Origin of the sequence: Microbacterium sp. CBA3102 (genome assembly GCF_007954505.1) — a bacterium.
GTDB lineage: Bacteria > Actinomycetota > Actinomycetes > Actinomycetales > Microbacteriaceae > Microbacterium > Microbacterium aurugineum.
This window is the reverse complement of record NZ_CP042412.1, coordinates 557,602-785,913: the sequence shown is the minus strand read 5'-3', so window position 1 is coordinate 785,913 and position 228,312 is coordinate 557,602. Positions and strand designations below refer to the sequence as shown.

Sequence of the window (228,312 nt, the reverse complement as noted above, 5' to 3'; positions counted from 1 at the left end):
GTGGATCATGCTCACACGCAACCCCGCCCAGAGCGAGGACGCCGCCGCGTTCATGTCGAGTTGGACGAACTACTACTGGGCCTGGTGGATCTCCTGGACGCCGTTCGTGGGAATGTTCATCGCGAAGATCTCCCGCGGTCGGACGCTTCGGGAGTTCGTCACCGTCGTGATCGTCGTGCCGTCGATCGTCTGCGTCGTCTGGTTCGGGATCATGGGCGGGACCACGATGCTGTTCGAGTCCGAGGGGCGTGGCATCGCGGAGGCGGGGTCGCCGGAAGCGATCCTCTTCGCGGTTCTCGGCGAGCTGCCGTTCGGCGTGGTGCTCTCCGTGCTCGCGATGATCTCGATCATCCTGTTCTTCGTGACCTCGGCGGATTCCGCGGCGATCGTGATGGGCTCGATGAGCCAGCGCGGCAAACCGGAGCCGTCGACCTGGGTGACGATCACGTGGGGGCTTCTGCTCGGCGCGGCAGCACTCGCGCTCCTCCTCGCCGGCGGTCAGACCGCTCTGTCCGGTCTCCAATCGATCATGGTGGTGTCGGCGCTGCCGTTCGCGATCATCGTGATCGGCATCATGATCGCGTGGGCGAAGGAGCTGCGAACGGACCCCTACATGCTGCGTCATCGATATGCGCGTGCGGCGATCGCACAGGGAGTGCGTCGCGGGATCGCGGAGCACGGCGACGACTTCGTGTTCGGCGCGACCGAGGTCGCCGCCGACGAAGGTGCGGGCGCGGGGATCGACACGGATGATCCTGCCCTGACGGAGTGGTACGAAACCGCCACCGGGCAGATCCCCGTCGTCTCGGCCGAAGACGTCACCCGGACGCTCGAGCCCGGTCGTATCCAGCCGCGGGGGCCGGGCAACCCCGCCCACACCGCCTCCGGAGACGCCTCCCTGACCGTCGGCGAGAACCGGCGGGAGACTCGACTCCGCGCGCGCCAGAAGCCGGAGGAGACGACGGGGGACGAGGAGGGGCGCGACTGACCGCGCGTCGCTCCTCTGCCTTACGCGCTCGCGGCCTTACGCGCTCGCGCGGAGGCGTTCCTCGGCGAGGCGGGGCACGGCGTACTCCCTGGCCGCGCGGCGAGCGGTCGCGACGGCTCCCCGTGACACGACCTCGGCACCGAGCGTCGAGGCGAGGATCTCCGGCGCCGGCAGGTGCAGCTCCTCGGGGAGGATGCGCCGGGCGGCGGTCAGCACAGGCTCGATGCTCTCGGCGACTGCTCCGCACACGATGACGCGCGCCGGGTCGTACATGCTGCCGAGCACGCCGACGATACGAGCGACGGTGGCCCCGACGCGAGAGGTGACCAGCTCGGCATCCGGGTCACCCGACGCTGCGAGGGTGAGCACGAGGCGGGGATCGATGCGGTCTGCTGCGACGAGGCGTCCGACCGCGCTGTCCGCCGCGATCTCGCCCTCATCCACCGCCGCCCGCACCTGATCCTCCACCGCGTAGCGGAGTCCGAACGCCGATCCGACGCCCACGATGTGGTCGAACACGACGCCCTCACCGACGCCGCCGTGCGCGCCGTGCAGCACGTGGCCGTCGACCACCACGCCGCCGCCGAATCTCTCGCTCGCGAGCAGAGCGACGTAGTCGCGGCATCCGATCGCCGCTCCCTCCGTCCCCTCGGCGATCGCGGCGAGCTGTGCGTCGTTCTTGATCTGCACGACGGGAGCCCAGTCGCGCAGGGCCTCGGCGAGGCCGGGGTTGGTGCGCTCCCAGAAGCCGTCGGGGTGCGGAGGGGAGACGCCATCGCGGTTCACGGGTGCCGCGACGCCGACGCACAGCGCCAGCACCCGGTCGGGCGTCACCTCGGCTTCGGTGAGTGCGTCGCCGAGGCGCTCGAGGATCGTCGCGCGCCGTTCGTCGGCCGACTGCGAGGGCGTGAACTCCAGGCGGTGGTGCACGAGCATGCGGTCGAGAGGGTCGGCCACGGTGACGGCGAGGTGGGTGTCCCCCGCATCCACGCCGATCACCACCCCGAGGTCGGGAGCCAAGACGAAGCGCCGCGAGGGTCTGCCGGAGCGGTACGCGCCGACCGCGCGGGCGTTCGGAAGCTCGCACAGCACGGCGGCCCCGACGAGGGTGTCGATCGCGTCGATGGCCGTCGAGCGGGTCAGGGAGGTGCCCGCCATCGCCTCGGTCGCGGTGAACTCGCCGGCCGTCCAGGCGAAGTCGAGGACCGCCCCCACGCTCGCGCGGCCGGTGCCCAGGTCTGCGGAGACTTCTGTCACGACACTTGACCTCCCTGTCTTCCCAATGAGAGAGTACCGTTCGACAGAGTAAATTCGCTCACTAGATTTAGTCTGTGGATTTATATATCGGAAGGACGACGGTGTCTGAGAGACGAACACGAGCGGCCCGAGCGATGGCCGCAGCCCTGGGGGTCACCCTGGTCGGCACGGCGCTCGCCGGATGCGCCCCGGGCTCAGGAGCGGAGACCATCCGCTTCACCTTCAGCAAGCGCGAGGCGATCGAATTCATGACCGCCCTCGTCGCCGAGTACAACGCGTCGCAGAGCGACGTGCGGGTCGAGATCGACACCTCGGGCGTCGATGTCGTCTCGGCGAGCTTCGTGCGGGGCAATCCGCCCGACATCATGCTCGCCAACTACAACTACGAGATCGCCCGGTTCGTGCAGCGCTGCGCCCTCACCGATCTGTCCGAGACAGACGCGGCCGCGGACATCCGCGACGACCTGCAGCCGCTCATGGATCAGTACGGCTCCTGCGAGGGGCGGACGAGTGCGCTGCCGTATTCGGTGATGGCCGCATCGGTCATCTACAACAAGGAGATCTTCCAGGCGCAGGGTCTCGAGGTTCCGCAGACCTGGGACGAGCTGCTCGCCGTGTGCGACCAGCTGAAGGCCGCCGGCGTAGACCCGTTCTACGGCACGTTCAAGGACGACTGGACCGTGGGGCAGGGCTGGTACGACTACACCGCGGGTGGCTCGGTCGACGTGATCGAGTTCTTCGACGCCCTCGCGGACGAGGGGGCGGAGGTGGGGCCCGACTCCGAGGTCTCGTTCTCGAAGGACTTCGCCGAGCCGATGGACAAGATGATGCAGCTCGCGAACGACTACACGAACGCGGATGCGCCGAGCCGCGGCTACGGTGACGGCAACCTGGCCTTCGCCAAGGGGGAGGCCGCGATGTACCTGCAGGGGCCGTGGGCGTTCAGTGAGATCGCGAAGACCGCGCCCGATCTGCAGCTGGGCACTTTCCCGCTGCCGATGACCGATGATCCGGACGACCTCGGCGTGCGTGTGAACATGGACCTCGCCGCGATGATCCCGGAGGGCTCCCGTCACAAGGAGGCCGCCCGGGACTTCCTCGAGTTCCTCTACGAGCCCCAGAACATCGAGGAGTACAACGCCTCGCAGCTGGGCTTCACCCCGACGAAGGGGGCGCCGGCTCCGGAGGACCCCCGTATCGAGGGGATGATCGAGTACTACGACGAGGGGCAGATCTATCAGGGCCCGTCGGTGCTCGTTCCCAAGACCCTCCCGATCTTCAACTACGCGCAGGCGATGGTGCTCGGGGCCTCGCCGACCTCCATCCTGCGCACGATGGACGCGGACTGGGCCCGTATCGCCTTCCGTGCGCCGATCCCCTCGACCCAGGACAACGCCGCCGGTGAGGAGGGCGCATCATGAGCACCACGACGACCCCCTCGGCGTCGGACAGCACGACCGTCATCGTGACGGGCGGCGACCGGAAGCTCCGGCGGCACACGCGTCGCGTCGAGCCGATCTACTACCTGTTCCTGCTGCCCACGCTGGTGCTCTTCACACTCGCGATCACGCTGCCGGGCGTCATCGGCATCTTCTTCAGCTTCACCGACTCGATCGGCATCGGGGAGTGGAGCTTCAACGGGCTGACGAACTACATCGCCCTGTTCAGTGATCCGTCGATCCTGCAGAGCTACCTGTTCACGTTCGGGTTCTCGATCGCCACGGTCGTCGTCGTGAACGTGGTCGCGTTCCTGCTGGCCGTCGGGCTCACCTCGCGCATCCGGTTCAAGACGGGCTTGCGGACGATCTTCGTCATCCCGATGGTGATCTCGGGCATCATCATCGCCTACGTCTTCAACTTCCTGTTCTCGAACTCGATTCCTGCGGCGGGAGCGGCGGCCGGCATCCCGTGGCTCGAGACGAGCCTGCTCGCCAATCCGGACCTCGCCTGGATCGCCATCGTGATCGTCACCGCCTGGCAGGCCGTGCCCGGGACGCTGCTGATCTACATCGCCGGGCTCCTGTCCGTCCCCGGCGAGGTGTACGAGGCGGCGAGCATCGACGGCGCCAGCAAGGCGCAGCAGCTCACCCGCATCACGCTCCCGCTGGTCGCGGGCTACGTCGTGATCAACGTCATCCTCGGGTTCAAGGGCTTCCTGAACGCCTACGACATCATCGTCGGCCTCACCAACGGAGGTCCGGGCACGTCCACCCGCAGCGTCGCGATGACGATCATCGCGGGCTTCAACGGCGGCGACTACGCCTACCAGATGGCCAACGCGACCATCTTCTTCATCGTCGCCGTGCTCATCTCCCTCCTCCAGCTGTCGCTGACGCGCGGAAGGAACGCACTCTGATGTCGACGCAGACACTCACCACCATCCCCACCTCGGGCAAGAAGCCACGCGTGCGCATGGAGCGCGTGAACTGGTCCGGCACGGTCATCCTGATCCTGTGCGCGGTCACCGTCCTCCTGCCCCTGTACGTGACCATCTCGATGGCGCTCAAGACCACCGGGCAGGCGGTCGACGGCAACGCCTTCTCGCTCCCGGCCCCGTTCAGCTTCGACGGCTTCGTCGAGGCGTGGACGCTGACGAAGTTCCCCGTCGGCGCGGGAATCTCCCTGCTGGTCACCGCCGGTACGGTGACCGCGACGATCGTGCTGGCCGCGTTCGCGTCCTACGCGATCGTGCGCAATTGGGACCGTCGGTTGTTCCGCTACTCGTTCTTCTACCTGCTCGCGGCGATGTTCATCCCGTTCCCCGTCGTGGCGCTGCCGCAGATCCAGCTCACCGGACGCGTCGGACTCGACAACCCGTTCGGGGTGATCATCCTCGCGACCATGTTCCAGCTGAGCTTCAGCGTGCTGCTGTTCACCGCTTTCCTGCGGTCGATCCCGATCGAGCTCGAGGAGAGCGCCCGCATCGACGGCGCCACGACCTGGCAGACGTTCTGGAAGCTGATCTTCCCGCTGCTCGCGCCGATGAGCGCGACCGTCGGCATCTTCGCCTTCCTCTACGCCTGGAACGACTTCATGATGCCGTCGCTCATCATCGCCGACCCGGCGCTGCAGACACTGCCCGTGCGGCAGAACCTGTTCCAGAACCAGTTCAGCAACAACTACAACGTCGCCTTCGCCTCGTACCTGATGGCGATGGCACCCGCGATCGTGGCCTACCTGTTCACCCAGAGATGGGTCATGGAGGGCGTCACGCAGGGTGCCGTCAAGGGCTGACCACCTCATCGAACGACACGAACCACCGGAACCACCGGAAACACAGAAGGAGTCCTCCTCTCATGACCGACGCGCTTCTCGCCGAGACCCGCACCGCCGAAGATGCCGCCTGGTGGCGTCAGGCCGCCGTCTACCAGATCTATCCGCGCAGCTTCGCGGACGCGAACGGCGACGGTATCGGCGACATCCCGGGCATCGTCTCCCGGGCCGATTATCTCCGCGACCTCGGCATCGATGCGGTCTGGCTCAGCCCGTTCTACCCCTCGGCGCTCGCCGACGGCGGGTACGACGTCGCCGACTACCGCGACGTCGATCCGAGGCTCGGCACACTCGCCGACTTCGACGACATGGTCGAGGCGCTGCACTCCCGCGGCATCCGCGTGATCGTCGACATCGTCCCGAACCACTCGTCCGACCAGCATGAGTGGTTCCAGGAGGCGCTCGCCGCCGGTCGGGGCTCGGCCGCGCGCGAGCGCTACATCTTCCGTGAGGGCAGCGGCCCCGAGGGATCCGAGCCACCGACCGACTGGGACTCGGTGTTCGGTGGCAGCGCGTGGGAGCGCGTGGCGGATGGGCAGTGGTACCTGCACAACTTCGCCGTCGAGCAGCCCGACCTGAACTGGGATCACCCCGACGTGCGCGCCGACTTCCTGAAGACGCTGCGCTTCTGGTCGGACCGCGGCGTCGACGGGTTCCGCATCGACGTCGCCCACATGCTCACGAAGGACCTCAGTGAGCCGCTGCCCTCACGCGCCGAACTCGACGCGATGGACCGCACCTCGGGCACGCATCCGATGATCGACCGCGACGACGTGCACGAGATCTACGCCGAGTGGCGTGCGGTCTTCAACGAGTACGACCCGCCCCGCACCGCCGTCGCCGAGGCCTGGGTCGAGACCCCGGAACGCCGTGCGAAGTACGCCTCGGCCGAGGGGCTCGGGCAGGCGTTCAACTTCGACCTGCTGGTCGCCGACTTCGACGCCGCGCAGTTCCGGAGCATCATCGCCGACAACCTGCAGCAGGCGGGGGCCACCGGATCGTCGACCACCTGGGTGCTGTCGAACCACGACGTCACGCGTCACGCCACCCGCTACGGACTTCCGGCGCTGAACGGCCGTCCGGTCAAGCAGGGCACCGAGTGGGTGGAGGCCGGCGGTCCGGCTGAGGCGCTGGACCGTGAGGGTGGACTCCGCCGGGCGCACGCCGCGACCCTTCTCCTGCTCGGCCTCCCCGGCAGCACGTACCTCTACCAGGGGGAGGAGCTCGGACTCCACGAGGTCGCGCAGATCACGCCCGAGCAGCGTCAGGACCCCGGCTTCTTCCGCGGCGCCGAGTTCGACGGACTGGGCCGTGACGGATGCCGCGTGCCGCTGCCGTGGACGGCGGAGGGTTCCTCGCACGGCTTCGGTGCCGCGGGCTCGCACCTTCCGCAGCCGGAGTGGTTCGCGGAGTACGCGGTCGACGTGGAAGCGGCGGATCCGTCGTCGACACTGTCGCTGTACCGGGAGGCCCTGCGCCTGCGGCATCTGCTGCAGACCGACGAGGCCCTGGAGTGGATCGAGACCGGGCGCGACGACGTGCTGCACTTCGCCCGGCCGAACGGATGGCAGGTGGTGTCGAACTTCGGCACGGCCCCGTTCGACCTTGGTGCGGACGCCGCCGACGTGGTCCTCTCGAGTGCCCCCCTCGACGGTTTCGTGCTTCCCGGCGAGGCCACAGCCTGGATCGCTCCGGCGCGCCTGCTCGGCTAGCGACCCCCGCCTGTCGTCGAGACCCCCGTCTGGCGCCGAGACCCCCGTCTGTCGTCGCGCGTCAGCGGGGGTCTCGGCGCGTATGGGGGGCGTGGACGGCAGGAAAAAGGAGAGGCTCGACTCTCAGTTTGATAATGGTTCTCATTAGCGTTTAGAGTGGGAGCATGAAGAAGCCCGTCCTTGTCCTCGCTCTCGCATCCGTTGCCGCCCTCACGCTGGCCGGATGCTCCACCCCCGCCGAGGGGGAGGGCGACGACGGCACCATCACGGTCGTCGCGAGCACGAACGTCTACGGGGACATCGCGTCGCAGATCGGCGGTGACCGCGTCGACGTGCAGTCGATCATCACCTCCGCCTCGCAGGACCCGCATTCCTACGAGGCGAGTGCCCGCGACCGGCTCACGGTGCAGAAGGCCGACCTGGTGATCGAGAACGGCGGGGGATACGACGCCTTCATCGACACGCTGCTGCAGGATGCGAAGGACCCGCACGTCATCACGGCCGTCGAGTACTCGCACGACTTCCCCGGCAATGAGGGCCACGACGACGAAGCGGACCACGACCACGCCGACGAGTCCGCCACCGATGCGCCCGAGGAAGAGGGCCACGACCACGATCATGCCGAGGGTGAAGAGGGTCATGAGGGGCACGACCACATCGAGGGCTTCAACGAGCACGTCTGGTTCGACCCGCACACCATGATCCACGTCGTCGAGGCGATCAGCGAGGAGCTGGCCGAGCTCGACCCCGACGGGGCGAAGGACTTCACGGCCAACGCCGACGACCTCATCGCCGACCTGGAGGGCTTCGAGGCCGACCTCGAGGGCATCAAGGCGGACGCCGCGGGTGTCGAGGTCTTCATCACCGAGCCGCTTCCGGGGTACCTCGCCGCGGCTGCGGGCCTGACCGACGTCACCCCGGGAGGATTCGCGGAGTCCGTGGAAGAGGGCACCGATGTCGCGCCCGCCGTCCTGCTCGAAGCGCTCGATGTGATCGGCAGCGGCACGGTGGGCGCTCTGCTGACCAACGCTCAGACCGGTGGTGCGGAGACCGAGCGCGTCGAGGCCGCGGCCGAGGAGGCCGGCATCCCCGTCGTCGCCTTCACGGAGCTGCTCGAGGACGGATCGTCGTACTCTGAGTGGATGAGTGACGCGATCCAGAGCCTCGCCGCCGCCGTCGAGTCGTGAGCGGCGGCGCCGCACCGCGCGACAATCCGGTCCTCGAGATCTCCGACGCCTCACTGCATCGCGGCGATCGGGAGCTCTGGTCGGGACTCGACCTCACCGTCGAGCCGGGAGAGTTCATCGCCGTGCTCGGCCCCTCCGGGTCGGGCAAGACCACTCTCCTGCGCAGCATCCTGGGGCTTCAGCCGCTGTCGTCCGGCGTGATCAAGGTCGCCGGAGAGCCCGTGCACCGCGGCAACCCCCGCATCGGCTACATCCCGCAGCAGCGCTCGCTGGCTCCGGACACGAGCATGCGGGCACGTGATCTCGTCGCCCTCGGAGTGCAGGGGAGCCGCTTCGGCTTCCCGATCCCGCACCGCGGCGACCGCGCGAAGGTCGACCGTCTACTCGAGGCGGTCGGCGCGTCGGAGTTCGCCGAACGACGGGTCGGGCTGCTGTCGGGCGGAGAGCAGCAGCGGCTTCGGGTCGGACAGGCCCTCGCCGACGAGCCCGCCCTGCTGCTGTGCGATGAGCCGCTGTCGAACCTCGACCTCGCCAACCAGGTCGCCGTGACCGACATCATCGACCGTCAGAGGCGCGAGCGCGAGGCGGCGGTGCTGTTCGTCACGCATGACATCAATCCGATCCTCGGCCGGGTCGACCGCATCCTCTACATCGCCGGTGGGCGGTTCCTGCTCGGGACTCCGGACGAAGTGCTGCAGACCCGTGTGCTCACCGACCTCTACGGCACCCCGGTGTTCGTGCTCCGTGCGGGCGACCGGTTGGTCGTCGTCGGCGTTCCGGATGCCGAACCGCACCACGACCACGGCGATCACGAGCACGGAGGAGTCGCATGAACGTCGCATCGGTCATGGTGCCGCTCGTCGACTGGAGCGACGTGTTCTCCTTCCAGGACTACGGCGAGCTCGTGGCCCTGCTCGCGAACTCGATCATCGCGGGCGCCGTCCTCGGCGTCGTCGGCGGTCTGATCGGCGTGTTCGTGATGCAGCGCGACCTGGCCTTCGCCGTGCACGGCGTGAGCGAGCTGTCGTTCGCGGGAGCCGCAGCGGCCCTGCTCTTCGGCGGCAGCGTCGTGGCCGGATCCCTCGCGGGCGCGCTCGCCGCCGCGATCCTCATCGGCATCCTGGGGGCCAAGGCCAGGGACCGAAACTCGATCGTCGGTGTGCTGATGCCGTTCGGCCTGGGCCTCGGCATCCTCTTCCTCTCGCTCTACGACGGTCGCAGCGCCAACCGCTTCAGCCTGCTCACGGGGCAGATCGTGTCGGTCTCCACGCCGGACCTCGGGTGGCTCATCGGGATCAGCCTGGTCGTGCTGATCGGACTCCTGGTGATGTGGAACCCTCTCCGCTTCGATTCCCTGGACCCGGAATCCGCTGCCGCCCGTGGTGTGCCGACCCGCGCCGTGAGCCTCTTGTTCATGGTGCTGCTCGGCCTGATCGTCGCGGTGAGCGTGCACATCATCGGGGCGCTGCTCGTGATGGCACTGCTGGTGACCCCGGCGGCGGCGGCCATGCGTGTGACCGCCGGTCCGATCGCCGTGCCGTTGCTCGCGGCGCTCTTCGGGTTCGTCTCGGCGGTCGGCGGCATCCTGCTGGCCCTCGCCGGCACGCTGCCCGTGAGCCCGTACATCACGACGCTGTCGTTCACGATCTACGTCGTGTGCTGGATCGTGCAGCGGGCGCGGGCCAGGGTCCGGCGGGTGCGGGTCTGAGACCGTGCTTCCGAATCGCGCAAATTGTCGGGAGTCAGCCCGAGATGCGACCATTCACGCGATTCGAAAGGGTCCTGGCCGCTCCCAGCCCTCGCCAACCGCGTCGGCCTAGACTCGACGTATGGCTCAGCGGAACACCTGGCAGCGCGAACGCGTGCGCGAAGCACTCGCCGACGCTCGCGGATTCGTGAGTGCACAGAGCCTGCATGCCTCCCTGCGCGACGACAACACCGGCATCGGCCTGGCGACCGTGTACCGCGCTCTCGCGGGACTCGCCGCCTCCGGTGACGCCGACTCCCTGCAGAGCCCCGAGGGTGAGGCGCTGTATCGCGCCTGCACGACCCAAGGACACCACCACCACCTGATCTGCCGATCGTGCGGCCTGACCGTGGAGATCGAGGCCAAGGACGTCGAGCAGTGGGCGCATCGCACCGCCGCCCTGCACGGCTTCACGGATGCCGCTCACGTGGTGGACATCTTCGGACTGTGCACCCCGTGCGCGAACAAGCGCGACGCCGAACGGACTGCGAACGCGTGAGCCCCTCGGCAGCGACGGCGACCCGTCACGGTCACTCCCATCGCCCGGCGCCCACTGCGCGCTCGGCATGGATCGGCGTCGGCCTCGGTGCCGTCATCATCGCGGCGCTGTTCCTGGTCGATGCGTTCCTGCCGACGCTGTTCCCGGCGTCGCTGCCCACCCGTGCGCAGGACGGCCTCACCCTCGCCCTGAGCGTGCTGATCGAGGCGCTCCCGTTCGTGATCCTCGGCGTGCTGCTGTCGATCGTGGTGCAGGTCTGGTTGCCCGCCGATGTCATCCACCGCTGGCTGCCAAAGCGCGCGTGGGCGCGGCGGGCCGTGCTGTCGCTGCTGGGGATGCTCATCCCGGTGTGCGAGTGCGGCAATGTGCCCTTCGCCCGAGGGCTCATGATGCGCGGTCTCGCCCCGGCCGAGGCGATGACCTTCCTGATCGCGGCGCCGATCGTGAACCCGATCGTGATCCTCACCACGCACGCTGCGTTCGGTTGGGACGGCGGGATCCTCGTCGCGCGCCTCGTCGGCGGATACCTGATCGCGAACCTGATCGGCTGGATCTACAGCCGCCACCCCGACCCCGACGGCATGCTCACGCAGCGCTTCGTCGACACCTGCGACCGGGTGACGCACGAGCCCGGGACGCCGGTGCGCCGCAGCCTGACCCAGTTCCTCATCGAGCTTCGCGCCGTGATGCCCGCGCTGGTCATCGGTTCCGCACTCGCCGGTGCCGTGCAAGTGCTGATTCCCCGGGAGTGGCTGCTCGCGATCGGCTCGAACCCGGTGCTGTCGATCGTGGCCATGATGGCGCTCGCGATGACGGTCGCCATCTGCTCGAACGTCGACGCGTTCTTCGCGCTGTCGTTCGCCTCCACGTTCTCGTCCGGCGCGATCGTCGCGTTCCTCCTGGTCGGACCGCTCGTCGACATCAAGATGCTCGCGCTCATGCGCACCACCTTCACCGGGCGCACCCTCGTGGGGATCGTCGGGATCGTCCTCGCCTCGGCGTTCGCGATCGGGATCGGGGTGAACGTCCTTGTCTGAGCAGACCACCACACGTGCGCGTGCCCTCGCCACCCGCTGGCTCGGGGTCGGCCTCGCTGCGGTGATCGCGGTCGTGACCCTCGGACTCGGCATCACGGACCGCCTCACGCTCTACATCAGCCCCGAAACCGTGTGGTTCGCGTGTGCGGCCGCGGTCGTGACCCTGGCCGGCGCGATCTGGTCGTGCACCCTGCCTCTCGGCGAAGAGGGCGATCACGGTCATGACCACGGACACGGTCACGGCACGGAAGTCTCCGACGACACGGAATCCGGCTCGTCCGCGACCCCGCGCCGCCGTTCCCTTGCGGGTGTCGGCGCGGTCACAGGAGGGGTGATCGCCTCGGGCGTCGTCATCGCGGCCCTGGTGCTGCCCCCGGCGTCGCTCTCGGTCGAGCTCGCGATGTCGCGCGCGGGGGACCAGAGCGCGCTGTTCGCCGGCTCCGACAGCGTCGCGCTCGGCGTCGCTGATACCTCGACCTTCGGCGTCGGCGACTGGGCGAGCGTCTTCGCCGCGTCCACGAACACCTCGGCCTACGACGGTGCGCCCGTGACCCTCACCGGCTTCGTGACCCCGGGATCGGGCGACGGCGTGAACCTGACCCGGCTGGTCATCACGCACTGCGTGATCGATGCGCAGACGGCCGCACTGCCGGTCACCGTCGATCCGAACGACTACCCGACCGGACAGTGGGTCGAGGTCACCGGCACCGTGCGCGCGGACAGCGACGGCAAGCTCCACATCGAACCGACCGACGTCGTCGCGATCGACGAGCCCGGGGACCCGTATGAGTACTGACGACGAGCGCCCCGAGACGCCCGCCGTTCCGCGGACCCGCGCCGAGCTGCGCGCCGCCCGTGAAGCCGCAGAGGCGGCGGAGGCCGAGCGGATCGAGCGTGCGGTCACCCCGCCGGATCACGCCGCGCCCCCCGCCGACGAGCCGGAAGCCGCAGAGGACGACGCCGCTGTCCGTGAGGCCGCTCTTCGGGACGCCGCTCTTCGGGAGGCGGCGGTGCGCCGAGCCGGTGAACGGGAGGTCGCGGAGCAGGAGGCGGCCGCACGGAAGATGGCCGCGTTCGAGGCTGCCGCGCGGGAGGATGCCGAAGCGACCGCGCTGCCGGCCGTCCCTGTCGCACCTGAGCCCGTGTTCGTGGGTGCCGCCCCGCAGATCGACGACGAGCCGGCGACTTCCCCTCCCGCCGAGCCCCCGCTGACGGCCGCGTCCGAGGCCCCGGCCCCGAGCGCGCCGCGGAACCCGCGGAGGTTCCTCCTCACACTCGGTGCGGTGCTGGGCGTCCTCGTGCTCGCCGGGACCGGGCTCGGCATCGTCAGTCTCCTGCAGGGCCCGCGGATCAGCGACGTGCAGGTGGACGCGGAACATGCGATCGAGTCCTCCGGGAGCAGGGTCATCCTCACCGCGAACCAGGCGCTCGCCGACATCGATCCCGAGCAGGTCACCGTCGAGCCGGCGACGCCGTTCACGGTCGATGCCTCGGGTCGGGGTGTCGGCGTCCGCTTCACGGTGCCGCTCGACGACTCGACGGAGTACACGATCCGCGTGGCCGACGTGGCCGGTGCGGGTGGCGGTCCGTCGACGACCCTGACCACGTCGTTCACGACGCCGCCGTCCACCATTTTCCTGCTGCGCCGAGACGTCGACGGCAAGGACAAGATCTTCCTCACCGACCTCAAGGGCGACGGGGTGGCGGTGTACGAGCACGAGAAGATCAACGACTTCCGGGCCACCTCGACGCAGCTCGTGGTCGCGGTGGAGGAAGAGGACGGCTCCCACCTGCTCGTGATGGACCGCGACGGGAAGAACCAGCGCGAACTCGACCTGCCCGGTGACGGCTACGTCGGCGCCGTCCAGGTCTCGGAGCGAGGCGGCCTGGTCGGCTACAGCTACTCCGACCGCGAGCTCAGCGACGACGAAGGGCGGGCGAGCGTGCTCGTCACCCAGTCGCTGAGCGGCAAGGACGAGCCGCAGGTGATCGATGTCGCCGGTGCGGAGGCGAGTGTCTTCGTGTGGCAGTTCGTGCCCGACAGCGCCGCCGTGCTGTTCATCGACTTCGACGGTGCACTGTCCCTCGTGGACCGCTCGAGCGACGCGGGCGTGCAGTCCCTCGGTCTCGCCGCCATGATCCAGGGCATCTCCCGCGGCACCTACACCGCCATCGTGGAGCGCCTCGACGGGGCCGTCGTCGAACTGAACCTCGCGGACGGATCGGAGCAGCCGCTCGCAGCATCCGACCCCGATTACGGGACGGCGACCTCCATCACCCCGTTCCCCGGTGGCACGCTCCGGCACGTCGTCGCCCGTGACGATGCGGGACTCCCGATCGGACAGGCCGTCATCCGCGTGGACGACGACGGCAAAGCCACCCCGCTGGTCGAGATCGGGGCGACCGATTCGATCCTGCAGGCGTGCGCCTCCCCGAGTGGTCAGTATGCGGCCGTGGCGATCGCGCCCGACCTCGCGAACAACCCCTACGACGGAATGCTGCTGCCGTTGCCCGAGCAGGTCGAGACGCACCTCATCGACATGGAGAGCGGCAAGGAGATGGTCGCCCTCACCGGCTTCGATGCCTCCTGGTGCCAGACGGCCCCGCGGTTCTGAGATGCCGCAGCAGGATGGTCTGCGTCGAGCGGTCCGTGCGGACCTGAGCGGCTCGGCGGTCGAGGTCGCGCCGCTCCTGCTCGGGGCCGAGCTTCGGACGTTCGCCCCCGCGACGGACGAACGCGGACCTGTCGAGGTGCGACTGCGCATCACCGAGGTCGAGGCCTACCACGGGCAGGGCACCGGCGAGATCGCCGACCCCGGATCCCACGCGCGGATGGGACGCACGCCGCGCAACGCCACCATGTGGGGCGAGCCCGGACATCTCTACGTGTATCTGAGTCACGGCATCCACTCCTGCGTCAACGTGGTGTGCGGGCCGATCGGGCAGGGCGACGGCGTGCTGCTGCGTGCGGGGGAGATCGTGATCGGAGCGGATGCCGCGGCACGGCGCCGAGGTGCGACGCTGCCGCTCAGCCGCATCGCCCGACGGGATCTGGCGCGTGGGCCCGGTCGTCTCGGGCAGGCCGTGGGGTTGCGGCATCCCCTGCATGACGGCATCGACGCCATCACCGGCGAGGAACGGCACGGGGCGAGGGCCGAGTTGTGGCTCGGCGAGCCGCGGGACGATGTGGTGCGCGGCCCCAGGGTCGGCGTCGCGGGCGTCGCCGGGACCGCTGCCTTCCCCTGGCGCTTCTGGATCGATGCCGACCCCACCGTGTCGCCGTTCCGGTGGGGGAGAGGGGCTCAGGCGGAATCTCTCCACACGACCGGCGTCGGCAACATGATCCCCACGCGCGGACGCTGATCTTCGCGCAACTGGGCGAGCACAGCGGCTGCGGCGGCCGCGCCGAGTCCTTCCGCCGGTTGGTCGACGGTCGACAGCGGCGGTGTGGTCCTGGTCGCCCATGAGCTGTTGTCGAAGCCCACGACGCCGACGTCCTCGGGAACACGGCGGCCGGCTTCGCGCAACGCCAGCATCGCTCCGGCGGCGACGGCATCGGAGGCACCGAAGACCCCGTCGATGTCGGGCGCGCGGTCGAGCAGTCGCGTCATCGCCGCGGCCCCGTCGGCGTACGAGTACAGCGGCGCCTCCTCGACGAGGTCCGGGTCGAAGTCGGCACCCAAGGCATCGGTGAATCCCGCGAGGCGATCAGTGCCGGAGTCACGGTCGAGAGCCGCGGCGATCATGCCGACTCGTCTGCGTCCGGTCGCCATCAGGCGTGAGGTCACGGCTTTCGCGGCTCCGCGGTTGTCGACGCCGACCCAGGCTGCATCCACATCCGGGGGGTGGCCCACGTAGGCGACCGGAAGATCCAGACGCATGACGGCATTCGTGATCGGATCCTGCGCGCGGGCTGAGACGATCACGGCGCCGTCCACGAAGCCGCCGTTGAGGTAGCGGGCGACGCGCTCCGTATCGCGCACCGAGTCCACGACGAGGCAGACCATCTGATAGTCCGCTTCGGAGAGGGTCTCGTTGGTGCCGAGCATGATGGCGCCGATGTTCGGATCTTCGAGGAACAGCGCGTGCGGCTCGTGCACGATGAAGGCGATGGCCTGGGTGCGCTGGCGCACCAGGTTCTGCGCCGCGGTGTTGGGAACGTAACCGACCTCGCGGATCGCCTCTTCGATCGCCGACCGAGCGGCGTCGGACACATAGCCGCCGTTGATCACGCGGCTCACGGTTCCCCTCGACACCCCGGCCACCCGTGCCACGTCGTGCACGGTGCTGCGGCGGCGAGCGGAAGTGGTCATGATCGACAGCCTAGCGACCCGGACTTGACGACCCCCACGGCGACATGCGACGATGTGTGCACGTTCACAGAAAATCCCGATCAGTGTTTCCGCGACTGATTCTGTGCACGTGCACACATCGTCGCAAAGGAGCGTCATCGTATGGCCGCCGCCGTGTCTGACCGCATCGCCGCCCTCTCCGCAGGGCGCGGCCTCGTGTTCGGATGCGACTACAATCCCGAGCAGTGGGACCGTAGCGTGTGGCCCGAGGACGTGCGCCTCATGACGCAGGCGGGCGTCGGCCTCGTCGCAATCAACATCTTCGGCTGGTCGTCGATCAACCCGGCACCGGGCGTCTGGGACTTCAGCGCGCTGGACGAGATCATCGGTCTTCTGCACGCGAGCGGGATCCGCATCAACCTCGGCACCGGCACGGCCTCGCCCGCCCCGTGGGTCACGGCTCGCCACCCCGAGATGCTTCCCGTCGGCGTGGACGGCACTGTGTTCCAGCAGGGCGGTCGCCAAGGGTACTGCCCGAGCTCTCCGCTCTTTCGCGCCTATGCCGCCGACGTCGTGACGAAAGTGGTCGAGCGCTACGGCGATCACCCCGCGGTGTCGCTGTGGCACGTGTCGAACGAACTGGGCTGTCACAACGCGCTCTGCTACTGCGACGTGAGCGCCGAAGCGTTCCGTGTCTGGCTGCGTGAGCGCTACGACGACATCGACGCGCTGAACCGCGCATGGGGGACGACGTTCTGGAGCCAGCGGTACAGCGACTTCGAGGACGTGCGTCCGCCCGCGCAGGCCCTGTCCCTGCGCAACCCCGGGCAGATGATCGACTTCCAGCGGTTCAGCTCCGACGAGCAGCTCGCGCTGTACCGGGCGGAGGCCGCGATCCTGCGGGAGCGGAGCAGCATTCCGGTCACGACGAATTTCATGGTCACCGCGCACATTCGCAACCTCGACTACTGGACCTGGGCGGGGGACATGGATCTGATCGCCAACGACCACTATCTCGACCGCCGTCTCGACGACGCCCGCGGGGAGCTCTCGTTCGCTGCCGACCTCACGCGCGGCCTCGCGCAGGGGGAGCCCTGGCTACTGATGGAGACGTCGACGGGTGCGGTGAACTGGCAGCCGTACAACCTCGCCAAGTCGCCGGGGGAGATGCGGCGCAACATCGCCTCCCACCTCGCTCGCGGTGCCGACGGGATCTGCTTCTTCCAATGGCGGGCTTCGACGCAGGGTGCGGAGAAGTTCCACACCGCCCTGGTTCCCCACGCCGGTGAGGACTCGAACCAGTGGCGTGAGGTCGTCGAACTGGGTGGCCTGCTCGATCGCCTCGGTGAGGTCGCCGGTACCCGAGTCGTCGCGGACACCGCGCTGCTCTTCTCGTGGGAGAGCTGGTGGGCGTCCGAGAACGAAGGGCGTCCGAGCGAGGCGCTGACCTACCTCGGACAGGTGCATGCGGCTCACGCGGCGCTGTCGGATGCGGGTCTGACCACCGACGTCGTGCGCCCCGGCGGCGACCTCGACGGCTACCGTCTGCTCATCGTGCCGGCCCTGCACCTCCTCAGCGATGCGGACGCAGCGGCCATCGCACGCGCGGTCGAGGGCGGTGCCGTCGCGCTCATCACCTTCTTCAGCGGCATCGTCGACGAAGAGGATCGCGTGCGCACCGGCGGGTATCCGGGGGCGTTCCGCGATCTGCTGGGCATCCGCTCCGAGGAGTTCGCTCCGCTGCGCCCGGGCGAGGTCGTCACCCTCACCGACGGCACGACGGGCACCGTCTGGAGCGAGCGGCTCGCGGCGACCGACGCCGAGGTGGTCGCATCGTTCGTCGACGGCCCCGCTGCCGGAGGTCCGGCGATCACGCGGCGGGCGGCCGGCGACGGCGCGGCCTGGTTCCTCTCCACCCAGCTCTCGCGAGCGGACTACGCCGGGCTGATGACGCGGATCGCCGTCGCCGCCGGTGCCGCACGGGCGCCGGGCGCGGGGCCGGACGTCGAGATCGTCCGACGGGTCGGGGACACCGGCAGCTTCCTGTTCGTCGTCAATCACGGGTCGATCGACGCCGAGGTCACGGCGTCCGGTCATGAGTTCGTCACGGACGCCCCCGCCACCGGCATCGTGCCGGCCGGAGCGGTCCGCATCATCAAGGAGGATGTATGACCACCACGCTCACCGCCTCGGCGGTCTCTGCGCCCGCCGCGGCGCGAGCCCGCCGGCGCGTCCCGCACAAGGGGGCAATCGCCTTCTTGATCGTGCCGTTCGGCGTTCTGTTCGCACTGTTCTACGTCGTGCCGATCGCCTACGCGTTCTGGCAGTCCCTGCTCGTCGTCGAACGCGACGGCACCTTCGGCAAGGCCGAGCAGGTGTTCGGAGGCCTCACGCAGTACATGCTCGTCTTCCAGAACGAGGCCTTCTGGAGCTCGATGGGGCGCATGCTGCTGTTCGGTGTCGTGCAGGTGCCCGTCATGCTGGGCCTCGCCCTGCTGTTCGCCCTGCTGCTGGACTCGCCTCTCGTGCGCGGGAAGCGCTTCTTCCGTCTGGCGTTCTTCGTGCCCTACGCGGTGCCGGGTGTGATCGCCGCGATCATGTGGGGCTCGCTCTTCTCGCCCAACCTCTCGCCCTTCACCGCGATCACCAAGAACATCGACTTCCTCGGCGCCGACCTGGTCCTGTGGTCGATCGCGAACGTCGTGACCTGGGTCTATGTCGGGTACAACATGCTGATCATCTACTCGGCACTGCTGTCGATCCCGCAGGAGCTCTACGAAGCGGCCCGTCTCGACGGTGCCAGCCAATGGCGGATCGCCTGGTCGATCAAGATCCCGCTGGTGCGGCCCGCGATCGTGATGACCGCGATCTTCTCGATCATCGGCACCCTGCAATTGCTCGCCGAACCCCAGGTGTTCCGCTCGTTCAGTTCGGCCGTGACCAGCACCTTCACCCCGAACATGACCGTGTACGCCACGGCGTCCATCCCGAACACCAACCTGGCGGCTGCCTTCTCGGTCGTGCTCGCCGTGACGACGTTCGTGCTGTCGTTCGGGTTCATGAAGTACATGCAGCGCAAGGAGCAGAACGCATGACCACCGCGTCGATCGTCGCGCCCGGCCGGCGCCGCAGCACCGCTCGGGAATCGGGCATCTCCCGCACGGGTGCCATGCTGATCATGGCCGTGTTCACGGTCTACTTCCTGCTTCCGCTGTGGTGGCTGCTGGTCGCCTCCAGCAAGGAGACCGGCGACATCCTCACCACCGCACCGCTGTGGTTCGCCGACTTCCACCTCTTCGACAACATCGCTGAGCTGTTCACCTACCGGGACGGCGTGTACCTGCGCTGGCTGGGCAACTCGATGCTCTACGCCGCTCTCGGCGGAGCCATCGCCACGCTTCTGGCGGCCATGGCGGGCTACGCGCTCGCCAAGTACCGCTTTCCCGGCCGCGACCTGCTGTTCGACATCGTGCTGGGAGGAGTGCTCGTCCCCGCGACGGCTCTCGCGCTGCCGCTGTTCCTGATCTTCAGCCAAGCGCAGCTGACCAACACGTTCTGGTCGGTCTTCCTCCCCTCGATCGTGAGCCCGTTCGGCGTCTACCTCGCGCGCATCTTCGCGGCCTCCTCGGTGGCGGACGAACTCCTCGAGGCGAGCCGCCTCGACGGGGCGGGAGAGATCCGCACCTTCTTCACTGTCAGCATCCGTCTGATGACCCCGGCTCTGGTGACGATGTTCCTCTTCCAGTTCGTGGCCATCTGGAACAACTTCTTCCTGCCGATGATCATGCTGCGCAGTGAAGAGCTCTTCCCCGTCGTCTTCGGCCTCTACAACTGGAACAACCAGCTGAACCAGCTCCCCGAACTCCGCGGTCTCGTCCTGATCGGCGCCCTGCTGTCGGTCATCCCGCTGATCGTGACATTCCTCCTGCTCCAGCGCTTCTGGCGCAACGGACTGGGCGCCGGCGCCCTGAAGTGAGCAGGTCGTCACCCGGATCTCCCGCGTGACGCTCCATCCCCGCATCACCCCATCGCATCCATGAAAGGGATCGAAATGCAGCATTCGAAGAAGAAGGCAGCGGCCGTCATCGCCATCTCGGCGTTCGCGCTCGCAGGCTGCTCCGCCGGCGGCGGAGACAGCACCGGAGGCGGCGACGCCGCAGCTTCCTGCACCCCGGCCGACGGTGACGTCACGCTCGAGTTCACCTCCTGGATCCCCGGCATCGAAGACGTCGTGAAGATCTGGAACGATGCCAACCCCGAGATCCAGGTGAAGGTGCAGACCGGACCCAACGGCAACGGCGGCACGTATCAGAACTTCTTCAACCAGATAAAGGCCGGCGACGCCCCCGACCTCGGACAGATCGAGTACGACGCTCTGCCGAACTTCCTCGTGCAGGACGGCCTCGAGGATCTCAGTGCGTGCGCAGATGTCGTCGCAGCCGAGGATCAGTTCGTCGACTGGGCCTGGGGGCAGGTGACGCTCGGCACCGACGGTGTGTACGGCGTTCCGCAGGACACCGGGCCCATGGCGCTGTTCTACCGCGCCGACCTGTTCGAGCAGAACGGCATCGCCATCCCCACCACCTGGGACGAGTACCGTGAGGCCGCCGTGAAGATCCGCGACCTCGGCGGCTACATCACCAACTTCTCACAGTCGGACATCAACCAGTTCGCCGGCTTCGCGTGGCAGGACGGCGCCCAATGGTTCGCGAGCGACGACGAGGGCTGGACCGTCACGCTCGCAGACGACGCCACGACCACGGTCGCGGACTTCTGGCAGGGCATGCTCGACGACGACCTCGTCGCGACGGTGCCCGCCTGGACCGACGAGTGGAACAACGCCTACAACTCGGGCGAAGTCTGGACCTGGAACTCCGCGGTGTGGGGTGCCAACTCCATCTCCAGCGGTGCCCCCGACACCGCGGGCTCGTGGGCGGTCGCTCCGCTCCCGCAGTGGAAGGACGGCGGGACCGCGGCCGGGAACTGGGGTGGATCCTCGACCGCCGTGCTCAAGGGCAGCGAACACCTCTACGAGGCGACCACGTTCGCGCTGTGGCTCAACACGTCGGATGAGGCGCTGACTGCGCTCGCCGACGCGGCCAACCTCTATCCCGCCACGACGGCGGGACTCGCTTTGCCGGTTTTCAGTGAGGGCGTGGAGTTCTACGGCGGGCAGAAGATCTACGACATCTTTGCCGATGCCGCCACCCAGGTCTCCCCCGACTTCGCGTGGGGTCCGACCATGACCCAGACCTATGCGGACATCTCGGACGGCTTCAAGGCTGCTGTCAGCGGCAGCGGAACCCTGCTCGACGCGATCGAGAAGGGCCAGACGGCGACCGTCGACGCGCTCAAGGCGGCGTCGATCCCCGTCAAGGAGTAATACCCTCGGAGGCCCGCCCCCGTTCGCACGGGGCGGGCCTCCTCTTCGCGTCTGGAGAGACATGTCAGAAACGGTCCACCTGACCTCGGGCGGTGTGAGTGTCGTCATCGACACGGCGGCCGCCCGGGTACTGCACTGGGGAGCGGCGCTCGACCCGCTCGACCTAGACGCTCTCGTGTCGTCATCGACCGGCGCTGTGACCTTCAGCTCTTTCGACGTTCCGCGCACCTTCCCACTGCTCGCCGTCGAAGCCGACGGATGGTCGGGTGCACCGGCGCTCGCCTGGCATAGGGCGGGGTTGCACAGCGCCCCGTTGCTGCGGACGAGCGGGTGGGAGGTCTCGGCGACATCGCTGCGGGCGGAGTTCGCGGATGCCGAGGCCGAGGCCACCGCCGTGCTCGACCTCGCGCTGGATGTCGATGGCGTGCTCACCGCGCAGCTGTCGGTCACGAGCACAGCCGCCGATGACGCGGTGCCGCTGGACCTGCTGGCCGCCCGCATCCTGCTGCCGATCCCCGCGCACGCGACCGAGATTCTCGACCACACCGGACGATGGACGGGAGAGCGCCGCCCGCAGCGGGGTGCCCTGCGTCACGGTGTGCATCTGCGTCAGCTGCGCCGCGGTCGCGGCGGCCACGACGCCCCCTATCTGACCGCGGTCGGCACCGACGGATTCGGCTTCCGCCGTGGCGAGCTGTGGACAGCGCACGTCGCGTGGAGCGGCGACGTGGAGGTCGGTGTCGAGCGGCTTCCCGAGGGTGCCGGAGTGCACGGTGCGGTTCTCGGTGGGGGAGAGTTGCTGCTGCCGGGCGAGATCCGACTGGGTGCGGGGGAGACCTACGTGTCGCCGCGGGTGTTCCTCACCTACGGCGGGAGCGGGCTCGACTCCGTGTCGTCGCGTCTGCACCGGACGGTGCGCTCGTTCCCCGGTCACCCCGCGACGCCGCGACCGCTGGTGCTGAACACGTGGGAGGCGGTCTACTTCGACCACGACCCCGCGAAGATCATCGAGCTCGCCGAGGCCGCGGCAACCGTCGGCGTCGAGCGCTTCGTGCTCGACGACGGCTGGTTCCGCGGACGACCCGATGATCGCTCGGGACTCGGCGATTGGTTCATCGACGATGCCAAGTGGCCCGACGGCCTCCGACCTCTCGCGGATCACGTGCATTCGCTCGGGATGCAGTTCGGCCTGTGGTTCGAACCCGAGATGGTGAACCCGGTGTCCGAGCTCGCCGCGCAGCATCCTGACTGGGTGCTCCAGGCCTCGGCGGACTCGGCCACGTGGCGGCATCAGAAGGTGCTCGACCTCGCCAACCCCGCCGCGGCCGCTCACCTGCTCGAACGCATCGACGCCCTGGTCTCGGAGATCGGCGTCGACTTCATCAAGTGGGATCACAACCGCGACCTGCACGCGGCCGTCTCACCGCACACAAGACGCGCGTCCGTGCACGCGCAGACGGCCGCCTTCTACGCCCTGCTCGACGCGCTGCGCGGGAGACATCCCGCTCTGGAGATCGAGTCCTGCGCGAGTGGCGGCGCCCGTGTCGACCTCGGGGTCGTGCAGCGCACACAGCGCGTGTGGGCCTCGGACTCGAACGATCCCGTGGAGCGTCAGCTCATCCAGCGGTGGACCGGCACCCTCCTCCCTCCCGAACTCGTGGGCTCGCACGTCGGGCCGCCGATCGCCGAGACGACCCATCGGTCGGCGTCGCTGCCCTTCCGCATGACCACGGCGCTGTTCGGTCACGCCGGCATCGAGTGGGACATCACCCGCTGCACGGATGCCGAGCGCGCGACGCTGGCTCGTTGGGCGGCGCTGTATCGCGAGCTGCGTCCGCTGCTGCACTCGGGGGTTACGGTGCGCGCCGATGAGGTCGATGACCAGACGCTGTTGCACGGTGTGGTCGCGGTCGACGGCTCGCGTGCCGTCTACGCCTGGGTGCGCCTGGGTACGTCCGTCGACGGCTTCACTCCGCGCACGCGGATCCCCGGTCTGCCGGCGACGCAGCGGTATCGCCTGCGGATGCGGGAGGATCTCGGGAACGTCGCACGACACCAGGTTGCTGACCCCGCGTGGATCGACTCCGGGGTGGAGGGATCCGGTGCCTTCTTCGAGTCCGTCGGTGTGCCGTTGCCGCTGCTGGATCCGGGGGCGGCCCTGCTGATCGAAGCCGTCCGAGTCTGAATCACCGCCGTGCTAAAATGACTCTTTGTCTGCGCACACTCCTGTGCGCAGTTCGCATGCTTCTCCTTCCGCGGCCGAGAGATCGGCGGGTCGGGTTGCGTGCAGACAAGGGATCTTGGGTGGGGCCGTCCGGCCTCACGGTATAGAAGGAGTCACCATCATGGCAGCAGTGTGCCAGGTGACCGGAGCTGTTCCCGGCTTCGGTCACAACGTCTCGCACTCGCACCGCCGGACGAAGCGCCGCTTCGACCCGAACGTGCAGAAGAAGACCTATTTCGTCCCGTCGCTCGGTCGTAAGATCACGCTCAACGTGTCCGCCAAGGGCATCAAGGTGATCGACGTCCGCGGCATCGAGAACGTGGTCAAGGACCTCCAGGCGAAGGGTGTGAAGCTCTAATGGCCAAGAAGGCTCAGGACGTACGTCCGATCATCAAGCTGCGTTCGACGGCAGGCACGGGTTACACCTACGTGACGAAGAAGAACCGCCGCAACACCCCCGACCGCCTCGTGCTCAAGAAGTACGACCCGGTCATCCGTCAGCACGTCGAATTCCGAGAGGAGCGTTGATCAATGGCTAAGAAGAGCAAGATCGCTCGCAACGAGCAGCGCAAGGTCATCGTCGAGCGTTACGCAGAGCGTCGCGCCGAGCTGAAGAAGACCCTGGTCGACCCGAACGCCACCGACGAGGCCCGCGAGGCCGCACGCGTCGGCCTGCAGAAGCTGCCGCGCAACGCGTCGCCTGCTCGCGTGCGTTCGCGCGACGTCATCGACGGCCGCCCCCGCGGTGTCCTCACGAAGTTCGGCATCTCGCGTGTCCGCTTCCGTGACATGGCACACCGTGGCGAGCTGCCCGGCGTGACCAAGTCGAGCTGGTAAGTCTCAGCAGACAGCCGAAAGGGGCGAGGATCTTCGGATCCTCGCCCCTTTCGCGTCTCCACCCTCCCTGCATCCATCCCTCCCTCCTGTTGCCCTCACTCCCTGCCTCGCTCCTGCCTGCTGCCCTCCTGTCCCGCCCCGCGCGTTCTGAAGGACTTCTCGCGAATTGCAGGAGCGAACGCTGGATCCACTCCTTCATTCAGTGAGATCTCCTTCAGGGGTCTGTTCCTGCACCGAAGCCTCGGCGATCGAGCTCTGCCCTTCTGCCGGTGATCGGGCGGCGTGCGCGCGCCCGCTGGAGGCAGGATCGTCCGATGGATCCCGTGGATGAGCTGTGGCGTCGTGGAGGGGTCGCGCGGGTGCGCACTCTGCGCGCGGCCGGGGTGAGTGCGCACTCGCTCCGGCGGTCGAAGGAGCGTCTCGAGGTCGTCACCGTGCGGCAGGGGTGGGTGGCCTTGCCGGATGCCGACCCCCAGATCGTCGGGGCGGCGGCTCACGGTGTCGTGCTCAGTTGTGTCACGGCGGCGGAGAGGCGAGGACTCTGGATTCCGGAGAAGACGCCACTGCACGTCGCTGCCCGCCCGAACGCGGCGCGGATCCGGGTGCCGTCCCAGGTCGTCGTGCACTGGTCGAAACCGGTGGTCCCTCGTCCCCCCGACGCGACGGTGGATGAACTGCTCAACGTGCTGGCCGTGATCGCGCAATGCCAGCCGTTCGAGACCGCCCTGGTCATCTGGGAGTCGGCCATGAACAAGGGGTACGTCGATGCCGCGCGCCTCCGTGGCCTCGATCTTCCGGCGCCGGCACGAGCGCTGCTCGAGAGGGCGCGACCGTTCGCGGACTCGGGGCTGGAGACCATCGTGATCCATCGGCTCCGCTGGCTGGGGCTCCGTATGCTGCCACAAGCCTGGTGCCTCGATCGGCGGGTGGATCTCCTCATCGGTGATCGACTGGTGATCCAGATCGATGGTGCGACCCACACCGGGGAGCAGCGGGACAAGGACATCGCTCACGACGCGCAGCTGGTCCTCCGGGGCTACCGCGTGCTGCGCTTCAGCTACGAACAGGTCATGCACCGTTGGTCCGAGGTGCAGTCCGTGATCATGGAGGCCGTGGCGCAGGGCGCCCACCTCTCCTGATCGCCCCCTCCTGATCGCCTGCTTCCTTGGACTCACGCCTCGCGTTGCGAAGGAGAACTCACGGAATGAAGGAGTGCATTCCGCATCTGGTCCTTCATTCCGTGAGATCTCCTTCATCCCGCGAGTTCTCCTCACCCTGCGACTGCTCCTTCATCCCGCGAGTTCTCCTCACCAGCGAGAGATCTCCTCACCCCGAGAGTTCTGCGTCAGCCCGCGCGCGCACCGCGTGAGCTCCCCAAAACTGTGACTGGAGTGACGAATGTGACGCGACACGCCCAGTAATTGCCCAAAACCCGCGAAATGACGCGGATATGTGGGTGGTCGTTGATACATTCGAGGCGGTCACTAGACCAGGGGCACCCGCCCCGATACCCACAACGATGCGACGGGATCTCGTCGCTGGAGGATGACATGGCTGACAAGTCCATCACCAAGACCGAGCTCGTCGCGAGCATCGCTAGCGCCACGGGCCAGAGCCAGGCCACCGTCTCCGGTGTCCTCGACTCGCTGTTCGCCACGGTCTCCGACGCTGTTGCCAAGGGCAGCAAGGTCTCCATCCCGGGCTGGATCTCCTTCGAGCAGGTCGACACCGCTGCTCGCACGGGCCGCAACCCGCAGACCGGCGCCGAGATCAAGATCCCGGCCGGCAAGCGCGTCAAGGTGACCGCTGGCTCCAAGCTCAAGGCTGCCGTCAAGTAAGCAGACCGCACCTCTTCGAAGGCCGCTCCCGTTCCGACGGGAGCGGCCTTCGTGCTTTCGCCCCTCCCGGCGCGCCTAGGCTGGAGGGGTGAGTTCCCGCAGCGAGTCGACGAGTCGGATTTCGGCGTATCGAATCGCCGGGGTGGTCATCCTCCTCGTCGCCGCGCTGGTGGCCCTGGTGGTGGCGCTCCTCGTCGGGGGCGGGGCCGATGCACCGCTGCTGCAGGATCCGGGGCCGATCGTGCTCTGGGGCACCCCGCTCGCGAAACTCGTGATGAACATGTCGGCCGCCGTCATGCTCGGCTCTCTCGTCCTCGCGCTGTTCGGCCTGCGCGCAGGGGAGCGCTCCTTCGATGCGGCGCTGAACATCGCCTCCGTCGGTGCTGCCGTCTTCACGGTCTCCGCGGGCCTCGCCGGGTTCCTCGCGTTCATGGCCGCCTTCAACCCGAAGCTCAGCATCGAGCGGGAGTTCGGCACGCAGCTCGGCCGCTTCCTGTTGGAGCTGCCGCTGGGACAGTCCTGGCTCATCACGACGATCTTCGGCGCGATCATCACGGTGCTCGCCTTCGCCTGGCGCTCGTGGACGCCCACGCTCATCACCGCACTGCTCGCCGCGGCGTCCTTCATCCCCCTCGCGACGCAGGGGCACGCGGGCGACCTCGCAGGCCACAACATGGCCGTCAACTCGATCCTGTTGCACACCGTCGGTGCCGCGGTCTGGCTGGGTGGGCTCCTGCTCCTCGTGCTGCTCCGCGGGCGCGGTGACGTCGACACCGCTCGACTCGTCGGACGCTACTCCTCCCTCGCGATCGCGGCGTTCGCGGTGGTCGCCTTCTCCGGATTTACCCGGTCGATCGTGGCCGTCGGAAGCTGGGACGCGCTGTGGACGACACAATACGGCTGGATCGTGCTCGCGAAAGCCGCGCTGTTGGGCGGCATGGGACTGCTCGGCGCCTGGTACCGCGCTCGCCTCATCCCGAAGCTCGCCGGACAGCGTGCGGCGGGTTGGTTCTGGCTCCTCGTCCTGTGCGAAGTCGCGCTGATGGGGTTCGCGTCCGGCGCCGCTGCTGCGCTCGCGCGCACGCCCCCTCCCACCGGTGAGGTCGCCGCGTTCGCGCAGACGCCCGCCCAGATCCTCACCGGGTCGACGCTGCCGCCCGAGTTGACGCTCGAACGCTGGTTCACGGCGTGGGACTTCGATGTGCTCTGGATCGTCGTCGCGGCCTTCGGCCTGTTCTTCTACCTCGCCGGCGTCCGGCGCCTGCGTCTGCGCGGAGATCGCTGGCCGATCCATCGCACGGTCTTCTGGGTGCTCGGGCTGCTCATGCTCTTCTGGGTGACCTGCGGCCCGCTCAACGCGTACCAGGAGTACCTGTTCAGCATCCACATGATGGGCCACATGATGCTGTCGATGGCCATCCCACTGCTGCTGGTCTCGGGTGCCCCGATCACGCTCGCCCTGCGCGCGATCCACAAGCGCGACGACGGTACGCGCGGTGGGCGCGAGTGGATCATGTGGGCCGTGCATTCGCCGTTCGCCCGAGTCGTCACCCATCCGTTCGTCGCCGCGGCCATCTTCATCCTGTCGCTGTGGGCGTTCTACTTCACCGACCTGGTGCGGTGGGCGATGGTCGAGCACATCGGTCATGAGTGGATGGTGATCCACTTCCTGATCTCGGGCTACCTGTTCGTGATGAGCCTGATCGGTGCCGACCCGGTGCCGTACCGACTTCCCTACCCCGGCCGCCTCATCACGCTGATCGCCGTCATGGCGATGCACGCCTTCTTCGGCATCGCGATCATGATGCAGGAGGGGCTGATGGTCGCGGAGTGGTTCGGATCGATGGGCCGTGACTGGGGGGCTGATCCGTTGCAGGACCAGTACGTCGGCGGCGGCATCGCCTGGTCCATCGGCGAGATCCCGACCTTGATCCTGGCCATCACGGTCGCGATCCAGTGGAGCCGCAGCGACACGAAGCTGCAGCGTCGGCGCGACCGGCATGCGGACCGCACCGGAGACAGGGAACTCGAGGAGTACAACACCAGGTTGGCCGAGCTCGCCGCTCAGGACCAGCGTCGCGAGGAGCGCGAGAGGCGTTGAGGCCCGCGGGTGAATCCGTCAGTCGACGGGAGGTTCGCCCGGTGAGCCGATCTTGATGGACGCGGAACCGTCGGGCAGGATCGCGATGGTGCCGTTGAGCTGGAACGGCACGTCTTCCGATACGGGGTCGATGGAGCCGTCGAAGAGCGACTGGATCTCGACTTCGACGTGCGCGACGGCATCGGTCGTGGGAATCTGCCACTGTCCGCCGTCGGGCGTGACCGTGACCTGAGGCTGCGTCGCGATGGACCACTTCGGCGGCGACGAGATGCGGTCCGTGACCCGCAGGCCGAAGGGGCAGGCGGTCGGCAGGAGCACGTCCTGCGTGGTGCACGCGGTGAGGAACTCCTCGACCCGCTGCTGCACGACCTCGACGAATTCGTCTGTCGGCGTGGTCTGCACATCGAGTGGAGTGACGGCGAGCGGGGTGTCCGCGAGCACACCGTGTCCGGAGGCCGTCGCGATCGGGGTGTCCACCGTCACGGCGTACAGTCCCGGGGTGAACACGAGCAGCGGCAGCGGTTCGATCGCGTCGGCCTCGGCGCCCGCTGCGGACACCTGCCGTCGGTCGACCTCGAAGCCGTTCACGGCGAACTGATCCACGCCGCGGACCGTGAGCTCGACGACGGCCAGCGGACTCTCCGCGAAGCGCCAGTTCGGGGTGACGCCCGCCCAGCCGTCCTGTTCGATCAGGAAGGTGCTGGTGCCGGCGTGACCGCTCGCCTCGTAGCTGACCGTGACGGCGGTGCCGCCTTCGGCCTGCTCCTCCGACTCCACCTTCACATCGGTCAGCGGTGCGAGTGCGGCGCGGCGCAGCATGGCCTCGGACGCGGTCGGGTCGATGCCGGACTCCTCGAGGATCTCGCGGTCGATCGCGACGCCGGGCACCCGTAGTGCGTCCGCGGCGCGTCCGGAGGAGAGCAGGTCGAGGTAGCGGGTCACGAACGCGGACGGGCCGTAGAACTGCTGGTACAGCGTGGCGCCTCCGGCACCGATCGCTGCGACGAGCATGAGCCCGACCACCGCGAGCATCGCGAGATCGACGCCCAGGCGTGACCGCCGGGGCGCGCTCGACCTGGCCCGCTCCATGGCGCCAGTCTAGGAGTGCGTCCTGGGGGGACGCCGAGCGTCGGCGGCCGGGCGCGGATGCCGGGACATAGCATGGGTGGCGCCCCGTTTTCCGTCCACTGCCCCTGTGAGTGCCGTGTCCCTTCCCGCCCTGTCCGAGGAGCAGCAAGAGCTGTTCCGGCTCATCGAGGACACCGGCGAGCACGTCTTCATCACCGGTCGCGCCGGCACCGGGAAGTCGACGTTGCTGCAGCACTTCGCCTGGAACACGAAGAAGCAGATCGCCATCTGCGCTCCGACGGGCGTCGCGGCGCTCAACGTCGAGGGCCAGACGATCCACTCCCTCTTCCGTCTGCCGATCGGTCTGATCGGCGACGCCGACATCGACCAGAACGACGCGACCCGGCGCATCCTGAACGCCATCGAGACGCTGGTGATCGACGAGATCTCGATGGTCAACGCCGACCTGATGGACGCGATCGATCGCTCCCTGCGCCAGGCCAGGGGGCGCAGGGGGGAACCCTTCGGCGGTGTCCAGGTCGTCATGTTCGGTGACCCCTACCAGCTCGCTCCCGTCCCGCCCCGCGGCGACGAGGCCCGCTACGTCCAGGACCACTACCGCTCGTTCTGGTTCTTCGATGCCAAGGTCTGGGCGGGGGGATCGGGGCTCTCCGACCAGGAGGGGCTGTTCCAGGTCGATACCCGTGCCGAACTGCACGTGCGGGAGCTGGTGCAGATCCACCGGCAGTCCGACGACGGCTTCAAATCGATGCTCAACGCCGTGCGCTACGGCCGCGTCACGGCGGAGATCGCGGGCGTGCTGAACACGCAGGGACGACGCACGCCCCCGGAGCCGGAGCCGGGCGAGGTGCCCATGATCACCCTCGCGACGCGCAACGACATCGTGAACAAGATCAACAGCCAGCACCTGAGTGCGCTGCCCGGCAAGGAGCAGACCGCGCGGGCCGAGGTGAGCGGCGACTTCGGACGCGGTGAAGCCGCCCTGCCCGCCGAGAGCGAACTGAAGCTGAAGGTCGGGGCGCAGGTGATGTTCCTGCGCAACGACACCGCCATGTCCGGCGAGCCGCCGCGCTGGGTGAACGGCACCATCGGCACGGTGACGCGCATCCTCGGCAGCGCTGTGCGCGTCGACATCGACGGCGAGGAGGTCGACGTCGAGCCCGCCGTGTGGGAGCGATTCCGCTACGCCTACGACCAGAACACCAAGAAGCTCACCCGCGACGTGGTCGCCGAGTTCACCCAGTTCCCGCTGCGTCTCGCCTGGGCGGTCACGATCCACAAGTCGCAGGGCAAGACGTATGAGCGGGCGATCATCGACCTCGGATCCGGGGCGTTCGCGCCGGGGCAGACGTACGTGGCGTTGAGTCGACTGACGTCCCTGGACGGCCTGTACCTGTCACGCGACCTACGGCCACGGGACATCCGGGTGGACGAAGACGTGCGCCGGTTCATGCGCGACGCCTGGCTGGCGGCATCGACGCCCGAGCTGCCGAAGACCTGACGGAAGAGGGATCAGGCGGCGGCGCGGGCCCGGTCGAGGTCCTCGAAGAGCTCGGTGTTGAATCGATAGGCGAGGAGCACCTCGTCGATCACACGCTCACGCTCCGCGTCGTCCCACGGGGCGGCGTCGAGCTGCTCGCGGTAGACGTCCTTGAATGCGGACGGGTCGGCGATGTCGTCGAACAGGTAGAACCCGATGCCGTTCGTCTCGAAGCCGAACCGACGGGCCATCACCCGGCCGATGAAGATCCCGCCGGAGAGGTCGCCGAGATAGCGGGTGTAGTGGTGGGCGATGAAGCCGCCCGCCCACGTGGCACCCACCTGGCGGATGCGCTCGACGTAGCGCACGGTGGTGGGCAGCGGCACGATCTGCTCGCGCCAGTCGCCACCGAGCAGGAACTCCAGGTCGGCTTCCAGCGCGGGGAGTCGCGTGAGCTTGTCGCTGAGGAAGACCGCCGCCACCGGATCCTGCCGCATGCGCTCGGCGGCTCCTTCGAGCGCTTCGTAGATGAAGTAGTGCTGCGCGACGAGGGAGATGTAGTCCTCGCGTGAGCCCTCGCCCTTCAGGAGGTCGGACATGAAGCCGGCGGTCTCGCTGCGGGAGTGCGATCCCGACGAGCGCTCGCGCAGGGCGGCGGAGAAGGAGAGGATCTCGGGCATGTGCCTAGTGTAAGGGTTGCCTTACCTCGTGCGGTAGTGGCGGTGCCGAGTCGGATGTGGGACGGGCCGCGTCCGAGTCGTTCAGGCGTGCGGGCGAGGCTCGACCCCGAGGCGCGCGCAGGCCTCGTCGTAGAGCGCCACGACCTCGCGGCGCACAGCGGGGCGATCCGTGATGGGTCCGCCGGGCCACGGGACGCGCAGTTCGGAGGGTTCGCCGTCGACGGTGATCTCCCAGACGCCGCCGTCGCCGTCGAATCCGGTCATCACGGAGGCGGTGACGTCGGCGGAGCCCTCGGCGAAGGCGCGGGCGATCAAGAGGTTGTCATCGGTGTGGTCACCGTTCATGTGGCGCAGGACAGCGGCGATCACGTCGGCATCGAAGAAGTGGGGCACGTTTCTCACCCTATGTGCGCGCAAAGGCGCCCGGCGCGATGCCGTCTTTCAGGAAGGGCGTTCTAGACTCGGGAGATACATCCTCGGGGGTTCCTTCATGCAGCTTCTCTCGTCGCGCCGTTGGCGTGCCGCTGCGGCCAGTGCGGCCGCGCTCGCTCTCGTCCTCACCGGATGCTCATCCGAGGATTCCTTCAGCTACACGCCACCGGCTCAGGTCGACGGCGCTCTGCCCGATGACACGGTCGCTTCGATGCAGGCCGCGGTCGACAATGCGCTCGTCGCTTCCGGGGCGACCGGGGCGATCGTCGGGGTCTGGGTGCCCTGGAGCGGCAGCTGGGTCACCGCCGTCGGCACGCAGGACCGTGACGGCGGTGGAGAGGTCTCCACCGACATGTCCTTCCGCATCGCCGACGTGACGCGTCTGATGGCGTGCGACGTGCTCTACGCCCTCGCCGATGAGGGAACGCTCGAACTCGATGCGAACGTCGCCGACTACGTCTCCGGGGTCGCTGACATGCGGGAACAGGGTGTCACGCTCCTCGACCTGTGCAACGGCACCAGCGGCGCCGGTTCGTCCGAGCCGACCACCAAGAGCGCTCTGTTGAACACACCGGACCGCATCTGGGCGCCGCTGGAGCTCGCGGGCTACGGACTGGCGCGCCCTCGTGTCGACCCGGGCACCACCTTCCGCGATTCGGATGCGGGGTATCTCCTGCTCGGCCTCGCCCTCGAGCGCGCCACCGGGATGACCGCGTCCGAGCTGATCGCCGAGTACGTCACCGACCCGCTCGAGCTCACGGCCACGTCGCTCCCCGGCCCCGCTCCGGCTGCTCCCGGTGACGACCCGATGAAGGGGCACTTCCTCCCCGCGGTCGAGGGTGGATTCACCTGCGCCGCCCCCAACGACATCACCACGATCTCGTCGAGCTCGGGATTCACCGATTCCGGCGCCGTCTCGACCATCGACGACCTCGGTCGCTACATCCAGGCCGAAGCCCGCGACGCGCTGCGTGGTGCCGACGCTGAGCCGGCGCGCTTCGGCTCCCCGCTGCCGGCCGCGGAAGACGGTCCTTCCTGGTACCAGGCCACCGGTGGCGCCTATCTCGTGGGGTCGATGATCGGCCAGCACGGCTGGGTCCCCGGCTATGCCACCTCGGCGTACTCCGACCCGGCGACCGGGTTCACCATCGCCGTCGTGCTGAACGACTCGACGGCGGGGTCGCGCTTCGCGCAGCAGCTCTCGTGGGAACTCGCGGCGATCGCCTCGAAGGCGCCGGCTGCGTCCGGGCAGACCGCGCCGGAGTTCGGGCTCCCCTTCACCGCGGAGCAGTACCACCAGTCCATCACGGACGCTGCCATCACCTGCGTCGAGCCGCCTGCGGAGTGACCACCGCCGCACGAGGGTGACACTGGCGGAAACCGTTCGGTCGTTGTCCGTGCAGCGGCTTGGCGCGGGGGCGGATCCCGGCGAGCATGGGGCGCATGGCCTCTTCCGACACCGTCCTGCTCGTCATCGACGCGCAGGAGTCCTTCCGTGCTCGCGCCGACGACTGGGCGGAGACCGCCAACCCCGCCGTGCTCGACAACATCGCCCTCCTGGTCGCCGACGCCCGCGGGCGTGGTGAGCGGGTGGTGTGGATCACTCATTCCGAGCCCGGCTCCGGCGGCGTGTTCGACCCCGCGCAGGGGTTCGTGCGGGTGATCGACGAGCTCGGTCCCCTCGACTCGGAGGATGCGGTCACCAAGACCACGATCAACTCCTTCCTCTCGATGGATCTCGACGAGCGGTTGCGGAGCGCCGGCGTGCGACGGGTCGTCATCTGCGGCATCCGGACGGAGCAATGCTGCGAGACGACCGCTCGTGCGGCCGCTGATCTCGGCTACGAGGTGGACTTCGTGACGGACGCGACGACCACCTCCGCGATCCCGGCCTCGGGGCCGTTGGCCGCGGTCTCGGGCGAGGACATCATGCGTCGCACCGAGAGCATCCTCGCCGCTCGCGGATTCGCGACGATCATCCGCACGAGCGATCGCACGGGGATTGCGGCCGCTCGCTGAGGAGGACGTGCGTCGGATCGGTCGGGTGCTCCGTGATCACGCCCATCCGGTACGGTAGTGGCCCTACGTGAACCGACTCGCGCGACGACGATTTCGGAGGGTGTCCATTGCAGCACGATCGCCGCGGACTGCCCGCGCTCGCCGTTCGCTGGTCAGCCCCATGACTCCGGTACCTCGTCGCACGCTCCTCGTCGGATACGGGAAGCTCGGCGCGCGACTCGCCGCACGTCTCCTCGCCGACGACGGCGAGGTCTTCGCCCTGCGGCGGAGCACCGGTTCCCTGCCGGCGGGCGTGATCGGACTCTCCGCCGATCCGTCTCATCCGCTCGATTCGCCCCTTCCGGTCGTTGACGCGATGGTGATCACGCTGCCGCCCAGCGGCGTGAGCTCGGGGTACCGCACCGCGTTGACGAATCTGAGGGACGCACTGCCCGTGCTGCCGGCGCGCACCGTGTTCGTGTCGTCGACGCGAGTGTTCGAGGGAGCTGCGGCAGATCATCCGTTGACCGAACAGGATGTCCCCGCACCGACGAGTGCGCGATCACAGGAGCTGTACGACGGGGAGCAGGCGGCCGTCGCGCTGTTCTCCGCCGTGATCGTGCGCCCCGCGGGGATCTACGGGCCGAGTCGGGAGTTCCTCCTGCGGAAGGTGCGCGAGGGCGCTGCCGTGGACCACGCCCGGCGTACGAATCGGATCCATGAGGTCGATCTGGTGCGGACGCTCGACCTGCTGGTGCGGAGGGAGGGACCGCCGCCGCTCTTGCACGCGGTGGACGAGCGGCCCGCACCTCTCGCCGAGGTCGTCGCGTTCATCGCCGGGAAGCTGGGCGTGGAGGTGCCGCCGGATGTGGCGTCCGGCGGTCCGAGCGGGGTCGTCCATGACGGGACGCTGCTGCGATCCGTGCTGGGCCACCTCGAGTACCCGACCTTCGAAGCGGGATACGCCGAGATGATCGCCGAGGACTCGATGCCGCGCCCGTAGCCTGGGGGGATGACGAACACACTCGCACGGACGGCTGCCGAGGTCGTCGACTGGCGCCGCCGCGTCTTCGCTCTCTACGCCGCCGTGCGTCTCTCCGATTCGCCGGAGGACGCACATGAGCTGTGGCGGATCGAACGGGATGAGCTCATGCTGCATCATCCGGCGACGCCGCTGCTCGCCGAGGATCGTTCCGCGTTCGAGGGGTTGCCGATCGCCTCGTACGACCCGGAGTGGCGCTTCGAGCTGCCGGTCCTCCCCGCCGACCCCGGCGGCTTCGACTTCGCGACCGGCACCGACGGCGTCGTGCCCTTCGAGCGCGTGGGTCGCGTCGAGATCCCGGACGCCGGATCACTCGACGTCTGGCGGCTCACGTCCTACGGCGGAGGGCTGTTCATCCCGGTGCGCGACGCCCTCGCGGGGCGCCCGGGCGGCACCTACGGCGGTGGCCGCTATCTGATCGACACGATCAAGGGAGCCGACCTCGGATCCGATGCCGAGCGAGGGACGATCGTGCTCGACTTCAACTTCGCCTACAACCCGTCCTGCGCCTATGACCCCGCCTGGGCCTGCCCGCTCGCGCAACCCGGCAACGTGACGGCGGTGCCGATCCCGGTGGGGGAGATGTACGGGGTCGACAGCGCCTGATCTCTCGCTTCGGACGTCGCTCAGGCCGGTCGCGCGGTCGACTCGCGCACGACGAGCTCCGGCTGGAACACCACGCGCTCGGGATCGGACTTGCCGCCTGCCTCGCGCAGCATCAGGTCGACGGCCGTGTAGCCGATCAGCTCGGCGGGCTGGCGGATCGACGAGAGCGGGACGACGGCCGCCGCGGCGAAGTCGATGTCGTCGTATCCGATGAGCGCGATCTCGTCGGGGACCCGGATGCTGCTCCGCATCATGAGCGCCTGCAGCACGCCCATCGCGAGCAGGTCGTTCGCGGCGAAGACGGCATCGGGGCGGTCCTCCGGCGCGCGGGCGCTGAGGGCGTCGCCCGCGGCGCGACCGGCGAGCACGCTGAGGGAATCGGTCAGGATGACTTCGAGCGAGACTCCGGCCTCGTTGGCCGCTCGGCTGGCTCCCTCGAGACGGTCGACCACCTGGCGGATGCCCATCGGCCCGCCCACGAAGGCGATGCGTCGTCGCCCCTGGGCCGCGAGGTGCTGCACGGCGAGGTAGCCGCCGCCGACATCGTCGACGGAGACCGACGAGAAGCTCTCGTCGGCGACTTCGCGGTCGACGAGCACCACGGTCGTGCCTCGGTCACGCAGGCGGCGCAGACGCGGGAGGTCGTCGGCGAGGGGGGAGATGAGGAGACCGGCGATGCGCTGCTCCTCGAACAGGTCGATATAGGCACGCTCGCGCTCCGCCTTCTCATCGCTGTTGCCGAGCATGACCGTCATCCTGGCCTCGGCCGCGCGTTCCTCCGCGCCCCGGGCGATGTCGGTGAAGAAGGGGTTGCGCACATCGAGCACGACGAGGCCGATCGAGCGGCTGTGGCCTGCTCTGAGCTGCCGGGCCGCATCGTTGCGCACGAAGCCGAGTTTCTCGATGGCGGCCGTGACGCGTTCCACCGTGGCGGGGGAGACCTTGTCCGGATGGTTCAGCACATTCGAGACGGTCCCGACGGAGACGGATGCGGCGAGAGCGACATCTCGAACACTGACGACCACGGCGTCTTCCTTCCCGCGGGACCGCGAAACCTGTCCCTGAAACGTACCATCGACCATCCCATGACTTGACAGCAGGTCACCGAGGGTCGTAACTTACAGATGCGCCATCCTTTAAAACGATTCAATCCGCAGGGATGATCCTGCAGTTTAGGTCCGATCAATGACGATTCCCTCTGGGGCTCCCGGCTCTCCGCCGGCGCTCGAACTCCGCGACATCCGAAAGTCCTTCGGTGCGGTGGTCGCTCTCCGTTCTGGGACTCTCTCCGTCGCCGGCGGATCCATCCACGCGTTGGTCGGCGAGAACGGTGCGGGCAAGTCGACCCTCGTGAAGATCGTCGCAGGGCTTTACCAGCGCGACGGCGGGATCTTCCGTTTCCATGGCGAAGACGTGGACTTCACGTCGACCGCGCAGTCCAAGAGCGCGGGCGTCGCCGTGATCTACCAGGAGCCGACGCTCTTCCCCGACCTGTCCGTCACCGAGAACATCTTCATGGGTCGTCAGCCCACGGGGCGCTTCGGGCGCATCGACCGCAGGGCCATGCGGCACGAGGTCGAGCGCCTCTTCACTCGACTCGGCGTGACGATCGATCCCGATCGTCCGGCAGAAGGTCTGTCGATCGCCGACCAGCAGGTCATCGAGATCGCCAAGGCCGTCTCCCTCGACGCGAGTCTGCTCGTCATGGATGAGCCCACGGCCGCGCTGTCCGGTGTCGAGGTCGAGCGCCTCTTCACGATCGCGCGCAGTCTTCGCGACGAGGGCCGCGCGCTCATCTTCATCTCGCACCGCTTCGACGAGGTGTTCGCGCTCTGCGACACCGTCACGGTCATGCGCGACGGTGCCTACATCGCCACCAGCGCGATCGCCGACACCTCGGTCGAGGAGATCGTGCACCAGATGGTCGGCCGCGAGGTGACCGAGTTGTTTCCCAAACAGGAGACCACCGTCGGCGCCCCGCTGCTCGAAGTCGAGAACCTCACCAGCCCCGGTGTCTTCCACGACATCTCCTTCACCGTGCGCGCAGGGGAGATCGTGGGCCTGGCCGGTCTGGTCGGCGCGGGGCGCAGCGAGGTGGCTCGTGCCGTCTTCGGGGTCGACCCCTACCGCGAGGGCGCGGTCACGATGCAGGGCGTGCCCATCCCGCGTGGTCGTCCCACCGACGCCATGCGCGCCGGCCTCGCGCTCGTGCCGGAAGACCGCCGCAAGCAAGGTCTCGTGATCGAATCGGGCGTCGGCAGCAACATCACCCTCTCGATCCGCCGCCAGCTCGCGAAGCTGGGGTTCCTCACCGCCGGAATGGAGAACCGTGCCGCCCGGGAGTGGGCGACCAGGCTCGAGGTCAAGACGCACGCCCTCGACACCGTTGCCGCCACACTCTCCGGCGGCAATCAGCAGAAGGTCGTCCTCGCGAAGTGGCTCGCCACGCAGCCGAAGGTCCTCATCATCGACGAACCCACCCGTGGGATCGACGTCGGCACCAAATCCGAGGTGCACCGGCTGCTCTCCGAGCTCGCAGGGCAGGGCATGGGAATCCTCATGATCTCGTCCGAGCTTCCGGAGGTGTTGGGAATGGCCGACCGCGTCCTCGTCATGCGCGAGGGGCGGATCACCGCAGAGATCGCCCGCTCGGAGGCCACTTCCGAGAACGTCATGTACGCCGCGACGCACGCATCGGAGCTCTCCTCGTGACCACCGCAATCCCCGTCTCCTCGATGACGAAGAGGCTCTCCGCGCTCGGCCGGGCGCGGGAGTTCGGAATCCTCCTCGCCCTGGCGCTCGTGATCGTGGCCGCCACGACGAACAACTCGAACTTCCTGTTCAGCCCTGACGGGTGGCGCGACCTGCTGCTCACGCCGTCGATCCTCGTGCTCGTCGCGGTCGGGCAGGCGATCGTCCTCATCACGCGCAACGTCGACCTCTCGGTCGGCTCGGTCATGGGACTCACCGCGTACCTCACCGGTCGCCTGTTCATCGACGTCCCCGGCATTCCGATCGTGATCGTCGTGGTGGCCGCGGTCGTGTTCGGAGCTCTCCTCGGACTCATCAACGGCGCGCTGGTCGCCTTCGCCAAGGTGCCGGCGATGGTGATCACCCTCGGCACGCTCTACGCCTACCGCGGCATCAACGTGCTGTGGACCGGAAGTGACCGGGTGAACGCCTCGGACATGCCGAAGGACTTCTTGGCGCTCGGCACCGGGCAGCTCGTCGGCATCCCGATCCTCACGATCGTGGCCCTCATCGTCCTGGCCGCGGCCGCCTGGTACATGAAGAACACACGCGGTGGCCGCGAGTACTACGCGATCGGCTCGGATCCGGCAGCAGCGGAGTTGTACGGCCTCCGCGTCACGCGCCGCGTGCTGACCGCCTTCGTCGTGTCCGGTGCTCTCGCGGGGCTCGCCGGAGTGTTCTACGCCGCCCGCTACGGCACCATCAACTCGCAGGCCGGAGCCGGGTGGGAGCTCGATGCGGTCGGGGCGGCCGTGATCGGTGGCGTCGCGATCACGGGCGGCATCGGCTCGGTGTGGGGCGCGGCGATCGGTGCGGTGCTCCTGCTCACGATCAACCGAGCTCTCCCCATCCTCGGCATCCCCGACTTCTGGCAGCGCGCCGTCGTCGGCCTCCTGATCATCGGCGCGATCGTGCTCGACCGCGTCCTCGCCGTCCGGCAGAAACGACGGCTCATCGAAGCGAGGGACCAGTCATGACCGCCGCGACCACGACGACCACGACCACCCGGATCATCCGAGACTTCGACAAGCCGCTCTGGCGCCGTGTCCTCCTCACCAGGGAGATGGCGATCGTCGCCCTGCTCCTCTTCGTCGTCATCGTCTCCGCGAGCACGGTCCGCGGCTTCGGTCAGCCGATCACTCTCACCTACCTGCTCCTCGACATCGCCCCGATCCTGTTGATCGCCCTTCCGATGACGCTCGTGATGATCACCGGCGAGATCGACCTGTCGGTGGGCAGCATGGTCGGCCTCTCCAGCGTCGTCACCGGCGCGTTGGTCCAGGGTGGGATCCCCTTCGAAGTCGCGGCCCTCGCTGCGCTGCTCGTGGGTCTGGTCGGCGGAGCCTTCAACGGGTTCCTCGTGACCGTGGTCGGGCTGCCGTCGCTCGCCGTCACGATCGGAACGCTCGCGCTGTTCCGCGGCCTCGCGGTCGGCCTCCTCGGCACGGCGGCGGTCACCGAGTTCCCGGAGTTCTGGACCGACCTCGCCAAGGCGAAGATCGCGGGCACGACGGTTCCGGTGGTCATGATCCCGTTCCTGATCCTGCTGGTGGCGTTCATCCTGTTGCTGCACTACACGCCTTTCGGACGTGGCGTGTACGCGATCGGCCTGGCGAAGGATGCCGCTCGATTCTCCGGCGTGCACGTGGAGCGGACGAAGTTCATCCTCTTCGCGCTCTCCGGACTGGTCGCCGCGTTCGCCGGGGTGTTCTACACGCTCCGTTACGGCAGCGCCCGCGGTGACAACGCCACCGGCCTGGAGCTGCAGGTGATCGCCGCGGTCGTCCTCGGCGGTGTGTCGGTGTTCGGCGGGCGGGGCAAGATCTACGGGGTCGTCGCCGCCGCGCTCCTCATCGGCTCGCTGGCCAGTGCGCTGCGTCTGATGAACGTGACCTCCGATGTGATCAACATCATCACCGGCGCCCTGCTGATCGTCTCGGTCGTGGCCGCGAGCTTCCTCGCCTGGCTGCAGAAGGCCCGGCGCAGACCAGGGCGTTCGACCACCGGCGCCACCTCCACAGCTTCATGACGCCGACGCCGCACTCGCGGCACCTCACGAAAGGAACAGAACAATGATGTTTGCACGCAAGCGTGTGACCGCGGTCGCCGCCCTCGCGGTGGCCGCAGCGGTCGCCCTCTCCGGATGCGCGAGCACCGGCGGTGACGACGGCGGCGACAGCGGCGGCGACGGCAACCTCGCCATCACCTTCCTGCCCAAAAACCTCGGAAACCCCTACTTCGACACGTCGAGCAAGGGTGGCAAGGCGGCCGTCGAGGAGTTCGGCGGCACGTTCGCTGAGGTCGGACCGGCCGAGGCCACTCCCGACGCACAGGTCAGCTACATCAACACGGCCACCCAGCAGGGCGTCGGAGCGCTCGTCGTCTCGGCGAACGACCCGAAGGCGATCTGCGACGCGCTGAACGAGGCACGCGACGCCGGCGTGAAGGTCGTAACCTTCGACTCCGACACCAACCCGGAGTGCCGCGATGTCTTCATCAACCAGGCGGACTCCGAGGGCATCGCGAAGGTCCAGGTCGACCAGATCGCCGAGCAGATCGGCGGTGCCGGAGAGATCGCGATCCTCTCCGCCTCGGCGAACGCGACGAACCAGAACGCCTGGATCGACCTGATGGAGGACTACCTCGTCAGCGACTACCCGGACATCACCCTCGTCGAGACCGTCTATGGTGACGACGACGACCAGACGTCGTTCGACAAGACCGCGGCGCTGCTGCAGACGCACCCCGACTTGAAGGGGATCATCTCGCCCACCACGGTCGGCATCGCCGCGGCGGCCCGCTACCTGTCCACCTCGGACTACAAGGGCAAGGTCTCGCTGACCGGTCTCGGCACCCCGAACCAGATGCGCGAGTACGTCGAGGACGGCACTGTCACGTCGTTCGCGCTGTGGAACCCGGAAGACCTCGGCTATCTGGCGGCCTTCGCGGCCCAGGCTCTCATCGAGGGCGACATCACGGGTGAGAAGGGTGACACCTTCACCGCAGGCGACCTCGGCGAGTACACGGTCGGAGACGACGGCGTCGTGCTGCTCGGCGACCCGTTCGTGTTCGACGCCGACAACATCGGTGAGTTCGACTTCTGATGATCATCGAACGCCCGGTCGGCAGGGTGTCGACCGGGCGTTCACAGAAAGGCAGGGATGATGCGCGTGTGCGTGAAGCTCCAGGTGCGACCCGAGCTTCTGGAGGAGTATCGCGAGCGTCATGCGCCCGTGTGGCCGGAGATGCTCGCCGAGATCGCGGCGGCCGGACGCCGCAACTACTCGCTCTTCCTCGCGCCCGACGGTGAACTCATCGGGTACTACGAGACCGACGACGACGACGCGGCTCAGGCGTATCTCGCCGCGTCGCCCATCGCCGCCCGGTGGGAGGCCGAGATGGCCCGCTTCTTCGTCGGTCTCGACGGCAGGCCGGACCAGGCCGCTCCCACACTTCCCGAGGTGTTCCACCTCGAGGACCAGCTCCCCACCTCCGGTCTCCACAACGAAAGCAGTGCATCGTGAGCATCCTCTCCCCTGAAAACCTCGCCGTCCTCGAGAAGCAGGGCATCGAGCTCCCCAGCTGGGCGTTCGGCAACTCCGGTACCCGGTTCAAGGTCTTCGGCACCCCCGGCACCCCGCGTGACCCCTGGGAGAAGATCGCCGATGCCGCGCAGGTCAACCAATACACGGCACTCGCCCCCGCCGTCGCGCTGCACATCCCGTGGGATGTGGTCGACTCGTACTCCGACCTGCGGACGTATGCCGAGGACCTGGGCGTGGCGCTCGGCACCGTCAACTCGAACACCTTCCAGGACGACGACTACAAGTTCGGTGCCCTCACGCACGAGGACGCCGCGATCCGTCGGAAGGCGATCGACCACCACCTGGCCTGCATCGACGTGATGGACGCGACCGGGAGCCGCGACCTCAAGATCTGGCTCGCCGAGGGGTCGAACTACCCCGGCCAGGCCGACCTGCGCGGGCGCCAGGACCGACTGCAGGATTCGCTGCAGAAGATCTACGACCGTCTCGGAGACGACCAGCGGCTCGTGCTGGAGTACAAGTTCTTCGAGCCCGCGTTCTACCACACCGATGTTCCGGACTGGGGCACGTCGTACGCCCAGGTGAGCGCCCTCGGCGACAAGGCGATGGTGTGCCTCGACACCGGGCATCACGCTCCCGGCACGAACATCGAGTTCATCGTGATGCAGCTGCTGCGTCTCGGCAAGCTCGGGTCGTTCGACTTCAACTCGCGCTTCTACGCCGACGACGACCTGATCGTGGGCGCGGCCGACCCGTTCCAGCTCTTCCGCATCCTCTTCGAGGTCGTGCGCGGCGGCGGTCTGAACAACCCGGACGTGGCGTTCATGCTCGACCAGTGCCACAACGTCGAGGACAAGATCCCCGGTCAGATCCGCTCGGTGCTCAATGTGCAGGAGATGACCGCACGCGCGCTGCTCGTCGACCGGGAGGCGTTGACCGCCGCGCAGAAGTCGGGCGACGTGCTGGCCGCGAACGCCGTGTTCATGGATGCGTTCTACACCGACGTGCGCCCTGCCCTGGCCGAGTGGCGGGAGTCCCGCGGGCTCGCCGCCGATCCGATGGCCGCCTACCTCGCCTCGGGATACCCGCAGAAGATCGCGGCCGACCGTGTGGGCGGCGTCCAGGCCGGCTGGGGCGCCTGAGCTCCGGCCTTCGACCCTTCGATCTTCGACCCTTCTCCCAAGGAACGACTCACATGACGAATCCGACCGCCTCCGACCTCCTCGCGCGGAGCAACCGCCTCGGCGCCGATCCGAAGAACACGAACTATGCCGGCGGGAACACCTCCGCGAAGGGCAGCGGGATCGATCCCGTGACCGGGCAGCCCGTCGAACTGCTGTGGGTGAAGGGCTCGGGCGGTGACCTGGGCACGCTCACCGAGAACGGCCTCGCGGTGCTGCGCCTGGACCGGATGCGTGCGCTCGTCGACGTGTACCCGGGCATCGAGCGTGAAGACGAGATGGTGGCCGCGTTCGACTACTGCCTGCACGGCAAGGGCGGAGCCGCGCCCTCGATCGACACCGCCATGCACGGCCTCGTCGACGCCGCGCACGTGGACCATCTGCACCCCGACTCCGGCATCGCGATCGCGACGGCGGCGGACGGCGAAGCGCTGACCCGGACGATCTTCGGGGAGAAGGTCGTCTGGGTGCCCTGGCGTCGCCCCGGCTTCCAGCTCGGCCTCGACATCGCCGAGATCAAGGCCGCGAACCCGCAGGCGATCGGATGCATCCTCGGCGGGCACGGCATCACGGCCTGGGGTGACACCTCCGACGAGGCCGAGGCGAACTCGCTGTGGATCATCGACACCGCCGCCTCGTACATCGCGGAGAACGGCGAGGCCGATCCGTTCGGCGGTGTCCGCTCCGGTTTCGAGCCTCTGCCCGAGGGAGAGCGTCGTGAACGCGCCGCCGCGCTCGCCGGGACGATCCGTGGGATCGCCTCGACGGACCGTCCGATGGTGGGCCACTTCACCGATGCCCCGGAGGTGCTCGAGTTCCTCGCCTCCGAGATGGCGCCATCCCTCGCCGCGCTGGGCACGAGCTGCCCCGATCACTTCCTGCGCACCAAGGTCAAGCCGCTCCTCCTCGACCTGCCGATCACGGCGTCCGTCGAGGAGCAGATCGCCCGTCTGCACGAGCTTCACGCGGAGTACCGCGCCGACTACCAGGCGTATTACGACGCGCACGCGACGGCGGATTCTCCGGCGATCCGCGGTGCCGATCCGCTCATCGTGCTCGTCCCCGGTGTGGGCATGTTCTCGTACGGCGCGAACAAGCAGACCGCTCGTGTCGCCGGCGAGTTCTACGTGAACGCGATCAACGTGATGCGCGGTGCCGAGGCGCTGTCGACCTACTCTCCGATCTCGGATGCCGAGAAGTTCCGTATCGAGTACTGGGCGCTGGAAGAGGCCAAGCTGCAGCGGATGCCGAAGCCGAAGTCGCATCAGGGCCGCATCGCCTTCGTCACCGGCGCCGCCTCCGGGATCGGCAAGGCCATCGCCACCCGCCTCGCGGCTGAAGGTGCGTGTGTCGTCATCGCCGACCTCGACCTCGCCAAGGCCCAGGCCGCGGCGGCCGAGCTCGGGAGCACCGATGTCGCGATCGGTGTCGCCGCGAACGTCGCCGACGCCGACGCGATCCAGGCTGCGCTGACCGATGCGGTGCTCGCGTTCGGCGGCGTCGACCTCATCGTCAACAACGCTGGACTGTCGCTCTCGAAACCTCTGCTGGAGACGACCGAGAAGGACTGGGATCTGCAGCACGATGTCATGGCGAAGGGGTCTTTCCTCGTGTCGAAGGCCGCCGCGCGCGTGCTCATCGATCAGAAGCTCGGTGGCGACATCGTCTACATCTCGTCGAAGAACTCGGTCTTCGCCGGCCCGAACAACATCGCCTACTCCGCCACGAAGGCCGACCAGGCCCATCAGGTCCGCCTGCTCGCGGTCGAGCTCGGCGAGTACGGGATCCGTGTGAACGGGATCAATCCCGACGGCGTCGTGCGTGGCTCGGGCATCTTCGCCTCCGGGTGGGGCGCGAATCGCGCCGCGACCTACGGCGTCGCCGAAGAGGACCTCGGGCAGTTCTACGCGAACCGCACGATCCTCAAGCGCGAGGTCGTCCCCGAGAACGTCGCGGACGCGGTCTACGTGCTCACCGGCCCGGAGCTCAGTCGCACCACGGGTCTGCACATCCCCGTCGACTCCGGCGTCGCCGCGGCGTTCCTGCGATGAGCGTGCGCGCCGTCGCGGCCGTCGATCTCGGTGCGACCAGCGGCCGGGTCATGATCGGGCGCGTCGGCGACGGCAGGCTCGACCTCGAGCTCGTCTCGCGGTTCCCCCACGGGTCCGTGGAGCGTGCCGACGGGCTGCACTGGGATTTCGGCGCCCTTTACGAGAACGTGCTCGAGGGGTTGGCGGAGGCCGTGCGACGCGAGCAGGCGATCGAGAGCATCGGCATCGACTCGTGGGCCGTGGACTACGGTCTGATCGCGGGCGGGGAGCTTCTCGCTGAGCCCTTCCACTACCGCGATGAGCGCACCGCGCGCGGCGTCGGCGAGGTGCACGGGAGCATCCCGTTCCCCGAGCTCTACACACGCAACGGACTGCAGTTCCTGCCCTTCAACACGCTCTACCAGTACCGGATCGACGAGAGGGTCGCGGATGCCGACACCGCGCTCCTCATCCCCGATCTGATCGCGTTCCTGCTCACAGGTGTTCGCGCCGCCGAGCGTACGAACGCCTCGACGACCGGGCTGCTCGGAGTGGGTGACGGCGAGTGGGACGTCGACCTCGCAACGCGCATCGGCATCCCGACCCGCGTCCTGCCTCCGCTTCTCGACCCCGGCGCGCTGATCGGATCGCTCCGCCCCGAACTCGCCGAGCGGATCGGCAGGACCCTCCCCGTGGTCGCGGTCGGCTCACACGACACCGCCTCTGCCGTGGTAGCGGTCCCGCTGAGCTCGCCGTCCGCCGCTTACATCTCGTGCGGCACGTGGGGCCTCGTCGGTCTGGAGCTGACCGAGCCCGTGCTGACGGAGGCCGCGCGCGAGGCGAACTTCACTCACGAGCGCGGCGTCGACGGGCGATACCGCTTCCTGCACAACGTCACCGGCCTGTGGCTGCTGAGTGAGAGCGTGCGCGCCTGGGAGGCGGAGGACGGTGCCTCGGTAGACCTGTCAGAGCTGCTCGTGGGGGCGTCCGCGGTCTCGCACCAGGTGCCGCTCTTCGATGCGAACGACCTGTCCCTCAGCGCGCCCGGTGACATGCCGTCTCGCATCGCCGCGCTGATCCGAGAGGCAGGGGCGGCTGTCCCCGCGAGTCGTGCAGCGTTCGCGCGCAGCATCGTGGAGAGCATCGCCGCGGCGTTCGCCGAGACGGTTCGGACGGCGTCCACGCTGTCGGGGCGAGAGGTCGACGTGATCCATCTCGTGGGGGGCGGATCACTCAACGCGCTCCTGTGCCAGGCGACGGCCGACCGCGCCGGCCTTCCCGTGCTGGCCGGCCCCGTCGAGGCGACCGCCCTCGGGAACGTGCTCGTGCAGTGGCGGGCTCTGGAGGGCGTGGACATCGAGCTGGAAGAGCTGCGCGCGCTGGTCGCCGCGACCCATCCGGTCCGCCGGTTCGACCCGGTCACGCCAGATCCGGGCCGGATGCTCATTCGTTAGACGCGGGGCCCGGCTGGTCGGTCGTCGGTTCGTCTCAGAGCAGGGCAGCGACCTTCTCGGCGGTCTCCTTCGCCGATCCGGGGTTCTGTCCCGTGACGAGGTGGCCGTCGACGACGGCATGGGAGACGAACGGCAGGAGAGACTTCTCGTAGTGGGCGCCGCGCTTCTTCATCTCTTCCTCCGCGTTGTACGGGACAAGTTTGTCCACGCGGGCGAGAACTTCCTCCTGCCAGGCGAAGCCGGTGACCTTCCGGTCAGCGACGAGGAGAGAGCCGTCGGAGAGTCGCGTGTTGAGCAGCCCGCAATAGCCGTGGCAGACCGAGGACACGACTCCTCCGCGTTCCCAGATCTCTCGGGTGATCCGCTGCAGTCCTTCACTCTCGGGGAAGTCGTACATCACGGCATGACCGCCGGTGAAGTAGATCGCGTCGTGGTCCGCGGCGTCGATCTGGTCCGGGCGCAGGGTGTTCTCCAAGAGCGCCATGCGTGCGGGGTCGTCGCGCCAGGCTCTGGCGGTCTTGTCGTAGCTGGGGAACCTCAGCGAACGAGGTTCCAGCGGTGAGGCACCGCCCTGCGGACTGACGATCCGTTGCTCGAAGCCACGCTTCTCGAACACCTCCCACGCATGGGTGAGTTCCGACAGCCACAGGCCGGTCGCGTGCGAGGGGTCGTCGTAGTGGCCGACGTTGGTGACGACGTGAAGAATGCGTCTGGTCATGAGATCTCTCCCGTGGTGGTGTCGACCAACTGCGGAGATGCGGGTCGGAGGGGGACAGCGAGGATCGCGCCGACGACGGTGTGTACGCGTGCGGATACCGCGTCGGCGGGTTCCGGGCGGAGCTTTCCGTCGAGGTGCAGGAACGCCAACCCGTGAGCCAGGCTCCACAGGGCCGTCGACAGACTCGGGACGTCCGCCCCGGGGAACAACCGCTCGACAGCCTCGTTCAGGACGGTGTGCAGTTCCGCGGACGCCGTCACCCGTTCGGCGTTCGCGTCGTCGCATTCGTTCCCGAACATCAGTCGGAAGACCGCGGGACGACGCATCGCGAAGGCCACGTAGGCGATGCCGAGCTCTGCGATGACATCGGCCGCGGACGACGACGCCGGGGCGCTGTCGAGTGCGGCGGCGAGGTCTGCCCGCAAGTCATGGAACCCTTCGACGGCGACGGCGGAGTCCAGCGCCTCGCGATCGGCGAAGTGCCGATACGGGGCGGCCGGCGACACCCCTGCTCGACGCGCGACGGCGCGCAGAGAGAACGGCTCGCCTGATTCGAGCACCCGGATCGCCGCGTCGATGAGAGCAGCGCGAAGATCACCGTGGTGGTAGGTCTTCTCCGATGTTGACACTGTTCACCATCCTTCCGTACGATGATGTAAACAGTGTAAACATACCGCACGGATCCAGCGATCGGAAGTCGAGAAGAAAGAATGCAGACCATACTGGGCGCGAACGGCCAGATCGCCGTCGAGCTCGCGCGAGAGCTGACCCGAAACCACGCGTCCCCGCTCAGGCTCGTCAGCCGCAACCCGCGCAGAGTCAACGACACCGACGACCTCATGAGCGCCGACCTGCTCGATGCGGCTCAGACGCGGGCCGCGGTTCAGGGGAGCGACGTGGTGTACTTCACGGCCGGGTTGCCTGCGGACACGGCGCTGTGGGAACGGCAGTTCCCGACGATGCTCAAGAACGCCCTCGACGCGACCCGTGCGGCCGGCGCCAGGTTCGCGTACTTCGACAACACCTACATGTATCCGCAGGATGACCGGGTGCAGACCGAGAGCACGCCCTTCGAGCCCGTCGGACCGAAGGGTCGGGTCCGGGCGGCGATGGCGTCGATGGTGCTCGACGAGATGGCGCGTGGTGACATCCCCGTCCTGATCGCCCGTGCCCCGGAGTTCTACGGGCCGGGGAGAACGCAGAGCTTCACGAACGCTCTCATCGTCGACCGGATCAGGAACGGCAAGCGCCCGTTCGTCCCTGTGCGAGATGACGTCCAGCGCACCCTGATCTGGACGCCCGACGCGAGCCGTGCTCTCGCGGCACTCGGCACCACCGAGGATGCCTTCCAGCAGACGTGGCATCTGCCCACCGATCCCGACCGTCCCACCTACCGACAGTTCGTCTCCCTGGTGAGCGACGCGTTCGACCGGCCGCGCCCACCCGCCTACACCGTTCTTCCGACGTGGATGCTGGGGGCGGCCGGGCTCGTGTCCCCGCAGGCGCGGGAGATCAGAGAACTGCTCCCGCGGTACGAGCACGACAACAGATTCGACTCCACGAAGTTCGCTCGGCGGTTCCCCGAATTCGAGGTCACCAGCTACCGTCGCGGCGTGGATCTTCTCCGCGGCGCATCGCTTGAGGAGCAGCCCGGCGGATCCTAAAATAAGGGTGAATTCCGGCGGGCTGAAGGGCGCCCGTCGACCCATCGGGCAGGGTTCCGATCCCTGGTCGCAGGGTCGTGCGTTCCTTTCGGTCACCGCCTTTGGCTGATTGATTGGAGTGTTGCGATGTTTACGATGCCCGATCCCCGATTCGAGCTCCGCAAGATCACCGAGACCGAGTGGTTGATCCTCGACCATCGCTACGAGTCGAATGATTCCCGGCGCACCGTCGCGTGCGTGTACCAGTTGGATGCGGTCGAGGTGGACGTGCTGTGGCTGCGAGACCTTCCGCTCGCCACCTCGTACATGTCGGCGGCCGACGTGCTGGAAGACGTTCAGCGCTTCCACGCCCCTGCGCGCGACCGCAGGCCGGTGGCGATCCCGCACCGGCCGCCGCTCGCCACCGCCTGAGCACGGCCTGGCGAGGCGGATTGTCCCGCCTCGCCAGGTCGCGTGTCAACGGGGAGTCGGCGACGGGGTTCGAGAGCAAGACTGGCGTCACCGCTGATGCGATTGGAGACTGCGATGTCAGACCCGCAGATGTACCCGGACGAGGAGCGCGAAGTCGAGGCCGAAGGCATCGACCCGGACATCCCCTCGACCGACGACGATCGAGTCGTTCCCGAGGATGAGGAAGATCAGGAGCGCGACGAGGACGACGACATCGATCTCGCTGACCTGCCGTAGCGGTCGAGGGTTCGACGTCCGGAGTCGCTCTGGAACCCACAAGTGGAGGGGCTGACGGGAATCGAACCCGCGCTGTCTGCTTGGGAAGCAGAAGTTCTACCATTGAACTACAGCCCCGCACCCGCATCCGAGGAGCAGGTGAAGGCCAGCCTACCCGCACGCCGCCCGATGGCCAAAGCAACGCGGCACGGTCGCGGCCTGGCAACTAGGCTGGTGCCGTGCTTCTCAGCGATCGCGACATCAGGGCAGAACTCGCATCCGGCCGCGTCGGCCTCGAGCCGCGCGAAGAGGGGATGATCCAGCCGTCGAGCATCGACGTGCGCCTGGACCGCTACTTCCGGCTGTTCGACAACCACAAGTACCCGTTCATCGACCCGTCGGTCGATCAGCCGGAGCTCACGCGTCTGATCGAGGTCGATCCCGAGGAGCCGTTCATCCTGCACCCCGGCGAGTTCGCACTCGGCGCGACGTTCGAGCAGGTCACCCTCCCGGATGACATCGCCGCCCGTCTCGAGGGCAAGTCCTCGCTCGGGCGCCTCGGGCTCATCACGCACTCGACGGCCGGGTTCATCGACCCGGGGTTCACCGGTCACGTGACGCTGGAGCTCGCGAACGTCGCGACCCTGCCGATCAAGCTGTGGCCGGGGATGAAGATCGGGCAGCTCTGCTTCTTCCGGCTGACCTCACCTGCGGAGAGCCCCTACGGGTCCGGCCCCTACGGCAATCGTTACCAGGGGCAGCGCGGACCGACGGCCTCCCGGTCGTTCCAGAACTTCCATCGAACGGACGTCGGCGTGACCGACGTCGGAGCAGTCGGAGGCTGAGATGAGCGACATCAGCGGCACCACCCCGGAAGAACCGATCGAGCCTGAGGAGGGCGGAGTTCCCGAGGAGCCGCTGATTCCGCCCGCGGATGCGGTGATCCCGCCGCCCCCGCCCGACATCCCGATCCCGGACGGTCTGCTGGCCCCGCCCTCGTCCGCAGCGATCCCGTCGGCGGACGCGGTGATCCCGCCGCCTCCGCCCGAGACGCGCCGTCGCTCCGACCGCCCGCGTCCGACTCCCGCGATCCTCGATGGTGAGCCTCCCGCCGCGGTCGCCGACGACTGGGCACAGCCGTCGGTCGCGCCGGAGGTTCCGACCTCCGGCGGCTACGGCGGCCTCACCGTGGCGATCTTCGTCTTCCTGTTCGTGCTCCTGATCGCCGCGATCGGCCTCGTGGTGTTCCTGCTCAACACCGTGAGCTTCCCCTGGGCGAGTAGCGACAGTGCGGTGTCGCTCGCCGTCGCCCTGCGGCTCTGAGGAGCCGGCGTTCGGCGCCGACCATCGGACGCCGGACAGCGAAGATCGCGCTCAACTCGCGCTGACCGCGAGCAGGAACCACGCCGAGTGCGGGATCCACTGCTCCGCCCAGCGCCACGAGTCCGGGCCCTCGGTGGTCTCGGGGGTCAGAAAGGCGATGCCGTTCTCGTCGTCGGGGTGACTCGTGATGCCGTTCACGATGCCGCCGGGCAGGTTCGGGAAGTCGGGAGTGTACTCGACGTTGTTGCGCCCCCTACCCTGCAGCATGCACACGTCGAAGGGGTTGCGTCCGAGCACCCAGTGCACCTGGTCGGCCGCGAAGCGCCGCAGTTGCGTCGCTTGCACAGAATCGCACGCTGGAAGGTCGGCGACTCCAAGGGCCGAGAACGCGAGAGAACCCAGGTTCGCGTTCTCGCCTTGCCACCAGTAGCCGGTGTCGTTCTCGTGGGGGAAGAAGAATGCGTCGCGCACGCTGCCGCCTCGCGGCTGCACTCGCTGGCGCGGATACCCGAACGGATTGTCGACGGCCTGCGTGCGTCGCAACACATCTTGCATGACCGCCAGCGCCAGCTCGCGCGCCGTGTCTCCGAAGCGCGCATCGGGCACGAGCTCGGCGTAGCGGAGCAGGGCGATCACCGGCAGGCCCGCTTCGACGGCAGAGAAGAATGGCCGTCCGTCCTCCCAGGCCTCGAACCAACCCGGCTCGTCGGGCGAGGTGCGGTAGCGGTCGATCAGGGCCGCGGCGCGACGATCCGCCGCCGCGACGAATCGCTCGGCGTCCACGCCATCCGCGCCATCCGTCGCCGCGACGAGCTCGGCCGCTGCGAGCAGGGCGCAGTATTCGTCGACGACCGACTCGGAACTGTTCGTCAGGGCTCCGGTCTTGAGGTCGAGCCCGAACAGATACTCCGTGTTATGCGCCTCGAGGTCGTCGAAGGCACCGACGGCGGCCGCGAGATACTCGGCGCTCGAGAAGGCGCCGTGTTCTTGCTCCCTCGACGCCCGGGCGAGCGCGGCGATCGCCAGCCCGCCGCCGCCACGATACGAGGCGCGATAGCGGTCGGTGCGTACGCATTCCGGTAGCGGCGCATTGATCACGCGCTCCTCGAGCTGCTTGGTGAGCGCATCGAAGATTCCGCTGTAGAACGCACCGTCCGGCGTGCGGAAGCGTACCAGGAAGTCGGCGCCGAACAGGGCCTCGTCACGCAGTCGCGCACCGAGCGCCTTGTGGAAGCGCGGATGTCGCTCAGCCAGCCGGTCCCGAGCCTCCAGGAACGCCCACGCACACAACGGGATCTGCTGCGGGCTCATGGTCGGGGAATAGGTCAGATGGCTGAGGAATTTGCTGGTGTCGCCCGAGGCGTCGAGCCAGCCCCCGCGAGCATCCACCGTGAATCCGGAATCGTCTGCATAACGCAGCGCTGCGGCATCCTTGCGCTCGATCTCACCGCTGGAGCGAGCCGCCTTGAAGGCGAACAAGATGTCGGAGAGCGTGCCTGCCGCCAGGCGCTCGACGCCGATCATGAACGGCGGAGACGAGACGACCTCGTCGCCGACCGAGGCCAGGAGCGCGTATCGGCCCGGAGCGTTGACCTCGTCGAAGTCGACGCGCGCGTATGCACCGGTCTGCCAGGCATCGACTGTCGCGGTGGGGCGGGTGGAGAGACGCACACGGGAGTCATCGTCGAGCGACAGCAGCTCGACGTGCGGCATCTCCCCGGGATGCGGCACCTCGACGAGCGCCGACTTCGGGGCCGCGGAGTCGTAGCCGAGGTGGTTGGTGAGAATGCGCATGTCAGCCCTTGAGTGCTCCGGCGAGGACCGCGTTCTCCATCTTCTCCGCGAACACGGCGTAGACGAGATACGCGGGGATCAAGGTGATGAGGATGCCGGCGGCAAGAACACCGTACTGCGCGGCGTTCGCGATCGAGAGCGTCGGGAGTGCGACCTGGGCCGTACGCAGCGATGCTTCGGGGCCGATGATCACGAGGGAGAAGAAGTACTCGTTCCAGAACGATAGGAAGTTGAGGATCGCGACCACCGTGAGCGTCGGGATCGCGAGCGGCACATAGACCGACCACAGCACGCGCAGGGGACCGGCACCGTCGAGCAGCGCTGACTCCTCGAGCTCCGCTGGCACGGCGCGCATCGCCTGGGTCAGCAGGATCACCGTGAGCGGCATGGCCGACGCCGGGAGGAACAGGATCAGGAACTCCCGCGTGTGGAACAGTCCCATCATGATCGACAGGAGCACGGTGGGTACCAGCGCGGCGAAACCGGGGATGAGGAACCCGAGCGCGAACACGCGCTCCACCATCTGGCCGACCGCGCCCTTCGCACGGGCCAGGGCGAATGCTGCCGGCACCGCGAGCGCGAGGGTGAGGATCTCGGCACCGATCGTGATGTATGCCGAGTTCAGCAGGGCCGTGCCGAGCGAGGCCTGTGAGAACGCCAGGCCGAAGTTGTCGAAGGTGAGCGGTGTGAAGGGGGAGAACGGCTGGTTGAAGATGTCGGTGTTGTGCTTGAACGCCGAGATCACCAGGTAGTAGAGCGGCGCGGCGAGCAGCACCACGTACAGCCAGACGCCCGCGTGTGCGAGGTACTTCATCGGGCCGGTGCGGGCGAGGGCCCCGCCGCGGCCGCGTCGACGACGCGCGGTCGGGCGCGAGGGGGGAGCAGGATGCTGCGCGGAGGAGGTCTGCGGGGCCGGAGCGGAGACGACGGTCATGAGGGCGGGTCCCATCAGTACTTCTGCCGGAACGCCCGGCGGATCACGAGGATGCCGGCCACGCCGACGATGAACAGCACGACCGCGACGGCCTGGCTGTAGCCGACCTTCGACTGGTTGAAGGCGAAGTCGTACACGAGGAACGACAGCGTGGCGGTGGCGTTGCCTGGCCCGCCCTTCGTCAGCAGCAGCACGACGGCTGCAGAGGAGAACAGGGTCCACAGGAACTGCAGCATCGTGACGACGCCGACGAACTCGCGGCACATCGGCCAGGCGATGCTCCATATGCGGCGGAAGTGCCCGCATCCGTCGATCTCGGCGGCTTCGAACACCGAGGCGTCGATCGAGTTGAGACGGGCGGCGAGCATGATTGCCGAAACTGACATGCTGCACCAGATCGTGACGATGATGATCGCCCACATGGCGCTGTCGCCGTTGGCGAGCCACGGGCGCGCGAGCTGGTCGAGACCAAGCGCGTCGAGGAACCCATTGATCATGCCCTGCGGGGCGAAAACGCCCACGAAGACCATCGCCAGGGCGGATGCAGAGAGCAGCACGGGCGTGAACATGAGCGCACGCACGAAGCGATGTCCGCGGGGCTTGAGGTTCAGGTAGTAGGCGATCATGAACGCGCCGATGACGACGATCGGCAGCGTGACCACGAGCTGGAGGATCGTGTTGCCCGTCGCCAGCCACACCACGGGGTCGTTCACCAGGCGTACGAAGTTGTCGAGCCCGGCCGGTGTGCGCGGGGCGATCAGACCGCGCCAGTTCACGGTCGAGAAGTAGAAGAGGCTGACCAGGGGTCCGATCGTGAAGACCAGGAACCACAGCAGTGCCGGAAGCGTGGCCGACAGCTGCACGAGCTCGCCACGTCGTCGGGCCTTCGCGCGTCGGAGGGCGACGACGTCGGGGGAGTAAGCGGTCATGGGGAGGGCTCCAGCAGTGAGGAGGGCGGCCCGGCGCTGTGGCCGGGCCGCCCAGACGGGTTACTTCGCGGCGACGTAGATGTCGTCGACGGTCTTGCAGATCGTCGCGGCATCGGTGCCGGGGGTGAACGCGACCGACGTCGCGCGGTACATCGGGTTGGACACATCGGCCGGCACGTAGATGTCGGGCATGACCGGGAAGTCGACGGACTCGGGCAGCTCGGTCAGCGACTGTGCGAGCAGCGGCGAGGTGACGCCGGACGTGTCGCCGCCGAAGTCGGCGACCGGGATCACGCCGCCTTCGTCGAGGATGCCCTTGAGCACATCGTTGCCGTACATGTAGGTGATGAGCTTCTCGACCGAGCCGATCTTCTCCTGGCCGTTCGGGCTGATCCACCAGCCGGCGGAGGTCGAGCCACGGTAGGCGAGAGGCTTGTCGAACGGTGCCCCCTCGGCGACGGGGAGTCCGCCGAGCACGGTCGCCGCGGCCAGCTCCTCCGACGCGGACGGGTAGGCCCACGAACCGAGCGGTGCGATCGCGGCCTGGCCATCGAGATACGCGGCCTGCGCCTGGTCGGCCGTGTAGCCCTCGACGCCGTCGACGAAGACGCCGGCGTCGCGCAGCTCGACCAGAAGCTCGATGCCCTTCATCGCGTCGGGGTTGTCGCACGTGGCGCCCTCGGCGTAGACCTGCTTGGCCTCTTCGGTGGAGAGGAACATCTCCAGGAACTGCAGGAAGATCTTCTGGCCCGACCAGTCGATGCCGCCGAGAACGACGGGTGCGATACCCGCGGCGCGCAGCTTCTCAGTGGCGTCGATGAGCTCGTCGGTCGTGGTCGGCACGGCATCGATACCGGCCTCGGCCAGCAGATCGGTGTTGTACCACCACGGCCACGTGAAGCCGGAGTAGGGGAAGGCGCGGATGTTGTCTTCGGCGTCGGTCCAGTCGACCAGTGCGTCGTCGGGGATGCGGTCGGCGATGCCCCACTCTTCGATGTAGTTGTTCACGGGCACGACGGCACCGTTGATCGCCCAGTCGAGTTGCTTCTCGAGGAGTCCGACCAGCAGCACGTCGGCTTCTTCCCCGGCGAGGAGGGACGTCTCGTACACCTGGTTGAGGTTGTCTCCCGACTCGAGCACCTTGACCTCGATGCCGGTCTCTTCGGTGAACGCCTCGAAGGCGTCGAACAACGGCTCGTTCTGCGCCTGGCCGGCGGTCCAGTTGGTCTGGACGACGATCCGGTCAGGCGACGACGGCTCGCTGCTCGCGCAGCCGCCGAGGGCCGCGGCGAGCACGAACGCGCTGGCACCTGCCAGGGGGATGGACACGCGCTTCTGCACGGAGGACCTCCTTCTCGGGCCGGTCGGGTGCCGGCGGTTCCTGGAATGGTACTGTTTCGGACTCAAAGTGGTCAATACTGGTATTGAATCTCGTGATCAAACGGTGACACGTCGTTGGCTCTCAGTCCTGCTCGGAGAACACGACCACGCCCTTGACGAAGTCCGACGGCCTGGTCTCCATCAGCTCGTAGGCCTGGTCGACGTCTTCCAGAGCGAACGTGTGGGTGATGAGCGGCCGATAGCTGAAGCGGCCGTCGGCGATCATCGCGAGGCCGTCGGCCATCGCGCGCAACGTGCGCGGGCGTGACGGGGAGAAGCCGTTCACGATCGTCGCCCCCTTGTACCAGAGCTCCATGTCCATCGGGGCGTCTCCGGTGTGGTGGTACCCGACGATGCAGACGGTGCCGTACGGGCGTACGAGCGATGACGATGTCGCCAGTGCTGAGGTGGCACCCGCGGCCTCGATGACCACGTCCATCCGCTGTTCGCGGTCGCCCGTCGCCGAAGTGAACGCTGCGGGGAGTTCGTCGGGGTGGTGGGCCTCGTGGGCACCGAGTGCGAGCGCCCGTGCGCGCGCTGCGGGGTTCGGATCGACGGCCACCAGAAGCCCGGGAAGGCGGGCCGCGGCGAGCTGCACGAGCCCGAGACCCATGAATCCGAGGCCCACGACCGCGACGCGGTCGCCAGGGCGGATGCTGGTGCGCGAGAGGGCCTCTTCGAGGTCGGCGAGGGGCTCGCCGATCACATGCTCCGCCGCGAAGCCGGCGGGGACGCGCAGGATCGAGTCGGCGTCGAGGGTGACCTTCGTTGCGAAGCCGTCTCCGCCGAGGCCGGTGACGACCTCGCCGACGCTCCAGCGCCCGTGCGGATCGCCGACCGCGCTGATGCGCCCGACCGTCTCGTGCCCGAGCCGCACGGGAGCATCGGGGGTTCCATGCTCTCTCCACGGCGTGCGGTCCGATGTGCACACACCGCAGGCGAGCACGTCGATCACGACCTGTGAGGGCGTCGGGATCGGATCGGGCGCACTCACGATCTCGGAGCGGCGGGGGCCGATGACCTGGCTGATGAGCATGGATTTCTCCTCCGGCTGGCGTCGTTGCGATGGCCGCTCGCTTGTCTCAAATGGATAGCAAGTGGTTGTGCTCATCATAGAAGCGTATTAGCTTGGCCCTCAGTGGTATTTTTGTGGACTACTGCAAGTGCTCAAAGGAGAGGCCATAGTGTACCAATTCACCCATCGAGCAGGGCCGCGATGACGGCGGTCCGCACCGCAGCCGTGATCGGCGCGGGTTCGCAGGGTGCCGTGCACGCTTTCGGCCTCTCCCATATCCCGAACCTGCGCATCGTCGCGATCAGCGACGTCGACCAGGTGGCTGCGACCGCGCTTGCCGCACGCCACGACGCGCAGGCCTACACCGACGTCGAGCGCCTGTTCGCCGAGCAGCGCGTCGATCTACTGAGTGTGTGCGCTCCCGCAGCCGCTCACCCTGTCATCGTCGCCCTCGCCCTCGCACACGGGGTGACCGCGATCCACTGCGAGAAGCCCATGGCCCTCACCTACGGCGAAGCGCGCCGGTTGGTCGAGACCGCGGCCGCCCACGGAGCCACGCTGACCATCAACCATCAGCGCCGCTTCGATCGTATGCATCGCGCCGTACGCGAGCGCGTCGCCGGCGGAGCGATCGGTGAGCTCCTCGGCGCCCAGGGCTACTGCGCCAACCTATTCGACTGGGGATCGCACACGATCGACCTGCTGCGCCTGCACCTGGGCGACCCGACCGCGACCTCCGTCTTGGCGCAGATCGACGTCGCCGCGCGCAAGCGGGTCTACGGGGCGCCCACCGAGACTGCCGGAGTCGCCACGGTGCGCTTCGACTCGGGGATCGACGCGGTCATCACGACAGGACGCGACGAGCCGCTGCATCCGCTCGGCCACAACGGGATCGTGATCCAGGGCGCCAGCGGCAGGGTCGACGTGTTCGGCGGACGCGCCGTCATCCACGCCGACGGGGAGCTCCCGGTCGAGATCCTCGAGAGCGTCGGCGAGGAGTTCAGGATCGAGCTCGGCGGGGTCGACCCTGCCGTCATCGAGCAGACAGCCCTTGCCCTCGCCGACCTCGTGCACTCCGCCGAGACCGGCGCAGCGCCGGTGCTCGCCGCCCGCCACGGCCTCGCCGCCGCAGAGATCGTCTTCGCGGCCTATGAGTCGAGCGTGCGCCGCGGGCTGGTACGCCTTCCCCTTGATGTGTTCGACAACGCGCTGCAGCGCGGACTCGACGAGGGGCTGTGGGCACCGGCGACCGAGATCGTGTCGACGTACTGACTGAGAGAGATGGATGAGATGAGAGAGGCCGTGGCATGAGAGTGCTCCTGCGGCGAGGACTGTTCTATCTGATCACCGCGTTCGCGGCGATCACGATCAACTTCTTCCTGCCCCGGATGATGCCGGGAGACCCGATCGAACGCATGCTGACCCGATTTCAGGGACAGCTCAGCCCCGACGCGGTGTACGCGCTTCGCCAGCTGTTCGGTCAGGGCGACGACAACCTGTGGACCCAGTACTGGGAGTACTGGGGCAACATCTTCACCGGCAACTTGGGGGTGTCGATCAGCGCCTACCCTGCGCAGGTGTCGACCATGATCCTGCAGGGACTGCCGTGGACGCTGTCACTCATCGGCATCTGCACCGTGCTCAGCTTCGTGATCGGCGTCGGTCTCGGCATGCTCGTCGGCTGGCGGCGCGGGTCCTGGCTCGATGGCCTCGTGCCGGCGACCACCTTCATCTCGTCGATCCCCTACTTCTGGTTCGGCCTGATCATGGTCTACATCTTCGCCGTGACGCTGCACTGGTTCCCCCTCTCCGGCGGCTATCAGCCGGGACTCATCCCCGGATGGAACCTCGAGTTCATCGGCAGCGTGATCTCCTACGGCATGCTCCCGGCGATCACGATCATCGTGTCGTCGATCGGTGGATGGCTGCTCGGCATGCGCAACATGATGGTCACCACCCTCAGCGAGGACTACGTGCTGCTCGCGCAGGCCAAGGGCCTCAAGACCGGTCGCGTCATGCGCACGTACGCGGGGCGCAACGCCGTGCTTCCCTCACTCGCCAGCTTCGCGATGTCGCTCGGCTTCCTGGTCGGCGGTTCGATCGTCACCGAGGTCGTCTTCAACTACCCGGGGCTCGGCTACACGCTCTTCCAGGCCGTGCAGCAGCAGGACTACCCGCTCATGCAGGGCATCTTCCTCGTGATCACCATCACCGTGCTCGTGGCCAACCTCGTGGCGGACTTCGCCTACGTGCTCCTCGACCCGCGCACCCGACAGGAGGCCCGCCGATGACAACCCCGCTCACCGCCACCATCGCCGCTCCGACGCCGACGCCGAAGAAGGGCCGCAACCTCGACTGGCTGCGCGGCCTGCGCTCGACGAAGATCATCGTCGGCGGAACCGTGTTCCTGTTCTTCGTGCTGGTCGCGATCTTCGGGCCCATGCTCCTCACGACCGACCCCAGCGCGGTGAGCACCGACGTGCTCCTCCCGCCCTCGCCCGAGCACTGGCTCGGCACCACCCACACCGGGCAGGACCTGTTCGCCCAGATGGTCTACGGCACCAGGATCTCGATGTTCGTCGGCGTGGTCTCGGCGTTCTTCGCGACTGGGCTGTCCCTGATCGTCGGCCTCACCGCCGGCTACGTGGGCGGGCTCGGCGACGAGCTCCTCTCGGTGCTCTCCAACATCTTTCTCGTGATCCCTGGCCTCCCGCTCGTCGTGATCCTCGCCGGCTACCTGCCCAGCACCGGATCGGTCGGCATCATCATCGTGATCGCGATCACCGGATGGGCGTGGGGCGCGAGGGTGCTGCGGGCCCAGACCCTGTCGCTGCGCAACCGCGACTTCGTCGAAGCAGCGCGCGTCGCCGGCGACCGCACCTTCCGCATCATCTGGAGCGAGATCCTCCCCAACATGCTCGCGATCGTCGCCTCGTCGTTCCTCGCGACCGTGACCGGCGGCATCCTCACCCAGGCCGGACTCGCGTTCCTCGGCATGACCGACGTGACCGAGTGGTCGTGGGGAGGCATCCTCTACTGGGCGCAGAACAGCTCGGCGCTGCTTTACGGCGCCTGGTGGTGGTTCGTCCCGCCGGGGCTCGCGATCGCCGTGGTCGGCACTGCACTGGCCCTGGTCAACTTCGGCATCGACGAGTTCGTCAACCCTCGACTGCGCGCCGCGGGGCTGGGCACCAAGGCCGGCACCAAGACGCAGTTCAAGCGTCCGCGCCAGCCACTGCTGAACCTGCGTCGTCCGCGCCGCGACCTCGACGACACCGGCGACTTCGTCGCGGGCGAGACCGTGCTGCAGATCTCGAACCTCACGGTCGAGTACCAGACGCACGATGGTGCCTTCCGCGCGGTCGACGACGTCAGCCTCACGCTCCACCGCGGCGAGATCGTCGGTCTTGCGGGCGAGTCGGGGTCAGGCAAGACCACGCTCGCGTACGCCGTGACACGGCTCCTGCGTCCGCCCGCTGTGATCACGAACGGCGAGATCGTCTACACGGGGCGCGACGGGGAGCACCTCGACGTGCTCGCCCTCGACGATCGCGACTTGAAGGCGTTTCGCTGGTCGGAGATCGCGATGGTGCTGCAGTCGGCCATGAACGCCCTGAACCCGGTGATCTCGATCGGCGACCAGATCGAGGACGTGTTCATCGATCACGATCTGCGCCTGAGCAAAGAGGAACGTCGTCGCCGCGCGGGCGAGCTGCTGCGCACAGTCGGCATCGACCCGATCCGCCTCGCCAGCTACCCGCACCAGCTCAGCGGCGGCATGCGTCAGCGCGTCATGATCGCCATGGCGCTGTCGCTCAAGCCGCGCGTGATCATCATGGATGAGCCCACCACCGCTCTCGACGTGATCGTGCAGCGCAGCATCATCGAGGAGATCGCGCGCCTGCGGCACGACTTCGGCTTCGCGGTGCTGTTCATCACGCACGACCTCGGGCTCCTGCTCGAGATCAGCGACCGCGTCGGCGTCATGCGCAAGGGACGCCTGGTGGAGGAGAACACCCCCGCCGCGCTGCTCGAGCATGCAGAGAACGACTACACCCGCCACTTGCTGAAGTCCTTCCCGAGTCTGCGCGGCAACGCGCCGATCGCGGGCGGCGGCCGCTACATCGCGGAGGACGGCGAGCACGCCTCCGAGGAAGTGGGAGCACGATGACCACCCTGCACGCGGTCAACCTCACCAAGGACTACCACCTCGGTCGACGCGGCGACACGCTGCGCGCGGTCGATGGCGTCTCACTCACGGTGCGGCCGGGCGAGACCGTCGCCCTGGTCGGAGAGTCCGGCAGCGGCAAGTCGACCATGGCGAAGATGATCCTGCGCATCACCGACCCCACCGGCGGCGAGCTGCGGCTCGACGACGACGTGGTCCCGCAGGGGCAGCAGGGCGTGCGCGCCTATCGTTCGCGGGTGCAGATGGTGTTCCAGGACCCTTTCGCGTCGCTCAACCCGCTGCGTACGGTGCGGCACCACTTGCGTCGACCGCTCCGGGTGCACCGCATCGTGCGCGGGCCGAAGGAGGAGCAGGCGGAGCTGGAGCGTCTGCTCGACTCGGTCAACCTGTCGGCGGAGTACCTCGACAAGTTTCCGCACGAGCTCTCCGGAGGCCAGCGCCAGCGCGTCGCGATCGCCCGGGCGCTCGCACCACGCCCCGAGGTTCTGATCGCCGATGAGCCTGTGTCGATGCTCGACGTGTCGATCCGCATGGAGATCCTCGAACTGCTCGACCGTCTCAAGCTCGACCGCAACCTCGCGGTGCTCTACATCACGCACGACCTCGCGACCGCGCGGCACTTCTCGAGCCAGATCGTGGTGATGCGCAACGGCCGTGTGGTCGAGCGCGGCCCGAGCGACGAGGTGATCGCGGCCCCCATCCACCCCTACACGCAGCTCCTGGTGCGCGCGGCCCCCGATCCGCGCTCCGATCCGTTCGAGGTCGATGTCGACCGACGCCTCCGCCACCCCGAAGTGCCGGTGGGCGATGCGGATCCGACCGGAGAGAGCGGCGTCGGCGGCGTCCACTGGGCGCGCGAGTGGGAGGGCGACGAGAGCGTCGCCCGCCTGCTCACCGACAGCCGCATCGCAGGGAAGGAGGGCACGGGCGTCGCCTAGCCGCGCCACCGCAGTTCCGCATGACCCCGCAGTGTCTTCGCAGTCCTATGACTCGCAGTCTCAACGAAAGGAAGTCGGCATGCCCACGCGCACGTCGAAACGAGCGGCCATCGCCACGCTGGCCGTCGCAGCACTGATCACCGGCCTCGCCGCTTGCGCCCCTAGCGGAGGTGGAGGTGAGGGAGGGGAGACCATCCTGACGGTCGGCCGCTCCTCGGCCGCCGTGCAGCAGGTGTTCAACCCGTACCTGCCCACCACCGCCTACCAGCTCGGCTCCGAGGGCATGATCTACGAGCCCCTCGTGCAGGTGAACACCACCAAAGCCGGCGACTTCAAGCCGTGGCTGGCCACCGAGTGGGAGTGGAACGATCAGGGCACTGAGCTCAGCCTGCAACTGCGCGACGGCGTCACCTGGACCGATGGCGAGGACTTCACCAGCGAAGACGTCGTCTACAGCTACGAGCTCATCAAGGAGCACCCGGAGCTGAATCTCACCGGCATCCAGTTCGACACGATCACCGCTCCCGACGAGCACTCGGTCGTGCTCACGTTCGAGAAGTCGTCGGCGAACTTCTTCGACAAGATCATCTACCTCAGCATCGTGCCGGAGCACGTCTACGGTGAGATCGACGACGTCGCGGGCTACGCCGACGAGAAGCCGGTCGGCACGGGCGCGTTCATGCTCGGCACGTTCACGCCCGAGAGCTACACGCTCGTGAAGAACCCGGACTACTGGCAGAAGGGCAAGCCCGCGATCGACGGTCTGCGTTTCGTCCCGTACAAGGACAACACCGCGGTCTCGCAGGCCATGGTGCAGGGCGACGTCGACTGGTGCAGCTGCTACATGGCCAACGTCGAGGAGACATTCCTCTCCAAGAGCGACGACTTCCACATCCTGTGGTCGGTCGTGGGCGCAGACGGCCTCATCACGAACAACCAGAACTTCCCGTTCAACGAGAAAGAGATCCGCGAGGCCGCGAGCCTGGCGATCGACCGCCAGCAGGTGGCCGACGTCGCCAACCGTCCGGCGGCGACGTGGAAGGGCGGCCTGCCGCTCCCGGTGTTCGAGGACTCCATCGCCCCCGGTCTCGAAGACGAGGTGTACGAGTACGACGTCGACGGCGCCAAGAAGATCCTCGAGGGCCTCGGCTTCACGATGGGCTCCGACGGCTACTACGAGCGAGGTGGCGAGCAGCTCGCTTTCGAGATCACGATCCCGCAGGCGTTCACCGAGCAGGTCGCGGCGGCGCAGATCATCCAGTCCAACCTCAAGGAGGCCGGATTCAAGGTCGACGTCAACGGCGTCGCGGTCGAGGCGATCAACGGCATCACCAGCAAGGGTGAGTTCCAGGCGACGATCGGGTACCCCATCGCGACTCAGCTGCTCGCAGTGAACCTGTACGACTCGTGGATGAACCCCGCCTACTCGCTGCCGATCGGCGAGGCCATCCCGACGTACCAGAACATTCAGCGGACCGAAGACCCCGAGATCGCGCAGTACTTCACGGACTACTTCGCCGCGACCGACGACGAGCAGCGCACCGCCGCCGTCACCGGTCTGCAGGAGCAGTTCATCGAGGAGACGCCGTGGGTCGTCCTCTCCTACTACCAGGCGTACGCCGGGTGGAGCGAGAAGAAGGCCACGGGCTGGCCGCAGGAGGCGGACCCGTACTGGGGCGCCTTCGTCAACCCGGTCGTCGCGCTGGAGCTGCAGCCGAAGTGACGACGACGGACGGCGTGCGCGCAGGCCGTCCGCACACATCAGGGGGCGTCTCCACGGAGGCGCCCCCGCCAACCCCGCACCGCCCCCGCATCACCCTCCGGAGGAGACCCGACCCATGTCCACCCGCGCCCTCGTCGTCGTCGGCGGCGACGACACTCACCACGACCTGCTCGGAGCCGCCGACGTGCTCACGCGCATCGGCTCGGCCGCCGGGTTCGTGACATCGCCAGCCGTCGGCATGCAGCGGTTCGTGAACCCTCGGCCCGAGACGGCGGATGCCGACGTGTACGTGCTCTATGACTCGGGCGCGGCATTCGGTGGTGACCAGCAGGCGGCGCTCGCCGCGGCTGTCGCCGCAGGCAAGGGCGTGGTGGCGCTGCACATGTCGAACGTGATGGGTGACCCGGAAGGGGCTGATCGCGCCTACCGTGACCTGCTCGGCAACCACTACCTCTCGCACGGACCCGGGTATCACGAGGGTTGTCATCGCATCGACGTCGTCGCCGCGCATCCGGTCACCGACGGGGTCGACGACTTCGAGCTGTTCGACGAGTATTACGAGTTCGCGTTCGCCGACGACGACCACACTGTGCTCGCCGAGCGCACGCGCGAGGACGGCGTGCGCATCCCGGTGCTCTACGTACGCGAGGTCGGTGAAGGGCGCGTGGTCTACCTCGCCCTCGGCCATGACATGCGCGCCTGGGGCGAGCCGTCGTTTCGTAGGATCCTCGCGCAGGCCATCCGTTGGGCGGGCCGCGCATGAGCCTGCCCGGCGCTGCGGTCATGCTCTACACCGTCGACGCCCTGCTCGACGACGACTTCGAGGGCGTGCTGGAGCGAATCGCCGCCCTCGGCTACACCGGGGTGGAGACCTATGGTCTGCACGGTCGCGCCGCGACCGACGTGAATCGGATGCTGCAGCGCACCGGGCTGCGCGTGGTCAGCTCGCACGCCCCCTTCCCGCACGGCCCGGACGCCGCCCGCATCCTCGACGAATATGCGGAGCTGGGCGCCCCGAACCTCGCCTGGAGCATGGAGGCCGAGGAGTTCGACGACCTCGACGCGATCGAGCGCGGACTCGAGCGCGTGAACGGGGGCGTCGAAGCGGCCGCCGACTACGGCATGACCGTCGCGTACCACAACCACCACGCGGAGTTCCGGAACGTGATCGACGGCCGGACCGCCTACGAGCTGCTGCTGGCGCGGCTGCACCCACAGGCGCGAGTCGAACTCGACCTGTACTGGGCTGCGGTGGGCGGCGCCACGCCGGCGGACGTCGTTCGTTCCATCGGACCGCGCCTGCGGTACGTGCACGTGAAGGACGGCCCAGCTCTCACCTACGGGCAAGACACACTGGTGCCCATCGGTCAGGGAACGGTCGACGTGCTGGGCGCGCTGCGCGAGCCGTCGACCCTCGAGTGGCACATCGTCGAGCTGGAACGGCTCGACGTCGATCCCTTCGATGCTCTCGACGAGTCGTACCGCTACCTGACGGCACACGGCGTGACGGAGGGATCGCGGTGAGCGCGCTGCGGGTGCTCTTCCTCGGCGGCGCCGGCATGATCGGCTCGGCGGTCGCGCGTGAGGCCGTGGAGCGGGGCATCGACCTCACGGTCGTGACGCGGGGAGAACACCGCCGCGCCCTGCCGTCCGACGTGCGGGCGATCCGCGCCGACGTGCGTGACGCGGCATCGCTCGACGCCGCGCTCGGTGCCGAGGAATACGACGCGGTCGTGAACTGGGTGGGCTTCACCCCGGAGGACGTCGAGTCCGACATCGCGCGCTTCGCCGGACGGACAAGACAGTACGTGTTCGTCAGCACGTGCTCGGTGTTCGGGCGCCCCGTGCCGCAGCTGCCGATCACCGAGTCCAGTCCGCGCCGGCATCCGGTCTTCGGCTACGCGCGGCAGAAGCTGGCGGCCGAGCTCGTGCTCGAGGAGGCGTACCGCGAACGCGGGCTGCCGCTGACGATCGTGCGCCCGATGCACACCTATGACGAGACGACGATAGTCTTCCCCGTCACGTGGACCGCGATCGAGCGGATGCGTCGGGGCGAGGCTTCGGTCGTTCACGGTGACGGCACCTCGCTGTGGACGCTGACCCACTCCAGCGATGTCGCCCGTGCACTCGTGCCGCTGCTCGGGAACGCACACGCCGTGGGGGAGAGCGTGAACCTCGTCAGCGGCGACATCCTCACGTGGGACCAGATCCACACCACTCTCGCGCAGGCGGCGGGCGTGCGGGAGCCCCTGCTCGTCCACCGCTCGAGCGAGTCGATCGGGCGCGAGATCCCCGGTTGGGGTGAGGTGCTGCAGGAGGACTTCCGCCACTCGATCCTGTTCGACACCGCGAAGCTGCGCCGACTGGTGCCCGGATTCCACCCGACTGTGACTTTCTCCGAAGGCGCTCGCCGCATCGTCGCGTGGCACGAGGAGGACGCGTCGCGCCGCGTGTTCGACGACGATCTCTCCGACGCCTTCGATCGCCTGATTCGGAACGGATGACATGACAGACACGCACCAGCGCGCCACCGACGCGCTCTCGATCCAGCTCTACAGCCTGCGCGCTGAACTCGGTGAGCATCGCGCGCAGACCCTCGAACGCCTCGCGGGGCTCGGACTTGCGCGGGTGGAGCCGTACGACATCCTCAGTGACCCCGCGCAGCTCGCCCACGAGCTGACCTCCGCCGGACTCGTCGCGCCGACCGCGCACGTCAAGCTCCTCGACGCCCCGCTCGACGATGCGATGTCGGCTGCGCGCACGGTCGGCGTCGAGACGCTCATCGTGCCGTGGGCGGAGCCCGCGCTCTTCCAGGACCGCGCGGGTGTGGCCTCCCTCGCGGAGCGGCTCAATGCGGCGACCGGGAGAGCAGCCGACGCGGGCATGCGTGTGGGCTATCACAACCACGAGTTCGAGTTCTCTGCGCGCATCGACGGCACGTCCGCCTGGGAGGTGCTCGTCGACCTGCTCGACGAGCGGGTCGTGCTCCAGCTCGACACCTACTGGGCGAGCGTCGGAGGTGCCGACGTGTTCGAGCTGCTGCCGAGGTTGTCCTCCCGCATCACCGCGGTGCACGTGAACGACGAGAAGCCGGAAGCGGATGATCCGCCCACTCTCGGCGTGCCGGTCGTCGGCCGGATGCCGGAGGTCACCGCGCTCGCCCGCGACATCGGTGCGCTCGTCGTCGTGGAGGTCGTCGTGGACGGCGACTCCTGGCCGGCCATCGAGCGCAATACGCAGTTCTTCGCGGAGGCGCTCTCGTGAGCGGCGCCCCGGTGCGCGTCGGTATCATCGGCGCCGGCAACATCTCCGACGAGTACCTCGCGACGCTGCAGGCCGCGTCGAGCGTCGAGGTCATCGGCATCTCAGACCTCGACCACGAGCGTGCGGCCGCACAGGCCGCCCGATTCGGTGTGCCGTTCGCGGGCAGTACCGAAGAACTCTTGGCCCTCCCCGCACTCGAGCTCATCGTGAATCTGACCGTCCCCGCGGTGCACGCGCAGGTCGCGCTGCAGGCGCTCACGGCGGGGAAACACGTGTGGGGCGAGAAGCCACTCACGCTCGACCGGGCGTCGGCGCGTGCGGTGCTCGATGCGGCAGTGGCGGCCGGACTGCGCGTGGGCAATGCTCCCGACACGGTGCTCGGGCGCGGCATCCAGCATTCTCAGCGACTGATCGCAGATGGCCGCATCGGCACGCCGCAAACCGTGCTCACCCTCATGCAGGGGCCGGGGCCCGATACATGGCATCCGCGGCCCGACTTCTTGTTCGCCCGGGGAGCGGGGCCGCTGTTCGACATCGGTCCGTACTACCTGACCACGCTCGCGCTACTGTTCGGGCCGATCGAGACGGTGCAGGCGCTCGGGCATCGGGCGTTCGATGTGCGCACCGTGCCTTACGGAGAACGAGCGGGCGCCCGTATCCCCGTCGAGGTGTGGACGCACGTGAGCGTGCTCACGCGGTTCCGCTCCGGGGTCGTCGGCACCTCGATCTACAGCTTCGATTCGCCGGTGCGCCGGCAGCTGTTCGAGGTCACGGGCTCCGGGGGAACGCTCACGGTTCCCGTGAGCGGGTTCGACGGGCCCAACCTCCTGGTTCCGGCCGGTCGGCCGCAACCGGAGCAGACGGAGCTCGTCCCTCCGGGCGTCGAGCGGGAACGCGGCATCGGGGTCGTGGAGATGGCCGAGGCGATCCGTGCCGACCGCGAGCCGCGGGCGAGCGGCGCCCTGGCCTACCACGTGCTCGATGCGATGATCGCGATCGAGGAGTCGATCGATGCGGACGTTCCGGTGCGGGTGGAGAGCACGTTCGATCCGGTCCCCGCGCTCGATCCCGAGTGGGGTACGAGCGCGTCTTGACCCGGAAGGTAACGCTTCGGACTTAGAATGGTCGTTACTGGTATGGTGCTCTCGCGCCGTGTACGGTTCAGAGTGGAAAACCACTTCCGAGGGGGCAGGAATGACGAGCATCAGTGAATCGCCGATTCGTGCGGACTATCCGGAGCCCCTGTGGATCCAGGCCGTCAATCTCATCAAGGTCGAGATCTCATCCGGTCGCCTCGCCGAGGGCATGCGGCTCCCTCCGGAGCGAGAGCTGTGCACGCAGCTCGGCATCAGCCGGGTGACGCTGCGCAAGGCGCTGCTGCAGCTCGTCGAAGAAGGAGTGCTGAGTTCCTCGCACGGGCGCGGGTGGTACGTCGCCTCGGCGCCTGTCGCCAAGGAGTGGCCGAACAGCCTGGAGTCGTTCAGCGAGACCGCACGCCGGATGGGCCTGGAGGCCACGTCGGTCGTGCTGCGCGCCGAGACCGGCCACGCGAGCCTCGACGAGGCCGAGGCCATCGGCGTCGCACCGGGCACTCCGATCTTCCGCCTCGACCGCATCCGTCTTCTCGACGGTGTGCCGATCGCGCTCGACGCCTCGGTCGTGCCTGCGGCGCTGCTGCCCGACGTTTCGAAGACCGACTTCGCTGTCGACTCGCTGTACGACCTGCTCGATGAGTCCGGCTCCGGACCCGAGCGCGCCGACAGTACCGTCGAGGCCCGCGAGGCCGATGCGCAGGCGGCCGAGGCGCTCCATGTGGCGCAGGGCAGCCCCCTGCTCGTGATGCGTCAGGTCGCGCACGGCTCCGACGGCCGCGTGGTCTCACTGTCGACCATCCGCTACGTGGGCGAACGCTACCGCCTTCGCACGGTCTTCACGCGTGGGGCGGGACCGACCCACTGATAGTCGCTCTTCCGTATGCGCGATCGGAGCGTTCGTCGGCGCGAAGGGCCTGGGCCGGTGCAGTTCGCGTTCACCGACAAGTCGGAGCCGCCGGGTACGGGAAGCGATGGTCCCTACCTGATGGCGGCTACACTGCCGCTCGGTTCCGAGGCGGCGCAGCTCGACGATCTGCGTGACATCGCTGGGGGCGATGAAGCCTCGGGGCGCTTCCAACTGCATCGGTACGACGACATCGGCTCCTTGAAGGACGATACGGTCGCGACGATGAGCGCTAGGCCTGCGCTGCATGGGGGCGTCGTGTGCCCTGCGGCAGGGAGCCGCCCGGAACGGACGAGGCGGATCTGCATGGAACGGATCCTCTGGGCGTTGGATCGCCGTGATGCCGTCACGCACGTCGTGTTCGAGTCCCGGGGGTGCGGAGGATGACCGACGTGACATCAAGCTGGGGCAGGCGCTCCGTGCGTCGGAGCGGTTGTCCTCTCGGATGCGGATCGATCACGCGCGCGGCGCGGACGAGCCGCTCCCCTGGCTGCCCGACGCCGTATGCGGTGCGGTGGATGGGCGAATCATGGGTCGTGACCGGGGGGGCGACCATCAGCTCTGGATCATCGAGGAGAAACGCAAAACCCGGGTCAGCCCAGGCGGTTCGCGAGGAACCAGGCGCCGGCGACGGGCTGGTCGCCGAGGATCACGAAGTCCAGCTCCGGATGCCGTGCCACGAGCAGTGCGCGCACCGATGCGGCCAGCCGGGGCTGAGCGGTGATCACGCCGCCGGCCGCCACGACGGTGCGGCCTGCGGCACCGCGGCGACGCAGTTGATCGACCAGGCGCACGAGGTGTGAGGCGCCGTCGTCGATCACTCCGACGGCGAGGGTCGACCCGGCGTCGGCGGCGCGGAACACCGCGGGGGCGTGCGGGCCCCAGTTGGCCATGGTCGGCTCGTCGTTGACGATGCGCGCGAGGCGCTCGGCGTCGGCGACGTCGAAGTCGGCGAGCAGTGCGCCGAGGAGTCCGTCGTCGGGCGCGCCATCGTCATACGCGAGGAGCGCGGCCCTCGTGGCCTCGCGGACCAGTCCTGCGGCCCCCGCCTCGTCACCGATGACCCAGCCCCAGCCGCCCGTCACGAGCGGTGCTCCCGCGGCATCCGCACCGACGCCGATGGCGCCGGTGCCCGCGATCAGCCCGATGCCTTCCGTGAGGCCGGCTGCCGGCACGAGGAGGGCTGCGTCGTTGACGCACTGCACGCGGGTGAAGCCGTGCGTACGCAGCGCGTGCTCCAGGTCGTGCGCGACCTCAGACCTGTCGAGGCCCTGTGCGCCGATCGCGAGCGCGCGGACAGACGCCCCTGAGGGCAGTGCCCGTGCGAGCACGTCGACCAACCAGGCGGCAGCAGCATCCGCCGGCTCTGCGTCCCACTCCGCCGAGCTCACCACGACGTCGGTGACGACGCGTCCGGTCACATCGGTCGCGCGGACCGCGGCCTTGGTGCCGCCCACGTCCATGCCGACGATGAGAGCCGTCGTGTCGTCGGCTGCCGTCACTGTGCGGCCCCGACATCCACCTTCGTGTCGCCGTTGTGGAACACGAACTCCTCGATCTCCACGCCTCGCGACTGCGCGACGGCGGCGACGAGTCCCTGCAGGAACAGCGCCTCGAGCAGGGCGCGCGCATTCGACGAGCTGTGCGGCAGGCGGATCGTCTCGAGGTTCTTGGCGCCGTCGACGTCGTCGGTCGTGACGAGGATGACGCGGTGCCCCGCACCGCTGAGCGTGCGGGCGACCTCGTGCTCGCGTTCTTCACCGAACAAGATGTGCGCGCCCTCGCCCGCCGACTCCATCGAGCCGTGCAAGTACTGGCGCGTGCCCATCGCGCTGGCGGGAATGCGCGCGACCTCGCGGAACAACAGTGCTCCGGCCTCGGCTGATCCGGTCGACGCGCCCCCGCCGACGAAGTCGAGGCTCGGCGCGGAGGCGATCAGAGCCGCAGCGCGGTCGATCTGTGGGGCGAGCATGGCCTCAGTCTTGCGGAAGAGTGCGGCGAAGTCGTGCCAGGCCGGGTCGACGGCGCCGCCGGCCCAGGCCTCCGACAGCATGCCGAGCGCGACGACGGTGGCGGTGTACCCGATGGTCGAGGCGTAACTGTCGGGGATCGACCCCAACCCGACCAGGCTCGTCGCGAGGTCGGAAAGCGGCGACGGTACGGTGTTCACCACGCCGTACCGGAGCGCGGTCGGGATCGTGTTCAGCGCCGCGATGGTCTCGCTGCTGCGTCCGCTCTGCGAGACCGCGATGACGGGGTGCTCTCCGGTGGCCAGCGGCAGCGGGGTGTCGCCGGCATCCAGTCGCCACGCGGTGATGCCGCGCTTGCGCAGGTGCCAGACGGCGGGAGCGGCAGCGGCGAGGCTCGCGCCGATGCCGAGGAAGAGTGGTCCGACCTCGCCCAGCGCGCCGTGGGCGGCCAGCTCGTCGACCTGCCGCTCGATGTGTGGGATCGCGGTCGCGAGGGCGTCGGCCTGGGCTGCGGTCGCCTCGGCGTAGCTGATGTATCCGTCCATGTCGTTCCTTGTGCTCGTGCTCGTCGGGTCAATGCCCGGCGTGGTGGTCGTGGTGGTCCGCCGATGGCGCGCAGTGATCGGCGGTACCGGGGATGTCGAGGGAAGGGTTGCGCCCGAAGAACCCGTGCGGTTTGAGCACGAACCCGGCGGTGTCGACCGGCATGATCGGCCAGTCCTCGATGCGCGGGAAATGCGTGAGCCCGAACGTGTGCCACAGCACGATGTCGGTGCCGTCGACGGGTCGATCCGCCGCGACCCACTGCGGGATGCCGGCGCCACCCGGATGCAGGTTCACGAAGTCTCCTGCCGGGTACAGCTCGTCGGGCTCGTAGGCCGTGACCCACAGGTGCTTGGTCGTGAAGGTGGCGCGCCTGTGGATGTCGGAGTCGGCATCGGCGAGCAGCAGCGGCTTACCCTCGGGGTAGAGCACCCAGCCGACCGGCTCACCGAGGCGGTTCTGCACCTCGGTGTTGCCGACGAACCACACTCGTCCCGTGAGGTTGTCCGCGACGCGCTGCGCTTCCGACTCGGTGCGCAGTCGGGTGATCTTCTGCGTGAATCCGGTGCCGTGCGGGTTCTCCGGCCCGCGCGGCACAGCGGCTGCCTCGATCTCGTCGACGGCGTTCGTGAGGCCGTCGACGGCGACGTCGAGGCGCGCGCTGAACAGGTGCTGGTGGTTCGGGGCGCCGAGGCCGGGGGCCACTTCGGTCGCGAACGGGTAGCCCTTGCCCGGGTAGGCGGACGTGAAGACGATGCCGGTGGCCTTGACCTCGAACTCGATCGTGCCGTCGAGGCCGAAGTACCAGTAGAAGCCGTAGTCGTAGTTACCCACGGTCATGAAGAAGCTCACGACGAGTCGACGGTTGCGTCGGGTCTCTGAAGAGCCGTTCCAGTTGTCGGAGTGCTTCCAGAGCACACCTGCATCCTCCTCGTGGATGCAGATCGCCTGGCGCACCACGCGGGCGTCTCCGTCGTTGCCTGCGACGACGGCATCCAGGTAGGTGATGTCGCCGACGCAGTCGCAACCCAGCTCGAGGGAGTTCGCGAAGCCGCCGAAGAGGTACTCGCCGCCGTCGAAGAAGTTCTGGAACCAGCGCTGTGGGCTGGGGTCGCCGTAGGGCACGACCATCTCGGCGATCGAGGCGCGGTAGAGCACCGAGCGCTGCACATCACCGTCGGCGATCGACACGTCATGCAGAACCAGGCCTTCGCGCTGGTCGAAGCCGACCTGCAGGCGCCAGCCGGCCCAGTCGAGCACGCCATTCTCGTCGATCGTGAAGCTGGGGCCCTCCGGCTGGGAGATGGCGATGGGCTTGAGCCCTTCGCGGTCGGGGCCGCGCCACGACTCCAGGTGGTAGTTGCCGTCTTCCTGCGGCACGGGGAGGTCGACGTAGTCGATCACGTCGAGCACTTCGCCCGTCACGACGTCGACCATCACGGTCACGCCGTCCACAGGGTGGGCCCATCCGAGGTCGTCCGGCGTGCGCTGCACGAACGTGAAGCAGCGCTGGATGCGGCGCCCGCTCTCGTGGTCGGCGAGCACCCCGGCCGAGAGCGGGTTGACGCGCAGCTGACTCAGATCGGTCAGTCCTCGCTTGGCCATCGCGGCGATCCAGCGCTCGTCCTTGTGCACGACCTCTTCGACGTAGCCGAATTCGCGGAGCACCACGGGTACGGCGCCGTCGACGGCGGGGTCGAGCTCGCGCGACGACACGACGCTGCCCGAAGCCGGATCGACCACGACGTCGTGCGAGACGCCGGTGGTCATGTCGATCAGGAAGCTCCGAACGAGTCGGGGGAGCGACTCTCCCGTGAGCACGCGGCGCTTGTCCGGCGCGATCAGGCCCATGTAGGAGTAGTGCGTGTTCGAGGTCGCGATCCCCGCGGCCTCGAGGGCTGCGCGGTTGGCGACGATCTCCTCGGCAGTGAGGGTCGCAAGCAGCGCGTTGGCGCCGGCTGGCAGTGTGTTCGTCATTCGTCCGGTCTCCTTATCTGGCGTCGGGGGTGGGATGCTCAGCGCTCGAGGCGCACGGGTTCCCAGGTACCCGAGCGCATGGCCCGGTAGCAGGCGTCGAGGATGCAGTTGACGATCCATCCGTCTTCGAACGTCTCCATCGGCGTCGTGCCTGCCGCGTAGTGGTCGATGAAGTGGCGCATCTGCTGCGAGAAGCCGTAGGCGCGCGTCTCTTCGGGGACGGGGTGCACCCATCCGGTCTCGGAGTCGGCCTTCTCGACCAGATAGCCGGTCGGGCGTCCGAGGAATCCCCACACCGGGGTCACGGACGTGTCGGTGACGAGGCGGCCCTCGGTGCCGCTGAACTCGTGCCGCAGCTGCATTCCGCCCTTCTCCGCCCAAGACGACTCGATGATCGCGAGCTGTCCTTTGGCGAACTTGAGCAGGGCGACGGCGGTGTCCTCGCCAGTGGTCTTATCGGTGTGGACCAGCGTCGACCCCCATGCGAACACCTCGGTGACAGGGTTGTCCTTGCCGAAGAAGTGCCTGGCCGACTCGACGGTGTGGCAGCCCATGTCGAGCAGGGCGCCTCCGCCGGCGGTTTCGGCATCCCAGAAGTGCGGGGCGTGCGGACCGGAGTGTGCTTCGCGGGCACGCATGGTGAGCAGCTCGCCGATGCCCCCGGCCTTGGCCATCTCGTGCGCCTTGGCCACGTTGGGGGAGAACACCGAGCTCTCGGCGTAGCCGTGCCAGACGCCGGCCTCCTCGACGATGCGCAGAATCTCGGCGGCCTCCGCTCCTGTGCGCGCGAGCGGCTTGGTGCAGATGATGCCCTTGCCGGCGGCCGCTGCGATGCGGACCGCGTCGACATGGGCCTCGTTCGGCAGGGCGACCACGACGACGTCGATGTCGGGGTTCGCGCAGAGCTCTGCGATGTCGGTGTAGGTCTGCGGGCTGTTCCAGCGGGCGGCGAAGTCAGCGCCGCGTTCGGCGTCGCGGGAGAAGTTCGCAGCGAGCACGCCGTCGCGCACGTCGAGCAGGGAGTCGGCGTACGAGTCAGCGATGAACCCGGAGCCGAGGATGCCGACACGAATCACGGGGGCCTCCTTCGAGAGTTGTTGTCCACAAGATACCACTTGTCTTATCAATGTCTAGCAGAACGGAGATAGTAAGGACAATCATTGAATTATGTAGATACCTCTTGCTACCGCATTGAGACCTATATATGCTGACCAGCACCGCGCGCCGCCGCAATGGTGTGGCAGGTCCTCCCGAGACCGCGCGTCCGCTCAGAGAGAAGGTCATGATGCGTTCTGCCACAGCACCACTCGCCGCCCTCGCCGTCACCACGCTCGCCCTCGGTCTTGCCGGATGCGCGGCGGGCAGCGGTGACGATCCCGACTCGGTCACCCTCACGCTCGGCACCTGGCGCACGGAAGACGCCACGATGTGGGAGAACGACATCATCCCCGCGTTCGAGGCCAGCCACCCCGGTATCACAGTCGAGTACGCGCCCATCGATACGAACGACTACAACGCCGCGATCCAGTCGCAGATCGACGGCGGCACCGGTCCAGACGTGATCATGTGCCGCCCCTTCGACGTCAACCGGGCATGGATCGACAAGGGCTATTTCGAGCCACTCGACGGGCTCGACGCGATCGGCTCGTTCCCCGAATCCGCGCTCGCCGCCTGGGAGGGCGACGACGGTACGCCGTACTGCGTGCCCGTCGCCTCCGTCCTCGCCGGCTTCTACTACAACGCCGCGATCTTCGATGAGCTGGGGCTCGAGGTGCCGCAGACGCAGGAGGAGTTCCTCGAGGTGCTCGACGCGATCAAGGAGGACGGACAGTACGCGCCGCTCGCTCTGGGCAGTGCCGACGGCTGGCAGCTCGCGTACAACATGCTGTACCAGGTCGGACCCAACGCCTGGAAGGGCGAAGAGGGCCGGCTCGGACTCATCGACGGCACGCAGAGGCTGACCGACCCCGACTTCGTCGAGGGCTTCCGCATCTTCGACTCCTTCAAGGGCTACCTGCCGAACGGCTTCGAGTCGATCTCGTATGAAGATATGACGCAGCTGTTCACGCTCGGCAAGGCGGCGATCCTGCCCGACGGCTCTTGGCAGATTTCCCAGGTCACTTCGACCGGTCTCGACGTCGGCGTCTTCGGGGCGCCGCCCGCAGCCAAGGGCGACCAGCGTTACCAGCAGGAGATGGCCGACATGGCCTTCGGTCTGAACGCCGCCAGCACGCAGAAGGAGGCCGCGACCGAGTTCCTGGAGTGGCTCGGCACGAGCGAGTTCCAGCAACTGTACGTCAACAAGCTGCCCGGCTTCTTCTCGATGGGCGGTGAACCCGTCAAGTACGACAACGCGCTGGCGCAGGAGTTCGCCGACCTGAAGGAGGGAGCCGAGCTCACCTCTCGTCTCGCGCTCGACCGTCTGAGTGCAGGACAGCCGCCGCTCGACGACGAGATCTGGCGTGTCGCGCAACTCATGTACAACAGCGGGCTCAGCCCCGAGGAGGCGACAGCCGAGCTGCAGGCCGGCCTCGACTCCTGGTACACGCCCGCGCAGTGAGGTCCGGCCGGGGGCGGCGCACTCCGCCCCCGGCCGCACCATCGCGCGCCGACCGAAAGACGTCGCATGATTCGCACACCCGCCCGATACCGCCTGCTGGCGATGTTCGTGCTGCCCGCCCTCCTGGTCTACGTGGCTTTCTCGGTCTACCCGCTGATCAGCTCGGTCGTGCTCAGCTTCTTCGAGTCGAGCGGGCAGACCAGCGCCTTCGTCGGTACGGCCAACTACGTCGACCTGTTCACCAATCCGACGACGAGTGCGCGGTTCTGGAACGCACTCGGCAACAACGTCGAGTTCTTCCTCATCCACCTGCTCGTCGAGTTGCCGATCGGTCTGCTCATGGCGGCCTTGCTCACCTCGGGGCGGCTGCGCCGCTCGGTCGGCGTCTATCGCACCCTGCTCTTCATCCCCGCGACGCTCTCGGTCGTGATCGTCGGCTTCATCTGGCGTCTCATCATCAACCCGCTGTGGGGACTGGTCGAGTTCCCGTTGCTGGGCACCGAGGCGACCGCGCTGCCGACCATCTCGCTCATGTCGGTCTGGCAGTACATCGGCATCCCGATGATCTTCCTCTACACGGCTCTCCTCGCGATCCCGGATGATGTGATCGAGGCCTCCCGCATCGACGGGGCAGGGTCCTGGACCGCATTCTGGCGCATCAAGTTTCCGCTCATCGCGCCCCAGTTCGGATTGATCGTGATCCTCACGTACATCTGGACCTTCAACGGCTTCGACATCGTCTACGCCCTGAACGGCTCGGCTCCCGGGCCGAACTACTCCACCGACATCCTCGGCACCTTCTTCTACCGATCGTTCTTCGGGTCCAGCGGGCAGGTCGCCGACCTCGACCTGGGGGCCACCGTCGCATCGGTGATCTTCCTCCTCATCCTGGTGACCACCGCCGCGTACTTCTGGCTCGTGCAGCGCCGCCTGAAGACCTACGAGCTCTAGGAGACCACGATGTCCATCGACACCCGCCCCGCTCCAGCCGCCCCGAGCAACCGTCCGCTCCCCGAAGCCATCCCCGTGCGCCGCCGTCGCCCCCGCCGTCTGGCCGACGTCCTCTCCGGAGGGGGCGTGCATCTGCTGCTGATCGCGATGGGACTGTTCTCGGTCGTGCCGATCCTGATCGTCCTGATGAATTCGTTCAAGACGACGCAGGGCATCTTCGGCGCTCCGTTCGCCCTGCCCGACGCCGAGACGTTCAACCTGCAGGGCTACATCAACGTGTTCACCCGAGGGAACTTCCTGCTCAATTACCAGAACAGCCTGATCGTCACGCTCGCCACGATCGTGCTCACGATCGTGCTGGGCACCCTTGCGGCGTGGGCGCTCGTTGAGTACAAGGTGCCGATCACGCCGGTGCTGGCCGGGTTCTTCGTCGTGGGAATCATGCTGCCGATCCGTCTCGGCACGGTTCCGCTGATCAAGATCATGACGTCGTGGGGTCTCATGGACACGCTGACCGCACTCATCCTGGTCTACACGGCGATGCAGCTGCCGCTTGCGATCGCCCTGATGACCACCTACTTCCGGGCCGTGCCGAACGAACTCAAGGAGGCCGCGCGCATCGACGGGGCAGGGGAGTGGCGCACGCTCGGCATCACCCTGCCGATCGTACGGGTCGGCATTGCCGCGGTCGCGTCGATCACGATGCTCCCGGTGTGGAACGACCTGTGGTTCCCGTTGATCCTCGCGCCCAACAAGCAGAACCAGACGGTCACGCTCGGCGTGCAGCAGTTCGTCGGGCAGTTCCAGAACGACTACCCGGCCCTGCTCGCCTCGCTCACGCTCGGCGCGGTGCCGCTCGTGATCCTGTTCGCCGTCTTCTCCCGGCAGTACATCGCCGGACTCACGAAGGGGTATGGCAAGTGATCGCCCCGACCCCACCCCTGAACCACACAGCCCTGATCCACGAGGAGTGCTCATGACCATTGCGACGATCGACCCGACGACGGGCGAGATGGTGCGGGAGTTCGCCGCCCACACGCCCGCACAGGTGGAGGAGATCCTGGCGAAAGCGGATGCCGCCAACGCCCTGATGGCGAAGACGACCTTCGTGCAGCGCGCGGAGTGGATGCGTCGCGCTGCCGACCTGCTCGACGCCGACCTCGAGCACGCGGCAACCCTCGCCGTGCTCGAGATGGGGAAGACCATCGGCACCGCGAAGTACGAGGTGACCAAGTCGGCCAACGGCATGCGCTGGTACGCCGAGCACGCCGAGGGATACCTCGCGCCGGAAGAGCCCGTGCCCGCGGCGTCTGTCGGAGCATCGGCCGCGAGCGTGGTGTTCCAGCCGCTGGGCACCGTGCTGGCGGTGATGCCGTGGAACTATCCGTTCTGGCAGGTGATCCGCTTCGCAGCCCCGGCCCTCATGGCCGGCAACACCGGACTCCTCAAGCACGCTTCGAGCGTGCCCCAGACCGCCCTTTACTTGGGCGAGCTGTTCCAGCGCGCCGGCTTCCCGGAGGGAGCGTTCCAGACCCTGCTGATCGAGGGTGCCGCAGCCTCGGCGCTGATCGACGACCGGCGCATCCGCGCCGTCACCCTCACGGGTTCGGTCGGGGCGGGGGCCGCGGTCGCCGCTGCGGCGGGACGCAACATCAAGAAGAGCGTGCTGGAGCTCGGCGGAACCGACGCGTTCGTGGTCATGCCGTCGGCCGACGTCGCACGCTCGGCGCAGTTCGCCGCGGCATCGCGCACGCAGAACAGCGGCCAGTCGTGCATCTGCGCCAAGCGGTTCTTCGTGCACGCCGACGTGTACGACGAGTGGCTCGAGGCCTTCGTCGCGCACATGGCGGCCACCACGTACGGCGACCCGCTCGCCGAGGGCACCGGATTCGGGCCCATGGCCACCGCGCAGGTGCGCGCGGACGCACACGAACTGGTGGCGGATGCCGTGGCCAAGGGTGTCACGGTGCGCGTCGGCGGCGAGCTGCCCGACGGCCCCGGCTGGTTCTACCCGGCGACCGTGCTCACGGAGGTCACCCCCGAGATGCGCATCTTCCGCGAGGAGTGCTTCGGACCCGTCGCGTGCGTGTACAAGGTGACATCGATCGACGAGGCGATCGCGGCCGCGAACGACTCCGACTTCGGGCTCGCCGCTGGCGTGTGGTCGGCCGATCCCGACGAGATCGCCCGGCTGCAGGCCGAGTTGGAGTTCGGCAGCGTGTTCGCGAACGGCAACTCCGCCTCGTTCTTCGGACTGCCGTTCGGCGGGGTCAAGGACTCGGGCTACGGCCGCGAGCTCGGTTCCTTCGGCATCCGCGAGTTCGTGAACGCCAAGACGGTGTGGACGGCCTGAGTCGCCCCGTCCGCCCCCGGCGAGCGCGAGGTCGGAGTGACTGTCTGACCCTTGGTGCTCATATCACGGCGGCGGGAGCCATGGTCCTGCTCATGGTGCCCGTCGCTGCGCAGGGACACACCTCGTTGGCGGGTATCGGTGCAATGTTCGCGTTCTTCTTCTGGGCTGCGCTCTCCGGCGCGCGTGCTCGACGCCGCCGGTTGCCGCCCGGGGCCGTCGGCGACCCGTTCGCGATGGGTCTCCTCATGGCAGTCCCCTACCTGGCGCTCGGCTTCGCCGGCCATGCGCATGGGCGGGCGTTCGGCGCGCCGGTACTCGTCGTGATCCTCGGCTTTGCCGTGCTCGGTGGATGGCTGCTGCTGCGGGCGTGCAGCGCACGTGCGGACCACGTCGAGAGATTCGGCTTCTGGTGGTGTCTCCTCATGCTGGCCGGGATGCTGCTCATGACGAGCGCACATGCCTGAGGTCAGACGCTCTTCCTGACCGGTCGCCGGCGCAGCGCGGCCGAAGTGACGGCGACGAGCGTGCCGACGGTCACCCCGATGATCGTCTCGATCGCGCGATCCTGCAGGAGCACGTCGACGGGCGTCGGCGCGGCGAGGTGCACCATGAGCAGCGCGAGCGGGGTGATGAACACCATCGCGATGCCGTAGTTGCGTCCGACGAAGAGTTCGGCGGCGGCCTGCAGCAGCACCACGAGGGCGATGACCGCGAGCGGCGGCAGGTCGAAGACGAGGATCCCGGCCGCGACGAGCACGCCGAGCAGCGTCCCGAGCAGACGCTGGATACCGCGGATCACGCGGGCGTTGAGTTGCGGCCCGCTGACGGCGGCGACTGCGCCGACGGCCGCCCAGTACCAGTGCGAGTCCATGATCAGCAGCCCGGCGAAGCCTGCCCCGATGATGGCGACGCCGACCGACAGGGCCATCTCTCGGGCGATCGGGCCCACGGGCTGCAGGGTCTTCGGCGGCACGTCGTCCGTGCGGCGCGTGAAGACCCCGATGAGCGCGGTGATCGCGAGTCCGAACAGGACGCTCGGTCCGCCGACCAACAGCACATCGCCGAACGAGGCGATCGTGGCCGGGATGGTCGCGCACGCCCCGACCGCGAACACCGGGAACAGCGGCCCCGGCGGGTGCCACCGCATCGTGTACGCGAGCAGGGTGACGGCGGAGGCGATGACGGCGACGACGAGGATGCTGACCGGGGCGGGGACGGCGAGAACCGACAGGGCGGTGCCGACGAGCATCGAGGCGAGGATGATGCCCCCGGCGCTCGCCTGCATCCGAATGCGATCGCGGAACACGTCATGGCGCCCGTACAGCGCGGCGAAGGCGCCGAAGCTCGCGTAGATGCTCAGGTCGAGGCGGCCCAGCATCCACAGCACGAGCAACGGCGCCGCCACGCTGATCGCCGCGCGGAGCGCCACTCGGTGATCACCGCGGTGCGGTTCGACGCGGAGGACGCCGGTCCATACTCTTCCCCGGGATTCCGCCACCGATCCAGCCTACGTCCGATGCCGAACCGCTCCGGCGCCGACTCCGGCTCCGGCGCCGACTCCGGCTCCGGGTGTGCCGAAGGGCTCAGCCCGCCGTGGCGCCCCGCAGGAGCAGGAGGCGTGCCTTGTCGAGGACGCGGTTCAGGACCGCGGCCGCGGCGTCGGTCTCGTGCGGGTCGAGGTCCGCCCACAGGGGCCCTGTCAGGTCTGCGATCTCCCGGCCGATCTCGGCGACCCGTGCCTCGCCCGTCGGAGTGAGCGCGGAGCCGGCGAGGAGTCCACGGTGGCGCAGGTCCGTGAGGATCGGTCCGACCTCCGTGGCGGGGAGACGATCGGCCAGGAAGGCGTCGAGCTCCCCGGCGCCGTCGAACTGTGCGGTGAGCCTCAGCGAGATCCACTCGCGTTCGCTGAGGTCGTGAGGGGTGAGGACGGTCTGCAGGAGCGCGCTCAGCGCCTTCTCCGTCTGGCCGATGAGCTGGGGTCCGAAGGGGATCACGGCGTTTCCATTTCGTTGGTGTTGGTGTTGGTGTCTTCGCCGATGCCCCAGCTCGCCCCTCTGGCGACGAACGCGCCGAGAAGGGTGACTCCGGCGAAGACCAGCATCAGGAGTCGGGCGGCGTCGACGACGTCGGGCATCGCGAGGTTGACGAGCACCCCGGCCATCGCCGCACTGAACGCGCTCGCGATGATGAAGACCGTGTTCACGGCTGCGGCCGCCTTGGCGCCTTCCTCCTCGCCGGGCGTGCTGCCGAGCGCGGCGACGGTCAGATGGGGGAATCCCAGGCCGATGCCGGCACCGGCGAGGAAGAGAGTGGCGAACCAGAGCGCGATGACGAGCGCGGACGGGCCCTCGTGCTGGAGGAGTCCGTAGCCGGTGAGGCCGGCGGCGACCGTCACCGGGCCGATGGTGATGAGCAGGCGACGGGAGCGGACGCCGGTGGCGTTGGCCGTGAACACCTGCGTGACCGACCACCCGAGTGAGAGCGCGGCGCCGAGCAGGCCGGCCACGAAGGGCATCAGCCCGCCGATCTCCTGCCCGAACAACGGGATGAACGCCTCGGTGCCGATCGCGAAGGCCAGGACGGCGACGGTGATGTACACCCATCCGAGCGAGGACCCCGCGGCGAACGTGACGCGCGGCAGGATGCCGTTGCCCCCTCGCCGCTCGTGACGAAGGAACCACGCACCGAGGACGACACCGACGACGATGGCGACTCCCGTGCCGAAACCGGCGGGGACGATGCTCGCGACACCCACGGCGGCGACGCCACCGGCGAGGAGGACGAGGGATGTCCACGGGACGGACTCGCTCGATCGCATCCGAGTGGTCTGCGGCAGGGCGCGCACGACGACGATGCCGATCAGTGCCGAGACGACGGCCAATCCGATGAACGTCACGCGCCAGGCGTCCAGCTGCGCGAAGACGCCTCCCACCACCGGGCCGACGATGTTGCCGACGCCCCACATGGCCGACACGAGGGCGGCGGCCCGTGCCCAGAGGCGCTCGGGGAGGGTGCGCTGGATGAGTGCATAGCCGAGTCCGGCGAGCAGGCCGCCGCCGAGGCCCTGCACGGCCCGACCGCCGAGCAGTGCCCACATCCACGGACTCGCGGCGCAGAGCAGCGAGCCGAGTCCGAACAGGCCGAGTGCCCACAGGTAGGCCTGCACCGCACCCCGCTGCGTGAGGATCCGGCTGACCATCATCGAGCTGACCACGGAAGCCAGCAGGAAGGTCGTCATCGTCCAGGCGTAGAACTCCGCGCCACCGATGTCTCCGACGATCGTGGGGAGCAGGCTCGTCGTGAGATAGACGTTGCTCGCCTCGAGGAGCACGCCTCCCGCGAGCACGGAGGCGATCGGCGCGTAGCGGCTGCCGAGTAGTTCGCGCCAGCTTCCGGCGGGGTGCGTGCGGTGCGGTGTCTGAGTCATCGGCTGCCCTTCGTGGCGTCGGAGCGGGCGCTGGTCTCGCCCGTCGGCGCCGGTTCTCGGCGGCCGATCGTCACGCTAATACCTCGAGTAAACTCGAGGTCAAGAGGAGGCGGCGATGTCTTTGGAACCCGACGATCTGCTCGCCATCGGCGAGGTCGTCCGGCGCACCGGCGTCCCGGCGACATCCCTGCACTTCTACGAGCAACTGGGGCTGATCTCGTCGACCCGGACCGCAGGGAATCAACGCCGATACCGGCGGCACATGCTGCGGCGGATCTCGTTGATCGTGGTCGCGAAACGCCTCGGTATCCCCCTCACCGATGTGCACGAGGTCTTCCAGAGCCTGCCTGCCGATGAGTCGCCCTCTCAGCGGGACTGGCAGCGGGTCGCAAGGCTGTGGCGTGAGCAGCTCGACATCCGTCGCACCCAGCTCGAGCACCTCCGTCGCGAGATCACCGGCTGCATCGGCTGCGGGTGCCTGTCGCTCAAGGCCTGCCGGTTGCTGAACCCCGAGGATGCGCTCGCCGACGACGGTCCGGGCCCGCGCCGGATCTGAACCTCGTCAGAGGCCTGACGTCAGAGCCCGGATGTCAGGGCCCGGACGTCAGAGGTCGGAGGGCAGCAGGGGGCGCATGAACGTGCGCTCGTAGCGCAGCACGCAGCCGCTCTCATCCCGGATGCGGTCGGCCTCGATGAACTCCGGATCGACCCCGAACCTCGCCCGGTACACCTCGTAGTCGGCGAAGGAGGGGAAGGTGAACAGGGCGAGGGCCTCGTCGCTCGCTCCCTCGGACGGGAGGAAGTAGCCGTGGTGGACACCCCCGTGGCGTCCCATGAGCTCGATCCATGCGCGCGCGAACGACTCGAAGGCGTCGATCTTCTTCGGATCGATCGTGTACGTCACGACACACGTGATCATGCGTCCACCGCCGTGCGCTGTCGTCCTGCGTAGAGCGTCCCCCAGCGGGTGAGCTCGGTCAGCAGCTGCCCGGCGCTCGCACCCAGTTCACTCAGTCGATATTCGACCTTCGGTGGCACCTGGCGGTAGACGGTCCGGGTGATGAGGCCGTCGGCCTCGAGCTCGCGCAGTTGACGCGTGAGCACGCGCGGGGTCGGATCCTGCAGCAGCCGTCCGAGCTCGCCGAAGCGAAGCACCTCATGTTCGCCGAGGAGGGTGAGGATGCTGGGCTTCCAGGCGCCCCCGAGCACCGCGATCGACACTTCGGCATCGCACGATTCGGTCCACTCGCGGACGATCCGTTCCGTCTTCTCTCTCACCTATCGGCCTCCACAGTATCCAAAATGTCAGTACGTATCAGAAATGACCGTACTTGTGGCTCCTGTGTGTACCTTTGCAGACTGAGGGTGTGACCACAACCCCCATCCGTGTTCCGTCCCGTTCGTCCGTCCGCCTCTGGCTCGCGATGGTCCCGCTCCTGCTCGGGATCCTCATCGGCGCTCTCGCGATCAGCAGTGTCTCCACCGCCCTCCCTGCGATCCGGGGCGACCTGGGACTGACCGACATCGAGGGGCTCTGGCTCGTCGACGTGTACGCCCTCTCCCTGGCGGCGACACTGATCCTCGCCTCCCGGATCGGTGACGCGTTCGGACGCAAGAGCATCGTCCTGATCGGCTTGGCGGCCTTCGCCGCACTCAACGCCGTGGGTGGGATGGCCACGAGCGGCCTGCTGCTCATCGTCGTCCGTGCTCTGCTGGGGGTCGCGGAGGCCTTCGTGGTCGCGGGAGTGGTCTCGACGATCGGTGCCAAGTTCCAGGCGCGCGAGCGTGTCCTCGCCTACGGGTTGTGGACGGCGACGTTCGGCACGGGAAGCGCACTCGGTCCGGTGCTCGGTGGGCTGCTGGCCGAGGGGCCGGGATGGCGCTGGCTGATGCTGGGCAGCGTTCCGCTCGCGGTGATCGCCGGAGTGCTGGCCCTGTGGCTCGTTCCGGACTCACGCAGTGCCCTGCTGCCCTCCTGGGATGTGCTGAGCATCCTGTCCTCGATCCTCGCGCTCGGCGCTCTCGTCTTCGCGCTCCACGAGGCCCTCGCCGCGCCCTTCTCGGCCGGGATCGCGGCCCTCATCGCGACGTCGAGCCTGATCTTCTTCGTGCGTCGGCAGCGTCGGCTCCGCGATCCGCTCATCGACATGGGACTCTTCCGGATCCCGGGCTTCAGCCCTGCGATCATCCGCATCGTCGTGAGCAGCGGTGCGTCGGCGGCCTCCGTGCTGTTGGTGAGTCTGCACCTGCAGGACACCCGCGGGCAGAGTGCGGCCGAGGCGGGCATCGCCCTGCTGCCCCAGGCCGCGGCCATCGCGATCGGGGGCGTGCTGGCGCCGCTGGCGCTGCGCGTGCTGTCGGCGAACTCCCTCACGGTGCTGGCGCTCGTCCTGCAGGCCGTGGGGCTGGGGTGGCTCGCGCTCGACCCGGCCGTCGTGGCGATCCCGCTCGTGCTCGTCGGCCTCGGGTTCGGCGTCGGTGCGACACTCGCCGCGACGGCGCTGTTCGAGGCGACGACCGAGGACCAGGCCGGACAGGTGGGCGCGATTCAGGAAATCGGATTCGCGCTCGGAGGTGGGCTCGGGATCGCGGCGTTCGGCACCATCGCCGCCGTCCTCGTCACCGGCGGCTTCGTCGTGGCAGTGCTCGTGGCCGCCGTCGTGGTCGTGGCGGCCGCGGTTCTTCCGGTGGTGCGGCGCGGAGTCCGTCGACGGGCCTGAGTCTCATCCGGTGCGATCGACCCGAGGGCATCGACGGCCTCGAGCCCGCCCGTCACCAGTGCGACGACCGCATCGAGGGTCGCATCCGCCGACAGCACGCGGGTGTGGCCGAGCCCTTCGGTGCGGAGCAGGCGGGAGCGCTCGCCGTGGGCCTCGTGCAGACGCAGGGAGTCGGTATCCGGCATCCGTCGGTCATCGCGGTCGTGCACGACCAGCAGTGCGGTCTCTCTCGGAAGCGGATGCCGCGCGGCGTCGTAGCGCGCCGAGACCGTGGCCCGGTCCAGACCGAGCCGCCGATGGAATCGCTCCGTGAGCCTCGCGGTCGTCGCGGGATCGAGGCGGAGCTCTCTCGCGAACTCCGCGAGGAAGGCGTCGGGGCCAGCCGCACCGGCGATCGCGGCGACGGCGCCGGTCGGCACGGTCGATCGGGCCACGGTCACGGCGGCGAAGGCGCCGAACGAGTGCCCGACGATTGCGGCGAAGGGTCCGTGCACGGCGTGCAGCTGCTCGGCGGCGTCCACCCAGTCACGCACATCGGTGCGACCGCCGCCGGAGGTGCCGTGCGCGGGTGCGTCGAACGCGATCACACGGAACCCCTCCGCGACCATTTCGCGCACGAGCGGGGTGAACTGTGAGGCTCGGCCGCGCCATCCGTGCAGGAGCAGCACCGCGCGAGGGCCGCCGCCCCACTCGTAGGTGGACACCTCGATGCCTCGCACGTGCAGGGTCCCGCGGCGCGCGTCGTCGAGTGTCGGGGCATCGGCCTCGCGCACCGGCATCCGCGGGGAGGTGGTGAAGAAGAGGCGGTAGGCGAGGTCGCCCGCGAACGTGGGCGAGACGCGGGCGGCGGCATGGATGGTGCGGGTGAGCAGTGCGGGGAGGGACGGCATGGGGACTCCTTCGCCAAACAATACGAACGATCATACGTATACTAGGCGAACGATCGTTCGTATACTAGAGGCATGTCGATTCATGCGGTGCAGGACGGACGGCGAGCGCGTGGTGATGCCTCGCGCCGCATCGTGCTGGACAGTGCGACCGATCTCGCCTCCGTCGAAGGACTCGACGGGCTGACCATCGGCCGGCTCGCCGAAGCCTCCGGGTCGAGCAAGAGCAGCATCGCCACGCTCTTCCGGAGCAAGGAGGGCCTGCAGCTCGCCACGGTCGAGGCCGCGCGGGAGATCTTCACCGCGCAGATCGTCGAGCCCGCCCGGGAGCATCCGCGGGGTGTTCACCGCCTCGCCGCGCTGCTGCGCAACTCCCTCGCGTACTCGAAGGAACGGGTCTTCGCCGGTGGGTGCTTCTTCGCCGCCACGGCAGCCGACGTCGACTCGAAGTCCGGACCCGTGAGCGATGCGGTGCGTGCGGCACTGGTCGACTGGTACGGCTACCTCGAAGCTCAGATCCGCCACGCGGTCGCCGTGGGGGAGATCGATGCCGACGCGGAGGTTCTCGCCTTCGAACTGGTCGCTTTGAACGAGGAGGCCAATGCGCGCTCGCTGCTGATGGACGATGAGCGCCCCTACGCGATCGCGGCCGCCGCGATCCGCGCTCGCCTCCGTGCTGCCGGCGCGGCGGAGTCCGCGGTGGCGCTCCTCGACCTCTGACGCCGACCCCAGGCGCCGACCTCGGACGCCGACCCCAGGCGCACGAGACGCCTCACCCGCTGTCGGATGAGGCGTCTCGTCGATGGTGGCCGGAGCGTCAGGCGTCGCGACCGCGGGTGAAGCCCGCCTCGAAGCCGCGTTCGAACGCGTGCTGCGCCATCCGTCCGGCGCGAGGGTGGCCGTGTCCGTGTCCGTGTCCGTGTCCGTGGCTCTGCGCGTGAGCGTGCCGTTCGCCGTGGCCGTCGTCGTGACGGCATCCGTACTCGGCGTCCATGCCCGGGCCGAAGCCCCGGCGGAACGGGCGTCCGAAGCCGTGCCGGGCTCCGCGACCATGCCGGGGGCTGCCGAAGCCGTGCCGACGTCCGCGGGGCAGAGGGGTCTCCTCGTCCCAGCCGAACGCGCGCGCGATCTTCTCCAGCGACGCGAGGGTGGTGGCCATGTCCTCGGGGGATACGGCGTCGGCGACCTTCGCGCGGATCTCGTCGACGATGGTGCCGAGGCGATCCTTCGCCGCGCGGCCTTCGTCGGTGAGCGTCCAGTCCTCGCCGTCGGCGGCGATCCAGCCGCGCTCGATCAGGTCACGCAGCTTGTGCGCCTTGAGTGGGCGATCCGGGGCGACGGTGCCGTCGACGGCATTGAGCATCCGCCAGTCGCGGCGGTTCGCGTGCTCGCGGTCGAAGGCGGTGGCGAACTCGGCCGCCATGAGGCGGTCGGCGGCCTTCAGCCAGTAGCCGAAGGGGCGGCTGGTGTTTTCAGGGTTCTGTGATTCAGAGGTGTTCATGGAAAGTCCTTCATTGTCGGGGTGCATGTGTATGTCACAGTGCATGTGCATGTAGTGTGACATGCAGTAACGATGCATGTCAAGTCGCATGTAAAATCGGAGGGTGACCACCGACAAGAACGAACCCGCGGAATCGGATCCGGCCGAAGCCATCGCGCAGGCGCTGTCCCGCCTACGAGGGCGTCGTCCGGGCGATCGGGGGCACGGCGGGAGAGGCGGTCCCCACGGTCGGCACGGCGGGCCGCAGGGGACTCACGGCGACGACGTGCACGACCACTTCGATCACCACCGCGGCCATCCGGGCATGCCGCCGTGGATGGCCGACCCGTCAGGGCGCCTCGGTGGTCCTGCACGCATGCGGATGCTCGAGGCGCTGGCCGCGGCGGCGACTCCTCTCAGCGTGAGCGACCTCGGTGCCGCGATCGGCGTCGATCAGCCGCGAGCGTCACGGCTCGTCCAGCAAGGCGTCGAGCGCGGCTATGTGCGCCGCGAGGCCGACCCCGACGACGCGCGGCGCACGCGTATCGCACTGACCGACGAAGGCCGCCGCCTCGCCCGCGGCATGCGTGGTGAGCGTCGCGAGATGCTGACGACCGCGCTCACCTCATTCACCGACGAGGAGCGCGTCGAACTCGCCCGGCTGCTCACAAAGCTCGCCGACAACTGGCAGCGCTGAGCCGGTCAGGCCGACGCGAACCTGACCGACGGTCCCGACCGACGATCCTGACCGACGATCCGTGCACAACTCAGGAAGAAATCGGCGCCCCGCCGTCTGAACGCCCCTGAAGGTGTGGTTTCGGCCCGTTTCTCCGGAGTTGTGAACAGGGAGCCTTCCGTCAGCGCGGCGCCTTCACCGGCAGCAGCAGGAGGAAGCCGGCGAGCAGCACGATCACGATGCCCAGGATGCCGAAGGCGGTCTGACTCGTCAGCACGATCAGCAGGGTCCAGGCGCCGGAGGCCATCCAGCTCGCCGCGCGGCCCGTCGTGGCGTACAGGCCGAAGATCTCGCCCTCGCGGCCGGCCGGGGTGACCCTGGCCAGGAACGACCGGGCCGCTGCCTGAGCCGGTCCGACGAATGCGCACAGGATGAGGCCGCCGACCCAGAAGACCATCGACCCGGCGTCCCGCAGGAAGAACACCGCGAGGCCCGCGACGATCATCGAGCCGATCGAGGCGAGGATGATCCGCTTCGGTCCGAGTCGATCGTCGAGTCGCCCTGCGGCGATGGTCGAGACTCCGGCGATCAGGTTCGCCGCGATGCCGAAGATGATGATGTCCTGCGTGCCGAAGTTGAAGACGGCCGTCCCGATGATCGCACCGAAGGCGAAGACGCCGCCGAGTCCGTCACGGAACACCGCGCTCGCCAGCAGATACCAGAAGGTGGGCCGGGTCTCCTCGTTGCGGTAGAGCCCGGCGACGTCCTTGACCAGGAGGGGGTAGGAGGCGAAGAAGCCGACCTTGCGCTCCGGGCGTCCGAGCGAGGGCTCCGGCACATTGAGGAAGATCGGGATGCTGAAGATGATCGCCCACACCGCGCAGCCGACCGCGATCAACCGGTAGGCGAGTCCGTTGTCGGTGGACATCCCGAACCAGTCGAAGGTGTCCAGCACCACGACGATCACCAGCGCGATGATGCCGCCGAGATAGCCGAAGCCCCATCCGAGACCCGAGATGCGGCCGACGTTCCGAGGGGTGGCGATGCCGATGAGCATCGCGTTGGAGTTCACCGCCGCGATCTCCTGGAACACGGTCGCCGCCGAGATGAGCGCGACGCCCAGCCAGAACAGACTCGGGGCCGGCTCCACGAACCACAGTCCCAGCATGCACAGGATCAGGGCGCCGGTGCCGATCCCGAGCCAGAGCTTCTGCCGACCGGCGGCATCGGCGCGCTGTCCGAGCACCGGCGCGAGGAGCAGGATGCCGAAGGCCGCGATGGTGGATCCGAGGCCGAGCCCGGATGCGAGGTCCGCCTCCGCCGCGAGCCGGGCCGGATCGTCTTCGCTCAATGCCGCGATGTCGGCGGGGAGGAAGGACTCGCTGACCAGGTAGAGCGCGGTGAAGACGAACGTGAGGATGACGGTGTTGAACGGTTGCGTCGCCCAGTCCCACAGCGCCCACGAGTAGACCTGCTTCCTGGGGGCGGGGGTCTCGCCGCGCAGATCGAGGCCGACGACGGCGACGGCACCACTGTTGGCGGTCGCTGCGGGCTCGGGGACGCCAGGGCGAGATTCGGGTTCGCTCATGGGGGAAGTCTGGCGGCCTCCGGTGAACGTCCGGTGACGGCGCGCCGCGTCGACACGCCCGGTGCGGGATCAGAAGTGCGCCTCCGACGGCCCGCAGCGGCGCGTTTTCGAGCCCGCACCGGTGCGGGGGCCGCGCGGAGGGGGCTCAGTCCGTACGGAGGGGGCGGAGCGTGCGGGCGTAGTCCTCCTTCAGGACCGCCAGGTGGAGCCAGGCTTCGATCCGCGTGACGCCGGGCAGCGCGCGCAGGCGTTCGAGGCTCGCATACAGCGCACCGGCCGAGGGCTCGACCAGCGTCGCCACCGCATCGAACCGCCCGAGCGTTCGTGCGGCGAAGTCCACCCCGCGTCCGCGCCGGAGCTCGTCGATCACGGCCCCGTCGTCGTCTCCGAGCGTCATCCCGACTCCCATCGACAGCTGCCGGTGCGCGAGCCCGCGTGCCTCGACCGCGCTGATCTTGATGACCCCGGCGTCGATCAGTCGCTGCACCCGGGTGGCGACGGCCGAGGGGGAGAGGCGCACTTCCTCACCCAGAGCGCGGAAACTCTCCCGTCCGTCCGCCTGGAGTCGCTCGATCAGGGCTTCGTCGATCATGTCGAGGGTGACGTCACCGTGGTACTCGGAGACGAAGAAGCCCTTGATCACGGTCGAGTAGATGATGGTGCTGATGTCGTGCACGCCGTCGATCGCACGGATGAGCGCGAGCAGATCGTGCAGCTCCGACATCGACCCGACGCGCACCTCGGTGACCACGTCGTGCGAGCCCCCGACCGCCGAGACCAGCACGGTCTCGCTCATGTCGCGCAGGTGCTCGGCGACGTGTTCGACCGTGCCGTCGGTGCGGAGGGAGACGTGGGCGAGCACGTGCTGCCCGAGGAAGACCGGATCGACGGCCGCGACGACCCGGACCGTGCGGTCGGCGAGCATCGTCCGCAACCGCGCCGCGACCGCCGCCCGCGACTGTCCGAGCCTTTCGGCGAGTGAGAGGATGCTGGCACGACCGTCTTCCTGCAGCGCGCGGATGAGTTCGGCGTCGAAATCCATGGTCGCCCTCGATTCGTCAGATTCCCGCGAACGCACGGATCGCCGCGCGCTTATTCAGTCTAGAAGCGCTTGTGCTGTCGAGAAGAGAAACATTGCATGTTTTCATGATCAGAAATCCAGTGAATACTCATTCTCGCTGGAGTTCTGACCTTGCCGACGGCTCCGCACGTCCGTAGCATCCTTCGCTATCCGACATCTTCCGCAAAGGAGCGGGCACCCTCATGACCTCCACACCCAGCACCGGTACCCACAGCCGGGCACGACGCGCCGGCATCGCCGCCTTCGTCGGCACCACGATCGAGTGGTACGACTTCTACGTCTACGCGACCGCCGCGGCGCTCGTCTTCGGTCCGCTCTTCTTCCCGAGCGGCGACCGACTCGCCGAGACCGCAGCGGCCTTCGCGACCTTCGCGGTCGCCTTCCTCGTCCGCCCCCTCGGCGGCATCATCTTCGGCCACATCGGCGACAAGCTCGGACGCCGGGTGTCGCTCGTCATCACGCTGCTGATGATGGGCGCGGCCACGGTGCTCGTGGGCTGCCTGCCGACGTACGAGAACATCGGCATCCTCGCCCCGATCCTCCTGATCCTGCTCCGTGCGGTGCAGGGCCTCGCGGTCGGCGGCGAGTGGGGCGGCGCGGTGCTCATGAGCGTCGAGCACGCCCCCGAGAAGTCCAAGACCTTCTACGGCGGCTTCACGCAGCTCGGCAACCCGGCCGGCGCGCTGCTGGCGTCGGGAATCTTCGCGATCATGACGCGCATGGGCGACGACTTCATCATCAACGGCGGATGGCGCATCCCCTTCCTGCTCTCGATCGTGCTGGTCGGCGTGGGGTTCTGGGTGCGCTACCGCGTCGAGGAGTCCCCGGTCTTCGAGGCGAAGATCGAGGGCCGCAAGCAGTCGATGCCGCTCGCCTTCGCGCTGCGCACCAGCTGGCGTCCGATCCTCCTCGGCATCGGCATCCTGCCCATCTCGACCGGCGGCTACTACCTGGCCACCACCTTCGCCACGGCGTACGCCACCGGCGACACGGTCGCGATCAGCGAGCAGGTCATCCTCGACGCCATGACGATCGCCTCCTTCGTGGAGTTCGTGGTGACACTTCCCGTCGCCTGGCTGGGTGACAAGTGGGGCCGGAAGAACGTCATGTACCTGGGCCTGCTCACCTCGGTGCTCACCTTCGTGCCGTTCCTGCTGATCCTGCCCGGCCGAGTCGAACCGCTCATCTTCCTGTTCGCCTCCCTGGTGCGCATCGCGATGAGCGCCACCTACGCGCCGATCGCCGCCCTGCTCTCGCAGATGTTCCGTCCGCAGGCCCGCTACACCTCGATCGCGCTGTCCTACGGCGTCGGCGCGGCGGTCTGGGCCGGGTTCTCCCCGTGGTTCGCGACCCAGCTCATCGCCTGGACGGGCAGCATCTGGTCGGTCATCGCGATGTTCATCGGTATGGCCCTCATCGCCGGTGTCTGCACGCGTCTCGCGCCGCAGCACTCCGACGAGGCCCCCGTCACCGCCTCCTTCACCGCCCGCACCGACACGACCGCGAACAGGCTGCCATGAGAAAGCTCACCCCCTTCGACCGCTCCGCGCAGGAGACACCCGTCCTCCTGACGGCGCAGGCGATCCACACCGCGGATGCCGCAGCCACCACGGCCACGGCCATGCTGACCGACCGGGGACGGATCCTCGCGATCGGCACCCCCGCGGAGTGCGAGGCGGCGGTCGAACGGGCGGGGCTCTCCCCAGAGCGCATCGACCTCGGTGACGCGGTCGTGGTCCCCGGGTTCGTCGACGCCCACGCGCATCCGCTCATGTTCGGGCAGATGATGACCTGGGTCGACTGCGGACCCGAGAAGGCCGGCAGCATCCCCGAGATCGTGGCACTGCTGAAGGCGGCGGCCGCCGACCTGCCCGCAGGACGGCCGGTCCGCGGCTACGGCTACGAGCAGCGGAACCTGGCGGAGAAGCGGCACCCCACCCGCTTCGAGCTCGATGAGGTCGCGAGCGATCGCGAGGTGTACCTCATGAACGCCTCCGGCCACGGCGGCGTCGTGAACTCGTACACCCTGCAGGCGGGCGGCGTGGACCGGGACACCCCGAACCCCGACGGCGGCGAGTTCTTCCGCGATGCGGAGGGCGAGCTGACGGGTGAGCTGTCGGACGCCGCCTGCAACATCCTCACGGGCGTGCACGGCGTGAAGATCGGCCACCACGGTCCGAACTTCCACCTCGCGGATGAACCGGAGGAGCACCTGCGCCAGCTGGATGCCGCGACGCAGCGCTTCCTCGCCGGCGGTGTCACCTCGATCGGCGACTGCCAGGTCACGCGCCGCGAGTTCGACATGTACCTGCGTCTCGCCGAGGCCGGGCGCCTCGAGCTGCGGGTGTCGATGTACCTGCTGTCGCACCTGCTCGATGAGGCGCTCGAGATGGGGCTCGTCGGTCAGTTCGGCAACGCGCACCTGAGCTTCGCGGGCATCAAGTTCTACGCCGACGGGACGCTGGGCGGCTGGACCGCGTACTTCCCGGATGGCTACGTGGGTGACCCCTGCCGCACCGGGCAGTTGTACCACGAGCCTGCCGAGTACGCCGGGCTTATCCGCAAGGCGCACGCCGCGGGCCTGCAGACGGCCACGCACGCGCAGTCCCCCACCGCGATCGAGATGGTCGTGTCGGCGATCGAGTCCGCGCTCGCCGAGCATCCGGATGCCGATGCCCGGCACCGCATCGAGCACTGCGGTCTGCCGACTCCCGAGCAGATCGAGCGGATGGCGGCCTCGGGTATCCGTCCGGTCAACCAGACGCAGCACTACTTCAACTGGGGTGAGGGCGTCGAGGAGGCGATCGGCACCCCGGGTGAGCGCTTCAACCCGCTCGGGGAGTTCGAACGGGCCGGCGTGCCGATCACGATCTCCTCGGATGCGCCGGTCGCGGAGCCGATCCCGCTCGAGGCCATCCAGACCGCCGTCACCCGCGTCACCCGGCGCGGACACACGCTCGGACCGGATGACCTGCGGATCTCCGCGCTCGCCGCCCTGCGCGCCCACACGATCGAGGGTGCCGCGTCGATCGGCCGCGAAGACGATCTGGGCTCCCTCGAAGTCGGGAAGTACGCCGACTTCGCGGTGCTGTCCGGCGATCCGCTGTCCGTTCCGGCCGAGGAGATCTCGGCGATCACCGTGCGCGAGACCTGGGTCGACGGCGTTCGTCGTCACCGGGTGTGAGGATGATCCGATGAACTCCGACACCACGACGGCTGAGCAGTACGCCGACACCGCGGGCCGGGCGGTCCTGGAGACCATCCGCGCCTACGGTGTGACCGCGATCTTCGGCATCCCCGGCACCCACAATCTGGAGCTGTACCGGCCGCTCGCCGAGCTCGGGATCCGTGCCGTCACGAACCGTCACGAGCAGGGCTCCGGCTACGGGGCCGACGGCTGGGCACAGCAGACCGGACTCCCCGGCGTGGTCATCACCACGTCCGGCCCCGGCCTGCAGAACGCCATGAGCGCGATCGGCACCGCGTTCTGCGAATCGCGACCCCTCATCGTCCTCTCCCCGGGAGTGCCGCTCGGCGCCGAGTTCGCCGATGTCGGCACGCTCCACGAGACGAAGGATGCCACGGCCATGGTCGGCGCGATCGCCGAGTGGTCGCGTCGGGTGACCAGTGCCGCCGAGGCGGTGGATGCCGTCCATGATGCGTTCACGCTGTTCCGCACCGGGCGTCCCCGGCCCGTGCACATCGAGATCCCCCTCGACGTGCTGGAGGCGCCGGCCGAGGTCTCCGCCGAGGCGCGCCGGCCCCGCCCGGTCGCGGCGCGCGCGTCCGGGGATCCGGCAGCGCTCGCCGAGGCGGCACGTCTGCTCGTCGTCGCGAAGACCCCGGTGATCGTCGCCGGTGGGGGAGCGGTGGATGCCACGCACGAGGTCACGACCCTCGCCGAGCGACTCGGCGCTCCGGTGCTCACCACCCTGAACGGCAAGGGCGTGGTCGATGAGCAGCACGCGCTCTCGCTCGGCTCGAATCTGCGCCTCGCTGCGGCCCGCGCCGTCGCGGAGGATGCCGATGTGCTGCTCGTGGTCGGCTCGAAGCTCGGTGAGGCAGAGCTGTGGGCGCCGCGGCTCGAAGCCCGCGGATCCGTGATCCGGGTCGACATCTCGCCGAGGCAGCGCGACAAGAACCTCGCCGCGACGGTGGGGATCACGGGCGACGCGGCTGCCGTCGCGGAGGCGCTGCTGGCCGTCGTCCCGGACGAAGCCCGCCCGCCGCGCGACCTCACCGCCGAGCGGAGCGCGATCGCCGCCGAGATGCGCGAGACCGCGCCCGAGGCGGTCGCCCTGGCCGAGATCATCGCCGACGCCCTTCCCGAGGATGCGATCGTCGCGGGCGACTCGTCCCAGATCGTCTATATGGCGCTGGGCAGCGTGCTGCAGTCGGCCCATCCGCACTCGCTGCTCTACACCCCCACCTACGCGACGCTCGGCTACGGCCTCCCGGCGGCGATCGGCGCCAGAGTCGCGCAGACGGAGCATCCGGTCGTCACGGTGATCGGCGACGGCGCGCTGATGTTCTGCGTGAACGAGCTGGTCACCGCGGTCGAGCAGCGTCTCGACGTCACGATCGTGTGCGTCGACAACGGCGGGTACGCCGAGATCCGTCAGAACGAGATCGATCGGGGCATGACCCCCATCGGCGTCGACCTGGTGCAGCCCGACTGGGCGGCGCTCGCCACGGCCTTCGGCGCGACCGGGCGCCGGGTGGAGCGCCGCGAGGACATCGCCTCGAGCATCCGGGCCGCGATCGCCGAGGGCGGCGTGCAGCTGGTGCACCTCCCGCAGAGCGCCCTCTGAACTCCGTGACCTCCCTCTCTTGACCTCCCCGACGAACAGGAACGAGCCATGACCGAGAACGTGGGCCCCATCGACGCGTCCGTGAACCCCCGCTACTCCGGTATCGCCACCTTCGCGCGGCTGCCGCGGATCGAAGATGTTCCGCGCGCCGACATCGCGGTCGTGGGCATCCCGTTCGACTCGGGCGTCAGCTACCGACCGGGCACGCGGTTCGGTCCGTCGCACGTGCGCGAGTCCTCGCGACTGCTGCGGCCGTACAACCCCGCGCAGGACGTGTCGCCGTTCGCGATCGCACAGGTCGTGGATGCGGGTGACATCCCGGTCAACCCCTTCGACCTCACGGAAGCCGTGACCGAGGTCGAGCGCGCGGCCCTGGCCCTCGGCGAGCAGGTGCAGCGCATCGTCACGATCGGCGGGGACCACACGGTCGCGCTGCCCCTGCTGCGCGCGGTCGCCGCGAAGCACGGCCCCGTCGCCGTGCTGCACTTCGACGCGCATCTCGACACGTGGGACACCTACTTCGGGGCACCCGTCACCCACGGCACCCCCTTCCGTCGCGCGAGCGAGGAGGGACTGATCGACCTCACCTCCAGCTGCCACGTCGGCACGCGAGGCCCCCTGTACTCGAAGCAGGACCTGGAGGACGACGAGCGCCTGGGCTTCTCGATCGTGTCGAGCGAATACATCGAGGAGCACGGCGTCGAGGCCGGCATCGCCCGCATCCTCCAGCGCATCGGCGACAAGCCGCTGTACGTGTCGATCGACATCGACGTGCTCGACCCCGCCCACGCGCCCGGCACCGGTACGCCCGAGGCCGGGGGGCTCACGAGCCGGGAGCTGCTGAGGATCCTGCGTGCCCTGACGTCGCAGAACATCGTCGGCGCGGACGTGGTCGAGGTGTCGCCTGCCTACGATCACGCGCAGATGACCGGCATCGCCGCGAGCCATGTGGTGTACGAGCTCGTGACGCTGCTGGCCGCCCGCCTGGCGTCTGACTCTCAGTAGAGCGCCGCGAGAAGCTCGGCGAACAGTTCCTCGGGGTCGGCGTCGACGCGGCGTCGGGTGAACCACTCGCAGATGTTCACGCAATCGCGATGCAGCAGGTCGAGTCCCTGCGGGTTCGCGATGATGTCGACGATCTGCGGCAGGTCGATCACCCGCACCCGGCCCTCATGCACGAGCAGGTTGTACGCGGAGAGGTCGCCGTGGGCGAAGCCGGCTGCGGCGAAGATCCGCATCAGATCGACGACCTGCGCGTAGCACTCCTGAAGCGCGGCACGGTCGCCGCGTGACTGGGCGAGCCGGGGTGCGGCCGTGCCGTCGGCGTCGCCGAGGAACTCCATCAGCACCTCGGTGCCGTTCACCTGCACGGGGTACGGCACGGGCGCGCCGAGCTCCCACATCCGGCACAGCGCCTCGAACTCGGCGAAGGACCACTGCGCGGCTGCCACGTCGCGACCGTGGCTCGACTTCTTGGCGAGGGCGCGGGTGTCACGGGTGTTCCGGGTGCTGCGCCCCTCCGTGTACGTCGAGGACCGGTGGAAGCTGCGGTGCTCGGCGCTGCGATAGCGCTTCGCGGCGAGCAGGGTGTGCTGCGCCGGATCACCGGGCACGGCGCGCTCGATCAGGAACACGTCGGCCTCTTTGCCGGTCTTGAGGACGCCCCGCTCGGTGTCGAGCGCACCGGCGGAGGTCACCACCCACGCGGGCCACGGCTCGGGCCCGCGCTCGGACGGGGTGATCGCCGGCCACGTGGACCAGCGCTGGCCCTCACCGGGGTCGACGTCGGCGAAGGAGAGTTCGGTTTCGAGGGTTTCGAAGGAGGAGGCGTCGAACGACGCGGCTTCCGAGGAAGCGGAGGGATCAGACAAGTGTGGCTCCAGGAGGGGAGGCCACGCCAGGATCAGGAGCGGGTGGCCTCGAGGGGAAGGTGGTCGGCGGAAAACGCGACAAAGACCGTGTTCATCTCTTCGGCTCCTTCCGCTCGGGCTTCCCGGGCGCGTCCCGGTGCGTCGTCGAGCATAGGGCGTCCGCGGCGAGCGTGTCCAGAGGCGGTGGTCAACGCCCGACCGGCGGAGTGAGCCGGACGAGCACGCCGTCGCCTTCTCCGCCGGTCGCGACGATCCAAGAGCCACCCGTCCACGCGGCGGCGTTCGCGCCGCACAGGAACGGCAGCGGATGCTGTCCGGCGGCATCGGCGAGGCGGAGGCCATCGCTGCGCGGCGCGGTCGCTGGGCAGTCCCTGCGGTCCTCGACGGCTGCCCGCGCTTGCGCGGAACCACCCACGATCACGCTCTGCGCTGCGGTCCGCTCCGGCGCTCCGCCCCACCACAGCGCCGTCCCGTCGGGAGCGACGGCGACCAAAGGACGGTTCGCGACCTGGGGTTCTCTGCGCAATTCCGTCCCGTCGGCGGCGAGCACGATCCGTGCGGAAGGGGTCGCGAGATACACGCGTCCGGCATCGTCGACATCGATGCCGATCGGAGGGACCCCGGGCCGGGCGCCCGGTGCATCATCGAGTTCGATCGGTTCGCTGTGCAGCAGGCTTCGTGCGCCACTGTCGAGGTCGATGCGGAGCACCTCGTAGTCGAGGTACTCGGCGGGAGGGCGCGGCTGGTACCGCACCACGATCGCGTCGCCGTCGTGCACGGCCACGTCGCCGAACTCGAAGTCTCCGAAGTCGAAGTCGCCGTCGTCGCCCACGTCGTCGCCCGGCAGGTCCCGTGTCGTCATGGTGGTCATGTCCACCACGGAGATCATCGGCATCACGTGAGCGCGATCCCCGCGCAACACCACGAGCTCGGTCGCCGAAAGCGGGGCCATCGCCGAGACCGTCGTGAGCGGGTCGTCGGGTTCGGTGTCGAACCGGGCGAGCGTCTCGCCCCCAGCCCCGACGTGCAGCCACGACCCGGCAGATGCGGTCCAGAATCCGCCCTCCCCATCGGCCGACAGCACGTGCATCCCGTAGGCCAGATCGATCGGGTGCCCGGCCGGCTCAGCGTGCGCCCCGGATCCGGTGAAGGAACTCTGGAAGGGGACGGGCTCCAGCGCCCAGTCGTCCGGACCGACCACGGGTTGCGGGGTGCAACCGGCGACGAGCATGATCCCCGCGACGGTCAGGGCACCGCGCACCGTCCGTCGCCGTGCTCCAGTATCCCGTTCCTGCATGCCGACCACTCTGCGGGGTCCGGCTGAGAACCCGCCGGGATCGCTCCGGACGATCGGTCGGATGCCGCGGACGCCTGGTCGGGCGGCGGTATCAGGATCCTGCGAGCGTGGAACCATGACCACGACAGCCCCCGTTCCCACCGTGTCTTCCTCTGCGGCGCCCCGCATCCGCTACGGCGGGTTGATCGTGCTCATGCTGATGGGCTTCCTGCTGGTCACGGCCGAGTTCCTGCCCAACGGTGTGCTCACCGAGATGGCCGACGGCCTCGGGGTCACCCCGGGCCAGGCAGGACAGACCGTCACCGTGACCGCGCTCGTCGGACTCGTCGTCGCCCCGACGGTCGGACTGATCTTCCCGCGCCTCGACCGACGGTCGCTGCTGCTGTGGATGGCGCTCGCCGCGGCCGTGTCGAACCTCATCGTGGCGATCGCGCCGAATCTGATCATCGTGCTGCTGGCGCGCTTCCTGCTGGGCGCCGCGATCAGCGCGTACTGGGCGATGTCGATCACCGTGGCAGCGCGCCTCGCGGGACCCGCGAATCTCGGCCGCGGCGTCATGTTCACCTCCGCCGGGGTGTCGCTGGCGACGGTCGCGGGCGTGCCCCTCGGCGTCATGCTCAGTGAGCTCATGGACTGGCGGACCGTCTTCGCTCTCGCGGGCGTGCTGATGGTCGTGCTCGCGGCCGTGCTGCGGTTCGCGCTGCCGTCCGTTCCGGCGGAGCAGGCGTCGAGTCTGCGACTGCTCGTCGACACCCTGCGCCGCCCGGGCATCGGCCTCGGCATGGTCGGGCATGTGCTCGTGGTCCTCGGGCACTTCCTCGCCTACACCTACGTGCGCCTCGCGCTGGAGCGCATCCCCGACGTCGACGCCTCGACCATCGTCGTGCTGCTCGCGCTGTTCGGCGTCGGCGGACTGCTCGGCAACATCACGATCGGGCTCGTCATCGACCGCACGTTCGCCTTCTTCGCGGTGTTCGCGCCGTTGGTGATCGCCGTGTCGGTGACCGCGATGATCCTCTTCTCCGGATCGATCGTCGGCGTGGGCATCGTCGTGCTGGTGTGGGGCTTCTTCTTCTCGTCCTGGCTGATCGTCGTGAACACCTGGGTCGGACACCGGATGCCCGATCGGCTCGAAGCCGGGGGCAGCCTGGTCGTCGTGGGGTTCCAGGGCGCGATCACGCTCGCCGCCGGCATCGGTGGACTGCTCGTGGACACTCTGAGCGTCGAACTGGTCTACGTGATCGGTGCCGTCGCGCTGCTCGCCGGCGCGGTGCTGTTCGGCGCATCGAATCGGGTCAGCAGCAGAGCCTGACCCGGGCGGGTGCCGCTCAGGCCGGGACCGGAGTGCGGTTGGTGAGGCGCCAGGACGAGGGGGTCTGCCCGGTGCGTCGTCGGAATGCGCGGCTGAATCCCTCGTCCGAGGCGTAGCCCAGCTCGCGGGAGATGTCCGAGACGGAGCGTCCGGCATCGAGCATCCGCTTCGCCGCATCGACCCGCACCTCGGTGACGTAGTCGGCGGGTGAGCGTCCGACAACGCTGCGGAACCGCTCGGCGAAGGTCGAGCGCGACATCGCCCCGATCCCGGCGAGGCGCTCGACCGTCCAGTCGCGCCCCGGCTCCTCGTGGATGGCGTCGACCACGCGGTCGAGGAAGGGGTCGCTCGACAGGGAAGGCCAGCCGGTGGGCGCGCAGCCGTTCGCCGCCCAGGCGCGGATGACCGACAACAGGACGGTCGTCGCCATCAGGCGGCAGATCACCGGGTCCCCCTGGCGGGCCGGTGTGACCGTGTGGTCGATCACCCCCATGTTCAGGGCGAGGGCGGCGGCGGCGGGCTCCACGGCGTCGAAGCCGGTCACGGTGAGGAACGGGGGCAGCAGTGCGGGCAGGGGTGACGCGACATCTGCGAGCTCGATGTCGGCGATCATGAGGATCGTCTCGTCGTGTGCCTCGAGCGCGAACGGCGACCGGCCGAGGGTCAGGAACGCATCGCCCGTCACGAGCAGGTCATGGCGCGCCTCCGTGTTGTCGAGCCGGAGTCGCCGCGAATCGGGGTCGACGTCGAGACGGCAGCCGTCTCCGAGCGGAGGATGCCCCCGCACGGCGCCCGCGACGATGTAGACCAGGGTGATGGTGTCGGTGGGGATCGGCAGCAGTGCTCCCGCGGTGAGCGAGGATCGGCGTCCGATGCCGACGCGGAGATCGACCGCACCGAGCACGTGCGAGAGCGCATCCGCATCCACTGTCACCATGCCTTCGGCAACGTCGTCGCGCGGGCTGCTATTCCGCCGTCGGTGCGCGAGACGGGTCGCACCGTCTTGACGGACTCAACCATTCGGTTGATTCGAGGGGGATGGAGGGACGGATACGGTGGAAGCACCCCACCCGAGGAGTACCGTGTTCCGCACCCCCGACCTTCTGTACCGAGTCCTCGCGATCGCGGAGGCGATCACCTGGACGATCCTGATCGGCGCGATCATCGCCCGCGCCGTCGGCGCCCCCGGCGTGGTGGTGACCGTGGGTGGAGGCATCCACGGATTCATCTTCCTGAGCTATGCGGCGACGGCGATCCTGGTCGCCCTGAACCAGCGCTGGCATGTCGGGGTCGGCGTGCTCGCCGTCGCGAGCGCCGTCGTGCCCTACGCGACCATCCCGATGGAGATCTGGCTGCACCGCACCGGCCGGCTCACCGGAGCCTGGCGCCTCGCGGCGACTGAGGATCCGCGTGATCGACGGTGGTACGACCGGCTGATGCGGTGGTTCCTGCAGCGGCCGTGGGTGCTCGCGGTGCTACTCGTGGTCGGCATCGTCGCGCTCTACGTCATCCTGCTGCTGATCGGTCCTCCCGGCGGCAAGTGAGCCCGCACACGTTCAGTGCGTGATTCCGCTCAGGCGCGTCGGACGGGCTGCTGCAGTTCGGTGACCCAATCGGGCTGGTCGTCGCCGACGGCGCGGACGTAGAGCTCCCTGCACGGACCGTCGTGCACGAGGCCGCGAGCGAAGATCTCGGCGTGGATCGCCTGCCAGCTCTCCGCTATGTGCCCCATCGAGCCGAGGTGGATGCCGCAGACGGCTTCATCCGCCGCAGGGAGCTCGATGATGTCGAACTCCTCACGCGCGGGGCCCGCATATGTGTAGCCGACGATGACCTCCAGTCCGTCGTCGAGCGTCGTGTACTGGGCGATCGGTGTGGTCAGGGGATGTTCGCCGCCGATGGCGTCCGCCACCGCGTCGAAGGCGGAACCGACCACACCGGCGACGGCCGGCTGATCGGGGACGACCGTGCGGAGGGCGGCGAGCCGGACGGCGGGCAGGGGCTTCTCGACGATCTCGATCCGTGACATGTGCTTCTCTCTCTCGATGAGGTGGAGGCGCCTCTCCACGTCGACGAGTCTCTCCGCGGCGATCCGATGCTCCTGCTCGACCTCTGCGCGGCGGATCCGCAGCAGGGAGGCGATGCGCTCGGCATCGACTCCCCGTTCGAGGATGGCCGAGATGTCGTCGAGGCCGAAGCCCAGCTGGCGCAGGGCGACGATCCGGTGCAGCCTTTCCAACTGCGACGGGTCGTAGGAGCGGTAGCCGTTGAACTCGTCCACGTGGGCGGGCACGAGCAGTCCGGCCGTGTCCCAGTGCCGCAGCATGCGGTGGGTCACCTGGCCGATCTGCGCGAACGCTCCGATGGACAACATATGTCTGTTCTCCCGTCTGCCACCGTGTCAGGGTCAAGTATCGCCTCGGTCCGGTCTGCGGTCGGCTCGTCCAGGGCGGAGGGGAAGGTGCTCCCCGCCCCATTCCGGTATCTTGGTTTCTGGTGCTGATCTGGGCGTTTCAATGTCGGTGGTCCCTGGTTCACTGAAGGTATGACAGCGCTGGCGGATGCGACCCTCGAGCAGGTGGACGCCCTCGCTGCGCTCACCGAGATGCTCGTCGAGGTCGAGCGCACGATCAGCAGTCTGCAGGCCGCGCGAGACGGCATCCTGGCGGTCGGGTCGCGGCTCGCGCTCGATGTAGCCGCGCAGGCGGAGCATCCCGACCACGGAGACATGTCGGCCCGCACGGTCGCCGCGGAGTTCGCCACGGCCCTGCGGGTGAGTGATCGAACGGTGCAGCGCCGGATGGCCGACGCGGCCTGGGTCGTGGAGCACTTCCCGCTGGTCTGGGAGGCGCAGGGGGCGGGTCGCATCAGCGCGGCGCACGCCCGAGTCGTCTGCGAAGCGGGTGAGCACCTCCCCGATGCGGCAAGCCGCGCCGCCTATGCGACTCAGATCATCCCCTTCGCCGAGACCGAGTCTCCCGCTCGTGTCGGCCGAATGGCTCGGCGGGTGGCCGAACGGTTCCAGGCGCGGTCGATCGATGAGCGGCACCTCGATGCGCGGGAGAAGAGATCCGTGTGGGTGAAAGACGTCGGAGACGGGATGACGCAGCTCGGCCTGCTCGGTCCGTCGGCGCTCGTGCACGGGGTCTTCGAGCGGCTCACGCAGATGGCCGAGGCGGTGCAGGAGCACGAGTCCCCGGAGCGTGAGCACCCGGAGTGTGAATCCACGGAGCTCCCGGCTCCCGAGCCGGACGAGCGCACCCTCGCGCAGCGCCGCGCCGATCTCGCTCTCGACCTGCTCCTCACCGGCGCTCCGGCCGGACATGATCGCGGCGAGGGGCTCCTGGCGACGATTCGCGGAACGGTGTCGATCACGGTCCCCGTCACGACGCTGATCGGCGAGGACTCGACTCCGGCCGAGCTGAACGGCCGCACTCCGGTCGACCCCGCGACCGCCCGCCGGATCGCCGGCGCGGCAGCGGGCTGGGACCGGATCCTCACCCACCCCATCACCGGCGCGGTGCTCGCGGTCGACCGCTATCGTCCCGGTCCGGATCTGAAGCGGCATCTGAGGGCGAGGGATCAGCGGTGCCGATTCCCCACCTGCGGGTACGCGTCCGTGGACTGTGACATCGACCATCATCACGAGGCCGCGCTCGGGGGAGCCACCGAGGAGTCGAACCTCGGTCACCTGTGTCGTCGCCATCACGTGCTCAAGCATCATTCGCCGTGGGCGGTCGAGCCCCTGGGTGGTGGCGTCTACGCCTGGACGAGCCCGACCGGCAAGGTCTACGTCGACCGGCCCCGCCCCAGAACACCGTCACGTTCACGGAGGATCCGGCGATTCTCGCGCCCTTCTGAAAAAGTTGAGCCGAGTCGTATCAAGTTGATTTGACACCCGCGAAGCGTCGGCGTACAGTTGAGTCATCGCGACTCAGGTTTCCCTGATCGCCGCAGATTTCCGATCCCAACGAACTTCCAACAAAGGAGAGAACACATGGCACGTGCTGTCGGTATCGACCTCGGAACCACCAACTCCGTCGTCAGCGTCCTCGAGGGTGGCGAGCCCAAGGTCATCGCCAACGCCGAGGGCTTCCGCACGACCCCCTCGGTCGTGGCCTTCACCAAGGACGGGGAGGTGCTCGTCGGTGAGACCGCGAAGCGCCAGGCCGTCACCAACGTCGACCGGACGATCGCTTCCGTCAAGCGCCACATGGGCACCGACTGGAGCTTCGACGTCGACGGCAAGAAGTGGACGCCGCAGGAGATCTCCGCGCGCATCCTCATGAAGCTCAAGCGCGACGCCGAGGCGTACCTGGGTGACACCGTGACCGATGCGGTCATCACCGTCCCCGCGTACTTCAACGACGCCGAGCGTCAGGCCACCAAGGAGGCCGGGGAGATCTCGGGTCTCAACGTCCTGCGCATCATCAACGAGCCGACCGCGGCCGCTTTGGCCTACGGCCTCGACAAGGGCAAGGAAGACGAGCTCATCCTGGTCTTCGACCTCGGTGGCGGAACGTTCGACGTCTCGCTGCTCGAGGTGGGCAAGGACGATGACTTCTCCACGATCCAGGTGCGTGCGACCGCCGGTGACAACCGTCTCGGTGGAGACGACTGGGACCAGCGTCTCGTCGACTACCTGATCAAGCAGTTCAAGGAGACCACGGGCGTCGACGTCGCGGGTGACAAGATCGCGCTGCAGCGCCTCAAGGAGGCCGCGGAGCAGGCGAAGAAGGAGCTCTCCTCCTCCACCTCGACGAGCATCAACCTGCCGTACCTGTCGCTGACGGAGTCCGGCCCGGTCTCGCTCTCCGAGACGATCACCCGCGCGAAGTTCGAGGACCTCACGAAGGACCTGCTCGACCGCACCAAGAAGCCGTTCGAGGATGTCATCCGCGAAGCCGGCATCAAGGTGTCCGAGATCGACCACATCGTGCTCGTCGGTGGTTCCACCCGTATGCCCGCGGTCGCCGAGCTCGTCAAGCGCGAGACCGGCAAGGACGCGAACAAGGGCGTCAACCCGGATGAGGTCGTCGCCGTCGGCGCCGCTCTCCAGGCCGGTGTCCTCAAGGGTGAGCGCAAGGATGTCCTCCTCATCGACGTCACCCCGCTGAGCCTCGGCATCGAGACCAAGGGCGGCATGATGACCAAGCTCATCGAGCGCAACACCGCCATCCCGACCAAGCGCAGCGAGACCTTCACCACGGCAGACGACAACCAGCCGTCCGTCGCGATCCAGGTCTTCCAGGGCGAGCGCGACTTCACCCGCGACAACAAGCCGCTCGGCACGTTCGAGCTCACGGGGATCGCTCCCGCTCCCCGCGGCATCCCGCAGATCGAGGTCACGTTCGACATCGACGCCAACGGCATCGTGCACGTGTCCGCCAAGGACAAGGGCACCGGTACCGAGAAGTCGATCGTCATCTCCGGCGGCTCCTCGCTGTCGAAGGAAGACATCGAGCGCATGGTGCGCGAGGCCGAGGAGCACGCGGCTGAGGACAAGGTGCGCCGTGAGGCAGCCGAGGTCCGCAACCAGGCCGAGACGCTCGCGTACTCGATCGACAAGCTGATCACCGAGAACGACGACAAGCTGCCCGAAGACGTGAAGACCGAGGTCAAGGCCGACGTCGACGCGCTCAAGACGGCGCTGGCGGGCGAAGACGACGAGGCCGTGAAGACCGCGTTCGACAAGCTCAACCAGTCGCAGTCCAAGCTCGGCGAGGCCATCTACGCCTCCTCGCAGGCGGATGCTGCTGCCGATGCTTCGGCTGACGGCGAGGCCCCGACCGGTGACGCTTCCTCCTCCGACGAGGACGTCATCGACGCCGAGGTCGTCGACGACGAGGACGAGAAGAAGTAATCATGACGGACAAGAACTTCGACGAGAACCAGAATCCTGAGTCCGCCGAAGGTCGCAGCGAGGGGTCGGACGCTCAGGCGTCCGGCCCCGCGCCGCAGAACCCGGACTCCACCGAGGCGAAGGCCGCCGAGGGGTCGGACGAGACTCCTGAAGACGGTGTCGATGACGTCACGGTCGATGACATCCTCGGAGCGACGCAGACCGGTGAGGCCGCGGCGGAGGACGCCGTGCTCGCCGACCTCGAGTCGACGCTGCTGAACGACCTCAAGCGCCTCCAGGCCGAGTACGCGAACTACCGTCGTCGCACCGAGGAGCAGCGCCAGGTCGAGATCGAGCGGGCGAAGGGCGAGGCCGCCAAGGGCCTCATCCCGGTGCTCGACGACCTCGACCGTGCCGCTCAGCACGGCGACCTGGTCGAGGGCACGCCCTTCGCCGTGATCGCCGAGAAGGTGCGTGCGGTCGTGGAGCGTCTCGGGGTGGCCGCATACGGCGAGAAGGGTGAGGAGTTCGACCCTCAGCGCCACGAGGCCATCTTCCAGCAGCCGACCCCCGGCGCCGAGAAGACGACGATCCTCGAGGTCGTCGAGGTGGGCTACCGCCTCGGTGACATCGAGCTGCGCCCCGCGAAGGTCGTCGTCGCTGTCCCTGCGGAGTAGGTGATCGATGGCCAGCCAGGATTGGTTCGACAAGGACTTCTACAAGACCCTCGGGGTCTCCAAGGACGTCAGTGATGCGGATCTGAAGAAGACGTATCGCAAGCTTGCGCGGAAGTACCACCCGGACTCCAATCAGGGTGATGCCAAAGCAGAGGCGAAGTTCAAGGAGATCAGCGAGGCCTACTCGGTGCTCTCCGACGCCGAACAGCGCAAAGAGTACGACGAGATCCGCGCGATGGGCTCCGGCGCCCGCTTCACGGCGGGCGGCCAGGGTGCCGGCGGCTTCGAAGACGTGTTCAGCCGGTTCGGCCAGCAGGGCCGAGGGCAGACGGCCGACTTCGAGGACATCTTCGCGATGTTCAACCAGGGGCAGGGTGCGAGCTTCGGAGGCGGACGCTTCGGGCAGCCGAGCGGTGGCTACCGCGGCTTCGGCGGACCGCAGCGTGGTGCCGACGTCACCGCCCGCACGACGCTCGACTTCGTCACCGCCGTGCAGGGCGAGACCATCTCCCTGCAGGGCGATGACGGCAAGCCGTTCAAGGTGAAGATCCCTGCCGGTGTGGCAGACGGACAGAAGATCCGTCTGCGCGGTCGTGGCCGTCCCTCGCCCGACGGCGGGGAGAGCGGCGACATCGTGGTGCAGATCTCGGTGCGCCCGCACCCCGTCTTCACGCGTGACGGGCTCAACCTGCGCGTCGTGGTCCCGGTGACCTTCACCGAGGCGACCCTCGGCGCGACGATCGAGGTCCCGACGCTCAGCGGTGACGTGGTCAAGCTCCGCGTCGCTCCCGGCACCCCCTCCGGGCGGGTGCTGCGCGTCAAGGGCCGCGGTGTGGCGACGGCGAAGGGAACCGGAGACCTGCTCGCCGAACTCCAGGTCGCCGTGCCCACGCACCTCGACGACGCCGCGCGGGAGGCCCTGGAGAAGTTCCAGGAGCTCGAGCCCACGGAGAATCCGCGGGCGGAGCTGATGGCGAAGGCGCGTCGATGACCGAGCGTCGAAGTGGGCACCGGGGTCGGAGGCGTTCATGATGAACGCTGACACCCCGGTGTTCGCGATCGCGGCGGCGGCCGAGCTCTCCGGTCTCCACCCGCAGACCCTGCGGCAGTACGACCGCATCGGACTCGTGGTCCCCGGACGGACGTCGGGCGGCTCGCGTCGGTACTCTGCCCGCAACATCGAACAGCTGCGCGAGGTCGCCCAGCTCTCTTCGGAAGGTGTGAGCCTCCCCGCGATCGCGCGTCTGCTCGACCTCGAAGACGAGAACCGGGCGCTGCGCAACCGCATCGCGGTACTCGAGAGCGCTCTGCGCACCGAGCGCGAGAACCGCCCCGGCGTGCGGGTGTTCGCCGCCGGATCCGCGGGGGTGGTGCCCGTGCCGAGCGGCCGTCGCATCCGCCGCTCGACCGACGTCGTGCTCTGGGATCCGCGCGGACACGCCTAGACACCGATCTCGTGGTGTGTATCCTGTCAACAGTTAACAGGAGGTCACCATGACGCAGACCGTCACGCGCGGAGAATCCCTCGGCGCCCAGGTGGCACGGGTGCTCCGCCAGCGCATCGTGCGAGGCGAACTCGCCCCCGGCGCGCGGATCACCGAGGAAGCGCTCGCCGAGGAGTTCTCGGTCAGCCGTGGCCCCGTGCGCGATGCGCTCACCCAGTTGAGCTTCGAGAAGCTCGTCGAGGTGCAGCGTCCCCGCGGCGTGTACATCGTGGGACTCACGGGGGATGACGTCGATCAGCTGTACAGCCTGAGGGGTGCGCTCGAACAGCTCGCCCTCTCGCGGGCCATGCGTGTCGACGACGAGGCGCGCTGGGCCGCGATGGCGGCGGCCGTCGACCGCATGGGCGAGGCCGCGGACCGCGGCGACCATGCCGCATTCGTCACCGCGGATCTCGAGTTCCACTCGCAGATCTACGCGCTCGCCGATCACCCGCGTCTCGAGGGTGCATGGAATCAGTACCTCCCGACGTTCACCGCGCTGCTCGAGGTCACGATCAACCATGACGAAGACCTGCACGAGTCTTCCGATGATCACGTGACGCTCATGCAGGTGATGCGCACCGGCACGCCGGCGCAGGCGGCGAAGGTGCTGTCCGAGCATCTCGACGGTGCTCGTCGACGCATGCTGAGCGAGATCGCCACCCACGCCTGAGGGCAGGGCCGTGCCTGCGGCCCTCGCGGCGCACGTATCGTCCGAGTGTTGACTGTTAACAGTCAACACTGCTACGGTCGGGGGAGTCGACAACAAGGTCGACCCACGTAGAGGAGCAAAGATGCCCCGCAAGCGCATCACCCGGGCGGCTGCCGCGATCGCCGCCCTCGCAGCCACCGCTCTCATCGTCTCGGCCTGCACCAAGGTCGAAGAGGGCGAGGGCGCCGAATCGACCTACCCGGAGAAGGACATCCGGCTCATCATCCAGGCCAACCCCGGGGGAGGATCAGACCTCTCGTCGCGCGCACTCGCCACGGAGCTCGAGAAGATCCTCGACGTCAGCGTCATCCCCGAGAACATGCCGGGTGCCGCCGGAGCGCTCGCGATGGAGTACGTCGGTGCGCAGGATCCCGACGGCTACGTGATCGGATTCGCGCCCGTCGAGATCGCGATGCTGAACACCACGCAGAGCGCGGACGTGCTGCCGGACGACTTCGACCTGCTCGGCCAGATCATGCTCGCCCCCGGTGTCGTCACCGTCGGCGCGAACAGCGGGATCGAGACGCTGGAAGACCTCGTCGCCCAGGCGCAGTCCGGTGCCGTCACGGTCGCGAACTCCGGCGCCGGCTCCATCTGGGAGGCGGCGACCCTCGGGCTCGGTGCCGCGACCGACGCCGACTTCACTCCGGTGCCCTACGACGGCGGAGCGACGGCCGTCGCCGCAGCCGCATCCGGCGAGACCGTCGCGGCCGTCTCCGGCCTCGGTGAGGCTCTCGCGCAGGGCGACGCGGTGCGCATCCTCGCCGTCATGAACGACGAGCGCCACCCCGACGCGGAAGACGTCGAGACGGTCGAAGAGGCCATCGGCGAAGACGTCGTCTTCGGAGGCTGGGGCGGCATCTACGCGCCCAAGGGTCTGCCCGACGACGTGAAGTCGACGCTCGAAGCCGCCGTCAAGGAGGCCGTCGAATCCGACAGCTACCAGAAGTTCCAGGCCGACGCCGGAAACCTGGTCGTGTACCGCGACTCCGCCGAATGGACGACGTTCGTCGACGAGCAGTTCGACCTCTTCAAGGACCTCCTGGGCTGAGGAGCCCGGTAGAGAAGACTGCGGGGCCGGGCTCATCACCGGCCCCGCAGTGCTCTCCTTCAGTTCTCGGATCACGAAAGGAGCATCATGTCGACCTCTGCATCGGACGCCTCCGCATCGGACGCCTCCGCAGCGGACGTCTCCGCATCGGACGCCTCCGCGGGCGACGAGTACCAGGGTGCGACCGCGTCGCGACCTCTCGAGATCGTCTTCGCCGTCCTCGCCCTGGCGTTCACCGCCGGATACCTCTTCCTCTCGACGCAGATCCCGCTGCGCCGCGAGGCTGCTCCGGGTCAGATCGATGCCCGCTTCTGGCCGCTCGTCATCGGGGTCACCGGAGTCGTCGTCGCCATCGCGCTGCTCGCCATCGCGATCACCCGCCCCGCACCCGGTCGTGACGACCTCGAGCGCATCCAGCCCGGAGGCTACCTGCGCGTGATCGCCACGCTGGTGATCACGGGCGCCTTCATCGCGCTGTGGTCGCTGGGGTCGGTCATCCTCTTCGGGTACCGCATCGAGGTCTTCCCGATCGCCGCAGCCCTGCTGATGGCCTCCCTCATGCTCCTCTACGGTCACCGCCGCTGGCTGAGCCTGATCATCTACTCCGCCTCCGTCACGGCGTTCGTCTACGTCGTGTTCGGGCTGCTCCTGAGGATCCCCCTGTGAACGCGCTCCTGGAGGGGCTGAACTCGCTCCTCGACATCTCGATCCTGCTCTACATGCTCGTCGGCCTCATGCTCGGCTTCATGGTCGGCGCCTTCCCCGGCATCACCGCGACCATGGCCGTCGCCCTCGCCGCGGGATTCACCATGACCCTCGAGCCCGTGCAGGGCCTCGCCGTGCTGCTGACGATCTACGTCGCGGCGAACTTCGGCGATCGGGTGCCGTCCATCCTCATCAACACTCCGGGAACGCCCGCCTCCATCGCCACCACCCTCGACGGCTATCCGATGGCCAAGCAGGGCAGGGCAGGTCTCGCACTCACCATCTCCGCAATCGTCTCGGCCGTCGGGATCCTCGCCTCGCTGGTGCTGTTCGCGGTCGCGGCCGTCCCGATCGCCAGCTTCGCCCGTGACTACTTCAAGTCCCCCGAACTGTTCGCCCTCGTGGTGTTCGGCATCTCGATCATGATCGGCATCTCGTCGAAGTCGATGCTCAAGGGCATCCTCGCCGGGCTCTTCGGCCTCATGCTCGGCACCGTCGGCACCTACGCCGCGACGGCCGATCAGCGCTTCACCTTCGGGGTGCTCGACCTCGTCGAGGGCGTGAACTTCATCGCCGTGATCATCGGCCTCTTCGGCATCGCGGAACTCTTCGACCAGTTGCTCACGCATCGCGCGTCCCGCGTGCGCCCCATCTCCAGCCTCGGTCGCTGGCTGCCGAACAGGTCCGAGCTGAAGCAGAGCGGTCGTGCCACGGCGGTCGGCGGCGCGGTCGGACTCGGTGTCGGTCTCATCCCCGCCGCGGGCGGTGACATCGCCGGTCTCATCGGGTGGGAACGGGCGCGCAAGGTGTCGAAGCGTCCGGAGATGTTCGGCAAGGGATCGATCGAGGGCGTCGCCGCGTCCGACAGTGCTTCCAGCGCGACCTTGGGCGGCTCCCTCACCACGACCATGGCACTCGGCATCCCCGGCGACTCCGTGATGGCCGTGATGATCGGCTCCATGATCATCTGGGGCATCACACCCGGACCCACCCTCTTCACGAACCGCCCCGACCTGGTCGTCTCGATCGTCGGCATCATGCTGATCGCGACGATCCTGTCCCTCGCTCTGAGCCTGGTGCGGATGAAGGGCATGGTGAAGCTGCTCGACGTGCCGCAGCCGTACCTGTGGAGCGGCATCCTGATCTTCTGCATCATCGGCACCTACGCCACCTCCAACAGCCTCTCGACCGTGGTGACGATGCTCGTCTTCGGTGTGATCGGGGTGATGCTCAAGCGCATGCAGGTGCCGGCCGGCCCCGTGGTGCTCGGGCTCCTGCTCGGACCGCTCGCCGAAGAGAACCTCGCCCGCACGCTGGCCATCCTGCCCACGCGTCCGTTCTTCGAGGTCGTCAGCCCCATCGCGCTCGTGCTCCTCGCCCTGGCGGTGCTCTCGATCGTGATGCCGGCGATCCGTGCCGCTCGTCGCCCCCGTGCCGAGCGCGGCTCCCTCGCGGATTCCATCCTCCACGACGACAGCATCCAGCAGATCGAGAAGGCGCACGACGAGCTCGCCGCGCAGCCCGACCTGCTCACCTCCACCGTCCGCAACATCGACGCCCCGAAGCGTCGTGCCCGCACGTCCCGCAAGAACTCCGAGGAGACCGAGAAGTGACCCGCTACGACATCCTGACCGCCGTGCCCACCGCGTTCCACCGCGACGGCACCCTCGACATCGAGGGTTCGCGTGCGATCTTCCGATTCGTCGCCGACTCGGGGAACGAGGGGGCCTTCGTGCTCGGAACGACGGGGGAGTTCCCCGCTGTGGATGCCGGCGAGTTCGCGGCCATCGTGGAAGCCGCTCTGGCCGAGTTGAAGGAGCGGATGCGCGTGGTCGTGCATGTCGGTCGGCCCAGTACCTTCGAGGCCGTGCGCCTGACCCGCATCGCCCGTGAGCTGGGCGCCGTCGAGTTCGCCGCGCTCACGCCCTACTACCTGAAGGCGACGGACGGCTCGATCTTCGAGTACTACCGTGCGGTGTCGGACGCCGTCGGCGACGGGCGCCTGTACGTGTACATCTACCCGGCGCGGAGTGGAAACCCGGTGTCGCCGGAGCTCCTCGTGCGGCTCGCGGAGCTGCCCAACGTGGTGGGAGCCAAGATCAGCGAGCTCTCACTCGACGACATCGCCGCCTACCGCGCCGTCGTGCCCGCCGACTTCGAGCTCTACACCGGCGCCGACCGCGACCTGATCGCCGCCGTCGAGGTGGGCGCCCAGGGTGTCGTCTCCGGGGTGTCATCCGTGACGCCGAAACCGTTCCGCGCCCTCGCCGACGCCGGGCGGGCCGGAGATGCGGCAGCCATCACCGCTGCGCAGGCCGCGGTCGACGATGTGGTCGCCCTCATCGGCGGCGACATGGCGCGCATGAAAGAGGCCTACCGCGTGCTCGACGTGGTCGACACGCACTGCCGCATGGCGATCGCCGAGCCGAGTGCCGCCGAGCGCACCGCCGTCGCCGAGGTGGTGGCCGCGCACCGGTGAGACGGCTGCCGGTGAGGCGACGCTGGTGCGCACGCGCAGGCGGAGAGCTCTCGGTAGCGGCTTTGCGACCCTGGCATCGATTTCACCCGCGCAAGGAATTCCGGTCCCCGCGCGATACTGTTGCAGCACCGGCCGCGGTCGGTGGGAGTAGGTGTCAGCGGGGAGCAGGGGAGCGCATGGCAACGATCTACGACGTCGCCGAACTCGCGGGGGTCTCGCCCGCGACAGTCTCGCGCGTGTTCAACGGGACGAACGTGTCCGAGGAGAAGGTGGCGGCCGTGCGCAACGCCGCGGAGAAGCTGAAGTTCACTCCCAATCGCACCGCCCGCACGCTACGGCGCCAGAGTTCCGAGGTCATCGCGCTCGTGATCCCCGACATCGAGAATCCCTACTTCACCGAGATGGCGCGCGGCGTGGAGGATGTCGCCTCCGAGGCCGGATACTCGGTCGTGCTCTGCAACTCGGACGCGCAGGTGGAGAAGGAGGCCACCTATCTGCGGATCGCGATCGCCGAGAACATGTCCGGAGTGATCATCGCGACAGCCGATGAGCGCTCCGACCTCGACGGTGTCCTCGCCACCGGCCGCCCTGTCGTGGCCGTCGATCGCAGCACGAGCTACGACATCGACAGCGTCATGATGGCCAATCGGTCGGCGGGGACATCGGCCACCCGGAGCCTGATAGACGCCGGGCACCGCCGCATCGCCTACATCGGGGGCCCCGCGCACATCGACACCGCCGCTGAACGCGCCGCGGGCTGGCGCTCTGTGCTCGCCTCGGCGCACCCCGGTCACGCCCTCGACGAGCTCGAGCGCTTCACGACGTTCCGCGTCGACGGTGGTCGGTCGGCGATGGAAGAGCTGCTCGCGCTTCGCGAACCGCCCGATGCGGTCGTCGCGGGCAACAACCTCATCGGTGTGGGAGCTATCCAGGTGCTCACCGAGCATGGGCTCACTCCGCCGGACGTCGGCGTGGCGGTCATCGGTTCTCTGCCGTTCACGACGCTTTCTCCGACAGCCGTGACCGTGGTGCGCTTGCCCGCGCGGCATATGGGCGTGACCGCGGCGCGGATGTTGCTCGATCGGATCGACGGCGATACGCAACCGGCTCGCACTGTCGTGCTGCGCAACGAGGTCCAGCCGGCCAGCGCCACCCGGCGCTGAGCGGACCGCGACCGGAAGGGTCGATGCGGGAGCGCGCACGCCCTTGCATCATGAAATCGATTTCGCGTACAGTGTCGAACAAGCCACGGACTCGGTCGTCCCGGCAGGAGGAGGACTCCATGCGCTGCACCCTCGGGGTGGACATCGGCACGTCCAGCAGCAAGGGCGTGCTGGTGGGGCCCGACGGCGTCATCGCGGCATCCGCGACCAGGGCGCATGACGTGGAACGACCGCACTCCGGCTGGGTCGAGATGGACGCCGCGATCTGGTGGGAGGAGTTCGTCGCGATCGTGCGCGAACTGCTCGCCGGAGTCCCGGAGGCCGAGATCGTGGGGGTGGGGGTCAGTGGCATGGGACCCTGTGTCCTGCTCGTCGATGAACGGGACGCCCCCGTGCGCCCCGCGATCCTGTACGGGGTCGACACCCGTTCGACCGCGCAGATCGAGCGTCTCACGCATGAGCTCGGTGTCGAGGAGATCACGCGTGTCGGAGGGTCGACACTGACCTCGCAGGCGGGCGGACCGAAGATCGCGTGGGTTGCGGAGGAGGAGCCCGAGGCATGGGAACGCGCACGACGTCTGTACATGCCGGCGTCCTGGCTCGTCCGTCGGCTCACGGGAGCGTACGTGCTCGATCACCAGTCCGCCAGCCAGGTTTCTCCTCTCTACGACATCGAGGGGGAGCGGTGGCACGACCCGTGGTGGGAGCGGTACGCCGGGGGCATCGAGCAGCCGCGCCTGCAGTGGGCGGGGGAGATCGCCGGAGAGGTGACGGCTGAGGCAGAATCGGTCACCGGGATCCCTCTGGGAACGCCCGTGATCGCGGGGACGATCGATGCCTGGACGGAAGCTGTCAGCGTCGGCGCGCACGAGCCCGGCGACCTGATGCTGATGTACGGCACGACCATGTTCCTCGTGGCCACCGGTGAAGAGACCCTGCGGACCCCGTCCATGTGGACCACGGCGGGGGCCTTCGCCGGTACGCGCAACCTCGCCGGCGGGCTGTCGACATCCGGGGCTCTGACCGCCTGGCTCAAAGGGCTGACCGGTGCCGACTATCCTGAACTGCTCGCCGAGGCTGCCGCGTCGGGTGCCGGAGCGCGCGGCCTTCTCGTGCTGCCCTACTTCGCGGGCGAGCGCACGCCGATCCAGGACCCGGACGCCCGGGGCGTGATCGCCGGGCTCACACTCGAGCACACGCGCGGCGACCTCTACCGAGCGATGCTAGAAGCGACCGCACTCGGTGTGCGGCACAACGTCGAGACCATGCGGGCGGCCGGCGCCGACATCCGCCGCATCGTCGCGGTGGGGGGCGGAACACAGGGTCGGCTTTGGCTCCAGGTCGTGTCCGACGTCACCGGCCTCGTCCAGGAGGTGCCTGCGACCACGATCGGCGCGAGCTACGGAGCGGCCTTTCTCGCGGCGACCGCGACGGCGGTGCCCGACGAGCGCCCGGCGATCACGGAGTGGAACCCCATGTCAGAGCGGATCCGCCCGGATGACGGGTTGCGACCGTTCTATGACTCCCTGTTCGCGCGCTACCGGCGGCTCTATGAGGGATCCCGACCCGTGGTGCACGAACTCGCGGCCGCACAGCGAGGCGGCTCCCCGCTCACCCCGACCCCAACACCGGAGGAATCATGACCACCTACACCCTGCCGGCCCCGGCATCGCGTCCGGCTGCCGCCCCGAAGACGGCGTACCTCATCACCTCGGGTGATCTGCGAGAGTCGGCGAACGTCGCGGGCTGGCCCACTCAGGTCGAGCTCGAGACCGGGGTCACCGGTGTGCTCGACGACCTCGGGTGGCAGGTGATCCGTCCCTTCGGCGTCGATCCCGCCACCGGTCACGGCTTCATCTCCAGCCAGCGCATGGGGCTCGAGGTCTTCCGGAGCATCCCGGTCGACGCGCCTCTGATCGTCGCGATCGCCAACTGGCAGTACTCCCACCATGTGCTCGCCGGTCTGCGCACCCACGAGGGCCCGATCCTCACGGTCGCGAACTTCGCCGGCGACTGGCCCGGCCTCGTCGGCCTCCTCGGCTTGAACGCGGGCCTCACCAAGATGGGCAAGCCGTACGCCACGACCTGGTCGGTCGACTTCACCGACGAGTGGTTCCGGAACGGCATCCGGGAGTGGACCGAGACGGGCTCCATCGCGCACGACGCCTCGCACGTGCGTCCCCTGCCGGAGCTGCCGGACAGCCCCGAGAAGCAGTTGGGCGAGGCGCTCGCCGCGGAGCTGCTCGCCGAGAAGGCCATCATCGGCGTGTTCGACGAGGGCTGCATGGGCATGTACAACGCGATCTTCGACGACGAGCTGCTCAACAAGACGGGCATCTACAAGGAGCGGCTGTCGCAGTCGGCGCTCTACGCCGAGATGCTCACCGTCACCGAAGACGAGGCGGACGCCGCGTACGACTGGCTGATCGATGCGGGCATGACGTTCCGCTTCGGGACGGATGCCGCCACCGAGCTCACGCGCGAGCAGGTGCAGTGGCAGTTGAAGATGTACATCGCCGCGCTTCGTATCGCGGACGACTTCGGCCTCGACGCCGTCGGGATCCAGTACCAGCAGGGTCTGAAGGACCTGGTGCCGGCGTCCGACCTGGCCGAGGGCATCCTGAACTCGACGGAGCGCCCGCCGGTGAGGTCGCGCGACGGTGCCCGGGTGCTGCACGAGGGACGCGCCTTCCCGCACTTCAACGAAGCGGATGAGGGCGTGGCGGTCGACGCGCTGGTGACCGACCGCGTGTGGCGTGCAATGGGACTCGTGCCGGACAACACGCTGCACGACGTGCGGTGGGGTGAGGAGTACGACGGGGAGTTCGTGTGGGTCTACGAGATCTCCGGCTCCGTCCCCGCCTCGCACCTGGGCGGGTGGCAGAACGCGGAGGGATGGCGTCAGGGCCACGTGTTCTTCCCGGCGGGCGGTGCGACGATCAACGGGGTCTCCCAGCCGGGGGAGATCGTGCTGTCGCGGGTGTTCATCGCCGACGGCGTCCTGCAGGCCGACATCTTCCGTGCCTCGGTCGTCGAGCTCCCGGCCGACGAGACGCAGCGCCGGAAGGATGCCACGAACCCGGAGTGGCCGATCGCGCACGTGGTGCTGCACGGCGTCTCGCGGGATCAGTTCATGGCCCGCCACAAGGCCAACCACGCGCAGCTCGTCTACGCACCGGATGCCGAGACGGCCGACCGGGCACTCATCGCGAAAGCCTCGATGTTCGCGGGGATGGGCATCCAGGTGAATCTGGTGGGCGACGTCACCCTCTGAGGGGTGACGGGAAGCCCGGAGGGGTCACTGCGAGCGCCAGAACCGCACGGCGAGGTTCGTGAGCTCCTTGTCGAGGTCGTCGACCTTCGCCTCGATGCGGTCAAGGCGGTCGACGACGGCGTCGATGCGCGCGGAGAGCGTGCCGTGGATGCGATCGGTCTCGGCGCGGATGATGCGACTGAGCTGCGTGGTCATGAGCGTCATCCCGCCGAGCATGACGGCGGCGAACACTCCGATCAGCGTCCATACCTGCGGGTCGTTCAAGCGCATGCCTCCAGTGTCGTTCCGGAAGGTCACGATGTCACGGTATTCCGGTTCCGGCGCGTGGAGAACCCGGCGCACGTGTACAACCCACGGATCGCTGACCGGGTGCAGGAACAGAGAGGTGTCGTCCTTCGTCCGATCTGTACAGGCTTCTACTTAAGCGATATAGTCGGCGGCAGGTCGCTCTGATGCGGCCTGATCTCGATTTCGATGAAGAGGGAGACGATCTGCCATGAGTCGGCCACATTCCAGGAAGCTTCACCGTCTACGACAGGGATTCACTGTCGCCGCGAGTGCGGTGATCGCGATGTCCTTCGTCGCGACCGCCTCACCCGCGACCGCTGCCGAGGGGGTGGAGGCGGACCCCCAGCTCGCCGTCTATGTCGAGGTGAACTCGAACGATTTAGCCAACGTCGCCGACTACACCCTCGCGGATTCCGGGCGCGCCGCCGTCGACCTCGCGATGATCTTCGCCGCCAACATCAACTACGACGGAGAGAAGGCGTATCTGCACCTGAATGATCGGGTCACCGAGACGCTCCAGGACGCGGAGAACCAGATCCGTCCGCTGCAGGCACAGGGCACGAAGGTGCTGCTCTCCGTGCTCGGCAACCACCAGGGTGCGGGTTTCGCGAACTTCACCTCGTTCGCCGCGGCGGACGCCTTCGCCGCAGAGCTGGCCGATGCGGTGACGACCTACGGCCTCGATGGGATCGACTTCGACGACGAGTGGACGAACTACGGCGCGAACGGCACCCCGCAGCCCAACGCGCAGTCGTTCGGCTGGCTGGCGACCGCGCTGCGCGAGCGCCTGGGATCGGACAAGATCATCAGCCTCTACGCGATCGGCCCGTCCTACACCACCACCGACTTCGATGCGTTCGACGTCGACGGTGTGATCGACTACGCCTGGAACCCCTATTACCCGACGTACGACGCCCCCACGGTGCCCGGGCTCGAAGATCGCACCCGCCTCGGTGCCGCTGCGATCGACCTGGCGAACACGAGCGCCGCGACCGCCGCGGACTTCGCCCGACGCACGGTCGCCGACGGATACGGGGTCTACGTGGCGTACAACCTGACCGCGACGGATCAGTCGGCGTACCTCTCGGGGATCACGCAGGAGCTCAAGGGGGAGCCGACCGAGTATCGCGCCGCTCCGCGGGATCGCACGGCTCCGACCGTGACCGTGAAGCCGGGGGAGTCGTTCACGACGGGATCTCCCGACGCGTACTCGAAGGTCAGCTTCAAGCTGTACGACGCCGGCAAGGTCGACAGGCTGTCGGTCAACGGTGTGCCGAAGGATCTGACCGATAACGCCTGGAGCGACCTGAACTTCGTGAAGCCGGGTGTCTTCGGTGCGGTGGCCGGAACCAACGTGCTCGAGGTGTTCGACGCGTCGGGAAACCGCACCGAGGTGCTCTTCACCCTCACCGGGTGATCACACGAGGTCGAAGAGCTCGATCTGACGGATCGTGACCTCGGACTCCGCACGCACGCGGAGCGCCGGGGTCACGGTCCGCTCGACCAGGGTGAACGGCGTCGTGCGGTCGGCCCGCAGTTCTTCCCGATGCGTCGGCGCCAGGGTCCGCCAGTGCCCATCCGGGCCGAGGGCCTCCCAGTGCAGCGCGGCAGAGGAGGCGGAGGCGGTCGTCGTCACCGTGACGTCGCTGATCCCGCGAGCCTCGGGGAACCGCCACCCCACCCAGTCGCCGGGGCGCAGGACGACGCCAGGACGACCCGAGGGAGCCCCGTCGTCGAACACCCGCTCGGGGTGGGCGACGAGAGCCGAGGCGATCACCTCGCCCTCGGTCGCGGTCAGATCGGCGCACCACGGGACCGCACGGAGGACGGGAGAGCGCCCGGACTTCTCGAGCGCGGACGCCGGGTCGTCCCCGAACGTGAGGTCGAGGACGGCATCCCCCACGAGCGCATCGATCGGGAGGTCGGCGGAGGCGAGGGATACGTCGTCGAGAGATGCCTCCTGCAGGATGTGGGCCCCGGCGGACCGTCGCCGGGAGCGGATCCGGAGGGAGGAGCCGTCCCCCCGATCCACCCGGATGTCGTCGAAGAGCGGCGATCCGATCCGCAGCTGGCCCGATGCGAGCTCCAGCGGGTACAGCCCGAGTGCGCCCCACAGCCACCAGGCGCTCATCTCTCCGTTGTCCTCGTCGCCCGGGAAGCCCTGACCGATGTGGGCCCCGGCGAACAGCCGCCCCGCGAACTCATGGACGAGCGGAGCGGACTGCCACGGGCGGTCGCTGAACGCGTACATGAACGGGATGTGGTGTGCGGGCTGGTTGGAGAGCGCGCACATCCCGGAGCGCAGGGCCCTGGCCTCCCGTTGCTCATGGATCACGGTGCCGTATGCGCCGGCGAACCGTTCGTCCGCGGTCTCGGGTTCGGCGAACAGGGCATCGAGGTGACGGCCGAGCCCGACAGGTCCGCCGTGGAGGGCGGCGAGCCCGACTCCGTCGTGCACCGCCCCCACCGACATCCCCCAGGCGTTCGTCTCGACGTTGTCCCCGCCCCAGGCCCGCGGGTCGAACTCCGGAGCGAACGCCCCGCGCGAATCCCGCCCGCGGAAGAACCCGGTGCCGTCGTCGAAGAGCTGTCGATATGACCGGGAGCGATTGGCGAAGTAGCGTGCGAAGCAACGGTAGCGAGCGGCTTCCTCGGCCGATCCGGCGCCGACGGCGAGCTGCAGGGCGAACCGGCCGAGGGCGGCATCGCTGAGTGCGTTCTCGATGCTCCAGCTCATGCCCTCGGGCGTCTCCGACGAGATGTAGCCGGTGAATCGGCCGAGATCGATGCCCTTGCGTCCCCGTCGCGCATCCGGACCCGGCTCGCACGCGTTGCGCCATCCGCTGTCGAACGCGGTCTCACGGTCGAAGCTCACACCCCAGCGCGCGGCATCGGCGAAGATCTGGTCGCTGGACGTGCCGACCATGCTGTCCACGTAGCCGGGCGCGCTCCACCGCGCCATCCATCCTCCGCGTCGATACTGTTCGAGCTGGCCGTCGAGGAGCCTGCCGGTCGATGCAGGATCGAGCAGGGCGAGCGCCGGCCACTCGGTGCGGTAGGTGTCCCAGTAGCCGTTGTTCACGACGAGTTCCCCGTCGGCGACCGTGTCGACGGAGTCGGAGAAGACATCCGCGAATCGCCAGCGCGGCTCCGCCGCGGTGCCGACGTTCTCCCCGGCGCTGTTGGGGTACAGGTGCATCCGATGCAGTGCTGCGGCGATCCGGGCGCGGTGCTCCTCATCGGCGAGACCGCGGTAGGGGATCTCCTCCGCCGGCAGCGGGGGGATCGACACCCGGCCCAGCAGGCGATTCCAGATCGCGGCGCCCTCGGCGCGCAACTCCTCGAAGGGACGGGTCGGGGGCGCCTCGGTCTCCAGGGCGTGCCGGGCCTGGGCGACGGAGAGGAAGGAGATCCCGATCCGTAGTTCGAGCGATCCGCGTCCGCCCACATACCCGGCGACCCGACCGCGTCCGTCGTCATCGAGCGGGCCGCGCTCGATCACGCCGTCGTCCGTGCGGCGCAGGGCGGTGCCGGCGAAGAAGCACCGCGGCGCGTTGCCCCAGTCCGCCGAGCCCTCCGGGATCCATCCCTCGAACGCGTCTGCGCCGGTCCAGGCGAGCTGGCCCTCATCGGTGAGCTGATCGATGACGAAGCCGATCGGGGCGTCGGGGTCCGCGCACCGCACCCGGAAGGCGGCAGCGTGCATCGTCGCGGTCATCTCGACGGTCAGACCATCGCCGAGGTCCGCCGCGTACTCGTGCGGACGCGCGCGTTCGGACCCCGGCACGATCCAGCGCCGGCGTCGCTCGCGGCTCGACACAGGATCTGCCAGATAGGGCATCAGCTGCAGCACCGAGCGATCGCCGATCCAGGGACTCGGCTGGTGGGAGAACTGGAGGGCTTCGAGTCGGCGTCCCTGCGCGTCGTCGTGCACGAAGGGCCGGTACGGCCACCGGGAGTCGGCTGCGTCGGTGGCCGGCGTGACGAAGGTGAACCCGTGCGGGAGAGCCACGGCGGGGATGGTGTTGCCCCGCGAGAAGCGCGGTCCCGCATGCGTGCCGCGTCGGGTGTCGACGCGGTCGACGGGGGTGAGGGTGGGAACGCCCGGTGCGATCCGCTCCTCGACCAGGACCTGCACGAAGCCGGTGACGCCTGCGGCATCCGCCTCGTCGGACAGCGCGTCGGCGCCGAGCACGAGTTCGACCGTGCCGCGTCCTCCGGCGTGGGGAGCGAGCGAGACGGTGTCCGCATTCCACTGCTCCGGCATGCTCCAGCGCGCGGCGAACTGGGCATCGGCGGTGATCGGGAAGTCGTAGCGGTCGCGGACCGCGGAGTCGTCGCTCAGCCGGGATCCGTCGTCGAAGCGCACGTCGGCCGAAACCGCGAGGGCGGCGTGCGGCGCCAGGGTCGCTGCCGGCCCGTCGGCGTAGAAGGCCCAGTGCAGCACCGTGTGGGGTGTGATCTCGATGTCGGCGAGACCCGGGGCATCGATCCGCTGCACCCCGCCGGTCGGGTCGAAGGCGAAGGCGAACACCGCACCCGGGAGCACTCCCGAGCGCGGGCGGGAGGACGGGGGATCGGCCGGCCCGTCCGCCGGGAGGAGCTGCACGGCGTTCACCCCTTGATCGCGCCCTCCTGCACGCCCTTGAAGAAGAACCGCTGCGTGAAGGAGAACATGATCACGATCGGCACGAGGGCGATCATGGTGCCGGCCGCGATGAGGCGCGGATCCACGGAGAAGCTGCTGTTGAGGTAGGCCATGCCCACCGTCAGCGTGTACTTCGAGGGATCGGACAGGACGATGAGCGGCCACAGGTAGTCGTCCCAGGCACCGATGAAGGCGAAGATCGCGACCACGGAGACCATGCCGCGGATGTTCGGCCAGACGATGTGGCGGATGCGCTGCCACGTGGTGGCCCCGTCGACCGTCGCGGCGTCCAGCACGTCCTTCGGGATCATGCGGCACGCGGTGGCGATAAGGAGCACGTTCATCGCGCTGATCGCTCCGGGGAGGAAGACGCCCCAGAGGGTGTCCGCGAGTCCCAGTGCGCGGATGGTGAGGAAGTTGCTGGTCACCGTCACCTCGCCGGGGAAGAGCAGAGTGGACAGGAGGATCCCCATCACGATCCACTTGCCCCGGAATCGCATGCATCCCAGCGCGTATCCGGCGAACGTCGACAGCACGACGTTGCTCACGACGGTCCCGACCGAGACGAGCAGCGAGTGCCAGGCGTAGAGGTAGACCGGGACGATGTCGGCGACCTTGCTGTAGTTCTGCAGCGTGGGTTCGCGGGGGATGAGCTCGGGCGGGAAGGAGTAGATGTTCTCCTGCGGGCCCTTGAAAGAGGTGGACAGCTGCCAGATGAACGGCCCGATCACGAGGAACAGGACGAACAGCAGCAGCGCATAGCGCCCGATCAGTCCGCCGAGGCTCGGTGTGCTGAAGTCTCCGGAGCCGCGACGGCGGAAGATGCGCTCGCGCGTGGGCGACACCGGGCCGTCGGGGGACCGGGTGTCGTCGGCCGGGCGCTGCGGGGTGAGGGTGCTCATGCGGAGACCTTCGCCTTCTTCTCACGGTTCATGACGGCGATCGCGGCGAGGGGCACGAGGGTGAGCAGGAACAGCGCCACGCTGATCGCGGAGGCGTAGCCGATGTTCCCGTTCAGGCCGGACCCCACCTGGCGGATGAGCATCACGAGCGACATGTCGTACCCGCCGGGCCCTCCGGTGCTCTTGGACAGCACGTCGAGTTCGGCGAAGACCCGCATCGCGGACACGGCGATGAGCACCGCGATGAGGAGCATGGCTCCTCGCACCGACGGGATCGTGACCGAGAGGAAGCGGCGGAAGGCCCCGGCGCCGTCGAGCATCGCGGCCTCGTGCAGCTCCTTGCCGACGTTCCCGAGCGCGGCGAGGTACACGACCATGTAGTAGCCCAAGCCCTTCCAGACCGTGAGCAGGATCGCGCAGCCCAGCAGCAGCCAGCGATCGACGAGGAAGGCCATCGGCTTGTCGATCAGACCGAGGAACTCCAGCGTCTGGTTGATGATGCCGCGGCTGTCGAAGAGCCAGGTCCAGATGAGGGCGACCACGACCACCGAGGCGATCACGGGGAAATAGAACGTGGTGCGGAAGAACGAGATGCCCGGGAGCTTCTTCTGCACCAGCAGGGCGAGGAGGAGGGGGAGGATCGTGAGCAGGGGCACGCACACGACCACGTAGATGAGGCACGTGGTCAGCGCATTCCAGAACATCTCGTCGCCGAACATGCGCTCGTAGTTCGCTCCCCCCACGAACTCGGGCGTCCGCAGCGGCCGGGCGTCGGTGAAGCTGAGGAAGACCGTGTTGAGGAACGGCCAGAGCGCGAACACCAGCACCCAGGCGACGGCGGGGCCCAGCAGCAGCCACGGAGTGAACCATCGGTGGGATCTCATCGACGATCCGCGGTCGCGGATGCCGGTGTTCGCGCGCATGGCTTACTGGTCCACGCGGTTGGCGTTGGCGTACTCGACGATCTTGTCGAGCTGGGCCTTGGCGTCCGCTTCACCGTTGACGGCGAGGGCGATCTGCTGGGTCATGTAGGTCGCCATGTCGGAGGTCCACTGGAACGGCAGGGCCTTCGCATCCTTCATCGCGCCGAACACGGTGTCGATCGCCGCGAGCTGCTTCTCGTCGGTGACGGAGGACGCGATGTTCTCGACGACCTCATCCCCGCCGTTCGCCGTGCCGGGAGCGGTGCCGACGGCGAGCGACGAGAAGGCCACCTGGTTCTCCTGGTTCGTCGCGAACTCGGCGAACGCGAGTGCGGCCTCCTTGTTGTCGGAGTCGGCCGAGACGTTGAGACCCTGCACGTAGAGGGGTGCGACCCCGAGGCGAGGGGTCGCCACCGTGTTCTCGAGCAGTGCGGGTGCATCCTTCTGCAGGTCGGTCGTGAAGCCGGTGCCGCCCGTCGTGAAGGCCACCTTCTCCTGGATGTAGGCTTCGGCGTTTCCGCCGTAGTCGCCGGTCAGGGCCTCGGCGGGCATGGCTCCGGCTGCGTAGGCGTCGGCGTACTTCTGGATGATCGCGGCGGCTTCGTCGGTGTTGAAGTCGAACTCGCCGTCGGCGTTGATGACCTCCATGCCCGCCGCCGTGAAGGTGTCGAGCGCGGGGATGGAGGACAGGAGCTGGACCTTGCCGCCGGATTCCGTGGCCACCTCCTCGGCGAGGGTGAGGAGCTCGTCGACCGTGGTCGGGAGGTTCTCCTCCGTGACGCCGTACGGGGCGAGCTGTGCGAGGTTCCACCACGAGGCGTCGCTGGAGAGGTACCAGGGCAGGCCGTAGGTGCCGTCGATGCCCGGGTACGCGCTGTACGCCTCCCACGCGCCGGCGTTGTAGGCGGACTCCAGCTCGGGATCCGCCGTCTGGAGGTCGACGAGCTTGCCCGCAGCGACCAGGGGATACGCGATGTCCGGCGGCAGGTTCAGCACGTCCGGGAGCGTGTCGGCGTTCGCCTGGCTCAGGATCTTCTCCTGGTAGCCGTCTCCCGGCTGGTCGAGCCACTCGACGGTGACGTCCGGGTGCTCCTTCTCGAACGCATCGATCAGATCCTCGAAGTACGGGGTGAACTTCTCGTTCTTGAGCGACCACGTCTGGAACTGGATCGTGCCGCTCAGCTCGCCGGACGTGTCGATGGGGCCCGAGGCGCCGGATGCCCCTCCGCCTCCCGTGCAACTGGTCAGCGCCAGAACGCCGATGCTGAAGGCTGCCAGAGCGACAATGCGTGTGGGAGATTTCATCGTGCTTCTTCCTCGAGGCGGGCGATTCCGCGTGGTGTCCGGTCGATGGACTACAACGCTTTAGCAGATGAAACCATCCGATTCTCCTTCTGTCAAGAAGTGTGTGCGATCGTCGGCGCTCAAGCGTTATAGTGGTGCAGATCCGTCCCCCCTCGGGGCTTGTCCGAAAGGTCCTACATGACGCAGCGCGGCGCCCTCGATGCTCCCCTGAGGTTCGGGGCGAACTACACGCCGTCGAAGAACTGGATGCACTCCTGGCTCGACTTCACCCCGGACGATGTGCGTCGCGACTTCGCGGCTCTCGCGGAGCTCGGGCTCGATCACGTCCGGGTCTTCCCGCTGTGGACCGTGCTGCAGCCGAATCGCACCCTCATCCGCGAGAAGGCGGTCGACGACGTGCGTGCGGTGGTCGACATCGCGGGCGAGTTCGGGATGGATGCGAGCATCGACGTGGTCCAGGGCCATCTGTCGAGCTTCGACTTCGTGCCGTCGTGGCTGTACACGTGGCACAACAAGAACATGTTCACCGATCCCCGAGCGCTCGAGGGTCAGGTCGCGCTCGTCGACAGGCTCGGCCGGGCGCTGCGCGATGCCCCCAACTTCCTCGGGCTCACCCTCGGGAACGAGACGAACCAGTTCTCCGCGCACACCCATCCGTCGCCCTGGCCGGTGACGCCGGACGAGGCGGGCGGCTGGATTTCCGCCCTGCTGTCGGCAGCCGACGCCGCAGCGCCCGGCTTCCCGCACGTCCACAGCGAGTACGACGCCGTCTGGTACATGGACGGCCACGGCTTCACGCCGGCCCACGCGTCACGCTTGGGCGCCATGACCACGATCCACTCCTGGATCTTCAACGGCACCGCCCAGCGCTACGGAGGACGATCGATCGCCTCCGACCGGCACGCCGAGTACCTGATCGAGCTCTCCCGCGCGTTCGCCACCGATCCGGACAGGGTGGTGTGGTTGCAGGAGGTCGGCGCCCCGTCGAACTGCCTGACGGAGGACGAGATGCCGGACTTCCTGGAGGCGACCGTGCGCTCCGCGCTGCGCACCGACAACCTCTGGGGCGTCACGTGGTGGTGCTCGCACGACGTCAGTCGCGACCTGGGTGACTTCCCCGAACTCGAGTACACCCTCGGCCTGATCGATCAGAACGGTGCGGCGAAGCCCCTCGGTCGACGCTTCGCCGAGGTGATCCCCGAGCTGCGGCAGCGTGTCGCGGCACCGGCGCGGGAGACGGCGATCGTGGTGGAGGTCGACGAGCGCGAGGTGCCCGTGAGTCGGGCCGCGCTGAGCCCGGGTGGTCCCGTGTTCCAGGCCTGGGTCGACGCCTGCGCCGCGGGGCTGGACCCGGCCGTGATCACGTCGCGTGACGCGCTCGATCCCGCCGTGCGGGAGGCCCGTGGCATCCGCCGGCTCATCCGCCCCGATCTGCGGGCGGGCGCGGTCGATCCCTACGGGTCGGTCAACACCGTGGTCGACGCCTGACGTTCAGGACGCCTGACGTTCAAGACGCCTGAGGTTCAGGACGCCTGACGTTCAGTCGGTGCGCGTGGGCGGGGCCGTGCTCTCGCGCGCCGTGAGCACGGGAGTCGGGCCTTCGACGCTCGGCAGGTTCGCGCCCGCTTCGATCTGCTGGAGCAGCAGGGTGGCCGCGCGCTCGCCGAGTTCGAAGGTGTCGCGCGTCATCGCCGTGATCGACGGGTTGATGAGCCCCGCGATGACCGAGTCGTCGAAGGAGGCCAGCGAGACGTCGCGGGGAACCCTGCGTCCCATCTCCTGTGCGACGCGGAGACCGGCGACCGCCATCACGTCGTTGTCGTAGACGATCGCGGTGGGTCGCCGCCGTCCGGAGAGCAGCGCCCGCGTGACGGCGGAGGCGCGGGCGGGGGAGAAGTCGGTGGTGATGACCTCGCCCTCCACGCCGTCGGCCGACAGGCGTTCCAAGACCTCGGCCCGCAGCCGGGTGTGTTCGAGCTCCGCCGGTCCTGCCACGTAGGCGATGTGCACGTGCCCGAGTGCGGCGAGATAGGAGTAGAGCGTCTCCGCCACCGTGTCGTCGCCGATCCACACGCTGGGCACCGTCCCGTCGGGAGACGGCTTCGACCCGATCATCACGGCGCGGGCGTCGAGGGCGGCGATGCGGTCGGCCCGGGGATCGTCGTCGCGCGGGTCGATGAAGATGAAACCGTCGACCTGGTTGGACGAGCGCCACTGCCGATGCACCTCCATCTCCTCCGCGATGTCCGCCACCAGACGCAGCTGCAGACTGACCTTGCTCTCGGAGAGACGCGATTCGATACCGGCGATGAGGTCGGTGAAGAAGGCCTCCGATCCGAGGGAGCGCGCGGGGCGCGCGAGTGCGAAGCCGACGGTGTTCGCCCGCGCGCCGACGAGGGCGCGTGCCGCTGAACTCGGCTGCCAGCCGTTCTCCTCGACGACGGCGAGGATCCGTTGCCGGGTCTCCTCGCTCACTCCGGGGCGCCCGTTCAAGGCGAAGGAGACGGCGCCGGGGGAGACCCCGGCCATGCGCGCGATGTCGGCGATCGTGACGCGCTTCGCCGGACTCATAGTCCCTCACCCTACTTGATCGGTTTAGCCCCGTGGAAGGCGGATCGGGTGTGTTCTAGACTCTTCACTAGATCGTTTTAGTAAATCGGATAGCATTCATCACACGGGTTCGCGGCGACGTCCCGCGAATCTGCCCTCACCGTCGAGTCGGAGATCCCCTATGCATGACGACACCTCGCTCACCGTCGGCCGCGTCAAGCGTGTGCTGGAGGAGCGCATCCGCCCGTCGATCCACTCGGCGTCGGTGCCGCTGCAGGTCGAGATCCACGAACTGCCCGGGGAGCCGATCGCACCGGCGGAAGGGCTCGCCCTCGACTACACCGCCGGCTCCGTGGGCGCCCCGTGGGGACCGGCCTGGGGAACCACGTGGTTCAAGCTCACCGGGCGGGTGCCGTCCGAGTGGGCCGGCCGCAAGGTCGAGGCGCTGATCGACCTCGGGTTCGACGTGAACATGACGGGCTTCCAGTGCGAGGCCCTCGCCTACCGACCGGGCGGCACGGGGTCCGACCAGATCCCGGTGAAGAGCATCAACCCGCGGAACCAGTGGGTCCCGATCGTCGAGATGGCAGCGGGCGACGAGCCGGTCGAGCTGTACCTCGAGGCGGCTTCCAACCCGGTGCTCCTGGACTACCACCCCTTCCTCCCGACGCAGGAGGGCGACATCCTCACATCCTCGAAGGAACCGCTCTACCGCGCCCGGCGGATGGATCTGGCGGTGTTCGAGCAGGGAGTGTTCGACCTGGCGCTCGACCTCGAGGTGCTCTTCGAGCTGCAGGCGGAGCTGCCGGCGACCTCGCCCCGTCGCATGCGCATCCTGCAGGCCATGGACGATGCGCTCGACGTCCTCGACCTGCAGCACATCGTCGCCACGGCCTCCGATGCCCGCGCCCGCCTGGCCGAAGTGCTGGCCGCACCCGCCGAGGCGAGTGCGCACCGGATCTCGGCCGTCGGTCACGCGCACATCGATTCGGCGTGGCTGTGGCCTGTGCGCGAGACGATTCGCAAGGTCGCACGCACCACTTCGTCGATGACGGCTCTGCTGGAGGAGCAGTCCGAGTTCCGGTACGGCATGTCCAGCGCACAGCAGTACGCCTGGATCAAGGAGCACCGCCCCGAGGTGTGGGAGCGGGTCAAGGCCGCGGTCGCCGAAGGGCGCTTCCTGCCCCTGGGCGGCATGTGGGTCGAGTCCGACACCGTGATGCCGACGGGGGAGTCGCTCGTGCGGCAGTTCTCGCAGGGGCAGCGGTTCTTCGAGCGCGAGTTCGGCATCCGGTCCAAGGGCGTGTGGCTCCCGGACAGCTTCGGGTACTCGCCCGCCCTGCCGCAGTTGATGCGCCGCGCCGGGTTCGAGTGGTTCTTCACGCAGAAGATCTCGTGGAACCAGCAGAACGTCTTCCCGCACCACTCCTTCCTCTGGGAGGGCATCGACGGGTCGCAGGTGTTCACGCACTTCCCGTCAATGGACACCTACAACTCGCAGTTGAGCGGCATGGAGGTCGCGAAGGCCGCCCGGCAGTTCAAGGAGAACCGGGTCAGCTCGCGCTCGATCGCCCCGGTCGGCTGGGGTGACGGCGGTGGCGGTACGACCCGCGAGATGACGGGCAAGGCCGAACGCCTCCGCGACCTCGAGGGCAGCGCGCAGGTGGTGTGGGAGCATCCGGACGACTTCTTCGACGCCGCGAGGGCCGAGCTGCCGCATCCGGCGGTGTGGGTGGGGGAACTGTACCTCGAGCTGCACCGCGGAACGCTCACCAGCCAGCACGCCACCAAGGCACTGCACCGCTGGGCCGAGCACACGCTGATCGAGGCGGAGCTGTGGGCGGCGACGGATACGGTGCGCACCGGTGCCGCCTACCCGCAGGCCGAGTTCGACCGCCTGTGGCAGACCGTTCTCCTGCACGAGTTCCATGACATCCTCCCGGGGACCTCGATCGCCTGGGTGCACCGCGAGGCCGTCGCCGTGCTGACGGACGTGCTCTCGGATGCGCAGGACATCGCGGGTGCCGCCCGACGCTCGCTCGCGGGCGAGGGCGATCGCGAACTGCGGTTCGAGCCGACCTCGGTCGGGCGCGCGGGGGGACAGGGGCACGCTCTCGGCGCGGCGTTCCTTCCCGAGGCGACCTCCGCTGCCGTCTCGCTCTCGCAGGAGGACGACGGCTGGCGGCTGGAGAACGAGCTCGTCTCGGTGCGCGTGTCCGCCGACGGTCTGATCGTCTCCGCCGTCGACAAGGCATCGGGGCGCGAGGCGGTCGCTGCGGGAAAGGCCGCGAACCTGTTCCAGCTCCACCAGGACTTCCCGAACATGTGGGACGCCTGGGACATCGATCGCTATTACCGCAACAGCGTCGACGACCTCACCGCCGTCACGTCGATCGAGGCGACCATGGTCGGCACCGTGGCGAAGATCGTGGTCGTGCGCCCGTTCTCGGAGTCGACCATCACGCAGACGATCCTTCTCGCACCCGGCTCGCGGACCGTGCTGCTGCGCAACGAGATCGATTGGCACGAGACCGAGAAGCTGCTCAAGCTCGCCTTCCCGCTCGACATCCAGGCGGCGCACACCGAGGCCGAGACGCAGTTCGGCTACCAGTCGCGGGTGACGCACACGAACACCAGCTGGGAGGCGGCGAAGTTCGAGACGTCGATGCACCGGTTCGTCCTGGTGCGCGAGCAGGACTTCGGCGTCGCACTCGTGAACGACTCGATCTACGGCTACGACACATCCCGCGAGGTGTCGGATGATGCGGTGACGACCACGGTGAGGCTCTCGCTGCTGCGTGCCCCGCGGTTCCCCGACCCCGACACCGACCACGGCCACCACGAGATCGAGGTCGGTTTCGTGATCGGGGCGGACGCCGAGATCGCGACGGCCGAGGGCATCCGGATCAACGCGCTCCCCACCGTCGTGCGGGGTGCGCGCGAGGTCGAACCCCTGGTGTCGGTCCGGGGTGAGGGGATCGTCGTGTCGGCGGTCAAGCTCGCCGACGACGGATCGGGCGACGTGATCGTGCGCGTGTACGAGGCGCTCGGGCGACGCACGGCCGGCGAGTTGACGGTCGGGTTCGAGCACCACGGGGTGCGCGAGGTGAGTCTGATCGAGGATGACATCGAGGACGCGCGTACCGGTGGCGACCTGAGACTGCGTCCGTTCGAGGTGCGCACGCTCCGCATCGCCCGCTGAGTGGATATCCGCGGCGTGCGGGATCGAAAACGCGCCGGGAAACCGGTGCGGAGGAGCGGTTTCGATCCCGCATGCGGCGCGGGGACGTGCACGACACGCCCGGCGGTCGAGCCTGATTTGCCCGATCCCCGGGATCCGCGTAACTTATTACCTGTTCGCCCCAAACGGTTGAGCGGAGGTCCTCGGACCGGCTCCCGTCAAGCAGCTAACACCTCCCGAATCCCAGACACTCACTGAGTGAACAGGATGAAGGTGCTGACTCGTTCCCTCACTCAGGCCGAAGAAAATCGGACTTGACAACGGAGATGAGATCGGTAAGATAGAGAAGTTGCCCTGCGGGCCTGGTTGTGATGACTGGGTCGTGGGAGCATCCGATCCTTGAGAACTCAACAGCGTGCACTTGTCAAATGCCAAATTATCCTCGTCTAGCTTCGGCTGGGTGAGAATTCCTTTGGATCAAAGACCAGCCCTTCCGGGGGCTGGCAATGGATGAAGTCAGCAATGAATTTGTCTCTTTGGTCAGCATCAAACTCGCTGCGTTCATCGTTTTCCCGGTGTTCGTATGCATTTCTTTTTTACGGAGAGTTTGATCCTGGCTCAGGATGAACGCTGGCGGCGTGCTTAACACATGCAAGTCGAACGGTGAACACGGAGCTTGCTCTGTGGGATCAGTGGCGAACGGGTGAGTAACACGTGAGCAACCTGCCCCTGACTCTGGGATAAGCGCTGGAAACGGCGTCTAATACTGGATATGTGACGTGATCGCATGGTCTGCGTCTGGAAAGAATTTCGGTTGGGGATGGGCTCGCGGCCTATCAGCTTGTTGGTGAGGTAATGGCTCACCAAGGCGTCGACGGGTAGCCGGCCTGAGAGGGTGACCGGCCACACTGGGACTGAGACACGGCCCAGACTCCTACGGGAGGCAGCAGTGGGGAATATTGCACAATGGGCGCAAGCCTGATGCAGCAACGCCGCGTGAGGGACGACGGCCTTCGGGTTGTAAACCTCTTTTAGCAGGGAAGAAGCGAAAGTGACGGTACCTGCAGAAAAAGCGCCGGCTAACTACGTGCCAGCAGCCGCGGTAATACGTAGGGCGCAAGCGTTATCCGGAATTATTGGGCGTAAAGAGCTCGTAGGCGGTTTGTCGCGTCTGCTGTGAAATCCGGAGGCTCAACCTCCGGCCTGCAGTGGGTACGGGCAGACTAGAGTGCGGTAGGGGAGATTGGAATTCCTGGTGTAGCGGTGGAATGCGCAGATATCAGGAGGAACACCGATGGCGAAGGCAGATCTCTGGGCCGTAACTGACGCTGAGGAGCGAAAGGGTGGGGAGCAAACAGGCTTAGATACCCTGGTAGTCCACCCCGTAAACGTTGGGAACTAGTTGTGGGGTCCATTCCACGGATTCCGTGACGCAGCTAACGCATTAAGTTCCCCGCCTGGGGAGTACGGCCGCAAGGCTAAAACTCAAAGGAATTGACGGGGACCCGCACAAGCGGCGGAGCATGCGGATTAATTCGATGCAACGCGAAGAACCTTACCAAGGCTTGACATATACGAGAACGGGCCAGAAATGGTCAACTCTTTGGACACTCGTAAACAGGTGGTGCATGGTTGTCGTCAGCTCGTGTCGTGAGATGTTGGGTTAAGTCCCGCAACGAGCGCAACCCTCGTTCTATGTTGCCAGCACGTAATGGTGGGAACTCATGGGATACTGCCGGGGTCAACTCGGAGGAAGGTGGGGATGACGTCAAATCATCATGCCCCTTATGTCTTGGGCTTCACGCATGCTACAATGGCCGGTACAAAGGGCTGCAATACCGTGAGGTGGAGCGAATCCCAAAAAGCCGGTCCCAGTTCGGATTGAGGTCTGCAACTCGACCTCATGAAGTCGGAGTCGCTAGTAATCGCAGATCAGCAACGCTGCGGTGAATACGTTCCCGGGTCTTGTACACACCGCCCGTCAAGTCATGAAAGTCGGTAACACCTGAAGCCGGTGGCCTAACCCTTGTGGAGGGAGCCGTCGAAGGTGGGATCGGTAATTAGGACTAAGTCGTAACAAGGTAGCCGTACCGGAAGGTGCGGCTGGATCACCTCCTTTCTAAGGAGCATCTGACGCTTCGGCGTCCAGAACCCAGTTCGGGAACGTTCGTTTCTCGCTGGGAGCTCATGGGTGGAACATTTGACATGGCATCGAGATCTGATCTTGGAATGAGTACGCCGCTTGCGGTTGGAAGGTTCTGGGTGAGGGGGTCGGTGCCTGCACGCTGTTGGGTCCTGAGGGACCGGATGCGCTTTGACCTTCGGGTTGGAAGCATTTGGTTACTCTGGGCCTTTCGTTGTTTCCCCGGTGGGGAAGCGGTGAGGGGTACCGCCCGTACTTTGAGAACTACACAGTGGACGCGAGCATCTTGCAGCAGCCTTCGGGTTGTTGCACAAGATGATCTTAAAGATCATTAGTCAATTTCTGATTCCATTTTCGGATGGGGTCGAGTTTTTGATTCAAACTCATGTGATTTCAAGTCTTTAAGAGCAAACGGTGGATGCCTTGGCATCTGGAGCCGAAGAAGGACGTAGCAATCTGCGATAAGCCTCGGGGAACTGATAAGCAAGTTTTGATCCGAGGGTGTCCGAATGGGGAAACCCCGCTGGGCGGCGTGCCGACCTAGTGACTCCCGCCTGAATATATAGGGCGGGTAGAGGGAACGTGGGGAAGTGAAACATCTCAGTACCCACAGGAAGAGAAAGCAACCGCGATTCCGTTAGTAGTGGCGAGCGAAACCGGATCAGGCTAAACCTAGCGTGTGTGATAGCCGGCAGGCGTTGCACGTTGGGGGTTGTGGGACTTTTCAGTCATCTCTGCCGAGGTGGCGGCGTTACAAGAAGGTATAGACGAACGGTCTTGAAAGGCCGGTCATAGAGGGTGCCAACCCCGTAGTCGAAATGCTTCTCTTGGCGCGAAGAGTATCCCAAGTAGCACGGGGCCCGTGAAATCCCGTGTGAATCTGTCAGGACCACCTGATAAGCCTAAATACTCCCAGATGACCGATAGCGGACAAGTACCGTGAGGGAAAGGTGAAAAGTACCCCGGGAGGGGAGTGAAATAGTACCTGAAACCGTTTGCTTACAAACCGTTGGAGCCTCCTTAGTAGGGGTGACAGCGTGCCTTTTGAAGAATGAGCCTGCGAGTTAGCGATATGTGGCGAGGTTAACCCGTGTGGGGTAGCCGTAGCGAAAGCGAGTCTGAATAGGGCGATTCAGTCGCATGTCCTAGACCCGAAGCGAAGTGATCTATCCATGGCCAGGTTGAAGCACGTGTAAGAGCGTGTGGAGGACCGAACCCACTTAGGTTGAAAACTGAGGGGATGAGCTGTGGATAGGGGTGAAAGGCCAATCAAACTTCGTGATAGCTGGTTCTCTCCGAAATGCATTTAGGTGCAGCGTTGCGTGTTTCTTGCCGGAGGTAGAGCTACTGGATGGCCGATGGGCCCTACAAGGTTACTGACGTCAGCCAAACTCCGAATGCCGGTAAGTGAGAGCGCAGCAGTGAGACTGTGGGGGATAAGCTTCATAGTCGAGAGGGAAACAACCCAGACCACCAACTAAGGTCCCAAAGCGCGTGCTAAGTGGGAAAGGATGTGGAGTTGCTGTGACAACCAGGAGGTTGGCTTAGAAGCAGCCACCCTTGAAAGAGTGCGTAATAGCTCACTGGTCAAGTGATTCCGCGCCGACAATGTAACGGGGCTCAAGCACGCCACCGAAGTTGTGGCATTGACATTATTGGTAGGCCTTCGTGGTCCAGCCGTGTTGATGGGTAGGAGAGCGTCGTGTGGCCAGCGAAGCGGCGGTGTAAACCAGCCGTGGAGGCTACACGAGTGAGAATGCAGGCATGAGTAGCGAATGACGTGTGAGAAACACGTCCTCCGAAAGACCAAGGGTTCCAGGGTCAAGCTAATCTTCCCTGGGTAAGTCGGGACCTAAGGCGAGGCCGACAGGCGTAGTCGATGGACAACGGGTTGATATTCCCGTACCGGCGAAGAACCGCCCAAGCTAATCCAGTAGTGCTAAGTATCTGAATCCCAGTGACTGATCCCTTCGGGGTGACGCTCTGGGCCTAGCGTACGACCCCATTCTGGTGCGGTTAGCGTATTAACAGGTGTGACGCAGGAAGGTAGCCCAAGCCAGGTGATGGTTGTCCTGGTGCAAGTGCGTAGGCCGAGTCGTAGGCAAATCCGCGATTCATTGAGGCTGAGACACGATGCGGATAAAAAGTGGGTGATCCTATGCTGCCGAGAAAAGCATCGACGCGAGGTTCTAGCTGCCCGTACCCCAAACCGACTCAGGTGGTCAGGTAGAGAATACCAAGGAGATCGAGAGAATCGTGGTTAAGGAACTCGGCAAAATGCCCCCGTAACTTCGGGAGAAGGGGGGCCTTCGGCGTATAGGGATTTACTCCCGAAAGCGTTTGGAGGCCGCAGAGACTAGTGGGTAGCGACTGTTTACTAAAAACACAGGTCCGTGCCAAGTCGCAAGACGATGTATACGGACTGACGCCTGCCCGGTGCTGGAAGGTTAAGAGGACCGGTTAGCCGTAAGGCGAAGCTGAGAATTTAAGCCCCAGTAAACGGCGGTGGTAACTATAACCATCCTAAGGTAGCGAAATTCCTTGTCGGGTAAGTTCCGACCTGCACGAATGGCGTAACGACTTCCCAACTGTCTCAACCGCGAACTCGGCGAAATTGCATTACGAGTAAAGATGCTCGTTACGCGCAGCAGGACGGAAAGACCCCGTGACCTTTACTACAGCTTGGTATTGGTGTTCGGTGTGGCTTGTGTAGGATAGGTGGGAGACTTTGAAGCATGGACGCTAGTTCGTGTGGAGTCATTGTTGAAATACCACTCTGGTCACTCTGGATATCTAACTTCGAACCGTAATCCGGTTCAGGGACAGTGCCTGGTGGGTAGTTTAACTGGGGCGGTTGCCTCCCAAAAAGTAACGGAGGCGCCCAAAGGTTCCCTCAACCTGGTTGGCAATCAGGTGTCGAGTGTAAGTGCACAAGGGAGCTTGACTGTGAGACTGACAGGTCGAGCAGGGACGAAAGTCGGGACTAGTGATCCGGCAGTGGCTTGTGGAAGCGCTGTCGCTCAACGGATAAAAGGTACCTCGGGGGATAACAGGCTGATCTTGCCCAAGAGTCCATATCGACGGCATGGTTTGGCACCTCGATGTCGGCTCGTCGCATCCTGGGGCTGGAGTAGGTCCCAAGGGTTGGGCTGTTCGCCCATTAAAGCGGTACGCGAGCTGGGTTTAGAACGTCGTGAGACAGTTCGGTCCCTATCCGCTGCGCGCGTAGGAAATTTGAGAGGATCTGACCCTAGTACGAGAGGACCGGGTTGGACGAACCTCTGGTGTGTCAGTTGTTCCGCCAGGAGCACCGCTGATTAGCTACGTTCGGGATGGATAACCGCTGAAAGCATCTAAGCGGGAAGCCGGCCTCAAGATGAGATTTCCATACCTTCGGGTGAGAGGCTCCCAGCCAGACTACTGGGTTGATAGGCCAGATGTGGAAGTGCAGTAATGCATGCAGCTGACTGGTACTAATAAGCCGATGACTTGATAACACACCGTTTGTTGGTGCTACGCGTCCACTGAGTGGTTCTCGATGTACGGTCGAGAACCGCATAACAACAATGACTTTGTTATGTGTTTGATTGAAACATCAATAGTGTTTCGGCGGCCATAGCGTGAGGGAAACGCCCGGTTACATTCCGAACCCGGAAGCTAAGCCTCACAGCGCCGATGGTACTGCAGGGGGGGACCCTGTGGGAGAGTAGGACACCGCCGGACTCCTTTTAAACAAAATGGCCACCCAACGCTGGGTGGCCATTTTGCGTTAAGTCTCACCGTCTCAGCCGAGACTCCAGCAGGGCTGCGGTCTCCTGCACAGCCCTGGCCAGAAGAGCTTCGTCCAACTCTTCGATGCCCCAGGTCACGGCGACGGCTGCGACCGGCCATCCCGAGGCATCGAGGACGGCTGCGCCGACGCTGCGCAGGCCCACCGCGACCTCACCGTCCTCGGTCGCGTATCCCCGCGCTCGAACCTCGCGCAACAGCTCTCGCAGCTCGCGTGGTGTCTGCGGCCCCTGGCCCGTGCGAACCGGGAACGCAGACGTATCGGGGTAGAGCGCGCGCACCTGTTCGCGGGGCAGCGCAGCCAGCATGGCCCGGCCCGACGCGGTGAGGTGAGCCGGAAGGCGGACTCCGACGTCGGTCACCAGTGCGGGGCGGCGTGGCGCACGCTCCTCGACGATGTACAGCACGTCCCCACCACTCATCACTGCCAGGTGGGCGCTCTCGCCCAGGCGGTCGGACAGCGCCGCGACCAGGGGAGCGCCTCGCCGAGCGAGCGGCTGCTGTCGGGTGTACCCGCCGGCGAGCTCGAACGCCGATGTGCCGAGGCCCCAGCGGCGCTCCTCCTGCAGGTGGAGCACGAAGCCGTGAGCCGCCAGCGTGGACAGCAGGTGGTACACGGTCGAGCGGGGGAGCTCGAGCTCCCGTGCGATCGCCGACGCCGCCACCGGGGCGGGGCGTCCGGCGAGATAGCTCAGGATGCGCAGCGTGTGGTCGGCGGCGGGGACTTTCGCGGCCTCTGGCTTGTCTGGGATCACAGACACAGCATGGCACGAACGGGTGCCCCGCAGGCCCCACGGGGTGTGGAATCGAGTCATGACCGAACTCGCCCCCGTGATTGTCGGAGCGGCACCGCTGTCGCCTGCCGACGTCGTCGCCGTCGCCCGCCACGACGCTCCTGTGTCGATATTCCAGGATGCACTCACTCGGGTCGCCGAGACCCGTCGAGTGATCGACGGTCTCGCTGCCGATCCGAATCCCCACTACGGCGTCTCCACAGGCTTCGGTGCCCTCGCGACCACCTTCATCGCGCCGGATCGTCGTTTCCAGTTGCAGGCGAGTCTGATCCGGTCGCACGCCGCGGGCACCGGCGCCGAGGTCGAGCGCGAGGTCGTACGCGGGCTTCAGCTCCTGCGTCTGCAGGCCCTCGCTTCGGGGCGCACGGGCGTCCGGCCGATCGTCGTCGAGACCTACGCGGCGCTGTTGAACTCCGGTATCACGCCGGTCGTTCGCGAGTACGGCTCGCTCGGCTGCTCGGGCGATCTCGCCCCCTTGGCCCACATCGCCCTCGCCGCGATGGGAGAGGGGGAGGTGCGTGATGCTTCCGGGGAGCTGGTACCGGCCTCCGCTGCCCTCGCACGCGCCGGGATCGAGCCCCTGACCCTCGTCGAGAAGGAAGGGCTCGCCCTCATCAACGGCACGGACGGCATGCTCGGCATGCTGGTGCTGGCCCTGCACGATCTCGAGACGCTCCTCGTCACCGCCGATGTCGCCGCGGCGATGTCGGTGGAGTCCCAGTTGGGGACCGACGCGGTGTTCGCTGCCGACCTGATGGCCCTGCGACCGCAGATGGGGCAGGCGGAGTCGGCCGGCAACCTGCGCCGGTTCCTCGCGGACTCGCCGATGGTCGCCAGCCACAAGGGACCGGATGACGGGCGTGTCCAGGACGCGTACTCGCTGCGGTGCTCGCCCCAGGTGCACGGCACGGCGCGCGACACGATGGCACACGCCGCGATGATCGCCGACCGCGAGCTCGCCAGCGTGATCGACAATCCCGTGATCACCGTCGACGGACGCATCGAGTCCAACGGGAACTTCCACGGTGCTCCGGTCGCGGCCGTCCTCGACTTCCTCGCGATCTCGGTCGCCGATGTCGCTTCCGTCTCCGAGAGGCGCACGGACCGCGCCCTGGACCCCGCCCGCAATCACGGTCTGCCCCCCTTCCTCGCGGACGAGGTCGGTGTCGACTCCGGCCTGATGATCGCGCAGTATGCGGCTGCCGGTATCGTCTCCGAGCTCAAGCGCCTGGCCGTGCCGGCGTCGGTGGACTCGATCCCGTCCTCCGCCATGCAGGAGGATCACGTCTCGATGGGATGGGCCGCCGCCCGCAAGCTGCGGCGCGCGATCGACGGCCTCGGCCGGGTGCTCGCCATCGAGATCCTCACCGGCGCGCGTGCTCTCGACCTGCGGGCGCCATTGGAAGCCGGACCCGTGACCGGCGCCGTGCGCGATCTCGTCCGCACCGTCGCAGCGGGTCCCGGACCCGACCGCTTCCTCTCCCCGGAGATGGAGGCCGTCACCGCCCTCGTCCAATCGGGCGCCGTCGCCCGCATCGCAAAGGAGCACATCCATGGTTGAGCCCACCGCTACTGGGTCCACCGCACCTGAGCCCACCGCTACTGGGTCCCGCGTCGTCCGCGCCGCCCGGGGCAACCAGCGCACGGCGAAGAGCTGGGGTGCCGAGGCCGCCAAGCGCATGCTGATGAACAACCTCGATCCCGAGGTCGCCGAGCACCCCGAAGACCTCGTCGTCTACGGCGGCACGGGAAAGGCGGCACGCAGCTGGGAGGCGTACGACGCGATCGTGCGCACCCTCGACGAGCTCGAACCGGACGAGACGCTGCTGGTGCAGTCGGGCAAGCCGGTGGGTGTCTTCCGCACCCACGAGTGGGCGCCGCGCGTGCTGATCGCCAACTCCAACCTGGTGGGGGACTGGGCCACCTGGCCGGAGTTCCGCAAGCTCGAGGAACTCGGGCTCATCATGTACGGACAGATGACGGCCGGATCGTGGATCTACATCGGCACGCAGGGCATCCTGCAGGGGACATACGAGACGTTCGCCGCCGTGGCCCGTTCCCTCGGTCGTGACTCTCTGCGTGGCACGCTCACCCTCACGGGCGGCGCGGGCGGGATGGGCGGCGCTCAGCCGCTCGCCGTGACCCTGAACGACGGCGCGGTGCTGATCGTCGACGTGGACGAGTCGCGTCTCGCCCGGCGCGTGGAGCACGGCTACCTCGACGAGTACACGACCGACCTCGATGCGGCCGTCGCCCGAGTGGTCGCGGCCAAGGAGTCGGGCGAAGCCCTCTCGGTCGGAGTGGTCGGCAACGCGGCCGAGGTGTTCCCCGAGCTGCGGCGTCGGGGCGTTCCGATCGACATCGTGACCGATCAGACCAGCGCCCACGATCCGCTCGCCTACCTCCCGGTCGGCATCACCGTGGCGGACTGGAAGTTCGAGGCGGAACGCGACCCCGAAGAGTTCACGCGCCGTTCGCGTGCGTCGATGGCCGCGCACGTCGAGGCGATGGTCGCATTCCAGGATGCCGGTGCAGCCGTGTTCGACTACGGCAACTCGATCCGTGCCGAGGCTCAGCTCGGAGGCTTCGATCGGGCGTTCGAGTTCCCCGGGTTCGTGCCGGCATACATCCGCCCGCAGTTCGAGGAAGGACGCGGACCGTTCCGCTGGGCGGCCCTCTCCGGCGATCCCGAGGACATCTACAAGACCGACCGTGCGATCGCCGAGCTCTTCCCCGACGATGCCGCCCTTCACCGCTGGCTGGAGAAGGCCGGCGAGAAGGTCCACTTCGAGGGGCTGCCCGCACGCATCTGCTGGCTCGGCTACAAGGAGCGTCACCTCGCCGGACTCAGGTTCAACGAGATGGTCGCCTCGGGTGAGCTGTCGGCGCCGATTGTGATCGGTCGCGACCACCTCGACTCCGGGTCGGTGGCATCGCCGTACCGGGAGACCGAGGCGATGAAGGACGGCTCGGACGCGATCGCGGACTGGCCTCTGCTGAACGCGCTGCTCAACACGGCCTCCGGCGCCTCGTGGGTGTCGCTGCATCACGGGGGCGGCGTCGGCATCGGCCGCTCGATCCACGCCGGTCAGGTCATCGTCGCCGACGGCACTGCGCTCGCCGCGGAGAAGCTGGAGCGCGTGCTGACGAACGACCCCGGCACCGGGGTGATGCGTCACGTCGATGCGGGCTACGAGCACGCCCGCGAGATCGCGCATGAGCGTGGCCTGAACATACCGATGCTCTGAGAGGGTCAGGACATGGCAACGCTCCTCACGAACATCGCGGAACTGACCACCAACGTCGCCCTGCACGGCGACGGGTCCGGTGACCGTACCGGAACCCTGACCGATGCGGCCGTGCTGATCGAGGGCGAACGGATCGCCTGGGTGGGCGCCGCTGCGGATGCGCCCGTGGCCGAGGAGGTGATCGATGCCGGTGGGCGCGCCGTGATCCCCGGGTTCGTCGACAGTCACAGCCACCTGGTCTTCGGCGGCGACCGCGCGGCCGAGTTCGAGGCCCGCATGGCAGGGCAGAAGTACGCCGCCGGTGGTATCCGCTCGACCGTGGCCGCCACCCGCGCCGCGACCGAGGACGAGCTGCGTACACGTCTGCGCGGCTTCCTCGACGAGATGCTCGCACAGGGCACGACGACCGTCGAGATCAAGAGCGGCTACGGGTTGAGCGTCGTCGACGAGGAGCGCCTGGTGCGCCTGGCCGCCGAGGTGACGCCCGAGGTGACGTTCCTCGGCGCGCACGTGGTCCCCGCCGAGTATGCCGACCGGTCGGACGAGTACGTCGATCTGGTCACCGGGCCCATGCTCGACGCCTGTGCTCCGCACGCGAAGTGGATCGACGTGTTCTGCGAGACCGGAGCCTTCACGGTGGCGCAGTCACGTCGGGTGCTGGAGGCCGGCATCGCGCGCGGACTCGCCCCCCGGGTGCACGCGAGCCAGCTCGGCCCGGGCGACGGCGTTCGCCTGGCGGTCGAGCTCGGCGCGGCGTCGATCGACCACGGCACCTATCTGACGGATGCCGATGTCGGAGCGCTCGCCGGCTCCGGCACCGTGCTCACCCTGCTGCCGGGCGTCGAGTTCTCGACGCGGCAGCCGTATCCGGACGCGCGGCGCCTGATCGACGCGGGCGTGACCGTGGCGCTGGCGTGCGACACGAACCCGGGGTCGAGCTTCACCTCATCGATGCCGTTCTGCATCGCCGTGGCCGTCCGGGACATGGGGATGACCCCGGGGGAAGCCGTGTGGGCGGCGACGGCCGGCGGAGCGAAGGCACTCCGCCGGGACGACGTCGGGGTGATCGCCCCCGGTGCCAGGGCCGATCTCGTGCTGTTGGACGCACCGACCAGGATCCACCTCGCGTACCGGCCGGGGGTCCCGCTCGTGCGGCAGGTGTGGAAGGACGGCGTCCGGGTGGGGTGACGCCGTCACTCCGCGATGGCCTCGACCAGCGTGGCCAGCCGCATCTCGCCGTCCCCGGCGACCGTGAGGAGACGCACTCCGGTGTCCTGCGCGAGATCGTCCGCGAGGTCGAACAGAGCCTGGTCCATCGCCTCGCGCAGTGCGGGGTCTTCGTCCGCGGGGATGCGGATCGACCGGCGTGCATCGAGCGGGACGAGCACGACCAGATCGACGCGAGCGAGAGAGTCCTCGGCGATCGCGATCGCACGTTCCACGAGTGCGCCGTCGCTCCGCCCGAGCCGTTCGAGGGCGATGAGGTAGGCGGCGAAGTCCAGCGGTCCCCGCTCGGCGATCACGTCCTGCTGACCCGCCGTTGCGTGCAGGCGTCCGGCCGCTATCCGCAGCTGGCCGGCGAAGCTCGCCTCCCCGGACGGGTCGACCGCCTCCTCCTCGAGGTCGTCGAACGGGTCCCCGAGCGAGAGATACTCCGGATGCGCGGCGAGGAAGTCCGCGATCAGAGTGCTCTTGCCACTCGCGTGCGTACCGGAGACGACGATCCTCATCGGCGGGACGCGAGGCCGGCCAGCAGCTCGAGCACGCACAGCGCCGCCAGACGGACGGTGCGGGCGTCCTCCGCGTCCGTGGTCGCATCGACCTCGGCGAGGTCGGCGCTGACGACGCGCCCATCCGCGGCGACGGCACGCGTGAGGGCACGCAGCTCCCACGCGTGGAGCCCACCGGGGACGCTCGCTGGGCAGCCGGGCGCGACCGACCGGTCGCAGACGTCGACGTCGATGTCGAGGTGCACACGCGGGGCCGCCCCCGCACCGGCGAGCTCGAGCGCCTCGGCGACGACGTCGTCGATGCCGCGACGGCGCACCTCGTCGAGCGTGACGACGCGGATGCCCCAGTCGGCCGCGCGCCGCGCATAGGCGGCGGAGTTCGCGAAGTCGGCGATGCCGATCTGGACGATCCTGGTCGGGTCGATCCGGGTGGTCGTCAGTGCGGACGCGGTCGGGACGTCTTCCACGAGGCGTCGTACCGGTGTGCCGTTGGAGACGCCGTCGCGCAGGTCGAAGTGCGCGTCGAACGTGATGAGGCCCGTGGCTTCGGCGCCGAGCGCGACCGGATACGTGAGCGAGTTGTCACCGCCGAGTGCGATCACGAGCTTGGTCGCCCCGGCGAGTGCACGCACGCGGGAGATGACCCTCGCCTCGCCGTCCGCGCCGTCCGGATCGCTCACATCGCCGGCATCCGCGATGCGCAGAACCTCGTCGAGTTCGAGCACCGGCGGACCCATCAGCGTCGTCCCGTAGCGGGGAAGCGCTTCGCGGATGGCGGCCGGCGTCGCGTGGGCTCCGGTCGGCGAGAGTGACGTGCGCCAGGTCGGCACCCCGAGCAGCACGGCATCCGCCGCAGCCGTGAAAGCGGGCCAGGAGCCGGCGCGGGGCCAGAGCGGGTCGTGACTCAACGGTCGGGAAGTGGGCGTCATGGTCAGACTCCGGGGATCAGGGCGTGGGCGAGGGAGAAGATGGCGAGACCCGCGAGGGCGCCGACGAAGGTGCCGTTCAGGCGGATGTACTGCAGGTCGCGGCCGACCATGAGCTCGATCTTCTCGGTGGTCTCGGCGGGATCCCAGCGTTCGACGGTGTCGGTGATGATCGAGGCGATGTCGTGCCGGTAGCGGTCGACGAGGAACACAGCGGCGTCCGACACCCAGGTGTCGACGCGGTGCTGCAGGGCGATGTCGGTGGTCAGGCGCTCGCCGACTTCCTGCAGCGCCTGCACGGCACGGCGACTCAGCCCGCTGTCGGGGTCGGCGAGAGCGGTCAGCAGGCCGTTCTTCGCGGTGTTCCACGCTTCAGCCGCCAGAGCGCCGACCCGCGGGCTGTCGAAGAGCGAGGCCTTGGCGTTCTCGAGTTTGGCGCGCGTGGCCGGATCGTTCTGCAGGTTGTCCGCCAGGCGGGTCAGGTAGCCGTCGACCGCGATGCGCGCGGGGTGATGCGGATCGGCCTGCACCGCATGCACGAACTTGACCGCCTCGTGGTAGACCGTGTCGTCGACGAAGCGATGGGCCAGCTTCGGCACCCAGCCGGGGAGACGCCGAGAGACGAGACCGGTGAACGATGCGGCGTTCGCGTCGAGCCACCGCGCGATGCTGTCGGCGGCGAGGTCGACCGCGCCGTGGTGGGCCCCCGCATCGACGATCTTCTCGAGCCAGGCACCGGCCGGCGGCCCCCACTCCGGAGCCACCAGGTGCTCGCGGGCGAGGTCGGTGATGAGGTCGCGCACGTCGTCGTCGCTCAGTGCGCCCAGGACGGCGGTCGCGATCGTGGCTCCTTCGGCACCCACCCGCTCGGCATGCGGAGGCTCGCGCAGCCACTCTCCGGCGCGCAGCGCGATGTGCGTGCTGGAGAGCTTGGTGCGCACGACGTCTCCGGCCAGGAAGTTGGTCTCGACGAACTCTCCGAGCGTGCGGCCGATCTCGTCCTTGCGGTTGGGGATGATCGCGGTGTGGGGGATCGGCAGCCCGAGCGGACGGCGGAACAGCGCGGTGACGGCGAACCAGTCCGCGAGCGCACCGACCATCCCTCCCTCGGCGGCGGCGCGGACGTAGCCGAGCCAGCCGACCCGCTGCTGGAAGGCGAACGCGATCACGAACACGACGGCCATGAACAGCAGCGCTCCGAGGGCGACCGCCTTCATGCGCCGGAGCGCGCGGAGGCGCTCCTGGTCGGAGGGCGAGAGCTGCGTCATCGGTGTTCGCGGCATGACGTCATCCTTTCACGGTGGGCGCGGGCAGGAGGTCTCGCTTCGCAGCGGGCGGAGTACCCTCAAGGGGTGATCGAAGACATCAAGAAGCGTGCTCTGCACCGCACCAGCATCCTCGAGGGGCAGATGCGCGGTGTCGCGCGGATGATCGAGAACGAGGAGTACTGCATGGACATCATCACGCAGTCCCGGGCGATCCAGCGCTCCCTCGAATCGCTGAACCGGCTGCTGCTCGAGAACCACCTGCGCACGCACGTCACCCACATGTTCGATGAGGGTGGCGAGGAGCGCGACAAGGCCGTCCTCGAACTGCTCAAGGCCTTCGACTTCGACCGCAAGTAGGAGATCACCCCGAGGCGCTAATCGGTCGCAGGTTTCGAGAATCGCAACGGATACCGTTGCGAATTGATCAAGAGACTTCCGATTTCGCTATACCTGAGGCCCTTCCTGTGACAGACTCGCCGCAAGCGATTCTCAATGGGGAGGCTCCATGCCCGGCACTCTGCCCGCGTCTTCGGCGACGCTCGACACACCCACAGCCACCGGTGCGGTACGCATCGACCGCGTCACCAAGCGCTACGGCACCGCCGTGGCCGTCGACGATCTGACCCTCGACGTGCAGCCGGGGGAATTCCTCTCGCTGCTCGGACCCTCGGGCTGCGGCAAGACCACGACGTTGCGCATGATCGCGGGCTTCGAGTATCCGGACGCCGGTGACATCAGCATCTCGGGCCGGAGCGTGCTGAGTCTGCCGCCGTATCGACGCGAGGTGAACACGGTCTTCCAGGCCTACGCGCTGTTCCCGCACCTGTCGGTCGCGGAGAACGTGGCGTACGGACTGCAGCAGCGAGGCGTTCCCAAGTCGGAGCAGCGGACCCGGGTGAGCGAGGCGCTCGACATGGTGCAGCTGCGCAGCTTCGCCGATCGCAAGCCCACCCAGTTGTCGGGCGGTCAGCAGCAGCGCATCGCCCTCTCGCGAGCCCTCATCAACCGCCCCAGCGTGCTCCTGCTCGATGAGCCGCTCGCCGCCCTCGACCGGCAGCTGCGCGAGGAGATGCAGCTCGAGCTGAAGCTCCTGCAGGCGCGACTCGGCACCACGTTCGTCTTCGTCACGCACGATCAGGCCGAGGCGCTGTCGATGAGCGACCGGATCGCCGTGATGCGTGCGGGCCGGATCGAGCAGCTCGATGAGCCGGCGGCGATCTACGCGGAACCGGCATCCGCGTATGTGGCCTCGTTCATCGGCCAGCAGAACTTCGTACACGGCACCGTCCGTTCCGACGAAGATGCCGTCGACACCGCGATCGGTGCGATCTCCGGGCGCTGGGGCGGGGAGCGGGTCGCTGCCGGGCAGCCCGCCGTCGCCGCGATCCGCCCGGAGTATGTGCGGCTCGAGCAGGGGGAAGGCACCGGCGCGCGCGGTCGTGTGCTCGGTGTCTCGCATCTCGGCGAGACCATGCAGGTCGCCGTGCGCGTCGGCGAAGATGCGACGTTCCTCTCGAGGATGCCGGCGCCCACCGCGCCGCGCGTCGGAGTCGACGAGGAGGTTCGCTGCGTGTGGGATCCCGCGGATGTGCGACTCTTCGCCGCCGACGGCATCCCGACCACCGCCACGCACGTGATCGCGCTTCCCAAGGAGGGAGGCCGGTGACGGGCGCTCCTCCGGTCCGCGTGCTCGCGCACCGGAGCGCCGCCCGGGTGATCCGCACCGAACTCTCCCGTCGCGGGTTCCTCGCCACCGCGCTGCTGGCGGGCGGGGCCGTCGTGCTCACCGCCTGCACCCCCGGCCAGAACGCCGCGGCGGTGCACGCCAAGGGCGGACCGCTGGAGGACAAGCTCTCCATCTACAGCTGGGGCGATTACGACGCGCCGGAGGTGCTCGAGCAGTTCACGGCCGAGAACGGTCCGCGGATCGTGCTCGACGCCTTCAACTCGAACGAGGAGCTGATCGCCAAGCTGGTCGCAGCCCGAGGCACGTCGGGGTACGACATCGTCGTGCCGACCGGAGTCTTCGTGGGGCCGATGGCCGAGAACGGGCTGCTGCAGAAGTTCAACCTCGACCTGCTGCCGAACATGAAGCACGTCGCCCCGGAGTTCCGCGGGCGCGCCTGGGATCCGGGCAACGAGTACTCGGTGTGCAAGGCATGGGGCACCACGGGGTTCGTCTACGACAAGCGGGTGATCTCGCGGGAGCTGACCACCTGGAACGACTTCATCGACGCCGCACAGAACGAGGCGTCCGGTTCCACCTCGGTGCTGGATGACCCGGCGCCGCTGCTCGGCATCTACTTCTGGGCGAACGGCATCGACTGGACGACGACCGACCCCGACGACCTGGACGCGGTCGAGGACTTCCTGGTGAAGGATCTGGCGCCGCACATCTCGGCGTTCGACTCCTACCCGGGCGGCTCGTCGATCCCGCAGGCGTCGCACGCTCTGCTGCAGTCCTACAACGGTGACGCGCGCCTGGGCATCTTCGAGTCCGACGACCCCGACCGCTGGCAATGGGTGCTCGGGAGTCCGGCCACCGAACTGTGGATGGACAACTGGGCGATCGCCGCGGGCGCGCCGCACCCCGAAGCGGCGCACGCGTTCATCAACTTCGTCCTGCAGCCCGATGTGCAGCTCGCGCAGGTCGACTACATCGGCTACGACACGGGCATCTCCGGCGTCCGCGAAGCCGCGGAGGCCGCGGGTCTGGAACGGCTCGACATGGTGTTCTTCGACGAGGAGCAGGTGCAGACCATGCATGAGGGCAAGCTGACGGACGCTCAGGACCGGGTCGTCGCGATCTGGAACTCGATGAAGGCGGCCGCCGGTGCCTAAGCTCAAGTTCGGTCTCGCGATCCCCGCCTGGGTGTGGCTGCTGATCTTCTTCGTCGCCCCCATCGGCATGGTCATCGTCTTCAGCTTCGGCTACAAGCCGAGCATCTTCGCCACCCACGCCCTCGACCACCTCTCCTTCGACCGGTACCTCGAGGCCCTCTCGCCCACGTTCTTCAGCACCTTCCTGAACACCCTGTGGATCGGCATCCTCGGCACGCTGCTGTGCCTGGTGATCGGGGCGCCGGTCGCGTACTGGATCGCCGTGAAGGCGCCGCCGTCGAAGCGCGGACTGCTGCTGGCCCTCGTCATGGTGCCGTTCTGGACGAACTTCCTGGTGCGCACGATCGGCTGGCAGGTGATCCTCGCCCCGGAGGGCTGGCTGTCGCAGCTGCTCCAGGGCATCGGCGTGATCCCGGGTCCCCTCGACCTGCTGTATTCGCGGGGTGCGGTGCTGCTCGGCGTGGTCTACAACTACCTGCCGCTCATGATCCTCCCGCTGTTCGTCGCGTTCGACCGGGTCTCGGGTCCGCTGCGCGAGGCGAGCAAGGACCTGGGCGCGAACAGCGCGACGACCTTCCTCCGGGTGACCGTGCCCCTGGCCCGACCCGGCATCATCGCGGGCGTGCTGCTCGTGTACATCCCGCTCATGGGCGACTACATCACCGCGACCGTGCTCGGTGGCGCGAAGGGCAACATGATCGGGCAGGTCGTGGCGAGTCAGTTCCAGACCGCGCAGAACTGGGCGTTGGGCTCGGCGATGGCGGTGCTGCTGATCATCGTCATCATGATCTCGATCGCCGTCGCGGCCGGGCTGCTCTGGCTCGTGACACTGCCACTCAGACAACGCAACCGACTCGTCCTGGGGGAGGGCTCATGAGTTCACGTCGTGGAGCAGCACGTCTCCTGCTGCCGATCTGGGCAGGACTCGTCTTCCTGTTCCTGTTCCTGCCGATCCTGGTGATCATCGTCTACTCGTTCAACGTCGGCCGCCTGCTGGTCTCGTGGGACCACTTCGGCTTCGACTCGTTCCTCGCGATCGTCAACAAGCCGGCGATCCGCGACGCGGTGCTGGTGTCGGTGCGCACCGGCCTGCTGGCCGCCCTGCTCGCGACCGCGCTCGGAACCCTGGCCGGCATCGCGATGGCCCGCAACCCCGGCAAATGGGTGTGGTGGTTCCTCGGGCTCCTGCTGCTCGTCTCGGTCACCCCGGAGATCGTGGATGCCGTCGCGCTGCTGCCCTGGCTGGTCTTCCTCGGCCAGGACGCCGGGATCGGGATCTTCAACGACGGAACGATGAGGCTCGTGGTCGGGCAGTCGCTGTTCTCGATCGCGATCGTGTCGTACATCGTCCGGGCGCGACTGGTCGGACTCGACGCCCGCCTGGAAGAGGCCTCCGCCGACCTGTACGCCCCGCCGGTGCGGACCTTCCTGAAGATCACGCTGCCGCTGGCGATGCCGGCCGTGCTCGCCGGGTTCCTGCTCTCGTTCACGTTGAGCCTCGACAACACGGTCGTGTCGGCGTTCGTGCAGGTGTCCGGCACGACACCGTGGCCGGTGTACGTGCTCAGTGCACTGCGTAGCGGACTCCGTCCTGAGATCGCGGCGGTGTCGACCATCATGCTCGTGCTCACCCTCCTCGCTCTGGCGCTGGTGGCGGTGGTGCTCAAGCGTGCCGGTGACTCGGCGACCGAGATCGCCCGCACGATGGCGGGAGGCTGAGCATGAGAGTGGCAGACCTCGTCTTCACCGGTGGTTCCCGCGGCGGGAGGGCGTTCCTCTCCGATGCAGCGCGGTCCACCGCTCGCGCCGTCGCGGTCACGGACGGCCGCATCAGTGCGATCGGCCACGACCTGTCGGAGATGATCGGCCCGGACACCGAGGTCGTCGATCTGGCCGGTGGGCTCCTCGTGCCCGGGTTCCAGGACGCGCATGTGCACCCGGTGTGGGGCGGACTGGACATGCTCCGGTGCGACCTCTCGGGCCTCGCGACGCGTGAGCAGTATCTGGAGCGGATCGCGGAGTACGCCGCGGAGCACCCCGACGACGAATGGATCCTGGGCGGTGGCTGGCAGATGTCGGCCTTTCCCGGAGGTACGCCGACGGCCGCGGAGCTGGACGCGGTCGTGCCCGATCGCCCCGCCTTCCTCCCCAATCGCGATGGGCACGGCGCCTGGGTGAACTCGCGAGCACTCGCGCTCGCCGGGATCACCGCGGAGACCCCGGATCCCGCGGACGGACGCATCGAACGCGACGCGGGCGGTGCCCCGAGCGGAACCCTGCACGAGGGAGCGATGGGCCTGGTGAACCGGCTGCTCCCGGCCGAGCCCGTCGAGCGTCTGGTGGAGGCGCTCGTCCAGGGGCAGCGGTACCTGCACTCCTTCGGCGTCACCGCCTGGCAGGACGCGATCGTCGGCACGGAGTACGGCGACGCGGGTGACCCGCTGCCCGCGTACCGTGCCGCGGCAGCCACTGGAGAACTCACCGGTCGGGTCGTGGGCGCCCTGTGGTGGGACCGCTCGCGCGGCCTGGAGCAGATCGAGGACATCGTCGAACGGCGCGCTGCCGGCTCCGTCGGTCGCTTCCGTGCCCGCAGCGTGAAGATCATGCAGGACGGGGTGGCCGAGAACTTCACCGCCGCGATGCTCGAACCCTATTGCGACGGCCACGGGCATCCGCGTGAGGACTCCGGCATCTCGTTCGTCGAGCCGGAGCTGCTCAAGGAAGCGGCGACCCGGCTCGATGCCCTCGGGTTCACGCTGCACTTCCACGCCATCGGCGACCGTGCCGTGCGCGAGTGCCTCGACGCGGTCGAAGCCGCCCTCCTGCACAACGGTCCGCGCGGGAACCGGCACCACATCTCCCACATCCAGGTCGTGCACCCGGACGACGTCCCCCGGTTCCGTGCGCTGGACGTGACGGCGAACATGCAGATGCTGTGGGCCACACTGGAGCCGCAGATGGTCGACCTCACGATCCCCTTCCTCGGGGACACGCGCAGCGCCTGGCAGTACCCCTTCGGCGATCTGCTGCGCTCCGGAGCCGTGCTCGCCGCGGGCAGCGACTGGTCGGTGAGCACCCCGAATCCGCTCGCCGCGATGCACGTGGCCGTGAACCGTCGGTCGGCTCCGACCGAGTGGGAGGGGGACTATCCGCCGTTCCTGCCGGAGCAGGCGATCGACCTCGGGACCGCGCTCGCCGCGTACACCTCGGGATCCGCGTACGTGAACCACCTCGACGACACCGGCACGATCGCGGTGGGGATGCGGGCGGACCTCGCCCTGCTCGACCGCGACCCGTTCGAGCACCCCGTCGAGGAGATCGGGCTCACCGAGGTGCGCGGCACCTGGGTCGAAGGCGTGCGGGTGTACGACGCGGCCGACGGGGCCGCGGGGGACTCCCGTGGTCGGTCAGGCGGGGTCGAGGCGCAGGACCTCGGGTGATTCGCCGCCCGTGAGGTCGTCGGCGATGCGGAGGCTGCGGGCCAGGTCGTCGAGCGCGCCGGTGAGCGTGCCGAACCGCTCCTTGTCGCTGCACACCGCCGTCAGCGTGACCAGATGCGTCCCGGTGTCCCAGGTGTAGGTGGCGAACGGGGGAGACGCGGGAGACGGCGGCATCGGCACGAGGAGCTTCTCGCCCACGCCGAGTCGGCTCGGAAAAGACTCGGTGTCGTCGTAGTCCATCGGCATCGAGGCGCGGGCGATGCGGACCTCCGGTGTCAGTGCCTGTGCCGTCGCCATCGCCACGACCAGCTCCGGCTCCGCCTTCCATGTCCACACCAGCACGCGCCCGTCGGCCCGCTTCATCAGCATCGGTGCCGCCTGGCTCATCGCCCAGGCACCGAACCTCGAGCCGGGGCGCTCGGTCGCACCGACGGCGGCGTTGACCTGGCCGAGCAGCATCCGGATCGCCGCCTTCCGGTGCCGGCGTCCCTTCCATCCGAGCGAGTCCGTCACGGGAATCCACAGCTGGGGATCGGCCTCGGCAGTCAGTCGCATGCTCCCACGTTAACGGCTGAGGCTGAGGGGATGCCGGTATGCCTCGGCCGGGGGATCAGGGCGCTCGGGTAGAGTGGCCAGCGCCCGACCAGGGCTCCTCCTTGGCCGCCACATCGTAAGGCAGCATGTCTGTGACCTCCTCCGACGATCCGACCGATCCGTCGCGCGGCCCCGCCGCCGAATCCGCGCCCCGACCGTTGAAGATCGTGATCGGCTGCGACACGTTCGCGCCCGACATCAACGGCGCCGCCCGTTTCGCCGAGCGCCTCGCCGCCGGCCTCGTGCAGCGCGGCCACGACGTGCACGTCGTGGCGCCCAACCAGGCGTATCGCCGTGCCCAGCCGCACACCGAGGTCATCGAGGGCGAGCCGATGACCCTGCACCGGTTGCCGTCGGTGCGCTGGGCGCCGCACGACTGGCTGCGGTTCGTGTGGCCGTGGCGATCGAAGCACTATGCCCGCAAGGTCCTGGATCAGGTGCAGCCGGATGTCGTGCACATCCAGTCGCACATCGTGATCGGGCGCGGACTCGCGTACATCGCGAACGAGCGCGGCATCCCGGTCATCGCGACCAACCACGTCATGGCCGAGAACATCCTCGACCACACCACCATGCCGAAGTTCATCGACGACCTCGTGCTGAAGTTCGCGTGGGCCGACGCCAAGCGCACGTTCGACAAGACCCGTGCGATCACCACACCCACCCGCCGTGCCGCGGACTTCCTCGAGAAGACGGTCGAGGTGAAGGGCGTGATCCCGGTCAGCTGCGGTATCGATCGCACCCAGTACACGCCTGTCCTCGCCCCGCGCGACGAGAACCGGATCATCTTCGTCGGCAGGCTCACGGCCGAGAAGCAGGTCGAGGTCATCCTCAAGGCGATGACGAAGCTCGACCCCGCGCTCGACACGACCTTCGACATCGTCGGCGGCGGCGACCAGCGCAAGCAGCTGGAGCACCTGACCGCCCAGCTCGGACTCGCCGATCGAGTGACCTTCCACGGGCGCACGAGCGATGAGGAGCTCCGGGCCCTGCTGTCCCGTGCCAGCCTGTTCGTGATCGCCTCGATCGCGGAGCTCCAGTCCATCGCGACGATGGAGGCGATGGCCTCGGCCCTGCCGGTCGTCGCCGCGGACGCCGTGGCCCTCCCGCACCTCGTGCACGACGGCGAGAACGGCTATCTGTTCGAGCCCGGGAATGTCGACGAGCTCGCCGCGCGTCTGACCGACGTGCTCACGGCGGAGCCCGCGGAGTACGAGCGGATGCAGCGGGCCTCGCTCGACGGCGTCGCGATCCACGACATCAACCGCACCCTCGACACCTTCGAGGCGCTGTACCGCGACGAGCCGCTGCCGGAGTAGCGGCCATGCACATCGTCTTCTTCGGCGATCAGCACCTCGACTCCCTCGGCGGGGCCCAGGTGTCGATGCGGCTCCAGCGCGAGTTCCTCGAACGAGCCGGGCACACCGTCACGGTCGTCGCGCCGAGGATGCAGGGCTCGCGGGCGTCATCCGGCTCTCACGGCGGCGCCTTCGTCGATCTGCCGTCGATGCCGATCACGGTCGATCGCGAGTACTCGATGAGCTGGCCGGGTCGGGCGACGGACCGCTTCCTCGACCGGGCGATGACCCGCCGTCCCCCCGTCGACCTGGTGCACGTGCAGGCCGACTTCTGGGGTGCGTTCATCGGGCATCGCTACGCGCAGCGGCACGGACTCCCCGTCGTGCACACCATGCACAACCGCGTGGACGTCGGGATCGCCGCGGTCACCCCGCTGCACCGGCCCGTGCTCGCGGTGCTGAACACGTGGCGAGGCATCGCGATGCGCGGCATCGGACGATCCGTGCGCGGGCGGGACGGGTGGGCGTTCCTGCGCGGACTCGCGGCCGGGGCATCGGCCGTGACCGCGCCGTCGACCCACTTCGCGCGGCGCCTGGAACAGCACGACGTCTTCCCGCAGGTCGACGTGATCTGGAACGGCATCGACGACGACCTGCGCGCGCAGACGCTCGCCGCGCGTCCCGCGACTCGGGAACCGGGACGGCCGCGATTCGTGTGGCTCGGACGGATGAGTCCGGAGAAGCGCCTGCTCCCGTTCCTGGAGGCCTTCGTCGCCTCGGGCGTCGATGCGGACCTGGAGATCATCGGTGGCGGCGCTCAGCGTGCGGCCGCCGAGAAGGTCGTCCGCGGGGTCGACGGCGTGCGATTCGCCGGACGGCTGACCTACGCGCAGACGCTGGAGCGGATCGCCGCCGCCGACGCGCTCGTGCAGACGTCGATCGGCTTCGAGACCCAGGGGATGACCCCCTTCGAGGCGGCCACGCTCGGCACGCCCTCCGTGATCTGCGACCCCGACATCGGCGCGGAACTCGGCGGCGGACTCTGGGCGGTACCGGATGCCGACCCTGGGGCGTCGAGCCGGGACATCGAGGTGCAGAGGGTCACCGCACTCGCGGAGACCCTGCGGCGGGCCGCCTCCGACATCGCGGGCGGCACCGCCCCCGTTCCGGTCCCCGAGGTCGCCGAGGCGTTCCGGCAGTCCTCGCGCACGGCCGCCATGATCGCCGTCTACGAGCGGGTGCTCGCGAGGCCCTGAGAGCTCGCGGTAGCGAGCACGCGTCGAAGTGACGGGGCGATGCTGTCCGCCCGCAGAGGAGACGCCATCCGCTCTCAGATGAACTGGAGCAGCGTGATGGCGATGCTGGTGAAGACGAACCCGATGGCGCCGACTCCCGCGATGCCGATCGCCATGCCGGTGAGCAGTCTCGACCCGGCGCGGCGCATCGCGATCAGACCCAGGATCAGCGCCACGACGTAGACGAAGAAGCTCAGGATGCCGATCCCGTTGTCGAACGCGAGCATGAACTCGTATCCGCCGACGCCGCCACCGCTGTAGACGAACGGCCGCACGATGGATCCGAACAGATTGATCGCGAAGGTGGCCACAGCGATGATGAAGGCCGCGCGAGCGAGCGGATTGCTCTCGCGGACGGGTGCCGGTCGGCCGGAAGGGGCCAGCGGATAGGCCTGGGGAGCCGGGTTCGCCGTCGGATACGCCTGTGGCGGGGCGGCCGCCTGCGGTGCTGTCGGATACGGAGGAGCACTCGGGTACCCCTGCGCCGTGGCGGGGTACTGAGGCGCGGCGGGCAGAGGCGTGGCGGCTGGCGGCGGTGCCGCCGGAGCGGCCGGGAGGTCGTGTCCGGAAGGCGGGACGGGAGGCTGCACGGGCTCGCTCATGACGTCGAGCGTAGCCGTGGGGTGCCGGATGTGCACCGCGCCTCGCCTTGCACCGAGGTCACCGGTAGAGGCGTCCGGACTCCGCTTCCTGGTGGAGGTCGCGGCCGGCGAGGCGTCTCCAGTCCGTCGGCACGCGACGGTAGCCGTCGCGGCGGAGCTCGACGAACGTGGCGATCGTCGCCCAGGCGGCGAGGGCGAGAAGTGCGATGACGAGTATCATGGCAGAAACGCTACGTTCATCGTTGAACCGCCACGAGTGGCAGAGAAGACTCTGAGCGTATGAAAACTGCCATTCGGGAGCGTGTACATGAAGACGGTCGCCTGCGTCATCCAGGACGGGTTCGCACCCTTCGAGTTCGGCGTCGCGTGCGAGGCGTTCGGCCTCGATCGCGCTGACGACGGCGTGCCGAACTTCGACTTCCGCATCGTCGCCCCCCGTGCGGGCGTCGTGGCATCGAAGATCGGCTTCTCAGTCAACGTCGAGCACGATCTGACGTTCGCCTACGAGGCGGATCTGGTGGTGTTCTGCCCCCTTCCCCGGGAGCACTGGGGAGACATCGATCCGCTGCTGCTCGAGCTCGCCAGGCACGCCGTCGCGCGTGGCGCCTGGGTGATGAGCGTCTGCAGCGGATCCTTCATCCTCGCGGCGGCCGGAGTGCTCGACGGGCGTCGAGCCACCACGCACTGGATGTACGCGCACACCATGGCGGACATGTACCCGCAGATCGACATCGACCCCGACGTGCTGTTCGTGCAGGACGGGAAGGTCATCACCAGCGCGGGCACGGCTGCGGGGATCGATGCCTGCCTGCACCTGCTCCGTCAGGAGGTCGGCGCCGAGCTCACCAACCGCATCGCACGGCGCATGGTCGTTCCGCCGCAGCGTGACGGCGGACAGGCACAGTTCATCGACCGACCGATCCCGCAGGTCCCCACCGACTCGCTCGCCGCGGTGGCGGACTGGGCCGTCGAACACCTGCGAGACGATCTGGGTGTCGAGCAGCTCGCCGCCAGGGCGCTGATGTCGCCGCGCACCTTCGCCCGGCGGTTCAAGGCCGAGTACGGTGCGACACCCGCGGCCTGGCTCGCCCGTCAGCGCATCATCCACGCGCAGCGCATGCTGGAGCGCACCGGTCTTCCGCTCGAGCACATCGCGGATGAATGCGGTTTCGGGTCGGCGGCGGTGCTGCGGCAGAACTTCGCCCGCGTCCTCGGCCTCACCCCCACGGCCTACCGCGCGCGATTCTCCTGCGTCGAGGAGCCGGCGCTTCCCGCCGCCTGACCCCCTCCCCTCTTCCCCTTCGGTGCAAGATCAGGTCGACGCCCCCGCTGAGTGTCGACGCCCCCGCTGGGCGGCGCGACACAGGAGGGGCGTCGACGACAGGCGGGGGTCTCGGCGGGAGTGCGGGAGTGGGGGAGTACGGGAGTGGGGGCGGGGAGGGGAGTGTCACTCCGGAAGGTGCGCGGGGAGGGGAGTGTCACGTCGCGGACCTCGACGCCCTCGGGGGTCACGGTGGCGATGCAGTACAGCAGCGACTGGGTGGGATAGCCGTGCGGGCGGTTGTCGCGGATGATGGCCCGGTCGTCTTCGGGCGGCAGTTCGGCGGAGGAGGCGAGGAGCGCGGTCCACTCAGCCGTCCAGTCGGCGCTGTCGGCGGTCGGGCCCAGGGCGCGGAACTCCGGCAGCCAGGCTTCGATCCGCGGGGTCGTGGCATCGTCGAGGTCATCGTGCGCGATCATGTGCGTGCCGGGATCGATGCGTGTCTCGCGCAGTTCGACGCCGTCCCACGACAGCACGCGCGCGCCTTCGGGGCCGACCTCGAGCAGGTTGAAGCCGTGCATGGAGAGGGGCGCGACGGGCGAGCGCCCCTGCACGGACTCCAGTGCCAGGGCGCCGCGGGAGACGGCCCGCGCGGCGGGGAGGTCGCTCACGTCCGCCCGGTTCAGCAGCACCGCGAGCCGGCGTTCGGCGGGGTTCGCGGCGAGCCAGGCGCCCCCGGCGCGCCGATCGCGGATCCCGATCACACCGGGATGGTCCTCCGGCCACCACGGTCCGAGGGAGTCCCACGCCCGCAGCGGATCTTCGTCGCGGACCGCGAGGAGTCGTGCCGAGCCGGCCTTCTCGACATCGATGACAACCGTGCACACGCATCCAAGTCTAGGTCGAGGAAGAGGTGTCGGCCCATGGCGGCGGATGCTGGGGCAGAATCGAGACGTGAACATCGTGGTCGGAGTCACAGGCGGCATCGCCGCGTACAAGACGGTGCACCTCGTGCGCCTGCTCACGAAGGGTGGGCACGACGTGACCGTGGTGCCCACGGAGGACGCCCTGCGTTTCGTGGGGCTCCCGACCTGGGAGGCGATCAGTCGTCATGCGGTCACCACGAGCGTGCACGACGACGTCGCGAAGGTGCGGCACGTCGCCCTGGGGCAGAACGCCGAGCTGGTGATCGTCGCGCCGGCGACGGCGAACTCGATCGCCAAGATGGCCGCCGGGCTCGCCGACGACCTCCTCGGCACGACCCTGCTCGCCACCGAGGCTCCGGTGCTGATCGCCCCGGCGATGCATGCGGAGATGTGGCGGAACCGCGCGACGCAGGCGAACATCACGACGCTGCGGGAGCGCGGTGTGCACGTCGTCGGCCCCGCGGACGGAGAGCTCGCCGGCGGTGACAGCGGCCCCGGCCGGATGTCGGAGCCCGAGGAGATCTTCGCCGCCGCCCAGGCGCTGCTGACTCCCGGTGATCTCGCCGGTGTGCGCGTGGTCGTCTCGGCGGGGGGCACCCGTGAGCCGATCGATCCGGTGCGCTTCCTCGGCAACCGCTCCAGTGGCAGGCAGGGGGCGGCGCTCGCTGCGGAGGCCGCCGCCCGAGGGGCCGAGGTGACCCTGGTGTCGGCCAACATCTCGGGCGAGGTGCTCGCCGAGGTGCGGCACCCGTCGATCCGTGTCGTGTCGGTCGGGACGGCGGCAGAGCTCTCCGAGGCGATGACGCACGAGTCCTCCCTCGCCGATGTGGTCGTGATGGCGGCGGCGGTGGCGGACTATCGACCGGCGGCGGTGTCGGAGCGCAAGCTCACCAAGGAGGGGGGTGGGATCCCCGCCATCGAGCTGGTCGAGAACGAGGACATCGTCGCGGCGCTCGCCTCGGTGCGGCGAACCAGTCAGCTCGTGGTCGGGTTCGCCGCAGAGACTCCGGAGGAGGCATCGGAGCTCCTCGCCCGTGCCCGCCGCAAGCAGCAGCGCAAGGGCGTGGACCTGCTCATCGTGAACGAGGTCGGGTGGGAGCGGGGATTCGAGAGCCTCGAGAACGCCGTGCACATCCTCGGACCGCACGGTGCCGACGCGGGCAGTGCATCGGGGTCGAAGCGCGCGGTCGCGGCCGCGATCTGGGATGCGATCGCACGCGCGCGCTGAAGGAATGCTAAACTTGAGTCAACACCACTCAACTTTGACCCCGCCTTCCGACCCGGCAGGCGGGAGACGACCAGAAGGAGCATCTCCAGGAGGAGCGCATGACCACCCCGCAGACCGGTAGCCAGAATCAAGAACAGCAGTCCGCCCTCGAGCAGTTCGGCATCAACCTCACCGACCGCGCCCGCCAGGGCAAGCTCGACCCGGTGATCGGACGCGACAGCGAGATCCGTCGAGTCAGCCAGGTCCTCACCCGTCGCACGAAGAACAACCCCGTGCTGATCGGGGAGCCCGGCGTCGGCAAGACCGCCGTCGTGGAAGGACTCGCCCAGCGCATCGTCGCGGGTGACGTCGCCGAATCCCTCAAGGACAAGGAGCTGGTCACCCTCGACATCTCCGCCCTCGTGGCCGGTGCCATGTACCGCGGGCAGTTCGAGGAGCGGCTGAAGCAGGTGCTCAAGGAGATCACCGAGTCCGACGGACAGGTCATCACCTTCATCGACGAGCTGCACGTGCTCATGGGTGCCGGCGGGGGAGAAGGATCCGTCGCCGCCTCCAACATGCTCAAGCCGATGCTGGCCCGTGGTGAGCTGCGGCTGATCGGCGCCACCACGCTCAACGAGTACCGCGAGTTCATCGAGAAGGACGCCGCGCTGGAACGTCGCTTCCAGCAGGTCTACGTCGGCGAGCCCACGGTCGAGGACACGATCGCGATCCTCCGTGGCCTCAAGGGGCGGTACGAAGCGCACCACGGGGTCACGATCTCCGACAGCGCCCTCGTGGCGGCCGCTGCGCTCTCGAACCGGTACCTCCCGGCCCGACAGCTGCCCGACAAGGCGATCGACCTGATCGACGAGTCGATGTCCCGGCTCAAGATGGAGATCGACTCCTCGCCCGTCGAGATCGACCAGCTCAAGCGGCAGGTCGATCGGATGAAGCTCGAGGAGCTCGCGCTCAAGCGGGAGAAGGATGCCGCTTCCAAGGAGCGCCTCGGCGTGCTCCGCGAGCACCTGGTCGAGATGGAGAAGGAACTCGCCGGCCTCGAGTCCCGATGGGCGCGCGAGCGGCAGGGCCTGAACCGGGTCGGTGAGTTGAAGAAGCAGCTCGACGATGCGATCACCCAGCGCGATCTCGCGATGCGCAACGCGGACTACACGAAGGCCTCGAAGCTCGAGTACGAGACCATCAAGCGCCTGGAGCGCGACATCGCCGAGGCGGAGCAGGCCGAAGCCGCGACACCCGCCGAGCCGCGCATGGTCAACGAGCAGGTCACCGAAGAGGACATCGCCGCCGTGATCGCGGCGTGGACCGGAATCCCGGTCGGTCGACTGCTGCAGGGCGAGAGCGAGAAGCTGCTGCACCTGGAGAACGAGCTCGGCAAGCGGCTGATCGGACAGAAGGATGCCGTCAAGGCCGTGTCCGACGCCGTTCGTCGTTCGCGTGCCGGGATCAGCGACCCCGGTCGCCCGACCGGCTCGTTCCTGTTCCTCGGCCCGACCGGTGTCGGGAAGACCGAGCTGGCCAAGGCGCTCGCGGAGTTCCTGTTCGACGACGAGCACGCCATGGTGCGCATCGACATGTCGGAGTACGGCGAGAAGCACTCGGTGTCCCGACTCGTCGGCGCCCCTCCGGGATACGTCGGCTACGAGCAGGGTGGTCAGCTGACCGAAGCCGTGCGTCGTCGGCCGTACAGCGTGATCCTCCTCGATGAGGTCGAGAAGGCCCACCCCGAGGTGTTCGACGTGCTGTTGCAGGTGCTCGACGACGGTCGCCTGACCGACGGCCAGGGTCGTACGGTCGACTTCTCGAATGTGATCCTGATCCTCACATCGAACCTGGGATCGCCGATCCTGATCGACCCGGTGCTCGGGCCGGACGAGAAGCGCGACCAGGTGATGGCGCTCGTGCGGCAGGCGTTCCGTCCGGAGTTCCTGAACCGACTGGATGACATCGTGATGTTCTCGGCGCTGAGCGAAGACGACCTCGCGCAGATCGTGGAGCTCTCCGTCGACCAGTTGCACGACCGGCTGCGCGACCGTCGCCTCACGCTCGCGGTCACCCCCGATGCGCGGGCCTGGCTTGCTGAGCGCGGCTATGACCCGATGTTCGGAGCCCGACCGTTGCGCCGCCTCATCCAGAGCGAGGTGCAGAACAAGCTGGCGACGGCGTTGCTCTCGGGCGGCGTGCATGACGGCGACACGGTGCGGGTCGACGTGGCCGCAGACGGCTCAGGCCTCGTGCTCACCGCGACGACACCGGACCCGGAGCCGGAGCCGGAAGACGACGAGGTGATCGAGGCCGAGCTGCTCGACGACTGAGTTCTATCAGGACTGAGCGGTATCAGGACTGAGTGGTATCAGGACTGAGTTGCGTGGGCGGTGGTGTTCGCTCGCCTCACTGTCTGAAGGAGAACTCACGCTACGAAGGAGGAGATGCGTCAAAGCCTCCTTCAAAGCGTGAGTTCTCCTTCGCGGCGTGTGCGCGCGCGGGGGTATGCGGGAAGTGTGTATGTGGGCGGCGCCGACCGCGCGGCACCGACCGAGCGGCACCGACCGCTCAGCGGCCGAGCATCCAGAGCGCCCGGCGTCGCAGCGCGCCCGCACGACGACGCAGGCGCACGGGCAGAGGTTGATCGCGTGCGGCGGCGAACAGCTTCGCGTCGTACACGGCCCGCAGCTCCCGCGACCAGCGTCGGGTGACGGCGTCATCGGAGAACTCCGAGGCGCGGCCCACCGCGCGACGACGCATCGCCTCGACTGCCGCGGGTGGCATGGCCTGCAGGTCGACGATGCGTCGCGCGAGGGCCTGGACGTCGCCGTCCGGGACGAGGAAGCCGTCGACTCCGTCGCTGATCATGTCGGCAGGGCCGTAGCGGATGTCGTAGGCGAGCGGGATGCAGCCGGCGGCCATACTCTCCACGAGCACGAGCGGCAGCCCTTCGGAGGTCGACGTGAGCAGGCTGAATCCCGCGGAACGGAACTTTGAGCGTGCGTCGGGGTCGTATCCGCGCAGGTGCACATGACCGTCGGCGTGCAGGTGCTGGATGTGCTCTTCCAGGGCTGCTTCGCGGGGGCCCTCTCCGATGATGTCGGCATCGATCGTCGAATCGGCGGCGTGGGCGATCGCGACGGCCTCCACCGCGTGTTCGAGTCGCTTGCGGCGTGTGAGTGAGGCGACGACGACGCCGCGTGACGCGTCGCGGGTCACGGCAGCGCGCGGGGGCAGGGCGACAGCGTTCGGGATCGTGCGGATCCGGGCCGCGACGTCGATTGCGGCGAGATCCTCGATGAGATCGGTGCGCTGTCGCGACGTGAGGACGACGATCTCGTCGAACTCCCCGGCGCGACGCAGCACGGATTCGCGTGTCGCCCGGAGCGTCCCCGGCCGCCCGCCTACGCGATGCGACGCATGGACGATGTGCACCGTGACGACGTTGTCCCGCCGGTAGCCTGCGACCGAGCGCGCGGCCGTCTTCGAGTCGACCAGCAGGAAGCTGGGCGCCTTGCCGGTCAGGCGGTCGAACCACCAGCGGTACAGGCCCCACGTCGTGCGCCAGCCCCGTAGCGGTGCGCCGTCCGTCGAGTAGAGCACGACCTTCCGGTCGTCGCCGGGGCGCTCGGTGGCGAGCAGCGAGCCGTCGCGGCGGAACCGATCCACCAGCATCCGGCCGGCATCGTCGCGGCGTGCGCGGCTCAGGACGGTGCCGTCGTGGGACGCGACCACGTCGCCCGCCTGCGGCACCAGCAGTTCCGCGGCGGTCGGCGTGGTCCCGCGTGGCCGGGGCGACTCCCGACGCAGCTCGTCCCAGAGGTTGCGGATGCGCAGCCCGTCGATGAGTTCACCTGCGGCGTGGAGACGATCCGCGAACTCGGGATAGTCGGGGCGGTCGTCCAGCGTCAGGATGTCCACGTCGACTCCGCCGAGGCGGCGGAACGCCCGCGAACGCCGAAGCATCGCGCTCGTCATCCCCCCGTGCTGATCGGCGATCCCCCAGGTGAGCGCGAAGTGCCGAGCGGGAGGAAGCTGTGGGCGAGAGTGGAGCACCCGAGCAACCCTAGGTTCGACGCTTCTGCGCAGCCTGGGGGATGTCTGTGGCAGCACCCCCAGAACGGGTGCCCGACCGGGTGTCAGGCGCTGAGGATGACCGATTCGGCGATGGGGCGACGGACGCGCGGCGCGACCTCGCGCTCCTGCAGCACCTCGGGGAGCGCGCTCACGTCGCCGAACTCGCCGACCGCGAAGACCGTGACCGGGACGAAGCGCGGTTCGAGATCGGCGAACTCGCGGACGACCTCGGGGTCGAAGCCGCTCATCTGGTGCACGAGCAGGCCGTCGTGGTGTGCCTGCACCGAGAAGTGCGCGACTGCCTGGCCGAGGTCGTAGAGGGCGTGGGTGAGGGGCGTGCCGTCGGCGGTCGCGGTCTCGGCCACGGCGACGACCAGGACGGCGGCGTTGCCCGCCCAGGCCTGGTTGAAGCCCATCAGCGCGTCGACCACCTGCGCGTGCAGGGCGGTGCCGCGGCGGGCGACGATGAAGCGCCAGGGCTGCGTGTTGTTGGCGGACGGGCTCCAACGGGCCGCTTCGAGCGCGGTGGCGAGCTTGGCCTCGTCGATCGTGTTCTGCGCGTCGAAAGCGCGGGGGCTCCAGCGGCCGGCAAGGACGTCGAGGACGGGGTGCTCGGTCGGTGCGGTGCGGTCGATGACGGGAGTGCTCACAGAAGTGCCTTTCGGACGGAGTGGATCGGACTCCATCGTCCGGGTACACGGGACTGAACAGATGCATGTGCATGCATATTCCCGGGTGCGCGGTCCGGTTCCCGGCGCCTCAGTCCGGGAGGTTGTGCGTGGCCGCGTCAGCCAGCGCGCTGCGGACCGCCCGGATCGACGGGGCATCCGCCGACACGCGGCGCGCCGAGGAGAAGATCTCGCGCCGCGGGTCATGAGGGAGCGGGGTGAGGTCGACGGTCGGGGTGTCACCCGCCCACACCAGGTCGGGCAGCAGCCCGACGGCGAGCCCCGCATGGATCAGTCGCACATGTGCCGTAAGGTCGGCGATCTCGTAGCGCACGTCCGGTTCGAAGCCGGCGGTGCGGCACAGCTGTTCCGCCCACGCTCGCGAAGCGGTACCGGCAGGCTCGAGCACCCAGGGCTCCCCGCGGGTCGACCACAGTGCGGCGAAGGCATCCGCAGGGGTCGGGGATCCGGGGCGTCGGGCGAGCGCGATCGCATCATGAGCGAGCTCCACCCTGTCGAGATCCGCGTGGATCGGGCGGGTGCGTCCGGGGTACTGCTCGGCCAGGATCAGGTCGAAGTCCCGGCTGGACACCCCGATGAGGCCGGTCTCCGGGTCGCACTCGGTGACCTCGACGCGCAATGCGGGATGCCGATCCTTCAGGGCCCGGAGGGCGCGGGGGAGGAGGGAGTGCGCCGTCGACTGGAACACCGCGATGCCCACGGTGCCCGTCACCTCGGTGAGCGATTCAGCCACGGCGACCTCGGCGTGTTCGAGCTGATCGAGGATGCCGATGGCCTCGGCGACGAGCACGTTCCCCTGCGGGGTGAACTGCACTCCGCGCCCCACCCGGCGCAGCAGCGGCACGCCCACATCGCGCTCCAGTGCGCTCAGCTGCTGTGACACCGAGGCCTTGCTGTAGGAGAGGGCATCGGCGACGGCCGACAGCGTTCCGCGCCGCGACAGCTCCACCAGCATCCGCAGCCGATTGACGTCCAGCACGCGCGTTCCATCCGTTCAGTCAGAGTGAACAGAACCCACTCGAATCGGTTGATAGACGGAGCCTACCGAGTGGCAGGACAATGATCCAGCCGCACACGAAACCCCGGTGTGCGCTCTCTTGGAAGGTCCCACCGATGCCTGTCGCCGCCGACACCACCACTCCCCGCACCGAAGAGGTCGCCGCCCTCGTGCAGCGCTGGCTCGCCGAGAGCGAGACCCACCCCGTCGAGCCCGCCGCCCAGCGCCTCTCCGAGGTCCTGAAAGACCCGAACGGGCTCGCGTTCACGGTCGGCTTCGTCGACGGCGTGATGCGTCCCGAAGATCTGCGCGTCGCCGGGCGCACGCTCGCCGAGCTGAGCGACATCACCCCGGGTCTGCTGCCCGGCTACCTGCGCGCCGCGATCAAGACGGGCGGCTTCTGGGCGCCCAAGCTGCCCGGTGTCGTCGTGCCGATCTCCCGTCGTGTGCTGCGCGCCATGGTCGGGCACCTGGTGCTCGATGCGACCCCCGCCAAGCTGGGCCCCGCGATCGCGAAGCTCCGCAAGAGCGGCAACCGCCTCAACCTGAACCTCCTCGGCGAAGCGGTGCTGGGCGAGCGTGAAGCAGGACACCGTCTGCGCGGCACCCGTGACTTCCTCGCCCGTGACGACGTCGACTACGTCTCGATCAAGGTCTCGAGCGTCGTCAGCCAGCTCTCGATGTGGTCGTTCGACGAGGCCGTCGCAGACGTCGTCGAGAAGCTCACCCCGCTCTACGAACTGGCGGCTGCGGCCGAGGCCGAGGGCAAGGCGAAGTTCATCAACCTCGACATGGAGGAGTACCGCGACCTCGACCTGACGATCGCGGCCTTCACGAGCATCCTCGACCAGCCGGGGCTCGAGAACCTCGAAGCCGGCATCGTGCTGCAGGCGTATCTGCCGGATGCGCTCGGTGCCATGCAGCACCTGCAGGAGTGGGCCGCGGCCCGTCGCGCCAAGGGCGGAGCGCCGATCAAGGTGCGCGTGGTCAAGGGCGCGAACCTCGCGATGGAAGAGGTCGACGCGGCGATCCACGGCTGGCCGCTCGCCACCTACGGCACCAAGCAGGACTCCGACACCAACTACAAGCGGGTGCTCGACTGGGCCATGACGCCGGAGCGCCTGGACGCCGTGCGCATCGGCATCGCAGGGCACAACCTGTTCGACATCGCCTACACGTGGCTGCTCGCCCAGGCACGGGGAGTGGCGGATCCGACGGGTGCGGACCCGCTGGTCGAGTACGAGATGCTGCTCGGCATGGCGACAGGGCAGGCCGAGGCCGTCCGCAAGGACGTCGGTCGCCTCCTGCTCTACACGCCGGTCGTGAACCCGGCCGAATTCGATGTGGCGATCGCCTACCTGGTGCGTCGTCTCGAGGAGAACGCCAGCTCCGAGAACTTCATGTCGGCGGTGTTCGAACTGGCCTCGAACCCGACCCTGCTGACCCGGGAGCGGGAGCGCTTCGAGCGCTCGCTCGCCGCGCTCGTGACGGATGAGCCCGGGTTCGTCCCCGGTCCGCACCGTGTGCAGGACCGCACCGCAGAGGCAGACGCCGCAACGACCGACGGCTTCCGGAACCAGGCCGACACCGATCCCGCGATCGCCGCCAACCGCGCGTGGGGACGGGCGATCCTCGGTCGCTCGGTCGGATCGACCCTGGGGCTGGACACGATCGCGATCGCCAAGGTCGAGACGGAAGCCGAATTGGACGGCATCTTCACCGCGGCGACCGCCGCGGCCGAGAAGTGGGCCGCCCTCCCCGCTGCCGAGCGCGCCGCCGTGCTGCACCGCGCCGGGGACGAACTCGCGGCTCGTCGCGGGCAACTCCTGGAGATCATGGCCCACGAGGCGGGCAAGACCATCGCCGAAGGCGACCCGGAGGTGAGCGAGGCCATCGACTTCGCGCACTACTACGCCGAGCGTGCGAAGGACCTCGAGACCGTCTCGGGTGCGGAGTTCGTGCCGTCGAAGGTCACCGTGGTCACGCCGCCGTGGAACTTCCCGGTCGCGATCCCCGCCGGCGGTGTGCTCGCGGCGCTGGCCTCGGGCTCCGCCGCCATCATCAAGCCCGCGAAGCTGACGCAGCGCTGCGGTGCCGTGATGGTCGAGGCGCTGTGGGCCGCCGGTGTGCCGCGCGATCTGCTCGCGCTCGTCGACCTGGCCTCCCGTGACCTCGGCACCCGCCTCGTCGCCGGACCCGCGGTGGATCGGGTGATCCTCACGGGGGCGTACGAGACGGCGCAGCTGTTCCGCTCCTTCCGCCCCGACCTGCCGCTCCTCGCCGAGACGAGCGGGAAGAACGCGATCATCGTCACGCCGTCCGCCGACCTCGACCTGGCCGCCGCCGACGTCGCTCGCAGCGCGTTCGGGCACGCGGGGCAGAAGTGCTCCGCGGCATCCCTCGCGATCCTCGTCGGATCGGTCGCCGACTCGAAGCGGTTCGAGCGTCAGCTCGTCGATGCCGTCACGTCGATGCGCGTGGGTCTGCCCGATGACCCCGCCACCCAGATGGGTCCGATCATCGAGCCCGCCGACGGCAAGCTGCTCAGGGCGCTCACGACGTTGGAGAAGGGTGAGCGCTGGCTCGTCGAGCCGCGAAAGCTCGACGCCGAGGGTCGGCAGTGGACGCCGGGTGTGAAGACCGGTGTGCGCGAGGGGTCGTACTTCCACCTGACCGAGTTCTTCGGCCCGGTGCTGGGCATCATGCACGCCAAGGACCTCGACGAGGCGCTGCGCCTGCAGAACGCGGTCGACTACGGCCTCACGGCCGGCATCCACTCGCTCGACTCCGGTGAGGTCACCACGTGGCTCGACCGCGTCGAGGCGGGCAACCTCTACGTGAACCGCGGCATCACCGGTGCGATCGTGCAGCGTCAGCCGTTCGGCGGGTGGAAGCGCTCGGCCGTGGGGCGGGGGCGAAGGCCGGCGGACCCAACTATCTCCACGGCCTCGGCGAGTGGGTTCCGGCGGAGCTTGCCGCTGTCTCCCCCGGTGCCGCCGTCGCTCCGGCCGTCGCCGCCCTGCTCGACGCCGCGGGGGCGGATGTCGATGCGACCGCGTCGGACTGGTTGCGGCGCGCCGCCGCATCCGATGAGCGCGCCTGGATCGACGAGTTCGGCGCCGTGTCGGACAAGTCCGGCCTCGGGGTCGAGCGCAACCTCTTCCGCTACCGCCCGGTCGCGGTCGACGTGCGCATCTCCGAGGACGCGGTGCTCGCCGACGGGGTCCGTGTGCTCGCCGCCGCCCTCCGCAGTGGCAGCCCGTTCACGGTGTCGGCTCCGTCGCTGCCCGCCCGCATCGAGAAGGTGCTGCGTGCGCAGGGCGTGACCGTGAAGCGCGAGTCGGATGCTGCATGGACCGCGCGCTACGCCAAGGCGGCGAACACGTGGCAGCGGGTCCGTCTGGTCGGTGGCGACGCCTCGGCGCTGTTCGAGGCGCTCGAGGGCAGCCCGGACGTGGCGGTGTGGTCGCATGCCGTGACCGGCGCCGGCCGCGTCGAGATGCTCCCGTTCCTGCACGAGCAGGCCGTGTCGATCACGAACCATCGCTTCGGCAACCCCACCACCCTCGGCGACGACGTGATCTGATCGCGCGAGACCCCCGCTGAGCGCCGAAACCCCCTGCTGCCGACGTCGGCAGCAGGGGGTTTCGACACTCAGACGGGGTGTCGGCGGTGGGTGCGTGTCAGCCGCGCAGGGCCTCCGAGAGCTTGACCCGTGAGCCCATGCGCAGGAGCGAGTTCTCGTAGATCTTCGCGCCGATGACGATCGCCGCCACACAGCTGGCGAGCAGGATCACCAGGCTCAGCAGCGGCTCCCACCACTGCGCCTCACCGACGAACAGGCGCATCGGCATGCCGACCGGAGCGGAGAACGGCACGTACGACATGATCGTCAGCACCAGCGGGTTGTCGTTGAAGACGATGACCAGGATGTACGGGGCCATGATCAGCATCGTGATCGGTGTGGTCGTGGAGCCGATGTCCTCCTGTCGCGAGACCATCGACGCCGCAGCCGCGAACATCGCCGCCAGCAGGATGAACCCGAACAGGAAGAAGACCGCGAACCAGATGATCGGCGACCCGAGCGTGGTGAGCACCTCGCGCTGACCCGTGACGATCAGACCGATGGTCGCCACCGCCGCCAGGGCGAGGATCTGCCCCATCGCCAGCACGGTGTTGCCGATCACCTTCCCGGCGAGCAGCGTGCGCGCCGGGATCGCGGAGAGCAGCACCTCGACCACGCGCGTCTGCTTCTCCTCCACGACGCTCTGCGCGATCGTGCCGCCGAACGTCGCCGCCGCCATCATGAACACGAGCCCGAAGGCGATCGCGATGAAGTAGCGCAGGAGAGGGTTGGTCGTCGCCGGCTCCAGGATGACGACTTCGGGCGAGATCGACAGCGCCGAGACGAGCGAGCCGGGAGCGTCCTGCAGCGCGATGATCGTGTAGCCGGAGGGGCCGTCGCCCGGGAGCACCGCGGCATCGACCTCGTCATCGCGGACGAGCTTCTCGGCGGCGGCCTGGTCGGACACCTCGGTGACTTCGACGTTCGGGATGGCGGACACGGCGGCCGCGGTCTCGGCGGTCGCGGCGACCGGCATCGCGTCGGTGTTCTTGCTCGCGAAGCCACCGAGGATGATGCCGGCGAGGGCGAGCACCAGCAGGATGCCGGTGGAGATCAGGAAGGCCTTGCTGCGCAGCTTCGATCCGATCTCGCGTTCGGCGACGAGCCAGATGCCGTTGGGGCTGCGGACGGGGGTCGGAGCGCTCATCGGATGACCTCCTTGAAGATCTGGGCGAGGGACGGATGCTTGGGGGCGAAGCTCGCGACGTCTCCGCGCTGCACCGCGGACTGGAGCACCCGCTGAGCGGTCTCGGGACCGTCCGCGTCGAACAGCGCGTACCCGCCCTCGAAGTCGACGACCGTCACGCCGGGTTCGGTGCGCAACCAGCCGGCGTCACCTGCCGAGACCAACTCGTAGCGGTCACGGGCGTGCTCGGCGCGCAGCGCGTCGCGGGAACCGGCCGCGCGGATCGTGCCACCGGCGAGGATGACGAGGTCGTCGCACAGGCGCTCGACCACGTCGAGCTGGTGGGACGAGAAGAGGATGGATGCGCCCTTCGCCGCGCTGGACTGCAGGACACCGGCGACCACGTCGACCGCGAGGGGGTCGAGGCCGGAGAACGGCTCGTCGAGGATCAGCACCTCGGGGTCATGCACGAGTGAGGCGGCGATCTGCGCACGCTGCTGGTTGCCCAGCGACAGGGACTCGATCGTGTCGTTCAGCCGTTCGCCGAGGCCCAGCTCGGTGAGCAGAGTCGTCGCTCGCTCGGTGGCATCCTGCTTGCCGAAGCCGTGCAGCCGCGCGAGGTACACGATCTGCTCGAGCACCTTCATCTTGGGGTAGAGACCGCGTTCCTCGGGCATGTAGCCGAAGCGTCGGCGATCCTCCGCGGTGACCGGCGCCCCGTCCAGGGTGACGTCGCCACCGTCTGAAGAGAGCAGGCCGAGGACGATGCGCATGGTGGTGGTCTTGCCGGCGCCGTTGCCGCCGACGAAGCCCGTCAGTCGCCCGGGGGCGACCGTGAAGGACACGTCATCGAGCACGCGCCGAGAGCCGTAGCTTTTGGTGATGCCGGAGAGTTCGAGCATTCCTGTGGTCATGTCTTCACGCTACGGACCGGGGGCATTCCAGGGCATCCCCCCTGCGGCGGAGTCCCTGGGATCACCCTTCCGGGGGAGGAGGGGATCAGGAGCGCCCGGCGTGCAGCACCGTGCGCACCAGGAGCCCGGCGATGAGCGCCCAGAACGCGGCGCTGACGCCGAGCACCGCGATCCCGGAGGCGGCCACCAGGAAGGTCACCACGGCGGGGATGCGCTCGCCTGGATCGTCGATGGCCTGCTGCACCGATGATCCGAAGGCGGCGAAGAGCGCCAGACCGGCCACGGCGGGGATCACCGCCGTGGGCGCGAGCACCACGAGCGCGGCGAACGCGGCGGAGAACACCGCCAGCACGAGGTACGACGCCCCGGTCGAGACGCCGGCGACCCAGCGACGTTTCGGGTCGGGATCGGCATCCGGTGAGGCGGCGAGGGCGGCGCTGATCGCGGCGAGGTTGATCGCGTGCCCACCGGCGGTGGCGCCGAGCGCGGTGCCGACACCCGTCACGAGCATCGCCGGACGCCACGGCACTTCGTACCCGAAGCTGCGCATGATCGCGATCCCCGGGACGTTCTGCGAGGCCATCGTCACGATGAACAGGGGGAGAGCGAGACCGACCAGCGCGCCGACCGTGAACGTCGGGGCGGTGAACTCGAGGCGCGGCAGGAGCAGCGCGGCGTCGAACGTGCTGCCCGCGCCGATCAGTGACACCGCGACCACCACGGTCGCCGCCACGAAGGCGAAAGGTACCGCCCAGCGCGGCGCGAGGCGGGCGAACACCAGCCAGGTGAGCACGACCGGCACCACGCCCCAGGGGTTCGCGACGATGCCCGTGATCGGCGCCAGGCACAGCGGCAGCAGGACACCGGCGAGCATGGCCTGCGCGATCGACGGAGGGATGCGCGCGATCAGGGCGCCGAGCGCGGGCCAGAGAGCCGTGAGCAGGATCAGGGCGGCGGTGACCAGGAACGCGCCGACCGCCGCCGACCAGCCGCCCTCGACGGTGCCGGTCGCGACGAGGAGTGCCGCACCCGGTGTGGACCACGCGACCGTGATCGGCATCCGATACCGCCATGCGAGCACCACGCACGCGAGTCCCATCGTGAGGCTGACCGCGAGGAGTCCGCTCGCCGCCTGCGCCGCGTCCGCACCGACGGCGTCGAGCCCGGTCAGCACGACGGCGAACGAGCTGGTGAATCCGACGAGTGCCGTCACGACCCCCGCCAGGATCGGACGTGACAGGGGTACGGCTTCGGGCATGGCTCCGAGGCTAGCGCGCGCGGCGGGCCGCGGTGCTCACGCCAGACCCATGCGATGCGCGAGGACGACGGCCTGCACCCGGTCGCGCGCGCCGAGCTTCTGCAGGATGCGCGAGACATGCGTCTTCACCGTGGCTTCACCGATGAACAGCGCCCTGGCGATCTCGGAGTTGCTGCGGGCGTCGGCGAGCAGCGTCAGCACCTCGGCCTCGCGCTCGGTGAGGGGTTCGGCGAGGGTGAGCTTCGGGATCGCGGCGCTCTCGATCGAGGGGGCCGCGATCGGCTGTGCGGGGGCGGCGGCGAACCGTGCCAGGACGCGGCGTGTGACCTCGGGAGCGAGCATCCCGTCGCCGGCGGCGAGCGCGCGGACGGCGGCGATCAGGTCTTCGGCACCGGCGTTCTTGAGCAGGAAGCCACTGGCTCCGACATCCAGCGCCTGGTACAGGTAGTCGTCGCGATCGAACGTGGTGACGATCGCGATGGCCGCGGTGATCTCCGGGTCGGCGACGATTCGTCGGGTCGCCTCGATGCCGTCCATGTCGGGCATCTGCACGTCCATCGTGATGACGTCGGGGTGCAGCGCGGATGCCTGAGCGACGGCCTCCGCGCCCGACGACGCTTCGCCCACCACGGTGATGTCGGGCTGGGTGTCGAGGATGGTGCGGAAGCCTGCGCGCAGCAGCGCATGGTCATCGACCAGCAGCACACGGATCGGGCCGTTCATCGGCGCGCTCCCGTCCTCTCCGGGGTCGGAAGCGGCACGCGGGCCCGCACGCGCACCCCGCCGAGCGGCCGGGAGGTCACCTCGAGAGTGCCGCCGGATGCCGCGGCGCGTTCTCGCATTCCCAGCTGACCGAGCCCCGGACGCACGTGGGTGACTGCGCGCCCCGTGTTCACGATCTCGATCTCGACGCCGTCGTCGTCGTAGCGCACACGGACATCGGCGGTGGCACCGGAGCCCGCATGGCGACGGGCGTTCGTCAGCGACTCCTGTGCGATCCGGTACAGGTTCACGGCGACGAGGGAGGGAACCGGGACGGGGTCGCCGATCACGGCATAGTCGGTCGGCAGCCCCGCCTCGGTCGATGCTTCGGCGAGCGCGGCGATGTCGTCGAGGGTGAGTGTGGAGGCGGTGTCGGTGGCCTCGCCGCCGGGCGTGCGCAGAGTCTCCAGCAGTTGGCGCAGCTCGTGGATCGCGTCGCGCGCCGACCCCTCGATGCCGGAGAGGATGCGTGCGGCCTCGGTGGTGTCGCGATCGAGCACCAGACGCGCCGCCCCCGCCTGCACGCCCATCACCGAGACGTGGTGGGCGACGACGTCGTGCAGCTCGCGGGCGATCCGCACCCGGTCGAGGGCGACGGCCTGTGCCGCCGTGACCTCGCGCTCGCGTTCCAGCTCGACCGTGCGATCTTCGAGCACCGACCGCTGCTCCGCGGCCGCCCACGAGCGCTCGCCGAAGTAGTACGCACCGCCGAAGTAGAGCACGTTCAGCAGGAGCTGGATGAGCATGAACGCGACGTAGGGTGACATGGCCCCGGCGATGACATCGGCGTCGTCCGCCTCCGTGATCGCATCGCGGTACATCGTGATCAGCAGCCACACGAACATGCCGACGATGATCGCCACCCGCACGATCAGTGCACGCCGGCGGTCGTTCATCCAGGCGCCGACCGTGTACAGGGCGATGAACATCGCCATGTTCCCGACATAGATCTCCGGAACCCGCACGGTGACGGCGGCGAAGTAGGCGACGGAGACGACCACCGCGACGGTGCCGGGCCAACGACGACGGAAGGCGAGAGGGATGGCGACGACGACCGCGTACACGAGCGCGGTCCACAGGTCGGCCTGCTCGTCGCCGTACACCTGCGCGATCGAGGACAGGGCGGCGCTGAGGATCGCGCCGACGAAGAGCGCGAGCGCCAGGAAGAGGTCGTTGCGCCGTTCGCGTTCGGTCGGCGTGCGGGTGAACGGTTCGGCGGCCATCCCTCCACCGTAGGGCGGGGCGTCCGCCGCGGCATCCCCCTGGCGGCGGATCGGTGGGTAGGAACGATTGCTTGCCAGCGATTACTTGCTATTGACAAGCAAAGGTGTTTTTTACAAGCTTGTCGACAGGGCTCACGATCGATGGGTCCACACCGATATCCACACCGACAAGGGAGTCGACATGACCAAGGTCTTCGTGAATCTGCCCACCCGTGACCTCGAACGCGCCAAGGCCTTCTACGTGGCGCTGGGCTGTGAGATCAGCCCTCCGTTCACCGACGAGAACGCCGCGTGCGTCGTGTGGAGCGAGGACATCTACTTCATGATCCTCCGGCGTGAGTACTTCGAGACGTTCACCGACAAGCCCATCGCCGACCCGAACGACGTTCTGCAGGTGTCGGTCGCGTTCAGCCAGGATTCGCGCGAGGAGGTCGACGCGATCCTCGCCAAGGGCCTGGCCGCCGGTGGATCCGAGCCGAAGCCCGCGCAGGACTACGGCTTCATGTATTCGCGCGACCTCGACGACCCGGACGGCAACTCCCTCCGCTTCCTCTACATGACCCCCGAAGCCGTCGAGAACGGGCCGGACCACGTGGCCGACACCGCCGCGTCGGCCTGACATGGCGGCGCGCAGCTACGGCCAATACTGCGGTGTGACGACGGCGGTCGAGCTGATCGGGGAGCGGTGGGCATTGCTCATCGTCCGTGATCTGCTCGTCGGACCCCGTCGCTACACCGACCTCAAGCAGGGCCTGCCGCGCATTCCGACCAACATCCTGTCCACCCGGCTGAAGGACCTCCAGGAGGGTGGGGTCGTACGGCGGGTGCCGCTGCTCAATTGCGGGCTCGTGTACGAACTCACCCCGTACGGGCGCTCGTTCGAGCCGATCATGCTCGCCCTCGGACGATGGGGGTTCCAGGCGATGGGGGATCCCGCAGAGGGTGAGGTCGTCACGCCCGACTCGCTCACGATGGCCCTGCGCACGGCGTTCCAGGCGGAATCCGCCATGGATGCCGAGTACGAGCTGCATGTCGGCGACGTCGCCCTCCGCGTGTCCGTGCACGACCGCGAGCTCCGGGTCGCGCAGATCGCACCTCCGGCGCCGCCGGTCGGCGGACGTCTTCCCGACGGCGCTCCGGACGCGGTGATCGTCGCCGGACCCGGCATCCGTCGCCTCATCGGCGGCGATGTCACCCCGGCAGAGGCCCTCGCGCAGGACATCGTCGCGGTCGTCCGGGGCGACGAATCGCTGCTGGACTCGTTCGCCGACACCTTCCGCATCGCACGACTGACCTAGGGAGCACGACATGAACAGCCCGTATCCCGATGAACAACAGGCATCCGGCCGCATCCTGATCGATCTCTTCACCTCCCTCGACGGCGTCGCTCAGGGGCCGGGCGGCACCGATGAGGACCCCTCCGGCGGTTTCCGGTTCAGCGGCTGGCAGGCCGGATACCCCTCGTCCGGTGTCGGGCCTGAGATCGAGAAGGGCATGCGCGGGCTCGACGCGCTGCTGCTCGGCCGGCGCACGTACGACATCTTCGCCGCATACTGGCCGCATCACACCTCGGGCGAGTCCGGCGACATCGGCAGGCTCTTCAACCGCGTGCCCAAGTACGTCGCGACCCGGGATGCGAATCTCACGCTCGACTGGGAGGGCAGCACGCGCGTCGGTGCCGACCTCGCCGCGGAGGTCGCGGCGATGAGGGCGGCCCACCGCGAAGTGCACGTGATCGGCAGCATTGACTTCGTCCACACGCTGCTCGCCGAGGGGCTCTTCGACGAGCTGAACCTCTGGGTGTATCCGCTGCTGCTCGGCGCGGGCAAGAAGGTGTTCGACGACGATGCGCTTCCCTCGGTGCTGCGGTTGTTGGAGCCGCCGATCGTCGACGAGGCCGGAGTGACGCTGCTCCGCTACGCGCGGACCGATCGGGTGCCGCAGGTCGGGACGTTCGAGTGAGTCTCAGCCCAGAAGCCGCTCGATCACCCGCGCCACACCGTCCTGATCGTTGGAGGAGGTCGTTTCGTCGGCCGCATCCTGCACGAGGGGTTCGGCGTCGGCCATCGCGACCCCGCGCCCTGCCCAGCGGAGCATCTCGACGTCGTTGAGCGCGTCGCCGAAGGCCACCACGTGGGTGCGGTCGATACCGAGGTGCTCGCAGAGTCGGGCCAAGCCGGTGGCCTTGGTGACGCCCTCGGCCATGACCTCCACGAACGGAGCGCCCGAGAGCGTCGCCTCGAAGCCGGTCAGCCCGAGGGAACGTACCGTGTCGAACAGCGCGTCGGGCGCGAGTTCGGGGTGGCGGATCACGAACTTCAGGCTGGGGGCGGCGAGCACCTGCTCCAGCGGCACGCCGCCCATCGTGGCGGGGTCCCGCTTGTGGTCGGTGAGTGCAGCGATCGCGGCGTAACCGTCTTCGGCCACGAACGTCTCGCCGGCTTCGCGCACGCTCGCGAACAACAGGCCAGGGATGCTTGCGCGCAGAGCCTCGGCGAGGGCACGGATCGTCTCGGGCGGAAGCTCTTCCGCGAAAAGCATCCGTCCGTCGTCGAGGCGCACGGCGTAGGCGCCGTTGCTGCACAGGGCCCATCCGTCGAAACCCGCATCCGCGGCGATGGCTCGCAGCCCGATCGGCTGGCGGGCCGTCACGGGGACCACGTGGATGCCGCGCTCCCGTGCCGCGTCGAGCGCCGCGCGGGTGCGCGTGCTGACCGACGACGTCGAGTCCAGGAGGGTGCCGTCGAGGTCGGTGGCAATCAGCCGCACGCTCATCGGATCGGCATTCAGGAGAAGATCATCGGCAGGTCGTCGTCGTCCTCAGCGCCACCGGTGCCCAACCGGCGCCCATCGAGGTCGACCACCACCGGTACGTGGTCGCTGGGCTGTTCGCCCTTGCGCTCGTCACGGTGGATGGAGGCTCCGGTCACCGCTTCGGCCAGCGTGCGCGAGCCCAGGACGAAGTCGATCCGGACGCCCTCGTTGCGGGGGAACTTCAGCCGCTGGTAGTCCCAGTAGGTGAAGCCCTCGGGGATCAGCGGGCGCACCACGTCGGTGACCCCGGCATCCTGGAACGCGAAGAACGCGTCGCGCTCCTGCGGGGAGACGTGGGTGGAGCGGCCGATCACGATGTCGGGGTCGCCGTTGTCGTGATCGAACGGGATGATGTTGAAGTCGCCGACCAGGGCGAGCGGGAGGTCGGGGTTCGCCGAGAGCTCGGCCGCCGTCGACTTCTTGAGCTGCTCCAGCCAGTGCAGCTTGTACAGGTAGTGCGGGTCTTCCAGGGACCGGCCGTTGGGCACGTACAGGCTCCACACCCTAACTCCGTCGACCATGACGCCGAGCGCGCGCGCCTCGAGAGGAGCATCCGGACCCTCATGGCCCTTGGCGAAGCCCGGCATTCCGTCGAAGGCCGTGCGCACATCGGTGATCGGCAGGCGGCTCGCGATCGCGACCCCGTTCCACTGGTTCAGCCCATGCACCTCGACGTGGTACCCGGCTTCCTCGAACGGCGCGTAGGGAAACTGCTCCGGCTTGCACTTGATCTCCTGCATCGCCAGCACGTCGATGTCTTCGCGGACGGCGAATTCGACGGTGCGGGTGACGCGGGTGCGGATGGAGTTGACGTTCCAGGTGGCCAAGCGCATGCCTCAAGCCTAGGGTGTGCCTCCTACACTGGATGCCGTGACCGCACTCGACGCAGACCGCCAGACACTCCTCGACCTCATCAAGGATGAGGCGGTGTTCCACGGCGACTTCACCCTCTCCAGCGGCAAGCAGGCGACGTACTACGTCGACATGCGCAAGCTCACCCTGGACCACCGTGCCGCTCCCGCGATCGGCCGCATCATGCTCGACCTGATCGGCGACCTCGACGTCGTGGCGGTCGGTGGGCTGACACTCGGCGCCGACCCCATCGCGAACGCGGTGCTGCACGCGTCGGTCGCCACCGACACCCCGCTCGACGCCTTCGTCGTGCGCAAGGAGCCCAAGGACCACGGTCGCGGTCGTCAGATCGAGGGCGCAGACGTCAAGGGCAAGCGCGTCGTGGTGCTCGAAGACACCTCGACCACGGGCCAGTCCGCGCTCAAGGCCGTCGAGGCCCTGCGCAAAGAAGGCGCCGAGATCGTCGCGGTCGCCGTGATCGTCGACCGGAAGACCGGCGCACAGGCCGCGATCGAAGCCGAGGGTCTGGAATGGCGCGCGGCCTTCGACCTCGACGACCTCGGGCTCGACCCCCAGTGACGCGCTACGCGCTCGCCGTCGATGTGGGCGGCACGAAGATGGAGGCCGCGCTCGTCGCGGAGGACGGCCGACTGCTCCCCGGGAGTCGTAGTCGCCAGCCGACCGGTCGGGACGCCACGTTCGAGTCTCTGGACGCGGCCGTCGTCGCGATCGTCGAGCTCGCGCTCGCCGCGCTTCCGGCCGACGCGGAGCTCGTCGGTGCGGGAATCGGCAGTGCCGGTCCCGTCGACCGCTCCCTCGGCGCGATCATGCCGGTGAACATGCCGCTCGCGCGCGGCTTCGTCCTGGAAGAGGCAGTGCGCACCGCGGCGTCCACCGTCCTCGGGGGCGACGTGCGCACCGTGCTCGGCCACGACGGCGGTGCCCTCGCGCTCGCGGAATCGTGGCTCGGCGCCACGCAGGGCGCCGGCGCCTCGCTGTCGATCGTGGTCTCGACCGGCGTCGGCGGCGGCTTCGTCGCGAACGGCGCCTACATTCCCGGAGCCACCGGCAATGCCGGTCACCTCGGTCAGGTGCGTCGCGAGGGCGGCCTGACGCTCGAGGAGATCGCCTCCGGTCCCGCGAGCGCCGCGTGGGCCCAGGAACAGGGGTGGACCGGCGCCACCGGCGAAGACCTCGCGCGGGACGCGGCGGCCGGCGATCCCCTCGCGCGGGCGGCGATCGAGCGTTCGGCCCGCGAGGTGGGGGAGGCGCTGGCGGATGCCGCGACCCTCGTCGACCTCGACGTGGTCGCCATCGGCGGCGGATTCTCGCGAGTGTCGTCGGACTACATCGACCTCGTGCAGCAGGCACTCACCGCGAGCGCGGCCCACGAGTACTCGCGCCGTACCCGCGTCGTGCGCTCGGGGCTCGGCGACGAAGGGCCGCTCATCGGCGCCGCTGCTCTCGTGCTCCGGTAGGCACCGCACGCCCTGCTCACCGGCGCACAGTGAGCAGGTGCCGGGGTGGTCCTTCGAGCCGGGCGACGGCGACTTTCAGGTCGGTGACATCGGCCGCGACCGCATCGATCCGGGTGGTCAGAGTCTCGGAAACGGCATCGATGCGATCGGTCAGAGTTCCGGAGACGGCGTCGATGCGGGCGGTCAGAGTTTCGGAGACGGCGTCGATGCGGGTGCTGAGCTTTTCGTCGACGGCGTCGATGCGGGTGCTGAGCTTTTCGTCGACGGCATCGATACGGGTGCTGAGTTTCTCGTCGACGGCATCGATGCGGTCATCGATGCGGCGTACCATCCAGGCGCCGGCCGTGAAGAGGCTCGCGGTGATCGTCAGCACGACGCCGATCGCGCTGATGATGATCGCCAGGACCTCGGTGGACACGCGTGCTCTCCTCGCTGCGGATGGGTGTGTCGTCGACGTTACGCCGGACTCGCGGGTGGGTGCTCCGGTATTCCGGCATCCGTGAAGAGGTCGACGATATCGGCAGGTGTGCAGGAGGTGTCAGCGTACGGAAGCCCGACGAGGGGAACGCGCGGCAACCAGCATCAGCACCGGGATGAGCGCGCACAGCCCGGCGGACACGAGGAACGTCGTACTCGATGCCGGATCCCGTCCGATCAGGAGGATCACCGTCGGCACGAACGTCCCCCCGACGGCCCCGCAGGCGACGAGCGCGCCGGTCACCGCAGCGCTGCGCGCGGGGTCGAGACGATCGAGGGCGAGTCCCAGGATGAGGCCGTAGCTGGGTGCGAGGAGGACGACCACGGCGGCCAGCGCGCCGAGCGCCACTTCCGGCGCGGACTCCACCAGTATCCCCGCGGTCGCCATCAGGACCGCCGCGGCACCCGTCGCGGACACGAGGATCACGATCGGTGAGACGGAGAGCCGGCGCAGTCCCGCCGCGCTGAACCGCCCGACGGCCATGAGCGTCCAGAACGCCGAGGTCCCCAGCGCGGCGAGGCCCGGATCGACCGCGAGGATCCGCTCCGGGATCACCGCCGACCACCCGGAGAGCACGGTCTCGACGCCGACATACAGGGGGAGTGCGACGGCGAAGGGCAGGAGCGTGAGCAGCCCGCGAACGTCCCGATGCGCGGGAGTCTCGGCGGGGGAGGTCGGGGCCGCCGGTCCCGCGAGCATCGCCAGAGCCAGGAGCGGCACGATCGCCAGGATGCCGAGCAGCGGGCGCGTTCCGGACCCCACGGCGACGAGCAGGGGCGTGACCGCGGCGCACACCGCGACCGTGCCGAGCAGAGCGCTGAGCAGCCCCGTCGCGCTGCCGGCGGCCACGGACTTCGCCGCCACGGATCCCGAGGCCTCCACCAGCCCGAATCCGAATCCGGCGACGGCGGCCGCGGCGATGAACATGGCGGGGGCGTCTGCCACGGCCACGGCGATGATCGCCACGGCTTGGAGGGCACTGCCGAGCATCAGCGTGGTGCGCGGTGGACGGCGCATCAAGAGCGGGCCCGAGCTCAGGACTCCGATCAAGAGCCCGCCGAAGAGAGCGGGGACCGCGGCGCTGAGGTCGGTCGCCATCGCGCGTTCGGTGGAGGGCAGGACCGCGGGGACGAAGGCCGCCGTGACCCCGAGGCCCGCGAAGGCGGTGAACAGCCCCGCTCGCGCTCGCCGGGTGCGGGCGGTCACGCCCCCGTCTTCCGCACGCGGTGGACGGCGGCGAAGGTGTCGCGCAGAGCCTCCATCGAGCGGTCGTAGTTCGACTGTGCGACGCCGATGAAGATGCAGTCGACCACCATCAGCTGGGCGATCCGGCTGCCGAGGGCACCCGACCGGAAGCCGGTCTCGCGCGCGGCGGTCGTCAGGACGATGTCCGCCTGGTCGGCCAGTGGAGCGCCGGCATGGTTCGTGATCGCGATCGTCGTCGCCCCGGTCTGGCGGGCGAGCAGCAGGAACTCGATCGTGTCGGTCGTGGTGCCGGTGTGCGACACCGCGATCGCGACGTTGCCGGGGCCGAGCGTCGCCGCCGAGGTCCAGGCGGCATGCGGGTCGGACCAGTCCAGTGCCGTGCGCCCGATCCGGGTGAGCTTGCGTTGCAGGTCGAGTCCGACGATGGAGCTCGCACCCACACCGAAGATGTCGACCCTGGTCGAGGACGTGATGGCGTCGACGGAAGCGCGCAGTGACTCCGTGTCGAGCACCTTGGCGGTGTCCGCGAGCGAGAGGGTCTCGGCCAGCGACACCTTCGCGACGATGTCGGACAGCGTGTCGTTGCGGTCGATGTCGCCGGAGACGGCGGGGAGCGCGGCCGTGTCGAACGTCTCGCGTTCGACGTCGCGCAGCACGTGGTTGCGCAGCTCGCGCACGTGCTCGTAGCCGAGGCGCTTGCAGAACCTCACCACCGAGGTGGTCGAGGTGTCGCAGCGCTGGGCGAGTTCGGCGATGGAGAGTCCGGCGGTCCCCGCCGGATCGGCGAGGAAGAGGTCGGCGATGCGCTGCTCGCTCGGACGCAGCTCGGGACGGATCGCACGCATGCGGACGAGCACGGGGTGTGCGCCGGCATCATCGCGGGCGGCTTCGTGGGGCATGGGGTCTCCGATCGCTGTTCATAACAGTAGAGGAACTTCTGTTACATCAGTAGTGTCTGTCGTGTACTTTTAGTACCAACCCAGACCGACGATGTTCGCGGGCGGCAGGCGACAGAGCCTGACCCGACGCCACGGCGACGCGTCCCAGCCAGGAGGAATCAGCAATGAGCACAGCACGGCGGGCGTCATTCGGCGCTCTCACAGCCACGGGTGTCGCTTTGGCGCTCGTGATCACCGGTTGTTCCGCACCCGCGTCCGACACCCCGTCGACGGGTGAGGCCGGCGGTGACCTCGTCATCGGCGTCACGAGCGATCCCGACACGCTCTTCCCCTGGAAGGCGACGCAGTTCCAGGCCGTCAACGTCCTGCAGAACCTGTACGGCACGCTGACCGAGTTCGATGAGGACCTCAACGTGGTCCCCGGCCTCGCCGAGTCGTGGGACGTCTCGGAAGACGGTCTCACCGTGACCTTCCACCTGCGCGAGGGCGTCACCTACGCGGACGGCAGCACCTTCGGCTCCGAAGACGTCAAGTACTCTCTCGACGCCATCGCCGCCGAGGAGACGGCGGCCGTCGCAGCGAGCTCTCTCGCCTCCGTCACCGCGGTCGAGGCCACCGACGAGAACACCGTCACCCTCACCCTGAGCGCGCCCGACGCCGCGCTTCCCGCGAACCTCGCCGTGATCAACATGGCGATGCTCTCCTCGGACGACACCGAAGAGGGGCTGAACACCACGCCCAACGGCACCGGTCCCTTCATCCTCGACGACCGCAAGGCGAGCCAGTCGATCACGCTGGCGAAGAACGAGGACTACTGGGGCGACGCGGCGCTGCTCGACACGGTCGAGTTCCGGGTGATCCCCGACGAGTCGTCGATCGTGTCGGCGATGCAGTCCGGCAACGTGCAGCTGGCCGTCTTCGACGACCCGCTGGTCGCACAGACCGCCGAGGGCGCGAACGTCGAGGTCGCCACGACCCCGCAGCTGAGCTACCACGCGCTGCAGCTGAACGCCACGCGCGGTGACCTGACCGACGTCAACGTGCGACTCGCGATGCAGTGCGCGATCGACCGCCAGGAGGTGCTCGACACGGCAGCTCTCGGCGAGGGCGAAGTCACCGGTCCCATCACCTCTCCCGCGTACAAGTCCGACCCCGAGGCGCGTCCGTGCCCCGAGCGTGATCTCGACAAGGCCGCCGAGTACCTGAAGAAGGCGGGCAAGGAGGACGGCGTCACCGTCAAGACGATCGTCTCCCAGGGTGAGTACGCGACGTCGGTGAACGAGGCCCAGAACCTCAAGGCGCAGCTGGCCGACGCGAACATCACGCTCGACCTCGAGGTGCTCGAGTCCGGCGCGTTCGTCGATCGCTGGATCGCAGCCGACTTCGACGCCGCCGTCGCCCTCAACGGCGGTCGTCCCGACCCCGACGGCATGTACGGCCGCTACTTCACCAGCACCGGAAACCTGAACAAGGTCGCCGGATACTCCTCGCCCGAGCTCGACGCGCTCTTCGCCGAGGGTCGCCAGACGGCCGACCCGGAGAAGCGCAAGGACATCTACGCGCAGGTCTCCGAGAACCTCGAGGACAACGCCGCGTGGATCTGGCTGTTCACGAGCTACACCTACACCGCGACCTCCGCGACCGTCGACGGCTTCGTCCCGATGGCGAACGGCTCGCTGCAGTACCTGCGGACTACCTCCATCAAGTAGCGGATCGGAGGGGGCGCGGCCACCCCGCGCCCCCTCCCTCCCCGACGACAGGCACCCCCACACGCGCATGTTCAGACAGCTCCTCCGCAACAGCGTGCTGCGACGCATCGTCGCCGCACTCGGCACGCTCCTCGGCGTCGCCATCTTCGTCTTCCTGATGCTGCGGGCCATCCCCGGCGATCAGATCAGCTCCGGCCTCGGCACGGAGGCGGCCGCCCTCACGCCGTCGCAACGCGCAGCCCTCGAGGCCTACTACGGGCTCGACCAGCCGCTCTTCGTGCAGTTCTTCTCCTGGTTGGGCAACATCTTCACCGGAAACCTCGGGTTCTCCTCTCGGGCACAGACGAGCGTCCTCGATCTCACCGCCGCCGCTCTTCCCGTCACCTTCGAGCTCGCGATCTTCTCGATCGTGATCGCCCTGGCCATCGGCATCCCCCTCGGAATGCTCTCCGCCTCGAAGCCCGACTCGTTCCGCGACGGCGTCGGACAGGTCGTCGGCCTCGCCGGTCTCTCGATCCCCGCGTTCCTGCTCGGGACGGCGCTCCTGGCGATCCTCGCCTCCTCGTTCGGCTTCAACCCGAACGGTCAGGCCTACGCCACGCTGTTCGAGGACCCGCTGCTGAACCTCCAGCAGATGCTGCTGCCCTCGATCGTGCTCGGCTTCGGCATCGCCGCGCCGATCATGCGCACGACCCGCACCGCGGTGCTCGAGATCCGCGCCAACGACTTCATCCGCACGGCCAGGGCGAAGGGCGTCCCGCCGCGGCGGCTGCAGGTGCGTCACGTGCTCGGCAACGCCCTGGTTCCCATCGTCACGATGACCGGCCTGCAGTTCGGCTACCTCCTCGGCGGCGCCGTGGTGGTGGAGCAGATCTTCTCGCTCCCCGGCATCGGGCGACAGGTGCTCCTCGGCATCCAGCAGAAGGAATACGCACTCGTGCAGAGCACCGTCCTCGTGATCGCGCTCGCCTTCGTCATCGTCAACCTGCTCACCGACCTGCTCTACCGGGTCATCGATCCTCGGGTGCGTGCCGCATGACCGACATCTCTCAGACTCCGACCCTCGCCCCCGGCGGCGGGCGCAGCATGGAGCGCGTGCGTCTCCTGCTGCGCAGTCGCAGTGGACTCACGGGCCTCATCATCGTCGTCCTGCTGGCGGTGCTGAGCCTCGTCTCGGCGTTCGGGCTGCTGCCGTTCGACCCGCTCGCGCAGGATCCGCCGTCCCGCCTGCAGCCGCCGTCCGCCGTGCACTGGTTCGGCACCGATCAGTTCGGTCGCGACGTGTTCTCCCGCGTGGCCGCCGGTGTCGCCAACTCGGCGCTGATCTCGGTGGTCGCGGTGGCCTTCGCCACCGTCGTCGGAACCGTGTGCGGACTCATCGCCGGCTTCTACCGCGGCATCTCCGACGGCGCGATCACGGCGGTGACCAACGTGCTGTTCGCGTTCCCGCCGCTGCTGCTGGCCCTGTCGCTCGCGTCTGTGTTCGACCGCAACTGGTTCACGATCGCCGTGGCCATCGCGATCGTGTACGTGCCGATCTTCATCCGCGTCACCCGCGGACCCGTGCTGTCGCTGCGCGAGGTCGAGTACGTCAAGGCGGCCAAGAGCACGGGTCAGAGTCGCATGGCGACCATGTTCCGGCACGTGCTGCCGAACATCACGTCGATCATCATCGTGCAGGTCACGCTCTCCCTGTCGTGGGCCGTGCTCACCGAGGCCTCGCTGAGCTTCCTCGGTCTCGGCACGCCGCCGCCCGCCCCATCGCTCGGCTCGATGATCTTCGAGGCGCGCACGCTCGTGACGATCGCGCCGTGGACGATGATCGCGCCCGGTGTGATCGTGGTGCTCCTCGTCGTCGGCCTGAACCTGCTCGGTGACGGGCTGCGCGACAGTCTCGACCCCCGGAACAGAGGAAAGCGATGACCCGGGAGGATCTCGGCGGGCTGGCCACGGAAGCCAGCGATCCGCGCTATGCGGAACTCGACCTGATGAGCGTGGCGGAACTCGCGCAGACCATGAACGAGGCGGACGCCACCGTGCCCGCCGCGGTGCAGCGCGCCCTGCCGCAGATCGTGCCCGCCATCGAGGAGACGGCCGCTCGCATGGCGCAGGGGGGCCGCCTGGTCTACGTCGGCGCGGGAACCCCCGGACGCATCGGTGTGCTCGACGCCTCGGAGTGCCCGCCCACGTTCAGCACGCCGCCGGAGCTCGTCTTCGCGATCATGGCCGGGGGCCCCGGCGCGATCGTGAACCCCGTCGAGGGTGCGGAGGATGACGCGGACGCGGGTGCTGCAGCGATCGACGCGGCCGGCATCGGTCCGCTCGACACCGTGATCGGCATCGCCTCCAGCGGACGCACGCCCTATGTGATCGCGGCCGTCCGCCGTGCGCGCGAGCTCGGAGCGCTCAGCATCGGTCTCTCGTGCAATGTCGGCACCGCGCTCAGTGCCGCGGCGGAGCACGGGATCGAGGTCGAGGTCGGCCCCGAGGTGCTCTCCGGCTCGACGCGGCTCAAGTCGGGCACGGCCCAGAAGCTCGTGCTGAACATGTTCTCGACCATCTCGATGGTGCGAAACGGCAAGGCGTACGGCAACCTGATGGTGGATGTGAAGGCCACCAACCACAAGCTGCGTGAGCGGGCCATCCGGATGGTGCAGACCATCGCGGCGGTCGACCGGGACGCGGCGCTGGCCGCTCTGGAATCGGCCGCCTACGACGTGAAGCTCGCGTCGATCATGATCCGCCGCGGGGAGGATCTCCCGGCGGCGACCGCACGACTGCATGCCGCCGACGGCCGGCTGCGCACCGCACTGGAGGAGAACTGATGCGCGTCCTCGGACTGATCTCCGGCACCTCGCACGACGGGATCGATGCCGCCGTCGTCGACTTCACGACCAGTGGCGGCTTCACCGCGCACGGCGTGGACCTGCGCGGCACGGTGCTCGCGGCGACCAGTGTGCCGTATGCCCCCGAACTGCGGTCGCGGCTGATCGCGGCGCTGCCGCCGGCGCAGACGACGCTCGCCGAGGTCGCGGAGCTCGACACGCTCATCGGTCAGGCATTCGCCGACGTCGCGGCCGACATCGCCGCAGAAGTGGGGGGCATCGACGCGGTCTGCTCGCACGGACAGACCGTGTACCACTGGGTCGACGGCGCGCACGCGCGCGGCACCCTGCAGATCGGGCAGCCCGCCTGGATCGCGGAGAAGGTGGGTGCCCCCGTGGTCTCCGACATCCGCATCCGCGACATCACCGTCGGTGGCCACGGTGCGCCGCTGGTGTCGTTCCTCGATGAGCTGCTGCTGCGCTCACGCGCCGGGGTGTCCGCCGCCCTGAACCTGGGCGGCATCTCGAACATGACGGTGGTGAGGCAGGACGGCCTAGTCGCCTACGACATCGGCCCCGCGAACGCACTCGTCGACGCGGTCATCGTGGAGCACGACCTCAACCCGCTCGGCTACGACGACGACGCCGCGATCGCCCGCACCGGGCAGGTCGACGAGACGCTGCTGGCCGCTCTGCTCGAAGACCCCTACTACGCGCTCACCCCGCCCAAGAGCACGGGCAAGGAACACTTCCACCTCGGCTACGTGCACGAGCACCTCGCCGCGCAGGGGCGCGAGATCGCGGTGGCGGATGTCGTGCGGACACTGACCGAGCTCACCGTCCGCACGGTCGCACGCGACGTGGAGGCCGCGGGCATCGGGTTCCTCGCCGTGTCGGGCGGCGGCTGCCGCAACCCGCTGATCCTCGATGGACTGCGCGCCGCCCTGCCCGCGACCGAGGTCGTGCTGGCCGACGAACTGGGGGCTGCGGCCGACAGCAAGGAGGCGATCCTCCTCGCCCTGATCGGCTGGTCCACGATGCACGGCGTCCCCGCGATCGTCCCGGGCGGCACCGGTGCTCGCGAGCCGCGCATCCTGGGCACGATCACCCCGGGCGTCGGTCCGCTGCAGATGCCGGAACCCGTCGCCGCCATCGACTCCCTCGTGCTCACGGAGGCCGCGACATCGTGACCCTCCAGGTGCGCCCCGCCACCCCGGACGACCTGTCCGGGGTGCTCGAGGTGTTCCTCGCCTGCTGGCGGGAGAGCTACCGCGGCGTCCTCCCCGATGCGGCGATCGACGCCATGACCGACGCGCGCGCGGAGGCGCTGTGGCGGCGGGTGCTCTCCGACCCGGTGGGCATCGTGCTCGTGGCCGAGCGGGACGGCGGGATCGTCGGGATCACCCGGTACGCGGCGACGTCGAACACCGACGGGCGGATCGACGGGGCGGTGCACTCCCTGTACGTGTCGCCCCGTGCCCACGGCGGCGGCATCGGTGGAGCGTTGCTGACCCGGGCGACGGCAGAGCTGCGGGAGGCCGGGGCCGAAGCCGCGACACTGTGGGTGTTCGCAGCGAATGCGCCGTCGATCGGTTTCTACGAGGCGAACGGCTGGCATCCGGATGGGGCCACCCGCACGCAGCCGGAGTTCGGCGAGCCCGAGCAGCGCATGCGCAAGGAGTGGACATGAGCGCCGTGGTGCGTCTGCGCGTGCTCCGGGTGTCGTCACCGCTGGTGCGCCCGTTCATCACGGCCGTGCGGCAGACGGACCGTCTCGACGTCGTGCTGGTCGAGGCGACCGATGCGGAGGGGCGCCGCGGATACGGGGAAGCCGCCACGAGCTGGCGTGTCACGGGGGAGAGTCCGCAGAGCGTCGCCGCCGCGGTCGCAGGTCCGCTCGCCGACGCCGTGCTCGGTCGCGATGCCGGCGACGCCGGGCTCCCGGGGGACATCGCGCGGTCGATCTGGGGCAATGCGGCCGCCCGCAGCGCTGTCGAGTGCGCGGTCGCCGATCTCGCCTCCCAGCAGCAGGAGGTCTCGCTCGTGGCCGGCCTCTCTCGCGCGCACGCGGTGCACAACTCCTCACGAACGTCGCACGTCCGCACCGACATGACCCTGTCCGTGGGAGAGCCGGAGGCGGTGGCGACGCTTTCTGAGGAGTACGTCACCGCAGGCTTCGGCTGCCTCAAGCTCAAGGCCTCGGCCGCGCACGACATCGTGGCCGCACTGCGGGCCGTCCGCGCGGCTGTCGGGCCCGACATCACCCTGCGCATCGACGCGAACCAGGCCTGGGACGCCGAGACCGCGATCCGCCTGATCCGTACCGCCGAGGACGCGGACCTCGGGCTCGAACTCGTCGAGCAGCCGGTCGCCGCCCACGACCTCGACGCGCTCGCCGCGGTGACGGCGGCCGTCGACACCCCGATCATGGCCGACGAGTCGGTCCGGACGGCCGAGGACGTGCGCGTGATCGCCGATCGGGGAGCCGCCGCCCTCGTGAACATCAAGCTCGCCAAGACGGGCGGTCCGGCCGAGGCGATCGCTGCCGCGGAGGCCGCGCGAGAGGCAGGGCTGGGGGTCGTGATCGGCTGCATGATGGAGTCCCACGTCGGAGTGAGTGCCGCAGCCCACCTCGCAGCGGCCGTCGCTCCCGATGTCGTGCACGACCTGGACGCGGCGTCCTGGCTGCGTCGCTCACCCGTGGTGGGCGGGGTCGCCCCGTCCGGTGAGGTGCTGGCGCTCGGGGCGGGCACAGGGCTGGGCATCCTGGGGCTCGCATCCGACGCACAGACCGACATCCTCCTCGACCTCGACCTCGACCTCGGCCGCGGTGCGGAGGTGCGCGCATGACCGCCGCCGCCGCCGTCGCCGCCGTGCTCGGGATGGAGCCCGCCCCGCGCGGAGTCGTCGCGGGCGCCGTGACCGAGGCGGGGCGTGAGGTCGCGGCCGGCGGCCTGGCCGACCTCGCCGGAACCCCGATGACCACTGAGACCGCGTTCGACATCGCCTCGGTCTCGAAGGTCGCGGCGACGACGACAGCGATCCTCAGACTGGTCAGCCGGGGCGACCTGCGCTTCGACGATCCGGTCGACCGTTTCGTCTCCGGGACCGCGTGCGCTCCGGGAACGACCGTGCGCCACCTCCTGCAGCACCGCGCCGGCCTGTGGGAGTGGCAGCCTCTCTACCTCGACCGTGCGCACGCCGGCGACCCCGCCGCCGCGGCGGATGCCATCCCGCTGCGATACGCCCTCGACGACGCCCGCCACTACTCCGACCTCGGCTTCATGCTCCTGGGCCGCATCATCGCGGCGGTCACCCGGTTACCTCTGGACGCCGCCGTCCGCGAGCTCGTCACCGCGCCCCTCGGCCTGGATCGCACGGCATACGGACCCGCCGGTCGGCCCGTCGCCTCGTCCGCGATCGGTGACGTCGCCGAACGCCGCATGGTCGCCACGGGGGAGCCCTACCCGATCCTCACCGCGGTGCGGGACTTCACCTGGCGCGAGGAGGAGATCACCGGCGTCGTGAACGACGGCAACTGCTTCCATGCTCTCGGTGGCGTCTCCGGCCACGCGGGGCTGTTCAGCACCGCGACCGACCTGCTGACCTTGGGGGCGGCGCTCGCCGCGCCCGAGCGCCATCCCGCGCTGTGGGGCCCGGACGACGTCGCCGAGCTCTTCCGCGACGGACCGGATGCCGGACAGGCGCTGGGGTGGCGCAGCGACACGGTCGCCGTCGCCGGCCGGCCGACCCGCGTGCTCTGGCACCCCGGCTTCACGGGCTGTGCCCTCGGGATCGTCCCGAACACCGGCACCGCCGCGGTGCTGCTGAGCACCCGCCTCTTCGCCCCCGAACCCGCACCGACCGAGGCGCTCTGGCGCGCGGTGCTCCCCGCCCTCCTGGACGACAACGAAGGAACGAGAACATCATGAGCATCACCGAGCCCGTGCTGAGCATCAGCGGTCTCGCCGTCGCCTTCCGGACCGGTTCCGAGCTGGTCACCGCGATCAGCGACGTCAACATCGACATCGCCGCCGGTGAGACCGTCGCGGTCGTGGGCGAGTCGGGATCGGGCAAGTCGACCACCGCCGCGGCGGTCAACCGCCTGCTGCCGGAGAACGGCTCGATCACAGCCGGGAGCATCCGCTTCGACGGGCGCGAGCTGACCGATCTGCCCGAGAACGCGATGATCTCGCTGCGCGGCGCGGGGATCGGTCTCGTGCCGCAGGATCCGATGTCGAACCTCAACCCGCTCATGCGCGTGGGCGAGCAGATCGGCGAGGCCCTCGAGGTGCACGGCCACACGCACGGAGACGCCACGAAGGCCCGGGTCGTCGAGCTTCTGGAGATGGTGGGGATCGCGGACGCCGCGCAGCGCGCTCACCAGTACCCGCACGAGTTCTCCGGGGGTATGCGGCAGCGCGTGCTGATCGCGATGGGTCTCGCCTGCAAGCCGCGCCTGCTCATCGCCGACGAGCCCACCTCCGCTCTCGACGTGACGGTCCAGCGGCGCATCCTCGACCAGCTCGACACGCTCACGGATGAGCTCGGCACCGCGGTCTTCCTGATCACCCACGACCTGGCCCTCGCCGCCGAGCGCGCCGACCGCATCGTCGTCATGTTCCGTGGCCGGGTGGTGGAGGAGGGGACGTCCGCCCAGGTCCTCGGCGCCCCGCAGCACGAGTACACCAAGCAGCTGCTCGCCGCGGCGCCCAGCCTCGCGTCCCGCCGGGATGCCCTGCCGCAGCGCGAGGCCGCCACGGGCACTCCGTTCGTGGAGATCCGTGGCCTCCGCAAGGAGTTCGCGCTCCGCGCCCCCAAAGCGGGGGAACCGCAGACGTTCACCGCGGTCGACGGGGTGAGCTTCGAGATCCGGCGGGGCACCACGGTGTCGATCGTGGGGGAGTCGGGGTCCGGCAAGTCGACCACCGCGAACATGGTGCTCGGCCTCGAAGACGCCACGTCGGGATCAATCCTGTTCGACGGGCTCGACCTGACCACTCTCCGTCGCAAGGAGCTGTTCGCCCTGCGCCGTCGGGTGCAGCCCGTCTTCCAGAACCCCTACGCCTCACTCGACCCCCGCTACACCGTCGAGCAGTCGATCGCCGAGCCGCTGCGTGTCCACCGCATCGGCACGACGGCGTCCCGCAAGGCACGGGTGCTCGAGCTGCTGGAACAGGTCGCCCTCCCCGCGGCGATGGCCGAGCGTTTGCCCCACGAGCTGTCGGGCGGACAGCGTCAGCGCGTCGCGATCGCCCGCGCCCTGGCGCTCGAGCCCGAGCTCGTGGTGCTCGACGAAGCGGTGTCGGCGCTCGACGTGCTGGTGCAGGCGCAGATCCTCGATCTGCTCGCCGACCTGCAGAAGCGCCTGGGCCTGAGCTACCTGTTCATCAGCCACGATCTCGCCGTCGTGCGGATGATCTCCGACGAGGTGCACGTCATGCAGCGCGGTGTCGTGGTGGAGAGCGGCACGCCGGAGCGCATCTTTGACGACCCGCAGCATCCGTACACGCGGGAACTGCTCGCCGCGATCCCCGGGGCGTCGCTGGCGTCCTGAGCAGGAGCAGATGTCACGCCTGTCGTCGGTTCACATGTCGGGAGGATGGGCGGATGTCGGGCGAATGCCCTTCATCCGCCCGACATCCGTGAAATCTCCCGACATCTGCTCCGGACGGCTCACGGGCGGGGCGGCAGACGGGCAGGCGCGGGGACGCGGCTCAGCGCTTGCGGTCGTCGTCGTCCCAGGGGCCTTCCCACCAGCCCGCACGGCCGTCGTCCGAGCCGCCGCGACCACGGCGGGAGCGCACGAACTGCACGATGAACACGGTCAGCGAGCTGAGCAGGATCAGGAAGACCACGAGGAACAGCAGGTCGTTCTGGTTCATGGTCGCTTCCCCTCCGCGGCATCCGCCACGATCTTGGCGATGCGGGCCGACCGGGTCTCCGGGCGCTTGGCCATCGCGATGTGCGTGAGACCGAACTTCTTCACCGACTTCGGGAACGCGTCCCAGTTCTCGCGCGCAGCGGGGACGGCATCGAGGGCGGCGGCGAACTCGTCCGGCTCGATCCCGGCCTCGGGGCCGTCGAGCACGGTCCAGGAGCCATTCGCCTTCGCCGTCTCCAGCGCACGGATCCCGGCCGGGGCGAGCAGCCCCTCCGCCTCGAGCTCCGCGATCCGAGCCTTGTTCGTCGCCGCCCATCCGCTGCCGGGGCGGCGAGGCGAGAACCACTGTCCGACGGCGCGCTCGTCCGTTCCCTCGCCGAACACGCGCACCGGGCCGTCGATCCATCCGAAGCAGAGCGCATGCCGCACGGCGTCCTCGTACTCGACACCGTCGGCGGCGGCCCGCACGCTCAACAGCCAGACGCCCGTGGTCCGCTCGTGGTTCTCCTGGAGCCAGGTGCGCCAGGCGACCGCATCGGCCGCCCGAATCCGCTCGCCGTCTTCCAGTGCGCCCATGGGCTACTTCTTCGTCTTCACCGTCGGGATCGTCTCGGTGATCCGCGGCAGCAGGTCGGCCACGGACTGCACGATCTCATCGGGGCGGAACGGGTACTTCTCGACCTCGGCCTGGTCGCTGATCCCGGTGAGGACCAGGACGGTGTGCAGGCCCGCCTCGATGCCGGCCACGACGTCGGTGTCCATCCGGTCGCCGATCATGCCGGTGCGCTTCGAGTGCGCGCCGATCTTGTTCAGCGCCGACCGGAACATCATCGGGTTCGGCTTGCCGACGACGTAGGGCTCCTTGCCGGTGGCCTTGGTGATGAGGGCCGCGATCGCACCGGTGGCCGGGAGCGGTCCGTCGGTGCTCGGACCCGTGGCATCCGGGTTCGTGACGATGAACCGCGCGCCGCCGATGATGAGGCGGATCGCCTTCGTGATCGCCTCGAACGAGTAGTTGCGCGTCTCGCCGACGACCACGAAGTCGGGGTTCGTCTCGGTCATGATGAAGCCGGCGTCGTGCAGGGCGGTGAGGATGCCGGCCTCGCCGATCACGAACGCCGAGCCACCGGGCAGCTGCTGCTTCAGGAAGTCGGCGGTGGCGAGGGCCGAGGTCCAGATGCGCTCCTCGGGCACGTGCAGTCCGCTGATGCGGAGGCGTGCCGACAGGTCGCGCGCGGTGAAGATCGAGTTGTTGGTGAGCACCAGGTACGGGATGCCTGCGCTCTCCCACCCGGCGAGCAGTTCGGACGCCCCGGGAATGGCGTCGTTCTCATGGACGAGCACACCGTCCATGTCGGTGAGCCAGCATTCGATGTCGTCACGTTGTGCCATGTGCACAGCCTAGAGGGCGAGGGTTGCCGGCACATGTCCGTGTGGCAGAGGGGTGCCGCAACAGATCGGTTCAGGCGGTGAGCCAGATCACGTCCGCGGCGTGCGCGACCTCGGCGTCGGTGCCGTCGACAGACACACCGGCGGCGGTCACCGTGACCTCGACGCCGACCGCGATGCCCGCGGCCTCGACGGCGCGGAGCACTTCCGGATCCTGGTCGCTCACCCGCAGCACGCGTCCCGTGTGTCCGACCGCGGCATCGGCCAGAAGCACGAACGGCACCCGCTCCACGTGCCCGTCGACATCGGGGATCGCATCGCCGTGCGGGTCGAAGCGGGGGCGTCCGAGGCGGGCGTCGATGCCTTCCAGCAGTCGGTCGCTGATGGTGTGTTCGAGCACCTCGGCCTCGTCGTGCACCTCGTCCCAGCCGTAGTCGAACTCCTGCACCAGCCAGGTCTCGACCAGCCGGTGTCGGCGCACCATCGCGAGGGCGCGGGCTGTGCCGGCCTCCGTCAGCCGCACCGCGCCGTAGGGCACGTGCGAGACGAGCCCCGCGGCAGCGAGCTTCTTAACCATCTCGGTGACCGACGAGGGGGCGATGCCGAGCTTCGCGGCGAGCACCGACGGGGTGATCGGCGCATCCTGCCACTCGGTGTGCGCGTAGACGGTCTTCAGATAGTCGTCAGCTGCGGGGGAGGCCACCCGACCAGCCTACGCGGTGCTCTCCCGCGCCCAGGCAGCGACGGAGGTCAGCCCAGGGCGCTCAGGAAGATGAACGCCGCCTGCCCCGCGAAGAACAGGACGAGGAATCCGAGGAGGGCGGCGGCCAGCGAGAGCCGGCCGTCGAACCCCTCGACCTCGTCGATGCCGACCTTGCGGGCACGGAACGCGAGCACGAGGGTGGCCACGCCGAGGGCCAGCTGCACCCAGGGGCTGGCGGGCCCGATGACCTTCGGGAAGGCGATCAGCAGCCCACCGATGATGCCGGTCGCGAAGCCGGTCCAGGTGAGGATGCGGACGGTGCGGCGAGCGCTCTCGGCAGACATGCCTCCGAGCCTATCCGGGCTCAGGCTCCCGTCAGCACCAGCCAGAGCAGGGCGCCGTTCAGTGCGATCAGCAGCACCGAGGCCACGATGCCGGCTGCTGTCGTCCACCGTCGATTGACCCAGGCGCCGAGGGTCCGTCGCTGTGCCGTGAGCACGACCAGCGGAATCAGGGCGAACGGGATCCCGAAGGACAGCACCACCTGACTGAGGACGAGGGCGAGCGTCGGATCGAAACCGATCCCGAGGATCACGAGAGCGGGGATCAGCGTCACCAGTCGCCGTGCGAGCAGGGGGACGCGCACGTGCAGCAGGCCGTGCATGATCTCGGCTCCCGCGTAGGCGCCGACCGACGTCGAGGCGAGACCGGAAGCGAGCAGGCCGACCGCGAAGAACGTGGCGACGACCGGTCCGAGGCCGGCGGCGAGGGCGGCGTGCGCCCCCTCGAGCGAGTCGGTGCCTTCGACCCCCGCCAGGTTCGCGGCGGCGAGCAGAAGGATGCAGAGGTTGACCGAACCTGCGATCACCATCGCGACCGAGACGTCCCAGCGGGTGGCGGTGAGGAGCCGACGGATGCGCGAGCTCTCGGTGCGCACGGCTTCGTCGCCGGCGTGCGCGGTCGTCGCCCCGAAACGGTCGCGGGCGAGGGAGGAGTGCGCGTAGATCGCGTGCGGCATGATCGTCGCCCCGAGGATCGAGGCTGCCAGCAGCACGGATCCGGTGTCCTCGAAGCGCGGCACCATGCCGCCCAGGATCCCTGCCGGATCCGGCGGAGCCACGAACACACCGGCGACGAAGCCGATCGTGATGATGGCCATCAGTCCGATGATCACGAACTCGAACGGACGTGCGCCACGACGGTTCTGCACCGTGAGGAGGATCATCGAGACGGCGCCCGTGATCAGGCCGCCGAGCAGCAGGGGTACGTCGAAGAGCAGGTTCAGGGCGACCGCCCCGCCGATGATCTCCGCGAGATCGGTGGCCATCGCGACGAGTTCGGCCTGCACCCAGTACGCCCGGCGTGCCCACGGGCGGCGCAGGCGTGTGCCCAGCACCTCGGGAAGGCTCTGCCCCGTGACGACCCCCAGTTTCGCGGAGAGATACTGGATGAGCCAGGCCATGACGTTGCCGGCGACGACGACCCAGACCAACAGGTAGCCGTACTGGGCGCCCGCCGTCATGTTGCTCGCGACGTTTCCCGGGTCGAGGTAGGCGACCCCGGCGACGAGGGCGGGTCCGAGCAGCCACAGCCCGCGGGGCGCGGTCGCCGGGGTCAGATCCTTCGTGGTTCCCGGAAGCACAGAATTTTTAGGCACACCGAAACCGTAGCGTATTTTTCGGTACGCCTAAAAGTCCTCGGTGCCGGCTCCGCAGAGGCGGCGATAGCCTGGCGGGATGGATGATGCCTCGGCGGACCGCACGACACCGGACCTTTCGGCGGCCGCGGCGACGGGCTCCATCGGCCAACCCGGCTACGGCGTCGGGCCCTGGCCGGGCGGTGCGGAGGCCTGGCCCGAGGGGGAGCAGTACGACCCCGTCCTCTTGGCGGAGGGCGACACCCGCAACGTGATCGACCGCTACCGCTACTGGCGGATGGAGGCGATCGTGACCGACCTCGACACCCAGCGGCATCCGTTCCACGTCGCCATCGAGAACTGGCAGCACGATATGAACATCGGGTCGATCGTGCGCAGCGCCAACGCCTTCCTCGCCGACACTGTGCACATCATCGGTCGCCGACGGTGGAACAAGCGCGGGGCGATGGTGACCGATCGCTACCAGCACGTCGTGCACCACGAAGACGTCGAGACCTTCGCGGCGTGGGCTGCGGCCGAAGGGCTTCCGATCATCGCGGTCGACAACGTCGACGGTGCCGTCCCCGTCGACAAGGCAGATCTCCCGCTCCGCTGCGTCCTGCTCTTCGGTCAGGAGGGGCCGGGATTGTCCAGCGAAGCGCTCGCCGCGGCCTCCGCGCACATCGAGATCACCCAGTACGGCTCGACGCGTTCGATCAACGCCAGCGCTGCGGCGGCCGTGATCATGTACGAGTGGTGCCGCCGTTACGCCGGCTGAGCCGTCGCGACGACGACCGTCGAGCAGTCGTCAGCCGCGGTCGATGCCGAAGATGTGGCGATAGATCGCGCTGACGTCCCGGTCGAGGTGATCGATGCGCTCGTGGATGGCCCGGATCTCGGTGCGCACGCCGCTGAACTCGGTGCCCGACTCGGTGCGCACGCTGGCGAACTCGTTCCTGAATTCGGTCCGGACGCTGGCGAACTCGTTCCTGAACTCCGTGCGCACGCTGGCGAACTCGTTCTTCAGCTCGGTGCGCACGCCGTCGAAGCCGTTCTGCATCGTTCGCAGGAACATCGTCGACATGAGCGTGAGCGTTCCGAACATGGCTGCGGCGAAGACACCGATCAGTGTCCAGACCTGTGGTTCCGTCATCCCCAACATCCCTTCATTGTTCCTCGATGATCGTCGAGGCGCCAGGGAACGGAGGCCTAGTATTCCGGGGAACTCAGCGATTGTGGAGAAGTCGTTCTCGCGGCAGTCTGTGCAGTCAGCTCAGCCGCGGAACCGGCATCCGGGATCACGCCGACGCGGTGAGCCAGCGCCCTGAGCGCACGCGCCAGCCGAGGGTGCCGAGCCGGGCGAGCAGATAGACGCCGAAGAAAGCCACGGCCAGCCAGACGAGGCCCGCGGATCCGTCGACGCCGACCGCGGAGATGATCCACAGTGCCGGCAGGAACGGCACGAGGTTCACGCCACCGGCGATCGCGAGGTACCGCGCATCGTTCGCGCCCATGAGCACCCCGTCGAGCACGAAGACGACTCCTGCGATGGGCTGGGCGACGGCGAGCACGAGCAGCGCCGGCTGCACGAGAGCGGCGACCTCGGCGTCGCCGGTGAACACGATGCCGAGCACCCCGGAGAGGGCGGCGATCAGCCCGCCGACGATCACGCCGAACCACGCACCCCACGCCACCGTCCGTGCCAGCACCCGGTGCACCTGTCGCTCGTCGCCGGCACCGAGTTCCTTGCCGATCAACGCCTGCGCGGCGATCGCGAGTGCGTCGAGAGCGAAGGCCGCAGCCGAGAAGATCGTGAACACGATCTGCCACCCGGCCAGTTCATCGGTCCCGATCCCGGTCGCGATCCCCACCGTCGCGAGCAGCGCGACACGCAGGCTCACAGTGCGCAGGAACAACCAGCCGCCCGACGTGGCCGTGCTGCGGATGCCGGCGCGCTGCGCGCGGAGCGAGGCGCTGTGGCGCGTGGCCAGGTGGCGGACCACCAGGGCGTAGGCGGCCACCATCCCCCACTGCGCGGTCACGGTTCCGGCGGCCGAGCCCGCGATGCCCCAGCCGAGTCCGTAGATGAACAGCCAGTTCAGCAGGGCGTTCGCGCCGAAGCCGAGCCCTGCGATCCAGAGCGGCGTCATGGTGTCCTGCATGCCCCGGAGCAACCCGGTCGCCGCGAACACGATCAGCATCGCGGGGAGACCCCACATCGAGATCACGAGGTATTCGTTGGCCTGTGCGGCGACGGCCTCGCTCGCGCCGAAGAGCGATACGAGCCAGGGCGAGGAGACGGCGCCGATCACCGCGAGGACGGCTCCCAGTCCGAGGGCGAGCCACATCCCGTTGATGCCGACCGACACGGCCTCACCCGGCTGACCTGCGCCGAAGCGACGCGCCACCGCCGGCGTGGTCGAGTAGGCCAGGAAGACCATGAGTCCGACGATCGTCTGCAGCACGGCCGCGGCGATGCCGAGCCCGGCGAGCGGAGTCGTGCCGAGATGTCCGACCAGCGCGGCGTCGACGATCAGGAAGGCCGGCTCCGCGACCAGCGCGCCGAGAGCAGGAACGGCCAGGCGCAGGATCTCTCGGTTGAGGGAGGTGCGCGCGGTCATCCTCCGAGCCTATGACCTGGCACGGACCTCGTCCGCCCGACTCAGGCGCCCACGGGCAAGCGGATGTCGAACCGCGACCCTCCGTCGGCGTTGTGCGCGCTGATCACCCCGTTGTGCGCCTCGACGATGCCGCGCGCGATCGCGAGCCCGAGACCGGCACCGCTCGTGCCGTGGACGCTCGTGCCGGGCGTTCGCGCGTCGGTGCCCCGCCACCCCGGTTCGAAGACGCTCGTCAGGTTCTCGTGGGCGATGCCCGAGCCGGTGTCCTGAACCGAGAGCACCATCGCGTCGTCTTCGCGGCTGGTCCTGATGCGGATCGTCCCTCCGGCCGGTGTGTGCTCGATCGCGTTGGCGAGCAGATTGGTCATCACGCGGGCGAGCTCGCGCGCGTCACCGACGACGGTGTGATCCGGGCTGGTCAGCTCGACGAGTGCCACGTCCTTCGCCCGGGCGACCGGCGCCAGCTCGGCGACCGCGTCACTGACCAGATCGTGCAGGGACATCGGTTCGAGACGGAGGGTCAGGGTGCCGGACGAGATCTTCGAGACCTCGAACAGGTTGTCGACGAGGTCGCTCATGTGGTCGACCTGGCGGCGCATCTGACGATGGAAGCGGGCAGGGTCCTCGGCGAGGCCGTCATCCAGTGCTTCCGTCATCGCCCGCAGCCCGGCGAGAGGACTGCGCAGGTCGTGCGAGATCCACGCGATCAGCTCGCGCCGCGAACGATCGAGGAGCTGCACCTCCTCGCGTGCCGCCGCGAGTCGTTCACTGGTCGAGACGAGTTCGGCGGCCACGCGGGCGAACTCCGTGTTCACGGGGAGGGCGCCCGTGTCCTCGAGCAGTTCGCCCTCACCGATCGAATGTGTGAGCCTCTGCAGCGAGCGGGCGTCGCGGACGAGCCGGGCCGCGAGCAGCACGGCGACGGCGACCGCGACGACGGCGGAGATGGCGGTCACCACGACCACGACGAGAAGGTCGTGGGGAGAGATGTACATCGCCTCGGCGACCGCGAGCACCCCGGCGGCGAAGGACAGCACCACGGCGAGGATCACGATGCACAGCTGCAGCATCAGTGAGCGCCGGCGCAGCAGCCACAGCGCGAGCAGGCCGGCCCCTCCGACGAGGAGAGCCCATCCGAGAGCGATGGCTGCGATCGTGACGACATCGGCGAACGGCATCAGCGGTCCTCCCATTCGAGGCGGTACCCCACGCCCCACACCGTCACGAGAACCGTGGGGGATCCGGGGTCGTCTTCGATCTTCTCCCGAAGTCGCCGGGTGGTGACCGTGACCGTCGAGAGGTCTCCGATCTCCCATCCCCAGACCCGACGCAGCAGCGTGGGCCGATCGAACGTCTGCCGCGGGTGCTTGAGGAAGAACGCGAACAGTTCGAACTCGCGCACCGACAGCTCGAGCGGCACGCCGTCCCGAGTGACGATCCTGGCCGAGGGATCGAGGTGGAAGGGGCCGAGGTCGAACGGAGCCTCCCGCGCGAATTCGGGAAGGCTCCGGCGCAGCACCGAGTTCACGCGGAGGACCAGTTCCCGGGGAGAGAAGGGCTTGACCACGTAGTCATCGGCACCGGCTTCCAGGCCGTCGATGCGGTCCTCCTCCGAGCCGAGGGCCGTGAGCATGATGATCGGGACGTCCGAGGCGGCCCGGATCCGCCGGCACACCTCGGCGCCGTCGATTCCGGGGAGCATCCGGTCGAGAACGATCAGGTCGGGAGCGCTCGCCGCGGCCGATGCCAGACCGGTGAAGCTGTCGGTGGCGTGATCGACGAGGTACCCCGCGGCGCGCAGATACGCCTGCACGACCTCGCTCACCGTCGCATCGTCCTCGATCACGAGCACCCGGCGGTCGGCGAGTTCCGCGAGGTGCGGAGGCGGAACGGACGGCGCGGACATGCTCTCATCGTAGGTTCGGAGGTCCTCCCCGTCACCCGCTCGGAGGGCAACCTTCCTCGGTTCGTAAGAGTTGACGGATGTCGCCGGGGGGACATCTTCTCTAGCGTCGCGATATGGCCTTTCCCACCGACGTCGTCTTCCCCTGTCTGAATGAGGCGGAGGCGCTGCCCGGGGTGCTGGCTGCCCTTCCCTCCGGTGCGCGGGCGATCGTCGTCGACAACGGCTCCACCGACGGGTCGGCGGAGATCGCGCGTCGTCTCGGAGCGCTGGTGATCCAGGAGCCACGGCGCGGGTACGGCTCCGCTGTGCATGCCGGACTGCGTGCGGCCACGGCACCCGTCGTCGCCTTCTGCGACGCCGACGGATCGTTCGACCTGACCGAGCTCGATCGGCTCGCGGGCCCCGTGCATCGAGGCGAGAGCGACCTCATGTTCGGGCGTCGCCGTGTCGGTGGGCGAGGGGCGTGGCCGATCCATGCGCGATTCGCGAACACGGTGCTGCTGTCGATGGTGCGTCGGCGTACCGGGCTCTCGATGCACGATCTCGGTCCGTTCCGGGCCGGGCGTCGCGAGATGCTCCTCGACCTCGGGATGGAGGATCGGCGCAGCGGCTATCCCCTCGAACTCCTGCTGCGTGCCTGGCGGAAGGGGCTGCGCATCGGCGAGACCGATGTCTCCTACCGCCCGCGGACCGGCCGGTCGAAGGTCACCGGAACCGTCCGGGGCACCCTGATCGCGGTGTCGGATATGCACCGCACTTTGAGGAGGCTCGCATGAACGCCGAGACGACGATCATCGTGATGGCGAAGGAGTGTCTGCCGGGAAAGGTCAAGACCCGGCTGCATCCGCCCTTCACGCTGGAGGAGGCGGCGGACATCGCACAGGCGAGCCTCGCCGACACGCTCGACGCAGTGGGGGCGACCGGGCTCCCGGTCGTCGTCTGCGGGCAGGGAGACGTATCCGTTCCCGCGGGCTTCCGGGTCATCCCCCAGGTCTCGGGCGGGCTGGACGAGCGGATCGGCGCAGCGCTGGACTCCGTTCCCGGGAGGGTGCTCCTGGTCGGCATGGACACCCCTCAGCTGGATCCGATGCTGCTGCGCGCACTCGCCGATGACTGGCCGGAAGACGTCGACGCCTGGATCGGACCGGCCACCGACGGAGGCTTCTGGCTCCTCGGGATCGACGATCTTCGCCCCGGACGGTTGGGATCGTGCTCGCGCGGGGACCTCGTCCGCGGTGTGCCGATGTCGGTGTCGGACACCGGGGCGCATCAGCGCCGACGCCTGGTACGGATGTGGCTCCGCGTGCGCGACGCCCCTCCTCTCACGGACATCGACGATCTCGCCTCGCTGCGGGAGGTCGCGGCCGTTCTGTCTCCGCAGGGGCATCTCGCCGGCCTGCTTCCCCGCTTCTCGGATGTCTTCGAGGCCACGGCTGCCGTCGGCCGCGCGGGCGAAGGGAACGGGCGAGGATGAGCAACGCGACCGCCGCGCACTTCGGCGCCGGAGGCGATGCGCCCTACGACTTCGCCCTGCGCAACGGGGGAGGGATGCTGCGCCTGATCGAACTCGGGGAGGGAACCGAGCATCGGGTCGAGGTCGGTCGTTTCCTCGCCGCCGCGGACGCTGCCGACGACTCGGTGATCGCCCGGATCCGAGGGCCCGTGCTCGATGTCGGATGCGGGCCGGGGCGGATACTCCACGCCGCGATCGTGGCCGGACACCTCGGGCTGGGGGTCGACGTCGCGATGTCCGCCGTCGAGCACGCCAGGCAGCAGGGCCTGCCCGCGCTGCAGCGTTCCGTGTTCGATCCGCTGCCGCAGGAGGGCTCCTGGGGCACGCTGCTGCTCCTGGACGGGAACATCGGCATCGGGGGCGAGCCGGACGCACTGCTCGCCCGGTGCGGGCAGATCGTCGGTCCGGGGGGACGTGTGATCGTCGAAGTCGATCCGCACCCGACGCGGGACCGGGGGTATCAGGCGACCGTCGTCGACATCGACGGCCGATCGAGCTCGCCCTTCCCGTGGTACGAGATCGGAGCGACGGCACTCCGCGATCGGGTGCACGGGACGGGGTTGCAGATCATCGAGACGTGGACACTGTCGGGGAGGGCGTTCGTGAGCCTCACCCGTCTGCCGGATCCGTGTCACGAGTGACGGCCGGTCCGCCGCTTTATCCAGCTTTCTTGGTTGGGATCTAAGCTGAGATCACGTATGCCATCTTTGATGGCATCGCTGGTATCCTAAGGTCATGTCCGCAACCATCGAGGCCACCAAGCTCGCTGCTTTCAATGACTCGATCCGCCAAGGGGTGCCGCAGATCGTGTCAGATCTGCGTGAGCGACTCGGCGCGAAGCTCGTCGCCTACATTGCCAACGTCACCGAGACACGTGCGGTGCGCTCGTGGGCTGATGGTGACCGCATGCCTACGGCGAACACGGAACGTCGACTGCGGCTGGCATTCCAGGTCGCGACTCTTATCGACCGGAGTGAGGGTGACGGTGTCGCCGCGACCTGGTTCCAGGGGATGAACCCGCAGCTGGGCGATCTCTCACCGGCTCGGGTGCTCCACGAGGATCGCACCGACGAGGGAATGGCACGAGTGCTCAACGCGGCCAAGAGCTTCGTCGGTGCCTGATGGCCGCACCCGAGCTGCAGCTGGTCGAAGCGGGCGGCGCGACAATCTGGCGCGTGGGCCGAGCGCCAGACCCGTGGGCATGGATCGACCCGCGGTACGCCGGCAACGCGCGCTGGGACGACCCTGACGTTGCCTTCCGCACGACCTATGCAGCTGACTCTGCATTCGGGTGCTTCGTCGAGTTGCTCGCCTACTCGCGGCCCGATGTGAACGAGGATGGCTCCGACATGCTCAAAGGCATCGTCGAAGACCCCCAAGACGTGGCCGAATTCCCGACGCCACGATCGCCGCGCTTCGTCCGCAGTATGTGCGGCTTGCGCTGTCGCTCGGCTTCGATGACTTCGACGCCGCAGCTCTGAAACGTGCGTACCCGCGAGAGCTCACACACCGCCTGACCGTCGATTTCTACGCCCTCACACGTGAAGATGGAGTGCCGATTGCGGAGGGTGTCCGATTCGGCTCTCGCCACGGTGACGACCTGGCGCTGTGGGCGATCTTCGAGCGCCCCGGCGATGACCCCGCGAGTCGGCATCTCCATCAGATCAGTTCTCGGATCGTCGACACCGACGATGTGAACCTGATTCAAGCGATGGAACTCCACGGCCTCACCTGGCGTGACTCATGATGCGGGAGCGCGCCTTGATCAGCGCAACGTCGGGGCGGGCGTTCGTGAGCCTCACCCGTCTGCCGGATCCGTCTCGCGAGTGACGACGTGCCCGCGGGGTGCCGTTGTCGCGGTCCGGGGCCGCAGGCGATGGCGCACGGCGCTGACGACGGTCAGAAGGCCGTCATGCACGACGACGACGGCGAGCAGCCAGACCGCGACGCTGAACAGCTGAGCGAAGTCCTGTGCGGAGAGCATCAGCCAGGCTCCCCACAGCAGCAGGGCGACCCCGACGGCTGCGAGCGCGATTCTGCCGGCCCTCATCACACCACCTCGATCGAGGACAGCCACTTGGTCTGCAGCACGCCGGGCCGCCCGGGGGCGATGACGCGCGCCGGATAGCCGTGGTCGAGGTCGAGGCGCTCCCCGTTGAGCTGGAGGGCGACCAGCGTGAGAGGGTCGCCGACATACTGAGGCGGCATCGTGGTGGCTCGGAAGGCGCCGCGCTGCTGCAGGCTGCGGAAGCGGATCGTGGCGTCGTCGGGCGCGTCGACGGTGGCGAGGAGATCCCGCAGGCGGACACCCGTCCAGGACGCGTCGACCGTCCACCCCTCGACGCAGGCGATCGGGAGCCGGACCGTGCGTTGCGGCAGGGCTTCGAGTCCGGCCGCTGTGAAGGCGCGGGTCATCCCGACGCCGGCGACCGTCAGCGTCCACTCCGGGTCGAGGGCGAGCGCCGTCACAGCGGCCTGCCGCGCGGAACGGTTGACGGGCAGATCCTGGGGGCTGTCGGCGCGGGCGCGGGGCTCCCGCAGGCTGAACGGGCCGATGGGCGTGACCGCGTGGGCGAGCGCCGCGGCGCCGAACAGTGCGGAGGCGCCGCCGACCCCGGCCAGGAAGCGGCGGCGGGAGAGGGGCGCGGTCATCGCGTCGCCGTCCCTTCGGAATCGGACGGGGCATCGGAATCGGAGCGGGCATCGGAATCGGAGGGGGCATCGGCATCGTCATCGTCCGGGTCTGCGCGCCAGGCGGTGACGATCGCGGGGAGGTGCACCGCGATGTGCACGGCCATCGCCCCGATGAGGACCCAGGCCAGCGCGAAGTGCGTGCGGCGGAAGGAGAAGTCCCACGGATACCACTGCAGGGTGTTGAGCACCCCGGTGATCGGTTCCATCAGCGCGGCGGCCACCAGCACCGCCAGGCTCAGGCGCTCCAGCAGATGCGGGAAGCTGCGTACCGGAGGCCAGGCGAAGAGCTTCGGGAACACGATCCACAGCTTCGCCAGGAGCAGCGGGATGAGCATCGACCCCGCGACGACGTGGATCCCCTGATTCCAGGCATAGAGGTGGATCGGGCGCGTCGGCAGCGTCAGCCAGGGCAGCGGATCCTGCTGCAGGTGGCTGTACAGGCCGGTGACGAAGCACACGAGGAAGGCGAGACCGAGCAGTCTGCCGATGACGACGGCCATCCGGGTCGTGCGCAGGGGGGAGCCCAGGGCTCGCTGCGCACGTTCCGACCGATCCTGGAGCGCGACGGAGAGCCGTTCGGTCACCGAACCGGTCGAGTGGTCGTCGCGCATGTCCTCAGTATGCGGACCGGGCGTGCCCGGACGCGGGCGGATCGGGAACCTGTCATCGGGGTGTAAGGAAATGGGGTGCCGGTATGCCGACTCCGCGGGCACGCTGGGAGCATGACTGACGCGCAGCCGGGCCGGATCGAGTTCGCCGTGATCGGAGGATCGGGTTTCGAAGCGCTCGACCTCGGGGACAGACGAGTCCTTCCCGCGTCAGACTCACCGTGGGGAGTCGTTCCCGAGATCGTCGTCGGGCGACTGCACGGACGCGCGGTGGCATTCGCGCCGCGGCACGGGGAGGGGCATCGGGCGCCGCCGCACCGGGTCAACGCCAGGGCGCTGCTGTGGGGGCTTCGGCGGCTCGGGGCACGGGTGCTGCTGTCGACCAACGCGGTGGGTGGGCTGGCGTCATCGCTCGCGCCCGGTGACTTCGTGCTGACCGATCAGCTCATCGACCGCACGCACGGCAGGGCCGACACCTACTTCGACGGGGACATCGAGATCGCCGGTGTGCAGCATCTGCCGTTCGCGGAGCCCTACGACCGGCATCTGCGCGAGATCGCGTTCCGGGTGCTCCGTGACCAGGGGGAGCGCGTGCACCCCGCGGGGACCAGCGTCGTGGTGCAGGGACCGCGGTTCGCGACCGCCGCCGAGGCCGACTGGCACCGCGCGATGGGAGCCGCCCTGGTCAACATGACCCAGCTGCCCGAGGCGGCGCTCGCCGCAGAGCTCGGGTTCGCGCACGTGAACCTCGCGATCGTGACCGACACCGACACCGAGCACGGCGAGACGGAGGATGACACCTCGGCCACCGCGGAACGCGTGTTCGCCGTGATGGCACAGGCGCAGCCGCGGTTGAGCGCGGCTGTCGCAGCGATCATCGCCGCCATCCCTCCGGGGTACGAGCCGCCCGAGCGCCTGGCGCCCCAGGTGGTCGCGGCACTGATCGGGGCACGAGCATGAGCCGACTTCTGCTCGTGACGGGCGGAGCCGGCTTCATCGGCTCCGCGATCGTCGACGAGGCGATCGCCGCGGGCTGGCGGGTTCGAATCCTCGATTCCCTGCGCCCCGACGTGCACGGCAGCGCCGCCCCCGAGCCGGAAGGCGGAAGCCAGGTCGAGTTCGTCGCTGCCGATGTGCGCGACCGTGACGCCGTGCGCCAGGCGTTGCGCGGGGTCGACGCGGTCTGTCATCAGGCGGCGAAGGTCGGACTCGGCGTCAGCATCCACGATGCCCCCGACTACGTGGGCTCGAACTCGCTCGGCACGGCGGTGGTGCTGTCGGCGATGGCGGAGGCCGGGATCGAACGCCTCGTCCTCGCGTCGTCGATGGTCGTCTACGGCGAGGGGCTGTACCGGGAGGGGGATCGTCTCGTGCAGCCCGCAACGCGGAGCCGGGCCGATCTGGAGTCGGGTCGCTTCGAGCCGCGATCGCCGCACACCGGGGAGCCCCTCCGACCGATGTCGATCCCCGAGGAGCAGCCCTGCGATCCGCGCAACGCCTACGCGGCGACCAAGCTCGAGCAGGAACTGCTGGCCCGCACGTGGGCCTATGACGGAGGGCGGGCGGCGCTGCTGCGCTATCACAACGTCTACGGACCGGGGATGCCCCGGGACACGCCGTACGCAGGAGTGGCATCGATCTTCCGTTCCGCCCTCGAGCGGGGCGAGGCCCCCCGCGTGTTCGAGGACGGGCAGCAGCGACGCGACTTCATCCATGTCCGGGATGTGGCACGCGCCAACCTCGCCGCCCTCGAGTGGACGGATCGTGTGGAGCGCGGGACCACGCGGGCGTTCAACGTGGCCACGGGAGTCCCGCACACGATCGGGGAGTTCGCCGACGCGCTCGCCGCGGCATTCGGAGGGCCGCCGCCGGTGCGGACGGGGGAGTTCCGGTCGGGCGACGTGCGCCACATCACCGCGTCGGCGGATCGCATCGGCCGAGAGCTGGGGTGGCGACCGCAGGTCGGTTTCGACGAGGGGGTGCGTGAGTTCGCGCATGCCTCGCTTCGCACGGGGGCGGACGTCTGATGGCGGGTGCCGCGACGCGTCCGGGGCCGCGTCTCGCCGTCTGGGGGACGGTCGCGGCCGTCGTGCTCATCGCGGCCGCGGTCCTGATCCCGGCGCTCACGGGATGGAACGTGCGCGTCAAGTCGTTCCCGCCGCTGCACGCGGAGTGGGCGCCGAGAGTCGGACCGGGGACACCCCTGGCGGTGCTGCTCGGTGTGGCCGGCGTGATCTGGGGTCCGCGGCTCGCCTCCTCGGTCCGGTGGGGGCGGCTGCTGCTGCTCGCGTTCGCGGCGTCCGCGTTGTGGCTGTTCGCGCTCGCCACGGTGGACGGGCTCGACGGCATCGGCACCATCCTCGACCACCGGTACGAGTACCTCGGGACCGCACGGGAGGTCGACGACTTCGGGGCCACGCTGCGCGAGTACATCGAGCGGATCCCCTACGCGCATGAGGACAACTGGCCCGTGCACATCGCCGGCCATCCCCCGGGAGCCCTGCTCTTCTTCGTCGTCCTGGTGCGGATGGGGCTCGGGAGCGCGCTCGCCGCCGGATTCGTGGTCCTGCTCCTGGGCGCCACGACCGTGGTGGCGGTGCTGATCACGCTGCGGGCTCTCGGTGCGGCTGACCTCGCCCGTCGTGCGGCTCCGTTCCTGGTGTTCACCCCCGCGGCGATCTGGGTGGCGGTCTCGGGCGACGGCATGTTCATGGCCGTCGCCGCGTGGGGCATCTGTCTGTTGGCGCTCGCGACGCGTGCGGGTGGTGTCGCGCGGATCGCGTGGTCGGTCGGGGCCGGCCTCCTGCTCGGATACTGCGTGATGCTCTCGTACGGCCTCCCCCTGCTGGGGGTGCTCGCGGTCGCCGTGCTGGTGGCGGGGAGGTCGTGGATCCCGCTGCCGATCGCCGCGGTCTCGGCGATCGCCGTCGTGGGGGCGTTCGCGGTCTTCGGCTTCGCCTGGTGGGAGGCGTTCCCGGTGCTGCAGCAGCGCTACTGGGATGGGGTGGCATCGCGCCGACCGCCCGGGTACTGGCTGTGGGGGAACATCGCCGCGTTCGCGGTCAGCGCGGGGCCGGCGATCGGTGCGGCCTTCGCGGCGGTCGGGGCGTGGGCGATCCGCGGACCACGAGAGCGGCGTCAGGTTCCGGAACTCCGAATCGAGTCAGGGCGCGGATGGGAGCCGCGCACCATCGTGCTGCTGCTCTGCGCCGCGGGAGTGCTCATGGTGCTCCTGGCCGATCTGTCGAACATGAGCCGGGCGGAGGTGGAGCGCATCTGGTTGCCGTTCGTGCCCTGGATCACGATCGGTCTGGCGCTCTTCGACGAACGGGCGCGCCGCTGGTTGCTGGCGGTGCAGGTCGTCGCCGCGATCATCGTCCAGTCCCTGTTGCAGACCGGATGGTGACGGCGGACGGGCCCGCCTCGACGCGGTGGGGGAGGGGCGTCATAGGCTGGGGCGCATGACTGACGTTCTTCCCGTGGGCCTCGCCCTTGATGAGTTCAGCTCCGACATCCGCCCGCAGGACGACCTCTACCGCCACGTGAACGGCGCCTGGCTCGCACGCACCGAGATCCCGGGCGACAAGGCGCGCTGGGGCTCCTTCCACCTCCTCGCCGAGCAGGCGGAGAAAGACGTGCGTGCGATCGTCGAGGAGTCGCAGGACGCAGCGGAGGGCACTCTCGCCCGCAAGATCGGCGACCTGTTCGCGAGCTTCATGGACACCGAGCGGATCGATGCCGCCGGAGTCACCCCGCTCGCCGGGACGCTGGCCGAGATCGACGCGATCGACGGCATCCCGGCGTTCCTGCGCACCGTCGGCGCGTACGACCGCGACGGTCGTGCATCCGTGATCGGACTCTACGTCGACGGCGACCCCGGCAACCCCGAGCGCTACCTCCCGGTGCTCCTGCAGGCAGGTCTGTCGCTCCCCGACGAGAGCTACTTCCGCCTCGACACGTTCGCCGACACCCGCGCCGCGTACCGTGCCCACCTCGAGCGACTGCTGGAGCTCGCGGGCGTCCCGCAGGCGGCGGAGAACACCGACCGGGCGATCGCGCTCGAGACCGAGCTGGCGGGTCATCACTGGGACAACGTGCGCAGCCGCGATGCGGTCGCGACCTACAACCTCAAGACCTGGGACGAGCTCCAGGAGCTCGCCGGTGTCGACCTCACGCCGTGGCGGGAGGCCGTCTCGCCGTCGAACCCCGGCGCGTTCGACGAGGTCGTCGTGTCGCAGCCGAGTTTCTTCGAGGGCCTCGGCTCGCTGCTGACCCCGGAGCGTCTCGACGACTGGAAGGCGTGGTTGCGGGCGAAGGTCGTGCACGCGGCGGCACCGTACCTGACCGACGATCTCGTGCAGGAGAACTTCTCGTTCTACGGCACCGAGCTCACCGGGGTCCCCACGATGCGCGAGCGCTGGAAGCGCGGCGTCTCGCTCGCCGAGGGGGCCCTCGGCGAGGCGATCGGCAAGGTGTACGTCGAGCGGCACTACCCGCCGACGGCGAAGGCCGCGATGGACGAGCTGGTCGCGAACCTCATCGAGGCCTACCGCCGGAGCATCACCGACCTCGAGTGGATGACCGCGGAGACCCGTGAGCGCGCGCTCGCCAAGCTCGACTCGTTCACGCCGAAGATCGGGCATCCCGAGGTGTGGCGCGACTACTCGAGCCTCGAGATCGACCGGGACGACCTGTTCGGCAACGTGCGCCGCGCGGCGATCTTCGAGCACGATCGCAACGTCGACAAGGTCGGCACGCCCATCGACCGCACCGAGTGGCACATGCCGCCGCAGATGGTCAACGCGTACTACAACCCGTCCATGAACGAGATCGTGTTCCCCGCGGCGATCCTGCAGTACCCGTTCTTCGACGCCGGTCGTGATGCGGCCGCGAACTACGGCGGCATCGGCGCGGTCATCGGTCACGAGATCGGCCACGGCTTCGACGACCAGGGCAGCCGCTACGACGGCGACGGCCGACTGCAGGACTGGTGGACGGATGCGGATCGCTCGGCGTTCGAAGAGCGCACCAAGGCTCTCATCGCCCAGTACGACGCGCTCGTTCCAGAGGGCCTCGACGCCGAGCATCACGTCAACGGCGCCCTCACGATCGGGGAGAACATCGGCGACCTCGGCGGTCTCGGCATCGCGCTCCGGGCGTATGAACTGTCACTGGACGGTGCGGAGGCGCCGGTGATCGACGGATACACGGGCGTGCAGCGACTTCTGCTCTCCTGGGCGCAGGTGTGGCAGCAGAAGAGCCGCGACGCCGAGACCCTGCGGCTGCTGACGATCGACCCGCACTCGCCGAACGAGTTCCGCTGCAACCAGATCGTGCGCAACATCGACGCCTTCTACGAGGCGTTCGGGGTGGCCGAGAGCGACGCGCTCTGGCTGCCCGCGACATCGCGGGTGACCATCTGGTGACCAAACGTCACACTCTGTGAAGCATCCCCCGGCGGTGGGGTTACGATAGCCCTGCCGCTGGGGAGCGTCTTCCCTCGGTATCCCGCAAATCCACCCCCCTTAAGGATCAGCGTGGGCGCTCTCGAGCCTGGTGATGGGTTCCGCAACTCCTCGGTCCCCGAGTCTCTCAGGGGTGCCCCGGAGTCGTCCGGCGGTCGCCGCTCGCAGCGCACCAGCCGTCGGCTCCCTCGGCGCGCAGCCGCCGGGCGACGGTCGTTCACCGCCACGCTCCGGTCGTTGGAGGGGCTCGCGGACTCCGGCGCGCAGGTCTCGGTACACGTCGTCGACCTCGACAATCATGTGCACGTCCTGGCCGGCGACGACCATGTGACCATGCCCGTCGCGGGGCTCGGCGTGGTCCCGCTGCTCATCGAGGTGGCCGCGGGCTTCCAGAGCGGTGCGCTGGACCCGTTCGAGATCGTCGAGCGCGAGAACGTCGATGCCGTGGAGACCTCGGGGCTCTGGCGACACCTGCATGCCCCGGCGCTTCCGCTGGAGGACCTCGCCGTGCTGGCGGCGACCGCGGGCGACCCGATCGCGGTCAACGCACTGCTGCAGAAGGTCGGGCACGAACGGGTGCGCGAGCGCATCGAGTCCCTCGGGCTCCGTCGCACGGCGCTGCTCGACCGTTTCCGCGACCGTCGTGGCCCCGACGACGCTCCGCAGGTCGCCGTCGGTTCGGCGCGCGAACTCGCCGGGCTGTTCTCGGCGCTGGTGAACTCGCAGGTCGTCGACGCCGCCGTCAGCGCGCAGGTGTCGGAGTGGCTGAGCCTGAACCAGGACCTGAGCCTGGTCGCGGCCTCCACGGGCCTCGATCCGTTCGCGCACGATCACGATGCGCACGGCCTGCTGTTCGTGAACAAGACCGGTCGCGACCGAGGGGTGCGTGCGGAGGCGGGTGTGCTCGCCGGTCCTCGCGCCGGGGTCGCCTATTCGCTCATCGTCTGCTTCGACGACCTCTCGATCACGCACCGGCTTCGTGCGCACGACGCCTTCCGCGTGCTCGGTGTCGAACTCATGGAGTACACGCACTGACGCGCACGGCACGTCGCTAGCATCGAGGGATGCCACGATCTGACTGGACCCCGCATCGCCGCGACGACGGCGAGCTGCTCGGATGGATCCACCCTGCCGGAGACGACTGGGTGGCTGTCGACGTGCTCGGACGCCGTGTCGGTGCTCCCGCCGAATGGCTCGATGCCGAGGCCGCGTTGGAGGAGCACGGGATCGCGTGGCTCGCGGATCCGTGGATGCTGGACGGTGAGGACGACCGTCCGCTGCGCGTGCGCCTCCTCGAGGTGACTCCCGACGAGGAGGGTGTGCCGGGGCGGATCGTGGTGAAGATCGACGACTTCGGCGACATGACCCGTCCGGCGACCGCGCAGTTCGTGCTGGCCTGGCCGATCCCGGATCGGCTGCGCCCTCCGCGGCACGACGACCCGGACCCGCGCACGATCTCCCGTTGACGGTGGTTCTGCGACCTCGAGACTCGAATGGATGGCGCAACTAGGTGCCTCGGGCGCACCGCCGTGTTCTACAACGCGCAGCTCTCAGCGAGGACCAGAGCCAGCCGTGTGCGCTTTCAAACCACTGTTGTGAGCGACAGAGCTATAGTTTCTCGACCTCGGACACCGTACGAACGCCGTCACGGTCGAGTGCTTCGACAAGGCCAGGCAGGGTGGTGTAGACGTTCGGCTCCACCTTGCGTCGCGCCAACACCTGAGCCACTTGGCGACCAGTTGACCGCTCGGCCGCAACATAGTCGCAGTATGCGGCAGCGCAGGTCAGGAACATGATGTCGTTGAGATCGTTGGGTAGCCATCGACGGTTCGGGTCGCGATGCCGCTCGCCCATGATCGCGGTGTATAGGCCTCCGAAACGAGTATCGGTCACGGCGTCAGCAAGATCCTCTCGCTTGAGGCGGCCGACCAGCGTGGAAGGGTCGCCGAGAAGAGAAAGAGCAGACGACATCAAGCCTTCGTTGTCCTGGATAGCGGCCCACGTTGCCGCCGATGCTCGCTGTTCCCGCGACATTGAAGCCATCCACTTAGCAATGTCGCCGTTGACTTCGGCCCATCGCGTGGGCGGCACCCCGGCGATTGGGTCAGGGTCAATCAGCATTGAGACGAGCACCGAAGGCCAAGTGAGAGCGTCGACAAACTGGCGCATGCTGTCGCTCAGGTCGTCCCCTGCCACAGACCCGATACGGTCGCCAAAGACGCTTCTGGGGGCGAGTGTCACTGCATCAGACGCAGGAACAGGCGCATCCAAAGAGAGACGCTCGGCGAACCACGCGGCGAACTCCCGGCGGCGGAGCTCCAGGGGATCGCGGAGTTGCCACCCGCCGCTGAGGGATGCGATGGCGATCCCGACCTCGTAGCGCCTGTCTCCGAACAAGGCGGCGGTCTCTTGCATCGTCGCCGAGGAGAGGGGGAGTCGAATGCCACCGTCATAGCTAAGCTCCATGATGCGCCGAGCGGCGGTGCGGTCCGCTTCTGACAGGGCCTCAGGCTTGACCAGCGTCTTCGCAATCGTGCTCCAGTGAAGCTGGTCGAGATACACCGACGGTCGCCCCTTGACTGGGTCGCCGACCGGACTCCATACCTCGCAGAAGACGAGGTCGCCTCTCTCAGTCTCGGTGGTCAGCCACCAGCGATCCCAGTCGAAGAAGGATCGCGTTATCTCGTCGCTCGGGCGTCGCTCATCCGCGTCCATCGGAGCAAGGTGCTCTTCGCCCGATTGCATGACGATGCGGATCTGCTTCGCCCTCCAGTCAAGGACCCACATGCTGTAGTCGTCTGCTGACAACGTGAACTTGCGCCCTTCGCGCTCCGTCATATCAACATGGTCTCAGTACGCGCTGACACTCGAAGCCAATGGCGGGCTGGTGGTGCATGTCTCTGTTCGCGTCCTCGGTGTCCTGCTGGCGCGACAGCAGTGCTTGGTCAAGGTGTCGGGTAGCCCCAGGGCACACGAGAGGCACCCAGTGCGTTTCCTAGGGGTGCTTTCAGATGGTCGCTGTGCCATCGCGACGGGCACGGACGCGGGCTGTACGAGCCGGGCCTTGGAACACCTCGTTCAGCACCTCATCCATGAGTGCCAGCACATCATCCACATCGACTTGTGCCGGGCTGTCCTCGATATCGCCGTGCGCCATGTCGTTGCCCAGGTGTCGGATCTCGTGAGCGGCATCCTTCGTGCTGTTGCGGACAAGCCCTTGTGTCGCGAGTTCATCGATCTTCGACACGAGTCGGCCAGACGTGATGCCCTTCTCCTTGGCTTCGCCGGCCTTCGGTACCCAAGTGATGTGCTCGTCGGCGGTGTGTTCGAGGTTATTAGTGGCGTACGACGAGGCCGAGGAATACTCAGTTGCATAGCCAAGGCTCGCTCGCTGGCAGTGGTCGCAGACTGCGACGCCCTGCAGCAGTGAGATCGTGGAGTACGTCCCGTCTTCATGATCCTGCCGATACGTCATCGACTCCGCCCACTTCGGGGTGAGGTGTACGTATCGTCGGCAGTATGCACAGTGAGCGGAGGCCATGGTGTCATTCTGACATCCGGTACCGACACCCCACGGGCGCGACCACGAAACCGCGTTGGGATTCATAGCCCGTGGTCAGTGGAGGAAGCCCACGCGCACTACTGAGGCCCTGACTGCGATTCATGCCACGGCAGATGCAGAGGCGTAGCCTCAGACCTTCGGCGAGGCGAGCGTCGATAGCCTCGATCCCGGGTCGGCTGCGCCCTCCGCGCGCAGACGACCCCGACCCGCGCACGATCTCCCGTTGACGGACGGCCTCGGTTCGCGTAGACCGGAGGGCGTCCGCATCCGAGGAGGAGTCACGCATGGGCATCATCTTCAGCGACCTCGCCGTCTCTGCCGACGGCTACGCCACCGGTCTGAACCAGACGGAGGAGCGACCGTTCGGCGATGTCGACGACTCCTGGCTGCACAACTGGATGTTCGACGCCTACGAGGAGAACAAGGCCGAGGTCGACGCGATCGTCACCTCGGGGGCGACCATCATGGGCCGCAACATGTTCGGCCCGGTGCGGGGGGAATGGGATCGCGACTGGCGTGGCTGGTGGGGTCCGAACCCGCCGTACCACAACCCCGTCTTCGTGCTCACGCATCATCCGCACGAGTCGATCGAGATGGAGGGCGGCACGACCTTCCACTTCATCACCGACGGCATCGAAAGGGCACTGGAGCTCGCCCGGGATGCCGCGGGGGAGCAGGACATATCGATCGCCGGCGGGCCGCGCACCGTGAACCAGTTCCTCACGGCGGGTCTCCTCGACGAGCTGCGCCTGCACATCACGCCGTGCATCATCGGGGCGGGGGAGCGCGTCTTCGAGGGGGTGCCTCCGCAGCGGCTCGAACGGGTGTCGGTGCGCGCGACCTCCTTGGTCACCCACATCACCTACCGGAGGATCTGAGCCGGTCCACGTCGCGGAGGTGCGGCGTCGCGCCGCGCTCAGCCGGGCAGGGACGGATGCTGCTCGGAGCTGCGCTGCTTCGGGATGAAGAGCGAGAGCACCACGGCGATCACGCCGGCCGCGATCGCGAGCCAGAAGCACACCTCGAAGGCGGCTCGCGTGGGCACGGCGACCCCGTCGACATCGATGCTCATCGCCGCGAGCACACCGCCCATCACGGCGGAGGCGCTCGAGGTTCCGACCGAGCGGAACAGGGCGTTCAGCCCGTTCGACGCCCCGGTCTCGTTCGCCGGCACCGAGCGCATGATGATCATCGGCATCGCGGCGAAGGTGAACCCGATCCCGATGCCGATGAAGATGTTGGCCACGAAGATGTGCCACACCTCGGAGGACCAGAGCAGGACGAAGACGTAGGCGAGCACGATCGCCGCGGCGCCGACCGTGAACAGCGGCCGGGGGCCGACGGTGCGTTCGAGCCAGCCCGAGAGCGGTGAGATGACCATCATCACGAGCCCCGCCGGCATGATCACGAGCGACGCCGCCAGCATGTCGAGCCCGAAGCCCGCGCCGCCGACGGTCGGCATCTCGAGCAGCTGAGGGAACGTCACGTTCGAGGCGAAGAGCGCGAACCCCATGCCGATCGCGGCGATGTTCGTGAACAGGACGGCCGGGCGTGCGGCGACCCGGAGATCGAGCAGGGGGTCCTTCGTGCGCAGCTGGTACCAGCCCCAGACCAGGAGGACGGCGACTCCCCCGAGGATGCAGGTGAGCGTGAGCGCGGAGGTCCATCCCCATTGCGCTCCTCGCGAGACGAAGAGCAGGATCCCGGTGAGGCCGATCGCGAGACCGACGGCACCGACCACGTCGAGTCGACCGGGGAAGCGGAGCACGTCCTCCGGGATCACCGCCAGAACGAGGGCGAGGCCGACGACGCCGAGCGCTGCCGCGAGCCAGAAGAGCATGTGCCAGTCGGCGTTCTGGGCGAGCAGGGCGGCGACGGGCATCCCGATGGCGCCACCGACGCCCATGGTCGCGCTCATGAGGGCCACGGCCGTGCCGAGCCGCTCGGGCGGCAGCACGTCGCGCATGATGGCGATGCCGAGGGGGACGACGCCCGTCACGGCCCCCTGCAGCGCGCGACCGATGATCACGCCGACGATCGAGCCGGACACCGCGGCGATCACGGAGCCGAGGATGAGGAGCGCGAGCAGGGCGATGACGACCCGGCGCTTGCCGTACATGTCACCCAGGCGGCCGGAGATGGGGGTGGCGACCGCGGCGACGAGCAGCGTGATCGTGACCACCCAGGTGGTGTCCTCGCGGGAGGCGTTCAGCAGTTGCGGCAGCTCGGCCTGCAACGGGACGACGAGCGTGAACATGAACGACGAGCACAGACCGGCGAACGCGAGGACCGCGACGATCGCCCACTTCGGCGGGGTGCGGGAGAGACGCTTCCTGGCTCTGTCGTCGCTCGCACCCACCGGCTCAGGCTATCGGCGATCGGACGATGCGGGGCCGTCCGGCGCTGGTTAGCATGTGGGCATGGTCACGAGCAGCGTCGCTCCGGACGATCCCGCCGCCCACCGCGGCATCTCCCGGCGTACCCAGTCCGACATCTACCGCGCGGGCATCAGCGGGACGAAGCCCGCGGTGCCGATCGACCCCGTGGCCCTCAAGGCTGCGGCCCGCAAGGCGCTGAGCGCCGAAGCGTTCGCGTACATCGCCGGTGGCGCGGGTTCCGAGCGCACCATGACGGCCAACCGTCGGGCGTTCGACCGCTGGCAGGTCTGGCCGAGGCCGCTCCGTGACGTCTCGACCCGCGACCTCGGCGTGGAGTTCCTGGGGCGGATGCGCCCGACGCCCCTTCTGCTCGCCCCGCTCGGGGTGATGGAGATGGCCCACGCGGAGGCCGACCTCGCGGTCGGGCGTGCCGCGGCATCCCTCGGCGTCCCGTACACGCTCTCGAACCAGGCCTCCTTCCCGATGGAGGAGGTGGCGGATGCCGCACCGCACGGCTCCCGGCTGTTCCAGCTCTACTGGTCGGCGTCGGACGACCTCAACCGCTCGCTGCTCGCCCGCGCCGAGGAGTCCGGGTGCGAAGCGATCGTCATCACCCTCGACACGCACCTGCTCGGTTGGCGCACCCGCGACCTCGATCTCGCGTACCTGCCGTTCACCCGCGGGATGGGGATCGCGCAGTACACGAGTGATCCGGTGTTCCAGCAGCTGGTGCGCGAGCGCGCCGCCGCGCCGAAGGGCGATGCGCCCGGCGTCCGCGTCACACCTCGGGCGGTGGCCGCGGCCCTGATGATCGCCCGCAAGGGCGCGCCGCTCACCGGCGGAGCTTCGTTGCGCGACAACCTCCGCTCGCCCTTGCCGCGGGCTGCGGTCGAGACGTTCCTCGACGTGTTCTCCACTCCTGCCCTCACGGGGGAAGACCTGGCGAAAGCACGCGAGTGGACGAGTCTGCCGATCATCCTCAAGGGGATCGTGCACCCCGACGATGCCCAGGCGGCGCTCGATGCGGGGATGGACGGGATCTGGATCTCGAACCACGGCGGCCGTCAGATCGACCGCTCGGTGCCGACGCTCGACGTGCTGCCCGAGATCGCGGAGCGTGTCGCGGGCCGGGTGCCGATCGTCTTCGACTCGGGGGTGCGGGGCGGCGCCGATGCCGTGATCGCCCTCGCCCTCGGCGCGACGGTCGTGGCTCTCGGCCGTCCCTACGCCTACGGCCTCGGCATCGCGGGGGAGGTGGGTGTGCGCGAGGTCATGCGGAACGTGCTCGCCGAGATCGACATCACCCTCGGGCTGGCGGGGCTCACCTCCGCCTCTCAACTCGATCGGGACGCGCTGAGGAAGGTGTGAGCGCGCTCCGCCGTTCGTGATTGCATGGGCGGATGAGCGATGACGCCGCCTTCGACCAGCACCCCGCCGACTCCGCATACCACCGCCGGCTCCCGATCGGCGAGGTGCTCGACGCCTCCGCGATCGCCGAGGGTCTGCCCTGGGCCTTCGAGACGATCACGATGCGTCCGCTCGAACCGATGCTCGTGCCGGAGAAGCCGCGCGGAGGAGAGATCGACCCGGGCGAGTGCGGGCACTGCGGTCCGAGCGTGCACACGATCTGGCACGACGAGCTGTGGCAAGTGCGTGCCGGATGGGACGTCGGCGGTCTGCCGTTCATCGGCGGGGTCGCGCCGCGCGAGCATTGGCTGCTCGAGAACGCCCCGCACGATGTGCTCGCCGCGCTGGGTCCGCTGATGCAGCGGGTCTCCCAGGCCGTCAAGAGCGTCCCTGGGGTCGCGCGCTGCCACTTCGGTCGCTGGAACGACGGCTCCGCGCACATGCATCTGTGGGCGATGGGACGCCCGGCGGGGATGATGCAGGGCCGCGGCGCCGTGCTCGCCTTCTGGGACGAGATCCTGCCGCCGCTGCCGCCGGAGATGGCCGAAGCACACCTCCGGATCGTCGCGGAAGCGCTCGCGGCGGGTGGCGGGGAGGCCTTTCCTTATCGCTGATCCGGGCCCGTCGATTCCTCGAACGGGCCGACGAGGGGCAGACTGGGTGCGTGCGAACCATCCGTGATCTCGACACCGTTGAACTCATCCTCGACGCGCAGGGCCTGCTCGACTCCATCCGGGGTCCGCAGCGCGTGGTGGATGCCGGCACCCTGCGCGCCCTGCAGCAGTCGGGCAACTACGTCGTCGGCTTCTTCGACGGCGAGGGCGACGAGGAGCGCATGGTCGGGGCATCGATCGCGTTCTTCGGCGAACCCGCCCGGCGGGCGATGCACTCGCACATCACGGCCCTGCTCCCCGAGTATCGGGGTCGCGGCTGGGGGCGTGAGCTCAAGGAGCACCAGCGTCAGTGGGCGTTCTCCCGCGACGTCGGTCGGATCACCTGGGTGTTCGATCCGCTGGTCGCGCGCAACGCGCATTTCTTCTTCGCGGTGCTCGGCGCACGCGCGACGGGATACTCGGTGAACCGCTACGGGATCTTCGGCGGCGGGGACGCGGGTGACGAGAGCGACCGGCTCGATGTCGAGTGGGCCCTCGCCGACATCGCCAAGCCGCCGGCAGACGACGAGGTCGTCGAGACCCTGGAGATCCCGGCGGACATCGAGGCGCTGCGCATCGCGGACCCGGCGGCCGCACACGAGTGGCGGCTCCGTCTGCGGGCCCAGATGGAAGGTCTGCTCGGCAGCGGACTGAAGGTCGCCGGCTACGACAACGCGCGCGGCTACCTCTTCACGGCCTGACCGCCTTCCGCGGCGGCGCGATCAGCGCACCCCGCGCATGAGCTTCAGGACGGGTTTCACGCTGAGCAGCAGGCCGATCCCGACGACGATGGCGATGCCACCGAGGATCGAGAAGTACGGCACCTCGTCATCCGGGTTGTAGAACTGCACCAGCCATCCGGAGATCGCCGTGCCGAGGGCGATCGACAGGAAGAACAGCGCGACCATCTGCGTGTGGAACGCGGCGGGCGCGAGCTTGGTGGCCACCGAGAGCCCGACCGGTGACAGCAGCAGTTCGGCGACCGTGAAGACGAACAGGATCCCGACGATCGCCAGCAGCGGCGTGGAGTTCTCGCCCCCTCCGGCGAACGGCAGGAACAGCAGGAACGCCGATCCCATGATGATCGCGGCCAGTCCGAACTTCACCGGTGTCGAGGGCTGGCGCTTTCCGAGTCGGGTCCAGATCGCGGCGAACACTCCCGACAGGATGATGATGAAGACGGGGTTGATCGACTGCACCCACGAGACGGGCATCTCCCAGCCGAACAGGTTCCTGTCGAGGCGCTTGTCCGAGTAGACGGTCAGGACCGTGAACTGCTGCTGGTACAGCGACCAGAACGCGACACTGGTGACGAACAGCGGCAGGAACCCCCACACCCGCGAGCGCTCGGTGGTGTCGATGCGGCGGCTGGACAGGATCACGGTGAAATAGGCGACGGCGGCGATCGCAGTGCCGCCGATGACCAGGGTCGCGAGGTTGTCTGCGCGGATCAGCCCGGTCAGGACCAGGACGGCGATGAGGGCGACGGCGACGACGGCGATGATCCCGACGAGAGGGTAGCGGGACGTCGGAAGCGGGTTCGGCACCTCGCGGACCGAGGAGGGCAGGGCGCGACGTCCGAACGAGTACTGGACGAGGCCGAAGGTCATCCCCAGGGCCGCGAGTCCGAAACCGAAGTGGAAACCGAGGGAGGACTGCAGGATGCCGGTCAGGATCGGGCCCAGGAACGCGCCGAGGTTGATGCCCAGGTAGAACAGCGAGAAGCCCGCATCCCGGCGGGGATCCTCCGGGGTGTAGAGGCTGCCGACGACCGAGGTCGCGTTCGCCTTCAGGCCGCCGGAGCCGAGAGCGACGAGCACCAGGCCGACGCCCACGCCGACGAAGCCCGGGAGCAGGGCGAGGGCGACGTGGCCGGCCACGATCACCATCGCGCTGACGAAGAGCACCCGTTCGGACCCGAACAGGCGGTCGGCGAGCCAGGCGCCCAGGATGGTCGACAGGTAGACCGCACCGCCGTACGCGCCGACGATCCCGCCGGCGACGGCTTCGGGGAGGCCGAGGCCACCCTGCGAGACCGAGTAGTACAGGTAGATGAGCAGGATGCCCTGCATGCCGTAGAAGCTGAAGCGCTCCCACATCTCCACGCCGAAGATGTGCACCAGAGCCCACGGTTGGCCGAAGAAGCGGGTGTCGTCGTTGCGGGCCCGCTGATCTCGCGCTGCAGTGCTCATGTCAGGACGGTACTCCCGTGCGGCCGTCGGGGCCAGGGTCGCCACGGGGCGACGGATAGAATGGGGTGCCCGTGTTCACGGGTCTCCTCCCGCATCCGACCATTGGAGCCACCATGGCCGAACAGTCCCGCCTCGACAAGGTCATCGCCCTCGCCCGCCACCGCGGGTTCGTGTTCCAAGCGGGTGAGATCTACGGCGGTTCCCGGTCGGCCTGGGACTACGGCCCCCTCGGGACGGAGCTCAAGGAGAACATCCGTCGTCAGTGGTGGCAGACGTTCGTGCGCGGCCGTGGCGACATGGTCGGCCTGGACTCCAGCATCATCCTCCCCAAGCGCGTGTGGGAGGCCTCGGGTCACGTCGCGACCTTCACCGACCCGCTGGTCGAGTGCCTGCAGTGCCACAAGCGCTTCCGTGCCGACAACCTCATCGAGGACTTCGAGGCGCGCAAGGGGCGCAAGGCCGAGAACGGCCTCGCCGACATCCCCTGCCCGAACTGCGGCACCAAGGGGCAGTACACGGAGCCCAAGGCGTTCTCCGGCCTGGTGAAGACCTACCTCGGCGTCGTGGACGATGAGTCGGGCCTGTACTTCCTGCGCCCCGAGACCGCGCAGGGCATCTTCGTGAACTTCTCGAACGTGCTCACCGCGAGTCGCAAGAAGCCGCCGTTCGGCATCGGCCAGGTGGGCAAGGCGTTCCGCAACGAGATCACGCCGGGCAACTTCATCTTCCGCACGCGCGAGTTCGAGCAGATGGAGATCGAGTTCTTCACGCCGCCCGCCGACGCACAGCAGTGGTTCGAGCACTGGGTCGAGGCCTGCTGGAACTGGTTCATCGATCTGGGCATCGACCCCGAGAACATGCGCCAGTTCGACGTGCCGGAAGACGATCGCGCGCACTACTCGGCCGGCACGATCGACGTCGAGTACAAGTTCGGCTTCGCGGGCAAGGAGTGGGGCGAGCTCATGGGCGTCGCCAACCGCACCGACTACGACCTGTCCAGCCACAGCGAGGCGTCGGGGCAGAGCCTGACCTACTTCGACCAGGCCACGGGCGAGCGCTACACCCCGTACGTGATCGAGCCTTCGTTCGGCCTCACCCGCGCGATGATGGCGTTCCTCGTAGATGCCTACCGCGAGGAGCAGGTGCCCAACGCCAAGGGCGGCACCGACGTGCGCACCGTGCTCAAGCTCGACCCGCGCCTCGCGCCCGTCAAGGCCGCGGTGCTGCCACTCTCGCGCAACGAGAAGCTGTCTCCTCTCGCGCGTGAGGTCGCCGACACGCTCCGCAGCTCCTGGGCCGTCGACTTCGACGATGCGGGGGCGATCGGTCGCCGCTACCGTCGTCAGGACGAGATCGGCACCCCGTTCTGCGTCACGGTCGACTTCGACTCGCTCGAGGACCGCGCCGTCACCGTGCGCGATCGCGACACCATGGCGCAGGAGCGCGTCTCGATCGACCAGTTGCACGCGTACCTCGCGGAGCGTCTGCGCGGCGCCTGAGCCCCTGACTTCCGGGTCGTCGAGACCCCCGCCTGGTGGTCGAGACCCCCGAGCCCCGCCGAGACCCCCGCCTGCTGACGTCTGCAGGCGGGGGTCTCGGCAATCTGGCGGGGTCTCGGCACGGAGGGGGAGGGATCAGCTGCCGGCCACCGCGCGCGCGTAGCGCTCGGACAGCAGCTGGAGGCGGGGGATCAGCTCGGGCGGACTCTCGACTGTGAAGTCCATCATGAGCATCCCGATGTAGGCGGCGACCGTGTCGAGGCTGTCCGCGCCGGTGACGAGGATGCAGTGCTCCTCGTCGATCGGTTCGACCACACCGACCGCGGCATGGATCCGGTCGAGCACGGCCTCCGCCGAGGCGTCGATCCGTAGTCGGGCGTGCACGATCCACCCGCTCACCGCGATGGTCCGCATCGCGAAGGCCGTGTAGTCGCCCCCGGGCAGCGGCTGCGGGTCGAAGCGCCGGTGGGTCGGCATCCGCAGGTCCATCCAGTCGACGCGGTAGGTGCCCCACTCCGCGGTGTGCGGATCCCGCGCAACCAGGTACCAGCGCCGATGCCAGGTGAGCAGCCGATAGGGCTCGACCAGCACGGGCGCCCCTTCGTACTCGAAGCGCAACCACTCCTCGTCGCGGATCGCGCGCGCGATGGCCTGCAGCGATGCGGCGTCCTCCTCGGGATCCGGGGCGTCGGTGTCGTTGTTCTCCGGAGCGCGGTCGACGCTGGTGCGGAGGGCGTCCACCGTGGGACGCAGATGCGACGGCAGAACCTGCTCGAGCTTGGCGAGGGCCCGGGCGCCCGACTCCGCGACCCCCGCGATGCCGGCCGCGGCGCGAAGCCCGACCGTGACCGCCACCGCCTCTTCGTCGTCGAGGAGCAGCGGAGGAAGCTTCCCGCCGGCCCCCAGGCGGTATCCGCCGATGGATCCGCGCGTGGCGTCGACCGGATACCCGAGGTCACGCAGCCGCTCGATGTCGTGCCGGATGGTGCGCGCCGAGACGCCGAGGCGGTCGGCCAGGTCGGACCCGGAGCGCTCGGGGCCGGTCTGCAGCAGGGCCAGAAGGGCGAGCAGACGAGCGGTCGGATCGGCCATCGGAACTCCGTGAAAGTCGTTCATTTATTAGGAACGAATCCAACCTAATGCCCTTCTACCTTCGAGATATGGAAAACACGACGCTCACCTTCCGCCCCTTCACCGTCTCGGTCTCCGCTGCCGAGGTAGCCGATCTCCAGGATCGCCTCGCCCGCACTCGTCTTCCGCAGCCGTCGCCGACGGATGACTGGGATGCCGGCACCCCCAACTCCTACCTGCGCGAGGCCGTCGCCGCCTGGCGCGACTTCGACTGGACCGCCGCCCAGGAGCGGATCAACGCCGTCCCGCACTTCACCACCGTGATCGACGGTCAGACGATCCACTTCCTCCACGTGCGCTCGGCCCACGAGGGAGCGACACCGCTGCTGCTCGCCCACACCTACCCGGGCTCGTCGATCGACTACCTCGACCTGATCGACCGACTCGTCGACCCGGTGGCGCACGGCGGCCGGGCGGAGGACGCCTTCGACGTCGTGATCCCGGATGCGCCCGGCTACGGCTTCTCACAGCCGCTCGCTTCGGCGGGGTGGACGACCGCACGCGTCGCGGAGGCGTACGACCGCCTCATGCGGGGGCTCGGCTATGACAGCTACGGCATTCACGGATCCGACAACGGGGCGATGGTCGCCCGCGAGCTGGGGCTGCGCGAACCCGAAGGATTCCTCGGTCTGCACGTGCTGCAGTTGTTCTCGTTCCCCTCGGGCGACCCGGCGGAGTTCGAGAAGCTGGAGCCCGCGGACTACGCCGGCCTCGAGCACATGCAGTGGTTCCAGTCGGTCGGCGGGTACAACGCCATGAACTCCTCGCGCCCGCAGACCGTGTCGGTGGGGATCAGCGATTCTCCGGTCGGACTCCTCGCGTACAGCGAGCTGTTCAACTCGTTCGGCAACGGCACGTCGCTCGTGCCTCTGGACAAGATCCTGCTCGAGGTCAGCGTGAACTGGTTCGCGAACGCGGCGTCCGGCATGTCGCGCAGCTACCTCGAGAACGCCAGGGCAGACGCCGCCGAGGAAGGGGCCGAGCCGCGCGTCAGCACCGCCCGCACCGGAGTCGCCGTGTTCGCGGACGACTTCCAGACGATCCGGGTCTTCGCCGAGCGCGACAACGCGAACATCGTGCACTGGAGCCGCTTCGACGAGGGCGGGCACTTCGCCGCTCTGGAGCGCCCCGACCTGCTCGCCGCCGACCTCCGCGCGTTCTTCTCCCCGCACCTCTGACCCCCCGCCCCGTCCCACCCACGCGCCGAGACCCCCGTTCCGCGCCGAGACCCCCTCATGCAGACGGCTGCAGGAGGGGGTCTCGACGACGAGAGGGGGCGTCGACGATCAAGAGGGCAGCACCGCAGCACCGCAGCGTCGTAGCACCGCAGCACCGCAGCACCGCGGCAGCGCCGCGCGGTGCGGTGTCAGCCCGTGACGGTGAGCTGCACCTCGGAGGTGCCGCCCGCCTCGACCCAGGCCAGTGAGCGTTCGAGGATGCCCCGCAGCACGTCGAGGTCGACCTGCTCCAGATCCTTGATGTACAGGCATCCGACGCCCGTGGTGTGCGGTCCGAGCTCGGCCAGGGCCTCGGCGTGCGCGGCCACTCCGTCGAACAGGTAGATCGTCGTCGCAGCCTTGCGCGGAGCGAAACCGAGCAGCCCGCTGTCACCCTCCGTGCCGGTGGGGTAGCGGTAGTGGCAGGAGCCGAACCCGATGATCGTGCCCCAGGTCTGCGGTTCGCGTCCGGTGATCTCCTGCAGGAGCGCGGTCAGGGTCTCGGCGTCCCGACGGCGGACCGCGGGGGAGGAGCGGGCGATGAGCCCCGCGACGTCATCCCCGGTCGGCTTCACTTCGGTGCCTTGGCCGCGGCTTTCATGGCCTTCTTGTGCTCACGCACCTTCGTGAGCGAGTCCGGCGAGACGATGTCGGCGACGCTGCGGTAGGAGCCGTCCTCGCCGTAGGGGGCGGACGCCTCGCGCCAGCCCTCGCCCGTGAAGCCGTACTGCTTGCCCAGGAGCGCGAGGAAGATCTTGGCCTTCTGCTCGCCGAAGCCGGGGAGCGCCTTCAGGCGCTTCAGCACCTCGGGTCCCGACGGGTCTCCCTGGGTCCACAGCGCGGCGGCGTCTCCGTCCCAGTCGTCGACGAGGGTCTGGCACAGCGTCTGCACGCGGGTCGCCATCGATCCGGGGAACCGGTGCACCGCGGGGGTCTGCTTGAAGGCCTCGAGGAACTCGTCCGGCGCCATGTGGGCGATCGTCGCGGCGTCGGCAGCTCCGGTGCGCTGCTCGATCTTGAGTGGACCGGCGAATGCGGTCTCCATCGGAACCTGCTGGTCGAGCAGCATCCCCACCAGCAGGGCGAGCGGGTTGTTCGTGAGCAGGTCGTCGGCGGCGGTGTCTCCGGTGATGTGAAGGGCCATGCCTCCAGTGTCCCACCCCGCGCCGGAGCGTGTCAGGCGGTCGCGGCGTCGTCCGCGGCGGAGGTCTCGGCCTCGGGCGCGATGCCGTACAGCGCGGACAGCGCGGCGGTGAACTCGTCGGCGCGACCGGCGGCGGCGAGCTCGTGCGCGCGCACGGTCGGGGTGTGCAGCAGCACGCCGGAGAGGTGGCGCAGAGCCTGCTCGACCTTGCCGTCCTCGTCGCCGCGTGCGCGAGCACGATCGATCTCACGCTCGAGCAACTCGAAGATGTGCGAGCGGAAGGCCACGACCGAGGGGGTCACGCTCTGTCGTGCGCCCACCACGTGGAAGGTCTCGGCGGCTTCGCGGACGACCGTGCGCGCGGCATCCGTCGCCTGGAGCTCTTCGAGCGGTGCGTGGAGGCGGATGGTCTCGAGGTCGAGCAGGGCCACGCCCTCGAGCGAGGCGACGGCGGGGTCGACGTTGCGCGGCATGCCGAGGTCGACCACGAGCCGGCTGTGGGCGCCGACGGGGCAGCCGACCGCGGCGGGTCCGGTCGGAAGCTGCAGGTGCTCGGGGCCGAGCACGGGTTCCGTGGCGGTGGTGCACGTGATGAGCAGGCTCGAGCGTGCGGCGGTGCGGGCGTACTCGTCGGCGGCGATCGGACGGATGCCGTGCTTCGCGGCGAAGACCTCGGCGCGGCCCGAGGGCGAGTACACCGAGATGTTCACGGCACCGCGCTCACGAAGCGTGGCCAGGGTGACCGCGGCATAGGCTCCGGTGCCGACCAGCAGCACGCGCTCGGCGGCCCAGTCGGCGATCCGGCTGTCGGCGAGTTCCAAGGCGAGGCGCACGAGCGAGCGGCCCGCGCGGCCGAGGGCGGTGACGTTCTTGACCTTGCGCTGCGCCTGGCTCGCACGCTGGAAGAGGCGTTCGAGTTCGGGGGAGGTGGTGCCGTCCTTGCGCGCGGACGTGAGGGCGCGGCGGACCTGCCCGGCGATCTCGCCCTCGCCGGAGACGACGGATTCGAGGCCGGAGGCGACCGAGAAGAGGTGTTCGGCGACGCGGCGCCCCGAGTGCACGGCGTAGGCTCCGTCGAGCTCGGCGGCTGGGATGCCCGTCGCGGATTCGACCGCTTCGATGACGGCCTCGACGCCGATCGCACCGGCTGCGGTCACCGGTTCGTCCATTTCGACGTACGCCTCGAACCGGTTGCACGTCGCCAAGACCACGGCACCCTGCACACACGGCGTCATGCCCACGAGAGTGGGAGCGACGTCGTCGGGGGTGCGGCTCAGGCGTTCGAGCAGTTCGAAGGAGGCGGTCTTGTGACTCGCCGTCACACACAGCAGCACGTTTCGATTGTACCGGAGCGCGGAGAGCGGGGAGTCGCGCGGCCCGACTCGGCGGCTCCATAAGGGCGGAATGCGAGGATGGGGACATGGCCCTCTCCGACGCCCCGCTTCTGCGCGCCCTCGCCGGCGACCGTCCCGCCCGCACCCCGGTCTGGTTCATGCGGCAGGCCGGCAGGTCGCTGCCCGAGTACCGTGACCTGCGCGTCGGGACCCGGATGCTCGACGCCTGCCTGACCCCGGATCTCGCTGCCGAGATCACGCTGCAGCCGGTGCGCCGCCACGGGGTGGACGCGGCGGTGTTCTTCAGCGACATCGTCATCCCGCTGCGTCTGGCCGGGGTCGACGTCGAGATCGAGCCCGGGCGTGGTCCGGTGTTCGCGGACCCGGTGCGCACGGCATCCGACGTCGATCGTGTCACCGCCATCGATCCGGACGACCTGGACGGCACGGCCATCGCGGAGGCGGTCGGCATCGTCACGGCGGAGCTGGGCGACACCCCGCTGATCGGCTTCGCCGGTGCGCCGTTCACGCTCGCGGCCTACCTCGTCGAGGGCGGCCCCTCCAAGGAGCATCTGCGCGCGCGGGCCATGATGCACTCCGACCCGGAATCGTGGAACCGGCTGGCCGGATGGCTGGCGCGTGTCTCCCGTCGCTTCCTGGAGACCCAGCGGGACGCGGGGGCCTCCGTCGTGCAGCTGTTCGACAGCTGGGCCGGATCGCTCAGCACCGCCGACTACCGCGCGTTCGTGGCTCCGCACTCCCACGCCGCGCTCGCAGACATCAGCCTTCCGACCATCCACTTCGGCGTCGGCACGGGGCCGTTCCTCGCCGACATGCGTCTCGACGGTGTGGCCGACGGGGTGGGTGTCGACTGGCGGCAGCCCCTCGATGAGGCGGCCGCGATCCTCGGACCGGACGTCACGGTGCAGGGCAACATCGATCCTGCGCTCCTCGCCGCCCCGTGGTCGGTGCTGGAGGCTCATGTGCGCGACGTGATCGATCGCGGTCGAGCGGCGCGAGCCCACATCCTCAACCTCGGACACGGCGTCCCGCCCGAGACGGACCCCGACCAGCTCACCCGCGTCGTCGAGCTGGCGCACTCCCTCTGACGATCAGATCGGCGTTCGAATCGCGCAAGGTGTCGCATCCGTGACCCGAAAGCGACCATTCACGCGATTCGAGGGCCAGCA

The 228,312-nt window shown here is 68.5% G+C and carries 210 protein-coding genes, 1 tRNA gene, 3 rRNA genes and 2 pseudogenes (2 of these 216 cut by a window edge); 136 read left to right on the top strand and 80 right to left on the bottom strand.

What is annotated here, in order from left to right:
* On the top strand, positions 1–988 hold the final stretch of the coding sequence (locus FGL91_RS03860; RefSeq protein ID WP_153243139.1) for a BCCT family transporter. The gene continues 1,010 nt to the left of window position 1, outside the view; 988 of the gene's 1,998 nt are visible here — the last part of the coding sequence; its start codon lies beyond the left edge, outside the window; it ends in the stop codon at positions 986–988.
* A gap of 36 nt (positions 989–1,024) precedes the next feature.
* Here the strand turns inward: FGL91_RS03860 and FGL91_RS03855 are convergent, their stop codons facing one another.
* Entirely contained in the window at positions 1,025–2,245 is a 1,221-nt protein-coding gene (locus FGL91_RS03855) for an ROK family protein (RefSeq protein ID WP_153243138.1), read from the bottom strand.
* 134 nt (positions 2,246–2,379) lie between these two features.
* Here FGL91_RS03855 and FGL91_RS03850 point away from each other — a divergent pair, with 134 nt between their 5' ends.
* The 12 genes from FGL91_RS03850 to FGL91_RS03795 all read left to right on the top strand — a co-directional run bounded on the left by FGL91_RS03850 (position 2,380) and on the right by FGL91_RS03795 (position 15,063).
* On the top strand, positions 2,380–3,666 hold the full coding sequence (locus FGL91_RS03850) for an ABC transporter substrate-binding protein (protein ID WP_153243137.1): 1,287 nt from the start codon (positions 2,380–2,382) through the stop codon (positions 3,664–3,666).
* Positions 3,663–4,601, top strand: coding sequence for a carbohydrate ABC transporter permease (locus FGL91_RS03845; protein WP_047524204.1), 939 nt, complete (start codon positions 3,663–3,665; stop codon positions 4,599–4,601). Before FGL91_RS03850 ends, FGL91_RS03845 begins: the two co-directional genes overlap by 4 nt.
* On the top strand, positions 4,601–5,479 hold the full coding sequence (locus FGL91_RS03840) for a carbohydrate ABC transporter permease (protein WP_131493533.1): 879 nt from the start codon (positions 4,601–4,603) through the stop codon (positions 5,477–5,479). Before FGL91_RS03845 ends, FGL91_RS03840 begins: the two co-directional genes overlap by 1 nt.
* 62 nt (positions 5,480–5,541) lie before the next feature.
* On the top strand, positions 5,542–7,230 hold the full coding sequence (locus FGL91_RS03835) for a glycoside hydrolase family 13 protein (protein ID WP_153243136.1): 1,689 nt from the start codon (positions 5,542–5,544) through the stop codon (positions 7,228–7,230).
* A gap of 164 nt (positions 7,231–7,394) precedes the next feature.
* Complete coding sequence (locus tag FGL91_RS03830; RefSeq protein ID WP_153243135.1) at positions 7,395–8,417, top strand: metal ABC transporter solute-binding protein, Zn/Mn family; 1,023 nt, start codon at positions 7,395–7,397, stop codon at positions 8,415–8,417.
* Positions 8,414–9,250: a metal ABC transporter ATP-binding protein gene (locus FGL91_RS03825; RefSeq protein ID WP_047524208.1), complete on the top strand. Its 837-nt coding sequence runs from the start codon at positions 8,414–8,416 to the stop codon at positions 9,248–9,250. Before FGL91_RS03830 ends, FGL91_RS03825 begins: the two co-directional genes overlap by 4 nt.
* A gap of 14 nt (positions 9,251–9,264) precedes the next feature.
* Positions 9,265–10,125, top strand: a complete 861-nt coding sequence (locus tag FGL91_RS03820) for a metal ABC transporter permease (RefSeq protein ID WP_047524250.1) — start codon at positions 9,265–9,267, stop codon at positions 10,123–10,125.
* A 121-nt stretch (positions 10,126–10,246) separates the two neighbouring features.
* On the top strand, positions 10,247–10,663 hold the full coding sequence (locus tag FGL91_RS03815; protein ID WP_047524209.1) for a Fur family transcriptional regulator: 417 nt from the start codon (positions 10,247–10,249) through the stop codon (positions 10,661–10,663).
* Positions 10,660–11,700: a permease gene (locus tag FGL91_RS03810; protein WP_131493527.1), complete on the top strand. Its 1,041-nt coding sequence runs from the start codon at positions 10,660–10,662 to the stop codon at positions 11,698–11,700. Before FGL91_RS03815 ends, FGL91_RS03810 begins: the two co-directional genes overlap by 4 nt.
* Positions 11,693–12,496: a TIGR03943 family putative permease subunit gene (locus tag FGL91_RS03805; protein WP_153243134.1), complete on the top strand. Its 804-nt coding sequence runs from the start codon at positions 11,693–11,695 to the stop codon at positions 12,494–12,496. Before FGL91_RS03810 ends, FGL91_RS03805 begins: the two co-directional genes overlap by 8 nt.
* A complete protein-coding gene (locus FGL91_RS03800; protein WP_227991852.1) occupies positions 12,486–14,315 on the top strand; it encodes a hypothetical protein in 1,830 nt (609 codons plus the stop codon). Before FGL91_RS03805 ends, FGL91_RS03800 begins: the two co-directional genes overlap by 11 nt.
* Position 14,316: 1 nt before the next feature.
* Positions 14,317–15,063, top strand: a complete 747-nt coding sequence (locus FGL91_RS03795; RefSeq protein ID WP_153243133.1) for a DNA-3-methyladenine glycosylase — start codon at positions 14,317–14,319, stop codon at positions 15,061–15,063.
* Here the strand turns inward: FGL91_RS03795 and FGL91_RS03790 are convergent.
* A complete protein-coding gene (locus FGL91_RS03790; protein ID WP_131493521.1) occupies positions 15,003–16,013 on the bottom strand; it encodes a LacI family DNA-binding transcriptional regulator in 1,011 nt (336 codons plus the stop codon). The two genes, FGL91_RS03795 and FGL91_RS03790, sit on opposite strands and share 61 nt — an antisense overlap.
* 141 nt (positions 16,014–16,154) lie before the next feature.
* Between FGL91_RS03790 and FGL91_RS03785 the strand changes: the two genes are divergently transcribed.
* The 11 genes from FGL91_RS03785 to FGL91_RS03735 all read left to right on the top strand — a co-directional run bounded on the left by FGL91_RS03785 (position 16,155) and on the right by FGL91_RS03735 (position 28,375).
* Positions 16,155–18,164 (top strand): beta-galactosidase, encoded by a 2,010-nt coding sequence (locus tag FGL91_RS03785; RefSeq protein ID WP_131493519.1) that lies wholly within the window; start codon positions 16,155–16,157, stop codon positions 18,162–18,164.
* A complete protein-coding gene (locus tag FGL91_RS03780; protein ID WP_131493517.1) occupies positions 18,161–19,087 on the top strand; it encodes a carbohydrate ABC transporter permease in 927 nt (308 codons plus the stop codon). The genes FGL91_RS03785 and FGL91_RS03780 overlap by 4 nt, the downstream gene beginning before the upstream one ends.
* Positions 19,084–19,968 carry a carbohydrate ABC transporter permease gene (locus FGL91_RS03775; RefSeq protein WP_194239303.1) on the top strand — a complete coding sequence of 295 codons (885 nt, stop codon included), beginning with the start codon at positions 19,084–19,086 and terminating at the stop codon, positions 19,966–19,968. Before FGL91_RS03780 ends, FGL91_RS03775 begins: the two co-directional genes overlap by 4 nt.
* A gap of 75 nt (positions 19,969–20,043) precedes the next feature.
* Positions 20,044–21,375: an ABC transporter substrate-binding protein gene (locus FGL91_RS03770; protein ID WP_047524212.1), complete on the top strand. Its 1,332-nt coding sequence runs from the start codon at positions 20,044–20,046 to the stop codon at positions 21,373–21,375.
* A gap of 61 nt (positions 21,376–21,436) precedes the next feature.
* The gene (locus FGL91_RS03765) at positions 21,437–23,560 is read left to right on the top strand and encodes an alpha-galactosidase (protein ID WP_153243132.1); all 2,124 of its coding nucleotides are present in this window, start codon (positions 21,437–21,439) and stop codon (positions 23,558–23,560) included.
* Positions 23,561–23,720: 160 nt separating this feature from the next.
* Complete coding sequence (gene rpmB / locus FGL91_RS03760; protein ID WP_017203559.1) at positions 23,721–23,957, top strand: 50S ribosomal protein L28; 237 nt, start codon at positions 23,721–23,723, stop codon at positions 23,955–23,957.
* Complete coding sequence (gene rpmG, locus FGL91_RS03755) at positions 23,957–24,127, top strand: 50S ribosomal protein L33 (protein WP_017203558.1); 171 nt, start codon at positions 23,957–23,959, stop codon at positions 24,125–24,127. Before rpmB ends, rpmG begins: the two co-directional genes overlap by 1 nt.
* Positions 24,128–24,130: 3 nt before the next feature.
* Positions 24,131–24,436, top strand: coding sequence for a 30S ribosomal protein S14 (rpsN, locus tag FGL91_RS03750; RefSeq protein WP_017829734.1), 306 nt, complete (start codon positions 24,131–24,133; stop codon positions 24,434–24,436).
* A gap of 314 nt (positions 24,437–24,750) precedes the next feature.
* Positions 24,751–25,575, top strand: a complete 825-nt coding sequence (locus tag FGL91_RS03745) for an endonuclease domain-containing protein (RefSeq protein WP_131494369.1) — start codon at positions 24,751–24,753, stop codon at positions 25,573–25,575.
* 411 nt (positions 25,576–25,986) lie between these two features.
* Entirely contained in the window at positions 25,987–26,274 is a 288-nt protein-coding gene (locus FGL91_RS03740; protein ID WP_017203554.1) for an HU family DNA-binding protein, read from the top strand.
* Positions 26,275–26,362: 88 nt separating this feature from the next.
* A complete protein-coding gene (locus FGL91_RS03735; RefSeq protein ID WP_227991849.1) occupies positions 26,363–28,375 on the top strand; it encodes a cytochrome c oxidase assembly protein in 2,013 nt (670 codons plus the stop codon).
* A gap of 18 nt (positions 28,376–28,393) precedes the next feature.
* Here the strand turns inward: FGL91_RS03735 and FGL91_RS03730 are convergent, their stop codons facing one another.
* The gene (locus tag FGL91_RS03730; protein WP_153243131.1) at positions 28,394–29,464 is read right to left on the bottom strand and encodes a hypothetical protein; all 1,071 of its coding nucleotides are present in this window, start codon (positions 29,462–29,464) and stop codon (positions 28,394–28,396) included.
* Positions 29,465–29,579: 115 nt separating this feature from the next.
* Between FGL91_RS03730 and FGL91_RS03725 the strand changes: the two genes are divergently transcribed.
* The gene (locus FGL91_RS03725; RefSeq protein ID WP_165875507.1) at positions 29,580–30,965 is read left to right on the top strand and encodes an ATP-dependent DNA helicase; all 1,386 of its coding nucleotides are present in this window, start codon (positions 29,580–29,582) and stop codon (positions 30,963–30,965) included.
* A gap of 11 nt (positions 30,966–30,976) precedes the next feature.
* On the opposite strand, the gene FGL91_RS03720 is transcribed toward FGL91_RS03725, so the two are convergent.
* Positions 30,977–31,624, bottom strand: coding sequence for a heme oxygenase (biliverdin-producing) (locus FGL91_RS03720; RefSeq protein WP_047524216.1), 648 nt, complete (start codon positions 31,622–31,624; stop codon positions 30,977–30,979).
* A gap of 81 nt (positions 31,625–31,705) precedes the next feature.
* Positions 31,706–32,017: a DUF2470 domain-containing protein gene (locus FGL91_RS03715; RefSeq protein ID WP_153243130.1), complete on the bottom strand. Its 312-nt coding sequence runs from the start codon at positions 32,015–32,017 to the stop codon at positions 31,706–31,708.
* Between the two features lie 97 nt (positions 32,018–32,114).
* Between FGL91_RS03715 and FGL91_RS03710 the strand changes: the two genes are divergently transcribed.
* The 4 genes from FGL91_RS03710 to FGL91_RS03695 all read left to right on the top strand — a co-directional run bounded on the left by FGL91_RS03710 (position 32,115) and on the right by FGL91_RS03695 (position 35,702).
* Positions 32,115–33,404, top strand: coding sequence for a serine hydrolase domain-containing protein (locus tag FGL91_RS03710; RefSeq protein ID WP_131494374.1), 1,290 nt, complete (start codon positions 32,115–32,117; stop codon positions 33,402–33,404).
* Positions 33,405–33,499: 95 nt separating this feature from the next.
* Entirely contained in the window at positions 33,500–34,075 is a 576-nt protein-coding gene (locus FGL91_RS03705; protein WP_153243129.1) for an isochorismatase family protein, read from the top strand.
* A 160-nt stretch (positions 34,076–34,235) separates the two neighbouring features.
* On the top strand, positions 34,236–35,057 hold the full coding sequence (locus FGL91_RS03700) for a sugar nucleotide-binding protein (RefSeq protein WP_153243128.1): 822 nt from the start codon (positions 34,236–34,238) through the stop codon (positions 35,055–35,057).
* Between the two features lie 9 nt (positions 35,058–35,066).
* The gene (locus tag FGL91_RS03695) at positions 35,067–35,702 is read left to right on the top strand and encodes a DUF1684 domain-containing protein (protein ID WP_153243127.1); all 636 of its coding nucleotides are present in this window, start codon (positions 35,067–35,069) and stop codon (positions 35,700–35,702) included.
* 20 nt (positions 35,703–35,722) lie between these two features.
* On the opposite strand, the gene FGL91_RS03690 is transcribed toward FGL91_RS03695, so the two are convergent.
* Complete coding sequence (locus FGL91_RS03690) at positions 35,723–36,727, bottom strand: LacI family DNA-binding transcriptional regulator (protein WP_047524222.1); 1,005 nt, start codon at positions 36,725–36,727, stop codon at positions 35,723–35,725.
* A gap of 160 nt (positions 36,728–36,887) precedes the next feature.
* Here FGL91_RS03690 and FGL91_RS03685 point away from each other — a divergent pair, with 160 nt between their 5' ends.
* The 8 genes from FGL91_RS03685 to FGL91_RS03650 are packed head-to-tail and all read left to right on the top strand — an operon-like array spanning position 36,888 to position 46,663.
* Positions 36,888–38,414: a sugar ABC transporter ATP-binding protein gene (locus FGL91_RS03685; RefSeq protein WP_153243126.1), complete on the top strand. Its 1,527-nt coding sequence runs from the start codon at positions 36,888–36,890 to the stop codon at positions 38,412–38,414.
* Positions 38,415–38,437: 23 nt separating this feature from the next.
* Positions 38,438–39,430: an ABC transporter permease gene (locus FGL91_RS03680; RefSeq protein WP_047524259.1), complete on the top strand. Its 993-nt coding sequence runs from the start codon at positions 38,438–38,440 to the stop codon at positions 39,428–39,430.
* Positions 39,427–40,482 carry an ABC transporter permease gene (locus FGL91_RS03675; RefSeq protein ID WP_153243125.1) on the top strand — a complete coding sequence of 352 codons (1,056 nt, stop codon included), beginning with the start codon at positions 39,427–39,429 and terminating at the stop codon, positions 40,480–40,482. Before FGL91_RS03680 ends, FGL91_RS03675 begins: the two co-directional genes overlap by 4 nt.
* Before the next feature lie 43 nt (positions 40,483–40,525).
* Positions 40,526–41,557, top strand: coding sequence for a rhamnose ABC transporter substrate-binding protein (gene rhaS / locus FGL91_RS03670; RefSeq protein WP_153243124.1), 1,032 nt, complete (start codon positions 40,526–40,528; stop codon positions 41,555–41,557).
* A 57-nt stretch (positions 41,558–41,614) separates the two neighbouring features.
* Positions 41,615–41,977 carry an L-rhamnose mutarotase gene (locus FGL91_RS03665; protein WP_134352473.1) on the top strand — a complete coding sequence of 121 codons (363 nt, stop codon included), beginning with the start codon at positions 41,615–41,617 and terminating at the stop codon, positions 41,975–41,977.
* Positions 41,974–43,140, top strand: a complete 1,167-nt coding sequence (rhaI, locus tag FGL91_RS03660; protein ID WP_153243123.1) for an L-rhamnose isomerase — start codon at positions 41,974–41,976, stop codon at positions 43,138–43,140. Before FGL91_RS03665 ends, rhaI begins: the two co-directional genes overlap by 4 nt.
* A gap of 53 nt (positions 43,141–43,193) precedes the next feature.
* Entirely contained in the window at positions 43,194–45,230 is a 2,037-nt protein-coding gene (locus FGL91_RS03655) for a bifunctional aldolase/short-chain dehydrogenase (protein WP_153243122.1), read from the top strand.
* Positions 45,227–46,663 (top strand): rhamnulokinase, encoded by a 1,437-nt coding sequence (locus tag FGL91_RS03650; RefSeq protein WP_153243121.1) that lies wholly within the window; start codon positions 45,227–45,229, stop codon positions 46,661–46,663. Before FGL91_RS03655 ends, FGL91_RS03650 begins: the two co-directional genes overlap by 4 nt.
* 34 nt (positions 46,664–46,697) lie before the next feature.
* Here FGL91_RS03650 and FGL91_RS03645 read toward each other — a convergent pair whose 3' ends face one another.
* Both FGL91_RS03645 and FGL91_RS03640 read right to left on the bottom strand, forming a co-directional pair.
* Positions 46,698–47,381 (bottom strand): type 1 glutamine amidotransferase domain-containing protein, encoded by a 684-nt coding sequence (locus FGL91_RS03645; RefSeq protein ID WP_153243120.1) that lies wholly within the window; start codon positions 47,379–47,381, stop codon positions 46,698–46,700.
* Positions 47,378–48,010 carry a TetR/AcrR family transcriptional regulator gene (locus FGL91_RS03640; protein WP_153243119.1) on the bottom strand — a complete coding sequence of 211 codons (633 nt, stop codon included), beginning with the start codon at positions 48,008–48,010 and terminating at the stop codon, positions 47,378–47,380. The genes FGL91_RS03645 and FGL91_RS03640 overlap by 4 nt, the downstream gene beginning before the upstream one ends.
* Positions 48,011–48,091: 81 nt before the next feature.
* On the opposite strand from FGL91_RS03640, the gene FGL91_RS03635 reads away from it, so the two are divergent.
* The 3 genes from FGL91_RS03635 (at position 48,092) to FGL91_RS03625 (ending at position 49,732) form a co-directional block, all read left to right on the top strand.
* A complete protein-coding gene (locus FGL91_RS03635; protein ID WP_153243118.1) occupies positions 48,092–49,045 on the top strand; it encodes an NAD-dependent epimerase/dehydratase family protein in 954 nt (317 codons plus the stop codon).
* Positions 49,046–49,180: 135 nt separating this feature from the next.
* Positions 49,181–49,456 carry a hypothetical protein gene (locus tag FGL91_RS03630; protein WP_227991843.1) on the top strand — a complete coding sequence of 92 codons (276 nt, stop codon included), beginning with the start codon at positions 49,181–49,183 and terminating at the stop codon, positions 49,454–49,456.
* A gap of 114 nt (positions 49,457–49,570) precedes the next feature.
* Positions 49,571–49,732 carry a hypothetical protein gene (locus FGL91_RS03625; RefSeq protein ID WP_153243117.1) on the top strand — a complete coding sequence of 54 codons (162 nt, stop codon included), beginning with the start codon at positions 49,571–49,573 and terminating at the stop codon, positions 49,730–49,732.
* Positions 49,733–49,775: 43 nt separating this feature from the next.
* Here the strand turns inward: FGL91_RS03625 and FGL91_RS03620 are convergent.
* A tRNA-Gly gene (locus FGL91_RS03620) sits at positions 49,776–49,849 on the bottom strand.
* 101 nt (positions 49,850–49,950) lie between these two features.
* On the opposite strand from FGL91_RS03620, the gene dcd reads away from it, so the two are divergent.
* Complete coding sequence (gene dcd, locus FGL91_RS03615) at positions 49,951–50,556, top strand: dCTP deaminase (protein WP_047524231.1); 606 nt, start codon at positions 49,951–49,953, stop codon at positions 50,554–50,556.
* A gap of 1 nt (position 50,557) precedes the next feature.
* Positions 50,558–51,034 carry a hypothetical protein gene (locus FGL91_RS03610; RefSeq protein ID WP_153243116.1) on the top strand — a complete coding sequence of 159 codons (477 nt, stop codon included), beginning with the start codon at positions 50,558–50,560 and terminating at the stop codon, positions 51,032–51,034.
* Between the two features lie 51 nt (positions 51,035–51,085).
* Here the strand turns inward: FGL91_RS03610 and FGL91_RS03605 are convergent, their stop codons facing one another.
* The 5 genes from FGL91_RS03605 to FGL91_RS03585 form a co-directional block, all read right to left on the bottom strand.
* Positions 51,086–52,828, bottom strand: a complete 1,743-nt coding sequence (locus FGL91_RS03605) for a glycoside hydrolase family 9 protein (protein WP_153243115.1) — start codon at positions 52,826–52,828, stop codon at positions 51,086–51,088.
* A gap of 1 nt (position 52,829) precedes the next feature.
* The gene (locus FGL91_RS03600) at positions 52,830–53,777 is read right to left on the bottom strand and encodes a carbohydrate ABC transporter permease (protein WP_227991840.1); all 948 of its coding nucleotides are present in this window, start codon (positions 53,775–53,777) and stop codon (positions 52,830–52,832) included.
* Complete coding sequence (locus tag FGL91_RS03595) at positions 53,777–54,691, bottom strand: carbohydrate ABC transporter permease (RefSeq protein WP_153243114.1); 915 nt, start codon at positions 54,689–54,691, stop codon at positions 53,777–53,779. Before FGL91_RS03595 ends, FGL91_RS03600 begins: the two co-directional genes overlap by 1 nt.
* A gap of 60 nt (positions 54,692–54,751) precedes the next feature.
* Complete coding sequence (locus FGL91_RS03590) at positions 54,752–56,032, bottom strand: ABC transporter substrate-binding protein (RefSeq protein WP_194239302.1); 1,281 nt, start codon at positions 56,030–56,032, stop codon at positions 54,752–54,754.
* A 121-nt stretch (positions 56,033–56,153) separates the two neighbouring features.
* Positions 56,154–57,107, bottom strand: a complete 954-nt coding sequence (locus FGL91_RS03585; protein WP_153243112.1) for a zinc-binding dehydrogenase — start codon at positions 57,105–57,107, stop codon at positions 56,154–56,156.
* 180 nt (positions 57,108–57,287) lie between these two features.
* On the opposite strand from FGL91_RS03585, the gene FGL91_RS03580 reads away from it, so the two are divergent.
* The 12 genes from FGL91_RS03580 (at position 57,288) to FGL91_RS03525 (ending at position 69,585) form a co-directional block, all read left to right on the top strand.
* Positions 57,288–58,358: a Gfo/Idh/MocA family protein gene (locus tag FGL91_RS03580; protein ID WP_153243111.1), complete on the top strand. Its 1,071-nt coding sequence runs from the start codon at positions 57,288–57,290 to the stop codon at positions 58,356–58,358.
* Positions 58,359–58,393: 35 nt separating this feature from the next.
* On the top strand, positions 58,394–59,377 hold the full coding sequence (locus FGL91_RS03575) for an ABC transporter permease (RefSeq protein ID WP_153243110.1): 984 nt from the start codon (positions 58,394–58,396) through the stop codon (positions 59,375–59,377).
* Entirely contained in the window at positions 59,374–61,257 is a 1,884-nt protein-coding gene (locus tag FGL91_RS03570; RefSeq protein ID WP_153243109.1) for a dipeptide/oligopeptide/nickel ABC transporter permease/ATP-binding protein, read from the top strand. The genes FGL91_RS03575 and FGL91_RS03570 overlap by 4 nt, the downstream gene beginning before the upstream one ends.
* On the top strand, positions 61,254–62,213 hold the full coding sequence (locus FGL91_RS03565; protein WP_153243108.1) for an ABC transporter ATP-binding protein: 960 nt from the start codon (positions 61,254–61,256) through the stop codon (positions 62,211–62,213). The genes FGL91_RS03570 and FGL91_RS03565 overlap by 4 nt, the downstream gene beginning before the upstream one ends.
* Before the next feature lie 79 nt (positions 62,214–62,292).
* Complete coding sequence (locus FGL91_RS03560; protein ID WP_194239301.1) at positions 62,293–63,936, top strand: ABC transporter substrate-binding protein; 1,644 nt, start codon at positions 62,293–62,295, stop codon at positions 63,934–63,936.
* Between the two features lie 115 nt (positions 63,937–64,051).
* On the top strand, positions 64,052–64,699 hold the full coding sequence (locus FGL91_RS03555) for a ThuA domain-containing protein (protein ID WP_153243106.1): 648 nt from the start codon (positions 64,052–64,054) through the stop codon (positions 64,697–64,699).
* Positions 64,696–65,460 (top strand): sugar phosphate isomerase/epimerase family protein, encoded by a 765-nt coding sequence (locus tag FGL91_RS03550; RefSeq protein WP_153243105.1) that lies wholly within the window; start codon positions 64,696–64,698, stop codon positions 65,458–65,460. The genes FGL91_RS03555 and FGL91_RS03550 overlap by 4 nt, the downstream gene beginning before the upstream one ends.
* On the top strand, positions 65,457–66,440 hold the full coding sequence (locus tag FGL91_RS03545; RefSeq protein ID WP_227991838.1) for an NAD-dependent epimerase/dehydratase family protein: 984 nt from the start codon (positions 65,457–65,459) through the stop codon (positions 66,438–66,440). The genes FGL91_RS03550 and FGL91_RS03545 overlap by 4 nt, the downstream gene beginning before the upstream one ends.
* A 1-nt stretch (position 66,441) precedes the next feature.
* Positions 66,442–67,200 carry a sugar phosphate isomerase/epimerase family protein gene (locus FGL91_RS03540; protein WP_153243104.1) on the top strand — a complete coding sequence of 253 codons (759 nt, stop codon included), beginning with the start codon at positions 66,442–66,444 and terminating at the stop codon, positions 67,198–67,200.
* Positions 67,197–68,294: a Gfo/Idh/MocA family protein gene (locus tag FGL91_RS03535; RefSeq protein WP_153243103.1), complete on the top strand. Its 1,098-nt coding sequence runs from the start codon at positions 67,197–67,199 to the stop codon at positions 68,292–68,294. Before FGL91_RS03540 ends, FGL91_RS03535 begins: the two co-directional genes overlap by 4 nt.
* 100 nt (positions 68,295–68,394) lie before the next feature.
* The gene (locus FGL91_RS03530) at positions 68,395–69,159 is read left to right on the top strand and encodes a GntR family transcriptional regulator (RefSeq protein ID WP_153243102.1); all 765 of its coding nucleotides are present in this window, start codon (positions 68,395–68,397) and stop codon (positions 69,157–69,159) included.
* Between the two features lie 57 nt (positions 69,160–69,216).
* Entirely contained in the window at positions 69,217–69,585 is a 369-nt protein-coding gene (locus FGL91_RS03525) for a hypothetical protein (protein ID WP_153243101.1), read from the top strand.
* 206 nt (positions 69,586–69,791) lie between these two features.
* On the opposite strand, the gene FGL91_RS03520 is transcribed toward FGL91_RS03525, so the two are convergent.
* Genes FGL91_RS03520 through FGL91_RS03505 form a run of 4 tightly spaced genes read right to left on the bottom strand, consistent with a single transcriptional unit; the run spans position 69,792 to position 74,764 of the window.
* Positions 69,792–70,700, bottom strand: coding sequence for an N-acetylglucosamine kinase (locus FGL91_RS03520; protein WP_227991836.1), 909 nt, complete (start codon positions 70,698–70,700; stop codon positions 69,792–69,794).
* On the bottom strand, positions 70,697–71,713 hold the full coding sequence (locus FGL91_RS03515) for an SIS domain-containing protein (RefSeq protein WP_153243100.1): 1,017 nt from the start codon (positions 71,711–71,713) through the stop codon (positions 70,697–70,699). The genes FGL91_RS03520 and FGL91_RS03515 overlap by 4 nt, the downstream gene beginning before the upstream one ends.
* A gap of 28 nt (positions 71,714–71,741) precedes the next feature.
* Complete coding sequence (locus tag FGL91_RS03510; protein WP_153243099.1) at positions 71,742–73,688, bottom strand: primary-amine oxidase; 1,947 nt, start codon at positions 73,686–73,688, stop codon at positions 71,742–71,744.
* A 38-nt stretch (positions 73,689–73,726) separates the two neighbouring features.
* Positions 73,727–74,764, bottom strand: a complete 1,038-nt coding sequence (locus tag FGL91_RS03505; protein WP_153243098.1) for a Gfo/Idh/MocA family protein — start codon at positions 74,762–74,764, stop codon at positions 73,727–73,729.
* Between the two features lie 206 nt (positions 74,765–74,970).
* Here FGL91_RS03505 and FGL91_RS03500 point away from each other — a divergent pair, with 206 nt between their 5' ends.
* From FGL91_RS03500 to FGL91_RS03480, 5 genes are all read left to right on the top strand, one after another.
* A complete protein-coding gene (locus FGL91_RS03500; RefSeq protein WP_194239300.1) occupies positions 74,971–76,248 on the top strand; it encodes an ABC transporter substrate-binding protein in 1,278 nt (425 codons plus the stop codon).
* Positions 76,249–76,314: 66 nt separating this feature from the next.
* Positions 76,315–77,199 carry a carbohydrate ABC transporter permease gene (locus FGL91_RS03495; RefSeq protein ID WP_153243096.1) on the top strand — a complete coding sequence of 295 codons (885 nt, stop codon included), beginning with the start codon at positions 76,315–76,317 and terminating at the stop codon, positions 77,197–77,199.
* Positions 77,200–77,208: 9 nt separating this feature from the next.
* The gene (locus tag FGL91_RS03490; protein WP_153243095.1) at positions 77,209–78,123 is read left to right on the top strand and encodes a carbohydrate ABC transporter permease; all 915 of its coding nucleotides are present in this window, start codon (positions 77,209–77,211) and stop codon (positions 78,121–78,123) included.
* Positions 78,124–78,175: 52 nt separating this feature from the next.
* The gene (locus FGL91_RS03485; protein WP_153243094.1) at positions 78,176–79,552 is read left to right on the top strand and encodes an aldehyde dehydrogenase family protein; all 1,377 of its coding nucleotides are present in this window, start codon (positions 78,176–78,178) and stop codon (positions 79,550–79,552) included.
* 80 nt (positions 79,553–79,632) lie between these two features.
* Complete coding sequence (locus FGL91_RS03480) at positions 79,633–80,016, top strand: hypothetical protein (protein ID WP_153243093.1); 384 nt, start codon at positions 79,633–79,635, stop codon at positions 80,014–80,016.
* Between the two features lie 2 nt (positions 80,017–80,018).
* Here the strand turns inward: FGL91_RS03480 and FGL91_RS03475 are convergent, their stop codons facing one another.
* The 3 genes from FGL91_RS03475 to FGL91_RS03465 form a co-directional block, all read right to left on the bottom strand.
* Positions 80,019–81,050: an FUSC family protein gene (locus FGL91_RS03475; RefSeq protein ID WP_153243092.1), complete on the bottom strand. Its 1,032-nt coding sequence runs from the start codon at positions 81,048–81,050 to the stop codon at positions 80,019–80,021.
* Between the two features lie 85 nt (positions 81,051–81,135).
* Positions 81,136–81,546: a hypothetical protein gene (locus FGL91_RS03470; RefSeq protein ID WP_131493648.1), complete on the bottom strand. Its 411-nt coding sequence runs from the start codon at positions 81,544–81,546 to the stop codon at positions 81,136–81,138.
* Complete coding sequence (locus tag FGL91_RS03465; protein WP_153243091.1) at positions 81,543–82,979, bottom strand: MFS transporter; 1,437 nt, start codon at positions 82,977–82,979, stop codon at positions 81,543–81,545. The genes FGL91_RS03470 and FGL91_RS03465 overlap by 4 nt, the downstream gene beginning before the upstream one ends.
* Before the next feature lie 115 nt (positions 82,980–83,094).
* On the opposite strand from FGL91_RS03465, the gene soxR reads away from it, so the two are divergent.
* The gene (gene soxR / locus FGL91_RS03460; protein WP_047524236.1) at positions 83,095–83,535 is read left to right on the top strand and encodes a redox-sensitive transcriptional activator SoxR; all 441 of its coding nucleotides are present in this window, start codon (positions 83,095–83,097) and stop codon (positions 83,533–83,535) included.
* Between the two features lie 48 nt (positions 83,536–83,583).
* Here the strand turns inward: soxR and FGL91_RS03455 are convergent, their stop codons facing one another.
* Together FGL91_RS03455 and FGL91_RS03450 are read right to left on the bottom strand one after the other, a co-directional pair.
* The gene (locus FGL91_RS03455) at positions 83,584–83,898 is read right to left on the bottom strand and encodes an NIPSNAP family protein (protein WP_153243090.1); all 315 of its coding nucleotides are present in this window, start codon (positions 83,896–83,898) and stop codon (positions 83,584–83,586) included.
* The gene (locus FGL91_RS03450; protein WP_052193813.1) at positions 83,895–84,257 is read right to left on the bottom strand and encodes a winged helix-turn-helix transcriptional regulator; all 363 of its coding nucleotides are present in this window, start codon (positions 84,255–84,257) and stop codon (positions 83,895–83,897) included. Before FGL91_RS03450 ends, FGL91_RS03455 begins: the two co-directional genes overlap by 4 nt.
* Positions 84,258–84,403: 146 nt before the next feature.
* On the opposite strand from FGL91_RS03450, the pseudogene FGL91_RS19015 reads away from it, so the two are divergent.
* Positions 84,404–85,504 (top strand): annotated as a pseudogene (locus FGL91_RS19015) (MFS transporter); the annotation flags it as partial.
* Positions 85,505–85,527: 23 nt separating this feature from the next.
* Here the strand turns inward: FGL91_RS19015 and FGL91_RS03440 are convergent.
* Positions 85,528–86,589, bottom strand: a complete 1,062-nt coding sequence (locus tag FGL91_RS03440) for an alpha/beta hydrolase family protein (RefSeq protein ID WP_153243088.1) — start codon at positions 86,587–86,589, stop codon at positions 85,528–85,530.
* 72 nt (positions 86,590–86,661) lie between these two features.
* On the opposite strand from FGL91_RS03440, the gene FGL91_RS03435 reads away from it, so the two are divergent.
* Positions 86,662–87,306, top strand: coding sequence for a TetR/AcrR family transcriptional regulator (locus FGL91_RS03435; RefSeq protein ID WP_153243087.1), 645 nt, complete (start codon positions 86,662–86,664; stop codon positions 87,304–87,306).
* A gap of 97 nt (positions 87,307–87,403) precedes the next feature.
* Here the strand turns inward: FGL91_RS03435 and FGL91_RS03430 are convergent, their stop codons facing one another.
* Complete coding sequence (locus FGL91_RS03430; protein ID WP_153243086.1) at positions 87,404–88,087, bottom strand: hypothetical protein; 684 nt, start codon at positions 88,085–88,087, stop codon at positions 87,404–87,406.
* Positions 88,088–88,190: 103 nt separating this feature from the next.
* Here FGL91_RS03430 and FGL91_RS19010 point away from each other — a divergent pair, with 103 nt between their 5' ends.
* Entirely contained in the window at positions 88,191–88,763 is a 573-nt protein-coding gene (locus FGL91_RS19010; RefSeq protein WP_227991835.1) for a MarR family winged helix-turn-helix transcriptional regulator, read from the top strand.
* A gap of 160 nt (positions 88,764–88,923) precedes the next feature.
* On the opposite strand, the gene FGL91_RS03420 is transcribed toward FGL91_RS19010, so the two are convergent.
* Complete coding sequence (locus FGL91_RS03420; RefSeq protein ID WP_153243085.1) at positions 88,924–90,330, bottom strand: MFS transporter; 1,407 nt, start codon at positions 90,328–90,330, stop codon at positions 88,924–88,926.
* A 145-nt stretch (positions 90,331–90,475) separates the two neighbouring features.
* Complete coding sequence (locus tag FGL91_RS03415) at positions 90,476–91,372, bottom strand: Lrp/AsnC family transcriptional regulator (RefSeq protein ID WP_153243084.1); 897 nt, start codon at positions 91,370–91,372, stop codon at positions 90,476–90,478.
* 221 nt (positions 91,373–91,593) lie between these two features.
* On the opposite strand from FGL91_RS03415, the gene FGL91_RS03410 reads away from it, so the two are divergent.
* The 4 genes from FGL91_RS03410 to speB are packed head-to-tail and all read left to right on the top strand — an operon-like array spanning position 91,594 to position 97,227.
* Complete coding sequence (locus tag FGL91_RS03410; RefSeq protein ID WP_153243083.1) at positions 91,594–92,931, top strand: MFS transporter; 1,338 nt, start codon at positions 91,594–91,596, stop codon at positions 92,929–92,931.
* Positions 92,928–94,595, top strand: coding sequence for an amidohydrolase (locus tag FGL91_RS03405; RefSeq protein WP_153243082.1), 1,668 nt, complete (start codon positions 92,928–92,930; stop codon positions 94,593–94,595). The genes FGL91_RS03410 and FGL91_RS03405 overlap by 4 nt, the downstream gene beginning before the upstream one ends.
* A gap of 10 nt (positions 94,596–94,605) precedes the next feature.
* Positions 94,606–96,222 carry a thiamine pyrophosphate-binding protein gene (locus tag FGL91_RS03400; protein ID WP_153243081.1) on the top strand — a complete coding sequence of 539 codons (1,617 nt, stop codon included), beginning with the start codon at positions 94,606–94,608 and terminating at the stop codon, positions 96,220–96,222.
* 48 nt (positions 96,223–96,270) lie between these two features.
* A complete protein-coding gene (gene speB, locus FGL91_RS03395) occupies positions 96,271–97,227 on the top strand; it encodes an agmatinase (RefSeq protein ID WP_153243080.1) in 957 nt (318 codons plus the stop codon).
* Here speB and FGL91_RS03390 read toward each other — a convergent pair.
* Positions 97,221–98,093, bottom strand: a complete 873-nt coding sequence (locus FGL91_RS03390) for a serine protein kinase RIO (protein WP_153243079.1) — start codon at positions 98,091–98,093, stop codon at positions 97,221–97,223. The two genes, speB and FGL91_RS03390, sit on opposite strands and share 7 nt — an antisense overlap.
* Before the next feature lie 187 nt (positions 98,094–98,280).
* Positions 98,281–99,390, bottom strand: a complete 1,110-nt coding sequence (locus FGL91_RS03385) for a hypothetical protein (protein WP_153243078.1) — start codon at positions 99,388–99,390, stop codon at positions 98,281–98,283.
* A 115-nt stretch (positions 99,391–99,505) separates the two neighbouring features.
* On the opposite strand from FGL91_RS03385, the gene FGL91_RS03380 reads away from it, so the two are divergent.
* On the top strand, positions 99,506–100,702 hold the full coding sequence (locus tag FGL91_RS03380) for an MFS transporter (RefSeq protein WP_153243077.1): 1,197 nt from the start codon (positions 99,506–99,508) through the stop codon (positions 100,700–100,702).
* 16 nt (positions 100,703–100,718) lie between these two features.
* Here FGL91_RS03380 and FGL91_RS03375 read toward each other — a convergent pair whose 3' ends face one another.
* Positions 100,719–101,639: a helix-turn-helix domain-containing protein gene (locus FGL91_RS03375; RefSeq protein ID WP_153243076.1), complete on the bottom strand. Its 921-nt coding sequence runs from the start codon at positions 101,637–101,639 to the stop codon at positions 100,719–100,721.
* Positions 101,640–101,784: 145 nt separating this feature from the next.
* Here FGL91_RS03375 and FGL91_RS03370 point away from each other — a divergent pair, with 145 nt between their 5' ends.
* Complete coding sequence (locus tag FGL91_RS03370) at positions 101,785–102,246, top strand: DUF3817 domain-containing protein (RefSeq protein ID WP_153243075.1); 462 nt, start codon at positions 101,785–101,787, stop codon at positions 102,244–102,246.
* 29 nt (positions 102,247–102,275) lie between these two features.
* Here the strand turns inward: FGL91_RS03370 and FGL91_RS03365 are convergent, their stop codons facing one another.
* Complete coding sequence (locus FGL91_RS03365; RefSeq protein WP_153243074.1) at positions 102,276–103,076, bottom strand: MerR family transcriptional regulator; 801 nt, start codon at positions 103,074–103,076, stop codon at positions 102,276–102,278.
* A gap of 171 nt (positions 103,077–103,247) precedes the next feature.
* On the opposite strand from FGL91_RS03365, the gene FGL91_RS03360 reads away from it, so the two are divergent.
* The 13 genes from FGL91_RS03360 (at position 103,248) to FGL91_RS03300 (ending at position 118,089) form a co-directional block, all read left to right on the top strand.
* The gene (locus FGL91_RS03360; protein ID WP_227991834.1) at positions 103,248–104,597 is read left to right on the top strand and encodes an HNH endonuclease signature motif containing protein; all 1,350 of its coding nucleotides are present in this window, start codon (positions 103,248–103,250) and stop codon (positions 104,595–104,597) included.
* A gap of 102 nt (positions 104,598–104,699) precedes the next feature.
* Positions 104,700–106,565 (top strand): molecular chaperone DnaK, encoded by a 1,866-nt coding sequence (dnaK, locus tag FGL91_RS03355; RefSeq protein WP_153243073.1) that lies wholly within the window; start codon positions 104,700–104,702, stop codon positions 106,563–106,565.
* Between the two features lie 2 nt (positions 106,566–106,567).
* Entirely contained in the window at positions 106,568–107,221 is a 654-nt protein-coding gene (locus FGL91_RS03350) for a nucleotide exchange factor GrpE (RefSeq protein WP_153243072.1), read from the top strand.
* Positions 107,222–107,228: 7 nt separating this feature from the next.
* Positions 107,229–108,212, top strand: coding sequence for a DnaJ C-terminal domain-containing protein (locus tag FGL91_RS03345; protein ID WP_131493616.1), 984 nt, complete (start codon positions 107,229–107,231; stop codon positions 108,210–108,212).
* 40 nt (positions 108,213–108,252) lie between these two features.
* Positions 108,253–108,666, top strand: coding sequence for a heat shock protein transcriptional repressor HspR (locus FGL91_RS03340; protein ID WP_194239355.1), 414 nt, complete (start codon positions 108,253–108,255; stop codon positions 108,664–108,666).
* A gap of 49 nt (positions 108,667–108,715) precedes the next feature.
* On the top strand, positions 108,716–109,378 hold the full coding sequence (locus FGL91_RS03335; RefSeq protein ID WP_047519800.1) for a GntR family transcriptional regulator: 663 nt from the start codon (positions 108,716–108,718) through the stop codon (positions 109,376–109,378).
* A gap of 121 nt (positions 109,379–109,499) precedes the next feature.
* Entirely contained in the window at positions 109,500–110,468 is a 969-nt protein-coding gene (locus tag FGL91_RS03330; protein ID WP_131493612.1) for a tripartite tricarboxylate transporter substrate binding protein, read from the top strand.
* Positions 110,469–110,555: 87 nt separating this feature from the next.
* The gene (locus tag FGL91_RS03325; RefSeq protein ID WP_153243070.1) at positions 110,556–111,134 is read left to right on the top strand and encodes a tripartite tricarboxylate transporter TctB family protein; all 579 of its coding nucleotides are present in this window, start codon (positions 110,556–110,558) and stop codon (positions 111,132–111,134) included.
* Positions 111,131–112,786, top strand: coding sequence for a tripartite tricarboxylate transporter permease (locus tag FGL91_RS03320; RefSeq protein ID WP_131493610.1), 1,656 nt, complete (start codon positions 111,131–111,133; stop codon positions 112,784–112,786). The genes FGL91_RS03325 and FGL91_RS03320 overlap by 4 nt, the downstream gene beginning before the upstream one ends.
* Positions 112,783–113,652, top strand: coding sequence for a dihydrodipicolinate synthase family protein (locus FGL91_RS03315; protein WP_153243069.1), 870 nt, complete (start codon positions 112,783–112,785; stop codon positions 113,650–113,652). The genes FGL91_RS03320 and FGL91_RS03315 overlap by 4 nt, the downstream gene beginning before the upstream one ends.
* Positions 113,653–113,828: 176 nt before the next feature.
* Positions 113,829–114,815 (top strand): LacI family DNA-binding transcriptional regulator, encoded by a 987-nt coding sequence (locus FGL91_RS03310; protein ID WP_131493606.1) that lies wholly within the window; start codon positions 113,829–113,831, stop codon positions 114,813–114,815.
* Positions 114,816–114,934: 119 nt separating this feature from the next.
* Positions 114,935–116,458 carry an FGGY-family carbohydrate kinase gene (locus tag FGL91_RS03305; RefSeq protein ID WP_153243068.1) on the top strand — a complete coding sequence of 508 codons (1,524 nt, stop codon included), beginning with the start codon at positions 114,935–114,937 and terminating at the stop codon, positions 116,456–116,458.
* A complete protein-coding gene (locus FGL91_RS03300) occupies positions 116,455–118,089 on the top strand; it encodes a fucose isomerase (protein ID WP_153243067.1) in 1,635 nt (544 codons plus the stop codon). The genes FGL91_RS03305 and FGL91_RS03300 overlap by 4 nt, the downstream gene beginning before the upstream one ends.
* A gap of 24 nt (positions 118,090–118,113) precedes the next feature.
* On the opposite strand, the gene FGL91_RS03295 is transcribed toward FGL91_RS03300, so the two are convergent.
* Positions 118,114–118,359: a hypothetical protein gene (locus FGL91_RS03295; RefSeq protein WP_047524493.1), complete on the bottom strand. Its 246-nt coding sequence runs from the start codon at positions 118,357–118,359 to the stop codon at positions 118,114–118,116.
* A gap of 301 nt (positions 118,360–118,660) precedes the next feature.
* Here FGL91_RS03295 and FGL91_RS19005 point away from each other — a divergent pair, with 301 nt between their 5' ends.
* Entirely contained in the window at positions 118,661–119,794 is a 1,134-nt protein-coding gene (locus tag FGL91_RS19005) for an endo-beta-N-acetylglucosaminidase H (RefSeq protein WP_227991833.1), read from the top strand.
* Here FGL91_RS19005 and FGL91_RS03285 read toward each other — a convergent pair whose 3' ends face one another.
* From FGL91_RS03285 to FGL91_RS03270, 4 genes are read right to left on the bottom strand one after another with little or no spacing between them, the layout of a single operon-like run.
* Positions 119,795–122,995 (bottom strand): GH92 family glycosyl hydrolase, encoded by a 3,201-nt coding sequence (locus tag FGL91_RS03285; RefSeq protein WP_153243066.1) that lies wholly within the window; start codon positions 122,993–122,995, stop codon positions 119,795–119,797.
* Positions 122,992–123,927: a carbohydrate ABC transporter permease gene (locus FGL91_RS03280; RefSeq protein ID WP_081997105.1), complete on the bottom strand. Its 936-nt coding sequence runs from the start codon at positions 123,925–123,927 to the stop codon at positions 122,992–122,994. The genes FGL91_RS03285 and FGL91_RS03280 overlap by 4 nt, the downstream gene beginning before the upstream one ends.
* On the bottom strand, positions 123,924–124,850 hold the full coding sequence (locus FGL91_RS03275) for a carbohydrate ABC transporter permease (protein WP_131493597.1): 927 nt from the start codon (positions 124,848–124,850) through the stop codon (positions 123,924–123,926). The genes FGL91_RS03280 and FGL91_RS03275 overlap by 4 nt, the downstream gene beginning before the upstream one ends.
* A 3-nt stretch (positions 124,851–124,853) precedes the next feature.
* Positions 124,854–126,155, bottom strand: coding sequence for an ABC transporter substrate-binding protein (locus tag FGL91_RS03270; protein WP_153243065.1), 1,302 nt, complete (start codon positions 126,153–126,155; stop codon positions 124,854–124,856).
* Between the two features lie 177 nt (positions 126,156–126,332).
* On the opposite strand from FGL91_RS03270, the gene FGL91_RS03265 reads away from it, so the two are divergent.
* Positions 126,333–127,643, top strand: a complete 1,311-nt coding sequence (locus tag FGL91_RS03265; RefSeq protein WP_153243064.1) for a glycoside hydrolase 5 family protein — start codon at positions 126,333–126,335, stop codon at positions 127,641–127,643.
* A 51-nt stretch (positions 127,644–127,694) separates the two neighbouring features.
* On the opposite strand, the gene FGL91_RS03260 is transcribed toward FGL91_RS03265, so the two are convergent.
* Positions 127,695–128,726, bottom strand: coding sequence for a LacI family DNA-binding transcriptional regulator (locus tag FGL91_RS03260; RefSeq protein WP_131493592.1), 1,032 nt, complete (start codon positions 128,724–128,726; stop codon positions 127,695–127,697).
* Between the two features lie 160 nt (positions 128,727–128,886).
* Here FGL91_RS03260 and FGL91_RS03255 point away from each other — a divergent pair, with 160 nt between their 5' ends.
* The 4 genes from FGL91_RS03255 (at position 128,887) to rrf (ending at position 137,752) form a co-directional block, all read left to right on the top strand.
* Positions 128,887–131,907: an alpha-mannosidase gene (locus FGL91_RS03255; protein ID WP_153243063.1), complete on the top strand. Its 3,021-nt coding sequence runs from the start codon at positions 128,887–128,889 to the stop codon at positions 131,905–131,907.
* Positions 131,908–132,481: 574 nt separating this feature from the next.
* Positions 132,482–134,005, top strand: a 16S ribosomal RNA gene (locus FGL91_RS03250).
* A 415-nt stretch (positions 134,006–134,420) separates the two neighbouring features.
* Positions 134,421–137,526, top strand: a 23S ribosomal RNA gene (locus FGL91_RS03245).
* A 108-nt stretch (positions 137,527–137,634) separates the two neighbouring features.
* A 5S ribosomal RNA gene (gene rrf, locus FGL91_RS03240) occupies positions 137,635–137,752 on the top strand.
* The 16S, 23S and 5S rRNA genes sit together here, the layout of an rRNA operon.
* Positions 137,753–137,805: 53 nt before the next feature.
* Here the strand turns inward: rrf and FGL91_RS03235 are convergent.
* A complete protein-coding gene (locus FGL91_RS03235) occupies positions 137,806–138,579 on the bottom strand; it encodes an IclR family transcriptional regulator (RefSeq protein ID WP_407665293.1) in 774 nt (257 codons plus the stop codon).
* A gap of 52 nt (positions 138,580–138,631) precedes the next feature.
* Between FGL91_RS03235 and hutH the strand changes: the two genes are divergently transcribed.
* The 3 genes from hutH to hutI are packed head-to-tail and all read left to right on the top strand — an operon-like array spanning position 138,632 to position 143,048.
* The gene (hutH, locus tag FGL91_RS03230) at positions 138,632–140,173 is read left to right on the top strand and encodes a histidine ammonia-lyase (RefSeq protein ID WP_153243061.1); all 1,542 of its coding nucleotides are present in this window, start codon (positions 138,632–138,634) and stop codon (positions 140,171–140,173) included.
* Positions 140,166–141,860 carry a urocanate hydratase gene (hutU, locus tag FGL91_RS03225; protein WP_153243060.1) on the top strand — a complete coding sequence of 565 codons (1,695 nt, stop codon included), beginning with the start codon at positions 140,166–140,168 and terminating at the stop codon, positions 141,858–141,860. The genes hutH and hutU overlap by 8 nt, the downstream gene beginning before the upstream one ends.
* A gap of 12 nt (positions 141,861–141,872) precedes the next feature.
* Entirely contained in the window at positions 141,873–143,048 is a 1,176-nt protein-coding gene (hutI, locus tag FGL91_RS03220; protein WP_153243059.1) for an imidazolonepropionase, read from the top strand.
* A 5-nt stretch (positions 143,049–143,053) separates the two neighbouring features.
* Here the strand turns inward: hutI and FGL91_RS03215 are convergent, their stop codons facing one another.
* From FGL91_RS03215 to FGL91_RS03205, 3 genes are read right to left on the bottom strand one after another with little or no spacing between them, the layout of a single operon-like run.
* Positions 143,054–143,590 (bottom strand): AAA family ATPase, encoded by a 537-nt coding sequence (locus tag FGL91_RS03215; RefSeq protein WP_153243058.1) that lies wholly within the window; start codon positions 143,588–143,590, stop codon positions 143,054–143,056.
* A complete protein-coding gene (locus FGL91_RS03210; protein WP_153243057.1) occupies positions 143,587–144,519 on the bottom strand; it encodes an arginase family protein in 933 nt (310 codons plus the stop codon). The genes FGL91_RS03215 and FGL91_RS03210 overlap by 4 nt, the downstream gene beginning before the upstream one ends.
* A gap of 2 nt (positions 144,520–144,521) precedes the next feature.
* Positions 144,522–145,799 (bottom strand): DUF445 domain-containing protein, encoded by a 1,278-nt coding sequence (locus tag FGL91_RS03205; RefSeq protein ID WP_153243056.1) that lies wholly within the window; start codon positions 145,797–145,799, stop codon positions 144,522–144,524.
* Positions 145,800–145,868: 69 nt separating this feature from the next.
* On the opposite strand from FGL91_RS03205, the gene FGL91_RS03200 reads away from it, so the two are divergent.
* From FGL91_RS03200 to FGL91_RS03175, 6 genes are all read left to right on the top strand, one after another.
* Positions 145,869–146,141 carry a metal-sensitive transcriptional regulator gene (locus FGL91_RS03200; protein ID WP_017202671.1) on the top strand — a complete coding sequence of 91 codons (273 nt, stop codon included), beginning with the start codon at positions 145,869–145,871 and terminating at the stop codon, positions 146,139–146,141.
* Positions 146,142–146,289: 148 nt separating this feature from the next.
* The gene (locus FGL91_RS03195) at positions 146,290–147,450 is read left to right on the top strand and encodes an ABC transporter ATP-binding protein (RefSeq protein WP_153243055.1); all 1,161 of its coding nucleotides are present in this window, start codon (positions 146,290–146,292) and stop codon (positions 147,448–147,450) included.
* Positions 147,447–148,625, top strand: a complete 1,179-nt coding sequence (locus FGL91_RS03190) for a polyamine ABC transporter substrate-binding protein (protein WP_153243054.1) — start codon at positions 147,447–147,449, stop codon at positions 148,623–148,625. The genes FGL91_RS03195 and FGL91_RS03190 overlap by 4 nt, the downstream gene beginning before the upstream one ends.
* Positions 148,618–149,502 carry an ABC transporter permease gene (locus FGL91_RS03185; protein ID WP_153243053.1) on the top strand — a complete coding sequence of 295 codons (885 nt, stop codon included), beginning with the start codon at positions 148,618–148,620 and terminating at the stop codon, positions 149,500–149,502. Before FGL91_RS03190 ends, FGL91_RS03185 begins: the two co-directional genes overlap by 8 nt.
* Complete coding sequence (locus FGL91_RS03180) at positions 149,499–150,344, top strand: ABC transporter permease (protein WP_047523802.1); 846 nt, start codon at positions 149,499–149,501, stop codon at positions 150,342–150,344. Before FGL91_RS03185 ends, FGL91_RS03180 begins: the two co-directional genes overlap by 4 nt.
* A 2-nt stretch (positions 150,345–150,346) precedes the next feature.
* Positions 150,347–152,065, top strand: coding sequence for an amidohydrolase (locus tag FGL91_RS03175; RefSeq protein ID WP_153243052.1), 1,719 nt, complete (start codon positions 150,347–150,349; stop codon positions 152,063–152,065).
* Here FGL91_RS03175 and FGL91_RS03170 read toward each other — a convergent pair.
* Positions 152,033–152,620 (bottom strand): hypothetical protein, encoded by a 588-nt coding sequence (locus FGL91_RS03170; protein WP_153243051.1) that lies wholly within the window; start codon positions 152,618–152,620, stop codon positions 152,033–152,035. The genes FGL91_RS03175 and FGL91_RS03170 overlap by 33 nt on opposite strands.
* 125 nt (positions 152,621–152,745) lie before the next feature.
* On the opposite strand from FGL91_RS03170, the gene FGL91_RS03165 reads away from it, so the two are divergent.
* On the top strand, positions 152,746–153,978 hold the full coding sequence (locus FGL91_RS03165; RefSeq protein WP_131494462.1) for a glycosyltransferase: 1,233 nt from the start codon (positions 152,746–152,748) through the stop codon (positions 153,976–153,978).
* Between the two features lie 5 nt (positions 153,979–153,983).
* Positions 153,984–155,213 carry a glycosyltransferase gene (locus FGL91_RS03160; RefSeq protein ID WP_153243050.1) on the top strand — a complete coding sequence of 410 codons (1,230 nt, stop codon included), beginning with the start codon at positions 153,984–153,986 and terminating at the stop codon, positions 155,211–155,213.
* Positions 155,214–155,287: 74 nt separating this feature from the next.
* Here FGL91_RS03160 and FGL91_RS03155 read toward each other — a convergent pair whose 3' ends face one another.
* Together FGL91_RS03155 and FGL91_RS18845 are read right to left on the bottom strand one after the other, a co-directional pair.
* Positions 155,288–155,854, bottom strand: coding sequence for a hypothetical protein (locus tag FGL91_RS03155; protein WP_153243049.1), 567 nt, complete (start codon positions 155,852–155,854; stop codon positions 155,288–155,290).
* Between the two features lie 58 nt (positions 155,855–155,912).
* Positions 155,913–156,074, bottom strand: a complete 162-nt coding sequence (locus tag FGL91_RS18845; RefSeq protein WP_165875520.1) for a hypothetical protein — start codon at positions 156,072–156,074, stop codon at positions 155,913–155,915.
* Positions 156,075–156,161: 87 nt separating this feature from the next.
* Here FGL91_RS18845 and FGL91_RS03150 point away from each other — a divergent pair, with 87 nt between their 5' ends.
* Complete coding sequence (locus FGL91_RS03150; protein ID WP_153243048.1) at positions 156,162–157,136, top strand: GlxA family transcriptional regulator; 975 nt, start codon at positions 156,162–156,164, stop codon at positions 157,134–157,136.
* Here FGL91_RS03150 and FGL91_RS03145 read toward each other — a convergent pair.
* Positions 157,085–158,002, bottom strand: coding sequence for an NRDE family protein (locus tag FGL91_RS03145; RefSeq protein ID WP_227991830.1), 918 nt, complete (start codon positions 158,000–158,002; stop codon positions 157,085–157,087). The two genes, FGL91_RS03150 and FGL91_RS03145, sit on opposite strands and share 52 nt — an antisense overlap.
* A gap of 67 nt (positions 158,003–158,069) precedes the next feature.
* Between FGL91_RS03145 and coaBC the strand changes: the two genes are divergently transcribed.
* On the top strand, positions 158,070–159,269 hold the full coding sequence (coaBC, locus tag FGL91_RS03140) for a bifunctional phosphopantothenoylcysteine decarboxylase/phosphopantothenate--cysteine ligase CoaBC (protein WP_153243047.1): 1,200 nt from the start codon (positions 158,070–158,072) through the stop codon (positions 159,267–159,269).
* 98 nt (positions 159,270–159,367) lie between these two features.
* A complete protein-coding gene (locus tag FGL91_RS03135) occupies positions 159,368–161,584 on the top strand; it encodes an ATP-dependent Clp protease ATP-binding subunit (protein ID WP_153243046.1) in 2,217 nt (738 codons plus the stop codon).
* A gap of 238 nt (positions 161,585–161,822) precedes the next feature.
* On the opposite strand, the gene FGL91_RS03130 is transcribed toward FGL91_RS03135, so the two are convergent.
* From FGL91_RS03130 to FGL91_RS03120, 3 genes are all read right to left on the bottom strand, one after another.
* Positions 161,823–163,310: a glycosyltransferase gene (locus FGL91_RS03130; protein ID WP_153243045.1), complete on the bottom strand. Its 1,488-nt coding sequence runs from the start codon at positions 163,308–163,310 to the stop codon at positions 161,823–161,825.
* An 83-nt stretch (positions 163,311–163,393) separates the two neighbouring features.
* Positions 163,394–163,981: a nitroreductase family protein gene (locus FGL91_RS03125; protein WP_047521123.1), complete on the bottom strand. Its 588-nt coding sequence runs from the start codon at positions 163,979–163,981 to the stop codon at positions 163,394–163,396.
* Positions 163,982–164,090: 109 nt separating this feature from the next.
* The gene (locus tag FGL91_RS03120) at positions 164,091–164,999 is read right to left on the bottom strand and encodes a LysR family transcriptional regulator (RefSeq protein ID WP_153243044.1); all 909 of its coding nucleotides are present in this window, start codon (positions 164,997–164,999) and stop codon (positions 164,091–164,093) included.
* A 134-nt stretch (positions 165,000–165,133) separates the two neighbouring features.
* On the opposite strand from FGL91_RS03120, the pseudogene FGL91_RS03115 reads away from it, so the two are divergent.
* Positions 165,134–168,603 (top strand): annotated as a pseudogene (locus FGL91_RS03115) (proline dehydrogenase family protein).
* Between the two features lie 97 nt (positions 168,604–168,700).
* On the opposite strand, the gene FGL91_RS03110 reads toward FGL91_RS03115, so the two are convergent.
* The 5 genes from FGL91_RS03110 to FGL91_RS03090 form a co-directional block, all read right to left on the bottom strand.
* Complete coding sequence (locus tag FGL91_RS03110; RefSeq protein WP_153243043.1) at positions 168,701–169,789, bottom strand: ABC transporter permease; 1,089 nt, start codon at positions 169,787–169,789, stop codon at positions 168,701–168,703.
* On the bottom strand, positions 169,786–170,670 hold the full coding sequence (locus FGL91_RS03105; RefSeq protein WP_047521115.1) for an ABC transporter ATP-binding protein: 885 nt from the start codon (positions 170,668–170,670) through the stop codon (positions 169,786–169,788). The genes FGL91_RS03110 and FGL91_RS03105 overlap by 4 nt, the downstream gene beginning before the upstream one ends.
* 97 nt (positions 170,671–170,767) lie before the next feature.
* Positions 170,768–171,940 carry a benzoate/H(+) symporter BenE family transporter gene (locus FGL91_RS03100; protein ID WP_153243042.1) on the bottom strand — a complete coding sequence of 391 codons (1,173 nt, stop codon included), beginning with the start codon at positions 171,938–171,940 and terminating at the stop codon, positions 170,768–170,770.
* A 36-nt stretch (positions 171,941–171,976) separates the two neighbouring features.
* Positions 171,977–172,663 carry a response regulator gene (locus FGL91_RS03095; protein ID WP_153243041.1) on the bottom strand — a complete coding sequence of 229 codons (687 nt, stop codon included), beginning with the start codon at positions 172,661–172,663 and terminating at the stop codon, positions 171,977–171,979.
* Positions 172,660–173,925, bottom strand: a complete 1,266-nt coding sequence (locus tag FGL91_RS03090) for a sensor histidine kinase (RefSeq protein WP_153243040.1) — start codon at positions 173,923–173,925, stop codon at positions 172,660–172,662. The genes FGL91_RS03095 and FGL91_RS03090 overlap by 4 nt, the downstream gene beginning before the upstream one ends.
* Before the next feature lie 181 nt (positions 173,926–174,106).
* On the opposite strand from FGL91_RS03090, the gene FGL91_RS03085 reads away from it, so the two are divergent.
* The 3 genes from FGL91_RS03085 to FGL91_RS03075 are packed head-to-tail and all read left to right on the top strand — an operon-like array spanning position 174,107 to position 175,887.
* On the top strand, positions 174,107–174,544 hold the full coding sequence (locus tag FGL91_RS03085) for a VOC family protein (protein WP_153243039.1): 438 nt from the start codon (positions 174,107–174,109) through the stop codon (positions 174,542–174,544).
* A gap of 1 nt (position 174,545) precedes the next feature.
* On the top strand, positions 174,546–175,223 hold the full coding sequence (locus tag FGL91_RS03080) for a winged helix-turn-helix transcriptional regulator (RefSeq protein ID WP_153243038.1): 678 nt from the start codon (positions 174,546–174,548) through the stop codon (positions 175,221–175,223).
* 10 nt (positions 175,224–175,233) lie between these two features.
* Positions 175,234–175,887 (top strand): dihydrofolate reductase family protein, encoded by a 654-nt coding sequence (locus FGL91_RS03075; RefSeq protein WP_153243037.1) that lies wholly within the window; start codon positions 175,234–175,236, stop codon positions 175,885–175,887.
* Positions 175,888–175,890: 3 nt separating this feature from the next.
* Here the strand turns inward: FGL91_RS03075 and FGL91_RS03070 are convergent, their stop codons facing one another.
* Positions 175,891–176,700: an HAD family hydrolase gene (locus FGL91_RS03070; RefSeq protein WP_047521095.1), complete on the bottom strand. Its 810-nt coding sequence runs from the start codon at positions 176,698–176,700 to the stop codon at positions 175,891–175,893.
* 11 nt (positions 176,701–176,711) lie between these two features.
* Positions 176,712–177,572: an exodeoxyribonuclease III gene (locus tag FGL91_RS03065; protein ID WP_047521093.1), complete on the bottom strand. Its 861-nt coding sequence runs from the start codon at positions 177,570–177,572 to the stop codon at positions 176,712–176,714.
* Positions 177,573–177,609: 37 nt separating this feature from the next.
* On the opposite strand from FGL91_RS03065, the gene pyrE reads away from it, so the two are divergent.
* Positions 177,610–178,170 (top strand): orotate phosphoribosyltransferase, encoded by a 561-nt coding sequence (gene pyrE, locus FGL91_RS03060; protein ID WP_131494342.1) that lies wholly within the window; start codon positions 177,610–177,612, stop codon positions 178,168–178,170.
* Entirely contained in the window at positions 178,167–179,069 is a 903-nt protein-coding gene (locus FGL91_RS03055) for an ROK family protein (protein WP_153243036.1), read from the top strand. The genes pyrE and FGL91_RS03055 overlap by 4 nt, the downstream gene beginning before the upstream one ends.
* A 16-nt stretch (positions 179,070–179,085) precedes the next feature.
* On the opposite strand, the gene FGL91_RS03050 is transcribed toward FGL91_RS03055, so the two are convergent.
* The 3 genes from FGL91_RS03050 to FGL91_RS03040 all read right to left on the bottom strand — a co-directional run bounded on the left by FGL91_RS03050 (position 179,086) and on the right by FGL91_RS03040 (position 181,652).
* Positions 179,086–179,487: a hypothetical protein gene (locus FGL91_RS03050; protein ID WP_153243035.1), complete on the bottom strand. Its 402-nt coding sequence runs from the start codon at positions 179,485–179,487 to the stop codon at positions 179,086–179,088.
* A 120-nt stretch (positions 179,488–179,607) separates the two neighbouring features.
* On the bottom strand, positions 179,608–180,753 hold the full coding sequence (locus FGL91_RS03045) for an MFS transporter (RefSeq protein ID WP_131494345.1): 1,146 nt from the start codon (positions 180,751–180,753) through the stop codon (positions 179,608–179,610).
* The gene (locus FGL91_RS03040; protein WP_131494346.1) at positions 180,750–181,652 is read right to left on the bottom strand and encodes a MurR/RpiR family transcriptional regulator; all 903 of its coding nucleotides are present in this window, start codon (positions 181,650–181,652) and stop codon (positions 180,750–180,752) included. The genes FGL91_RS03045 and FGL91_RS03040 overlap by 4 nt, the downstream gene beginning before the upstream one ends.
* Before the next feature lie 164 nt (positions 181,653–181,816).
* On the opposite strand from FGL91_RS03040, the gene FGL91_RS03035 reads away from it, so the two are divergent.
* The 9 genes from FGL91_RS03035 to FGL91_RS02995 all read left to right on the top strand — a co-directional run bounded on the left by FGL91_RS03035 (position 181,817) and on the right by FGL91_RS02995 (position 191,743).
* The gene (locus tag FGL91_RS03035) at positions 181,817–183,361 is read left to right on the top strand and encodes an ABC transporter substrate-binding protein (RefSeq protein WP_153243034.1); all 1,545 of its coding nucleotides are present in this window, start codon (positions 181,817–181,819) and stop codon (positions 183,359–183,361) included.
* A 67-nt stretch (positions 183,362–183,428) separates the two neighbouring features.
* Complete coding sequence (locus FGL91_RS03030; RefSeq protein ID WP_047521078.1) at positions 183,429–184,400, top strand: ABC transporter permease; 972 nt, start codon at positions 183,429–183,431, stop codon at positions 184,398–184,400.
* On the top strand, positions 184,397–185,284 hold the full coding sequence (locus FGL91_RS03025) for an ABC transporter permease (RefSeq protein ID WP_052193357.1): 888 nt from the start codon (positions 184,397–184,399) through the stop codon (positions 185,282–185,284). Before FGL91_RS03030 ends, FGL91_RS03025 begins: the two co-directional genes overlap by 4 nt.
* A complete protein-coding gene (gene murQ, locus FGL91_RS03020; RefSeq protein ID WP_153243033.1) occupies positions 185,281–186,186 on the top strand; it encodes an N-acetylmuramic acid 6-phosphate etherase in 906 nt (301 codons plus the stop codon). The genes FGL91_RS03025 and murQ overlap by 4 nt, the downstream gene beginning before the upstream one ends.
* Entirely contained in the window at positions 186,186–187,376 is a 1,191-nt protein-coding gene (locus tag FGL91_RS03015; RefSeq protein WP_153243032.1) for an anhydro-N-acetylmuramic acid kinase, read from the top strand. Before murQ ends, FGL91_RS03015 begins: the two co-directional genes overlap by 1 nt.
* Complete coding sequence (locus tag FGL91_RS03010) at positions 187,373–187,876, top strand: GNAT family N-acetyltransferase (RefSeq protein WP_194239299.1); 504 nt, start codon at positions 187,373–187,375, stop codon at positions 187,874–187,876. Before FGL91_RS03015 ends, FGL91_RS03010 begins: the two co-directional genes overlap by 4 nt.
* Positions 187,873–189,036 (top strand): enolase C-terminal domain-like protein, encoded by a 1,164-nt coding sequence (locus FGL91_RS03005; RefSeq protein ID WP_153243030.1) that lies wholly within the window; start codon positions 187,873–187,875, stop codon positions 189,034–189,036. The genes FGL91_RS03010 and FGL91_RS03005 overlap by 4 nt, the downstream gene beginning before the upstream one ends.
* On the top strand, positions 189,033–190,118 hold the full coding sequence (locus tag FGL91_RS03000) for a serine hydrolase domain-containing protein (protein WP_153243029.1): 1,086 nt from the start codon (positions 189,033–189,035) through the stop codon (positions 190,116–190,118). Before FGL91_RS03005 ends, FGL91_RS03000 begins: the two co-directional genes overlap by 4 nt.
* Entirely contained in the window at positions 190,115–191,743 is a 1,629-nt protein-coding gene (locus FGL91_RS02995; protein ID WP_131494196.1) for an ABC transporter ATP-binding protein, read from the top strand. Before FGL91_RS03000 ends, FGL91_RS02995 begins: the two co-directional genes overlap by 4 nt.
* 160 nt (positions 191,744–191,903) lie before the next feature.
* On the opposite strand, the gene FGL91_RS18840 is transcribed toward FGL91_RS02995, so the two are convergent.
* The 6 genes from FGL91_RS18840 to FGL91_RS02970 form a co-directional block, all read right to left on the bottom strand.
* Positions 191,904–192,071 carry a hypothetical protein gene (locus FGL91_RS18840; protein WP_165875499.1) on the bottom strand — a complete coding sequence of 56 codons (168 nt, stop codon included), beginning with the start codon at positions 192,069–192,071 and terminating at the stop codon, positions 191,904–191,906.
* Complete coding sequence (locus tag FGL91_RS02990) at positions 192,068–192,646, bottom strand: YdeI/OmpD-associated family protein (protein ID WP_153243028.1); 579 nt, start codon at positions 192,644–192,646, stop codon at positions 192,068–192,070. The genes FGL91_RS18840 and FGL91_RS02990 overlap by 4 nt, the downstream gene beginning before the upstream one ends.
* A 3-nt stretch (positions 192,647–192,649) precedes the next feature.
* Positions 192,650–193,462 (bottom strand): HAD-IIA family hydrolase, encoded by an 813-nt coding sequence (locus tag FGL91_RS02985; RefSeq protein ID WP_047521068.1) that lies wholly within the window; start codon positions 193,460–193,462, stop codon positions 192,650–192,652.
* A 70-nt stretch (positions 193,463–193,532) separates the two neighbouring features.
* Positions 193,533–194,162 (bottom strand): metal-dependent transcriptional regulator, encoded by a 630-nt coding sequence (locus tag FGL91_RS02980; RefSeq protein WP_131494192.1) that lies wholly within the window; start codon positions 194,160–194,162, stop codon positions 193,533–193,535.
* Positions 194,163–194,209: 47 nt separating this feature from the next.
* A complete protein-coding gene (locus FGL91_RS02975; RefSeq protein ID WP_131494190.1) occupies positions 194,210–194,506 on the bottom strand; it encodes a hypothetical protein in 297 nt (98 codons plus the stop codon).
* 20 nt (positions 194,507–194,526) lie between these two features.
* On the bottom strand, positions 194,527–195,819 hold the full coding sequence (locus FGL91_RS02970; RefSeq protein WP_052193353.1) for an Nramp family divalent metal transporter: 1,293 nt from the start codon (positions 195,817–195,819) through the stop codon (positions 194,527–194,529).
* A 79-nt stretch (positions 195,820–195,898) separates the two neighbouring features.
* Between FGL91_RS02970 and FGL91_RS02965 the strand changes: the two genes are divergently transcribed.
* On the top strand, positions 195,899–196,576 hold the full coding sequence (locus tag FGL91_RS02965; protein WP_227991828.1) for a TrmH family RNA methyltransferase: 678 nt from the start codon (positions 195,899–195,901) through the stop codon (positions 196,574–196,576).
* Between the two features lie 30 nt (positions 196,577–196,606).
* On the opposite strand, the gene FGL91_RS02960 is transcribed toward FGL91_RS02965, so the two are convergent.
* The 4 genes from FGL91_RS02960 to FGL91_RS02945 all read right to left on the bottom strand — a co-directional run bounded on the left by FGL91_RS02960 (position 196,607) and on the right by FGL91_RS02945 (position 200,325).
* A complete protein-coding gene (locus FGL91_RS02960; protein WP_131494188.1) occupies positions 196,607–196,951 on the bottom strand; it encodes a hypothetical protein in 345 nt (114 codons plus the stop codon).
* Positions 196,952–197,096: 145 nt separating this feature from the next.
* A complete protein-coding gene (locus tag FGL91_RS02955; RefSeq protein WP_134352385.1) occupies positions 197,097–198,419 on the bottom strand; it encodes an MATE family efflux transporter in 1,323 nt (440 codons plus the stop codon).
* Positions 198,420–198,460: 41 nt separating this feature from the next.
* On the bottom strand, positions 198,461–199,597 hold the full coding sequence (locus FGL91_RS02950; protein ID WP_153243027.1) for a sensor histidine kinase: 1,137 nt from the start codon (positions 199,595–199,597) through the stop codon (positions 198,461–198,463).
* On the bottom strand, positions 199,597–200,325 hold the full coding sequence (locus FGL91_RS02945; RefSeq protein WP_047521046.1) for a response regulator transcription factor: 729 nt from the start codon (positions 200,323–200,325) through the stop codon (positions 199,597–199,599). Before FGL91_RS02945 ends, FGL91_RS02950 begins: the two co-directional genes overlap by 1 nt.
* A gap of 113 nt (positions 200,326–200,438) precedes the next feature.
* Between FGL91_RS02945 and FGL91_RS02940 the strand changes: the two genes are divergently transcribed.
* From FGL91_RS02940 to FGL91_RS02920, 5 genes are all read left to right on the top strand, one after another.
* Positions 200,439–201,101, top strand: coding sequence for a glycosyltransferase family 2 protein (locus tag FGL91_RS02940; RefSeq protein ID WP_047521044.1), 663 nt, complete (start codon positions 200,439–200,441; stop codon positions 201,099–201,101).
* A complete protein-coding gene (locus FGL91_RS02935; RefSeq protein WP_153243026.1) occupies positions 201,098–201,799 on the top strand; it encodes a TIGR04282 family arsenosugar biosynthesis glycosyltransferase in 702 nt (233 codons plus the stop codon). The genes FGL91_RS02940 and FGL91_RS02935 overlap by 4 nt, the downstream gene beginning before the upstream one ends.
* Positions 201,796–202,479 (top strand): class I SAM-dependent methyltransferase, encoded by a 684-nt coding sequence (locus tag FGL91_RS02930; protein WP_153243025.1) that lies wholly within the window; start codon positions 201,796–201,798, stop codon positions 202,477–202,479. Before FGL91_RS02935 ends, FGL91_RS02930 begins: the two co-directional genes overlap by 4 nt.
* Positions 202,480–202,573: 94 nt before the next feature.
* The gene (locus FGL91_RS02925; protein WP_131494181.1) at positions 202,574–202,960 is read left to right on the top strand and encodes a hypothetical protein; all 387 of its coding nucleotides are present in this window, start codon (positions 202,574–202,576) and stop codon (positions 202,958–202,960) included.
* The gene (locus FGL91_RS02920) at positions 202,960–203,319 is read left to right on the top strand and encodes an RES domain-containing protein (RefSeq protein ID WP_153243024.1); all 360 of its coding nucleotides are present in this window, start codon (positions 202,960–202,962) and stop codon (positions 203,317–203,319) included. The genes FGL91_RS02925 and FGL91_RS02920 overlap by 1 nt, the downstream gene beginning before the upstream one ends.
* 317 nt (positions 203,320–203,636) lie before the next feature.
* On the opposite strand, the gene FGL91_RS02915 is transcribed toward FGL91_RS02920, so the two are convergent.
* Genes FGL91_RS02915 through FGL91_RS02905 form a run of 3 tightly spaced genes read right to left on the bottom strand, consistent with a single transcriptional unit; the run spans position 203,637 to position 205,143 of the window.
* Positions 203,637–203,888 (bottom strand): hypothetical protein, encoded by a 252-nt coding sequence (locus tag FGL91_RS02915; protein WP_153243023.1) that lies wholly within the window; start codon positions 203,886–203,888, stop codon positions 203,637–203,639.
* A complete protein-coding gene (locus tag FGL91_RS02910; RefSeq protein ID WP_153243022.1) occupies positions 203,888–204,490 on the bottom strand; it encodes a molybdopterin-dependent oxidoreductase in 603 nt (200 codons plus the stop codon). Before FGL91_RS02910 ends, FGL91_RS02915 begins: the two co-directional genes overlap by 1 nt.
* A complete protein-coding gene (locus tag FGL91_RS02905; protein ID WP_153243021.1) occupies positions 204,487–205,143 on the bottom strand; it encodes a hypothetical protein in 657 nt (218 codons plus the stop codon). The genes FGL91_RS02910 and FGL91_RS02905 overlap by 4 nt, the downstream gene beginning before the upstream one ends.
* 111 nt (positions 205,144–205,254) lie before the next feature.
* Here FGL91_RS02905 and FGL91_RS02900 point away from each other — a divergent pair, with 111 nt between their 5' ends.
* The 6 genes from FGL91_RS02900 (at position 205,255) to FGL91_RS02875 (ending at position 212,071) form a co-directional block, all read left to right on the top strand.
* Positions 205,255–206,100 carry an MTAP family purine nucleoside phosphorylase gene (locus FGL91_RS02900; RefSeq protein ID WP_153243020.1) on the top strand — a complete coding sequence of 282 codons (846 nt, stop codon included), beginning with the start codon at positions 205,255–205,257 and terminating at the stop codon, positions 206,098–206,100.
* Positions 206,097–207,167: an NAD-dependent epimerase/dehydratase family protein gene (locus tag FGL91_RS02895; RefSeq protein WP_131494167.1), complete on the top strand. Its 1,071-nt coding sequence runs from the start codon at positions 206,097–206,099 to the stop codon at positions 207,165–207,167. The genes FGL91_RS02900 and FGL91_RS02895 overlap by 4 nt, the downstream gene beginning before the upstream one ends.
* Positions 207,167–208,546 (top strand): hypothetical protein, encoded by a 1,380-nt coding sequence (locus FGL91_RS02890; RefSeq protein WP_131494165.1) that lies wholly within the window; start codon positions 207,167–207,169, stop codon positions 208,544–208,546. Before FGL91_RS02895 ends, FGL91_RS02890 begins: the two co-directional genes overlap by 1 nt.
* Before the next feature lie 55 nt (positions 208,547–208,601).
* Positions 208,602–210,566 carry a M13 family metallopeptidase gene (locus tag FGL91_RS02885; RefSeq protein ID WP_153243019.1) on the top strand — a complete coding sequence of 655 codons (1,965 nt, stop codon included), beginning with the start codon at positions 208,602–208,604 and terminating at the stop codon, positions 210,564–210,566.
* A gap of 111 nt (positions 210,567–210,677) precedes the next feature.
* Complete coding sequence (locus tag FGL91_RS02880; RefSeq protein ID WP_047521031.1) at positions 210,678–211,640, top strand: serine hydrolase; 963 nt, start codon at positions 210,678–210,680, stop codon at positions 211,638–211,640.
* Between the two features lie 29 nt (positions 211,641–211,669).
* Complete coding sequence (locus FGL91_RS02875) at positions 211,670–212,071, top strand: hypothetical protein (protein WP_153243018.1); 402 nt, start codon at positions 211,670–211,672, stop codon at positions 212,069–212,071.
* 142 nt (positions 212,072–212,213) lie between these two features.
* Here FGL91_RS02875 and FGL91_RS02870 read toward each other — a convergent pair whose 3' ends face one another.
* Together FGL91_RS02870 and FGL91_RS02865 are read right to left on the bottom strand one after the other, a co-directional pair.
* Entirely contained in the window at positions 212,214–213,443 is a 1,230-nt protein-coding gene (locus tag FGL91_RS02870; RefSeq protein ID WP_153243017.1) for a hypothetical protein, read from the bottom strand.
* A gap of 169 nt (positions 213,444–213,612) precedes the next feature.
* Positions 213,613–214,146, bottom strand: a complete 534-nt coding sequence (locus FGL91_RS02865) for a DUF4145 domain-containing protein (RefSeq protein ID WP_194239297.1) — start codon at positions 214,144–214,146, stop codon at positions 213,613–213,615.
* A gap of 305 nt (positions 214,147–214,451) precedes the next feature.
* On the opposite strand from FGL91_RS02865, the gene FGL91_RS02860 reads away from it, so the two are divergent.
* Positions 214,452–215,045, top strand: coding sequence for a dihydrofolate reductase family protein (locus tag FGL91_RS02860; RefSeq protein WP_153243015.1), 594 nt, complete (start codon positions 214,452–214,454; stop codon positions 215,043–215,045).
* Positions 215,046–215,083: 38 nt separating this feature from the next.
* Here the strand turns inward: FGL91_RS02860 and FGL91_RS02855 are convergent, their stop codons facing one another.
* Complete coding sequence (locus tag FGL91_RS02855) at positions 215,084–216,526, bottom strand: MFS transporter (protein WP_153243014.1); 1,443 nt, start codon at positions 216,524–216,526, stop codon at positions 215,084–215,086.
* Positions 216,527–216,587: 61 nt separating this feature from the next.
* Here FGL91_RS02855 and FGL91_RS02850 point away from each other — a divergent pair, with 61 nt between their 5' ends.
* Genes FGL91_RS02850 through FGL91_RS02840 form a run of 3 tightly spaced genes read left to right on the top strand, consistent with a single transcriptional unit; the run spans position 216,588 to position 219,306 of the window.
* Positions 216,588–217,913 carry an alpha-hydroxy-acid oxidizing protein gene (locus FGL91_RS02850; RefSeq protein ID WP_131494156.1) on the top strand — a complete coding sequence of 442 codons (1,326 nt, stop codon included), beginning with the start codon at positions 216,588–216,590 and terminating at the stop codon, positions 217,911–217,913.
* A gap of 32 nt (positions 217,914–217,945) precedes the next feature.
* A complete protein-coding gene (locus FGL91_RS02845) occupies positions 217,946–218,566 on the top strand; it encodes a hypothetical protein (protein ID WP_052193350.1) in 621 nt (206 codons plus the stop codon).
* A 50-nt stretch (positions 218,567–218,616) separates the two neighbouring features.
* Positions 218,617–219,306, top strand: coding sequence for a GNAT family N-acetyltransferase (locus FGL91_RS02840; RefSeq protein WP_131494154.1), 690 nt, complete (start codon positions 218,617–218,619; stop codon positions 219,304–219,306).
* 21 nt (positions 219,307–219,327) lie between these two features.
* On the opposite strand, the gene FGL91_RS02835 is transcribed toward FGL91_RS02840, so the two are convergent.
* A complete protein-coding gene (locus FGL91_RS02835; protein ID WP_131494152.1) occupies positions 219,328–220,797 on the bottom strand; it encodes a peptide MFS transporter in 1,470 nt (489 codons plus the stop codon).
* A gap of 113 nt (positions 220,798–220,910) precedes the next feature.
* Between FGL91_RS02835 and FGL91_RS02830 the strand changes: the two genes are divergently transcribed.
* Positions 220,911–222,296 carry a glycine--tRNA ligase gene (locus FGL91_RS02830; RefSeq protein ID WP_131494150.1) on the top strand — a complete coding sequence of 462 codons (1,386 nt, stop codon included), beginning with the start codon at positions 220,911–220,913 and terminating at the stop codon, positions 222,294–222,296.
* A gap of 135 nt (positions 222,297–222,431) precedes the next feature.
* On the opposite strand, the gene FGL91_RS02825 is transcribed toward FGL91_RS02830, so the two are convergent.
* On the bottom strand, positions 222,432–223,388 hold the full coding sequence (locus FGL91_RS02825; protein WP_153243013.1) for a helix-turn-helix transcriptional regulator: 957 nt from the start codon (positions 223,386–223,388) through the stop codon (positions 222,432–222,434).
* Between the two features lie 68 nt (positions 223,389–223,456).
* On the opposite strand from FGL91_RS02825, the gene FGL91_RS02820 reads away from it, so the two are divergent.
* Positions 223,457–224,605 (top strand): epoxide hydrolase family protein, encoded by a 1,149-nt coding sequence (locus tag FGL91_RS02820; protein ID WP_153243012.1) that lies wholly within the window; start codon positions 223,457–223,459, stop codon positions 224,603–224,605.
* Between the two features lie 188 nt (positions 224,606–224,793).
* On the opposite strand, the gene FGL91_RS02815 is transcribed toward FGL91_RS02820, so the two are convergent.
* The 3 genes from FGL91_RS02815 to FGL91_RS02805 are packed head-to-tail and all read right to left on the bottom strand — an operon-like array spanning position 224,794 to position 227,122.
* The gene (locus FGL91_RS02815; protein WP_153243011.1) at positions 224,794–225,219 is read right to left on the bottom strand and encodes a DUF1801 domain-containing protein; all 426 of its coding nucleotides are present in this window, start codon (positions 225,217–225,219) and stop codon (positions 224,794–224,796) included.
* Positions 225,216–225,788 carry an HhH-GPD-type base excision DNA repair protein gene (locus FGL91_RS02810; protein ID WP_153243010.1) on the bottom strand — a complete coding sequence of 191 codons (573 nt, stop codon included), beginning with the start codon at positions 225,786–225,788 and terminating at the stop codon, positions 225,216–225,218. The genes FGL91_RS02815 and FGL91_RS02810 overlap by 4 nt, the downstream gene beginning before the upstream one ends.
* Before the next feature lie 32 nt (positions 225,789–225,820).
* Entirely contained in the window at positions 225,821–227,122 is a 1,302-nt protein-coding gene (locus tag FGL91_RS02805; RefSeq protein WP_153243009.1) for a glutamyl-tRNA reductase, read from the bottom strand.
* Positions 227,123–227,208: 86 nt separating this feature from the next.
* On the opposite strand from FGL91_RS02805, the gene hemE reads away from it, so the two are divergent.
* Positions 227,209–228,231, top strand: coding sequence for a uroporphyrinogen decarboxylase (hemE, locus tag FGL91_RS02800; RefSeq protein WP_153243008.1), 1,023 nt, complete (start codon positions 227,209–227,211; stop codon positions 228,229–228,231).
* Positions 228,232–228,290: 59 nt separating this feature from the next.
* On the opposite strand, the gene FGL91_RS02795 is transcribed toward hemE, so the two are convergent.
* Positions 228,291–228,312 carry the end of an NAD(P)H-binding protein gene (locus FGL91_RS02795; RefSeq protein ID WP_153243007.1) on the bottom strand. 890 nt of this gene lie beyond the right edge of the window, so the window shows 22 of its 912 coding nt (coding positions 891–912); its start codon lies beyond the right edge, outside the window — the gene reads right to left on this strand; its stop codon occupies positions 228,291–228,293.

Coding starts and splice junctions, on each gene's coding strand:
- FGL91_RS03035 (WP_153243034.1), top strand. CDS start 181,817: ATGAGCACAGCACGGCGGGCGTCATTCGGCGCTCTCACAGCCACGGGT.
- FGL91_RS03465 (WP_153243091.1), bottom strand. CDS start 82,979: ATGACTCAGACACCGCACCGCACGCACCCCGCCGGAAGCTGGCGCGAA.
- FGL91_RS03740 (WP_017203554.1), top strand. CDS start 25,987: ATGGCTGACAAGTCCATCACCAAGACCGAGCTCGTCGCGAGCATCGCT.
- FGL91_RS03160 (WP_153243050.1), top strand. CDS start 153,984: ATGCACATCGTCTTCTTCGGCGATCAGCACCTCGACTCCCTCGGCGGG.
- FGL91_RS03815 (WP_047524209.1), top strand. CDS start 10,247: ATGGCTCAGCGGAACACCTGGCAGCGCGAACGCGTGCGCGAAGCACTC.
- FGL91_RS03380 (WP_153243077.1), top strand. CDS start 99,506: ATGACCACGACAGCCCCCGTTCCCACCGTGTCTTCCTCTGCGGCGCCC.
- FGL91_RS03845 (WP_047524204.1), top strand. CDS start 3,663: ATGAGCACCACGACGACCCCCTCGGCGTCGGACAGCACGACCGTCATC.
- FGL91_RS02990 (WP_153243028.1), bottom strand. CDS start 192,646: ATGGGCGCACTGGAAGACGGCGAGCGGATTCGGGCGGCCGATGCGGTC.
- FGL91_RS03510 (WP_153243099.1), bottom strand. CDS start 73,688: ATGACGAACACACTGCCAGCCGGCGCCAACGCGCTGCTTGCGACCCTC.
- FGL91_RS03700 (WP_153243128.1), top strand. CDS start 34,236: ATGACTCCGGTACCTCGTCGCACGCTCCTCGTCGGATACGGGAAGCTC.
- dnaK (WP_153243073.1), top strand. CDS start 104,700: ATGGCACGTGCTGTCGGTATCGACCTCGGAACCACCAACTCCGTCGTC.
- hemE (WP_153243008.1), top strand. CDS start 227,209: ATGGCCCTCTCCGACGCCCCGCTTCTGCGCGCCCTCGCCGGCGACCGT.
- FGL91_RS03730 (WP_153243131.1), bottom strand. CDS start 29,464: ATGGAGCGGGCCAGGTCGAGCGCGCCCCGGCGGTCACGCCTGGGCGTC.
- FGL91_RS03695 (WP_153243127.1), top strand. CDS start 35,067: ATGACGAACACACTCGCACGGACGGCTGCCGAGGTCGTCGACTGGCGC.
- FGL91_RS03335 (WP_047519800.1), top strand. CDS start 108,716: ATGACGCAGACCGTCACGCGCGGAGAATCCCTCGGCGCCCAGGTGGCA.
- FGL91_RS03170 (WP_153243051.1), bottom strand. CDS start 152,620: ATGCGACTGACTGCCGAGGCCGATCCCCAGCTGTGGATTCCCGTGACG.
- FGL91_RS03765 (WP_153243132.1), top strand. CDS start 21,437: ATGTCAGAAACGGTCCACCTGACCTCGGGCGGTGTGAGTGTCGTCATC.
- rhaS (WP_153243124.1), top strand. CDS start 40,526: ATGATGTTTGCACGCAAGCGTGTGACCGCGGTCGCCGCCCTCGCGGTG.
- rpmB (WP_017203559.1), top strand. CDS start 23,721: ATGGCAGCAGTGTGCCAGGTGACCGGAGCTGTTCCCGGCTTCGGTCAC.
- FGL91_RS03480 (WP_153243093.1), top strand. CDS start 79,633: ATGGTCCTGCTCATGGTGCCCGTCGCTGCGCAGGGACACACCTCGTTG.
- FGL91_RS03015 (WP_153243032.1), top strand. CDS start 186,186: ATGCGCGTCCTCGGACTGATCTCCGGCACCTCGCACGACGGGATCGAT.
- FGL91_RS03300 (WP_153243067.1), top strand. CDS start 116,455: ATGACCACCTACACCCTGCCGGCCCCGGCATCGCGTCCGGCTGCCGCC.
- FGL91_RS03080 (WP_153243038.1), top strand. CDS start 174,546: ATGGCGGCGCGCAGCTACGGCCAATACTGCGGTGTGACGACGGCGGTC.
- FGL91_RS02825 (WP_153243013.1), bottom strand. CDS start 223,388: ATGGCCGATCCGACCGCTCGTCTGCTCGCCCTTCTGGCCCTGCTGCAG.
- FGL91_RS19005 (WP_227991833.1), top strand. CDS start 118,661: ATGTCCTTCGTCGCGACCGCCTCACCCGCGACCGCTGCCGAGGGGGTG.
- FGL91_RS03580 (WP_153243111.1), top strand. CDS start 57,288: ATGACGGCGGTCCGCACCGCAGCCGTGATCGGCGCGGGTTCGCAGGGT.
- FGL91_RS02905 (WP_153243021.1), bottom strand. CDS start 205,143: ATGCGCGACGACCACTCGACCGGTTCGGTGACCGAACGGCTCTCCGTC.
- FGL91_RS03710 (WP_131494374.1), top strand. CDS start 32,115: ATGCAGCTTCTCTCGTCGCGCCGTTGGCGTGCCGCTGCGGCCAGTGCG.
- FGL91_RS02945 (WP_047521046.1), bottom strand. CDS start 200,325: ATGTCCGCGCCGTCCGTTCCGCCTCCGCACCTCGCGGAACTCGCCGAC.
- FGL91_RS03795 (WP_153243133.1), top strand. CDS start 14,317: ATGCCGCAGCAGGATGGTCTGCGTCGAGCGGTCCGTGCGGACCTGAGC.
- rpsN (WP_017829734.1), top strand. CDS start 24,131: ATGGCTAAGAAGAGCAAGATCGCTCGCAACGAGCAGCGCAAGGTCATC.
- FGL91_RS03330 (WP_131493612.1), top strand. CDS start 109,500: ATGCCCCGCAAGCGCATCACCCGGGCGGCTGCCGCGATCGCCGCCCTC.
- FGL91_RS03720 (WP_047524216.1), bottom strand. CDS start 31,624: ATGCCCGAGATCCTCTCCTTCTCCGCCGCCCTGCGCGAGCGCTCGTCG.
- FGL91_RS03840 (WP_131493533.1), top strand. CDS start 4,601: ATGTCGACGCAGACACTCACCACCATCCCCACCTCGGGCAAGAAGCCA.
- FGL91_RS02830 (WP_131494150.1), top strand. CDS start 220,911: ATGGCCGAACAGTCCCGCCTCGACAAGGTCATCGCCCTCGCCCGCCAC.
- FGL91_RS03595 (WP_153243114.1), bottom strand. CDS start 54,691: ATGACCGCTTACTCCCCCGACGTCGTCGCCCTCCGACGCGCGAAGGCC.
- FGL91_RS03540 (WP_153243104.1), top strand. CDS start 66,442: ATGACAGACACGCACCAGCGCGCCACCGACGCGCTCTCGATCCAGCTC.
- FGL91_RS02965 (WP_227991828.1), top strand. CDS start 195,899: ATGGATGATGCCTCGGCGGACCGCACGACACCGGACCTTTCGGCGGCC.
- FGL91_RS03555 (WP_153243106.1), top strand. CDS start 64,052: ATGTCCACCCGCGCCCTCGTCGTCGTCGGCGGCGACGACACTCACCAC.
- FGL91_RS03455 (WP_153243090.1), bottom strand. CDS start 83,898: ATGATCACGTGTGTCGTGACGTACACGATCGATCCGAAGAAGATCGAC.
- FGL91_RS03435 (WP_153243087.1), top strand. CDS start 86,662: ATGTCGATTCATGCGGTGCAGGACGGACGGCGAGCGCGTGGTGATGCC.
- FGL91_RS03040 (WP_131494346.1), bottom strand. CDS start 181,652: ATGCCCCACGAAGCCGCCCGCGATGATGCCGGCGCACACCCCGTGCTC.
- FGL91_RS02960 (WP_131494188.1), bottom strand. CDS start 196,951: ATGACGGAACCACAGGTCTGGACACTGATCGGTGTCTTCGCCGCAGCC.
- FGL91_RS03400 (WP_153243081.1), top strand. CDS start 94,606: ATGAACTCCGACACCACGACGGCTGAGCAGTACGCCGACACCGCGGGC.
- FGL91_RS03270 (WP_153243065.1), bottom strand. CDS start 126,155: ATGAAATCTCCCACACGCATTGTCGCTCTGGCAGCCTTCAGCATCGGC.
- FGL91_RS03570 (WP_153243109.1), top strand. CDS start 59,374: ATGACAACCCCGCTCACCGCCACCATCGCCGCTCCGACGCCGACGCCG.
- FGL91_RS02985 (WP_047521068.1), bottom strand. CDS start 193,462: ATGGCACAACGTGACGACATCGAATGCTGGCTCACCGACATGGACGGT.
- FGL91_RS02910 (WP_153243022.1), bottom strand. CDS start 204,490: ATGACCGCGCCCCTCTCCCGCCGCCGCTTCCTGGCCGGGGTCGGCGGC.
- soxR (WP_047524236.1), top strand. CDS start 83,095: ATGTCTTTGGAACCCGACGATCTGCTCGCCATCGGCGAGGTCGTCCGG.
- FGL91_RS02920 (WP_153243024.1), top strand. CDS start 202,960: ATGGCCGCACCCGAGCTGCAGCTGGTCGAAGCGGGCGGCGCGACAATC.
- FGL91_RS02890 (WP_131494165.1), top strand. CDS start 207,167: ATGGCGGGTGCCGCGACGCGTCCGGGGCCGCGTCTCGCCGTCTGGGGG.
- FGL91_RS02950 (WP_153243027.1), bottom strand. CDS start 199,597: ATGCCGTTCGCCGATGTCGTCACGATCGCAGCCATCGCTCTCGGATGG.
- FGL91_RS03025 (WP_052193357.1), top strand. CDS start 184,397: ATGACCGACATCTCTCAGACTCCGACCCTCGCCCCCGGCGGCGGGCGC.
- FGL91_RS03030 (WP_047521078.1), top strand. CDS start 183,429: ATGTTCAGACAGCTCCTCCGCAACAGCGTGCTGCGACGCATCGTCGCC.
- hutU (WP_153243060.1), top strand. CDS start 140,166: ATGGTTGAGCCCACCGCTACTGGGTCCACCGCACCTGAGCCCACCGCT.
- FGL91_RS02885 (WP_153243019.1), top strand. CDS start 208,602: ATGACTGACGTTCTTCCCGTGGGCCTCGCCCTTGATGAGTTCAGCTCC.
- FGL91_RS03105 (WP_047521115.1), bottom strand. CDS start 170,670: ATGCTCGAACTCTCCGGCATCACCAAAAGCTACGGCTCTCGGCGCGTG.
- FGL91_RS03420 (WP_153243085.1), bottom strand. CDS start 90,330: ATGAGCGAACCCGAATCTCGCCCTGGCGTCCCCGAGCCCGCAGCGACC.
- FGL91_RS02900 (WP_153243020.1), top strand. CDS start 205,255: ATGACTGACGCGCAGCCGGGCCGGATCGAGTTCGCCGTGATCGGAGGA.
- FGL91_RS03565 (WP_153243108.1), top strand. CDS start 61,254: ATGACCACCCTGCACGCGGTCAACCTCACCAAGGACTACCACCTCGGT.
- FGL91_RS03550 (WP_153243105.1), top strand. CDS start 64,696: ATGAGCCTGCCCGGCGCTGCGGTCATGCTCTACACCGTCGACGCCCTG.
- FGL91_RS03655 (WP_153243122.1), top strand. CDS start 43,194: ATGACGAATCCGACCGCCTCCGACCTCCTCGCGCGGAGCAACCGCCTC.
- FGL91_RS03275 (WP_131493597.1), bottom strand. CDS start 124,850: ATGCGCGCGAACACCGGCATCCGCGACCGCGGATCGTCGATGAGATCC.
- FGL91_RS03685 (WP_153243126.1), top strand. CDS start 36,888: ATGACGATTCCCTCTGGGGCTCCCGGCTCTCCGCCGGCGCTCGAACTC.
- FGL91_RS03345 (WP_131493616.1), top strand. CDS start 107,229: ATGGCCAGCCAGGATTGGTTCGACAAGGACTTCTACAAGACCCTCGGG.
- FGL91_RS03065 (WP_047521093.1), bottom strand. CDS start 177,572: ATGCGCTTGGCCACCTGGAACGTCAACTCCATCCGCACCCGCGTCACC.
- FGL91_RS02925 (WP_131494181.1), top strand. CDS start 202,574: ATGTCCGCAACCATCGAGGCCACCAAGCTCGCTGCTTTCAATGACTCG.
- FGL91_RS03560 (WP_194239301.1), top strand. CDS start 62,293: ATGCCCACGCGCACGTCGAAACGAGCGGCCATCGCCACGCTGGCCGTC.
- FGL91_RS03575 (WP_153243110.1), top strand. CDS start 58,394: ATGAGAGTGCTCCTGCGGCGAGGACTGTTCTATCTGATCACCGCGTTC.
- FGL91_RS02975 (WP_131494190.1), bottom strand. CDS start 194,506: ATGTCTGCCGAGAGCGCTCGCCGCACCGTCCGCATCCTCACCTGGACC.
- FGL91_RS02820 (WP_153243012.1), top strand. CDS start 223,457: ATGGAAAACACGACGCTCACCTTCCGCCCCTTCACCGTCTCGGTCTCC.
- FGL91_RS03485 (WP_153243094.1), top strand. CDS start 78,176: ATGACCATTGCGACGATCGACCCGACGACGGGCGAGATGGTGCGGGAG.
- FGL91_RS03155 (WP_153243049.1), bottom strand. CDS start 155,854: ATGAGCGAGCCCGTGCAGCCTCCCGTCCCGCCTTCCGGACACGACCTC.
- FGL91_RS02955 (WP_134352385.1), bottom strand. CDS start 198,419: ATGACCGCGCGCACCTCCCTCAACCGAGAGATCCTGCGCCTGGCCGTT.
- FGL91_RS03650 (WP_153243121.1), top strand. CDS start 45,227: ATGAGCGTGCGCGCCGTCGCGGCCGTCGATCTCGGTGCGACCAGCGGC.
- FGL91_RS18840 (WP_165875499.1), bottom strand. CDS start 192,071: ATGAACCAGAACGACCTGCTGTTCCTCGTGGTCTTCCTGATCCTGCTC.
- FGL91_RS02845 (WP_052193350.1), top strand. CDS start 217,946: ATGAGCGATGACGCCGCCTTCGACCAGCACCCCGCCGACTCCGCATAC.
- FGL91_RS03820 (WP_047524250.1), top strand. CDS start 9,265: ATGGTGCCGCTCGTCGACTGGAGCGACGTGTTCTCCTTCCAGGACTAC.
- FGL91_RS03305 (WP_153243068.1), top strand. CDS start 114,935: ATGCGCTGCACCCTCGGGGTGGACATCGGCACGTCCAGCAGCAAGGGC.
- FGL91_RS03325 (WP_153243070.1), top strand. CDS start 110,556: ATGTCGACCTCTGCATCGGACGCCTCCGCATCGGACGCCTCCGCAGCG.
- FGL91_RS03110 (WP_153243043.1), bottom strand. CDS start 169,789: ATGAGCGCTCCGACCCCCGTCCGCAGCCCCAACGGCATCTGGCTCGTC.
- FGL91_RS03770 (WP_047524212.1), top strand. CDS start 20,044: ATGCAGCATTCGAAGAAGAAGGCAGCGGCCGTCATCGCCATCTCGGCG.
- rpmG (WP_017203558.1), top strand. CDS start 23,957: ATGGCCAAGAAGGCTCAGGACGTACGTCCGATCATCAAGCTGCGTTCG.
- FGL91_RS03260 (WP_131493592.1), bottom strand. CDS start 128,726: ATGAGTCCGGCGAAGCGCGTCACGATCGCCGACATCGCGCGCATGGCC.
- FGL91_RS03175 (WP_153243052.1), top strand. CDS start 150,347: ATGAGAGTGGCAGACCTCGTCTTCACCGGTGGTTCCCGCGGCGGGAGG.
- FGL91_RS03675 (WP_153243125.1), top strand. CDS start 39,427: ATGACCGCCGCGACCACGACGACCACGACCACCCGGATCATCCGAGAC.
- FGL91_RS03005 (WP_153243030.1), top strand. CDS start 187,873: ATGAGCGCCGTGGTGCGTCTGCGCGTGCTCCGGGTGTCGTCACCGCTG.
- FGL91_RS03745 (WP_131494369.1), top strand. CDS start 24,751: ATGGATCCCGTGGATGAGCTGTGGCGTCGTGGAGGGGTCGCGCGGGTG.
- FGL91_RS02995 (WP_131494196.1), top strand. CDS start 190,115: ATGAGCATCACCGAGCCCGTGCTGAGCATCAGCGGTCTCGCCGTCGCC.
- FGL91_RS03280 (WP_081997105.1), bottom strand. CDS start 123,927: ATGAGCACCCTCACCCCGCAGCGCCCGGCCGACGACACCCGGTCCCCC.
- FGL91_RS03310 (WP_131493606.1), top strand. CDS start 113,829: ATGGCAACGATCTACGACGTCGCCGAACTCGCGGGGGTCTCGCCCGCG.
- murQ (WP_153243033.1), top strand. CDS start 185,281: ATGACCCGGGAGGATCTCGGCGGGCTGGCCACGGAAGCCAGCGATCCG.
- FGL91_RS02810 (WP_153243010.1), bottom strand. CDS start 225,788: ATGGCCCTTCACATCACCGGAGACACCGCCGCCGACGACCTGCTCACG.
- FGL91_RS03415 (WP_153243084.1), bottom strand. CDS start 91,372: ATGGATTTCGACGCCGAACTCATCCGCGCGCTGCAGGAAGACGGTCGT.
- FGL91_RS03790 (WP_131493521.1), bottom strand. CDS start 16,013: ATGACCACTTCCGCTCGCCGCCGCAGCACCGTGCACGACGTGGCACGG.
- FGL91_RS03800 (WP_227991852.1), top strand. CDS start 12,486: ATGAGTACTGACGACGAGCGCCCCGAGACGCCCGCCGTTCCGCGGACC.
- FGL91_RS03775 (WP_194239303.1), top strand. CDS start 19,084: ATGACCACCGCGTCGATCGTCGCGCCCGGCCGGCGCCGCAGCACCGCT.
- FGL91_RS03705 (WP_153243129.1), top strand. CDS start 33,500: ATGGCCTCTTCCGACACCGTCCTGCTCGTCATCGACGCGCAGGAGTCC.
- FGL91_RS03100 (WP_153243042.1), bottom strand. CDS start 171,940: ATGCCCGAAGCCGTACCCCTGTCACGTCCGATCCTGGCGGGGGTCGTG.
- FGL91_RS03255 (WP_153243063.1), top strand. CDS start 128,887: ATGCATGACGACACCTCGCTCACCGTCGGCCGCGTCAAGCGTGTGCTG.
- FGL91_RS03350 (WP_153243072.1), top strand. CDS start 106,568: ATGACGGACAAGAACTTCGACGAGAACCAGAATCCTGAGTCCGCCGAA.
- FGL91_RS03785 (WP_131493519.1), top strand. CDS start 16,155: ATGGCCGCCGCCGTGTCTGACCGCATCGCCGCCCTCTCCGCAGGGCGC.
- FGL91_RS03365 (WP_153243074.1), bottom strand. CDS start 103,076: ATGTTGTCCATCGGAGCGTTCGCGCAGATCGGCCAGGTGACCCACCGC.
- FGL91_RS03070 (WP_047521095.1), bottom strand. CDS start 176,700: ATGAGCGTGCGGCTGATTGCCACCGACCTCGACGGCACCCTCCTGGAC.
- FGL91_RS02870 (WP_153243017.1), bottom strand. CDS start 213,443: ATGACGGAGCGCGAAGGGCGCAAGTTCACGTTGTCAGCAGACGACTAC.
- FGL91_RS03850 (WP_153243137.1), top strand. CDS start 2,380: ATGGCCGCAGCCCTGGGGGTCACCCTGGTCGGCACGGCGCTCGCCGGA.
- FGL91_RS03500 (WP_194239300.1), top strand. CDS start 74,971: ATGATGCGTTCTGCCACAGCACCACTCGCCGCCCTCGCCGTCACCACG.
- FGL91_RS03385 (WP_153243078.1), bottom strand. CDS start 99,390: ATGCAGGAACGGGATACTGGAGCACGGCGACGGACGGTGCGCGGTGCC.
- FGL91_RS03265 (WP_153243064.1), top strand. CDS start 126,333: ATGACGCAGCGCGGCGCCCTCGATGCTCCCCTGAGGTTCGGGGCGAAC.
- FGL91_RS02930 (WP_153243025.1), top strand. CDS start 201,796: ATGAGCAACGCGACCGCCGCGCACTTCGGCGCCGGAGGCGATGCGCCC.
- FGL91_RS03645 (WP_153243120.1), bottom strand. CDS start 47,381: ATGACCAGACGCATTCTTCACGTCGTCACCAACGTCGGCCACTACGAC.
- FGL91_RS02940 (WP_047521044.1), top strand. CDS start 200,439: ATGGCCTTTCCCACCGACGTCGTCTTCCCCTGTCTGAATGAGGCGGAG.
- FGL91_RS03835 (WP_153243136.1), top strand. CDS start 5,542: ATGACCGACGCGCTTCTCGCCGAGACCCGCACCGCCGAAGATGCCGCC.
- FGL91_RS02850 (WP_131494156.1), top strand. CDS start 216,588: ATGGTCACGAGCAGCGTCGCTCCGGACGATCCCGCCGCCCACCGCGGC.
- FGL91_RS03680 (WP_047524259.1), top strand. CDS start 38,438: ATGACGAAGAGGCTCTCCGCGCTCGGCCGGGCGCGGGAGTTCGGAATC.
- FGL91_RS03830 (WP_153243135.1), top strand. CDS start 7,395: ATGAAGAAGCCCGTCCTTGTCCTCGCTCTCGCATCCGTTGCCGCCCTC.
- FGL91_RS03135 (WP_153243046.1), top strand. CDS start 159,368: ATGACCACCCCGCAGACCGGTAGCCAGAATCAAGAACAGCAGTCCGCC.
- FGL91_RS03605 (WP_153243115.1), bottom strand. CDS start 52,828: ATGCGCATTCTCACCAACCACCTCGGCTACGACTCCGCGGCCCCGAAG.
- FGL91_RS03490 (WP_153243095.1), top strand. CDS start 77,209: ATGTCCATCGACACCCGCCCCGCTCCAGCCGCCCCGAGCAACCGTCCG.
- FGL91_RS02835 (WP_131494152.1), bottom strand. CDS start 220,797: ATGAGCACTGCAGCGCGAGATCAGCGGGCCCGCAACGACGACACCCGC.
- FGL91_RS03090 (WP_153243040.1), bottom strand. CDS start 173,925: ATGGCCGCCGAACCGTTCACCCGCACGCCGACCGAACGCGAACGGCGC.
- FGL91_RS03075 (WP_153243037.1), top strand. CDS start 175,234: ATGAACAGCCCGTATCCCGATGAACAACAGGCATCCGGCCGCATCCTG.
- FGL91_RS03180 (WP_047523802.1), top strand. CDS start 149,499: ATGAGTTCACGTCGTGGAGCAGCACGTCTCCTGCTGCCGATCTGGGCA.
- FGL91_RS03340 (WP_194239355.1), top strand. CDS start 108,253: ATGAACGCTGACACCCCGGTGTTCGCGATCGCGGCGGCGGCCGAGCTC.
- FGL91_RS03215 (WP_153243058.1), bottom strand. CDS start 143,590: ATGAGGATCGTCGTCTCCGGTACGCACGCGAGTGGCAAGAGCACTCTG.
- FGL91_RS03410 (WP_153243083.1), top strand. CDS start 91,594: ATGACCTCCACACCCAGCACCGGTACCCACAGCCGGGCACGACGCGCC.
- FGL91_RS02915 (WP_153243023.1), bottom strand. CDS start 203,888: ATGAGGGCCGGCAGAATCGCGCTCGCAGCCGTCGGGGTCGCCCTGCTG.
- FGL91_RS03630 (WP_227991843.1), top strand. CDS start 49,181: ATGCCCGATCCCCGATTCGAGCTCCGCAAGATCACCGAGACCGAGTGG.
- FGL91_RS03000 (WP_153243029.1), top strand. CDS start 189,033: ATGACCGCCGCCGCCGCCGTCGCCGCCGTGCTCGGGATGGAGCCCGCC.
- FGL91_RS03635 (WP_153243118.1), top strand. CDS start 48,092: ATGCAGACCATACTGGGCGCGAACGGCCAGATCGCCGTCGAGCTCGCG.
- FGL91_RS03585 (WP_153243112.1), bottom strand. CDS start 57,107: ATGCTCATCAGCCAGGTCATCGGCCCCCGCCGCTCCGAGATCGTGAGT.
- FGL91_RS02860 (WP_153243015.1), top strand. CDS start 214,452: ATGGGCATCATCTTCAGCGACCTCGCCGTCTCTGCCGACGGCTACGCC.
- FGL91_RS18845 (WP_165875520.1), bottom strand. CDS start 156,074: ATGATACTCGTCATCGCACTTCTCGCCCTCGCCGCCTGGGCGACGATC.
- FGL91_RS03515 (WP_153243100.1), bottom strand. CDS start 71,713: ATGGACGGATACATCAGCTACGCCGAGGCGACCGCAGCCCAGGCCGAC.
- FGL91_RS03375 (WP_153243076.1), bottom strand. CDS start 101,639: ATGGTGACAGTGGATGCGGATGCGCTCTCGCACGTGCTCGGTGCGGTC.
- FGL91_RS03665 (WP_134352473.1), top strand. CDS start 41,615: ATGATGCGCGTGTGCGTGAAGCTCCAGGTGCGACCCGAGCTTCTGGAG.
- FGL91_RS03085 (WP_153243039.1), top strand. CDS start 174,107: ATGACCAAGGTCTTCGTGAATCTGCCCACCCGTGACCTCGAACGCGCC.
- FGL91_RS03095 (WP_153243041.1), bottom strand. CDS start 172,663: ATGAACGGCCCGATCCGTGTGCTGCTGGTCGATGACCATGCGCTGCTG.
- FGL91_RS03295 (WP_047524493.1), bottom strand. CDS start 118,359: ATGCGCTTGAACGACCCGCAGGTATGGACGCTGATCGGAGTGTTCGCC.
- FGL91_RS02895 (WP_131494167.1), top strand. CDS start 206,097: ATGAGCCGACTTCTGCTCGTGACGGGCGGAGCCGGCTTCATCGGCTCC.
- hutI (WP_153243059.1), top strand. CDS start 141,873: ATGGCAACGCTCCTCACGAACATCGCGGAACTGACCACCAACGTCGCC.
- FGL91_RS03530 (WP_153243102.1), top strand. CDS start 68,395: ATGACGAGCATCAGTGAATCGCCGATTCGTGCGGACTATCCGGAGCCC.
- FGL91_RS03165 (WP_131494462.1), top strand. CDS start 152,746: ATGTCTGTGACCTCCTCCGACGATCCGACCGATCCGTCGCGCGGCCCC.
- FGL91_RS02875 (WP_153243018.1), top strand. CDS start 211,670: ATGCCACGATCTGACTGGACCCCGCATCGCCGCGACGACGGCGAGCTG.
- FGL91_RS03205 (WP_153243056.1), bottom strand. CDS start 145,799: ATGCCGCGAACACCGATGACGCAGCTCTCGCCCTCCGACCAGGAGCGC.
- FGL91_RS03360 (WP_227991834.1), top strand. CDS start 103,248: ATGACAGCGCTGGCGGATGCGACCCTCGAGCAGGTGGACGCCCTCGCT.
- FGL91_RS02935 (WP_153243026.1), top strand. CDS start 201,098: ATGAACGCCGAGACGACGATCATCGTGATGGCGAAGGAGTGTCTGCCG.
- FGL91_RS03150 (WP_153243048.1), top strand. CDS start 156,162: ATGAAGACGGTCGCCTGCGTCATCCAGGACGGGTTCGCACCCTTCGAG.
- FGL91_RS03440 (WP_153243088.1), bottom strand. CDS start 86,589: ATGCCGTCCCTCCCCGCACTGCTCACCCGCACCATCCATGCCGCCGCC.
- speB (WP_153243080.1), top strand. CDS start 96,271: ATGACCGAGAACGTGGGCCCCATCGACGCGTCCGTGAACCCCCGCTAC.
- FGL91_RS03780 (WP_131493517.1), top strand. CDS start 18,161: ATGACCACCACGCTCACCGCCTCGGCGGTCTCTGCGCCCGCCGCGGCG.
- FGL91_RS03195 (WP_153243055.1), top strand. CDS start 146,290: ATGCCCGGCACTCTGCCCGCGTCTTCGGCGACGCTCGACACACCCACA.
- FGL91_RS03430 (WP_153243086.1), bottom strand. CDS start 88,087: ATGAACACCTCTGAATCACAGAACCCTGAAAACACCAGCCGCCCCTTC.
- FGL91_RS03625 (WP_153243117.1), top strand. CDS start 49,571: ATGTCAGACCCGCAGATGTACCCGGACGAGGAGCGCGAAGTCGAGGCC.
- hutH (WP_153243061.1), top strand. CDS start 138,632: ATGACCGAACTCGCCCCCGTGATTGTCGGAGCGGCACCGCTGTCGCCT.
- FGL91_RS02865 (WP_194239297.1), bottom strand. CDS start 214,146: ATGGCCTCCGCTCACTGTGCATACTGCCGACGATACGTACACCTCACC.
- FGL91_RS03495 (WP_153243096.1), top strand. CDS start 76,315: ATGATTCGCACACCCGCCCGATACCGCCTGCTGGCGATGTTCGTGCTG.
- FGL91_RS03405 (WP_153243082.1), top strand. CDS start 92,928: ATGAGAAAGCTCACCCCCTTCGACCGCTCCGCGCAGGAGACACCCGTC.
- FGL91_RS03210 (WP_153243057.1), bottom strand. CDS start 144,519: ATGACGCCCACTTCCCGACCGTTGAGTCACGACCCGCTCTGGCCCCGC.
- FGL91_RS03610 (WP_153243116.1), top strand. CDS start 50,558: ATGAGCGACATCAGCGGCACCACCCCGGAAGAACCGATCGAGCCTGAG.
- FGL91_RS03600 (WP_227991840.1), bottom strand. CDS start 53,777: ATGGGACCCGCCCTCATGACCGTCGTCTCCGCTCCGGCCCCGCAGACC.